Origin of the sequence: Gimesia benthica, from assembly GCF_009720525.1 — a bacterium.
In the GTDB taxonomy this organism is placed as follows: Bacteria; Planctomycetota; Planctomycetia; order Planctomycetales; family Planctomycetaceae; genus Gimesia; species Gimesia benthica.
Map to the genome: position 1 here is coordinate 5,530,001 of NZ_CP043930.1, position 230,686 is coordinate 5,760,686.

Here is a 230,686-nt window from a genome sequence, read left to right on the forward strand (position 1 = left end):
GAAGGGTCTCAGGCAGGCGTAGAGATAATGCACGTAGCGGGTAATGCGTTTGAGCAGGTAGCTGAGGCGGTAGCCGAGCCAGGGAATGTGCTCATATTTTTCGGGGTAACTGGCGAGAACCGTACAGGAGATGCCTGCCTGTTTGAGAAAGGGGAGATAATTCAGCACCCGAAATCGAGAGGAGGGAACATTCTTCCCGGAGATCAGGAACAGGACACGCATGAGGATTCTCGGCAAACAGTTGGCATCGGTTGATTCTGCAGATAACGCTTACGTCCTGACAATCATAACCAGTTCTCAACCAGAAATCAGCCTGCAGGCGCCGGTCAGGGAACCGCCTGTCCGGTGCGGGGATCGATGGTCAGATTCAGCCGCTCATTCGCATAGGTGTAGAAGAAGAACGCGTACAGCATTTCATGGTAGGTCTGCGGTCCCTCCCTTACGGTGGCACCTGAATCCGGATTGAAGGGATTGAACGCCGAATTGTCGTAATGGGCGATGGCTTCGATGCGGGTGCCTTTGGGGAAGAAGTGCCGCTGATCTTTCCAGAGGTAACCGATTTGCCAGTCGAAGCTGTAATTGGGAATCACCAGCAGTTTTTCCTGTTTCCCTTCCGGGTAATGGGCCAGGAAGGAGAGATCCTTGCCGCGGAGATGCATGTGGGCGAAAAGTCCGATGCCGTGGGCATCCTGTTTGAGCGTGCGGGCGTTGCTGACCTCGTAGTGCGGGGCTTCCGGGGGGATCTCGAATTTCGTATTTTTGATGATCAGGAAGCGATACCGTTTCTGAACTTTGCCCTGCACGTATTTAAAGCCGACCGAAATGCGACAGTTTTCCGGTTTGCCGGTCGAGGTGTAATGAATCTGTAACGCGAGGGCGCTCCCTTTGGGGATCATGACACCCAGTCCCTCGGGCAGCATCATCGGTCCCGAGCCCGGCACTTTTCCGGTGAGAAAATTCGATTCGTCCCATTTCTTCGTTAAGGTGACAGCCGCCATGTTGCAGTGATGGACGACGCCGGGATTGTCGGGTTTGATTTCGATTGCAGAGACCCAGGTGTCCTCGGGGAAAACGTAGGGGAGAATGGTATAGCGGTAGGGAATGTATCCCTCCGCGGGGAGCGCGTGTCTTTCCAGCATGCTGATTTTGAGGTCAGGTTCGCCGATGAGCCACTTATCGGCGTCGATTTCAGTGAGCGCGGGTTGGAAATCGGCGGGTTCCGTTCCGGCGGGCATGCCTGACTCGACCCAGTCCGTGACCTGTTTACGTTCCCGGCGGGACATGCCCCGGTGATTGGCGAACTCGGCGTGTGATGTCCCTCCATACCAGGGAGGCATACGCTGGTCGGAGACGACCTCGGCGATCATCGCACCGTTATTCTGGGCTTCAGCGAGCGTTGTTAAGGCGAAGGGGGCTTCAGTGCCGGGGCGATGACAGTCCGTGCAATGTTTTTGCAGCAGTGGCTGAATGTCTTTGTAATAGGTGAGTGACCGGTCGGGCTCTGTTTTGGCTGCATGGGTAATCAGGCAGCCATCCACGTTGGTTTCTGTCATGGAAATCGGTGTTCCGTGCAGGACTCCCTCAATCGCGGCGGTCAGATTCTCCTGGGAAGGTCGCGGCAGCGAACCCCCGATGCGGTACTGGTCATCAATGCGGCCGCGGTAGTGGAGACGGTAGCTGGCATCCAGAACGGCGACTTCCGGCGTGCGGGTCAGTCCCAGGGCGGCGACGGAGGTTCCCTTGCGATCCTGGACATTGGGGAAGGGGATTTCGTGTTCCACACCAAATTCGGCGATCTCGCGAATGGAGTCAGCGGGGCCGGTATGCAGGGCGATGAACTGAACTCCCTGCGGGCGATATTGCTGTTCGAGGCGTTTGAGTTTAGGGAGATAGCGTTTGACGAGGGGGCAGGTCGTGTTGCAGGCGACGATGACGAATGCCTTGCGGTTCGGAAAATCTGCGAGCGAACGGGTGAGGTAGCGGATGTCTTTGAACTGCAGAGGGCCTGCGCTGGACTTGATTTCGGGGCGCTGCTGTTCCCCGGCCGAGGCTGTTTGCAGGCAGCAGCAGATCAGGAGCAGCGTACAGAATCGAAGCAGAGAATCGGGCATGATCGGCAATTCGTTCGAATGAAAGTCGACTGATGAGGGAAGTCCGTTCAGGGGAAATACTTCATCGGAGTGGCCTGCGTTTCAGAAAAATCAATATTTCCGGATGACATCTGACTTCGAACTGGCGTACGATGGCAGATCTAAACTGTCGGGCATTCATTGTAGCGTTCTGAAGCGGAGAAGCAAAAATGAAGTTTTCACGAAGAGCGTTTCTACAGGCGGGCAGCAGTGCCCTGGCGATTCCGTTGCTGGATCAACGATCAATCAAGGCTGATTCAGGGCAGAAAGCCAAGGCGGCGTCCTCACTTGAGCGTGCGCTGGGGATCACGACTTCTTCTCTTTCGGGACATCTCTCGCCCCGGACTGCCAAGGGAAAAATCTCTCTGCTGGACCTGCCCCGGATGCTGCGGGATGAACTGGGGATGACGGTCATCGATCTGAATACGTCCACAGTGTCAGTGACCGATGGCAAGTACCTGGAGCAGTTGCGGAATGCAGCGGATCGGGCGGGATGCGTGTTGACCAACCTGAAAATGAACCAGGGAAAGCTGGATATGAACAGTCCCGATCAGGCCACCCGCGCACATGCGTTGAAAACCTATAAGGCGTCGATCGATGTGGCTTCCGAGCTGGGACTGAAGTGGGCGCGTCCGCTGCCTCGAACGCAGCGTCCCGATATGCAGATTCATATCGACAGTTATCGGGAGTTGTGTGATTACGGTGCGAAACGCAATGTCCAGCTGCTGGTCGAGAATTACGGCTGGATGCAGAACGATCCCGAGTCAGTCGTCAAACTGGTCAAGGCGATTGGTCATCAGGTGGCGGCCTGTCCCGATACGGGGAACTGGGACAGTGATGAGCTGCGTTACGCCGGGCTGGCGAAGACGTTTCCGATTGCGGTCACCTGTGACTTCAAGGCACGGGCCATTGGTCCCCGCGGTGAGCATCCGCTGTATGATCTCAAACGCTGTTTCGAGATTGGCTGGCAGGCCGGATTTCGGGGGCCCTGGTGCTTCGAACATGCAAACAAAGACCAGGGGCAATTGTTGAAGGAACTGGGCATGCTGCGTGATATGCTGCAGACCTGGATGAAGGAGGCAGCACAGGAACCCGCTGATTCCTGATGTTCCTGCGCTGCGACCGGTTTGATCAGTGAATGGGCGTTTCCTGGTAGGAGACTTCGAGCCATTCTCCCTTGCGTTTGATCCAGCATTCCAGAATCTGCACATGCTTGGCCAGTTGTTTGCCTTCGAAGGTTCCCTCGATCTGGGCTTCGTAGGTGATGATGGCCGCGCTCGGTGTGGTGTGAATGATCTTTTTCGGGCTGGCCTTGAAGAGCGTCAGCTTGAGTTCGGGCAGAGCCTCCAGTTGATCTTTCTGGCTGAAAAACTGGTAGCTGGGTGAGATGGAGATGTGCCGCTCGTCGGTCATCCTGCGAATCGTTTCCTTGTCCCGCTTGGAAAAGGCTTCGTCCAGCGTTTTGACTGCTTTGAGCAGTTCAGCATCCAGGATAGCAGTTTTATCGGGTTTATCTGCTGCTGAAAGCAGCGTGGTTGAGAGCAGGCAGATGAGAGTACAGGCAACTATTCGCAGGGACATGGTCTGTTCCTTTCCTGAATCAGACGGGCAGGCAATAGCGGGGAGGCTTCCCACACGGGATGGGTGTCTTCTGCTGTGGAGTATACTGCGATTTCGCCTCGGGCGGGAAGCGGAATCCTGGAGATTTCCTCTCTAAATCAATCAGTCTGAGGAGACGCCAGACTGCACTGCATATCGACTTTGCACGAAACCATTCTCAAAGGTGCGCGTCTCCTGATGCTGGAGCGGAATATCCTGTGCGAGTGCGCCGAACAGGGGGAGTCCCTCGCCAATCAAGGTGGGAATGCGCGTGATGATCAGCTCGTCGATCAGTCCGGCTGCAAGGAATCGCTGGATCGTAATGCCGCCGTCGATGTAAGCATTGTGCAGACCCTCTTCTGTCAGATCCTGGAACAGCTGTGTGGGCGAACTGTTTCTGACTTCGACCGAGGCGGGCAGGTGATCTGGTAGACTAATTGACTGGCTGCTGAGGACGATCACCCGTTTGTCGCCGTAGGGCCAGGTTTCGAAGGAGAGGACCGTTTCATAGGTATGACGGCCCATCACGAGAACGTCGATTCCGTCCATGAATTGCTGGTAGCCGAAATCTTCTGCTGGCTGATCGCCGACACCATCACTGCCGGGAAGCCAGTCGAGGGAGCCATCTTTACGGGCGATGAATCCGTCCAGACTGACTGCAATAAAGACGCGTCCGTGCATGGTTGATCTCTTCAACAGGAATTAATGATGGGCGTCGGGAATCAGCGGCGGTTTTTCTTCCGCGACCGAGTAATCACGTTCTTCGACCGGGGGATGTCCCAGCGGTCCGAAGGTGCCGAACTCGTCACACTGGTCGAGACCGGGGATAAAGGTGACATCGATCCCGGCTTCCGTGACATCGCAGCGGTGAAATCCAAAGCGGGTGTCTGCTTCGGGCCAGCGTTCTGCCAGCTGTCCGGTGTTGCCTGCCGCCTGGGTGCGATAGATGCGAATGCCGTCGATGTGTTGCACGGCGCGTCCCGTATGGACATGACCGCAGAACAGAATCTCCACTTTGGCTGCTTTCAGGATCTCCCATAACCTTTGTCTGTGTGGCGGATTGATGGAGAAATACCAGTTGTCGTATTCCTCGCCTTTGGTCGGATCCCAGTCTGGTTCATCGGGGGATTCCATGAAGGGCCAGTAATGCATGACGGCGACATGATGTTTCCCTGCAGGCAGATCGGGGAGTTGTTCCAGCATGCGCCAGAAGCGGTCTTCATGGGGAAGACCTGTGCCCGCGACGGCGGCATAGAAGCCGGTGAAGCGGATCTCCTTATGCATGAAGGTCCACTGCAGAGGGCCAAAGTAGTTGCTGAACAGGTCCAGGCGTTCGCCGGTCATATTCAGGTCCGGGTCATTCCAACCCAGGCCTTTGGGATCCCACCGCGGTTTGACCCCGTTGACGGCGGTGTGTTTGTTGCCGACGTCCATGTTTCCAGGGATGATGAATGTGGGGAAGGGGAGCGTATTCAGGTCTTCGCGGGCCTGCTGGTATTCGAACTCGTGCGTGTCGCCGTCTCGTGTCAGGTCGCCGCCGTGGAGCAGCAGGTCGGCATCGATTTCCGACATCTGCTGTTTGATGGCAGCCCAGCGTTTGTTGATCGCCGGCCGAAAGCGATAAGAGCGGGCCGTACCCATGTGGCTGTCATTGACATGCAGAAACGTCCAGGGGTCAGAGGAGTGTGTCATGAGTTACTTGTCCTGGTTCGGTTTTCAAAGAGTATCGCAGCGCAAACGACGGTGAATTATATGTTGGAGGAAGACCACTTGGGTCGTTTCTGTATCGTACTGTGCCTGTCGGTAGGGAAGCAACTCAAGCTGAGACGAGAATCAGGTGTTCCGATTTTCCTCTTGCAGGAATATGGCAGAAGATCAACAATGGACCGAGTCATAACAATTCGGTGCTCCCTGTTCTCAAAGGGAGCGATTATCTGATACAGAGGAGCCCCAGTCATGGTCTGTACGCATTTGAAAGAACTCTACAAGTATTGCGAAGAAAATCAGCTGCGCCTGGGTGGTGCCGACCTGATTCAGGTGATTTGCAAACAATGCGAAGAGGAAGAAACCTGTCCTTCTCTGCTGATGGAACAGTATGATGCAAAACACCCTGAAGAGAGCGAAGACGAACCACCCAAGGCTGAAACGCCGTCCGAGTAGACTTTCCTTTCCGTCTGTGCGGATTAACGAATCATGATGCAGGACGGGCTGGGGATGGAGATCGGTTCGCCGACGGCCGTCAGCTTGCCGGTCTGTTGGTCGATGGCGAAGACCACGACGTTATTCCCCGGCATATTCGCACAGAGCAGATACTTTCCGTCCGCGGTAATGGCCAGATTCTGCGGTCCATTGCCCAGGCTGGGGATGATTTCGATCAACGATAGTTTTCCCTGCGGGTCGACACTGTAAGCCGCCAGGCTGTCATGACCGCGATTCGTCCCGTAGAGGAACCGACCATTGGGAGTGAATTTCAGGTCGGCACAGTGGCTGACTCCGGTGAAGTCCGGGGGCAGGGTATCAATGGTCTGGCCTTCGGTCAGAAAGCCGGTTGCGGGATCATAATCGAATTCCGTGATGGAGTTCTTGAGTTCGTTGATGACATACATCTGCTTTCCATTCGGATGGAAGGTCAGATGACGCGGGCCGGCACCGGGGATGGTTCTCACAAATGGTTGCTGAGCTGGAGTCAGTTTCGCGGTCTGGGGATCCAATTTGTAGGCCATGATTTTGTCGAGCCCCAGGTCAGCGGCGAAGACATATTTCTGGTCCGGGCTGATGACGCTGCAGTGTGCGTGCGGTTCTTTCTGACGCTTGGGATTCACGCTGGAACCCTGGTGCTGCACGAACGTGGCTGCTTCTCCCAGCGAACCATCGGCTTTGACGGGCAGTGAAGCGACGCTGCCTGTGGTATAGTTTGCAACCACAACCGCTTTACCGGTGTCGTCGATATCGAGGTAACAGGAAGCGGTTCCCAGTGATGACTGCCGATTGAGCAGCTTCAGTTTGCCAGTGCGTCCTTCCAGTTCGAAGGCGGAGACAAATTCATTGTCTTTGCCGCTGAATTTACCAGGGGCATGGATCGAGTACAGGTAGCGGTTGTCGGGGGACACTGCGAGGAAGAAGGGATGCTCGACATCAGCGGTCCGTGCGACCTGCGTGAGCTCACCTGTCTCAGGGTTGAATTTGTAAGCATGGATGGCACCCTCTTCACCAGCTGCGAAAGCCGAAATGAAGACCAGGGGCTCATCGGCTGCGGTGGCCTGCGCTGTGTTACTGAGGACCATTCCGACGACCAGCGGAAACAGATAAAAGACATGTTCGTAAGACATCGCAAACTCCCACAGTGGATTCATCAGGTGTGGCATTAAAGACGGAGAGCACATTGTATCAACGCGGACTTGCCGCGGCTATGTTCGGGGTCAATACCGCGGTTTGGTATCATCGATTTCGCAGGACCAGGCATCGATGCCCCCCTGCATACTTTTGACATTCGTAAAACCATTTTGTGACAGCCAGCTGGCGACTTGCAGACTCCGCATGCCGTGATGGCAGTAGACAATAATTTCCTCGGAACGGAGGTCTTCCAGTTCTCCTGCCCGTTCCTGAATTTCACTCATCGGGAGCAGGCGGGCTGCGTCGATGTGGACGTGGTCATATTCATTCTGTTCCCGGCAGTCGAGCAGCACAAAATTGTGACCCGTATCCAGTTTCTGCTTAACGGTCCGGCAGTCGGTTTCCAGTGAAGACATGGAATTCTTTCGTATGTTGGCTGAGTCCGAAACTCTATTCGGAATCGTGATTATTTAGTGGATGTTGTTTTGAGGGTCGGGGGTACCGGATTTTCAATGTGCGCCGCTTTGCGCTGATTGGCACCGGGGCGATCGGTGTCTCCCAGGTCGGCACGTCCCTTTTCGGCGAGGGCCTGCAGTTCTTTGACGATCTCCGGATGCTGGTCAGCGACATTGTGCTCGCAGCTGATATCGGTGACTACGTTAAACAGGAGTGGCTGAGAGCCTTCTCCTTTTTTGAAGTGCGGGTGCCGACTGAATTCTTTGAGTGGCACAAACAGTTTCCAGGGCCCTTTGCGAACGGCCTGTAACTGATCCATCGCGTAATAGTAGAAGGCATCGTAGGGGCTTTTCGCGCCCTCTTTGCCAAAGATCAGCGGTTGGATATCGTGTCCGTCGATGATGCGATCGGCGGGTACTTTGGCGCCTGCCAGGTCGGCGAAAGTGGGGAGCAGGTCCATGGTGGTTGCCAGTTCGGTACAGACAGTGTCGGCGGGAACGCGGCCCGGCCACCACATGATGGTGGGGACGCGGAAGGCTCCTTCCGAAGTAGTGTAGCCGCGACCGTGCAGTGGTTTGTTGGTTCCCCGTTCGGTGCTGTTCATGTCCCGGGCCATGGGAGAGCCATTGTCTGATGTCCAGACGACGAGCGTGTTGTCATCAATGCCCAGCTCTACGAGTTTGTCGAGCAGTTGTCCGGTCGACCAGTCGAGTTCTTCGATGCTGTCTCCCCAGGGGCCATTTTTACTTTTGCCCCGGAAGGCATCACTGGCGAACGGTTTGCTGGTACTGCCGGGCATGGCCTGTGGGAAATAGAGGAAGAAGGGCTCGTCTTTGTTTTGTTCAATAAACTCGACCGCTTTTTCGGTGTAGTCTTTGGTGAGCAGATTACGATCGACGCCCGCTCTGATGACGGTATCGTTCAGCATGACGGGCAGGGGAGGCCAGTTTTTGCCATCCAGGCGATCGCCGAGTCGCTGTCCGACGGCCTGGGTCATGTCATCGCTGTAGGGAATGCCATAGAAATAATCGAAGCCCTGTTTGGTGGGGAGAAAAGGGGGCTGATCTCCGAGGTGCCATTTCCCGATCATGCCGGTCTTGTAGCCTTTCTGCTTCAGGACTTCGGCAACTGTGACTTCTTCAGGATTCAGACCATAGGGAGAGATCGGGCGCAGTACCTGTCCGTCGCGGGGATTCCAGTGCATGCCGACCCGCTGTGAGTAACAGCCGGTCATAATGGAGGCCCGTGAAGGAGTGCAGACACCTGCGGTCACACAGAAGTGTGTGAATTTGCGTCCTTCGCGTGCCATGCGGTTTAAGCAGGGAGTCCGATTGACGGTCGAGCCGAAAGGTTCGATATCGCCGTAGCCCAGGTTGTCGCAAAAGATGACGATGAAGTTGGGCTTCCGGTTGGACTCCGCAGCAGACAGAGGATTGGAGAAAAGTCCAGACAGCAGACAGATCAGGGCGAGCAGATTCAACAGAGCTTTCACGTGATGATCCTTTGGTCGAATGAATCTATGGCGAGGAATAACGAGCAGCTTGAAAGCAGGCGGCAGTCTGCAGCGCAGGAGCCGCCTGTAAAGCTATCTTAAACATTACTAAGAATCTTTACAAAATAAAACCGGACGAAGAAGAAGAGGATTGTGTCTTGTCTTGAGTTTCGCATAATGAAGGTTGCATATGTTTTCCCCACACCACTTTGAGAACCTTCTGAGGATACCCGTCCCGTGAGTGAAGCAGCAGCAGAATCAGCAACGAATAGCCGGCCCCACTGGTGGCAACGGATTGGCCCCGGACTGGTAACCGCCTGTGTTGTGATTGGTCCCGGAAGTATTTTGACCAGTTCCAATCTGGGGGCGAAAGACGGCTACAGCATGATCTGGGTCGTACTGGTCTCCGTTATCTTCATGCTGGTGTATACGTCGCTGGGGGCGAAGCTGGGAACGGTTACCAGTGAGTCAACCTGCACGTTGCTGGCAAAAATGGTCGGACGGCCACTGACGGTGCTGATCGGTTGTGGGGTCTTCTTTATCTCGGCGGCCTATCAGTTCGGTAATAACCTGGGTGTGCACTCCGCTCTTGAGAATTATACGGACTTCAAATATGGCGTGGTGATCTTTAATGCCATCTCGATTGCATTTCTGTTCGGCTTCAAGAATCTGTACAAGCTGGTCGAACGCTTGATGTCGATCTTCGTGGCTTTAATGCTGGCGTCCTTTGCCATCAATCTGTTTTTTGCCAAACCCAATCTGCTGGAAATGGCGCAGGGAATTATTCCCAGTGCAGGCAGTGATTCGGATTCGATCCTGAATATTTCTCTGCTGGGACTGGTGGGAACGACCTTTGTGATTACCGCTGCTTTTTATCAGTCCTACCTGGCCCGTTTTAAAGGCTGGAAGGTTAAGGACCTGAAAGATGGTCGGATCGATGCCTGTATCAGCGCCACGATCATGGCGTTGATCACGATTATGATCATGTCGACCGCTGCCGCAGTGTTGCGGGGGAAAGATCTGTCGGGCGTCGGTGATGTCGGAAATGCATTGCAGCCGCTGTTTGGTGATAAAGGGCAGATTCTGTTCTGTATCGGATTGTTCTCAGCAGCCTACTCGTCTTTTATTGTGAATTCGATGATCGGTGGGTTTATTCTGTCAGACAGCCTGGGCCTGGGAGGGACTCCCCAGGATAAATGGACGCGTATCCTGACGGCAGCAGTTTTATTGACCGGGATGTTTGTGGCCCTCTACGTGATCCAGTCAGGGACGCGACCGGTGGTGGCGATTGTCGCTGCCCAGGCGGTGACCGTTGTGGCGGCCCCTCTGGCTGCAGGTGCGTTATTGCTGCTGACGAGCAGTAAAAAAGTGATGGGCGAACATCGGAACGGAATCGGGGTGAATATTCTGGCCAGCATCGGCTTTCTGCTATTGCTGGGAATGGCTTGGTATATTGCGAGTGAGAAAGTGCTGCCCCAGATTCAGAAAATGCGGGGTGCATCCACGGCGATGATTCAGGTTGAACCTGTGGAAACGAAACTTGCGCTTCAAAACAGGAACTGAGAGTGTTATGAAACGTCTGAGTGTGAATGTCTGTCTGATCTGCTGCGTGGTTCTCTTCGCACTGCCCGTGCAGGCTGCGGAACAAAAGCAGGACCAGCGCCCGAACATCATCTTTATTCTGCTCGATAACGTAGGCAAGGACTGGTTCCGCTGTTACGGGAGTTCGGAAAATCAGACGCCGACCATCGATCATCTGGCTTATAACGGTCTGCGGTTTCGCAACTGTTATGTGACGCCGGTCTGCAGTACGACGCGGCATATGCTGCTTACGGGACGCTACCCGTTCCGTTCGGGCTGGCATACGCACCACGATCCCGCGATTTACGGGGGTGGCTATTTTGACTGGAACCGGGAAATCTGCTTCGCCCGGATTCTGCGTGATGCAGGGTATAACACGTGTATCTCCGGGAAGTGGCAGATCAATGATCTGTTCGATCCCGCACAGAAAGACGCTCTGATCGAGCATGGATTTCAGGAGTACTGTATTTTTCCGGAAGGGAAAAAAGGGCATCCGGCTCATAAGAAACGCTACTGGGATCCGTATGTGATTCAGAATGGGAAGCGGCTGGATACGCAGGGGAAATTCGGTCCGGATATTTTTACCGACTACCTGATTGAGTATATGAAGACGCATCGGGATAAGCCGTTCTGTGCTTATTACTCTACGATTCTGACTCACATCCCCGTGGTGCATACGCCGCATAATCTGGGAGAAGACCTGACGCCGCGTGAGCAGTTTGCGGGCATGCTGAATTATTCCGATTACCTGATCGGGCGGCTTGTCAAGGCGCTGGACGAACTGGGTATCCGCGACAATACGATTCTGTTTATCGTGCCCGATAACGGGACAGATAACGGGACCGACCAGAATGCGGAACAGAGCCTGGGAGGCCGGATCAACGGTCGTGTTTCGGGAGAGGGGATCTACTCGCTGAAAGAGCAGGGCATTAACATGCCACTGATTATCAATTGTCCGAAGCTGGTGGGCAGAGAACGGGTCAGCGATGACCTGATTGATGCGGCCGATTTTCTGCCGACACTGGCTGATCTGGCCGACGCCCCGCTGCCATCGGGAGTGACGATTGACGGCAGGTCGTTTGCACCGCAGATTCTGGATCAGCCCCGTGAGGAGCCCTGGCGTCCGTGGTGTCTGACCCAGTATTACAAGCAGCGGGTGGTTCGCGATCAGCGGTTCAAGCTGTATTCCACCGGCGAGTTTTATGATCTGTCGGAGGACCCGCTCGAGCAGCACGACTTGTCGGGAACCGAACGCGTGAAAACCGATCGGGCGACAGGAACGTCGCACGCGGAACTGCAGGCGGTGCTGGATTCGCTGCCGGAAAACGCGAAGCTGCCCTGGGAGTTTCGCAGTATCTCGGCGCGGAAAATTCGGGCTGAAGAAGCGCGTCAGAAAGAAGCGGAGAAGTCGGGCAACTAGTTTGCTCGCGTAAATTGACAGTTCCCGCCGTGTCCCGCTGACACTTGTGTGATCCGTTCGAGCGGGATGAATCTGCACTGCGCATGTTGTCAGCTTCATTGTATTCATCTCTGTGTGCACGCGACGGTCGGGTACAATGGATTCCAATGACCATTCCTGGCGGGGCTGATACCCTGCGGCTCATTCGTCTTGCTTGTGTTGACTGATGGTGAGATTGTGTGGAACGGCGCGCGGGGGTCAAGGGGAGCTTGTGCTTTGAATTCTCCATGAAAGATCTGAGTTTCGTGTGAGTTGCCTGTGAAATGCTCTAAATGTGATCCGAAATGATTTGAAATCGTACGAGACATTAAGAAGTAGTGCTGAGGGTTCCGGTGAAAAGGTTGAAAAATCGACGGCGATTCAGGTGCATCTGGATGACTGGTCACGCAGATTCCAGTGCTCATTTCGTCCGCCTCGCGCGCGAAGCACAATTGCGATAATTTATGATTGGGGGAGAGCGGATCAAGTTCAGTTTGAGCAGTGGTGGGGGCAGGAATGGTCAGGTGTCAAATGAGTGGGGAGGGCGAATCCCGTTTATCAGAAGTGGGGAGTCGTTTCCCTGTGTTGGGAATTTGTTAGCACCCACTATGGGTTGCTATGGTGATCGAATGTGATATGGCGGGGTGCGTTTGCAAGTCCATTTACTATATATGGTTATGTTAAATGGCTTTGATTGGTACAAGCCTGGGAACTGATTTGCATGCGACTTGGATTGACTGACTGGAACCCGCTGCGGTGAAATTTCTCAAATTGACGCAAATTGCAAAATCTGGTCTTTAAGTTCAATAAAGCTTGTATATGATGGGTGAGTTAAAGCTTGAAAATAAGCGGATTCAGCTTGTTTTTTCAGTTTCCTACCCCTTTGCTCTCTGCTGCATTGATTGCTGACTGTGAGCCGACAACAAGCGAGCCCATTTGGATGAGGGGCGGAGCCCGAGTAATTTCAATTTGCGCTACCTGTGCGGAAATTATTATGAATAAATAAGTCAGGTTCAGATATCAAATCTGATTTCCTGACACATTTAAGAGCCTCCCGTGCCACCCAGGCACATCTGTCAATGAATGAGACAGATCAGAGTTTTGTTGTTTTTAGCTAATTAGAAGAGAATTTGGAGATTTTAGAGGATGGTTTATCCTGTTGCTGAAGTTGTACGTCTACTGCCATCATCCCGACTGCCTGAATATACGTTTGTGCCTGGCAAGAGTTTGCCGCATCCCTATCGTGATCCCAAGGGCCACAGCTACGGTAATAAGCCGAAGCCCCCGAAGGCGCTCACGCAGGAAAACTGGATGGAGCACCGGAACTATCTGAACGCGATCGACTTCTTCAACCTGGGCTACTACTGGGAAGCCCATGATGAATGGGAGCGTCTGTTACGCGTCTGTGGTCCGGATTCGATTCCAGGCCGTTTCCTGAAGGGACTGGTCAAGCTGTCCGCTGCCGGTATCAAAGTTCGCGAAGGCAGTATTCATGGTGTGCGTCGTCATGCTGCTTCCGCTGGTGAAGTATTTGCAGACGTGGCCGCGGAGTCAAACGCCGATCATTACTGTGGACTGGAACTGACTCGCTTGCAGTTCGCTGCAGACCGGGCTGCTCAGTTGAAGTATCCCGATGATCTGACGATGGGCGAACCGATTCGCGTCTTCCCCTTCCTGCTGGAACCAGAACCGTTCCCGCTGGGCTAGGTTGCCAAGATTGATCTGCTTTGACAGTTCAAAATAGAAAGAGCACACTTTGGTGTGCTCTTTTTTTATGTCTGCTGTTGGTGACATTTGCCTGTTCAACGGAAAGTGCCGCGAACCGCCCGTCCCAGCAGACTGCCGCCACTGCTGTTGAACTTCCAGGCCAGATCCTGCAGCAGGGAACGCAGGTTGCGACGCTGGACTGGAATCCCTTCGAACACCAGTCGGACATCGGAGAGGACGGTGACGCTGTCTGCGTGGTAAGAGTGTCCCAGGGCGAACAGGTTTGTATCGATGTCGGATGCATCCACCACGTTGATCTTCTTGAATTTGGGGAAGACCGTCAGGTAGGAGCCCCCTTCTCCCAGCCTTTGATGCCAGAGCGAATTCACCACCCGGGAGGCTTTGAGGGCGAGGTCTTCCGAGGAAGAGTAGATGGTGAATCGGTCGGCGGTCTGCACGATGTGAGGGGCGATGGAATCTTTAAAGACCTGGGCGTCGATGTCGGGAGCGGTGAGGATGACCTCGTTAAACAGAGGTTTCTCCTGTCGCGCCAGTGTCAGCTTTTGAGAAATGTTTTTGAGTGCACGCGAGAGGACCCGGTTACCCATGCTGTGTGCGATGAGGTGAATCTTGCGTGCCCCGGATTCGCGGGCGATGGCTTCCACAAACAGGGTGACGTTTTCTTCGCACCATTGTGCGGTTCGTCCATCTTCCTTGTAGGCCCAGATCGAACCGCTGCTCTGCGAAGGCCAACTGTACATCAGCGGTGCCCCTTTGAATTTCAGATCGTAGGCGATCTGTGCGGTCCGCCGGGCTGCGTCTTCAAAAGAGTTGTTGAATCCATGGATGAAAATAAAGGCTTCTCCGCCGCGTTGCAGAACGCCTGAGGCGGTTTCTTTTGTTTCGACGGAATCCTCGATGGTCTTACGGAGTTCGGTCAGGAAATGCGAACCGGAGGCTGGCTCGACCGATTTCAGTACGACATGCTTATCCGGGTTTTCGCGGAACTCCAGTTTCCAGATGCTGGGGGATTCCAGTTCTCCGGGTTGATGGTTTTCAGGGATGCTGACATCACAGAAGCCGAGGGAGAGTGTGGACCGTTTCGTGCCGAAGAACTCTTTGGGTTTGGGGGAACCGGTGAGGTTGCGGTCGGTGCCATAGAAGACGCGGATGGTCTCGTGTTTTTCTTTCTCCTCACGCTCCGAGCCTGAGGTAGAGTCTGGCGCTGCTTCTTCAGGCATAGGAGATTCGTCCTGCGTCACGCGCGGGGCTTTATCTGCATCTGGTTCAGGCATGGAATCTTTGGCGCTGTCACAGCCTGTCAGCATCAAGCCGGCCAGGGCCAGCGACATCAGGAGATGGGGGGCTTTCATCGTGCATCCTTGCAGTTTGAAACAATCCAACCGGACGGTGGTAAAATGAATAGGGGAAAATACTTGATTCACGAGGATGGCTCAAGGTGAATCTCGGCCGGAACCAGCCTGGATCGTGTTCTGGAAAGACATGGGACCGGCTGCCTTAACGCTAAAATTTGCTTTGGGTTACGCTCTCTGGTATGCTGGAAAGTCAGCTTCAGTTGAGGAATCAAATCAGCGGAGGCTTAAATAGAAAATCAATACCCGGACAGACAGGACCGTACTGTGAACAGCGCTCTCAGGATCTTTTGTTGTCTCGTTGCTTTCTGTATTGGATCGATCGAATCCCTGCAGGCGAAAGAGGCGAAGCAGGCCAACCCCAACTTTGTCATTATTTTCGCCGACGATCTGGGCTATGGGGATCTGGAATGCTACGGGCATCCCAGGTTCAAAACGCCGCATATAAACCGGATGGCTGCGGAAGGGGCGCGGTTGACGCAGTTTAACGTTCCGGTCCCTTATTGTGCTCCTTCCCGTGCCACACTGTTGACGGGGCGTTACCCCTGGCGGCACGGCGTCTGGTTTAACCCGGCTCCGGATGGGAAGCAGTTCAATACGGGGGTGGGGATCGCGGACAGCGAAGTTCTTATCAGCGAGTTGCTGAAAGAGCAGGGGTACTCGACTTTGTGTGTCGGGAAATGGCACCTGGGCCACAATCCCCGGTTCTACCCTACGAGACACGGCTTCGATGATTACCTGGGGATTCTGTATTCCAACGACATGCGTCCCGTGAACCTGATCAAGGGGGAGCAGGTCATCGAGTATCCGGTCATACAAGCGAATTTAACGCAGCGCTATACCGAACGGGCCATTGAGTTCATCAAGGAAAATCAACAGAAGCCCTTCTTCCTGTATCTACCGCATGCGATGCCGCATAAGCCGCTGGCTGCCTCGGAAGCGTTCTACAAGAAAAGTGGAAACGGTCTGTATGGTGATGTGATAGCTGAGCTCGACTGGAGTGTGGGAGAGATTCTGAAAACTCTGAAGGACCTCAAGCTCGATGAAAATACGCTGGTGATCTTTGCCTCAGACAACGGGCCCTGGTTTGGTGGGAATACGGCTGGTCTCTCGGGAATGAAATCGACCAGTTGGGAAGGAGGGCTGCGTGTGCCGATGATCGCCCGCTGGCCTGGTAAGATTCCTCCGCGCCAGGTGATCGATACTGTCTGTGGTTCGATCGATGTGTTCCCGACGATCCTGAAGCAGGCGGGAATCAAGGTACCTGCTGACCGGGTGATTGACGGCAAGGATCTGTTTCCCGTGCTGACCGAGCAGGCGCCGACTCCGCATGAGGCGCTCTTCTCCATGAAGGGGAATTCCCTGTTTACGGTACGAAGTGGGCCCTGGAAGCTTCACCTAAAACCATCCCCCCGACAGTTGCTGGCGAACCAGGGGAAAGACTGGATTGACCCGCGCGGGCCCGATGGTGTGACGATCATTGCTCCTTATGAACAGGCCATGCCGGACCAGCCGCCCGGATTGCTCACGGGCGATCAGCCGGCACCGATGATGCTCTTCAATCTTGAAAAGGATCCCGCCGAGCAGCATAACGTGGCGAAGGACCATCCCGAAGTCGTGGCGCGTCTGCAGAAGCTGTATGAGGAGATGCAGACCCAGGTTCCCGATTCCATTCGGAATTTCGATCCGCGGGCCCGCAGTAAAAAATAATCTGCGAAGTAACGAAGGTCTGATTCTTTCATCCAGAAGCCTGGTTGACTTTCCCGTTGCCTGCGCCCGTTTCACAGCTTGAAGAACGTTGCGTCTTCAGTTTCTGTACGCCAGTAAATTCAAGGCTGTACAGTAATTCTTATCCGGCTGTTAGATTCTCTCCGCTCAAACGTCGTCTGAAAAATCAGATGATCGTTACCAAAATCCAACATTCACTACTTGGAGTCCGTAGTAAAGGGTAGATATTGCCTCAGAGCTGAACACCTGACAAAGCCGTTTGTTTTAGTTGTCGAACCTGTCGCGATGTCTTTTTACATCATTCCAGATTTCAATGTAGAAAAAGCACAACATTCAACGTTAAGAGTTAATGAATATCAAACAGGGCCATAATTCTTAACTCCCTTTTATCGTTGACTTTATCGAGGGGTTGCAACAGCGCTTACTGATTAGGCATACGAATGGTCCGCTCTTTGCGTCTATTCAATGTTCTTAACAGTACACTGTTCAACAGCCTTGATGATCAACCAGAAGAAAGAGAGAACCACAGCATGGCATCTAAACGCGATCGAATGAGCGTCTATGAGCGTGACGGGGTAACCGTTCTGGATTTCGGAACTATGGAAATCTGGGATGGAGCCGACTTGGCACTGTTGCGTGAAACGCTCACGCGTCTGGTTGATCACGAAAAGTGCAAGTCGATTGGCGTCGAGCTGTCGTCAGTCAAATACATTCCGAGTGGCTTCTTTGGAATGTTGTACGACCTGTATGAAAAAGGGATCGCGGTTACGCTCTACAGCCCCCAGCCCAACGTCGCCAGCATGCTCTGGTTTAAACAGTTCTGTCAGCACACTGAAGACGGGCGTTATCTGCTGAAAAGCGATCTGGCATCAGCGCATGACAAGGCGTCTGATGAGGAAGTGCGTTCCGAAAAAGAAAAGTGGGACAAAAGTCTGAAGCAGTCGAACGACTACTCTACCACTGTTTCCTGAAGGGGAGGCAGTGCGCCTCCCTGAGGAAGTACGCTCCTGTTATTCGGTTTCCAGGAGCACTGCATGTTTTTCGAGTCGATTTTTCAACGACAGGTAATTTCCGGTCGTTGTGGCTTCTTCTCTCAATTCCTGATCAATCTTGTCGGCCAGTTCAAACAGCTTGAATTCTGGCCAGGCATCATTCAAAGTCAGTAACTGATCGAGCCCCTGCGGATTCTGTCTGAGGGGATCCGGGATCAGCGAAGCAACCGCCACGGCGGCTGCAGCTGTTTTACCGAGTTTATCGTCTGTGAGCAGTTTGAGCCCCTTGTGATGCAGGTAGACAGCACAGATCAAGTCATCAGGAAATGACCAGTCCAGCATCACGTTAGCTGCAGCTGCAGAGTGGTCCCAGCTGAAATGCTGGCGTTCATATTCACTCAACAGACAGGGATCGCTGTCCTGGTTGATCGTGAATGTCAGGTACAGATCAAACAGTTCTTTAGAAAGGATGGGCAGCAGGAAGTCTTCCAGCATGGCTGCCGAGAAAGCCACGTCAGCGTCGACCTTCATCAGCATGGCAATCTCGCGTGCCATCAGTGCCCGTTCCAGGTTGGTACTCCAGAAGTTGGGCAGGTTGATCAGCTTGGAATCGCTGGTTGCCATCGCCTGCTTCAGACCGGTGGTGACCAGGAAGAGCTTCGTCGAACGAATTCCCAGCAGCGTAATCGTCTGTTGAATCGAGGAAACCTTCCGGCGTAATCCGAATGCGCTGGAGTTAACCATTCTCAACAGTTCACAGGAAATTCCGGCGTCGGTTTCGATGATCTTGCTCAGCTCTTTGGGAGTCGAAGCAGGATCTTCAGCCTTCTGTGAAAATTCCATGACTGCTTTAGGCAGCATTGGAAGCTTAATTTCCGGAGGCAGCGGGCTTTGTTTACCTTCACCGATCAGTTCTCTACGCAGCTTTGTCCAGTCCGTCATCTGTTCCTCTTTTACTCTCAGTCATGAAGTCGAAACAGCTCTCTACTGTTTCGCAAATTCAGGGTTACCAGACGGATCTTCACCCCTTATCGTTAAAGGGAGAGGATCGCTTAACACATTGAAATCTTAGCTTAAGGATTCTCTGTAAGAGGCGTTCTTTTCAGGATTTTTTCGTCGGAAATCCCTCCACTGGCAGTATGTTGATTTAACGCAACACTGCTCGTCTGTCCAAAGAAGAATCCGCATTGAAAAATACTCATAAGTAACTAAAATTCATCCACTTACATGCATTATTAGAAAACGCTCGAGAGGAACGGCCTCATCTGCTTTCGGGCCCACAGCAAATTCTTAACATTGTCAGGACAGAATCATGGAAGCGAAATCTCTGGAATTCCTCAAAAACCTACTTCATTCACCAGCTCCCTCGGGATACGAGCGGCCCATTCAGGAGGTCGTGCGGGCGTATGTGAAAGAGTTTGCTGACGAAGTGAAAACCGACCTGCACGGCAATGTGATCGCCGCCGTCAATCCCGGAGCGAAACGGCGGGTGATGTTCGCCGGCCACTGTGACCAGATTGGTCTGCTGGTACAGCATATCGATGATGACGGTTACCTGTGGGCTAACCTGATCGGTGGCTGGGATATCCAGATGCTGCTCGGCCAGAACATGCAGGTCCACACCGATTCGGGGCCGATCCACGGGGTGATTGCCCGTAAAGCCATTCACCTGCTGACCCCGGAAGAACGCAAAACCGTTCCCGAGATCAAGGACCTCTGGATCGACATCGGAGCCAGGAATGGAGCGGAAGCCCGTGAGAAAGTCGCGATCGGGGATCCCATTACATTCGAACTCGGTTTCAGACCAATGCTGAACCAGCTGGCTTCCGCACCAGGGATGGATAACCGCGTTGGGGTCTGGGTTGTGATGGAGGCCCTGCGACAGGCGAGTGAGAAGTCACCCGAGTTCGGCGTCTTCTCGGTTTCGACAGTTCAGGAAGAGATCGGCCTGCGTGGTGCACAGACCAGTGCTTACTCAATTCAGCCTGAGGTCGGGATTGCCGTCGATGTGACCCATGCCACCGACTGCCCCGCGGTCAGTAAAAAGGAAAATGGCGAGATCAATGTCGGCGATGGTCCGGTTGTCTATCGCGGACCGAATGTGAATCCGGTTGTTTTCTCAACGCTCACCGATCTGGCGGAGAAAAACGACATCTCCTGTCAGATTAACTCGATTTCGCGTCCCGCTGGTAACGATGCCAATGCGATGCAGTTGAACCAGGGAGGCATGGCGACCGGTATTGTCGCCATTCCCAACCGGTACATGCATAGCCCGGTCGAGGTCGTCTCGCTGGAAGACCTCGAACACGCGGCTAATCTTCTGGCTGCATTCTGCCTGGAGATCAATGAACAGACGGATTTCACTCCATAGTCAAATGTCGTTCAGATGAGATCGATCAGCCGATACTCTGCAGCACTTCTTCTGCTGCCTGAATCGTCTGGTCGATATCTTCATCTGTCATGCAGGTGGAAGCGAAGTTGGCTTCAAACTGGCTGCAGGGGAGATAGATACCCCGGTCAAGCATGCCCTGGAAATAGCGGGCAAATCGCTCTGTATCGTTCTGGGAAGAGACCGCAAAGCTGGTCACTTTTTCGGGATTGAAGAACAGCGTAAACATCGAGCCGCATTCTGCAAGCGTGTGAGGCAGACCTGCTTTGGAAGCGGCTGCGGAGAGCCCTTTTGTCAGTCGCTGCGTCTGCGCTTCCAGTTCCGGGTAGGGATTAGTTTCCCGCAGACACTGGAGCGTTGCGATACCGGAGGCCATCGCGATTGGATTTCCCGACAAGGTCCCAGCCTGGTAGACTGAGCCGACAGGAGAGATCGCATCCATGATTTCTGCTTTTCCGCCATAAGCGCCGACAGGCATACCGCCGCCAATGACTTTGCCCAGCATGCAGATGTCAGGAGTCACCCCGAATCGCTGTTGTGCGCCACCGAGGGCAACACGAAACCCGGTCATGACTTCATCCATGATGAAGACCGACTGGTGTTGGGTGCAGAGTTCTCTGACCGTTTCGAGGAATCCCGGTTCTGGCAGGACGACCCCCATGTTACCCACGACCGGTTCGAGGATCACACCTGCGATCTGGTCACCTGCCTGGGAGAATGTTTCCTTGAGTTGCTCTATGTCGTTGTACTCCAGGACCAGGGTATCGGCTGTGCATCCCTGGGGAACGCCGGGGCTGGAGGGGGCGCCGAGTGTCAACGCACCACTGCCTGCCTGGACGAGCAGGCTGTCGACGTGCCCGTGATAACAGCCGGCAAACTTGATGATTTTATCCCGTCCGGTGTAGCCGCGTGCCAGTCGAATCGCACTCATGGCGGCTTCAGTTCCTGAATTCACCATCCGAACTTTCTCGACGGAGGGAACCAGTTCCGCGACCAGTTCCGCCAGTTCGCTTTCCAGTACCGTAGGTGCTCCAAAACTCGTCCCTTTTTTGAGTGCCTCTTCGATTCCAGACATGACCTGGGGATGCAGGTGTCCCAGAATGTGGGGGCCCCAGGAACCGACGAAATCGATGTAGCGGTTGCCGTCGATGTCATACAGGTACTGTCCCTCGCCGCGATCGATGACGACCGGGTGTCCACCCACGGCGCCAAAGGCCCGCGCCGGACTGTTCACTCCTCCCGGAATGACCTTCAGGGCGCGTTCAAATTCTGCTTCACTTCGCGTACGGGAGCGGGCTGTCATGGATCAGGAGTTCCTCTAGTTCGTAGTCGTTTTTTCAGGAGTGACCGGGGCATCTGACCCCAGCTTGAGACATTTCAATGTTTTTGAATCTCTGACATAAAGCAGACCATTAGACAGGGCGGGCAGAGCCCGTGTCGTGGAGTGGAAGATCTGCTCGCTGGCCAGTTCTTTATAGGCATCCAGGGAGGCTTCGGCCAGTACCAGTGTGCCATCGGTTTTCATGATAATGAGTTTGTTGTCGGCTTCAAGTAACGTCGCGTATCCAAAATCGTTCTCGGCCCATTCGACTTTGCGTGTCTGGGGATCAAAGCAAATCAGGCGGGCTGTGCCGATATCCTGACGACCATCAATGCCGATCAGCTTGCCATCATATTCAATCGGCGTCGTGTACTGACTGGACATCGGCTTTTCGCTGCGCCAGATTTCCCGTGTGCCGATCTGTTCAATCTGGCCCCAGAAACCACCCACGCCGTAGCTGGCTGTGGCAAAGATGTTGTTGCCGATCACTACCGGGTCGGCACCATTCACCGTGGGGCCCCGCTTACCAAAGGGGAACTGAAACAGTACATTGCCGTTCTTCGGATCCAGGCCGGTCAGGTGCAGCCGGGTGATGAAGATGGCGTAGAAGCGACCATGTCGAAAGGCAGAGGTCGGCGAGGAGTAGCTGGCATCGTCCTGCAGTGCCTGCCACAAGGTAAAGCCCTTGTCCAGGGAAAACGCGACCACGCCGGCATTCTTACGTTTACCACCCACGTTGACCAGCAGTTTCTCTTCCACAATGATCGGGGTGCTGCCCACTCCGAAGTAACCATCACTGACCTGGAATTCTTTATGAGTGTCGCGCGACCAGACTACCTTGCCGGTCTTCAGTTCCAGGCATTGCAGGCGGCCCGTGATGCCGTAAGTGTAAACCCAATTGTTATGGATTAAGGGGACAGCGATCGGACCATCATTCGGGTTGAAGGTTCCCCGGTAGCTGACCGGGGCGGACTGTTTCCAGATCGGTTCTCCCGTAACAGCATTGAGTGCTTCGACGATTTCCTGATCGCCAACCCGATGAAAGAGTACCAGTGTATTCTGAAAGACAGCGACACCTGCGAACCCACTGCCGACGGGACGCTGCCATTTCAATTCCGGTCCGCCCGCAGGCCAGGACGCTGCGATGGTTTCGTCAGCAGCATGAGCATTTCGATAGGGACCCAGAATCTGGGGCCAGTCTCCCGCCTGACAAACGGGATTGGTGAAGAGGATGAGCAGCAGTAAGATGCCTTGCAGAATTCTCATGTGTCGGGCTCCGCCTTACAGATGAACGGGGATCAGATTTCAGGGAATCTCATTTTAGCAGGAACGGGGCTTGGCTGCATAGGAACGTCTGTTATAGTCTGATAAGATAAAAGCTGAAACCAACCATCGAACAGGCTGCGCTTTCGAGAAAGGGTTTTCGTGAGATCGTTTGCCCGCCAGGAGAAAACTTTGGACTCAAACCCATTTCGGTTAATCAGAAACTTACGCAGAAGTCGCGAGATTGTTACCGTTCTCGTGAATTATGGTTTTGATGATCTCGTTGATCAGTTGGGGCTGAGACGTTATCTCCGCTGGGGCCGCAGGCTGCTGTTCTGGAAACGCACCGAACCCGAAATCAAGCTCACTCGTGCGAAACGCATTCGCCTTGCTCTGGAAAGCCTGGGCGTCACGTTTATCAAATTCGGTCAGGTGGTCAGCACGCGCCCCGATCTGGTACCCCGCGATGTCGTCGCGGAACTGGAAAAACTGCAGGAGCGGGTTCCCTCCTTTCCCGGTGAAATCGCGATTGAAATCATCGAGCGCGAACTGGGAGAACCCATCGACAAACTGTATGCCGAGTTTGATCCTGCTCCTCTGGCCGCCGGTTCGCTGGGGCAGGTGCATAAAGCCCGTCACCACGACGGTACGCCGCTGGTAGTCAAGGTGAAGCGGCCCGATATCGACCGGGTGATCGAGCAGGACCTGAGCCTGATGCACGAACTGGCGACCATGATCGAACGCCATTTTCCGGATGCCGAAGTCTTCGATCCGGTAGGACTGGTCCATCAGTTTTCACGAACGATTCATCGCGAACTGCAGTTCAGCCGAGAGGCCCGCTCAACCGATGAGTTTTATCGCCTGTTCCAGGATGATGCCACGCTGTATGTTCCTAAAATCTACTCCGAGATGACCCAGGGTGACATCATCACTATGGAATTCATCGACGGCTATCGGATTGATGACGAACAGGAACTGCAAAACCTGCCCATCAGTCCGCATGAGGTCGCCGCGAACGGGGCACGGATCTTTATGAAAATGGTTTTCGAATTCGGCGTGTTTCATGCTGATCCGCATCCTGGGAATTTCCGGGTCCTGCATGATGGTTCGCTCTGCCTGATCGATTATGGCATGATTGGGGTTCTGGAAGAGGAACGCCGCGACTTGCTGGTCGACCTGTTACTGAATGTGGCCAAACAGGATACGAACAAACTCGTCGAAGTTGTGTTGAATATCGGTAAAGCCAAGCGGGCCGTCGATCATCAGTTGCTCCGGGCGGATCTTCGCGATTTCATCGGCAATTATTATGGAATCCCGCTGGATCAGATCAGTGTCGGCAAGATGCTGACCGATTTTATCAACATCCTGGCGATTCACCGCATTCGCTGTCCGGTCGATATCATGCTGCTGATTCGGGCCATGATCACCCTGGAAGGGGTGGCTTCCCGAATTGCCCCCGATCTGAATATCGCTCAGGAAATGGAACCGTACATTTATAAACTCTCCTCGGAGCGATATCATCCGCGAGCTATTGCCAGCCGCATCTGGTCCGAAGCCTGCAGCTTTTCCAAGGTGATGCATGATCTGCCTGAACAGGTGGGGCGAACCCTCGGGAAACTGGCCGATGACGAACTGCAGATCCACCTGGATCACAAAGGCATTGATCACCTCACGACCGAAATGGACCGCTCCGGGAACCGCCTGGCGATCGGAATGGTAATGTCGTCGCTGATCCTCGCATCGGCCATCACGATTTCATCGGACACGCGGCTGGTTTATATCAGCATTCCGATTTTCATGATGTCGAGTCTGTTGGGAATCTGGCTGATCTACGGCGTCTTCCGCAGCGGTCGATTGTAAGATCGGGTGCTCTTACAATCGCCGTGTCAGCTGCGATGAGAAAAGAGTTTCGACGTGCTTTATTTCCCGTAGAGTCGAGCCTTGGGATCGCCGCCTGACAGCAGATAAGCGACCAGGTCCCGTACTTCCTCGGGGCTGAGAGTATTCAGCATCGCCTGAGGCATCTGTGATACAGGAGACGCCTGGATTTCTTCGACGCTTTCTGCCGGGATCTCAATCGGTTCTGCCTTGATGTCGGCCGTGTAGACAATCACTTTGTCGCCGTCTTTCGAAACGAGACCAGTGAAAGTACGCCCCTCATCGGTGATCACGATCGAGGATTGATATTGATCGGAAATCACCTTACTCGGTTCGACAATCGATTCGAGGATATAACGGGCATCGAACTTGTTCTTCACGGTCGTCAGGTCGGGACCGACATCGCCCCCCAGTCCGTCAAAGCGGTGGCAGGCAGCACAACGCAGGGAATGGAACAGGTTCCGGCCATTCTCGAAACTGGCTTTCTGCAGGTGTCCGCCGGAAGTGTATCGGCTGGCATCCCCGATCGTCCAGGTTCGTCCCGGGCCTTTGGGGGGAGTGATTTTGAAATCAGGGACGGGATTGAAATTCTCACCACTGATGTCGGCCAGAGCGGCTCGATCGGCATTGGAGAGATATCCGAGTACTTCGTCACGCAGGTTACCCAGGAACTTGGCGTAACTGTTGCCTCCCGGGTATTTAGCTGAGGCGTTGATGAACTCGATGTAGGCACGACGCTGATCCATGGTCCAGCCGTCACGCAGGTTTCGCAGCATGAATGCATAATTGATTTCATGTGTGGGCGGATGCTTGGCCAGCATGTCGAGGACACGCCCGCCATAGTTTTTATTTCGTCCCGCCAGTTCGGTCCAGTCGGGGACTTCAGGTTCACCCCGGTTTTCAATCAGGTCCAGGGCTTTGGCAATCACGGTTGGTGATTCCAGGTAAACCAGCACACGAACCAGTTCGGTGTTGATGTTCTTGCTCTGGCTGGGCAGATACGGGTCGAGTTCGGCAATGACCTGTGCTCTTTGTTCTGCCGTGGGTTTGCCCAGGCGAATGAACGTCAGGGCGTAAGCACGTAACAGTCCCAGGAACTGTGGTTCGCTCAATTGAGATGGATCCAGTTCCAGCAGAGCAGCAATCTGGGCATCGCGGCGTGATTTGTTTCCCATGCGGGCCAGGGCGACTGCCCCGGAAATCCGTGCCTGGGGATTTTGTTCCTTAAATACTTTCGAAGCCCACTGCTCAACGGGCTGCGATTCGATGGCGACACGAGCCGCGTGTCGCAACCAGCGATCAGAACTGGAGAGGTGTGGCCAGGCAGCTGCGACGGCTGCTGGATCCTGTTTGCCATGATAAGCTTCCAGGCTGCGACGCAGTTTTCGGGCTTCAGCGCCCGCCAGTTCTTCTGTAACCGGTTTGGTTGATTCGTTTCCAGTGTAGGTGATTCTGAACAGGGCCGACTGAGTTCCCCGTCCACCGATGGTGAAGTAGAGTGCGCCGTCTTTACCGATGATCGCATCGGTCAGCGGCAGTGGTGAACCGTAGCAGAATGCTTCCTGCTCACCCTTATAGCCTGCGCCATCCGGAGTGAGATGAATGGCGTAGATCGTCCCGAACGTCCAGTCGAGTGCGAACATGGCATCCTGATAGCGTGCCGGGAACCTGGCTCCCTGGCCACTGATCACGCCGGTCGGACAACCGGGGCCGATATTCACCACGGCGGGTAGACTGTCTTCGTAGTATTCGGGCCATTTGCCGGAACCACTTCGCCAACCATAGTCGGAACCGCTGACGGCGACGTTGATGCGGGTCGGGCGGTACCAGGGAGTTCCGAGGTCCCATTCCATGTCTGCATCGTAGGTGAAGATGTCACCGGCCCGGTTGAGGGCGATGTCGTATTCGTTTCGATAGCCGGTGGAGATGATTTCGTGTTGTTTTGTTTCCGGAGAGAACCGGGAAATCCAGCCACCCGGTGCCATGCGACCGCGGGCATGTCCGTTGGCATCCCATTCACGGGGTAGCAGCAGGTCTTCGTCCCAGGTGGGAACGTGCGAACGGACGATGCTGTCCTGAGGGGGGAGAGCGGCGTGATTACCGCCGATGACATACAGGTGCTGATTATCTTCCGCGACGATCACCGCATGGTTGCCGTGTTCGCCACCGCTACGTTCGCTGGGAAGAACTTCGGCAGTATCGAGTTGGTCGTCCCCGTTTGTATCTGTGACCTTGAAGAGGTTGCCGCCATTCTTGTGAAAGTAAAGTGCGTCCTTGTGCCAGACCATGCCCTGCGCACCGGAAAGGTCGATCTGCATTTTTTCGACATCTACCTGGGGGGCATCCCCTTTCTCAGTGACTGTGATGCGATAGAGGCCTTTGTCTCCCTGATCGCTGGCCAGCAGTCGTCCTTTGCCGTCGGTGGTGAGTGAAACCCAACTCCCCTGTTCATTGGCGGGGACTTCATAGAGCAGTTCGACTTTGAAGTCCTTTGCGATGGTGATATTCTGGGCCAGTTCTTCCATGTCGACACCACTACGGGTTGTGATCCCGGGTTTACCCCAGGGACCACTGCCGAAGACGCCCATTGATTTCAGCTTCAGCTTCCAGGATGAGTCGTCGAAGCTGGACTGCTTCCACTCGGGAGACTCCTGGTCCGACAGTTTCCAGTCGGGAGTGGAGCTGATCTGCTGCTTTTTACCATCGGCAGTTTCAATTTCCAGCTTCAGAATGAAGGCTGCGACACCACCATTGTTGTTCGCTTTCACTGCGATCTGATTGAGGCCCGACTGCACCAGTTTGCGTGCATCGCTCAGCATGACGGGATTTTTCCAGTCGGTTGCGGTGCCTGCGTCTTTGCCGTTGATCCAGACGGTGGCCCGATTGTCACAGGTGAAATAGAGACGGGCCGCTTTGATCTGATTTGCGACTTCGAACTGCTTCCGCAGATAGATGGGGGCGTTGTCCGTCGGGTTGTCTGTCTTCCAGATCCAGCCTGGAACCGGTTTGGCGGAGACCCAGTCGAACTTATCCTTTTTATTTTTTGAGGACGATGTTTTGGTAGCGGGGGCTTTCTTTGTGTTCTCGACAGCTGCCTTGAGTACGGCCTGGGCTTCTTTGCCTGCTAACGGCCGGTATTGCACGTCTTTGAATTCGACACGCATCGGTGGTCCCGCGTGAAGCTGCAGACCGAGCACCCCTTTCGCAAACGCCTGGGGATGGTTGTCGGTGATATCGACGGTGTTGACTCCATTCACCTGGTGGACCAGCCGGTTGCCTACCGCGACGATCCGCAGTTCGTTCCATTCCCAGTCATTCAGTTTCTGATTTTTATCGCCGATCTCTGCGACGACTTTGGGTTTGCCATCCGCTCCAATTTCGACACGCTGGAAACGCTGGGCGATGATGCCCCGTCCGGTTTTTTCTCCGTAGAGCATTCCGAAATATTCGGGTTTTGGATGCAGGTCGGCCTGGTAGCCTTTGAGTGCGAAGTTCTGCGGATCGACCAGTTCGCTGCGATATTGCACACCTGAGTTGTTGCCTTTGAAGCGGACCTGGGCTTTGAATTCAAAGTCACCCACATCTCCCCCCTGCCAGACGAGGAAGGTGTTGGGTTTAGCAGGACGCTCTGGCGTGGTCTCGCCCACGATGGCTCCGTCTTCTACGGTCCAGAATCCTTCTCGACCTTCCCAGCCGGTCAGATCTTTACCGTTGAAGAGCTGCTGAAATTCCTGAGCGTGGATGGTGCTGGTTGAGAAAACGATGCAGGTAAAAAGAACGCGGACGAAAGTATGCATGGTGATATTCCGCTTACTGAAGAGAGTTGCAGGATACTTGAGGGATCGAAACAGTGAAAATCAGGGGAGATCAAAACAGGGACATCGATCGCGCAGCCTGATTTTATATGAGTTGGTTAACATATGATCCAGAACTGATAGCTTAACCTGCCTGCAGGGCTGTGTCGAGTACGCAGTGCAATTCAGACGAGTGAGGTGGGTTCAGTCTGAGTTGGAGGCGTCGCTGATACGTTGCCTGAGATAGTTCGCGCGGGCCGCATTTCGTTCGCTCGATTCCAGTTCGCCTCCCTGCAGCTTCTGCAGGTGAGCGGGTTGGGTGAAGATGAACATTTCGTTCACGGCTGAAATGGGCAGGCTTTCGATCAATCCTAAATTGACCCCCATACGCACGCTGGAGAGCAGGTGCATGGTCTCTTCGGAACTGATGGTCTGGGCGGTACTCAAAATCCCAAAGGCGCGGGAAACCTGATCGTGCAGACCCTGGCGATTTTCTTTGAGCAGCGAGTTTCTGACACGCCGTTCGTAAGAGATGATATTGGGGACGACTTCCTTGATGCTGTCGATCAGCTGATGCTCGGTCTGCCCCAGAGTGACCTGGTTGGAGATCTGGTAAAAATCACCCATGGCCTGACTGCCTTCGCCGTACAGTCCACGGACGGCCAGATTGATCTTCTGCAGTGCCTGGAAGACTTTCTGAATCTCTTTCGTGATGACCAGTGCCGGCAGGTGCAGCATGACGCTGACACGGATTCCGGTACCCACATTGGTGGGGCACGCTGTCAGGTAACCAAATTCTTCACTGAAGGCGTAGGTGACTTCGGATTCCAGCAGGTCATCAATCCGATTGATGGTGTCCCAGCATTCGTCGAGAGAAAATCCACTCCGTAAAACCTGGAGGCGGAGGTGATCTTCCTCATTGACCATGATGCCGATGTTTTCCTCGTTATCCAGTCCCACACCACGGGGACCAGAGCGTTCGGCATGCTCACGGCTGATCATCTGGCGTTCGACAATGAACTGACGATCCAGGTTCGAGAGCTTGTTTACATTCAGATAGGAGAGTTTTTCCTGCATGGGCAGGTTGGTAATGATCGGCCGCATCAGCTGCTCGATCTCACCCAACGTAGATTCCGTACAGCGATTGATAAAGGGGAACTGTGCGAGGTTTCTCGCCAGGCGAATTCTGCTGGACATCACAATATCGGAGTCCGGGCCGATTCCTCTCAGCCATTCACCACTCGTGCGAGTGAATGCATCCAAATTCACCCTGATTCTCCTTGATTGAACTAAATAAGTCAGACCCCGGGCCTGTAATCCGGTTACCGGCCCGCATGGTAACTCGCGTGACTTTCATCCCCAAACGGTGTAGACTCGGGGACTGAATACCATACTGGTTCAGCCCCGGAAAACAAAGTCATACAACCGAGTTCTGTCAGAAAGCCGTTGAAGAACGGTTACTCTGATTTATTCTATGCAATGCGTGTCCCGAATACCATTGCACTCCCGTGGATTCCAAAACTGAAACGGGAAACTCCGGGAGTACACCACCCCCAACCTGTAGACAGCGACCGAGATTTTGCGGATTTTTGAGAACAGGGACCTCCGACAGCTTGTCTCTGTAATCAGAAACACTCATAAGAGAGTCCGCAGCGCACATTTAGAAACGGGATGCCCGGTCATCCATAGAGACGGCAACTGAAGGCCCATGAAATACGTTCCAGATTTTGATACTTTTCAACAGCTTTCCACACAGGCGAACCTGGTTCCCGTGTATCGCCAGTTGACCGGAGATACCTTGACTCCGGTCAGTGCGTATCAGCTGCTGGAGAAGGGCCCGTATTCGTTTCTGTTTGAAAGCGTCGTGGGTGGTGAGCAGATCAGCCGCTACAGCTTCCTGGGAGCCAACCCCTTTCTGACCATCGATGCCTACCAGCAGCGGATGGTAATCCAGCAGCAGGGAGAGACCGAAGAGCGGACCGTCGCTGATCCACTGCAGGAGCTGGAATCCATTCTCGATCAGTACCAGGCTCCCGAATTGCCGGGGCTTCCCCGTTTTTGCGGAGGGGCCGTCGGTTATGCTGGCTATGATGTCGTGCGTTATTCTGAAAACCTGCCTGATGCACCTGAAGACGATCGTCAGCTCCCGGACCTGTCCTTTGCGCTGTACGACCATATGGTGGTCTTCGATCAGATCAATAAGACCGTGCTGGTGGTGGCACATGCCCATATTACTTCCGGAATGAGTGAGTCAGATCTGCAGGCCGCATATCAGGCTGCCTGTGAGAAGATCGATCAAACCTGCGAACGCTTCCAGACGGGGGATCCTGCCGTATTGAAGATGGCGGATATCAGTGTGAATCCCCATGCGGAACCGGATCTACAGTGGACGTCCAATTTTTCGCAACAGAATTTTGAAGCAGCGGTCGACGCCTGCAAGGAATACATCGTAGCCGGCGATATTTTTCAGGTCGTCTTGAGTCAGCGCCTGAAACTGGAGACTTCGGCGACGCCACTGGATATTTATCGCAGCCTGAGAGTCGTCAATCCGAGCCCGTTCATGTTTTTGCTCAAGACTCCCGAAGTCGATCTGGTCGGCAGCTCACCTGAAATCATGGTGCGTGTTGAAGACGGTCTGACGACGATCCGGCCCCTGGCGGGAACCCGCAAACGGGGGAAAACCGAGGCGGAAGATAAGCGTCTGGCCGAGGAACTGCTGGCCGACCCCAAAGAACGTGCTGAGCATGTGATGCTGATTGACCTGGCGCGGAATGATGTCGGCCGGGTAAGTGAGTTCGGTTCGGTGGAACTGTCGGATGTGATGGTAGTAGAACGTTACAGCCATGTCATGCACATCACATCCAATGTAACCGGTACGCTGACCGAAGGGCGAACGGCCCTGGATGCCTTGCGTGCCGGGCTGCCTGCAGGAACGGTCTCTGGTGCCCCCAAAGTGCGGGCCATGGAGATCATCGACGAATTTGAACCACATCGACGGGGCCCGTATGCTGGCGCCGTCGGATATCTCGATTTTACGGGAAATATGGATACGTGTATTGCATTGCGTACGCTGGTTATGCAGGGATCGACGGCCTACGTTCAGGCCGGCGCCGGGATCGTTGCCGACAGTGTACCCGAGACGGAATACTATGAAACATTGAACAAGGCAAAGGGGTTGCTGAAAGCGATTGAGGTCGCTGAACAACAACTGAAATAATTCAGATCAGAGTGGTGACCGTCTGAATTCTTTCGGCTCTGATTAGTTGTTTCGACATCATCCCCACTGTCGATAACAAAGGTGAAGCAGGAGTACGATGGAATCTCAACAGGAGAATAGCGCTCTCGATCCATCAGTGGGTTCCGAGAAAGAAGAAGCCATTAACGCCCCGACCAGTTTTGGCGGGATCGTCAGACGCCTGGGCCCCGGCCTGATTGTGGCCGGCAGTATTGTGGGTTCCGGCGAGTTGATCGCAACCACCAAAACCGGTGCCCAGGCCGGGATTGCTCTGTTATGGCTGATTATCGTCGGCTGTCTGATCAAGGTGTTCGTACAGATCGAACTGGGACGCTATTCCATCTCCCGGGGAGAGACCACGCTCCAGGCGCTGAACCATGTGCCGGGACCCCGCCTGGGAGTCATGCGGAATCCGAATCAGCAGGCTCCCAACTGGATTCTCTGGTTCTGGCTGATTATGAGCCTGTGTACGATCGGGCAACTGGGGGGGATTGTCGGCGGTGTAGGGCAGGCTCTCGCACTGACGCTGCCGATTAAAGGCGATTATCGCCAGGCGATCCAATACCCGTCCGAAAAAGAATTCGTGCACTACCTCGAGATCGAAGAGGAACTTAACAGCGAAGAGAGCTCCCTGGCTGCCATGTCTCCCAAGGAGCGGGAGCGATATCTGCGAGGGCACGCCAAGATGCAGCAGCGAATTGAAGCCCTGCAGGAAGAGGGGCAGATGATTCTGCAGAAGATTCGCAATCAGGAATCCCTGGTCGATGAGCAGGGCTCATCCCTGCTGGAACCGCAAACCTGGGACGATAAGATCTGGGCCGGTTTGATTTCGGTGATGACCGCCTTTCTGCTGTTCTACGGTCGCTACAATCTGATCGAGCATCTTTCGACGATTCTGGTTGTTTCGTTTACGTTTATCACGGTCGGCAATGTCTTTTCGCTTCAGACTTCAGAGATCTGGAGCATTTCTGGCGAGGAAATCATGAAGGGGCTGTCGTTCGGAATTCCAGAAGCGACAGGGGGCATGAATCCTCTGATTACTGCGCTGGCAGCGTTTGGAATTATTGGCGTCGGAGCGACCGAACTGATTGCCTATCCTTACTGGTGCCTGGAGAAGGGCTACGCCCGCTTTACCGGCCCCCATTCAGAGGATGCTAGCTGGGCCTTTCGCGCCAAAGGCTGGATGCGGGTGATGAAGATCGATGCTTTCGCTTCAATGTGCATCTACACTTTTGCCACCCTGGCGTTTTACCTGATGGGAGTGGCTGTTCTGCACAAGGAAGGTTTGGATCCAGACGGGATGAGGATGGTGAGCACGCTGGCGGAAGCCTATGTGCCTGTGTTCGGGACGTACGCCAAATGGCTCTTCCTCGCGGGAGCGATTGCCGTTCTCTATTCAACATTCCTGGTGGCGAATGCAGCGAATGCACGTATCTTTTCCGACGGACTGCGTTTCTTCGGAATCTACGACGAACGTAAGCCGGGCGCACTGCAGAAATGGATCAGGGGCATGTCGTTTATTCTGCCTCTGCTCTGCCTGGCGGTATTTCTGACCGGGGCTAATCCGGTCAGGCTGGTGTTGATCGCGGGGACCATGCAGGCCATCATGCTGCCAATGCTGGGGATCGCCGCCATCTATCTGCGATATACCCGGATCGATCAGCGATTAACGCCTGGACGGCTCTGGGATCTGATGCTGTTTCTCTCCTGTCTCGGTCTGTTGCTGGCGGGTGGGTTCGGGGTCTACAAACAGTTATTCGCCTGATGTGAAAATTGGCAGCGCGTTCTGAATTGCTAAGGTCAGAAAAGTGTCCCAGCCAGGGGGACTCGATGATGTAATGATTTTGAACGCAGCCCGGCTGATGATGTGCAGCAGATACCGTTTCTGTATAATCAGTGTCAGGCGCCTGAGAAGGTCTGTCAGCATGAATTGCTGGAACAGATCCGGTTTTGCTGGAATTCACCAGGAAATTGAAAATAGTGTCGAATACGAGACGAAGGATGCAGGTTAGATGAGTGGTGAGAAAACGATTTTCAAGAAAATTATCGACCGGGAGATTCCGGCTGACATTATCTACGAAGACGAACTGTGTCTGGCGTTCAAGGATGTCAATCCACAGGCTCCCGTGCATGTGCTGGTGATTCCCAAGAAGGAGATCGTATCGATTTCTCACCTGGAGCCCGAAGACATGGAGCTGGCCGGCCACCTGTTTCTGACAGTTGGAAAGCTGGCAGAAATGCTGGGGCTGGAAGAAGGGTATCGTACAATCGTCAATACTGGTAAAGCCGGAGGTCAGACGGTCGATCATCTCCATTTACATCTACTCGGAGGTCGCTCCTTACAGTGGCCACCCGGATAACCGGACTTCCCGGGAATTTGAGCCCTGGTGCCGGCGAGAAACGAATTGCGAACCCTGACTGCTGTCAGTCATAATGAGAGTATCAGACAAAACATCATATGAGCAGGGGATTGAGATCGTGTTGAAATCAAAAAACTTTCGAAAGGTACTGTTTCTGATCGGCTTTATGGGAATCGCGTTTCCAGCGCAAGATGTCCTGGCTCAGGGGAGTTCCAAGAAAGGGAATGTGAAACAGCTCAATATCCAGGCTGATAAGCTCCGCGATTCGTTTATTCGCCAGTCTGCTGAAATCGCCCGTAAATATTCTGATGCCGGCGATTATGAGAAATCCAAAGAGATGCTGGAGTCGATTCTCAGCATTAAAAAAGATGTCCCAGGCGTGAAAGCGATGATCGATCAGCTCGATGAGAAAATGATCTCGTCGAATTCCGCTGATTTTGAAATCGATGCGGCTCGTAACTGGAGTGGTCCTGCCGGTCTGGTCGCGAAGGGGAGATCAATTCGGATTCAGGCCACCGGGACCTATGATCTGATTACAGACATCAAGACAGGCGTCGAAGGGCTGCCTGAGAAAAACCCCATGAAAGAACTGGCTCCCGGCGTACCTGTAGGAGCGTTGATGGGGGTTGTTCTCTCACAGGAAAAAGGGAAACCCAAAATGGGGAAGCCCTTCAAGATCGGAGAGAAAGTCGAATTCACGCCTAAAGATGATGGCGTGCTGATGATCGGTCTGAATCTGCCTCCGGGACATCAATCCAAAGGGAAAGTGAAAGTCCGGATCAGCGGGTATTTCAGACGCAGTTCAAATTGAGCGAACTGATAAAAGCGGCGTTACTTTTTGTTCTTACGAGCGTTCATCTCAGCGCGGATCTCTCTCCGCAGCAGCTCGGTCATCTGGCTGCGTTCCTGCAACAGTGGTGCAGTTTGAGCAATCACCTTACGCATATCAGAAATAATTCCGCTCTCCAGCTCTTCGGTCGTAATGCCATCGCAGGCATTCACGCAGGCGACGACTCGACGGACCATTTCCTGATTTTCAGGAGTGTCTTCGCCGAGGATTTCTCCCTCGCTTGAGATTACAAAGTGCGGAGGTTGAATGGATTGACGCTCTCCAGTCATTCGCCGATTACTCCAGTTGCTTTAAGCCCGGTGTTCGTGTGTACCGCGCTCTATGTGCTGTTTTGGGAATTCATTTCAGACCAGAATAACAATGGTCAAATAAGTACTGTTATCTGATCTATCGGCGAATGAGGAAGCTCGGATTCACTATCTCTAATGGATCATTAAAAAATGAATCCTGATTTTAGTGTCTTTAACTCAAAATTCAAAACTATGGTCCATCTGGGTAAGATGGGGCGTTTTGAATTTTCAGTCAATTATTCCAGGACGATCAGCAGATCTCCCGACTCCACCTGAGTACCGGGCTCGATCAGAATCTCTTTGACGACCCCATCCTGTTCAGAAATGACGCTGGTTTGCATCTTCATGGCTTCCAGCATCAGCAGCTGATCGCCGGCTTTGACTTTGCTGCCGACCTTGATGGTCAAGGAGACCACAACACCAGGCATCACTGAACCGATTTGCTTCTGATCAGATGGATCTGCTTTGCGGCGGGTATCGTCTTGCGGTTTCAACGATTTATCTACGATCACCACTTCACGCGGCTGACCGTTGAGTTCGAAGAAGACCGTTCTGCAACCATCTGTCTGTGGCTTACCAACAGCCAGAAACTTGATGATGAGGGTTTTACCGGGAGCGATGTCGACGGCGATTTCCTCTTCCGGTTCCAGTCCGTTGAAGAAGGCGTAGGTCGGCAGGCCGCTGGTATCGTAGTACGCTTTCTGATGTGCTGCGAAATCTTCGAAGACTTTGGGATACAGCAGGTAAGACACGACTTCCTGATCGGTAGGCGTGCGGTTGATCATCTCCTGCACTGTCTTCGCAGCGTCTTCAAAGTCGGCAGGAGGTAAAATACTGCCCGGACGTTCGGTGAGAGGCTCTTCTCCTCGCAGAATTCGTTTTTGAACAGCGTCAGGGAAACCGCCCGGGGTCTGTCCCATGCGACCACTGACGAGATCCAGTACTGATTCGGGGAATGCCAGATCACGTTCGCCGTTAACGACATCGTCACAGGTCAGATCATTGGCAACGAGGAACAGTGCCATATCGCCGACTGCTTTGGAGGTAGGAGTTACCTTTACGATATCGCCCAGCAGCTGGTTGACTTCCGCGTAGACATGACAGACTTCAGACCAGCGGTCTCCTAGACCCAGCGATTGCGCCTGCTGCAGCAGGTTCGTGTACTGACCGCCGGGCATCTGGTGATCGTAAAGATTCGCACCGGCTGGTAGTACGGGGCTTTCGAAGGCCGTATAGAAGTCACGGACGGCACGCCAGTACTCGGAGATTTCGTCGAGGTGTTCGACGTTGACCTGCGGCTGGTGTTCTGCGAATCGCAGGGATTCAATCACCGTGGTCAGGTTCGGCTGCGATGTTCCACCAGACATAGACGGGACTGCCCCGTCGGCGATATCCAGTCCTGCCTCAGCGGCTTTCAGAATGGAAGCCGCCTGTCCGCCAATCGTGTCGTGGGTGTGGAAGTGAATGGGAATGCCGATTTCCTGCTTCAAGGTTTTAACCAGCAGTTCGGCTGCATAAGGTTTGCACAAACCGGCCATATCTTTGATCGCCAGGATGTGGGCACCCATGTTTTCCAGTTCCTTGGCCATCTTCACGTAATACTTCAGATCGTATTTCGATTTGGACGGATCCAGAATGTCGCCGGTGTAACAGATACTGGCTTCACAGATGGCGCCGCTCTTCTGCACTTCTTCCATCGCCACCTTCATGTTGGGCACCCAGTTCAACGCGTCAAACACGCGGAACACATCGATGCCTGCAGCGGCAGCTTCTTTCACAAATGCGCGGACCACGTTGTCCGGGTAGTTGGTATAACCAACGGCACTCGAAGCACGGATCAACATCTGGAACAGAATGTTCGGCACTCGTTCCCGCATATCAGCCAGACGCTGCCAGGGGGATTCTTTCAGGAACCGCATGGATGTATCGAAGGTCGCTCCACCCCACATTTCCAGCGAGAACAGTTGCGGGCAGTTATGGGCGTAAACTTCCGCGATCTGCAGCATGTCGTGTGTACGGAAACGGGTCGCATACAGCGACTGATGGGCATCGCGGAAGGATGTATCCGTCAACAGCAGCTGTTTCTGATCCAGAATCCATTTGCTGAATTTCTCTGCCCCCAGTTCGAGCAGCTTCTGTCGCATGCCCTCCGGTGGATCGATCTGTTTTTTGTTGTAAGACGGCACTGGAGCCGGCATCCGTCGCTTTGCTTTCGCACGGTCTTTGACCAGGGCGTTGCCGTTCACGATCGTCTCTGACAGGTAGGTCAGCAGTTTAGTAGCTCGGTCGTGACGTTTGGGGAACTTGAACAGTTCCGGCGTCTCATCGATGAACCGGGTAATACACTCACCCTTGATGAAGGTCGGGTGCGTGACCAGTTTCAGCAGGAACGGAATGTTCGTTTTCACGCCACGAATTCGGAATTCCTGCAGACAGCGTTCCGTACGGGCGGAAGCATCTTTGAAGGTCCGCGCCCAGGTGGTCACCTTAACCAGCAGTGAGTCGTAGTAAGGGAAGACCATTGCACCGGAGAATGCGGTACCCGCATCAAGGCGGACGCCCATACCGCTGGCCGAGCGATAGTGTGCAACGCGTCCATAGTCGGGCATGAACTTGTTCGTGGGATCTTCGGTCGTCACGCGGCACTGCAGTGCAAAACCGTGAGTCTTGATCTCTTCCTGAGAGTTGATGCCGATTCCGGTATCTGAAAGCTTAGCACCCTGGGCGAGCAGGATCTGTGATTTGACGATATCAACACCGGTAACCTGTTCTGTCACCGTATGTTCGACCTGGATACGAGGATTCACTTCGATGAAGTAGAACTGGTTCGTGTCGTCATCCAGCAGGAATTCGACGGTTCCTGCCGACTCGTAATTTACGCTCCGACCAATTTTCAAGGCGGCATTACAGAGGGCTTCGCGAACCGAGGGATCCAGGTTTGGAGCCGGGGCAATTTCCACGACCTTCTGGTGACGACGCTGTACCGAACAGTCACGTTCGTAAAGATGAACCAGACCACCGTGCTTGTCACCCAGCAGCTGGACTTCAATATGACGGGCACGGGAGATGAACTTTTCGACGAATACATCGGGACTGCCGAAGGCCGCCAGCGATTCACTGCGGGCCTGCTCGTAAGCAGCGTCGAATTCTTTCTCCGTCTGTACGACACGCATCCCACGACCACCACCGCCGTGGGCTGCTTTCAGAATGATCGGGAAGCCGATGGTTTGAGCAGTTTTGCGTCCTTCTGCGGGATCGGTAATTGCTTCACCACTACCGCCGAGAACGGGAACACCTGCCTGCTCGGCAATTTTACGGGCCGAGATCTTGTCTCCCAGCGATTTCAGAGTCTCGACCTGGGGACCGACGAAAATGATGCCGGCGTCTTTACAGGCCTGGGCGAATTCTGCGTTTTCGGAGAGGAAACCGTAGCCAGGATGGATGGCGTCGATTTTCTTCTGCTTCGCCAGTGTGATGATGGCGTCGATATCCAGGTAGGATTTCACTGGATGGCCCGGCTTACCAATCTGGTAGGCTTCGTCTGCCTTGGTCCGGTGCAGGGCGTAACGATCTTCATGGGTATAGATGCCGACCGTGCGAATCCCCAGTTCGTGTGTACTGCGGAAAATTCGAATCGCAATTTCGCTTCGGTTGGCAACGAGCAGCTTTTTAATCTTACCCTCAGACATGAGCTATCCTGGTTCTTTGTATACTTTATGTTTGATGGTCTGGTTCAATATGGCCCAAGGCGTGATTTGCCCGCTGGCCAGCGGTTCCCAGAGTACCTGTCTGAGCCCGGAAACTCAACACACTGCCCCGTCTGGCGGCAGCGAAAGTCCAATGCGCACTCACAATCGTAACGATGAGATGAATTTTACTAACTTCCCTGCGGAAACCGCCTTGGATTGATTCATCTTGACCTGTTTTGCTTCTCTGATTAGTGTTCACGCCAATCTGACCCGTTCTATTGCGGCTCCGCTGAAATTCAAGGGGCCCGGACAGTAGAATTCTTCGAATTACAGGCGAAAAACGGTGGTGAATCAAATGGGACAAAAGCAATGCGATCTCTGTGCAGGAACCGAGTTTGAACAAATTGGAACCCGGGACCGGCATCGCCAGCCCTTGGAAACAGTGATCTGCAAATCCTGTGGCCTGGTCGCCCATGGCCAGATTCCCAGCGACGAAGAGCTTGCCCGCTATTACGCCACCGAGTACCGCCAGAGTTACCACGGCGAAATGACTCCTTCCGATCGCCGCGTGATGCGAGCCTGGAATAACGGCGAACGAATTTTCAGCCAGCTGCAGCCCCACATCGAACCCGATATGGAAGTCTTCGAAGTCGGTGCAGGCATTGGCTGCACCGTCAAAGTCTTTGAACTTAATGGACACGCTTCGCGGGGAATTGAACCGGGCGAAGGTTTCCAGAATTATTCGCAGCAGCAACTCCTGACCAACGTCGTCCGCGGAGATCTCTTCGAGCAGCCCCGTGACAAAAGCCACGAGCTGATTCTGCTCGTCCACGTGATCGAGCACTTTAACTCGCCCCGCAAGGCCCTCGAATACATTCGCGGCATGCTCTCCGACGACGGACTGTTCTACGTCGAATGTCCAAACATCGCGGCTCCCTTTGCCCGTCGCAGCAAAATGTTCCATTACGCTCACATTCATAACTTCACTCCCTCCAGCCTCAAGATGCTGGCCGAGAGTTGTGGCTTCCAGCTGGTGCAGCAGTTCGGAACTCAGGAAGATCCCAACCTGCAGATGCTCTTCTCCTGCAGCGATTCAACCGAACTTACCATCGATCCGGATAATTACCGCGAAACGATGCAGGTCATCAACGCCGCCACTCCCCTGCAGTATCACCTGCGGCCTTATTACTTCACGTCGCGTGTGAAGAAGGTCTCCAGCTATCTCAAGGAGCACCTGTCAGCCAGACAGTTCGTGGCAGACGTCATTCAGGAATGCCAGAAGTTCGCCGCAGAACAGGAAGACGAAGCTCCCGAATCATTGCGTTCAGCTGCGTGATTTCGAATCCCCTTTTCGTGCCTTTCGTGAATTTCGTGGTAGCAAAAAAAACGTCAATCAATTCGCCGCCGGCTTTGGATTACTCCGCGGCGTAATCTTCGCTGAGGGGCCCAGCGGGCGTTCTTCCTGATGCGGAAAGGCCCGGATCGTCGTCACGATCTGTTTCTGCTGTTCGAATTGTTTGCCGCTCTCCAGTTTGACGGTCGTCTCCAGGAAGCGTTCGATCCTGGATTCCAGCGGCAGCCCTGTCTGGCGGTCGAGCAGACAGCTGCCAAACGATTTCCCGCCCCGGATAAACAGCTGCACCGATTTTCCATGCTGGTTGATCGGACTGCTGATCTTCGAAGCCGCGATGTCTCCCGCGATGTTGATCCGGGCGATGTTTTCGTTGAGCTCACGCAGCGTGTACTCAGTCTTCAGGACCATCGGGATTGGCTGCGTCAGACGCCGGGTTTTCGTCCAGCTCTCGCCCACACGCACCGCGCCCCCTTGATGTTCCTTGTTGATGTTATAAGGCAGCAGACCAATGCTGTCGTCGATGAAGTTGGCCACGCCGTCGTCCCCCGAGGTCTCGGAGATCTTTGCCAGCACGGTTTCCCGCTGACTGACCGGCGTGTTCTGCAGACATCGCTGCATAAACTGATCAAAGCCGACCAGCTCGATGATTTTGTTATCCGGTCCAATCCAGAAGGAGAACCCGTTCTGCACGAGTCCCTGATAAGCCTGGACCTCCGGTGGTGCAGGGCCCGAGCTACGATTGGAATCGAACGAGACTTTCTCACCCGCGATGTCATGTGAATACTTCACACCCGAATACTGCACGCGCAAACGCTTCCGACCGTCTTCCTGAAGCTCCTCCACCGTCAGCGCCAGAATCAGCTCCAGTTTCGATTTACTCTGCACGACCCCGGCAGCCGAGGCCTGCGACAACGTCTGCTCCACCGTCTTGATCATCGGAAAACGCTGATTGACGGCCAGGTTCAACTCCAGCACCTCTACCTTTTCCTCACGCAGCGAAACCGGCGCGACTTCCACAGGCGGTTGCTGAGTCTGTTCCGCGACCGCTCCGGGAGGTTTGACGTCTTCCACCTTTTCCGACGATTCGTTCTGCTGCTTGTTCAAAAAGGACCAGCCGGTCCCGGCAAGAATCACAATTCCGATCATCCAGCTGATATAACGCTTGCCCTGCATGGCGACATTGTCCAGAATAGATAAAAAAACTAATGAATGTGCTTTTTCTGAGTTATTTCCGGCACAAAAGTTATCAGTAATACGGATTTAGTGAAAGACGAATTCAAACCGGCGCCTCGACCCGGGGGCCTGAGAGGGGAAGCGAATGCGATCTGTGATTTTAGTTGGTTTAACAACACTGTTTACGCTCTCCTGCTCCCTTGTGTTCGCCGCTGATGCGCAGCCTGAAACGCCCCGGCGACCCAATGTGATCCTGCTGCTCTCGGACGACCAGCGTCCCGACACCATCGCCGCCCTCGGGAACCCGGTCATCAAGACCCCCAACCTGGATCAACTCGTCAAACAGGGCACCAGCTTCACCCGGGCCACCTGTGCCAATCCGATCTGTACCCCCAGTCGTGCGGAAATCCTCACTGGTGTCGGCGGATTCCATAACGGATCGATGGACTTCGGCAAGCCAATCAAATCCGATCTCCCCACCTGGTCCGAAACCATGCACAAAGCGGGCTACAACTCCTGGTTTGTCGGGAAGTGGCACAATGACGGCAAGCCGGTAATCCGGGGCTACGATGAGACGCTGGGCCTGTTTACCGGCGGCGGCGGTCGCTGGGCGGTTCCCTCCTACGATGGCAACGGTCTGCTCGTGACCGGCTACCGTGGCTGGATCTTTCAGGATGATGAGCGTCACTTCTTTCCCGAGAAGGGCGTCGGGCTGACCTCCAATATCAGCGAACACTTTGCTGACGCAGCCATCGAATTCATCGAACGCAAACACAGCAAACCCTACTTCCTCCATGTCTGCTTCACCGCCCCCCACGATCCACTGCTCATGCCTATCGGCTACGAACAATACTACAACCCCGACGAAATGCCCGTTCCCAAGAACTTCCTGCCCGAGCATCCCTTTGATCACGGGAACTTCGACGGTCGCGATGAAAAACTGCTGCCCTGGCCTCGCACCAGGAAGGTCGTGCAGAACGATCTCTCCCTGTATTACTCGGTGATTTCGCATCTGGACTCGCAAGTCGGACGGATTGTTGAAGCCCTGAAAAAATCGGGACAGTGGGATAATACCATTCTGATTTACTCCAGCGATCATGGCCTGGCAGTCGGCAGCCACGGGCTGCGAGGCAAGCAGAACATGTACGAACACACGATCAACGTTCCGATGATCATCGTCGGTCCCGGCGTCCCCGCCGATCAGCGCTCGGCCGCGCAGTGCTATCTCCGCGATCTCTATCCCACCAGTTGTGACCTCGCAGGCATCCCCATTCCCAAATCGGTCGAAGGCAAAAGTCTGAAACCGGTCCTCACAGGGAAGCAAGAGGAGATCTACGAGGAAATCTACGGCTACTTCCGCGACTTCCAGCGCATGATCCGCACCGACCGCTGGAAGCTGATCCTCTATCCGCACCTCGATCGAGTCCAGCTCTTCGATCTTCAGAACGACCCTCTGGAGATGCACGACCTCTCTCAGGACCCCGCTCATCAACAGACTCGCGACGCTCTGCTCCGCCGCCTGAACGACTGGCGGAAGTCGCAGAACGACAAGTCGCTGGCTTCGGCAAAATCTTCCTGATTCAACCGGTCTGTTGCTGCGAATTTGATTTTGGGGTGCTCTCATTCTGATGGCGCTCCGGTTCGCTTTGTGGAATTTACAAGAAAATCCTTGACTGCTTTCCCTGTTGTGAAAATGTTATAAGTTGCTTGCTGGATAAGGCTTGTGGCTTTGTTTGTCAGGCCACCACGTCAAATCGTCATAATTGGCATATTTTACGCTCTTCCCAAATGTCGTTCACATCACAACGCGGGCTTTTAAGATTTAGCCTTAAGGGGGAGAGTCAAGATGATCCAGAGAAAAAAACGTAGCTTACGACGGCCGTTTCGAATCCTGCTTTCGCTGGCATTGGCAGGCGGCATCTGTGGTGCCCCGGCCTTCGCAGCCGACAAGTCATCCCGACGCAGCGACAACAGCAGCAAATCCAGCCGCAGTGACAAAGGCAGTTCCAGTCGCTCAATTCGTTCACAGAGTTCCTCAAGTCGTTTTAAAAGTTCAAGTCAAAAACAGAGCAGTCAGCCCAAATCGTCTTCTCAAAGTCGCCCGAGTCGCGTTACTCGCGATTTCAAAAAGAGTGCTGGTAAAACATCACCCAAGGCCTTCAATCGAGGGTCACAAAAATCCCGACCCTCCTTTAAGGTCGCACCGAAATCCTCGCGACCTGATTTCAAAATGCCGCAGTTCGGCAAGAGCAGTGGTCTGAATCTCAACACCAAAGATCTGCAGCCACGCGTTCCCGATCGCAAACGACCGGATTTCAAAAATCCCAATTTTAAAGTTCCTGATCGCAAACGTCCTGAAATCAAAATTCCTGATCGCAAAGTTCCCGACCGGAAGATCCCAGACCGCAAGATCCCGGATCGCAAAGTACCTGACCTGAAGATTCCGGATCGCAAACCGGACCACGGCAGGTTTGTTCCCAAGCCCGGGAAGAATACGGTCCGTCCTCGACCAGACTTCAACGGCAAAAATAATGTCTTCAAACCAGGCAGAGATGTTTTCAAACCCGGTAAGGGAAATCGCATCCCGCCAGTCAAAGGCATCTCTCGCGACGATCTGCTCGGCAAGCCGGGTAAGAACTCGGGAAAAACCAGATATCCTGGTGTCATCGATCTGTCCAAACACAAAGATCTGATCAAGGGAAAAGACCACAAGTTCGGTCCCAAAGGTCCTTCGAAAAACTGGCTGGGTAAGAATGGCGTTCCCCTGGATAAAGATTTCTTCAAAGGCAAAAACATCAAGCCGATCAACGGTAACCTTGATAAGAAACTGAAAGCCGGTCAGCTGAACGCGTTGATTAACAGCAAGCAGAACAAGAACTGGCACCTCAAGAAACAGTTTGAGCTGCACAAAAAAGGTGACGTCGCCCGTCAGTTGAAACTGAATCAGAATCTGCTCAAGCATGGCGGATGGCGGAACCGCAGCCTGTTCGGCAAAATGAACAATTCCTTCGTCAACACTCACTTCGGCTTCTTCTACGCCGGTTCCGGGTTCTACCCCAGCTACTGCTGGAGCCCGCACTGGAGTGCCTGGGTTGACTGGTGCTGGTGGGACTGGTGTCACCCGATCTGCGATCCTCGTCCACTGCTCTGTCGTCCAATTATCTATGATCCCTGTGGTCCCTGGGTCTGGTATGACTGCCCCGTCTGGCAGCCGCTGCCCATCGTCACCTGTGGTACCTGGGTTGACGTGGAACCCATCGTGATTGACGCGGGTCTCGACCTGCAGATGCTGGCTGTCCGCTTTGTTGACTCCGGTCACCCGGAACAGGAACTCGGTCCCCGCTACCGCGTCTGGTTCCGCAATAACAGCGACGTCGATATCAACGCTCCCTTCAACGTCATGCTGCTGGCTTCCAACACTCGTGATGCGGTCGCAGGACTCCCTGAAGCAGGTACGCGGGTTGATAATATCGCCGCCGGTCAGATTCAGTCTGTCGACATCCGTCTGCCTTTTGAAGCCAGCATGATGTCGACCGATGCAGAAGGAAACCAGGTTCCCTTTGAACAACTGCACGTGCTGATCGATTCGCACCGCGAAATCCCCGAAGCCTTCGAGGAAAACAACGGTGCTGTGATGCCGCGAGTTGATGTTCTGCCCGTCGATCCCGCCCTGTTCTCGTCTGATTCCGACGTCGTCGTGAGCGGTGCCCTGATCAACCTGGCAGGTGAAGGTCTGGGACCGGAGCCCGGCAAAGTGCTGATCTCGATGAACGGAATGAACTTCGAAGCTGAGATCTACGGCTGGTATGATCTGGGTGTTCGGATTCAGGTTCCGGAACTGCCACTCGTCGATGCTGCAGAAGCCACAATGATCGTGGTGCGGGGCGACGAAGCGGTTTCTAATCCCATCGATCTGGTGATTGCACCACAGACGGCTGCACTCACCGCTGAGTAACGGAAGTGTGCGGGGGCTGGCTTGGAGCCAACCCCAGTTCCGATCGGGGAACAGGTCTTGTACCTGTTCCCCTTTTTTATTGCGCCCCGCCCGATCCGCTTTCAAAGGATCCCTCATCAGTTCTCTCCGCATCCACTCCCCGGTTTTCAGTTCACTTCTGTCTCTGAAAGGGAACAGATTGAACTGGAATCGCCTCTGCCGAAACGTATCCTGTTTCGCATCTGGCTCGCGCGCGAGACAGGTGGTCTGCACTAAAACATCCTGCACCAGTGCTGAAACAACAGCTGAATCCGCATCGCTTTTCACTGACTGTTTAGTGGAGCAGAGCACACCCGTTCGCAAAGTTCGCCCCTCCATGTTCAGGGCAAACCAGGACACAAACCGGTTAGACGAGGACAAAATCTGGGACAGACCAGGACAAAATCCGGCCACATCAGGACAAAATTTTGTCTTGACCCCCAACTGCCGATTCACAAAATAAATACAATCCATGACCAACTCCATAACAAAGAGCAGCACAGAGCCCCAGGTCGCCACCGATTTCACTACAACCCACAAGCTACAACATCCCATGGCAATCCCTCATTACTTCCCGTGAGCGGCAAGGCGCTAGCCGCCGGTAAAAAGGTCGAAGCCTGCCTCCAGTACAACGATCTGACCCCATCCGGCTCGTAAAAAAACAGGGTGAGCCCGAATAAAATTCGAACCGAGCGCAGCGAGCAGGAAACTGACAGTGTTGCGTTCACGAAAGAAAAACAAGGCGATCACAGGATCTCAGCTGTTAAAGCCGATCTTCATGAGTTCAACATTGCCCCTCACGGTTTCCCATTGCCCGCCGATGGAATTCAGACCAATCAGAAATTTTATAAAAACGAACCCCACCCCCGTACCTGAAAATCGTTAAGCTGTAGGGAACGAGTTTTCAGCACTGGCGATTTGCGAGTAAGGAATCAAAAATGTCTGAGAGGCAACAGTTTCAGGATTGGCTCGACTACCTGCCGGACTTTCTGCAGGAGTTCCAGTCTTTCATGGATGAGAGCGATCAGGAGTATGACTATTCTCCTGAAAGCCTCGATGCACTGGAGGAGTGGATTCTCAGTCATTATCAGGATACCGACGATTTATTGAAGAAGTCCGAAAGTCAGATCCTGAATCTTCTGGCCTGTTATATCGGAGAAACCATTATCAAAATCAAAGGAGGCCAGTGGGAACTCGATGAAGAACCTGATTCGGTCTATTACGGACTTCCTGTGATTGTCCTGCCACCATATGGAGACACTGTCTGTCCTATAACGCTTGCGACAGCTTCCGCGGATAGAAGAACGGGGGATTTTCTTAGCTCACTCGCTTGTAGTGAGGAATGAATACCTGAAAACGGGTTAGCCCAACCCCGCTGATCCCTCAGTTACTTCATCAGCCTTCCCAGCAGAAAATTTTCGTATCTTTCGTGCTTTTCGTGGTAGTAACCCCAATAATTCGCGATACCATCCCGCCAGCCAAAAACATCCCGAGGTAACACCACTGAAAACATTCCTGTATGAATTCTGGCTCTTCGGTATCAAACAGGCCTCGGCCTGTATCTTCGGCGGGTTCCTGCTGGCGATGATCATTATCACTCGCTTCTGGTACCCTTTCGAATCGCTCTACCGCTACGATTTTCTCTTCCTGGCCGCCGTCGGTTTCCAGATCTTTCTGCTCGCCTTTCGTCTGGAGTCACCCAAAGAGGCGGTCGTGATTCTGATCTTTCACATCGTCGCCACCATCATGGAACTCTTTAAAACCTCCGACGGCATTAAGTCCTGGCAGTATCCCGAACCATTCGTGATCGGTATCGGCAACGTCCCCCTGTTTGCCGGTTTCATGTATAGCGCGGTCGGAAGTTACATCGCCCGCGTCTGGCGGATCTTTGACTTTCGCTATTCCAGCTATCCGCCGCTCTGGACCACGGTCGTGCTGGTGACGCTGATTTACATCAACTTTTTTTCACACCATTACGTCACCGACATCCGCTGGCTGCTGATTATCGCCAGCCTGGTCATGTTCGGCCGCGTACAGATCTATTTTCGCATGGACCGCATCCACCGGCACATGCCCCTGGTCGTCGGCTGGCTGCTGGTCGCGCTGTTTATCTGGTTCGCCGAGAACATCTCAACGTTTGCCAATGTCTGGGTTTACCCCACGCAACAGCACCACTGGCAACTCGTCTCCATCACCAAGCTCGTCGCCTGGTATCTGCTGATGCTGCTCAGCTTCGTCCTCGTCTCCCTCGTCAACCGCCCGACAATCATGCCCCCCGCACTCCTGGAAGAAGAACAAACAGCGAACTAAATTCCAGCAAGCCAAAAAAAACTGAGCGGCAAGGCGCTAGCCGCCGGTAAAAAGGAAGACGGCTGCATTCAATAACACGATCTAACCCCATCGGACATCTCATAACAATCACCGGGTGCCACTGTTGGCTTGCCCAACAGTGCTAAGATCAGTGAAGAAGATCTAGAATGAGAAAAAAACAGGGTGGGCCCGAATAAATTCGGGCCGAGCGCAGCGAGCAGGAGGTCGCAGCTACCGCGTCCGATTAAGGATCACGATGCCCACAAAGTGCAGGGAACTGGTTACACCACTGTTACTCAGCCCCTCAAACCCTCAATCCGTCAGTTCCAGCTTCAGATCCGCATCCCCTTCAGAAACTGTCACTTTCAAAGGCGAACTGCTCGGGTTTGAATACTTGATCGGGATCGAACTTTTCATCGAAACGCCCTCGGGCGTCGACTGAAAAGCATTCACCGTCACCTGGTGTTCGCCGGGCAGGGCGCCATCGTCTTTATTGAATGTGGTCAGCGTGAACTTCCCTTCCGCGTCCGTTCGACCCGAAGCCGGCTTACGTCCCTCAACCGGGTAGAGCATGATCGTGGCTTCGGGAACCGGTGCTCCCTTGTAGGTCACCATCCCCGAGACCGCGACGGTTTCCGGCAGGTCTTCCTGTTTCCCACCACAGCCGACCGCGATCAGCAACATCAGCAACAAAGAGCCTGTCATGGTCAGGCGGCAAAACGGAATCATGGCGTACTCCTGGCTCGTTTCGAACAGCGAATAAATCAGAGATGAGAGTGTCGATCAGTAAGTGAATCCGCCGGTAGGCAAACCGTCTTGCGGATTCCCCAGCTGCTGATACGTCTGGAAGTCCATGTTCTCACTGAAGAAATGCACGCTTCCATCCACCATCATGAAGTGCGCACCGCCGACGTGGTAACTGGAAGAGGCAAAGCCATCGACCCAGCCGTGAGCCCCCGAACTGATGCGGGTCTGGGCACTCGGCCAGACGCGAAACGGATGATTGATCGGATAGGCGGTGGTCATCGGGGAATGCCAGGCCGCCCAGGACGACCAGGCGTGGAAGCCGGGAGAGTTCTCTCCCACAAACAGCACGTTCGAAGTGCCGTCCAGCACGTCACGCATTTTCATCGTCCGGTTGGGAGTCACAATCGAACCTCCGCCACCACTGGCCCGCAGCCCCATCCGGCGGTCGAACATCCCTTGCGGGATGGGGGAAGCAGTCGCCGTCTGGTCGTAGCCTCGTCCGTCGACCCCTTTATAAGTGGTGACGGCAATGTTATTCCGGGAGCTGGAAGGACAACTTGCGGGAAAACACCAGTTTGACCAGACCAGGTTGCCTCCGCTCACGCGATCCGGCGTCGGATCGCTGGGACAACGGTAGACGGCAAGGGGAGTCTGGGCCACGGTCAGGTTACCCGCATCGACAATGTTCCCGCTGAAATTAATCTGGTTGTAGAGTGGCGCCTGATCGATATAGGGCAGAATCATCGACCGCCAGCCGAATGAATTGCCGGTATCCCCGTGGCTGATGGGGAAGACGCCATGCGCATCGTGATAATTATGAGTTGCCAGCCCCATCTGTTTGAGATTGTTTTTGCATTGGCTGCGGCGGGCCGCTTCTCGTGCCTGCTGGACCGCCGGCAGTAGCAGGGCGATCAGGATCGCGATGATCGCGATAACCACAAGCAGTTCAATCAGTGTGAATCCACGACGTTTCAAGACGTTGCTTTGCATTTTTTAGCCCTCACAAACAGATGGAAAATGCGACGCCGGCCCGACAGAGCGGGGCGCTGATTCTGGACGTGTTTATGTCCGGCGACGATCTACCTTGGACAGGTCAAACTCACTTCGATAGGCGCTGAATTCCTTTCGGAATCTATGGAGTTTCAAACGTTCGTATTTACAGGTCCCAGGGTCGTCCCCTGGTAAACTTCTACAGGCATGACTTCCGTCAGTGTGGTTTCGATAGCCATGCCTCCGGTTCGCATCTGGTCTAAAAGCTCTGCCGCCCGATGTCCCAGACGGGTTTCATCCACGGTGACAGAAGCGATCTGCTGTTGCAGCACGCTGTGACGGACCTGGTCGCCCACGCCAATCAGCGAGATGTCTTCCGGCATCCGCAGTCCCATTTTGGTCAGGTGCAGATAAATCCGTTCGGCCATCGAATCGAACGATGTGAAGATGGCCGTCGGACGGTCGGGCCGTTCCAGCATCTGCTGCAGTGTGGACGCGATTTCCGCATCCAGTTCCTGCATGTCGATCACGCCGGGCGCACCGAAATAACTGTGCTCCTCTGCCAGTGTGCAGCCGACGTCGGCCAGGGCCTGCTGGAATCCCTCCAGATATAAATCGGTTGTCCGTGTACGGTGCGGGGCGAAGAACCCACAGCGGCGGTGTTCCTGTGCCACCAGTGCCTCTCCCGCCAGCCGGCCGATTTCGCGAAAGGGGAGTCCCAGCAGCGGCGCAGTAATACCTTCCACCGGGCGATGGCAGAGTACCACGGGAATTCCCGCTTTCTGCAGTTGACGGATTTGATAACCAGGAGTCGGGGGCGTACTGGCGGGCACGATCGCCACGCCCCCGACCTGGTTATCGATTAGTTGTAAGATGACGTTGCCCTGTTTATCGATGTTGTTCCGCGTGCAGCAGACCAGCATCTGATTCTGAGTCTGGCTTGCCGACTCTTCGAAGCTGTGCTGTAGCGAGGGGTAGAAGCCGGACAGGACTTCGGGAATCACCAGCGCCAGAATGTCCAGTCCGCAGGAGAGTCGTTGACGGGCCTGGTCACTGACAAAGGTTCCTTTGCCCTGGACCCGGCTTACCAGGCCCTCGCGTTCCAGCAGCCCCATCGCCTGCCGCACTGTGCTCCGCGCGCTGTCGAACAGGCTGGCTAACTGTTGTTCAGAAGGTAGGGCCGTCCCCGGCAGAATCTGGCCTTCTCGTATTTGTCGCTTGAGATGTTCCCCGATCCGCTCGTACTTGGTCCGCGTGGCATCTGCTTCTGAGAGCCCTGTGGTATTTGTCGTTTCCAAGACGTCATGCGCGGAGAACAAGATCGGATTTCCTCAAGTTCAGTATCAGTCATGAGATGAAAGGTACGTACAATGCCATACCTGTTGACTGGTTTCGATATTACCCTCGAAAAATCAGCTGTCAAACAAAATATTCAGAAAATGTAACGAATGTTTTGCCAGGTGCGGGAGTAGGCGGAATCTCTGTGAGCAGTAAAACGGTGGAAAAGGTCCGTAATTCAAGAAAAAGGTAGGTACAACCAGCATACAATAGGCTTAGGGAGACTGGCGGCACTCGAAATTCCGGGATTCAGCTGGTTCAGCACAGCCAGGAGTTCACACCTGTGATCTGCATCCTCGGCTGACGGCCCGTCGATACAAGCAGCCCCGCGGGAAAGTTTTACGGACCGACGGCGATAAAATTTTTGGTTCCCGTCATTCGCAAGGGAATCCTGCTTGCATCCCGCGTACAAACTGTTTCTACTATTTAGGTAGTGTATATTGCGAAAAATCCTGCCCGTATCCGATTTGGGATAATCCCCTGTTCCCCTGAGCTTTGTTCCAACGATGCTCATAGCACAATCCAACCATGCCTGACGATCTTGTCTTTATGATGGGGAATTTCGAGGCCCGAATTCCTCAGGACCGTGTTTATAGTAAGTCACACCTGTGGTTACTGCCGCAGGAGGACCATTACCGCGTCGGATTTACGGCTTACTCGGTTCGGCTATTGCAGGATGTCTATTTCCTGGACTGGTTTATCGATCCGTTTACTGTGGTGCGGGAAAAGCAGAAAATCGGGGAGATCGAAAGTTCCAAGGCACTGTCTGACCTGTTTTCCCCCTCGGAAGGCAAGATCCTGGAATTTAACGAAGCACTGTTGAACGATCCCTCGGCCATCAATCAGTCGGACAATTACGACAAAGGCTGGCTGTTTGAGATGGAGTCGGATGCCCAGTGGTTGACCCCACCCGAGTATCTGCAACTATTAGACAGTGTGTGGGAACAGACACAGCGGATCATCAAAGGACAACTCAACTGAGAAACGATTTGATGTGGATTGAGTATCGTTTCGCGTTGAAAAGGTTTTCAGTATGGCTGACAAAAAATTAACAGTGGTGATCTCTCAGGCTCAGGGGAAAAATCCCGCCAAACGTGAGCTCGAAGAGACTCTCGCCGCCACACTGTTGATGGAACCCGAGATCGAAGTCTCGCTGGTTCCCCATCTCTACGATCTTTCCGCCGACCATACCGGCACCCTCTTCCTGCAGGCACTGCGGGGGGATCTGGTGATCCTCTCCTGGCTTTATCCCCGTGCCTGTCACTGGATTCTGGATCGCCAGGGAGTCCGCGGCAAGGAAGGGCACGTCCTGCTCAGAGAAGAAGTGGATGAAGACGAAGAAGAGGAACAGAAGCAGAACGCACCTTTCGAAAATCCCGAACGCAAGAAAACAATCCCCGATCGACACATCTACTCGATCGACCTCCGAGTGAGTTCCAGGCCCGAAGACTACGTCCAGGAAATCAAACGTATCGCCGGCGAATCCCAGGTGCAGACCGTCCCCTTGATGGATATGCTGCAGTCCGCCCCTCAGCCGGCACAACTGGAAAAGTATCTCAAGCCGCTGGACATTATCAACGCCGACAAAAACAACGCCGCGGAAACAGCAGAAGACGTCAAACTGGAACCGACCAAACGCCGCTGGTATCCGGTCATCGATTACGGCCTCTGCACGAACTGTATGGAGTGCATCGACTTCTGCCTGTTTGGCGTTTACGGCGTCGACCAGGGGGGACAGATCCTGGTTGAAGAACAGGACAGCTGCAAAAAGGGTTGTCCGGCCTGCAGTCGTGTCTGTCCCGAGAATGCGATTATCTTCCCCGGTCATAAAACGCCGGGCATTGCCGGCGCGGATGGTGAAGTCGCCGGTCTGAAAATTGATCTTTCCAAACTGTTTGGGGCCCCTGATGCACTCGAGATGGCGGCCCGGGAACGTGATGCAGAACTGGTGGCGGACGGACGCGATGCCGTGGGCATGGGAGTCGGTCTCCGCAAGTCTTCCAAGGTCTCCAAGGCCACCGATGAAGAGCTGGAGGACCTGATGGACAACCTGGATGCACTCGATATTTAAACGTTCTCCTTTCCCATACGAAACTCCCAGCAGGAACAGACCTGAATGAGTGAGACCATCTCCTACCAACGCGTGCAGGCAGCTTCGCAGCGGGTTCGCGATTACCTGCTGAGTGCCCGGAATGCCGCCGGCCACTGGGAAGGAGAACTCTCGACCTCAGCTCTCTCGACAGCCACCGCCATCATGGCTCTTGAGATGATCCGTCGACAGCGTCCCGCCGAAGATGATTCGCTCAACGTTTACATCGAACAGGGCATCCGCTGGCTGGCCCGGCACCAGAACCCCGATGGCGGCTGGGGTGACACCATTAAGAGCTTCAGCAATATCTCCACCACGATGCTCTGTCACGCGGCCTTTCATGCGACGAAAAACACAGAGCACTATGTCTCCCACGTTGTCAACGCCCGTCAATATATCGACCGGGTAGGAGGCGTCACCGCTGTCGTAGAACGCTACGGCAAAGACAAAACGTTTTCCGTGCCGATCCTCACACACTGCGCCCTGGCCGGACTCGTCAAATGGAAAACCATTCCCGCGCTTCCGTTTGAACTCTCCTGTCTGCCGCATCGCTTTTATAAAACCGTCAAGCTCCCCGTGGTCAGCTACGCTCTGCCCGCACTGATCGCCATCGGTCAGGTCAGGCACCACTTCTGTAAGCCCCGCAATCCGATTCTGCGGCTGATTCGCAAGTTGTCTGTCAAACGCAGTCTGAAAAAGCTGATTGAAATTCAACCCGAGAACGGCGGCTTTCTCGAAGCCGCGCCGCTGACCAGTTTCGTCACCATGAGTCTGGCCGGCATGGGACTCGTCGATCATCCAGTCGTGCAGAAAGGACTCGCGTTCCTGCTCGACTCCGTACGACCCGATGGCAGCTGGCCCATCGACACCAACCTCGCCACCTGGACGACGACGTTGTCCGTCAACGCCCTGGAAGGCACACTGTCGGAATTCGAAAAAGCACCGATTCGCGACTGGCTGATTCAAGAGCAATACACCGAACTTCATCCCTACACCGCAGCCGAACCCGGAGGCTGGGCCTGGACCGATCTCCCCGGCGGCGTACCCGATGCCGACGATACCCCCGGCGCCATTCTGGCTCTGTTGAACCTGCAGACTGAGGAAGCCGAAGAGGCCTCACCCGAATTGCAGACCTCTCTGCGGAACGGCGTCAACTGGCTGCTCGATCTGCAGAATTCCAACGGCGGCTGGCCTACTTTCTGTCGCGGCTGGGGGACGCTCCCCTTCGACCAAAGTGCCGCAGACATCTCGGCACACGTCCTGCGGGCGCTGGAAGCCTGGCTCAAAACAGAAGCAACAGCCGAAGAGAGCACTCTACGCACTCGGGCAACCCAGGCCATCGAACGCGGCTATAAATACCTCGCCGCCCAGCAGAGGCCCGACGGTTCCTGGCTGCCACTCTGGTTCGGTAATCAGCATGTCGATGATGACGAGAACCCGGTCTACGGGACGGCACGCGTGCTGGCTGCCTATGCACACGAAGAACGTCGTACAACGCCCCAGGCGGAACAGGCCATCCAGTTTATGCAAAGCGTACAGAATCCCGATGGCGGCTGGGGCGGCGCGGAAGGCGCACCGTCCAGCGTGGAAGAGACAGCGCTCGCCGTCGATGCTCTGCTGTCCGTGGGGCTATCACTGGAGAATCCCTGCCTGCAACAGGGGCTGGGCTGGCTGCTCGATCGCGTCGAAGCAGGCACCTATACAGAAACCACACCCATCGGGTTTTACTTTGCCAAGCTCTGGTATTTCGAACAACTTTATCCAGTTATCTTCTCTGTTTCTGCTTTGCAAAGGGCGGAAACGGTTTTTAAAAAATGTCCGGATGAGAAATTTAGATTGTCGCTTGATGCAGCAGATTCCCCTATAATGTCCGTAAAGGAAAAATAGGTCCCACCTGCGTTCTCAAGCCTGATTTTCTACATTCATTGTGTTACCACTCGAATGAGATACTAACCATAGAGGAGTCTTCCGTGTCCATTGCGCCTTTAGACCAGGAAAGTTCCGAAGACAAACGCGTCCCCGCTCACGATCAAGCTGAGGGCCGTGCTTCCGAAGATCCCAAACCGGTCAAAAGAAAACGCCGCAGTACCAGCCATCTCAAGGCGGTGCCGGAAACCCTTGCGCTGCGCGAAGAGATGAAAGCAGAAGCCGAGAAGTTCGTGCAACGTCTCGACTGCTCCAATCCCTTCACCAAGGCGATGCTGGAAGACTGGTCGCGCGAACTGCTGGCGGAAATGGAACAGCCCGAAAAATTCCTCGGCTTCATGATGGTGCTGATCGGCAACTTCTTCTGGAAACGCCAGTTCCTCGCGATTCCCTTCGAACGCCGTCTGCTCCTCCTGCCGCACTGCCTGAAACATGCCGAAGGCTGTCCCGCGGAATACGATGAGTTCGGTTTGGACTGCGAAAAATGCGGCGCCTGCTCCATCGCTGACTACAAAGTCAAAGCCGAAAAGCTGGGCTACAAGGTGCTCGTCGCCGAAGGTTCGCCCGTGGTCCTCAAGATCATCGTCGGCGGTTACGTGGACGGCATCCTCGGGGTCGCCTGTCTCAACGTGCTGGAAAAGTCGATCGACAAAGTCCTCATCGCCGGCGTACCTTCCTACGCCGTCCCCCTGCATTCCGGTGACTGTAAAAACACCAAGATGGACGAGCCCTGGATCTGGGAAGTCCTCGAGAAATATGAACCACTCGAACAGCCGCTGACCCGCAGCTATCTGCCCACCATGCGGGCCGCCAACTCGCTGTTCGAAGAACACTTTGACGAAATTCTGCCTCCGCTTCGCACAAAAACCGAAGCCGCCGCCCGCACACCGCTGGGCAAGACCGAAGCCATCGCTTACGAATGGCTCAAGCATGGCGGCAAACGCTTCCGTCCCTTCATCACCCTGGCGGCCTACGATGCTCTGATCAAGGCACAACAGGACGAGGCAGCAGACAACAGTCAGACTTATCCGCTGGGCGTGCAGAAAGCTGCGATGGCGATTGAGGTCTTCCACAAAGCGTCACTGATTCACGACGACATCGAAGACGATGACCAGTACCGTTACGGTCAGGAAACCCTGCACCGTCAGCACGGCACCGGCATGGCCATCAACATCGGCGACTACCTGATCGGCATCGGTTACCGGCTGCTCAACGAAGCCCGGGCCGACATCGGTGCTGAAGCTGCCGCGGACCTGGTCGAAAAAATGGCCGCCGCACATCTCAAGCTCTGTGAAGGGCAGGGGGCGGAAATGGCCTGGCAGGAAAGCGAGACCTTCGAACTCTCCCCGCTGGATGCCTTGCAGATCTACGCACTCAAAACGTCCCCCGCATTCGAAGCCGCCCTCTATGCCGGCGTGCGGATGACAGGCTCCGTCAACGAGTATGAAGAACTGATCTCTTCCTTCTCGCGCCAGATCGGCGTCGGCTTCCAGATTCTGAACGACCTCAAAGACTGGCGCGGCGATGACAATAACAAGCTCATCTCCGGTCAGGATGCCCTGGCGATGCGGCCTACCCTGTTACTCGCCCTGGCCCTGCAGGCCGGCGACGAACAGCAGAAAGCCGAACTCAAGGAAATTCTCAACGGCGGCGGTCCTTCGGACTACGCACGCATCAACCGCTTGCGGAAAATCTATGAAGCCTGTGATGTCTTCACGAAAGCCGAAGTCCTGGTTGACAAGTCACGAGACCGGGCCGAAGAACTGGCCGAGAGCGTCCAGAACGAAGACCTGAAACAGCTGTTGAAATTCTTCTGCGAAACCGTACTGGCCGAAGAAACCCCCGAGGTCAAACCCGATCTCCCAGTTCTGATGCCACAACCAATCGCCTAGTTGCATCACCGTGTGTTGAGTTTGCAATTATGAATCACGGCTGAGCCCGAATAGAATTCTTCCGAGCGCAGAGAGCAGGAAATTACAGAGAAGAAGAGCAACGGGTTAGTAAACGCGCCTCACCCTGAGCGGCAAAACGCCAGCCGCCGGTAAGCCGGTAAAAAGAATAACGTTGAACTGATCAACCAACCCCAGGCTCTCAAGCAGGGCAGGGGTTACGCCATTAGCCGCAGGGCGTTAGCCCGGGTTGAAACGACTTTGGTATGGCCCCTTCAAATGTAGAACTACCGGGTGCCACAGTTGGACAAGCCAACTGTGCCTGAGTCATTCAGAGAAGCCTGTCATGGTACCTTGCCACTCCCATTCCGCTCACAGAAAACAGCGCTCATGAAACCCACACTCATTGCCACGATCCTCCTGGCCTGCCTCTCAATACAACCAGCACCCATCCATTCCAGCGAACCCACGCCCCAACTCAAACCTCACCCCGACGCAGTCGCCAACACCCACGCCCCCGGCGAAGTCGATAAACCTGAACTCGTCCCCTTCATCGTGCCCGATCCCACAAAACTGAAAGGCATCGTCGTCGATGAAACCCAGGCCAGGCTTGTCGGCACCTGGCAGTATTCCACGCACACGCCCCCCTACGTCGGGCTCGGCTATCTGCACGATCAGAAACAAGGGAAGGGGGAGAAAGCGGTCATCTTCACTCCCGATCTTCCTAAGTCCGGCCCTTACGAAGTCCGGATGTCGCACTGCTACAACATCCGCAGATCCACGAACACACCGGTCACAATCCACCACGCCGCCGGCGAAAAAACAATCCGCATCAACCAGCAGCAGATCCCCCCGCACAACAAACTGTTCCGCACCCTGGGCACCTATCACTTCGTCAAAGGCAAATCAGGCTGGGTGAAAATCTCCAACGCAGGCACCGACGGCAAATACGTCATCGCCGACGCCATCCAGTTCATTTATGTCGGCGAATAAATCATCGCATTGATTTGTGGCGTGATGATAGCTGCGTTGAGTGGGCTGAATAGGTTGGGATGGTTTTCTCTTGTACGTGTACTATTTCCTAAATACCGCTGTCTGTATTAGTATCTTGGAAATGCAGGGAGTTGGGATTGATAAGGAGTGGAAGCATTGGCAAAGTATTGTATTTTTTGTGGTGAGCAACCAGAAGAAAAAACGAAAGAGCATGTGCTTCCTCATTGGCTGATTGCTTTAACCGGTGATCCTAAAAGAAAAGCATTCTTCGGATTCAATATATCTAATGGAAACTCTTCTACGCGGAGAGAATTTGCATTCGACGCTTTCACATTTCCTGCATGCAGTAAATGCAATCATAATTATTCAGACTTGGAAAAAAATACGAAGCAGATATTTGAAAAGTTATTTAACCAACAGAAGATTTCAGTACATGATGTGAGTTTGCTGTTAGATTGGTTTGATAAAGTTCGTATTGGATTGTGGTTGGGATTCAATCAACTCAATCGAAATATCACTAACATAAGACCCAAGTTTCATATCTCAACTCGTTTAGGTCAAAAAGATCGAGCATTATTTATTTCGAAGGCCGATCCCGCTATTGAAAAATTATCAGTGCCAGGGGCCGATACACTTTTATTCGGATACTTACCAAGCGCATTTTCTCTAGTAGTTAATAACTACTATTTTACAAACCTTTCATTTGATTTTTTGTTTTCGAAAGAAATAGGTTTCCCATATTCAAAATATGCTTGGGTTGAGCCCTATGACGAATTCGATTTAATATTTAGACATGATATTACACAGGGCAAAAGCAAAATCAGTCGTCCATTTTTGCAATACCCAGTCGGACTGAATTGCCAAGAATTCTATCAACCAATGTTTAAAGATGGTTTGACAGATCAACTAATTAGTTTGTACGACTGTGATTATGTGAAACAGAATAGCTTGGATTATGAAAAAGGAGTCGGGGCGATTTTTAGAAGAGTTGGGACAAAGATTATAAGGTGTTCGGATAATGCAGAAGTAGAAATGGTTCCTCAAAATTCATATCAGGATTCAACCCTCTACTACAAGGCGGCTATTAATACCTTGAAGTGGCAAAGCTACTTGTACTCAATACGTGCAGATGAAACACTTCTTACAAAAGAACAACAGGAATTTCGGAATCATATATTTTCAGCAGTGAGTCAAAATAATCGAGTTTATATGAAAAAACTCGAGCAAGAATTCAATGAATTAAAGAACTCAAAAAAATAATGATTCGATCATCAAAGGAGAGTCTGTTTAAACAGTCCTTAATGCTGCTTTTTTCGTGTCTTTCGTGCTTTTCGTGGTAGCAAAAAAAACTTCAATGATTTCGCGGTCTAATCAACCTGCGGTGCCAGGCTGCCATAAGCCCAGGGGTTATTATTGAACGCCGGTGCCGCAGGACGCTCGGGCTGTTCGTCCGGCGTCAACTGTTTAGACAGTTCCACCGCCGCTTCAACCATCTGGGGACCCGCCGTGGTGACCAGGTTACTGTAACTGGTCAGCCGGGTTTCGTAGCCGCCTCCGTTCTTGTCGAACGCCTCTTTCGTGGGCACATAACCGACGCAACCGTTCGCCAGTGAGACCGGGAACGTGATCGGAAACGGACTGCCCGCTTTGATGTCCAGACCCAGCTGGCAGAAGAATTCCGCGGGATCGGTCAACAGGACCACCGGGCCGATCTGGATCGCCTGCACTTCCACTTTCGCTACCGGCTCCTGTTGTAGCCGGGCATCCAGCAGGACGGTCTCTTTCGCGAAGATCCAGTCGGTCGCGCTCGACTTCGCGGGCCCCGCTTTGACGACTTCCACCGCCTCGGCCACATGTTCGGGCGTCGGCTTGCGGCGGGGAATCTCCAGCATTTTGACTTTGCTGGCAATCGTTTTGAAGTTGCCACGTGGCATCGAGAGCAGTACTTTCACCGCCTCGGCCCCAATCCGTCCGCCTACAAACCGGGCCGACTCTTCACTGGGGCGTCGCTGATATTTCGAAAGGTTATCCACCTGCGTCACATCGCCCGACGCACCGGCCAGGAAGACCAGCGTCACATCTTTCCCGAAGAAGCCGCGAATCACCTGTTCCACATAATAGATGTAATTGGCCGAGATCCCGCCCGGGTTGGTTGTGGCGTGACACACGAAGTTCACGATACACCCTTTGAGCTGCCCTTGTTCATCCCAGACGCCGATCACGCCAACTTCCGGATCGACGGGACCGGCCGGTTTCACAATATCCGGATTCCCGGGCCGCGGATGCGTAAAGGTCAAACCGTTCCGCATGAAGAACCGGCGGTTGAAGGCCACCTGTTCTTCAATCCCCACACCCGCTCCACATTCAGACGCACTCCGTTTTTTGTACGCTTCGCAGATCGCTTCCACACTCTGATCGACGACCGTTTCCAGGTAGGCAGTGTCAGCCGTCGATGATTTTTCATAAGCCAGTTCCTGCACGAATTTCGAAGCATGATCGTATTCGCCGGGCAGAATCATGCCCATCGGACCGGAAGAGTGTGAGTGTGTCGCGTGCAGCAGAATCGAGTTCGCCGGAATCTTGCATTTGGCTTCGACCCGTTCGCGGATTTCGTCTACGGTGACTCTGCGGATAAACAGCGCATCCAGGCTGACGACTGCCACCACGTTGGTGCCGTTATCAAACACAGCCGCCCGCGTTTTGCAGGGATCGTGAAACGAACGATGAAACGATTTCCCGTAACCGCCCGGCTGTTCCATGCCGATCTCCGGCGTGATGTCACGCTCGGCGAAACCGACTTTCACCTGGGGCGTCTCAGCCGCGCTGGTGTCGGCAGCGGTAAGAATCAGGACAGAGAGGGTGACGGCAGTGCAAAACAGGAAGCGCATTTTCATGAGAAAACTCGATCTTGATCAGGTGGGAAAACAGGAGGAACGATTTCCTCATTGTAAGCAGAATCAAAATCGGGCCGCTACTGAAGAAAGTTAAGAAATTCGCGCAGCAGCGAAATTTCTCAAACGAAATGAATTGACAGAGCGAACACCGTTGGACAAGCCAACGGTGCCACCCAGTCGCTGTGCTGAGGCCATCGTGTTTTTCTACCGCGTATATAGCAACCTTACACCAGTTCGTAAGGTTTACGGTATTCCTTGGAGAGCCATTTAGCGGCATCAGCATCACCCACGATGGTTTCCTGTTTCGGATCCCATTGGATCTTCTTACCGGTCCGCACGGCGATGTTACCGAGGTGACAGACTGTGGCGGAACGATGTCCGATGCTGATGTCAGCGGCCGGCTTTTCGCGGGTCTTGATGCACTCAATGAAATTGTTGACGTGCGCGATGTTCGCATCACGGTTCACAATCTTGGGCACATCGACTTCTTTCAACAGCTCAGGTGGATTCGCAATGATGCCGCCGCGGTAGACGAACAGGCTTCCCTTTTCGCCCACGAACTCGGTTCCCTGTTTCTTGCTTGGGGTGCCGGGAACCTGGCGACAGTTCATGACGACGCCGTTGTCATACGTGTATTTGATGTTGGTGGTATCGGGAGTTTCGTACCAGCCATCGGGATTGAAAGTAGCCGAACCTTCTGCACTCACGGGACCGCTTTCATCCATCCCCAGTCCCCACTGTGCGATATCCAGATGGTGGGCACCAAAGTTGGTCTGCTGGCCGCCACTGTAATCCCAGAAGAAACGGAACAGGTAGTGCACCCGGTTTTTGTTGTAGGGACGCTCCGGTGCCGGCCCCAGCCAGCGGTCAAAGTCGAAACCTTGTGGCGGTGCACTGTCGGGAACCGGCTTGCCGGCCCGTGCGATCCAGTTGGGACCGGGCAGGGTGACGTTCACGGTGTGAATCTTACCCAGGAGACCCGACTGTACCAAGTCGACGGCCAGTTTGAATTCCTTGCCGCTGCGCTGCATGGTGCCCGTCTGGACAACACGGTTGTTTTTCCGTGCCGCGTCAATCATCACGGGACCTTCATCAACCACGAGTGTCAGCGGTTTTTCACAGTAGACATCCTTGCCGGCTCGACAGGCTTCGACCGTCATCTTGGCGTGCCACTGGTCAGGCACAGTCACGACAACAGCGTCAATGTCTTTGGAATCGAGCAGTCGGCGATAATCGTCTGTCTTCACGGCCGACTTGTTGGCGTTCTTTTTCAGATAGGCGTCTGCTTCGGCGAGGTAATTCTGATCCAGGTCACACAGTGCTTCGATGTTGTTGAGGAAGTACTTCATGTTGTTCCGCGGGCCACCCTGGTTACCAACGCCGATCATGCCGATCCGCACGCGTTCGCTGGGGGGGACTGCCGCGAAAGTAGAGCGATAGCTCTTGGCAGTCAGGCCCATGAAGAGACCGCTGTAAACCGATTTTTTCAGAAAGTGACGACGTGACATTTGCGACATGAACAGATTCCTCGAGCGACGGAAAAATAATATGAATGACCGGCGATTTCCTGCAGAAAATCGCCCTGATTGTTATCCAGCGGGACCGCTTATCATAGCAGCACCCGGACCTGAGTCAATTAGATTCAGATCGGAGTATTCCTCTCATTTTGATGCGATGAGGGGAGCGTGGCTAGTGAACCAGGGACTCTACTTATGCGATACCTTTTTATAAAGGTTGTTCACGATTTGATTGTCCTTACCGCCGATGATCTCGAGCGCCTGGGCGTTATCGCTGTCGGGCAGATCGGTAGAAATCAGGCAGTCTGACACGCGACTCTCGGAGACGTTCTTCAGCAGCAGTCCTGTGGTGGAATAATCGAGAATCGAACAACCCACGATATTCATCCGTCGCGAATCTCGCACTTCAAAAGCGACCCGCTCGTCGCCGGTCCCGTTGATATGGTTGCCGCTGATCGTGCAGCCGTCACAGTTCGTAAACAGCATGCCGACCTGGGCCGTACTTCCGTCGCCATAGTGATAGCGGGGATTCCGGTCGAGCACGTTATTCGAGATCAGAATGTTGTTGCAGTCGTCAACGCGGATATTGTGCGTGTAACCCTTCCACATCGTGTTGCCGGTCACTGTGACACCGCGGGCACTGGTGATTTCGATATTGGTCTGCACATCCGAAAGCACATTGTCGGCGATGGTGATATTTCCGTCCCGATGCTCTTTAGAGTGGGGGCGAATACGGGCATTTTCATTAATCCGGATGTTGGCAGAACCGGGAGCATTATGATCGTGTTGAATCGTGCAACCCACAATCGCGATCTCTCCGACCATCGCACCTTCGGAATCGATCAGTACGTTCGCCGTCGGTTTCGAGTTTTCATCACCCATGTTGCCTTCAATGTCACAGGTGCCGATCTGAATGTTGCGGATGTCACCTTTGTCGACAACCACGCCTCCGCCGGCGTTATAAGAAATATGACAGCCAATGATATTCGACTGATGGATGCTCACGTGATCGTAATACACGCCCGCTCCCCGGTTCTCATACAGGTGGCAGTTGGAAACGATCACGTTCCGGTTACGTTTGGTAAAGTGAATCGCATGCAGCGCGCGACGGATCGTCAATCGCGTGAGCGTGATCTGCATGGTGCCCGTCGCTTCGATGCCGCAGGCTTCCGCATGATCGCCCACAATCTCCAGTCCATCGACCATGGGGGACCGCTGATTTTGCCAGACGTTTTCTTTCACCGTATGCGGGCTGGCGGTTCCCTCATGCGTGCCAATGAAACGAAACGCGGGGCCGGGGCCAGCCTTGATGATCGTGGCGGTGCCGTCAGAACTGATCGACGTCGGCCCCAGTTTGTCGAGGTCAACAGTGATGGTCTTCGTCAGACGGTAGACCCCTTTGGGAAAGACGATCTGCCCCTGCTTTGAATCGACGGCTCGCTGGATGGCGTCGCTGTCATCGGCTGCGCCGTCCCCAAGTGCACCAAAGGCTTTGACGGTGGTGTCGAGTGCCGGGGGCTTCTCGCTGGACTGATTCTGAGACTGCGTCTTGGGAGACATAATCAACAGACAGCTGAGAACCAGCAGCGTTGAAACACAGATCACGATGCTGCGCATGGGAGTTCACCTTGATGATTCACGGGAGAGATTTCAAAAGTAAGAGTGACGGTAATATTGTAAGCGGATTCCCACTCGAATCTCAAACAGAGTCGGGAAGAATACTCCTTTCCGGCAAGATTCACTCGGAGCCCCCCTTCCTTTTCCGCGGAGACTGGATTATGTTGAGCAGCAGACGGTAACTCCTTCTTATTCAAAAGCGTGACTGTGATGATTGATCGACCCGACGAATCCGAATTTACTCCCGGCGACCGCGAACTGCTGCAGCTGCATACCCGCTGGATGCGTTTTGCGTACGACGAAGCCCGGGCAGCGTTCGAAGAAGATGAAGTTCCCGTCGGTGCGGTGATTGTCTATCAGGATCGTATAATCGCAGCGGCACACAATCAGCGGGAGACCTTGAGCGACCCGACAGCACATGCCGAGATGATCGCGATTACCCAGGCCGCAGAGTCACTGGGGACCTGGCGTCTGAGTGACTGTGTGTTATACGTCACGCTGGAACCCTGTCCGATGTGTGCGGGGGCGATTATCCAGTCACGGATTCCCCTGGTAATCTATGGGACGCGCGATGAAAAAGCAGGTGCGTGTCATTCACTGTTTCAGATCACCAATGATCCACGGTTGAATCATCAGAGCGTTGTCATCAGTGGTGTGATGCAGGATGAGTGTCGTACGATCCTGCAGGAGTTCTTTCGCAACAAACGTGCGCAGGGAAAAAAATAGTTTTCGATCCGATACTATTTTTAAAAACGCGCTCGTCACGTGCATGTAGAATTGATGAATTTTTTTTGAGTACGACCGCTTGTCACTGTGATGATGCTGCATCGTTGATATGTCGATGATGTGCTAATGAAATTAAGAGGAGATATTCTGAAATCAATTTTGTCAAGTGATATTCGAGCAAAAGAAACCTCCTTAAAAATCGTTTTATTTTTTGAATGCTTTCAGCTTGTCCTTCTGATTGCACTTCGTCAAAATGAGCGACACAATAACTTTTCACAATTCACAGATTCAATTCTGAAAAATTCTTTGAGGCCAGCGAATGCATATTATCTCTCGTGAAGCGAATGAGAGTATCCTCATTGGGGAACATACAGTAGTTAAAGTCTTAGAAGTGTTTGAGGATCGCGTCAAATTGTCGATTGAATCTCCGGGGGCTGAACCCGCTTACTGGGAAGAAACCGTTTACCTCGATCCCGTCCTCGAAGCTGAAGAACTCGAATCGGTCCAGATCAGCGGCTGATTCTTTTCGCTGAGATGATTTCAGGAGGGAATTAACCCTGGAACATCTGTACGAAACCGGAACTACGGTTCATTCTTTAAAGATGCTGTGCTTTCTCCCCGCGCAGCCTTGGCGTTTTTGCCGAAATTGCTCAAAATAAACAGACAGGGCAGATCTGATTCTGCCCACGCTTGTCAAGCCGTCTGCCCGAGCAGGCCAGAAGTCAAACTCAATCAATCATCAGACATTGTGAGGCAAATTGTGCCCGCCATATCGGAACAGGATGGGGAATCGCTGGGGCTGGAATCCCGCCAACTGCCCCGGCATATCGCGATCATCATGGATGGTAACGGTCGCTGGGCCTCGCGTCGTGGTTTTCCCCGCATCGAAGGTCATCGACAGGGCGTCAACAGCGTGCGCACTGTCGTGGAAGAATCGACGCGGCTGGGCATCGAACAGCTCACACTTTACTGTCTCAGCAGTGAGAACTGGAAACGTCCCGCACTCGAACTCAACCTGCTGATGCAGCTGTTGAAGAAATTCGTGATCGGCGAACGTGAAGAAATCATGCGGCAGAATATTCGCTTCTCCACCATCGGCCGTCGCTCAGACCTGCCCAAAGATGTGCTGGCGGAAGTCGACAAAACCATAGACGAGAGTCGAAATAATACCGGTATGCAACTCTGTCTCGCTCTCAATTACGGCAGCCGTTCTGAAATCGTGGACGCCGTGAAGTCGATCGTGAGTGAAGTCGAACAGGGCGGACTCAAAGCCGAAGACATTGACGAAGACGTGATCTCTTCGCATCTTTACACCGCAGGCATGCCCGATCCGGATCTGGTAATTCGGACTGCCGGCGAAATGCGTGTCAGTAATTTTCTGCTCTGGCAGATCAGTTATGCCGAACTCTGGGTGACTGAAACCTACTGGCCTGATTTTTCCGTCAACGATTTCTGGCAGGCACTCCGTGACTTCGCAGCTCGCGACCGTCGCTTCGGCGGTTTGAAAGGATAACGCAGCATGCTGGGCTGGCGGCTTCTGGTTTCCGCAACTCTGATTCCCCTGTTGTTCGGTCTGTTTTATCTCGATCAACGTGCGGGGAGCAGCGCCCCCTGGTTACTGGGACTCTGCTGGCTCCTGATTCTTCGGGGAACCTGGGAGATCACGCAACTGCTGACGGTCCGCAATCTGAAGCCGGGCTATCCGCTGGTCTGTCTGCTCTCGCTGCTGATTTGTAACGCGGCCTGGTTGCCCTGGCTGATTCCTTCACTGCAGACCGGCGCGAATGATCCGCAGACGCTTTCACTGGCTCTACTGTCGGTGACCTATGCGATTTCCGTTCTGCTACTGTTCCTGAAGAATGCGATTCGCTTTCAGGAGCCGGGCCAGACCATGGAAATTCTGGGAGCCGAACTGCTGGGAGTTTCGTACGTCGGTTTTCTGCTCGCGATGCTGGCTGAACTCCGCTGGGTCGTGGGTCCCCAGACTGGTTACCTCGCTCTGGGGGCATTGATCATCAGTGCCAAGCTGGGTGATGTTGGCGGTTATACGTTTGGTCGTCTCTGGGGAAAAAAGAAGCTCGTGCCCCGTCTGAGTCCGGGAAAAACCTGGATGGGCGGCTTCGGTGCGATCTTTGGGGCTTCACTCGGCGCCTGGCTCTGGCTGCAGTTCACTCCCTCCCTGTTTAACGACAGCTGGAGTGCCCCCGCCTGGTACTGGTCCATTCTGTTCGGGGCGATTATCGGCGTTGTCGGTCTCGTGGGGGACCTGTGTGAATCGCTGATCAAGCGGGATGTCGGCAAAAAAGATTCTGCGGAACTGCTGCCTGGTTTCGGCGGCCTGCTCGATCTGCTCGACAGTCCCCTTTATGCAGGACCGGTTGCGTTCCTGCTCTGGAAGCTGCTGCCTCTGGTGACTGTCGCCAGTTGAAGCGTCTCCCCCGAGGATCGCAGGTTACACCAGCGCAGGCAGAGCAGTTCATCCGCCAGCTGGGGAAAGTAAGCATCGACGAGCCCGCGGGCACAGAGCTCAGAGGTAGTCTCCACTTCAGGTGGATCGACCGACTTCAGTAAAACCAGTTCCTGAGCCGGCCAGTTGAGCGTAATCCATGCCGCAATCGAATCGCTGGTCACTTCCCACGCAGCCGGTAATTCCGCCTGTTCCAGTGACTGAGCCGCAGGCCGCGACAGGTAGGCGTAAGCCGAGAGAATCGGAATGCGGTTCGCCCGCCAGGCTGCTTCTGCAGCGGCGTGAGAGTCGACCGATTCCGATTCCGGCAGCAGTTGATTCAGCAGACGTTCGTTAAGCGTCAGCGATTGGATGGCCAGCCAGTGGGCACGCTCTTCACCCAGGTTGTGAATCCGATCCCAGTCCCTGACCAGGTCGGCGGTACGTCCCCCTCCGGAAACAATCAGGGGGCGGGAACCATCCAGCTGTCCCAGCACGTGGGACAGCCTGTTCCCCAGGTCCGGCAGATCGAACAGGCTCCCTCCGACTTTGATGACGGTGACAGGCATGCTGTGTTCCTGTTTGAGCCGGGACTGTTCTCCGGGTTGGAATCAGTCGATGATTTTGGAAATCTGGTATTCCACGATGCCGCAGGCACCGGCGGATTTCAGTTTCGGTACAATCGAGCGAACGACCGATTCTTCCATGATGGTGTTGATGGCCACCCAGTCGGGGTCGGACAATGAAGAGACGGTCGGTTTCTGCAGTGCGGGCAGCAGGTTGAGTACCTTCTCCAGATCGGTACGGACTACGTTCATCATCAGGCAGACTTTGCCTTCCGCAGCCAGACAGGACTCGAGCATCATCGCGATGTTTTCGAGCTTCTCGCGCTTCCAGGGATCTTCGTAAGCCTGTTTGTTGGCGATGAAGCGGGTCGTGCTCTGCATCAGCTCTTCCACGATCCGCAGGTTATTGGCCCGCAGGGAAGAACCGGTTTCGGTGACTTCCACAATCGCATCGGCCAGTTTGGGAGGCTTGACTTCAGTCGCACCCCAGGAGAACTCAACTTTCGCAGTCACGCCGTGCTGTTCGAGGTAGCGCTGGGTCATGCCGACGACTTCGGTGGCGATTCGCTTGCCTTCCAGGTCTTTGACGGACTGCACCGGGGAATCTTCGGGAACGCAGAGTACCCAGCGAACGGGGCGGCGGCTGACTTTGGAGAACTGCAGTTCGCAGATTTCCTGAACGTCTGCTCCTGTCTCGAGGATCCAGTCGTGACCGGTGATGCCGGCGTCCAGAATTCCCTGGTCGACGTAACGGGCCATTTCCTGCGCCCGGATCAGCAGACACTCGATTTCATCATCGTCGATCGTCGGGTAGTAGGACCGGGAAGAAAATTTGATGACGTATCCGGCGCGTTTGAATAATTCCGCCGTCGATTCCTGTAAACTTCCCGCGGGAATACCGAGTTTTAAGACCTTGTCGGACATGATTCCTGTGTTTCTGAGTTCGATGGTTGAAGCGTAAGATATAGGCAATTAACAATTTATAGGTATGGTCCGTCACTGGAATGCAGGCGGAACACGCGAGGTACTGATGTACCCTGCCACTGCGGAGCTCGCCGGCAATCATTCCCTGCGCGTACTCTAACAGCTCAAAAACAGCAGTTCCAGTAGTCCGGAACGAGAATGTTCGCAGAAATTCCCAATCTGTGGGCTTCCATCGGCAGGGGACATTCTCTAGGATCGTGCAATCATCAACTCACAATAGTCGATTTCTGCACTGTTTTCACCGCAGAGATCTGCAGATAAACCCTGTTTCCAAAGATATTTTTGAACGAGTAAGGAGAAATTCCTCGATGGCCGAGCAAAAAGCCACCAACGTGACTTGGCACGAACACCATGTATCTAAAGAAAAACGCTGTCAGCAGAACGGACACAAGGGTGCCGTTCTCTGGTTCACCGGTTTGAGCGGATCCGGCAAAAGCACGATCGCCAACACCGTCGATCACAAACTGTTCGAGCAAGGCAAACACACCTTCGTGCTGGATGGCGATAACGTCCGCATGGGTCTGAACAAGAACCTGGGCTTTTCTCCTGAAGACCGTACCGAAAACATCCGTCGTATCGGCGAAGTTTCCAAACTGTACACCGACGCCGGTATCCTCGTCATGACCGCCTTCATTTCTCCCTACCGTGAAGACCGTGATCAGGTCCGCGAAATTCTGGGTGATGGCGAGTTCATCGAGATCTTCGTCAAAGCTTCTCTGGAAACCTGCGAAGGCCGCGATCCTAAAGGCCTCTACAAGAAGGCACGGGCTGGCGAAATCAAAGGCTTCACCGGTATCGACGCTCCTTACGAAGAACCGGAAAAAGCAGAACTGATTCTCGATTCTGACGGAAAAGGCATCGATGAGCTGGCTGATGAAGTCGTCGCCTACCTCGAATCCAACGGATACCTGACCTATCCGTAACCGATCAGCACACAACTTGTGTTGTGATCGCTCATAACACAAACGTGTGAATGAAAAAAACTCAGGCTTGCAGCTCGCTGCCTGAGTTTTTTTATTGCGCTCTGCCAGATAACTCCGGCTGGTTTACTTGTCTGCTTTCTCTTGTTTCTCTTTGAGTTTATAAGGACCCAGTCCGGGAGCCGACTTGAACCAGTCTTTGGGGCGCTCCTTGAGGTTTTTGGAATAGACGCGAATCGCCCGTTCGTCCCAGAACTCAGGGATCGCTGGATCTTCAGGAGTGCGACCTTTGTCGTCGATTTCCTCCATCCAATGATCCAAAGCGGCAGACAGTCGCTGTTTTGTCTCTGCGTAAGCAGGGTTATCAGCCAGGTTGTTGATCTCCCAGGGATCGTTGCGGATGTCATACAGTTCCTCGCGGGGGCGAGTCTCCGCCATCAGCACAGCTGGCGGACCGCTTAACTCCCCTTTCGCGTCCAGATCACGCAGCAGACCGATGATCGGGTACTGGGTTTCCTTGTAACGATTGATCTGCAGGAACGGCCGTTCGGGATACTTGTTTCTCAGATAACGGAACTGCTTGTCGCGAACCGTGCGGATGTGGAACACGGTTTCATCGCCGCGGTCCCGTCCGCCGAACAGGTAGCTGCGCGGCTTCTCGGTCTGGCTACCCAGAAAAACCTGTCCCTGCATGCGGGATGGTTTCTCGATGCCCGCCAGGGCCAGCGTGGTCGCACTCAGGTCGATGGACGAGATCAGCTGATCGCTCTTCTCACCTCGATGATACTGGGCGGGGGCCGGCAGATCCGAATTTCCTTCGGGCCAGTAAATGATCAGCGGGATATGCAGGCCGCTGTCGTAAGGCCACTGTTTACCACGGGGCATGGCGCGACCATGATCGGCCATGAACACGACGATCGTATTCTTATCCAGTTGATCCCGCTTGAGCAGATCCAGAATAAACGCGACCTTCTTATCTACGGCCATCACGGTATTCAGATACTGCGCCCAGACCGCCCGGGTCACGGGGTGATCGGGATAGTACGGTGGGATTTGCACTTTCTCCGGATCGACCTGGTAGTCGAGATACTCATGAGCCGAGTTCCAGGCACCGCCCCGGTGTGTTTCCGAAAAGTTGATCTGGGCATAAAAGGGTTGATGCTGTTTGAGTTCATCCCAGTCTTTGAGATCAAAGGGCTGCTTTCCTTTGGGATAGGTGAAGTTCCAGTCGGTCTTACCGGTCCCTTTATAGAACTTGGCCAGCTTGCGATCTTTCGTCAGGTTGCGAATATTCGCAGTCGTGTAGCCAGCAAGACGCAACCAGTCGGTGATGACGCGAACACCCTCGGGCAGCGGGTTGGTGCCGTCGCGATGAGACCGATGATTGTGAGCGTCAATCGACATCGCATACATGCCCGTCATGAAAGACGAACGGCTCGTCGAGCAAACGGGCGTGACGGTAAACGCATTTTGAAACTGCATCCCCTGTTCGGCCAGTCGGTCCAGCGTAGGCGTTTTGACTTCAGGCGTACCGTAGCAGCCGAGTTCCGGACCCATGTCCTCGGCGATAATCCAGAGGATATTTGGTTGCTGTTCAGCGGCTGAGACTTGCTGAGAAAGTAACACACCAGCCGTGAGTATCAGACAAAGCGCAAGCAGAGAGCGGAGCATGATAGAGACTCTTCACCAAAAGAATTCGAATTGAGTAATTAACCTGAGCGGGCCAGTTCATCTTCAACAATGCATCGAGCAATGTCAATCAAGGACTGTTTCCCCGAAACCATCAGAGGCACGCTCCACTGTGAAATCGATCTTGCAGGTCGGATTTCTGCGGTTAAGCTTTAAATAGAGTCACAACCAACGTTGCCCCCTGCCTTTTATCTCAGTCTTACTTATTAAATAAGGAGAGATCAGATGGCGCTCTATAAGTACAAAGAGTATCTCGAACACGCGGATCAGCCCGAATTCGACACGCTGCACAACCCGGGTGAAATCTGCCCCCACTCCGGCATCTATCGCTGTGAAACCTGCGGCGACGAGATCGCTTCCAACAAAGACAATCCCTTTCCACCACAGAACCACCACCAGCACGCTGAAAACCTGGGACCGATTCAGTGGAAGCTGATCATCATTTCACAGCAGCGGTGAAGGGGACACTCTTGATTAGAAGCAGAGGCTCTGCTCTGTGTATGAAATGAATGCAGTTGAAAGCACAAGGGCGAGGCCTGCAGGTCCAGCTTGGGCCTCGTTGCCTCATATCAATAAAAAAAGCCCTAAACCATTGCTGGTTCAGGACTTTTCAAGTTGCCCGACTAGGATTCGAACCTAGACTAAATGAGTCAGAGTCATTCGTGCTACCGTTACACTATCAGGCAATAAATTGTGAGTGAGTTCGCTAAGCTGTGCAGGCGTCGTCACTTGTAGCACTAAGAGGCATTATACGAAAAATTCTCTGTACGCCAAGTCGATCCGGGCGAGAATTTTCTATTCTTTTCAGTCTGCTTAGCTCTTTTACCTGCGCTCAGAGTATGACACTATAGGAGATCAGCAGGTTCACTGAATAAAGTAACAGTCACCAGTTCGACACAGAAAGCATTCTCCATGCGATTTTGGATCCTTTGCAGCCTGATGCTCTGCCTCCCGGGACTCACCCCGCCGGTCCATGCAGATCCCCAACCAGCGTCCGCAGATAAAACAGCACAGAAGAAAGCGTTGCAGCAGGAACTCGAGCAGCAGATTGAGGAACTCTCGGAACGCATCAAAGCAGCGCCCCGGGAGACGGCCCTCTATTCCCGGCGGGGAGACGCTTACTTTTTTCTGGGGCAGTTCAAACAGGCCGTCGCGGATTACGACAAGATGGTCGAACTCGATCCCTCAATCAAAACCTCTCACTGGCGACGGGGGATTGCCTGTTATTACGCTAAACAGTACGCCGACGCTGCCCGGCAGTTCGAAATCTATCACTCGTTTGATAACGTCGATCGCGAGAACGGGATCTGGCGGTTTTTCTCCCAGTTCCAGGCAAAGGGCCCCGGGGCGGCTCAAAAAGGACTGTTGAAGTACGAAAAGGATGACCGCGAACCCTTTCCCGATCTGTATCGCCTGTTTGAAGGCAAAACAACTCCAGACGCGATCCTGAAAGCCATCAACACTGCTGAGATCAGCGATCAGGAACGGGAAAAACGCCTGTTTTATGCGAATCTCTATATCGGCCTGAATGAATCGTTGCACGGCCGTAAAGCGAAAGCACGTACCTACCTGCAGCAGGCGGTCGACAATCAGTGGGGCCCCCGGGCCGGCTTCGGACCCAATTACATGTGGCACACGGGGCGACTGGAGTTACAATTAATTTCGACTCCCGAGAATCAAAAATAGCTCTCTGCCTGTTCTGGCAGGCTCACTTTCAGCCGAAAGCGTCTTAGACTGAGGGAAAAAGCTCATCATGAATCTGCATTCGCCGCTCTCAATCGTTTGTCTGTGGACAGCCTTGCTCTCTGTCTGCTTGACGAATCAGTCGCGACTTCCGGCGCAAGACCAGGAGAATCAGCCCTCTGCCGAGACGGAGCAGGCACAGAAAGCCCAGGCACTCAAACACGCCCAGCAGGGGCAGACCTATCTGAAGCAGAAACACTGGAAAAAGGCGATCGCTGAATTTCAGGCGGCCATAAAATTGCAGCCTGAAAACAGCATGCTGCATTATCTGCTCAGTGTCAGCTACCTCGAAGATTCACAAGGCAGTCTCGCCTGGATTGAAGTGCGTAAAGCGGTGTTGCTGGATCTGAAAAACCAGAATGCCATGCAGCAATTCCTGAAGTTCTGGAGCTTTTTCGATAAGCAGGGCGTTCTCAATGTCGGAACACCTGAGGTCGAAGTACTGAAACTGCTGGGGCCTCCGGATAGAAAGCAGGAGCAGGGAGCAGATACACGACTGACTTACGGATTCATGTGGCTGACATTGAGGAATGCCAGTCTGTTCGCGGTCATCGATACGCGGGGGCTGGAAGCGGAATACACCAAAGCTCTGCAGACAATGGAGTTCGAACTGGGACCGGACTGGCGGGTCGGGTATCGGCTGATGAATGGTACCAGTGCCCTGACCGAGTACGTCACCACCGAGGAGACCGTCCAGAAATATCAGCAACTCTTTTCCACACAGCGACTGTTTAAACTGGGTAAAGAAACCTCGGCAGAAGACATGATGAAACGCATGAAGTCCCTGATTGAACAGTCTTATGAGGTCGAAACCTGGACTGTGATCTCCGATGGTCAGGATGATGTCATCTTCGAGTGGAAAGTAGCGGCCAGCGATAAGACTCCCGCACAACATGAGATCAATCGAATTGTCCGAGGCAAACGAGACATCCATCGGCTCGCTTACGTCACGCGGAAGCTCCCGCTCAGCGAGGCAGATCGGAAAAAATGGATCGAAGAGTTAAAATCAGCCCGCGTCGTTCTCGCGAATCCGGGGAAACAACCACTGACTCCCGAACAGAAAGCCGAACTGGTTAAGCAGTTAACCACCAAATCCCGGGAGATCATCGCCCTGCAACTCAAATACATTCAGGCGGGCGATGTGGAATCAATGCGCCCCTTCTTCACCGAACGACTCCGCGATCGGATTACCAAAGAGTCCCTGGCCGAAGCAAAAGAGCAGGCCGCGAGCGCAACTCCTGAGGAGCTTGTCCATTCTGTCACGATCGAAGAGGTCGGAGATGGAATTCAGGCCAAGATCAAAATGAAAAACGGTCGTACCCTCACCACGCTGGTCCCCGTCAACAGAAAATGGGAAGCGGACACCATCTGGTTCAAGTGATTTGACGCAAACCGCTGTGCTTACCCAATCTGGCACATCTGTCTCTCTTTCAGACGCGTTCTTCACCCGATGTGTGCGTGTGTTTACATTCTCACGCCGGATTTCCCTGTAAATGGCCAAAATTATTTCTATTAATTTTGGAATCGCCGTCTCCAGAAACACCTGTTGTTATTAACACACATCACGTGCAGTAAGTTTTATATATTTAAACACTTACGTCTTAAAATGCTCTCCCCTGCAGGGGCGTTGATCTCACCGCATTTCGGACCACCCCTACGATTAGCATATTTCGTCTCAACTTAACAACGTGATTATTCCGAAAGATCAGAATAACCGCTTGTACCCGGATAATCGGAACAGTTTGACATCCGACCGGGGCCAGGGGGGAGAACAGTATCAGGTTTTTACCTGATCGTTCGGATTGACCGGGTTCTGAAAGGGGGCATGAAGCTCCTGATTCCAGAATCGGGGAGATCTTAGAGGAACGAAGTTGATCGTCTGAAATTGTAAGAGACGAGTTACACATCGACGTTGGAGCATTCGATGAACAAATTACGTGTCAGCCTGGCCTGCTTCTTTTTAGCCTCTCAGTATTTACTGGCTTTGGTATCAGCAGCAGCACCTGATGAGAATGGTAGTGATCAAACTGAGGGACGGACCACGATTGGAGAGCCAGCAGGTTCCGCCATTGTGGGGAGTGTCTCTTCCGGAGGGTTCCGGCATGATTTCACTCCTGCAAACCAGGTTCAACGAAATGATGTCCCCGGCTTTTCATCCATGAAGGATGTCAGCTACAAGGATGTGCCACAAGGATACATTCCTTATCGCTATCCTGATCCCCGCACGATGGAAGTCAATGAATTCGTTGACACCGGCGCCGGTTACCAGCCGATGCCCGTCGATGAATTTCATCCGATCTTCCGCCTCGACAAAGGCATCGGCGGAGGGATTGGATACGACGACGGTTACTCCAACCTCGGCATGTTGATTCCCTTCACCATTCGCCCCGAACAGAGCATGCTGTTCCTGGATGTCCGGGCCATGGTTACCGACCAGGGAGCCGGTGGTGTGAACCTCGGTGCCGGATGGCGTGCCTATAGTGAAAATCTCGATAAGATCTTCACCCTCGCAGGTTGGTACGACTACGACGACGGCCACTACCAGGATTACCATCAGATTGGTGTCAGTGGTGAAGTCATCGGTCAATACCTGACCGGACGGATTAACGGATACTTCCCCATCAATAATAATGAAGTTGTCATTTCGAACAACCTGAACGGTGGCGGCTACTTCCAGTCGAACTATATCTTCCTGAACCGTACACGTCGGTCTGAATCATCTTACGGTGGTGTTGATGCTGAAATCGGTGGTCCACTACCGGTTCTCGGTAAGTACGGCATCGACGGTTTTGTCGGTGGTTACTACTACAACTCAGACCACGACAAGAGTGCCTCCGGTGCCAAGTTCCGGGCGGAAGCCAATATCAATGACTGGTGGCAGATGAGCGTCAGTTACGCCAAGGACTCTGTCTTCGGTTCGAATGCCTGGATGAATGTCATTCTGACCATTCCCGATGGTCGTTCGAACAAGTGGATGCGTCCCAAGACTCTCCAGCAGCGTATGTACCAGCCTATGAATCGTAACTACCGCGTTGTGGCTCACGTTAAAGAGACCATCAACAGCGAAATGGCGATCAATCCGGATGACAATATGCCTTATATCGTACAGCATATCGATCCAGACTACGGTGCCGCCGGAAATGGTACCTATGAAACCCCCTTCGGTTCTGTCGCTGCCTACAACGCTTCTCCACCAACGGCTGATACAGACATCATCTTCGTACAGGATGGTAACGAGCTCAACCTCGACGGGCAGATTACCCTGCTGGATAAAGGCGTGGGTGTAACCGGTCAGCGGTTGTTGAGTGAAGCAGTCCAGCACACCATTAACGTCTTCAACGATGGTAGCATCAGCACACTGAACCTGCCTGGTTACAACCCGGCTGCCAGTCGTCCGACTCTGACCAACACTGCCGGAGCCGGTGGTGCAGCTGGTGCTGTGGTCGTCGGACAAGGCGGAGCCTGGGAAGTGTCCGGCTTCAACATCAGCGGTACTCGTGCCGGTGGTGCACTGCCTTACAACGATGGCATTTACTCCGCAGGCACACGCGGGTTCAATATCAACAACAACTCGTTTGTCCTTTACAACCGTGGTGTGAATGTCACCAACACGGCTGATGGCATCGGTATTGTTTCTACCAACACCTTCTCGGGTGATGGGGCTAACTCCTTCCATGGAGCTCTCATCAACCAGAATGCAGGAACTCTGGAACTCTCCTTCAAGGATAACACGACAACCAACAACCTGGGTGTCGTACCTCCAGGCACGGGAACCGGTTTCGAAATCATTGCCAATGCCGGCAGTACGATCGATGGTGTAGGAACGGCAGCTGACGGTGTGACGACCCTGGGTATTACCGGGAATACATCCAACAGCAATGGTACCGGGATGATCATCACTGAGAACGGTGGTACTATCGATACCGATTTCTCGAACAATACTTTCAACAATAACATCAATCCCAATACTGGTCTGCATGTCAACTCGAACGGCGGTACAATCACCTTCCGCAGCTTCGATACCATCACGGCAACCAATAACACGGGGATCGGTATCGCGTTCGATGCTACTGCCGGCGGTGTAATTTCCGCTCTGTCAGAAGATTTGAACCAGAACGGAACACTCGATCCGGGTGAAGATGTGAACGGGGACGGGGTACTGAACCTGGGGATGACCAACATCAACGCCAGCAACAACACCACCGACGGTTTTGTGGCGACAGCTGACGGTCCGGGTTCCACCATTAACCTGAATATCGGTAACATCAATGTGTCACCGAACCTCTTTAACAGTAACGGTCAGAACGGTATCAGTCTGAATACCGCCAACGGTGGTGCCATTACCGGTAGTATTATCAACAATACCGCGACCGGCAACACCGCAGACGGTTTGGCAATCACACTCAACAGTGGTTCGATTGACCTCACCGGCTACGGATCACCGTCCATCGGTAATAACACCTTCACCGGTAACACCGGGAACGGGATGAGTATTACGAATAACGATGGTGGTACCTTCACCACGGCACTGATTTCTGAGAACGATTTCAGTGACAATACCGAAGCGGGTCTGTTCTTCGGGGGCAGTGACCTGGGGGCAGCAACAACTGCCACCAATACCCTGGGCAGCATCGATTCCAATAACTTCAACCGTACGACTTCTGGAACCTCAGGGATCCTGTTTGATACCAGTGATGTTCGCACCACAGCCACCATCACGCGTAACACCTTCATCGGTCGTGCCGGGGCTGGATTCGGTGTCGGCGGTACTGTCGCAGGCACAACCACTGTTCCTGCACCCGGTGGTGTAACGCTGACCTTTGGTAACCTGGCTTCAGTCGACAACTCGGAAATCAATACCTTCCAGGATAACGGCGATGCCCATATCGGCTTCGTCATGGAAGGTAACACGACAAACCAGGTCGACATTGACCAGCACGACTTTAACACGACAACCGATACGGCTCTGAGTACTGACTTCAGTGGTCAGGGGGTTGGCTTCGTCCTGCGGGATACTGCCACCTATACCGGTACCATCCAGCGTTCTACATTCCAGAACAATGCTGCCTCTGGTCTGTATTACAGTGTCACGGGTAACAATGGTGCTGACTTCGCCTCGCTCACTAACGTTGTCGTCGGCGGGGCAACAGGCTTCGGTAACACCTTCACGGGCAACGGTGGCAGTGGTCTCGAAGTAATTCGAACCGCCAACGGTGTCGTTGATAACTTCCAGATTCTGAGTAACACCATGACCGGAAATACTCTGGACGGGATCAGCCTGACCGCCGCCAATGCTAATATTACTGATGACTATACCATCAATAACAACACCATTACCGATAACACTGAGAATGGTATCGATATCAGCGTGCAGGCAGATGCCCTGTTAGAGGCAAACATCTCTCAGAACACAATTACCGGAAACGGTGCCAATGGTATCCGGACGACCGAACAGGTTAACGATCCGACCGACCAGCGGGCTGTCTCTGGTAACTGGACCCAGAACGTAATCACGGGCAATACTCTGAGTGGTATTAACCTCGATGCTAACTCTGAGAACCTGGTCATCGGTAGTGCCGTTGATTCCGCACAGGCCAACCTGATCGCGAGCAACGGGGATGACGGGTTGTCACTGACTGGCACCGCGGGGGGGGCTGGTCTGACGATCGGATATAACTCCATTCGACAGAACGTCGGAAGTGGTATCGATATGGATGTGCGACCGGTCAACACGACCAGCATCGTCAACAACGATATTACCCTCAACGGTGGAGATGGTATTGAATTCACTAACTCCGGTGCCTCAGGAACCTACAACCTGACCGTGACCGGGAACACGATCGACTTCAACAACGGACGTGGTTTCGATGTCCTGGCTCGTCCGGGTTCGCTTGGAGCCTCTGCGTATAACATTACCTTCAACAATAACGTTGTGAATGCCAACCTCGAAGAAGGGGTCTATGTGGTCTACACTGCCTCCAACAACCAGACACAGAATGTCGCTTCGACAACTGCTCTCCTGGCTGATGGAAATATCTTCCACGATGTCTTCTTGAGATTTGATATGGATAATAACCAGATCCTGGCTAACGGCTTCAATAGTGGCTTCAGCGCAACCGGTCTGGTGGTCCGTGTCGGTACGACCAACGCCAGTACCAGTACGACTAACGCCGGCGGCTTTGCCAGCGATGGTCTGGGTAACTTCACTAACTCTGGTGTGATCATGTCTGTCACCAACTCGACACTCACAGGAAACTTTGGATCGGACGCCTTCTTCGAGTCGTTCACTTCAACTGCCGATCCTGCTGCGACCGCAGGTACCTGGGGGGCGACGACCGACCCGACAGCCATCACCACCTTCCAGAGCGACCCACTGGCTCGTTTGGACTTGAACTGGGATAACAACACGATCATCGCCTCAGATGTGAATAACACTGGTGCCTTCTACAACAATGCTGATACCTTCAAGTCTCGCTTGAATACAAACAGTGTGCCATTCGATGGTCCCTTCACCTCGACCACACGTCGTCGTAACGCTCAACGTCAGGCTGCTCGTATTGCGAACCTGATCGATCCAGGTGCTGGAACCTTCCTCTACTCCGGTACCGGAGCCAGTACCTTCCGGGTTGACAGTACTGGTGACCTCGGGATCTTCATCCTGGATGGCAGCCCCTACACCACAACCGGCGATGCAAACGGTGTCAACTTTGGTGGTACGATTACCGGCGAACTGCCCTTCGGTTGGGGACAGTACTAAGATCAACAGCATGTGCTGACAACAGCACCTGTTAAAAACAAAAACACCATCCTGAAGCAATTCGGGATGGTGTTTTTTTATGTGTAAATTGAAAACGCTTAAGCCGGCGAGAGGAACTGCTCGATCCGGTTCAGACCTTCTTCAATGGTCTGCATGTCGGTCGCGAAAGACAGACGCACATAACCGGGAGCACCAAAGGCATCACCGGTGACCAGTGCCACATGGGCCTCTTCCAGCAGGGCGGTACAGAATTCGGTTGCGTCTTTCACAACCTTGCCACCCCCCAGAGGCTTATTGAAGTGGGCACTTACGTTGAAGAACGCATAGAATGCGCCACCAGGTTCAGCGAAGCTGATGTCCGGGAACTTGTGCAGCCGTTCCAGTACGTAAGCGCGACGTTCTTTGAACGCGGCCAGCATCTCCTCCACGCTGTCCTGGGTTCCTGTCAGAGCAGCGATCGTGGCTGCCTGACTGATGCTGCACGGGTTGGATGTTTCCTGGCTCTGCAGCTTGGTCATCGCAGCGGAGACTTCCACTGGAGCGATCGCCCAGCCAATACGCCAGCCGGTCATCGCGTAGGCTTTACTCACACCACTGACGATAATCGTCCGTGCAGCGACTTCGGGACCGAAGGACGCAAAGCTGCGGAATTCCGATCCTTCGTAGATCAGTTTTTCGTAGATCTCGTCAGACATCACCGCGACATCTTTTTCGACAGCCACTTTGGCCAGTGCTTCCAGTGTCTCGACAGTGTAGGCTGCACCGGTCGGGTTGCAGGGGTTGTTGAGCATCATCAGCTTGGTTTTGGGAGTGATCGCCGCAGCGAACTGTTCTGCACTCATGCAGAAGCCACTCTCTTCACTGGTTTCGACCATCACGGGAGTCGCGCCCGTCAGTTCGACCAGGGCGCTGTAACTGACCCAGTAAGGCGTGGGGATGATCACTTCATCGCCGGGACCACACAAGGCGGTCAGCACATTGTGGATTGAGTGCTTGGCACCGTTGGAGACCACAACCTGGCTCGGCTGAAAGCTCAAACCGTAATCCCGCTGGTAGGCATCGCAGATCGCCTGTTTGACTTCCGGAGTTCCCGCGGCCGGGGTGTAGTGAGTCTGGCCGGCGTCCATGGCTGCTTTGGCAGCATCACAAATGTGGGCCGGGGTGTTGAAGTCCGGCTCTCCCAGGGTGAACTCATAAACCTTGACCCCGGTGCTTTTCAGTTCCTTGGCCTTCGCTGCAGCGGCAATCGTGGCGGATGGTTTCAGTTTCTGAACAGTTGAGGAGAGCTCCATCGGCATAATAGCGGTCTTCTTATCTGAATACATCAAAGTTAGTGGATCTGAATACACTGTCAGATCTCAATTTTCCCCACACACGACACCGGGGAAACGAAAAAGTTCGTAAACACCTGATTCTTTTCACCCACGGGGAAAGCGTCAAGTCTCGGGTGCCCCTGTTTGTAAAACGAACGGGAATCTCAGGCCGCAGAGCCGCAGGGAAAGCGATTTCAAGCCCCGGATGCAACGAACTGCCGACAGGCGGGAACAAAGATACCGGTAGTGTCGTTTTTCCGATATACAGGTCTGGATAACCCTTAGCGCGAAGCGGGCAGCTCGGTTTCGGCGTTCTGTCCGACTTCGTGGGCCGACATCTCGACATGGATGCGGGACGTCATCTTGAATTCAGAGCGGGGCTGCGTGCCCCCCTTGGTGTCGCGGGTGACATCCACAGTCCACTTGGCGACGCCGAAGGGAATCTGTTTCGTCCGCCAGATCGTGCCTTCGTTTTTGGAACGCGTCGTCGTGCTTTCGCTGCTGAAGGTCCCTTTGTAAGCCTGGGCGGTGACAGCGCCGGTGGGAATATCAACCATCGCTGGTTCGCCGACCGAATCCCACTGGGTGTAATGCTCCAGCATGGTGATCATGGGGTAGAACCGCAGCACGTTGGTTTTCAACGGTTCGACGGCCCGGTCGCCGACTTTGCGGTATCCCTTGACGATCGGCAGGAACGTGACCGGAATCTTGCTCTGATCGACAATCTCGCCGTTGATCGCTTTTTCCGGAATCAGCACTTTGTAGATCCGGGGACCGGAAACTCCAGGAGCAATGCCGGACTCGGTTGCTTTGCCGGTGGTGGTTTTGAATTCCAGCCAGCGGCAGGCCGTCTGCTCGCCTGCGAACTCGGCCATCTCGGAACCCACAGAACTGATTACCAGGTGCCGCGTCCATTGCAGTTTGACATTCAGGTCATTCGATTGAGGACCTGGCATCTCTTTTTCATAAGTGCCTTCAAAGCGAACCCAGGAGCCATCGGGAGGCAGTTCCCAGATAAGTCCCTGTGCGGGCAGCGCACTGGAAAAAGCAAGAACACAGATGACAGAGAGCAGAAATGTTCGGACAGACATCATTGCGGGTAAACCAGAGTTGTTAAGGAATCGGAGCGGGTCTGGCAGAGAACCATGCCATTCACAGATCTTAGTGTGACAAAAGCGCCATCCGCTGACAACACTTTTTAGTTTTTCCTGCCCGAAAATTCACAACCAGACCGGATTCAGCTCATATAACGGGAGCATCAGTCAACTCTTTCTTGACCGTGGTACGTTGTTCGACTTAGACTGCTTATAGTCATTAATACGATTTTAATGTTTGTGAGGCGTATCCGGTCTCCCGGCTGCTCATGCCTGTTCAACAGACAATACATGCGTCCCTCTATTGGAGATTCCTGATGTCATCCACTTTTCCAAACAAACGCTGGTTTGCACTCCTGCTGATCTGGGGATGTTGTTTCTGTCTGTTCCAGAATGTGGCCACCGCCGCGGAAGAGGAATCGAAGCCCATCCGCGAAAACTGGGCGCACATCATCATCAAAGGAGACTATCCCGAAGGGCCCCAGATGCCGGGACTGTTTGGTGATGTCACCGAGTCACTCTCCAAATTGACCCAGCGGCTGGAAAAAGCCTCCGAAGACAAATCTCTGTCCGGGGTGATTCTGCACATCAAAGGGACTTCTGTCGGCTGGGCCAAACTGAATGAAATCCGTCAGGCCATTCAGAAAGTCCGCAAGAATGACAAGAAGGTCTACGCCTGGATTGAATCAGGAATGACCAAGGATTATCTGCTCGCCACCGCCTGCGATGAAATCGTGATGCCCGAATCGGCTTCGCTGATTCTGCTCGGTCTACGGGCGGAAGTCAGCTTCTACAAAAACCTGTTCGACTGGCTGAATGTCAAACCCGATGTGTTACGCGTCGGTGAATACAAGTCGGCCGCCGAACCCTATACCCGCACCGACATGAGCCCCGCCTTCCGTGAAGAGATGGAAGCGATCCTGGACAACTACTACGGACAGATTGTCGACACGATTTCCAAAGACCGCGGTCTGGCCGATAGTAAAGTCGAAGCCGCCATCGATGCCGGTCCCTATATGGCTGCGGACGCAAAGGAGCGAGGTTTAATTGACCACCTGGCATACGAAGATCAGCTTCCGAAGCTGATTACCGGGGGAGACAAAAATAAAGACGTCAAAATCATCAAAAAGTATGCCAAGAAACGCCTCGATACCGACTTCTCCGGGATTGCCGGGCTGATCAAACTCATGGACCTGCTGGCCGGCATCGACTCCTCACAGCGGATCGGTTCCGGACCGCGCGTCGCCGTGATCTATGCGACCGGAGCCATCATGTCCGGTTCCAGCTCACAGGGAGGCCTCTTCGGAGTCAACGTGCTCGGTTCGGACACATTCATCAAAGCCGTCGAAAAAGCAGCTAAAGATGATCAGGTCAAAGCAATCGTCGTTCGCGTCGACAGCCCGGGCGGTAGTGCCCTGGCCAGCGACCTGATGTGGCGCGCCCTGGAAGAATCCGGAAAACCACTGGTCGTCAGCATGGGCGATGTCGCCGCCAGTGGCGGATATTACATCTCCATGGGAGCGGAACGGATCTTCGCCGAACCGGGAACACTTACCGGTTCTATCGGCGTCGTTGGAGGCAAACTGGCCGTGGAAGGCCTGTATAACAAGATCGGCATCACCACCAGTGTGATCTCCCGTGGTAAGAACAGCGGTACTTTCAGCCCGATGACCAGCTTCACCGAATCGGAAAAGGCCGCGGTCACCAAACTGCTCCATGCGGTTTATAAGCAGTTCACAGAAAAAGCCGCCGAGGGCCGCAAAATGAAATATGACCAGCTCGAGAAACTCGCCCGCGGTCGCGTCTATACTGGCGAGATGGCGCTGAAAATCGGTCTGGTCGATGAACTGGGAACCCTGGAAGAAGCCATCGAATACGCGCGCAAGCTCGGCAAGATTCCCGAAGGCGAGAAATTCGAAAAACTGATTCTCCCGCGTCCGACCAGCCCCTTCGAACAACTGTTCGGAACCGCCGATACCCAGAGCCGTCAATCCAGTCAGCTCTCAAACATGCTGAATCTGCTCTCTCCGGAGCTGGCACAGCAGTTGAAAAAGTTTGATTTGATCAATCTGCTGTCACGCGAGAAGACATTGACTATCATGCCGTTCGATCTTCGCGTAAATTAAGCAACAGCAGACTTAGCCGTTGATCGAATTAGGATCGACTAACTTTCAGAATCAGAATTCAGCAGGCAGGGAGACAGGATGTTTAAGGGCTTCAAAATCGCAGGTGGAAAATCATTCCTGGTGGTATTCACGCTGGTTCTGCTGGGAGGCATGACCGCATACGTCTCTGCAGACGAGAAGCCCCGGCTTGCCGACTACTACGGTTTCAAGCCGCTGGAACTTTTCAAGCTCTCCGATCGTTCTTCCAATATGCTCGCCGCCGACATGAACGGGGACAAGCTGAATGATCTGGTGCTGATTGACAACAGCAACAGCCGCATCGATATCCTGCAGCAGCGTACCGGCAACGAAGATCCGATGAGTGAAGAGGTCAGCGATGGCGTGAACTTCATTCCCGATGATGCCCGTTTCAAACACGTCAAGGTACCCGTCGATGTCTCCATCTCGGCACTCACGGTCGGCGACTTCAATGGCGACGGTCGCAACGATCTGGCATACCTCGCACTTCCCGATCGACTGATTATCCGTTACCAGACTGAAAATGGCGGCTGGTCCGATCGCAAACGCATTCGCCTGGCGGACCTGCAACCCACGCAATGGACAATCGCTGCCGGAGATCTGAACTTCGATCAGCGGACCGACCTCATCGTACTCGGTACCAATCACACCTACGTCATTCTGCAGGACGAGAAGGGCGACTTCGCAACGCCTCGTTCCATCCTGAATACGTCACCCAAGCTGGGCCTGGCCTCCATCGCTGACCTGAACGGGGATGGCCGCAATGACTTCACCTACGCCACGCGCGATGGCAAAGATCAGGTCCTCTGTGCCCGTCTGCAGAAACAGGATGGCCACCTGGGACCGGAAATCCGCTTTGAACTCTCCAGCCCCCGCTCGGTCACACTTTCAGAAATTGACGGCAAACCGGGTTCGGAAATCCTCACCATCGATTCCCAGACCGGTCGCCTCAAAGTACAGCAGCTGGAGAAGGCACAGTCGAAAGATGGTGAAATCTCCAAACGGCTCACACTCTACGGGTTCGGTGAAGAAGGTTCCGGACGCAACCGGGGGTTTGACCTCGGTGATATCAATGGCGACGGATTGACGGACGTCGTCGTTTCCGATCCCGAAACGGCACAGATGCTCGTCTACCTGCAGACCAAAGACCGCGGCCTGGACTTGGGGCAGACCTATCCCGGTCTGCTCGGAGTCGAACAGCTCCGCGTCGAAGACGTTAACGGCGACGGCAAAGGCGAAGTCTTTGTGCTCAGCGAGCGCGAAAAAATCATCGGCGTCAGTGCGCTGGACAAACAGCGGCTCTCATTTCCCAAAGTGCTGCCCATTAAAGGCGAACCACTGGCATTCGAACTGGCGGATCTCGACGGGAATCAGTCACCCGAACTGATCTATGTCGCGAAAGTCGGTGATAAACGCGGCTACAGATACCAGCTGCAGGCCCTGCGTCTGAACAAGGATGGCAGCTGGAGCGAATATCAGTTCCCCAGCGACCCGCCAAATCTGGATTCACCCAAGTCGCTGGTCAAACTGGATGCCAACGGCGACGGCATCTACGAGCTGATGGCCTTCTACGGGCTCTCCCGCTCACCCAAGATGATTACGTTAACGCCGAAACAGACTCCCCAGTTGATCACACCGTCCGGCGGAATTAACCTCGATGAAATCAAACCCGAGTCCATTTTTATCGGTGGTCCCAAACGGGACTGGATCCTCACCGCTCAGAACAACTTCGCCCGCAGACTGATTCTGAATTCCGACAATCAATGGCAGGTCGTTGATCAGTTCAATGCCCCCGAAAGCAAGGCCCGCGTGGAAGGCGCCGTGAATATGGATCTCGACGGAGAGCCCGGCGACGAAATCGTGCTCATCGATCTCGGTGTCCAGAAACTGCGGATCCTCCGTAAAGAATCCAACGTTTATCGTCCCTGGAAGGAAGTCGAAATCGGCGAGTTTCCGCTGCTCTCAGCGCACGTGGCTGATCTGAATGGAGACCAGCGGCCCGATCTGGTTCTCTTCGGTCGCGGTCAGTTCGGAATTCTGTATTCCGGTCAGACTCCGCCCACTCTCAAAGAGGTCGCCTCGTATGAATCGAAACTGCCCCAGGCCTACTTTACCGATTCCGTTGCGGGAGACCTGAACGGTGACGGTGCTCCCGATGTGGTCATTCTCGATCTGCGGACGCACCAGGTTGAAATTCTGAATTTCAAAGACAAACCAGGCTTACGCCACGCACTGAATTTCAAGATCTTCGAAGAGAAAACCTTTTCCCGCTCCAACCGGACCGGCATCGATCCCCGCGAAGCAGTCATCGCCGATGTGACGGGCGACAATCGCAAAGATCTGATTCTGCTCTGTCACGACCGCGTACTGCTCTACCCGCAGGATGATGGGAAGTAAGTTTCCCGTCGGCTTACATTTCTGAGGAATCGTGCATCGCATATTTCTGCGACAGGCGGTCCAGCCCCCAGACAAGCAGGGCCGCCACGATGATGAGTGCGATCGATGACCAGAACATCCCGCCAAATGATTCAGGCCAGATGTTTTCGTAAATCCGGTGCTTGAACGGAACCATTTCCGGAGTCTGATCGCTGGTATAAGGCGTGACATCCACCTTGAACGGCCAGATCCGTCTCAGCGAGCCAACCATCAGCCCGCACAGCACGGCCATCGTCAGTGTGTGATAGTTGTGCAGCAGCCAGCGGAGCACCTTGCTGAACAGAATCAGTCCCAGCAGGCAGCCCAGCACGAACACCAGCACCGTCAGCAGGCCGTTCCAGTCGATGTTTCCCTTGAGCAGTTCCCTGGGAATCGTCTTCAACAGTCCGGTCACATCGTGATATTTGCCCAGCAGAATCAGGATCAGTGCGCCGCTGATCCCGGGGAGAATCATCGCACAGATCGCGATCATGCCACAGAAGAAAACATACAGATTCCCTTCAGGCGGTTTTATCGAATGTTCCCCCACCAGAATATATACGCCAATCGTGGAGACAATGAAGGCCAGCACGTTCAGCACGGTCCAGCGCTGCACCATCTGGGCGACCAGGAAACTCGAAGCCAGAATCAGGCCAAAAAACAGGGATAGCGTCAGCTGCAGATGATAGTCGAGCAGGTAATGCATCAGGCTCGCCAGGCTGACGACCCCGGTCAGAATGCCAAACCCCAGGGGAATGATGAACCGCAGATCCAGGTGTCGGGCCGCAGCCGACCATTCGCGACGGAGCAGCATTTGAAACAGCCGCGCGTCACAGTGGCTGATCGCGGTAATCAGTCGCTGGTAGATGCCCAGGATCAACGCCACCGTTCCACCGGAAACGCCAGGGATAATATCGGCGCCCCCCATCAGCAGGCCCCGTCCCACCTGAACCAGGTCTGCACGCGCGGGAAAACGGGAAGGGGAACCTGGTTCAGACTGCTCGGAATCAGACATCGATAAACCTTGATCTAATGAACAAAAGAACTTCCAATCCAATTATTTTGCCGCCAGCAATTGAACCGGAGATATGGCATCAGGTATGTTTCATGGTGTTGCAGAGTGTAATCTAGTCAGACACATCTGAAAAGTGTTGATTTTCAAACCTCCATCAGCAAAGAGACAGACAGTATGAAAGGCCCCGGATTAAAGCTGGACCTCGATGTCAGGCGACTCTGGAAATGCCCGAAAACCGGTCAGACGATCCGTTTGAGCGGCGACGTGGTTGCCAAATCGACGCAGGTCAACGGGGAAACCGTCTTCATGCAGCTGATCGAGGAACAGCGAAAACTGCACGAAGATCCCTATCACTTCGATTTTGCTGAAACGGCAGAGAGCGATCAATCTTCCTCAGAGCGTGCTGCAGCCTTGGCCCGCTCCCTGGAATTTGAGCCTGCCGCGGAGCCCGAATCGATCACGGCGCAGGAAGCAGCCCCTCCCCTGGAAAGTTCTGAGCAGACAGAGTCGTCCGCCTCCGCAGAACCGGATCAGCCCGCGGAAGAGTCAGACGAATCATTCGGAGATGGTCTGATCTGATTCCACCCTGCAATCCCGTGCTCGATTTGATCCCCTCATTGTCAGCTGTTTTCAAACCCGGCGTCAGCCGTTTGGTATAACGCGGTCCATGTCACAAAAAGATATCATCATTACCGGTGCCCGTGAGCACAACCTGCGGAACGTCAGTGTGCAGCTGCCCCGCAATCGCCTGATCGTCATGACGGGCGTCAGTGGTTCGGGTAAAAGCTCACTCGCCTTCGATACCCTCTACGCGGAAGGGCAGCGGCGGTACGTCGAATCGCTCTCCAGCTATGCCCGGCAGTTCCTCGGACAGATGCCCAAGCCCGAGGTCGACTCCATTTCGGGACTGGCACCCTCCATCTCGATTCAACAGAAGATGAGCGGTCGCAACCCGCGCAGTACTGTCGGCACCATCACCGAAATCTATGACTATCTTCGCGTGCTCTTCGCCCGGGTCGGGCAGGGCTACTGTGAAAAGTGTGGCAAGCCGATCACATCGCAGAGCAGCGAGCGGATTATCGATTCCATCGGCCTGATGCCGGATAAGACCCGCTATTCCATTCTGGCGCCGCTCATTCAGCAGCAGAAAGGGGAATACAAAGACCTCTTCGAAGATCTGCTCAAGCAGGGCTTTCTGCGGGCCCGCGTTGACGGACGCATGGTCCAGCTTTCCGATCAGCTGCAACTCGATCGCCAGATGCGGCACACCATCGAAGTGGTCATCGATCGCCTGGTCGCAGGCAAAGTCAGTCGTTCCCGACTGGCCGAATCGGTCGAGCTGGCACTCAAAATGTCGAACGGTACATTGATTGTTGTTGAGGAAGTCTCGTCAAAATCGCAGCCGGGACAGCAGGAGACAGACCAGCCCGCCCCCGAAAAACTCTACAGCTCGCGCTACGCCTGTGCCGATTGTGGCATCAGTTACGAACCACCCACACCGCAGCTCTTCAGTTTCAACAGTCCGCTCGGGATGTGTGGCGAATGTAACGGGCTCGGAATGCGGTACGACTTTCCGCTGGATGCGATTCTCTCCAGCGAGACAAAGTCGATTCTAAAGGGGGCCTTCGAACTGCTGGGGCCCTTGAGCAAAGTCGGCAAGTGGCGACGGCATATCTACCAGGGCGTCGCCCGCTCCATCGAACGCGACCTGAAAATGGAGGAAGACAGTTTCCTCAAAACCCCCTGGAACGAACTTCCCGAAGCGGCTCAGCAGCAGTTCCTGTTTGGAACGGGGGAGCGGAACATCACGTTCAGCTGGCGTCATTCCGGCGGGGTCTGGAAGCACGGCGGCACCTGGGACGGTTATGTCGAAGAGCTGCTGGAAAGTTATCGCAAAACCAGTAACCCGATGCGTCGGAAACAGCTCGAAAAATATATGGATTTCGTGCAGTGCTCCAGCTGTCAGGGGACCCGGCTCAACTCGCAGGCACGACACGTCCGGATTGCCTCGCTCAGTTATGCAGAAAAGGAAGATAAGGACCCGGTCACCAGAACGCTGCCGGAAGTCTGTGCCTTCAGCATCGAAGAAGCCGCCCATTTCTTCGAGACGCTGGACCTCGATCAGACCGGCCTGCTGATCGCAGAAGAAGTTCTCAAAGAAATCCGCGGGCGACTCGGCTTTCTGCTGCGTTGCGGACTGAATTACCTGACCCTCGATCGCACAGCACCGACTCTTTCCGGGGGAGAAAGCCAGCGGATCCGACTCGCCGGTCAGATCGGCTGTGGACTGGTCGGCGTGGTCTACATTCTCGATGAACCCTCTATCGGCCTGCATCCCCGCGACAATACCATGCTGCTGGAAAGTCTCTGTGATCTTCGCGATCAGGGCAATACCGTCATCGTGGTTGAGCATGATGAAGAGACGATGCGGGCCGCAGATCATATTGTGGACTTCGGCCCCGGCCCCGGTGTACGGGGAGGTTACATCGTCGCGGAAGGCACGTATCAGAATGTCCTCAAAGCCAAAGAGAGTGTGACAGCTGCCTTCCTGTCAGGCAAAGAGAAGATCGAAATTCCGGAAACCCGCCGCAAGCTGGTCAAAAAAGAATCGCTCCACATTAAAGGCGCCAAACATCATAATCTGAAAGACATCGATGTGCGGATTCCCACGAAAGGGGTGATCTGCGTGACCGGCGTCAGTGGATCGGGCAAGAGCTCTCTGATCAACGATATCCTCTGGCCAGTCTTAAATAAGAAGGTCAATAAAGGGAAGGGCAACCCCGGCGAACATCAGAAAGTCACCGGTCTGGAACTGATCGACAAAGCCATCGACATCGATCAGTCTCCCATCGGCCGAACTCCGCGTTCGAATCCTGCGACTTATGTCAAAGTCTTCGACCTGATTCGTGACCTGTATGCCAAACTGCCCGATTCCCGCATGCGGGGCTACAAAGCAGGACGCTTCAGTTTCAACGTGCCCGGCGGACGATGTGAAGCCTGCGAAGGCCACGGTGCCAACAAGCTGGAGATGGACTTCCTGGCGGATGTCTGGGTCCCCTGTCCGGTCTGTGAAGGCCGTCGTTTCCATCACGAAACCCTGGAGATCCGTTACAAAGGCGCGAGCATCGCGGAAGTCCTCGACATGGACATCCAGCAGGCAATCGAACATTTCCAGAACGTCCCCAAGATTCTGAAGCTGCTCGAATCCCTGCACGATGTCGGCCTCGATTATCTGAAGCTCGGACAACCCTCGCCTACACTCTCCGGCGGTGAAGCCCAACGGGTTAAGCTGGCCCGCGAACTGGGGAAACGCTCCACCGGAAACACCTTTTATCTGCTGGACGAGCCGACCACCGGTCTGCATTTTGCAGACGTCAAACTGCTGCTCAAGGTCCTGCACCACCTGGCCGATGCCGGGAATACGGTGCTCGTCGTCGAACATCACCTGGACGTGATTAAAACCGCAGACTGGGTCATCGACCTGGGACCCGAGGGGGGCGAGGGGGGAGGCCGGATTCTGATCGAGGGCACACCAGAAGAAGTCGCCGCCTGTCCCTGGTCTTATACGGGGCTCGCACTGAAAGAACAGACCGACCTGGTCCCTGCCAAGCCACCTGCAAAAGCCAAAGGCAGACAGACCCTCACGCTCAATAATCCGCACCATCGCTGGCAGTCCGCCGTTCCGAAATCCAACGGCGCCTCTCCTAAAGACAGCCGGGAGATCACGATTCGCGGCGCCGGCCAGCACAACCTGCAGAATCTGGATGTGCAGATCACCCGCGACCAGATGAACGTCTTCTGTGGTCCCAGCGGAAGTGGTAAAAGTTCACTGGCGATGGATACGCTCTACGCGGAAGGCCAGCGGCGGTATGTCGAATCGCTGTCAGCCTATGCCCGGCAGTTCCTGGGACAGATGCCCAAACCCAAATTCGAACACATTCACGGCCTCTCCCCGGCGATCGCCATCGAGCAGAAAACCACCGGCCATTCTCCCCGTTCCACGGTCGGCACGGTCACGGAAATTTATGATTATCTCCGCGTACTCTACGCCCGACTGGGAAAGATGTACTGCCCCGATTGTGACGTTCCCGTCGAGACACAAACCACCGACGAAGTCATCCAGCGAATTCTGGATATGGAAGAGGGGACGAAGCTGCTGATTCTGGCTCCCGTCGATATCAACGTCGGGCAGGCATACGACACGCTCTGGGAGAAACTCAACACGCAGGGCTTCCGTCGTGTTCGCATTGACGGCACCACTTATCGCCTGGAAGACGTTCCTGATATTGACCGTCGGCGTCGTCATGAAGTCGAAGTTGTGATCGACCGCATCACCGTGGCTGCCAAAAACCGCTCCCGCATCGCAGACTCTGTCGAATCAGCGCTGGCTCTCGGGGAAGGGCTGATGTATGCCTGCTACTGTGAAGACGATGTGCCGGAACCGGAATGGGATTTCGAAACGTTCAGCCTGTATTACTTCTGCGAACAGTGTGGCCAGAGCTTTGAAGAGCTGACGCCCCACAATTACTCGTTCAACAGTCCTCTCGGCTGGTGTGAATACTGCGAAGGCCTTGGAACCGAACTGGGTACGAACCTGTCGGAACTGATTCCCGATCCGAACCGGAGCCTGGGCGAAGCCGCGGTCGCCGCCTGGCCCGATCCACGCACTAACGCCGCGTTTGCTCAGACACTGGAAGCCATTGCACGGCAGTTCCGGATTCCACTGGACGTCCCCTTCAATCAATTGACGGTCAAACAGCAACGCGTGATTCTCTACGGCGACGAAGAACGCTGGATCCCCCTGGATGAGAGTGGCAAAATTCAATTCCAGTTTAAGGGGCTCTACCCGGCGATTGAGGAAGCGTCGCGATTGTCATTCGCGTTCCGCAGTCGTCTGCATGAGATGACTGGCGAAGTGCCCTGTTCGGTCTGTAATGGCAGCCGCCTCCGTACGGATGCTGCCGCCGTCCGCTTCCAGGGAAAGACGATTGGCCAGTTCTGCGATCTGCCGCTGCAGGCCGCCCTCGACTTCATCAAGCAGGCGAAACTCAACAAACGTGAAAAACAGATCGCCGGCGACCTGATCAAGGAAGCCACCAGTCGTCTGCAGTTCCTCGTCGATGTGGGGCTCGATTACCTCACCTTGAGCCGCCCGCTGCCGACACTTTCCGGGGGAGAGAGTCAGCGCATTCGTCTGGCCGGTCAGGTCGGACGTTCGCTGACCGGGGTGCTGTATGTGCTGGACGAACCGACCATTGGTCTGCATCCGCGCGATAACACTCGCCTGATTAACACGCTGAAAAAACTGCGGGACATCGGCAATACAATTGTGATGGTCGAGCATGACCGCGAAGTGCTTGAAGCGTCTGACTGTCTCTATGATTTCGGACCCGGTGCCGGCCGCTTTGGCGGGACGATTGTCGGAAAAGGTTCCCCAAAGCAGTTGAAGCGTAGCAAAAAGTCTATGACCGGTCAGTATCTGGCCGATCAGAGGACGATTGCCATCCCCAGTGAGCGGCGTGTGATCTATGAAAAACAGGGGAAAGCAGACGTTCCGCTCTCGCCCACCGGACACTGGCTGGAACTGACCGGCGCCCGCCACCACAATCTGCAGTCCGTCGATCTTCAGATTCCGCTCGGCTCATTCACCTGTATCACGGGCGTTTCCGGGTCGGGTAAGAGTTCGCTCATCGAAGAAACACTGGCCCGGGCCGTGACGAAAAAACTGCATCGCGCCAAGGAAGCCCCTGGTCCCTACCAGGATCTGCTGGGACTGGATCAGATTAATAAAGCGATCATCGTCGATCAGCGTCCCTTGGGGAACACCCCCGCTTCGAACCCTGCGACGTATACCGGCGTGTTCGATCAGATCCGCGAACTCTTCTCGCGACTGCCGGAAGCGAAAGTACGCGGCTATCAACCCGGTCGCTTCAGCTTTAACCGTTCCGGGGGCCGTTGTGAAGACTGTGAAGGCAACGGTCAGCGGTGCATCGAGATGCACTTCCTGCCCGATGTCTGGGTGACCTGTGAAACCTGTAACGGCAAGCGTTACAACCAGGAAACGCTCTCGGTCAAATACAAAGGCAAGTCCATCGCGGATGTGCTGGAGATGTCGATCGGCGAAGTCGCGGAACTGTTCAGCAATATTCCCGCTATCCGACGCACGATGGAAACCCTGTGCGCGATCGGCCTGGATTACCTCACCCTGGGACAGTCGGCGCCCACTCTCTCCGGCGGTGAATCGCAGCGGGTGAAACTGGCAGCAGAACTTGCACGTCCCAACACCGGAAAGACACTCTACCTGCTGGATGAACCGACGACCGGTCTCCACTTTGACGATATCGCCAAGCTGCTCAAAGTCTTGAACAGTTTGGTGGAACTCGGCAACACGGTAATCGTCATCGAACACAATCTCGATGTGATCAAGACCGCAGACTGGCTGGTAGACGTCGGTCCGGAAGCCGGTAGCGGCGGCGGTCAGATCATCGCCGCCGGCACACCCGAAAAACTGGTCGAACATGCGAAGGCTTATCAGAAACAAACGAAATCCCGGAGTACCCGCAAATCAAAACAGCCGGTCCTGCTCCGCTCGTATACCGGCGAGATTCTGCAGCCGATTCTTGCTTCCGGTCAACGGACAGAGCGTGAAGTCTTCGATGCACAGAGCCTCGGCGAAAAACAGGAAGGGGACCTCGATCTGAAACAGATCGGTCGTGACGCCCAGATGCCCTGGCAGCAGGATGGTCGTCGCTGGCATACCCAGGATCATGTTTCGCTTTCCGGTGCCGCCTGTCAGTGGGAAGGGGCCGCACTCGAATCGATCATTGATTTCATCGAGAACAAGGACGGCTTCGGCGAGATCAACTGGAACCATCGCAGCATTGTCGAAGTCAACGGCCCGGTGAAAAAGCAGGGCTGGTTCCTGCACGCGAACACCGGCGATGAATGGCTGTTAAGGCTCTGCTTCCGCGTCAAACGCAATACGTTCCAGCAGGAACCGCTGCGGGAGCAACTCGCGTTGAAGTCGCTGGACGATCTGGATGAACTTCCCATTTACGGGCGGTCCAATCGGGTGCGGGTCAAAAATCTGAAGGGACCCTGGCAGGAAGTCACCCTCACCATCCACTGGCTGGAAGAAATCGAAACACCGGCCTTCCAGGATTTTCTGGAAACGGCGGCAGAATCGTTCCTGGGGCTGATTCATCGCGAGGAAATTAAACCGGACGAAATCATGCCTTGGAAGGTGCTCAAAAAGAAATGGCATCTCTCCCGTAAAGGCTTCCCCAATAACAAGCGGGTTGCCTGGGATCCGGAACTGCTGGAAAGCCTCTTCGAGGTGTTGGAAAAGACGTATGCTGATTCGTCGATTCAATGGGACAGCAAATCACTGGTCAATTTTGTTCAGGCCGGCAAACGCAAACCGTTTCTGACAATCCATACGAAGCGGCGGGAAGGGGTAGATGTCACTTTTCGGGCCGCCGATGGAGAAATTACTCTGGGTAAAATTGCTGATCTGGGAAGTGAACGCGAAATCAAGACCGATTCTCGCGGTAAAGAGCAGGCCCGAATTCGCTTTACGAAGTCAACACAGGTCGAATCGAAGGCATTTCAGCAACTGTTGAAGTCAGTCAGCGACTGAGAGAAACCATAAACAGACACTGTTATACCAGTAGTAAATCCCCTCTCTGGGGAAAAGATGTTGACGAATTTTCAATAAACAGATACGATAATCAGCGTTGTAGTCATCTTTAAACTATAACGTCGTATCGCAATCGAATTGAAATCAGGTCAAGCCGCTCTTATCTCTCACAGTTCATGATGTGAGGACCTGTTTTATATAACGATAAATTCGTTCCGCAGGAATTTTGGAAATGTGACGGATGCTCTTTTCTTATCCCCATTCACGTTCCGTTACAGTTCATGCTCCTGCCAAATTAAATTTGTTCTTAAGCATCGATAATAAGCGCCCCGACGGTTTTCACGACATTACTTCGCTGATGCTGTCGGTGGGAATATACGACACTTTAGTTTTCACGGAGGATCCTTCAACAGAAGTTGCGTTGAGTGTTGCCGAAGCGAATTCACTTCAGCCCCGACGAAAAACAGACCAGCAGATCCCGACTGGTGAAGATAACCTGGTAGTGCGTGCTGTCCGGTTACTTCAGGCAAAAACGGGAACACAGCGGGGATTGCGGATCCAGTTGATCAAACGCATTCCTGCAGAGGCTGGACTCGGTGGGGGATCAAGCGATGCAGCGGCGGCCTTATTCGCTGCCAATCAACTCTGGCATTTGGGATTGTCGCCTGAAGAATTACGAGGTCTGGCGGCCGAGCTGGGGAGTGACATTCCGTTCTTTCTCACAGAGAGCAATGCAGCCATCTGTCGGGGAAGAGGTGAACTGATCGAACCCGTATCCATTCCCCAATGTCTCCACTTTGTGATTGCTCGACCCCAGTCGGGTTTATCCACGGCGGACGTTTATCGGCAGTGTCGAGTAGGAACTCACTCAAATAATCAGGTTGAGCGTCTGACGCGTGATCTGGCTTCTGGGCAGTTTCATTCAATTTCCCACCTCATGTTGAATGATCTGCAGGTGCCTGCGGAACAGCTGAATTCGGATATATTAATTTTAAAAGATTACTTCTCAAAACAATCTGTTTTGGGGCATATGATGAGTGGAAGCGGAACGGCCTATTTTGGTGTCTGCCAGAATCGGGCACAGGCTTCCCAGGTCGCTGCGCGATTACGATCCACAGTGAAAGGGCATGTATTTGTTGTCCAGAACCGACTATAGATGAGCAATTTAAAATTTGGCACAAATGGAGTGAGGCCATGGAGATCAGTGAAGTACGCATCAAATTGATGAATGACCCACACGAAAGATTGCTGGCATTCTGCTCAATTACTTTCGACGTCTCATTCGTCATCCGGGATCTGAAAATCATTCAGGGGGCCAAAGGTGCCTTCGTGGCGATGCCCAGCCGCAAGCTGATGGATCGTTGCCCCAAGTGTCATACCAAGAACCATCTGCGTGCCTCGTTCTGTAACCAGTGTGGCGTGCGTCTGGACGAAAACCGGGCGGACAAAGATGACGCCGGTCGTGCCCGTCTCTATGCCGATATCGCGCATCCCATCAATTCCGAATGCCGGGAATTGATCCAGGAAGAGGTCCTCAAGGCGTATGAGGAAGAGCGAGTCTCCGCGCAGCAGGAAGGTTACATCTGTCGCTATGATGATTTCGGCGAAGAAGATTACGCGCGGCTCGGACCCTACGAAGAGGACTACGACGAGACACCTCTGGTCCAGTCCTCCCGCACGGAATCGACCGTTCACCGCAAGAACGGTCAGGTATTTCGAATTGATGCTGCTGAGAATCGCTCGGATGGGAAACCACCCCATCATAATCCGGCCGATCAGCCAGCTACCGACAGGGTTACTTCGCAGAATCGTGAACCGGGTGCCCAGGGCGACTCCTTCGGTTCAGGAATCGTCTGATTCCACCTGTTGCTGATCCTGCTATGCGGCTGAGCGCTGCATACATAGCAGAATCAGTAGCTGTTACACGAATCCGGATTACCCTTCAGATTGCTGCGTCTCACATGATGAATAAACCGACCACCATAATGGTGATGCCGGTCGCTTTGGAGGTCAGCATGTTCTGCAAACGATCGATCATTTTCTCGTTTGGCTGAAACGATACGATTTCCTGCTTTTCTACCTCTTTTCTCAACTCTGCGTTAAGCCATTCCAGTACTGAAATACTCAGGTCCTGTTGTTTATCAGCCTGGCCGGCCGGTTGCGATTTGATCAGCGAGGCACAGGTGTGACTGGTCGTCCTCGCTCGATCCTCGGGGGAGAGATCATTACTTGTTGCATGATAGCCCATTTCTATCTCAGTAGGATACTGAAATTAATGCTGCCTGATCCTGCACAGCGTTCCGACTTCAGCCAATGATGCCTAAGTCGTCCTGTGAGGCGAATCAGTTAAGGGAGAGTACATAATCTCTATCGGCAATATCTGCGGGATCTCCTGCATCTCTTGATTACCGAATTCAGTAAATCTGCCAGGCCCGAGAAAAATGTATCGATTATATGTATCCTGACTGGAACAGGGGACGCCAGACTTCAGTGCATTAGGCAGATTGGGTACGATAAATCTTCACAGTGTTACGCTCTGGGCCGGGAGCAGAGAAAGTATGTCTGACCTTCATGAAAGAACCTGATCTATGAAAACTCAGCTTTCCTTTGTTCTATTGATGTTGTTGACCTGTCTGCTGTCTGCCTGTGGAAAACCCACGGAAGAACAGAAAAAAGAAGCGCTGAATGAAGTACCCGCCATCGATGAACCTGAAAAAACAATCGAATCGTTATTCGAAGTCGAAGACGGATTTACCATTTTGCATCTGAAGGATTTTGAGGAATTCGCCGGTAAATCGAAAGAACCGGTCTCAGGCAAAAACTGGACTGAGCAGGATGGAATCATTTCCTGCCAGGGACAGCCTCGCGGTTATATCTATACACGCGTTGCACTCGGAAACTGCACCGTTCGTTTGGAGTATCGCTTCCCCGAATCGGCTGAAAAAAATGCCGATCCGAACACGGGATTCCTGTTCTATATCACAGGCGAAAATCGCGTCTGGCCCAAGTGCCTCGAAGTACAGGGTAAGTATTCTGAGATGGCACACATCAAATCCAACAGCAAAGACATTACCCTGGAAGTTACCGATAATCCGGAAGCCCGGGAAAAAGTGCGCCGGCCGATAGGCGAGTGGAATGCAATCGAAGTCGTCTGTAAAGACGGTGCGTTAACCTCGGTTCTGAACGGAACGGAGATCGCCACTTCCAAACCAAGTGAGCTGAAAGACGGATTTTTCGGGCTGCAGTCCGAGGGGAACCCGGTTGAGTTCCGCAATATCCGGATTCAGGAACTGACCGATTAGTCTCACTGCTTTGCAATCGGGAATTGATCTCTTTTAAAATAGTGAGATCTGACTTCCGCGTATCTTTCATTCTCAACTGGGAGCGACCACCATGAGTTTTCGATTTCTGACAGTCTGCTGTCTGCTGATATTCCCCCTGCTGACCGTGACTGATGTTGCCGATGCAGCCGAGGCCAAGACCCGTATCCTGATGCTCACTCAGAGCAAAGGCTATACCCATGGTTCCGTCAAACGGGGGAAAGAACAGCTGTCTCCTTCCGAAATCGCGATGATCCAACTCGGGAAGCAGTCGGGCCTGTTCACCGTCGATTGTACCCAGGATGCCGCAGCCGACTTCACGAAAGAAAATCTGCAGAACTACGACATTGTCATGTTCTACACCACGGGCATACTGCCCATTAAAGAAGAAGACATGCAGTATTTTCTGAATGACTGGCTGAAGCAGAAGGGCCACGGCTTTATCGGCTTTCACTCAGCCACCGATACCTACAAGTCCTACGAACCCTATTGGGATATGATCGGCGGTTCCTTTAACGGCCATCCCTGGAATGCCGGCAATACGGTAACGATCACCGTGCACAACACCGATTTTCCGGCCATGAAGCCCTTCGGCAAAGAATTCCAGATCAAAGATGAAATCTATCAGTATAAAAACTGGCAGCCGGAAAAAGTGCATGTGCTGATGAGCCTGAATATGGAGAAGTGTAACCCCAAACGTCCCTACCAGGTCCCGGTCGCCTGGGCCAAGGACTGGGGGCAGGGCAAGGTCTTTGTAAACAACATGGGACACAACCCTTCGACCTGGACCAATCCCGCGTTTCAGGATTCCGTCATCGGCGCGATCAAATGGATTCGCGGCGATGCACCGGCTGCGGTTCCCGTCAATCCGGAACTGTCAAAACAGGAAGATGCCAAAGCCGCTGCCGCTGTGAAGGCTGCTGAAAAGAAATAAGTGCCATCGGCCAGGGACAGGAAACCGTCATGTCAAAAGTAATCGTCATCACCGGCGTCACCCAGGGACTGGGACGGGCAATGGTGTCGGAGTTCATCGCAGCTGGTCACACAGTGGCCGGCTGTGGCCGCTCCCCGGATCCACTCGCCGAGTTGTCCGATCAGTTCGGCAAGCCCCATCATTTTACCGCGCTGGATATCGCCGACGATCAGGCCGTGCAGGCCTGGGCCGATTCGGTCATCGCGGAACTGGGGCCACCCGATCTCTTGCTCAATAACGCGGCGGTCATTAATGAGAATGCAGCGCTCTGGGAAATCCCCGCGGCCGACATCGACAGCATTATCGATGTGAACATCAAAGGGACCATTAATACCATTCGTCACTTTGTCCCCGCGATGCTGCAGTCAGAATCCGGTGTGATCGTGAATTTCAGTTCGGGCTGGGGACGTTCGGCTTCTGGTGAAGTGGCCTCTTACTGTGCCACCAAGTGGGCCGTGGAAGGTTTGACCCAGTCGCTGGCTCAGGAACTGCCTCCGGGGATGGCTGCCGTCCCGCTGAATCCGGGAATCATCAATACGCGCCTGCTGCAAAGCTGTTTCGGCTCGCATGCCGACCACTATCCCACTGCGAAAGAATGGGCGGAAGTTGCCGTTCCCTATCTGCTGGGGCTCTCAGCCCGCGATAATGGTCAGTCTTTGACCGTGCCCGTTTAACTGCTGTCCGCAGCAACCCGGCTGAATGGTAATTCGCCCCCGCTTTGAGTACACTCGGGGAGCGTCTATTTTGAACAGCCGTTGATCACCCTCCTGATACGTACCAAGTCACCTGCTATGGCCAAATATTTTAAATATAAGACACCGGAAGATGTTGTTGCCGATTCGGAACGCCTGGGCTGCCCGATCGAAGCCTCAGATAATTTTAAGGTTCTCTATGAACCGATTCAGATCGGCCATCTGCCGGCGAAAAGCCGACTCGGAATTCAGCCGATGGAAGGCTGTGACGGCACCACCGATGGCTTTCCCGATGAACTGACTTACCGTCGCTATCGACGCTTCGGTGCCGGCGGGGCATCGCTCATCTGGGGTGAAGCGACCGCCATCGGTCCAGAAGCCCGCATGAATCCCCGCCAGTTGATGATCAACGATCAGACCGCACCCGCCCTGGAGAAAATGCTGGCCGGATGTCGTGAAGCACATGCAGAAGTCTTTGGTTCGGACGCAGGGCAGGTCATCGGTCTGCAACTGACACACTCCGGTCGCTTCAGCTTCGAAAAACCTCTGCTGGCCACCCACGATCAGGTACTGGATCCACGCACCGTCGATAAAGGGACCGGTAGGATCGTAGACGACAGTTATCCGTTGTTGTCGGACGACGATCTGAAACGCATCGAAGACCAGTACGTAGCCGCCGCGAAGCTGGCACAATCCATCGGCGTCGATTTCGTCGATATCAAACAGTGCCATCGCTACCTGCTCTCAGAACTGCTGGCTGCGAAGAACCGTCCCGGCGAGTATGGGGGATCGCTCGAAAACCGGACCCGCCTGGTTCGTAACGTCATACAACGGATTCGCGAAGAATGTCCCGGGCTCATAATCGCCACCCGCATGAACGGCTACGACGGCATTCCCTATCAGGGCGCGGGAGACGACTTCATCGGTGAACCCTGCCCGCACGAACTGCCGCTGCAGACTGCCTTCGGCACGAACCCCGACGATCACCTTCAGGAAGATCTGACTGAACCACTCGAAGTGGCCCGCCTGCTCAAAGAGTGGGGCATCAGCATGATTAATATTTCCAACGGGAATCCCTACGCCAATCCACATATTGTGCGGCCCGCGGAATTTCCTCCGACCGATGGCTATCACGCTCCCGAACATCCCCTGATCGGTGTGGCCCGGCACTTCCGGATTGCCTCACAGATTCAGGCAGCCGTTCCGGACATTCCGGTGGTGGGCAGTGGTTACAGCTGGTTGCAGGACTTCGCCATGCATGCTGCTGCGGCGAATGTGGAGCAGGGCAAGATTTCGATTGTCGGCATGGGACGAGCCACACTGTCACAACCGGAGTTTGCAAAGCTGCTGCAGGAAGAAGGCAAGCTCAAACGCAAAACCGTCTGCCGGACCTTCTCTTATTGCACCAACCTCATGCGTACGAAGGATCATCCACTGGGACAGTATCCCACAGGATGTCCTCCGTTCGACAAAGAGGTTTACGATCCGCTCTGGAAAGAAGCCAAAGCGAAACTGGAAGCGAAGCAGAAAGCCGCTGAAGAGTAATCAGGCGGCCTGCTGAATCGGAGCCTGTTCGGCCTGTTCGTCGGCGATGATCTCTTCGACCAGACCGGCGTAATCCTTGGCCCCGGACAGGAACTGGAGTAATCAAATACCGACTGTCCATAACTGGGCGCTTCGGCCAGCTTGATGTTGCGGCGAATCCGGCTCTGAAAAATTTTGGCGTTGGCCCAGGGCGCTTCGGGATCGCTTTCGCTGAGGAAGGCACACAGGTCGTCGGTCACGTCAGCCGCCAGTCTGGTTCCGGTTTCATACAGACACAGGACTACACCTGAAACCTTCAGGTTCCGGTTCAGGCGACGCCGTACCAGGGCCGTTGTCTCGAACAGCTTGGAAAGACCCTGCAACGCGAAGAAGTGCGGCTGCAGCGGAATGATCACTTCACTAGCGGCCGTCAAAGCGTTAATCGTCAGTACGCCCAGTGAAGGCGGACAGTCCATGATGAGGTAATCAAACGGTTCGGTCTCTGCCATTTTCTGAATGGCCTGACGCAAGACGATTTCCCGGTCTTCGGCATCGACCAGTTCCAGCTCTGTGGCGGCCAGATCGAGTGTCGCTGGCACGACCCACAAGTTTTTCGCGACCAGCTGTCGTGTTTCAGCCAGCGTTTTGAACCCGGAAAATACATCATAGGCGGTCGGCACATTTCCGAATGGCTCAATACCCAGGTGTAACGAGGCGTGACCCTGCGGATCGAGGTCAACCAGGCAGACCTTTTTTCCCTGCATTGCCAGGCCGGCAGCCATGTTCACACTGGATGTGGTTTTGCCGACGCCCCCTTTTTGATTCATGATGGCTATGATACGCATCGGGAGTCCCTTCCCTCTTTCTCTTTAAAAAACGAGTCGCTGAATTTGTCTCAAGTGGTGATATTACATCACGTTAGGGAGACATGGTTTATACCGGCTCCCTGTGGCCTGTTCTCTGCTCAGGCCAGAAGGTGGGGCAGTATATCGCGTTTTAGGATTCAGGGAAACAGGAATTCCTGCCCTGAATCAGAGCCTGAAACGGGAAGTCTGTTCCCCGTCTGGAGATCCGCTGACCGGGGAATGCCCTCAGAAGGTCAGGGGGGTAGCAGGTTTGGCCGGGGCGTGCTCTGCGGTCTGTTCCTGACGCTGGAGCACGTACAGAATCTGCTGGGCCCGCAAGTTGGCCAGCCAGGCTTTTTCCACCGCGCGATGCTTGATGATCGGAATTTCTTTGAGGATTTCGATTCCCAGGATTCGCATCAGATCCTGAAAGTCGTGCATCGACATCAGATGCAGGTTAGGGGTGTTGTACCATTCATAAGGCAGCACTTCCGTCACCGGAGCCCGCCCCTGTTTCAAGACCTGCAGACGGATACGCCAGTTTCCGAAATTGGGAACTACGACCAGAGCCTGGTGAGCAACGCGGACCATTTCTTCCAGCAGCTGTTTGGGGTGCAGAACCTGTTGCAGTGTCTGACTCAAAACGACGTAGTCAAACGCCAGGTCCGGAATGTCGTGCAGACCTTCATCGAGGTCAGCCTGGATGACCGGTACACCCCGAGCAATCGCACCATGATGCTGCGTGATATCGATTTCCATACCCAGGACCGAAGCATCGCGTTCATCGCGGAGTCGAGCCAGCAACCGCCCATCACCACATCCGAGGTCCAGCACACGACTGCCCGGCTGAATCTGCTCCATCAGCAGCTTATCAGTCACGTCCAGCGACGGGTCCTCCATACAGTATCGATGTTGTGCGCACATGGTATTGTTTTACTCTTATGTATTCTGATCTCTACGCTTGCAGAGATAGTTCACTTTAGCGATCAGCTCTGTTTCTCCGCCAGTCTCGATTCGTAGGCTTGTGCCAGGAAGGGAGTGATCAGTTTCTGCAGTTGTTCGATTTCAATCAAAAAGGAATCATGGCCGAAGGGGCTTTTGAGTTCAATAAATGAGACGTGCTTGCCACATTCGATTAACGCCCTGACGATTTCCTTACTCTGTGTTGTGGTAAACAGCCAGTCGGAATCATACGAGGCGATCAGGAACCGGGCATTGGTCCGTCCCAGAGCTTTGGTCAGCGATCCGTGTTGCGACACCAGGTCGAAATAATCCATGGCCCGTGTGAGGTAGAGATAGCTGTTCGCATCGAAGCGCTCGACGAACCGTTTTCCCTGGTAGTGCAGGTAGCTTTCCACCTGGAATTCCACCTCAGGCAGCATTTCGTAGGTGAATGTATCGTGGTCCTGCAGACGTCGGCCGAATTTCATTTCGATTGACTGGTCTGACAGGTAGGTGATATGAGCGATCATGCGGGCCAGGGCCAGACCGTAACGCGGGCCAGCCCCCCGTTCGTATTCGCCATCTTTGAATTCGGGGTCTGTCTTGATGGCCCGTCGACCGACGGCATTGAACGCAATTCCCTGGGCGGAGAGCTGTGCCGCGGATGCCAGGCAGATCGCACTCCGCAGCTGATCTGGAAAGCGGGCCGCCCATTCCAGTACCTGCATGCCTCCCAGGCTGCCCCCGATCACAGCCAGTAACTGGTCGATTCCCAGCTGTCGGGTCAGAGCCGCATGGACTTCGACAATATCCCCCACGGTGATGAAGGGGAAGTTCAGGCGATAAGGCTGATTGGTTTCCGGATTGATACTTCCGGGCCCTGTGGTTCCCATGCAGCCACCCAGGACGTTGGCACAGATTACAAAATACTTATCGGTGTCCAGGGTCCGACCGGGGCCGATCAGTTCGTCCCACCAGCCCGGTTTGGCTTTTTCATCATCGTCTTCGTAATAACCGGCGGCATGCGCATCGCCTGTGAGAGCGTGACAGATGAAAATGGCGTTGTCTTTTTCAGGACTCAGGGTGCCATACGTTTCATAGGCAACCTGTATCGGACCCAGTTCGCCACCCCCTGCCAGCTTGAGCCAGTCGGGGGGCATAAACAGCGTCGCAAGTCGGGTCTGAACCAGACCGACTCCTGAATGCTGGCGGGTTTCTGAAAGTTCCTGTTGCGTAGCCATGGAAAGTGATATTTCTCAGTAGTCCTGCAAAAAGACCAGGCACGAATCTTATCCAGAGAAACGGCCGTGGTTTAGAGGCAGACCCGGCTGCTCGTTCAGGAGCGAAAGCCGGCTATGATTTCTTGATATTTGCTCTGCAGAGTGCACCAGTATACCGCAGCAGGTGTGGAATTTCGACACGTTGCGGCAGTAATACAGGTGGATCTCTCTGCATTTTAAGGCTGGTTTTACTGAAAGTCTGTTTTTTCCGCGGATTCCGCAAAATTTGGATTTCCGCGCCATTCTCGGAGTCACTGATCTGATCTTCAGTCAGTCTGGTCGGCCAGCTCCAGAAAACGATCCACGCGGCGATCGATAATATCGATACTTTTGTTCCAGAATTCGGCCTGACTCAGGTCGTAACCAAATGTCCCGGCCACCGCGTCTTCAGTCAGTTGACAGCCGGTAGCAATCAGAAGTTCACGATATTTATCCGCGAACTCGCTCTGATCCTCGAACGTATCTGCCAGAGCATAGATCCCCAGTGAGAGCAGATAACCAAACGTGTACGGGAAGTTATAAAACGGTAATTCGCTGATGTAAAAATGCAGTTTGGAGATCCAGAAGCTGGGATTCCAGCCGGAGTCGTCCAGGGCATTCATGTACGCTTCCTGCTGCGCTGCGAGCATGAGTTCCGAAAAGCGTTCCGGAGTCAATTCCCCTGAGGCACGTTCCTGATGAAAACGGTCTTCAAACAGGAAGCGGGTATGGATATTCATCATGAAGGCGACAGAGTCTCCCAGCATGCCATCCAGAATCTGCAGCTCTTCGTCGCGGGTTTTGGCCGCTTTCAACCGTTGCTCACCCAAAACTGCTTCCGCGAAGGTAGACGCTGTCTCGGCCAGGTTCATCGGGTAATCACTTAATACGAACGGTGCGTCTTTCAGCACGTAGGAATGATAGGCGTGTCCCAGTTCGTGCGCCAGCGTCGACATGCTGTCAGCTGAGTTGGTGAAGGTCATGAAAATACGAGACTGCTTTTGCAGAGGCAGAGTTGTGCAGAAGCCTCCCTGACGTTTGCCGGCTCGATTTTCCGCTTCGATCCAGCGCTCGCGGAGAGACCGTTCCGCGAAGTCTCGCAGATCGGAACTGAACTCGGCGAACGAGTTGACCGTCAATTCGCAGGCGCGGTCGTAGGTCAGCTCGGCTGATTCCGCCCCGGCCAGGGGCAACGGTGCATTCAGGTCATACCAGCAGAGTCGAGGCAGTCCCAGCAGCTCCGCTTTCTTTTCCAGGAAGCGCACCAGCTTCTGTTTCCGCTCGGAGATCACAGACCACATGGTATCCAGTGTGCTCCGCTGCATGCGATTGTAAATCAACGGTGCATCCAGGTGGTCGGTGACTGGCAGTCGTTTGTAGAGCGTCAGTCGCGTGCCCGAAAGGTGATTCAACGCATCGGCGCAGGAATCAGCAATCGTGTCCCAGGCTTTGTTTGCAGCATAGAAGTTATTTTCACGGATTGAACGTTGCGGAGAATCGAACTGCACCTGTCCCGGAGACCGTTCTACCAGTTCCCCTTTTTCCATGAGCTGGATTTTCAGATCCCCGGAGAGGCGATCGTAAAGCCGTCCCCAGGCGTGTAAACCGTCGACGGCCAGTTCGGAAGCCAGAATTTCCTGCTCCTTGGGAAGTCGCAGGGTCGCACCCCGCTTAGACTCTTCCAGGAAGAAACGAATTTCCTGCAGACGGGGTTCCTGTTCGCAGAACTGTTGAATGGTTTCCGCGGAAAGTTCGCGGAGTGTCAGTTGCAGCTGTGTTTCGATGTTCTCGCGCAGCGGACGAATACTGGCCAGCCGCCCCATCAGCACCTGGTACTGTTTGTTATGAGCATCCTCGGCACAACAGCATTCGAGAAACGCGAACAGCCCCGAAAGCTCTGCAGTCGCAGCCTGATAGTCTGTCAGAAAATCGGCCCACAGTGCTGCGTCCTGCTCTGGATTCCCGGCATCAGCCAGCTGCGCCACACGTTCCACCAGGGTTTCCAGTGCACTTTTGCAATCTTGCAGAATCGCGGTGAACTCGGGTTGCGCAGGATTGGGATAGAGCGAGTCCAGTTCCCAGGTCAGCGGATAGGAGGCAGTATCAGTCATGATGAGGGATCCCGAAATAAAGGGTGTGTCGGTTATCAATTCGTTGAATGTATGAGATCGAGAGTAAATCCGTCAATTATGCAGCCGGAATTTGCTGGCCTTTGGTATGAGAGAAATCTTCCCACAGTAGACTCCCCTCTGTGGTATAATTACTGATAGGAGACGTCCACATTGATTTACTGACAGGAAGCCAGAAAGACGTTCAAGTGAAATACGACAGCCCGACGATCCTGATGTGTCCCCCTGATTATTACGGGATCGAATACGAGATCAATCCCTGGATGAGCCGCAGTCAGCAGAGCAATCTGGAAGTGGCCCGCCAGCAGTGGGAGTCATTGTACGCACTGCTCCAGAAACTAAACGCCCGGATTGAATTGATGACGCCCGTTAAGGGGCTGCCCGATCTCGTGTTTACTGCGAATGCCGGACTGATCTGGCACAATCGCGTGTTTCTCTCACTGTTTCGGCACCAGGCCCGCCAGGGGGAAACCCCCGTTGATCAACAGTGGTTCGAGCAGGCAGGCTTTGAAACGATCGAGATGCCCGAAGAATTTTTCTTCGAAGGAGCTGGGGACGCTCTGTTCTGTGGCGATACCCTGTTTGCGGGTTACCTGATTCGCAGCGATGTGAAAGCCCTGCAGTGGGTCGCTGCCGAGATGAAGTGTCGGGTGATTCCCCTGCAGCTGGTCGATGAGTTTTACTACCATCTCGATACCTGTTTCTGTCCCTTGAGCAAAACAGAGGCGATTTATTATCCGCCCGCATTCGACAGTTATGGACAGCAGGCCTTAGAGGAGCATATCCCTGATCTGATTCCCGTGGTGGATGAAGAAGCGCAGCGGTTCGCCTGTAACGCGGTCGTGATTGGCAAGTCGGTCGCTTTGAATACGGGCTGCCCGCAGCTCGAACAGACCCTCCGGGAACGCGGTTATGAACCGCACAGCACCCCCTGGATGAATTCATCAAAGCGGGGGGCTCAGCCAAGTGTCTCACATTAAGGCTGGACGGAGAGTGTGCGGCTGTTTGGCCTTGAGGGGGCATTGTAATTGATGCGGGTCGGACGATAGATCCCCTCGGACGTTGTCTCGGAAGGGAAGAAGCGTGTGCCTGTATTCGACAGCGAAACATCACGGACCGTTGAGACATGCTTTAAGGGAACCGATGGCAGCGAAGCGGTGAAAGTTCCTTTCCCGGGTGAGACGAGCGTGGCCTGCACCGCACCGAGGGCATAGACGTTCGGATTATGCTCTGGAATCCGGGGCGGCATTCTGACGATCCAGGTCTGGTCAGCAGGAAGTCCCGCTCCAAACTGATTGCCGGCACTGGGACTCTGTGTCTCAGGTGAAGTCGAACAGTTGCGGGTCCATTCGGCCAGTGAGATGGTTTGAATCGGTTTCGCCGCGAACTGCTGATCCCAGGCGTGGAGTAACAGTTGACGTTCTCCGTATAGATGAATCTGAACCTGACCTGTCAGCGGCGCGGGTCTACCTGCCTGATCGAAACCTTGCACACGGACAGCCAGGGCGTCCCAGTCTGCTTGACCACGTGTATTGACGGGAGTCGCTTCCACCGAGATCCGCGTCAGTTGACCTGACACAGGCCCTGGTCCGGGAAAGGGAGCAGGTGGCGGCGCGGGAAGTCCCTGAACCGGGGGAGGGCCTGCGGGCAGGGGGGCATATCCCAGAGCCTGCTGTGCGGTGGCGGCCCGCATCAGCCCCAGTACGTGTCCCCGTTCGAGCGTGGGGACGCCATTAGGGAAGTATTGTTCTACCAGGTGCTGGTAGGCGTTCAACGGATCTTCGTGGACTCCCAGAATCACACCCCGGCTGCAGCGATTACAGTCGACGTTCATCGGCGGTGCTGTCAGAACCGGCTGAGGGAGGGAGGGAACGTAGATCGGAGCAGGCAGCAGTCGTCGTTTTTTAACGAACTCGGTCGGCTCCGCAGGGGACCGCCGGGCTGCTGCCAGCTGGATGGTTTCCTGGACGTAGACGCTTTCATCGATGGAGAGTCGTCTGATCGAATCCAGCGAGATACGTTCGATCTGTGAACGCTGGTCCGTTCCGGAGTCGAGCAGCATGGTCTCATGGGGGCCCCATTGGATCCAGCTGCCGGTTCGTACTTCTCCGTTTGTCAGTTCGACTTCAACCCCGGCAGTGAGTGGGGTGGCGCAGCAGATGCTGACTAAGCACAGACAAAGTAGTGACTTGAATCCAGGAATCATGGTTTTCTCCAGGCGAGAGAGTCGGAGTTCTGCAGAGATAAAGCTGCGGAGAAAACCTGTTAACAGGGCAAACAGCGCGCCTGGAGCGGCAACGGTTGCGCGAGGATGAATCTGATTGCGCCGGTTTCACCGTCACGAAGCCAGATCGACAGGGTTATGACAGTTAATACTGCCTGCACACTGCGTGAGACAGAGAACAACGAACTGATCATTGCCAGGCTCAGACTCAACCGACGGTCAGGTGGTGGAAAAAACGTTTCATAAACGAAACAGGCAGCGTGTGTCTGTTTCAATTCCTGTACGAATCGGAAACGTCAGCAGGCAAAACCATTGATCGTCATGCGTGGTTTTCCGGGATGGGGAAGAGAATCGATGGGATTTTATCCAAAGTGACAGCGTGAGATTACACAAACTCTGCTGAATATGGCACTTAGACCCGGATATTCCGCTAAACAATCTTGTGAATATGCTTGACACCAAGGAAAGAAAGCGTGATGATCATGCATAACCGGGGATATGTGTCCTCAGCAAAATTGATGTTAGTCTAATGGGAATATCTGTTTAGATAATTCCTTTTTTGGATTCAACAGATATAATTTGTTACTTTATTCAACTCGTTATTTTGATCGATTCCGATCGGGCCAGGCAGTCGTCGGTTAACTCCTATCTACGATAATGTATTCAGAGGGAATACATGTGCCAACGTCGGATTTTGTCTCTTTAGAAGAGGGTGGGCTGGAATTATGGCAGCTGGTCACCGTCGTGTTGACATCGAAGAAGTTTCGGATGTCACCATTGCAAAGTTTATAGACAAGAAAATTCTGGATGAAGGCAATATCCAGATCATCGGAACCCAGTTGTTTGGGCTTGTTGATGAAGATGGTCGCAAGAAGATCATTCTTGATTTCTCCAACGTGGAATACCTCTCAAGTGCTGCACTTGGTAAGTTGATCACCTTGGATAAGAAAGTGAAAAAGGCAAAGGGCAAGTTGAAACTCTGTTCAATTCGTCCTGACATTTATGAAGTTTTTGCCATCACCAGATTGAATCAGTTGTTTGATATCGCCGAAACACAGGAGGCGGCGCTCGAAGGTTTCTAACACTGGCCTGGTAATTGCTGAACCGGAAGCGTCGGCTGTTACCATTCGCGTTAGAACAGGTTTTGAGCATTACATTGTGGGACGTTTAAGAGTGAATCACTTCTTGATTCCAAACCGGGGAATGGATGAACCGGAGCTTTTAAGCGGTCTCTGAATAGTCACTGGATAAACACCAGAAATCGTGTGCTGGCCAAACTCATGTCATCGGACGAATACATTGAAGTAACGATTCCCAGCGATACCTCAGAAGGGCAGGCTGTACAGGCCCGCATTGTTGAGGGTCTTGAGGTACGTGAATACCCCGATCGGGATGTATTTGCAGTGCGGCTGGCGTTGGAAGAAGCTCTGGTTAACGCCATCAAACACGGCAACCGGATGTCTCCCGATAAAAGTGTGGATATCAAATGCTGGATCAGCGATGAGCGAGTCCGTATTGAAATCCAGGATGAAGGGGAAGGCTTTGATCGCACTGAAGTCCCCGATCCGACTCTGCTGGAGAACCTCGAACGCCCTTGCGGACGGGGAATCATGCTGATGGGCGCTTTTATGAATCTGATCGAATATAACGATCAGGGGAACAAAGTCACGCTGGAGAAGATCAAAGGGGTGGCTCCCGAGCAGCCCGAATCCGAAACCGAGTGATCTGACTCAGTTAGGGTGAACCGTTCCTGCCAACTTTTCCCGAAATTTTGTCAGAACGTCGCTGGTTCCACTTTATCTTCGGTTGACTTCACGCTTTTCTCACAATATCTTATAGGCACAACGTGGTTGAGAGAAATCTCTTACTACAAAAACTGATCCTCGATAGCTCAATCGGTAGAGCGAGCGGCTGTTAACCGCTAGGTTCAAGGTTCGAGTCCTTGTCGAGGAGCTTTTATTCAGCAGGACAGTTTACCTTCCTGTAGTAATCAAATAGAGACCGTGTCAGAGCTCTGACACGGTCTCTTTTTTGTAATTGGTTGCGACAATTCGAGGTTCGCGGGGCTGAAATGTGTATCCCCTGTAGCACAGGCGAGAATTTCCGAAGCTGACCGTCAACTTGTGATAACAGCAGCCCCGGAATTCTTTGCGTGTGGAATACAGCTAGCCCTCAGACGCGCTGTAGCCACGACTCAACAACTTCTTCAAAAATGTCATCCAGGGTCTTGGTAATATCCCAATCCGGATAGTCGTTTTTCATTTTGTCCAGGTTGGAATAGTAACAGATATGGTCGCCGGAGCGGTTCTGATCTATGACACCCATGCTCAAGCCTGACTCTCTACCCGCTGATATTACCGGGAACGTTTGAGGGCGATCGTTAATGAGAAATCACCGGCTCTTTTACGCAAACGTCGCAAAATGATGAATGTTCTGGCAAAGATCCCCCGGGTAACTTCAGATAGTTTTTCGGAAATCAGGCTACCTTGACGGATCATAGGCAACTCAACCCACTCATACGACACGATCGCCAGAAAATAAGAAATCAGAATTGAGACCAAGGCTATCACGCTGCTCAGCACGACCGGATAAGCAGCTGAAATCCTGGGTTGAATAATTAACAGCAGGCCGTAAGCGATCCAGTACATCACGATGAAGTGATAAAGGTAGAAAGAGTAAGAGTATCTGCCCAGTTTTCGCATCAGATTAAGTTTCAGGAACCGATTGTAAAATGTGTCCCCCTCAGTGCTCAACAGTACCCAGATGAGGCAGCCAGAGGCTAACCCCTCTATCAGAACTGGTAGAAAGGTACTGATCTTGATCAGAAATACTCTTGCTGTCAGTAGACAGGTCAGGCTGAAAAGGAACTGGGCATTTCCAAGAAACGGGCTGGTGATCCTGGATGGTTGCTTCTCCAGGAATAAAGGCAGCATCAGCCCAATATAAAACATAAAAGCGTACTGGACCGTAGGGATGGAAGGTCCGAAATAGCCCAGGCAAATCAGGCTCAGGAGAATTGACAGATTCATCATCAGCCCAAACCAGCGGTTTAGCAGGTAGATCAACGGGAAAATGAGTGAGATCAGCAATTCAACTTTAAGAGTCCAGGCAACATTATTGATCTCCGTGTCCAGTAGGAAATAGTTTTCTAAAGCGTATTTTAAGCTGATCCCCTCGGTGTACCACCAGTTAAACCAGACAGAGGTATTCGGGAACTGGACATATTTGTGAAACAGAGCTATGGATAGAACAATCAATGTCAGAGATACAAAATAAGTAGGGTAAATTCGGAACACACGTTTAACGTAGAACGCAAAGTAGGTGATTACATTTCTGGGCTTACGATCCAGGGATAGTCCCAGAACATATCCACTAAGCACAAAAAAGACGGATACCGCTGCACCACCATTGAAGACGACGAGGGCCATCCGGGCCAGGAATGAATTGATTCCTGTAACGTCAGTCAGAGTGCCAGTACTGAAAGAAAAAGTGCTGTCCCAGATTGTCGGATTCTGATCAACCGCGAAAATGAGGAAGCAGTGATAGACGGCTACCACCAAAGCTGCGATTCCTCTCAGCGATTCCAGTTTTTCATTGAACATGCTTTACACTCCGGTCAATTGACAGGAAAGGATTCTGTCTTGCTTTGACCAGACAGCTAAAACACAAAAAGGTCAACAGAATTGTATTGACGGGAATTTGCGTTTTGATTCCAGACTGATCAATCAGAATCTATGTGAATAGTTGAGTGACGAAAAAATATTTTTACACTCGTCTGGAATCACTGCCATGTGAACGGGGAATGATCGTCATAGTAGTAAGGAATCGATACAGCATCCAGAAAAACGGTTGGCGTAATATATAGCTTAGGTGGAAATTCGCAAAGAGTAATCTTTAGCAGCACCATTCCCTCAATCGAATCATGTGTTCTCAAATAAGATGTGCGAAAAATAAATTTCCATAGCATGAAGCCGTTTTTTCTAGTTACCGCCAGATTATTGTAATATGAGCGGCTTTTGCTTGATTTCAGTGTAGATCTCAACTTCCTGCTTGCCTGAAGAACTGCGTAGTATTAGATTGGAACTGTATTTATGTACCGACTCGAGGTTGATCTGTTTCGCTAGTCTTACACTTTCTGAAGGAAACAGGATCCGTGCTCTCTCCAGTGCAAAAGAATGTCATCCGTTCGACTCTGTTGATTCTGGTATTGGTGGCTCTGCTGGCCCTGCTTTTTTCCAGGCAGGATGAACGTGCTGCCCAGCAGCAGGCGAACCGGGACGTCAAGGTGGCGGCGGAGATCCGTCAGCTCGGATATGATGATCCCGCCCGTCGCGCTGCCAGACCACTGGAATATCCCGACTATGGCGACGGTCCCGTTTTTCTGTTGACCGGGAATTATCGGGAGCTCAGCCAAGACCTCTACGAGGAAGCCAGCCAGGCAAGTAGAAAGGTCAAAGACTTCAAAATCAAACGCGCGGGGAAAACGCTGAATCAACCAGTAGATCTCGTGCTCGTCAAACAATTCGTTGCTCCCCGCGACTTCTTGCAGAAGTATCACAAATTCCGCCTGCGGGAACTGGAAGCGTATCAGCAACTGACCAAGGACAAACCCGAAGTCCAAGCCGCGGGCGAGGAATTTCTCAAGGCGTATCTGTTCAGAGTGACGGGACAACCCGATTCTCTGTCGGATGCTGAAATCATCTCGCTGGCGAAGAAAGTGATCGAGCTCCAATCCAATGATCCCTTACTGCTGACCTACGTGACCTATGTCTTGTATGAAGAGACAGGCGATTCCGACGCCGCGTTGTCCATGTGGACCCAGTGTCTCGAGCAGCTGAGAACGAGCCAGTACCCGCAGATCATTCAGGTTTATCTCCGCCTGTTTGTAGTCGATTTCAGTTCATCGGTCAGCAAAGGACATAAAGATGCCTTACTGGTAAGCATCGTACGCTGGCTGGAAGAAGCCTCCACAGAGCAGCAGTGGCTGGACTGTGTCCATTTCAAGCTAGCCGGGATCTGGGAGGTGAATGACATCACCTTTCGCGACGGTTTAGTCGTCGGCTGTTTGAAGTCAGAAAAGATCGAGCCATTTATCAAACACTGGTTGACGGGGCAGCGTCTGCTCGACCAGGCCTGGGGGGAACGCCGAGGCAGATATGCCAGCAACATGAGCCGTGGAGATCAACTGACTTTCCAGAAGGGCATCCAGATGGGCAAGGCTCACCTGGAGTATGCCTGTCTGCTGCGTCCGGATTCTCCGCACCCTCCCATCAGATTAATTTCGGTTGCCATGACGGGGCATGACAGAGTCTACGAGCCGGTTGACTGGTTTCGCCGTTCTGTCGAAAACCATTACGATCGGTCACTTCCCTATTATGCATTGTGGAATTCGATGTTGCCGCGTTGGGGAGGCGATCTGGGTCAGTTTCGCAGCTTTGCCGGTCACTGTATCAACAGCGATCGATTTGATACCCAACTACCCTACTATGCGTTTGAGGTCATGTTATATCTGCAGGACAACGAATTCATCGATGACTGGTCACAACAGGAAAAATTTGGTGCCAGGACAATCATCGATCATTTCCTGACTCAGCGGGAGAAATACCGGGCAGCGCACCCGGATGAAACATTATATGGAGATACTCCTTATTATCGAACAAGAATTGGTCTGTTCCTCCAGCGGGCAGGGTATCCAGAGTTGGCTCTCGCCGAGTTTAAGGCCGCTGAAGGAGACCTCGACTATTCTCAGCTTCAGAAAGCACATCGTCCTGGGAAGTTTTTGTTGTGCAGACTGTTTGCTGCTCAGGGAAAAGTCGAGGATCGTGTTCTGGAGTTCGATCAAAAAATACGCAAAGGCTGGACTGCGGATGCAAAGCTCTCGGAAATCGATGCCCTGGAAAAAGAGTGGCAGGCATTGAAACCAACGGCCGAGGGGGAACTGGCAGAACGTTACTATGCACATACAGGGAAAATGCTGCAACAACTGAGGGCATACCTCAAGGGAGACTGGGTTGAATTTGATTTCGAAGATCAGGGGCTCGGCTGGGAGATCAGCGCCGATCAGATTGACTGGGACAACGCAGATCAAAGTCTGCTCGTCTGCCGAAAAACAAATGAAGCACAGCACTCATGGGCTCGACCCCTGATCACGGTGGAGGCGCCTCTCCGGATCCAGGCCCGGATCGAGCAAATCGCGGCTCATCCCGGTGATACGCATATTGGTATTCGCTGGGAAGAATTGTATGGGAAGACCGATGAAGAAGGTGAAAAAATTCCATCACTCAATGTGGGAATTCGAGGCTACTGGTCCTATCCCAAAGCAGAATTAAAGGGCCCCAATCCATTCCATAAGCTGGAAGACCTGCACGCCGGTTTCCGAATTTATACCGTCGACCGCGTGCCGTACCGTCATCAGGAGCAGTCCATTCGCGTGATGGATCCCGGCATGCATCTGATCGACTGGAAGCTGAATGCGGATTCCAGCGAAGTTACCCTGGGGAACTACCCGGATCAGGTCCGCTTTGACGAAACAGCGCCCCTCAGGAATCACCTGCTCTTCAAGATCGAGTCGAAAAGTAAAGCAGTCCGCCTGCCGAACCCACCCGGGATCGTCTGGAAATTGAAGAATGTCAGGCTGAAACGTCTTCCCGCTTCAGATCTGCCTGCAGCAGAAGCACCACTGGCAGAACGAGTGACCTACTGGGAGAAACGGGTTAAGCAGGAGCCAGATGATGTTGTACCCAGACTGAAACTGTGTGAAGTTTATTGGGAACAGGGGCAAGCCGATCGGTTACTGGAGATGTCCACGGAAACTCTGGCGAAGTGGCCCGGAATGGAAAAGATCCAGCAATACCAGGGACTGGCGTTATACAGGCTGCGCAGATATCCCGAGGCGCTCGCTGCATTGGAACTGGCGATGAAAGAGTATCGCGAGAACGTTGATGTCATCATGGCGGCTGCGGAGATTCAGTCAGCCATCAATGATCCCGCACTCAGAAATCCTGAGGAATCACTTAAGCTCGCTGTCTTTGGGAAGCGGATCAGTACAAATTATCGAGTGGAATACCAAGCCATTCATTGGGCAAACCTTGCAGTCGCTTACGCAGCAAACGGAAATTTCGAAGAAGCTTTGAAGGCCAATCAGGAAGCAATCGCCCTGGCCTCGGATGACTTGAAAACCGAGTTTGAAAGCCGCCAGAAATTATACGAAGCGTCCCAGCCCTATCGTTATCCGGAAGAGAACTGAATTTTCTGCTGACTGTGATGCCCGGTAACCAGACCGCCTTTCTCTGGAAGTACCTGCCGCTTTCCGGATTTCTAAAATGAGTCACTGGAAATCACTTAACCGTGCTGCAGTCATGGGTTATAAGAGATGAACAGATCGTTTTGATTGACTTTATCTCTGTCCTGCTTTGGCGGGACCCACCTTGAATTGACAACGGGAGCTGAAATCATGGCGCGCGTGATTGTTCTGTCTCTGTTTACTCTCCTCTGGGCTACCGGAACCCTCTCCGCTGCCAATCAGCCGAATATCGTGCTGATCTTTATCGATGACATGGGCTGGAAAGATGTCGGATGTTACGACAATGACTTCGTCGACACCCCCCGCATCGATCAGCTGGCGAAAGAGGGGATGAAGTTTACCGATTTCTACGCTGCGGGAGCTGTCTGTTCGCCCACGCGATGTGCTCTGCAGTCGGGACAGAATCAGGCGCGAATCGGGATTACCGATTTCATCTCGGGGCACTGGCGGCCCTTCGAACGTGTGATCACTCCCCGTCCGACGATGGCGCTTCCCCTGGATACGGTTACCGTAGCAGAAGCTCTGAAGCCGGCTGGTTACACTACCGGCTACATCGGGAAATGGCACCTGGGGAATGGACCTGAATTTCAACCCGATCGACAGGGATATGATTTTTCTGCAGTCATCGGCGGTCCCCATCTGCCGGGAAAATACCGGGTGCAGGGCCGAAGCGACATGAAACCAAAGACAGGACAATATCGCACAGACTTCGAAGCCGATTTGAGTATCGACTTCATTCGGAATAACAAACAGAAACCGTTCTTTCTGATGCTCTCCCCGTTCGCCGTGCATATCCCGCTGGGAGCGATGTCGGACAAGGTGGAGAAGTACCGTAAGAAAGCAGCCGACCTCAAACAGGATCTGCCTCATCCGGTTTACGCCGCGATGATTGAGCACTGTGACGAAATGGTGGGACGCATTGTCGATGCCATCGAGGCTGAAGGTTTGACGAACGAAACCCTGGTCGTCTTCACTTCTGATAACGGGGGCCTCTATCGTCGGTATGACTACCGGGAGCACGCAGACGACAATGTCTCAACCCAGGCACCGCTCAAAGGGGAGAAAGGTTCTCTGCATGAAGGGGGCGTCCGGGTACCTTTAATTATCAAGTATCCGCCTCTGGTGAAGCCAGGCACCGTCTGTAAGGAACCGACCATCAGCTATGACTTCTATCCGACGTTTGTCGAACTTGCAGGAGCATCGCTGCCGAAAAATCAGACGATCGACGGAATCAGTCTGGTACCGTTATTGAAAAATCCGGATGCCCAGCTTAAACGAAGTGCCCTCTACTGGCACTACCCGCATTACCACCATGACCGCCCTGCCAGCAGTATTCGTGAACGGGACTGGAAACTGATTGAATATCTGGATGGAACCGGGGACATCGAACTCTATCACATCAGTAATGACATCGGTGAAACGAACAATCTGGCAGGTGAAAAGAAAGGTCGCGTGGCTGATCTCAAGCAGAAACTCAATTCCTGGCGGCACAGTGTCAGTGCCCGGATGCCTTTGCCGAACCCCAGTTATGATCCCGACAAGGCGCATGAATGGTGGAATACACGCAGTGGTAAGCCGGTAGACAGTGACAGCCGTAAACGCTTCCCTCCTACCGAAAAAGATCTCTGAGCGCATTCATGACCATCAGTTTGTGACTTGATTTCCTTCTGCACCATTCTTTCCAGGTCGCTGAGATATGAACTCTTATTTTCTGAAGACGCTGCTCTGTCTGGTTCTGTTTGTCTGTTTTGAGTGGCAGCTTTCTGCTGCTGAGGCCCCCACCGACAAACCCCTGCTGCAGGAAACGTTTCAGGAGCCGCTCTCGAAAGACTGGTTCTGGGGTTTGGGAACCTGGAAAGCTGAAAAGGGGATCCTCCGCGGCTACGAATCGGGACCTCGTCGACATGGTCCCGTCAAGATGCGGCGATTCGAACTGGGGGATGGCGTTGTTGATTTCGAATTTCGTCTGGAAGGCAAAGCACGGTTCGCGGGGATCATCTTTAACGGTTCGCAGCAGCGGGGGCATATTGTGCACCTCGTGATCAGCCAGGACCAGATCCGTGTGTTGGGACATGCGAAGAAAGGGGAGACCGAGAACCTGCTGCAACAGTCCCACAAAATTGAGACGGGCAAATGGTATCCGGCGCAGGTTCGCTTTGATGGGCCCAGCATGACCGCAACCGTTGATGGTCGGAAATTTACGGTCAAGGCCGACTACATCGCCGAACCCAAACTGACATTCGGCCTGGGCGGAGATTCCGGCGGACCCGCGGGGGAGAAAGCAGGAGCACTCGAGTTTCGGAACCTGAAAATCAGTTCTGCTCCGACTGTGCAGACATCTCTGTCCGAGGCAGGGCGGGCAGAGATCCGATCCGAAATCCAGGCAGTGATTGACGAAGGTTATTATCCGGGCATCTCGATTCTGCTGATTCACCGCGGCCAGGTCGTGATGCGGGAGGCACACGGGGTTGTTGATGTAGAGACGAAAAAACCGTTCACCGTCGATCAGCTCTGCTGGCTCGCATCAACGGGGAAACTCTTTACCGCGACACTGATGGCATCACTGGCAGACGAAGGCTTGCTGACCTTCGACGACCCGATCGCGAAGACCTGGCCTGCCTTTGCAGATATCCGGCTCTCCGATGGATCAAAGCCCCGGGACCCGGTTCGCCTGCGACACGCTCTGAGTCATACCTCCGGAATTCCAAATGATAACTGGCTCAAGGCAGAACGCGAGTTGGAGAAGAACAGTTCCCAACTCGCAGGCTACGTGGCTCCCCAGACTGCAGAGGACTTTATCAATGCCTGTCTGAAACTGGGACTGGTTGTCGAACCGGGAACAAAGATGATGTATGGACGCCCGATTGATCTGACAGCCTGTGTGGCTGAAAAAGTGACGGGGAACACGTTCATTACATTGATGCAGGAGCGGGTTTTTCAGCCGCTGGGCTTACAGCATACGACCATTCAGCCGACACCAGAGGAACTAAAACAGCTGGCCCCCCTGTATTCTTCAACGAAACCGGGAGTATTCGAGCCGGATCAATTTGGACTGGAAGTAGCAGCCCGTCAGAATAAAGGGCTTTCGACGGCGGGAGGCGGCGTCTATTCAACACTCGACGATCTGGGGACGCTGATGCAACTGCACCTCAATAGAGGAAAGCATGCCGGGAAACAGTTGATCCGCGCTGAAACACTCGAGCTGTTGTATCAGCCACAGCCGGGAACGAACGGACGATATGGACTGGCCTTTCAGATTAAAGACAGTCAGGTCAACGGACATTCGCGAATTCTGTCTCACCCCGGCTACTCAGGGCCGGTTGCCTGGATCGATTTTGAACGCGATCTGGCAGGCGTTCTGCTGATGCAGAGCAACACGGTCCAGCGTACGAAGCATCACAATCGCATCATCGATACCATCTATCGCTATCTTCCAGCGCAAGCCAAATCGGACTGATTCGGGAATCTCAAAAGAGAATACATCGATCACTCGAAGAGAATCATTTTGTAAGTGGAGTTTGTTGATCCATGTTTGCTGTTCCAATCCTGGTCTGGCCAGTGATTTGTGTATTGGCTCTGTTGTTGTTTGTGGCCATCTTGATTGAATTTCTCACGCAGCGCATTCCTAACTGGCTGAATCTGGCGGGTGTCTTCACCGGATTAGCGCTGATCGTCTTTGATCATCAGTGGACCATGCATCTCACTGGATTCCTGGTGGGATTTGGTATCGGAATTATGCTGATGAGCAAAGGGTATGTTTCCGCAGGCTTTTCAAAACTGCTGATCGCCATCGGCACCGTCGCGGGGCCTGTCGTCCCCTTGATTACCCTGGTCGTCTGCATTCTGCTGATTCTGGGAGCTTCAGTCTACGACAAGGTTCGGGGGCGTTACGAGAATACATTTGAGGTGCCCGAAGAGCTGGAAGTCCAGGATGATGATACGCGTCGGCCAGGAGCATGGTTGGTCAAGGGATCATTATTTCTTTCGCTGACGACCGTTCTGGGACTTTTGTTGCTTTTTCAACCCTGGAAGTAACAGAAATACCTTTTGAAGGATGTGTTCTCGTGTACACTTTTTGTGTTTGCAGTGCAGACAGACCGCGGCACTTCTTCATATTTCTTGTTTGACTTCGCAAAATGTGGGTGAAGTTCTGCAATGTCTGCAAAGTTCCGAGATTTCCCATGTATTCCTGATTAAGATCCGGAAATCGTGTTGCTTTATTTCATGAATTTCAATACTAAACGCTCACCAGTAGTAAAGCTTGAATTAGGCGCCTGCGGTGAGTTCCCGTGAATCAGAAACTGCTTGAGATGAATCGAGGGACTGGGGGATGTTCCCGCACTGGTACAGGTTGGTTCTAATTCGTTCAACCTCAACCGTCTGAAACAGGACAGGAAAAGCAGATGTCGAGAAAAGGAATCGTACTGGCAGGAGGATCCGGGACCCGCCTTCATCCGGTGACCAAAGTTGTTTCCAAGCAACTGTTGCCAATTTATGATAAGCCGATGATCTACTATCCTCTTTCCTCTTTGATGTTGGCCGGGATCAGAGAAATATTGATTATTTCAACACCACATGACCTCCCTATGTTCCAGGATCTACTCGGAACGGGAGAGCAGTGGGGCGTGCGGTTTGAATATGCCGAACAGCCATCTCCGGACGGTCTGGCGCAGGCTTTTCTGATTGGTGAGGACTTTGTCGGATCCGATCCAGCCTGTCTGATCCTGGGGGACAATATTTTCTACGGACACGGCTTCACAGAAAGCCTGAAAGCGGCTGCGGCCCGCGAACACGGGGCGACTGTATTTGGATATCAGGTACATGATCCGGAACGGTTCGGCGTTGTTGAATTTGACAGTGAATTCAAGGCGCTTTCGATTGAAGAAAAACCAGTGAAGCCCAAATCGAATTACGCGGTAACGGGCCTGTATTTTTACGATAACGACGTGATTGAAATCGCGAAAAACGTGAAGCCTTCAGCGCGGGGCGAACTCGAAATCACCACTGTCAATAATGCCTATCTGGAACGTGGTGACTTACACGTGGAACTGCTGGGACGTGGTCATGCCTGGTTTGACACCGGGACACATGAAAGTCTGCAGGATGCCAGCCATTTCTTTCAGACCATTGAACATCGTCAGGGTCTGAAAATTGCCTGTCTGGAAGAAATCGCCTTCCAGAAAGGCTGGATTTCCAAAGATCAGTTGGCAAATCAGATCGAGGCTCTCGGAAAAACTAATTATGGCCAGTACTTGATGAGGCTACTGGACTAGCTGGTCTTCCCAGGAAATTGTGTTTTTTATATAAGACACTCATTTCATAAAACTAAATCGGGAATTGTCCAGATTCACAGCGTCCACATCTGTTTGATGGAATCCAGAGCCTCCTTGTCAGCCACACTTTCTAACTGCTAACTGCTTTGTTCGTAATGGTTACGACGAATTTCAGCGGAAGGTTGTATCAAATGAGACTGAGGCAATCTGGCGGATCAATTTCAATTTCTGAAAATACTGAGCAACGTCATAACAGAATTAAGCTGAAAAGACGTTTCATTGATGATGGATCTTTTGCAGGGAAGCAACGGGAGCTAAAACGACCAGGATATCACAGGCATCATGAGCAGGATTCTTGCAGTGAATCCGATGTCTAAGCTGATTCAGGATTCGTTCGAGTACCTTTCGAAGCATATTAACAGGGAAAGTTAGATGACAGTCGAAAAAGCATCAGAGTCTAGTAGAGCTATTCAGGGACGAACTGCAGATACCTGTTCCTTATCTCAAAGTGAAATCACTCGCCTGTTTTCTCCCTATCAAAATGCTCCCGTTCGTATCCTGAAGATGGGGGTCAGTTCGGAAAGCCCCTTGGATCAGTGGTCACAATATTTTGCGAAACTGGAAAAGATTGTTGGCTGTGACCTCGCTCAGTCTGCTGCAGAATTAACATTCAAGAACCCCTGTATTGAGCTTGTTGAGGGGGATGTAAATCAACCTGTGACCTGGGAGCAGATCCTGAATCACAGCGACTCCTACACAATCATGATTGACGAGGGCGCCCGACAGTCCAGCCAGGTCATTCAGACATTTCTACAGTACTTTCCGCTGATCGAAAATAACGGCGTGTATGCGATTCAAGGTTTGCAGTGCAGCTATTGGGAGGAATTCGGCGGAGGCCTGTATCATCCCTTTTCCCCAATAGCATTTTTCAAACGCCTGGTTGACATTCTCAACCACGATCATTGGGGGGTGACGAAAAGCCGTGCTGAGTTCCTCAAAGTATTTGCATCTGAATACAACATCGAACTCGATGAGGCAACTTTGGATTCGATCAGTCGGATTGAGTTTACGAACTCAATGTGTGTCATTAAAAAGTCAGCAGCAGAGACCAGTCTCAGGGGGCTGCGTTTGTTTTCCGGAGAAGTTGGAGATTTGGCTGAAAATGCTGAGACACCAGATCAGAGCGAGAATCTCTGGTCAGATGATGCTTCTGCTCTGGAAGATCAGCTTCGCCTGAGCAATCAACTGGTGACAGACTTGCAACAGGCATTGGCCCGACAGAGTGAAACGGCCCAGAACCTGCAACAGGAAGTCACCCGGTATCATTCCTCACTGAGTTGGAAAGTCACCCGGCCGTTACGGGTGAGCAGAAGAGTGCTCGGTAAAACCTACCATCGTGCCAGAAGGGTTGCCCTCAAACCCAGAGAAACTCTGCGGTCCTACATTGATTCACGCAAAAACAGACTTGACTACGAAAGCTGGACCAAAGCGCATGAACTCTCGAAAGGCAGTCTCAAAAAACAAAGAAAGATCTGCTCAACTTTTGAATATCAGCCTTTAATCAGCATCATTCTGCCGGTTTACAAAATTGATAAAAAGATTTTTGAGGAAACCATCAATTCTGTTTTGGCACAATCTTACACCAATTGGGAAATCTGCATTGCCTTTGCCTACGCAGAGGATCAGGAGATGCTCGAGTATCTTCAGGAACTCGCCGCGAAAGATAAGCGATTCAAAGTGGAAGTCTGCGAAAATAAAGGGATATCTGCGAACTCAAATGTGAGTCTTGCTCTGGCCGAGGGAGATTTTATTGCCCTGCTGGATCACGATGACATCCTCGCTCCGTTTGCACTGTATGAGGTGGTCAGGAAATTAAATGAAAGTTCGGATGTCGATTTTCTTTATTCGGACAAGGATTGTGTCAACGAGTCAGGAGAGCAGCGACTGAATGCGTTATTCAAACCGGACTGGAGCCCGGAAATTATGTATTCCGTTAATTACCTGACGCACTTCAATATCATTCGTCGGAGCGTTGTGGAAGACATAGGTGGATTCCGCAGTGAGACAGATGGTGCTCAGGACTGGGACCTGTTTCTACGCGTTTCGCAGGTTACAGAGAAAATTGAACGAATTACCGGCGTCTTCTATCATTGGCGAATTCATATTGGTTCCACTGCATCAGGCATTGAAGCCAAGCCTTATGCGATTGCCAGCCAATTGAAGACGATTGAAGATCATGTTGCATTCAAAGGCTTTGATGCACATGTCGAACTGAATGCTGATTCTGGGTTCCGGATCTTATGGAATGGTACCAGTCAGACAACGGTCGATATGCTCATCGATGTTGAGCATGCTTCTTCCGAACGCCTGAATGCATTGATTGAAAATGTCTATGCTAACTCTGGTGATTATGAAGTCAGTCTCTTCTGCCTGGTCAAATCGAATTTCGACTGGAGACCATCTTCACAGGTTCGAAAGAAACTGTCACAAATCAAAACCAGAACTTATGACACTCCGGAGCAGAAGACCGCTATCATGCATCAACTGGTGCAACAGGGGGATGGCGACTGTTTGGTTTTCACAACCGATTCCGTTCAGGAATTGAACGAACAATGTCTGACAGAACTGGTTGGCTGGACGACTCAAAACCCTGAGATCGCATTTACGAGTTCGCTGGTTCTCGACCCCAATGAAACTGTGGTGGAAGCCGGTCTGATTGTAGACAAACATGGAAACGGCACCCCCCTGTTCAGAGACAGTATTTTAAGACAATGGGGCTGGTTCGGTGGACCACTCTGGTATCGAAACTGTTCGGCCAGTAACCCCTGGATGGTATCCGTTGCCCGGTCGGAATATCAGGGGATTGGAGGCCTTGATGACGAGTTGGAATACAGAAAAGCATTCATAAATCTGTGTGGAAAGATCAGATCGACCGGTAAGCGTGGGTTCGTGAATCCGCATGCCAGGGTTAAGCTGGTTCAAAAACCTGAAAATGATATTCCAGCTTTCGACGAATCATTGACGGAAGATCCTTACTTTCATCCCTATTTTTCATCTGCGTATCCATTGGAGCTTAAACATTGATAAAAAGAAAACTGAAAAATGGGATTAAAAGTGCCCTGCGTAAGGTGCGTGCGTTCTTGCCTACAGAAACGGGGGCCTTCGACCAGGCCGTCGCATTGGCACAAATCTGTGATTGTACCCTCGAAGATTTGAAAGTACCGCAGCAGAACTTTGATCGGGTGAATCCTGATGCTGATGCGCGAGTCTGTAACTGGTATTTACCCTACTTTGATAACGCCTTTTACGGCGGGATCATGACCATCCTGAGATTTGCGAACTACCTCTCATCAGAAGAAAATGTAAAACAGCGATTTCTGATCTGTTCTGACGGTGATCGAGAATTTATTGCAAAGCAGATTGCCAAAGCATTTCCCGGGCTGGCTGACTCAGAAGTCATTATGCTGGATTCCCTTGAGGCACTGAATAATATCCCGCCATCCGATTATTCGATTGCGACTCTGTGGACTACTGCCTATATCCTGCTCAAGGTGAATAATACGGGGCTCAAATTTTACTTCATTCAGGATTATGAGCCGCTGTTTTATGCCGCCGGCTCAACTTACGCTCAGGCAGAATTGCCCTACTGGTTCGGTTTTTATGGAATCGCCAATACTGTCAGCCTGAAAAATATCTATGAGCAGAAATACGGGGGCAAGGCCCAGTACCTGACACCCTGTGTCGATCGAACCGTGTTTCACCCCGGGTCTGTTCCCCGGGATCAGAAAAAGAAAAAAATCTTTCTCTATGCGAGACCAAATGCACCGAGAAACGGTTTTGAAATTACCATGACCACGGTGAAACTGCTGAAGAATATGTATCAGGACAAAATCGAAATTGTCTGTGCCGGGGGGAAATGGAACCCCAGTGACTATGGGCTGGGAGGCGTTGTTGAGAATCTTGGGCTGCTCAGCTATCAGGAAACAGGCGATTTATATCGATCCTGTCACATCGGTTTTGTCATGATGATGACGCGTCATCCCTCGTATTTGCCTTTTGAATTCATGGCCAGCGGCACTCTGGTTGTGACCAACTATAACCCAGCCAATCTCTGGTTTCTCAAAGATGGCGAAAACTGCCTGCTCTCACCGGCCTCGGCTAGTTCGCTATGCGAAACACTGTCATTTGCCATCGATAATTATGATGACTTACAGGGCATTCGAGACCATGCATTGCGCTCGATCGATGAGAATCACAGCAGCTGGGAGACGGAGTTAAAGAAAATAGCTGAGTTTTTAAAAGCACCAGGCGAACCGAATGAAAATCTGAACTTTTACTCGATGAAGCATAGTGCTTAACCTGTTTTTACAAGGAATGTTCTCGGTATGACTGATACGATGACCATGGACAAAGTTTCGACAAAACTGAGCGGTGCATTAGCCAAATCAACAGGCGAGGCGATGAAGGATAAAGTCTTCTACCTGAATAAAGGCCGGAGGCACTGGATCCAGAGCGCGGAATGGATCAAAGATCACGGTTTCTCATGGCCGGAAGATGTCCTGGAAATTCCCGAAGAAGTACTGATTCAGTTCCTGCCGGGCAGATCGTTTCCATCAAAACAATGGGGACAGAAAGAGTGGAATAATCCGCCGCGGAACAGCAGTGTGGTTATGAGAGAAATTTCCGCATCGAAACTTTCTGGTACCGGAGTTGAATTCGGCGCAGGTGCAAATCCTTACCCGGTCCCCATGGATTGCAGAGTCAAGTATGCAGATTTATTGACTGCCGAACAGCTGGAATCAGAATTGTATCCCGGGCAGGTGTGCCATGACCTGATCATGCCCGATCTGCAATCCGATTTCGATACGTTTAATGGCATCGAAGATGAATCAATGGATTTCATCATTGGTTGTCACGTGATCGAACATACCAAGAGTCCGATCAGTGTGATCAAAAATGCGTATCAGAAACTGCGCCCCGGCGGTCAACTGGTCCTGGTGATTCCCGACAAAGAGAAAACTTTCGATCGGGCCAGAGAACTGACAACCCTGGATCACCTGGTTCTGGATCATGAGTCACCGGATAGAGCACGTGACTATGATCATTATATTGATTTTTATACGAATGCGACGGCCTACAATACGCCTGCAGATCAGCTGCAGGCTACGATTCAGGAAAATTTCGATAAGGAATTTGCGATTCATTACCATGTCTGGAATTACAAATCATTCAGTTCCATGGTCGACTACATTCAGAATAATGTAATTCGATGGTCAGATGTCTGGTCTCAACCAACCTTGAACCATCCGGAATTCGATATTGAATTTTATTTTGTTCTGACAAAGTAAAAGTAATTCCGAAGACTGAAAAGACACGATACACAGGAGTTGAGACTAGTACACTTATCAAATCGCTCTGTATGAGAAATCCCTCTTGAGATAGTTTGAATTGCCAGGGGCAGCCTGACATGTACGAATCGGTGCAGGTATGGAAACCGTAGTAAGCATTATTGTCACTTATCATCCCGACTATGAAACTCTTGGTAGATTGTTCGATGCAATCATGCCACAGGTTGCTCATGTCGTTGTGGTGGATAACAGTGACGATGAGTCGTATCACAGTGAAATATCAAACATGCTCCCAGTAAATGGGCATATGATTCTCCAGGGATACAACTCCGGAATTGCTACGGCTTTTAATACCGGTGTCGCCGAGGCAAAAGCATTAGATGCCAGTCATGTGATTCTGTTTGACCAGGACAGCCTGCCTGCTCCGGATATGGTGGCATGTCTGCTCAATCACATGAATCAGGCGACAGAAAACGGGCAACGTGTCGCGGCCGTAGGCCCGAATTACGTCGACGTCAAAGGCCAGAAGTCATCTCCTTTCGTGAAGATGAAGGGGTTCCGGCTCTGTCGCGTCGAATGTGCCGAAAACGAAATCGTGACCGTCGATCATCTTATCTCTTCCGGAAGTCTGATTTCCATGAAAGCATTGGATGATATCGGGCTGATGGAAGACGAGCTGTTTATTGATTATGTCGACACCGAATGGTGCCTGCGTGCAATCCACAAAGGGTATCAGATTTATGGAGTCGGTTCTGCCCGTATGAAACACGATCTGGGGGATGAATATGCACATCTCTTCGGCAGGGCTATCCCGGTACACCATCCGCTTCGACATTACTACACTGTCCGAAACGGGATCTGGCTGATCCAGCAGTCATGGGTTTCCTTTTCCTGGAAAGTGATGGATTTTCGCAGATTATTCCTCATTTATCTGGTCTTTTCTTTCTTTGTCGGAAAACGCTTGCTCAACATGAAGATGCTTTCTCTGGGAATCTGGCATGCCTTGATCGGAAAGATGGGGAAGTATGGAGAATAGCTGTTTGATATCCGTCATCATTGTCAATTTCAACTCGGCTGACAAATTATTGCTATGTGTACAGTCACTGGTTGATTGTCAGCAGGACTTGGAAATTATCATCGTCGATAATGCTTCTCACGACGAGAGTCTGAAAGATGTGCAGCATACATTTCGTGCGCACCAGAATATCCAGTTCATTGAGAATCAGGAAAACATGGGATTCGCGGTGGCCTGTAATCAGGGCGGAGGGGTTGCCAGCGGCGACTATCTGCTGTATCTCAATCCTGACTGTAAAATCAATTCGCATGCGATCTCAGAACTCAGGGAATGCCTTGTGCAGAATCCTGAAGCGGGCATGACCGGCGGCCAGTTGCTAAATAGCGATGGCACAGAGCAGGTCGGGGGACGTCGTTTAATCCCCACTCCCTGGCGAACCTTTGTGCGTGTTTTTAAATTGCGCTGGCTGTCCCCCTTGTTTCCGCGGCTCTTTTCTGACTTCAATCTGCATCTCGAATCATTGCCGGACCATCCGATAGAAGTCGAGGCAATTTCCGGGGCCTGTATGCTGGTCCCTCGTAAGGCATATGACGATGTGGGCGGATTAGATGAGGGCTACTTTCTGCACTGTGAAGACCTGGACTGGTGTATGAGTTTCCGGGAAAAGGGCTGGAAGATCATGTTTGTACCCGATGCGAAAATCTCACATTTCCAGGGAAGCTGTAGCCGTTCTCGCCGTATTTTTGTTGAATGGAACAAGCACAAGGGAATGGTGCGGTTCTATAGCAAATTCTTCCGCCACAAGTATCCAGTCGTGTTGATGTGGATTATCACCTGCGGAGTCTGGTTACGGTTCAGCCTGTTGGCCTGCTACTTTTCGGTCCGGCAGTTCTTCAGATGGTTCAAGGTCGCCGGTACCTGATCTTTGGTAAAGATGATGCGGAAGGGTAGAGGAATCACTGCAGACGCGGCTCACTCAGTTCTGGAAGATCATCACCGTCGCGTTTAGAGCTCGAAGTCAAACAAGGCGGCTTCGACGCATTCGCAAAGAGTGTGCTCCAGAACCAGATGTACTTCCTGGATCTGGCTGGTCAGTTCTCCAGGGGCGATGACACAAACATCGCTCAATTCTCGCACTTTACCGCCATCGTGACCGGTAAACACGATACTCTGAATGTTACGTTCACGACAGACTTCCAGGGCTTTGACGATGTTTGGGGAATTTCCCGAGGTCGTGATTCCCAGAAAGACATCTGTTGAGGTCAACTTGCCCGCAATCTGGCGGGAGAAGATCTCATCGTAGCCATAATCATTGCCGATTGCAGTGATTATGGATGAATCCGTAGTCAGAGCCTCGGCAGGCAGTGGGGCGCGGTCTCTCGCCAGACGACTGACAAATTCCGCTGCCAGATGCTGTGCGTCAGCTGCAGAACCACCATTTCCGGCGACATACAGACGGCCCCCCTGCTGATAGCAGTTCAATACGATATCAACGGACCGGGCAAATTCGGCCTGAGTTTCTGCGTTCTGCAACAACTCGTTTTTGGCGGCAATAGAACGCTCCAGGTTTCTGCAAATAATTCTGGCTGCCAGGCTCATGGCGCTATGCTCCCGTATGATTGTGGAGTTATGTCTGGTATTCCTCTGACTCATAAATCTCCAGCACTTCATCGATCTCGCCCCGGGCGAATGGAGTTCCATTTTTCAGTAGAAGTGCGGAGTTACAAAATTCTCTGATGACATCGTCTGAGTGAGATGCAATGACCATGATCTTGGCCTTGTTCATGAATTCATTCAGCCGGGCTTCCGCTTTGTGGATAAAACGGGCATCCCCGGTGCCGATGACTTCGTCCATCAGCAGAATATCTGATTCGAGTGATGTCATTACGGCAAATGCCAGCCGCATCAGCATCCCTGACGAGTAGACCCGCACCGGCAGATCGAGATATTTGCCCAACTCGGTGAAGTCGGAGATCTCTTCGAGTTTTTCTTCAATTTCTCTGGTGGTCAGTCCCAGCAGACGTCCCCTGAGATAGATATTCTCGAACCCGGTGGCCTCCATTTCAAATCCCAGAGTAATATTCAGGGTAGAGACAATCCGGCCCTCAATTTCCACTTTACCATTGGTGGGAGTATAGATTCCCGCCAGAACTTTGAGCAATGTGGATTTCCCGGCGCCATTGTGCCCGATCAGTCCCAGTCGGTCACCGTCGTTTAATTCCAGGTCAATCTGGTCCAGACCTGTAACGACCACCGTACCGCTGTCCCGGGTGATTTTGCCTCCCGTAGCAAAGTTCAACAACCTGTTTTTGACGGACCGGTCACCTGCCCCGATGATCGGGTAGTGCAGAGTCACATTTTCTACTTTTATCCTGGCCATATCAAATCCAATATACGATCCGGTCACGTTTAGCGGCATAAAGCAAGATGCTGACAGCGAAGCCTGCAATACAGATCCCTGCTGTGATCATCCAGGAATTCAAGTCTGGTGTCTGGTTCAATATGGGGGATCGCGTCAGATCGAGGAAGTAGGCGATGGGATTATAGTTGACGACCCAGCTGTTTGCTCCCACGAGCTTGGGTAACCACGTAATCGGTGAGACAAAGAACAGAACCTGAACCATACTTTGAATAATGGGGGCGAGATCCCGATAGCGGGCCCCAACAATCCCCAGAAACAGCGTGATCCAGAATAGATTCAGCAGGACCAGTATCAGGCCCGGCAATACTAGCAGTGTCTGCCAGGTAGGCCAAATCCCGAAGTAGAAGGTCACAAACATGATAAACAGCGCATTATGCAGAAAGATGATCGTATTTCTTGCTAATGACCGGAAAACAAAGATCAGTAAATTGATCTTCATGTCTTTCAGATACGCTGCATTCTCTATAAAGATCGTGGGAGATTCGCTAAGTACCACTGCAATCAATGTCCAGAATAGATAACCTGCCGCCAGATTGGGCAGATACTCTTCCGGGGGAACGTTGAACAGTTTGGAATAAACGACTCCCAAGGCAATAATGAAGATTGCCATACTGATCGTGATCCAGAACGGGCCGATCTTCGACCTCCGATAACGGATCCGAATATCAAACCATGCCAGAAACATACATAACTGGCTGGATTTGATCATATCGACCATATCTTCCAGAGCGAGTTTGACTCGATTATTCATTAAACATCTATATTATTGAATGGTAAGTGCTGACAATCCTGCGACAACGAGAGTCGGCTCCATCAGGTTGGCGGGCTTAGGGAAAGAACCGGTAATCAGCCTGGCCCGATTTCTAAAGCTTTATCAGTCTCGGAACAGACTCAGGATTGCAGGATGTGGTAAAGACAGGTTGAACGATATTCAAAAGTCGTGGGTGTCAAAGCCTTTGGCTCAGGTTAGTTGGGCTGTGAATATAAAATCGCTGGTGGGGGAGTATAGTGGAATCAGTTCAAATTGAGCAACATTAATTCCGGGGTCTGGTTTTCGGCTCTGAAATGACGTAAACGATTGTCTGTTAATCGGATAAGTAAAGAGTTTCTCAACACGAAACCTGTCAGCGATCCCCCCTTTCCGGTTCCATGCAGAGAGCAGGGGGATTAAATTTCGTGAATTTACAAGGATGATCAGAATGATGTATTGAACTGGGCTAGATAGTGTCTATGATACACTAACAAATCGGAGGAACTTACAATGGCCCTGAATAAAATCTACGATACTTCATTGACGCTCTTAACAGACCTGTATCAGCTGACGATGGCTCACGGATACTGGAAAACAGGGAGAGCAGAACAGGAAGCCGTCTTTCACCTCTTCTTTCGCAAAAATCCGTTCCAGGGTGGTTACACCATCGCAGCCGGGCTGGAATACGCTCTGGAATATATCAGGCACTTCCAGTTCAGCGAAGATGATCTCAGTTATCTGAAGACACTGGAAGGCAATGATGGCCGCCAGTTGTTCTCCAGTGGCTTTCTGGAATACCTGGCGGATCTGCGGATCACCTGTGATCTGGCAGCGGTTCCGGAAGGGACCGTGGTCTTTCCCCACGAACCTCTGGTGCGGGTTACGGGACCGATTCTGCAGTGTCAGTTGCTGGAAACCGCTCTACTGAATCTGATCAACTTTCAGACGCTGATCGCCACCAAGTCGGCCCGCATCTGTACCGCCACGGGCGGAGATCCGGTTCTGGAGTTCGGTTTAAGAAGGGCTCAGGGAATCGATGGCGGCCTGGCAGCCAGTCGAGCCGCCTACATTGGTGGGTGTGCAGCCACATCCAATGTGCTGGCCGGTAAGCTATTCGGAATTCCCGTCAAAGGGACACACGCTCACAGCTGGGTCATGTCCTACGATGACGAGCTTTCCGCCTTCGAAGATTACGCCCGGGCTATGCCTAATAACTGCGTCTTCCTCGTCGATACCTACGATACACTCGATGGAGTCCGCAATGCGGTTCGGGTCGGGATTCAGTTAAAGGAGTCAGGTCATCAAATGGTGGGGATCCGGCTCGATTCGGGAGATCTCGCGTATCTCAGTATCGAAGCCAGACGCCTGCTGGATGAAGCGGGTTTGACGGAAGCCGCGATCGTCGCCAGCAATGACCTGGATGAAACCACCATCAGCAGCCTCAAAATGCAGGGAGCCAAGATCGCCGTCTGGGGTGTGGGCACTCGTCTGGTGACCGCCTTCGAACAACCCGCCCTGGGAGGGGTTTACAAACTGGGAGCGATCAGGAATGAAGACCAGGAATGGGAACCCCGTTTGAAACTGTCCGAACAGGCCATCAAGACCTCTACCCCTGGAATTTTACAGACCAGACGCTATCTGAATGAAAACGGGGCCGTGGCCGACATGATCTTTAATGAACTTGCTCCGCCATCCTCGGAACGAAGCGTGCTGATCGATCCTCTGGATCTGACGCGGCGACGGGTGCTGGACGATAAATTTGACTCACAGGACCTGTTGATCCCCGTAGTCCAGCAGGGGGAGATCGTTCATCAACACGAATCATTGTCAGTCATTCGCGAACGGGCACAGCAGCAGTTGGATCTGTTCCACGTGGGCATTCAGCGTCATCTGGATCCACACGAATATCCCGTTGGTCTGGAACAGGGGCTGTATGATTACAAAACCGAACAGATTCTGCAGGCAAGAAAATTAAATCATCAGTGACACACGGAACCATGAATCAAGCTCATGCTGAATAATGAAATGAACCAGCCATGAAACTCATCCAGATAGCCGCCGTTGCTCTGAATCAGACTCCCTTGGACTGGTCCGGAAATGCAGTCCGGATCAGACAGGCGATCGACGCGGCCCGCAATGAGGGGGCCTCGCTGATCTGTTTACCCGAGCTCTGCCTCACCGGCTATAACTGTGAAGACACTTTCTTTTCGATCGACGTTCAACAGCGGGCGCTGTCAGCCCTGCTGGAGCTGCTTCCCTTCACGAAAGGGGCCGTTGTCTCAGTAGGGCTTCCGCTGATGTATGGCGGTGCCCTCTATAACTGTGCCTGCCTGATTGCCGACGGTCAGATTCTGGGATTCGTCGCCAAAAATCATCTGGCCGGCGATGGTATTCATTATGAACCACGCTGGTTCAAAGCCTGGGATTCCACGTGCGTGGGTGAAATCACGATTCAAGGTCAGGCATACCCGATCGGCAATTTGATCTTTGAAGTAGACGGTGTTCGGCTCGGTTTCGAAATCTGTGAAGATGCCTGGGCCGCACGTCGACCCGGACGTGAACTCTCGCAGGCAGCCGTTGATCTGATTCTCAATCCGAGTGCCAGCCACTTCGCCTTTGGCAAACAGGAGATCCGCAGGCGACTGGTTCAGGAAAGCTCGCGGGCGTACGGCGTGACTTACGTTTATTCCAATCTACTGGGGAACGAAGCGGGCCGCATCATCTATGACGGTGCCACACTGATTGCCAGTAACGGTTCGCTGCTGGCAGAGGGACAGCGGCTTTCGTTTCAGGACGTCTCCGTAACGTCCGCGATCGTCGACATTGATCTAACCAGAATGAATCGCGCCCGTCTGGCCAGTTTTCAACCCCGGCCGGGAGCCTTCCGCGAGAATACGATCACAGCCGATTACCAGTTTCCCGAGATTCCGTTTCGAACCCTGCACTACCAGGCTGCTGACTGGGAACGTTCAGACTCGATCAAAGAGGAAGAATTCACGCGGGCCGTGGCACTCGCGTTATTCGACTATCTGCGCAAGAGCCGGTCTCAAGGCTTCGTGATTTCACTGAGTGGCGGTGCAGATTCTGCTGCGGCTGCGGTCCTGGTCTGGGCCATGCTCAAACTGGGACTCTCGGAACTGGGGACCGATGGATTATCCAAAAAGCTTGCCTTTCTGACCCGAACCAAACCGGAATCCGGTTTCGCCGAACTGATCAATGGACTGCTGACCTGCGTCTATCAGTCTACCCGCAACAGTTCCGAAACGACGGCGAACGCCGCAGCCGGGCTGGCGGAGGGGATTGGCGCCGACTTTCTGAATCTGGATGTCGACGCCATCGCACAGGCATATGTCGATCTCGTATCGAAAGCTGTCGGGCAGGAGCTGAGCTGGGAAACCGATGATATTCCACTCCAGAATATTCAGGCCCGGAGCAGGGCACCGGGAGTCTGGATGATTACCAATCTGCGAAATGCCCTGTTGCTGTCAACCAGTAACCGATCAGAAGCTGCTGTGGGCTATACCACGATGGACGGCGATACGTGCGGCGGTCTGTCGCCGATCTCCGGGATCGATAAAGCGTTTCTGAGAAGCTGGCTGCGATGGATGGAAACGATCGGCCCACTGCAGGTGGGGACGGTTCCCGAACTGAACCTGATCAATCAGCAGGAGCCGACCGCAGAACTGCGTCCGCAGGAAGCAGAGCAGAAGGACGAACAGGATCTGATGCCTTACGAATTATTGGACTGGGTCGAGCGAGCTGCCATTCGCGATAAGCGTAGTCCCGTGGAGCTCTATCGACTGGCGCTCGTCGAGTTTCCCGCAGAAGAGCCTGCACAACTGGTGGCATGGATCGAACGCTTTTTCAGGCTCTGGTCGCGGAACCAGTGGAAACGCGAACGGTACGCCCCCTCGTTTCACCTCGACGATGAGAATCTGGATCCGAAAACCTGGTGCCGTTTTCCCATTCTCTCGGGAGGCTTTACAGAAGAACTGGCGGAACTCCGCCGTGTGGCAGACGCCCAATGATCGTTGACATGAATTAATAAACCAGCCTTGGATGCTGACTGGCTGAATTAGATAGAGACATAAAAAGATCTGTGAGACAATGAAGGGTTTGAGATGAAATACAGCTATGAATATCCGCGGGCCGCTTTAACAGTAGACTGCGTCGTGTTTGGCCTGTATGAAGATGATCTACAGATTCTGCTCATTCAGCGGGACCTGCCCCCGTTTGAAGGGGACTGGGCACTCCCGGGTGGGTTTGTTCGGCTGGAAGAAACACTGGACGAGGCTGCCCTGCGGGAGTTGAGTGAAGAGACCGGTTTGAAAAATGTCTATCTCGAACAGCTGTATTCCTTCGGAACCGTGAACCGGGATCCTCGGGAGCGTGTCGTGACAGTAGCTTACTATGCCCTGGTGAATCTGTCAGATCACCGGGTGCAGGCGGCCACCGATGCCCGAAATGCCGCCTGGTTCGCGGTGGATGATATCCCCTCGCTGGCCTTTGACCACGACCAGATTCTGGAGATGGCTCACGAACGCCTGCGGGGCAAAGTCCGTTATCAGCCCATCGGCTTTGAACTGCTGCCTCCCAAATTTACCTTAAGGCAGATCCAGCATCTGTATGAAGTCATTCTGGATCGTCCGCTGGATAAGCGTAATTTTCGTAAAAAGATTCTCAGTATGGGAATCCTCATTGAACTGGACGAAGTCGAGACGGATGTCGCGCATCGAGCCGCGCGCCTGTACCAGTTCGACCGTCGCAAATACAAACGCCTGACTAAACAGGGTTTTCACTTCGAGATCTGAACCATGGACAATTACTCTCGTATTCTAGGGTGTTTACTGGGAACCGCGGTCGGAGACGCCGTCGGACTGAAACGGGAAGGTTTATCCCGCAAACGTTCCCGACGCCTGTATGGGGGACCTCCACTTTCTCCCGATCTGTTTTTGAACAGGGGGTATTGCAGCGACGATACCGAACACACCCTGATGGTCGGACGAGCCCTGGTGCTCTCCCGGGGTGTTCCCGAAGATTTCGAACGACGACTGGGGCGGGACCTCAAGCATTGGCTGTTAACCATGCCGGCCGGGATCGGCCGGGCTACGCTTCGCTCCTGTCTGAAACTGTTAATAGGCGTTGCTCCTCAAAACAGCGGTGTCTTCAGTGCGGGGAATGGGCCGGCCATGCGTTCTGCACTGTTGGGGCTCTGTGCGACTTCCGGGGCACACCTGCAGGAACTGGTGCTGCGAAGCTCAAGAATCACTCACAAAGATCCCCGCGCCGAAGAGGGCGCACTTCTGGTTGCCCGTACGGCGCGATTGTCACTTACAGAACCGGGACAAAGCCCGCGGGATTTTCTTGGTAACAGCGTCTCACAGATTCAGGATGCAGAACTCAAGTCGGCGATTGAGAACGCAGTCGAACATCTCGCACGTCAGAGTACTCCCGAAGAGTACGCACACGACCAGGGCTGGAGCAACGGAATCTCCGGTTACATTAACCAGACTGTTCCCGCGGCGCTCTACTGCTGGGCTTATACTGCGGATGATTTTCGGCAGTCAGTTGAAAATGCCGTCATGCTGGGGGGCGATGCCGACAGTGTGGCTGCGATCGTCGGAGCCATCAGTGGAGCGAATCTGGGAGTCGAAGTGATTCCCGGCGAATGGAAAAAACAACTGGCAGAATGGCCGCGTACCATCGCATGGATGGAATCGCTGGCGGAGTGTCTGTCGCAAATGGATGAGACTGCGGATCCGCAGGCACCTCCTCCGATGCACTGGCTGGCTACGATTCCGCGGAATCTACTGTTTGCTGCCGTGGTGATCAGCCTGGGAGGCAGACGCCTGCTTCCGCCATATTGAACCGAGGAGACGCATGATGCATGCTTTAATCTTAGTCGATCTGCAATATGACTTTATGCCGGGCGGTACCCTGGCGGTCCCCGGCGGCGATGACGTCGTGGAAGTAGCCAACCAGTGGATACCGAAATTCGAACTGGTCGTTGCGACCCAGGACTGGCATCCGCCAGGTCATCTGAGTTTCGCGAGCCAGCATCCCCATCGGGAAATTGGTGAGCAGATCGATCTCAATGGGCTGGAGCAGATTCTCTGGCCCGAACACTGTATTCAGGGTTCCCCGGGAGCCGAACTGCACGCCGATTTGGATCAGGAGCAGATTGATGCGGTAATCCCGAAAGGCACCGATACCAGCATCGACAGCTACAGCGGGTTCTTCGATAACGGACATCGACAGGCGACCGGCCTGGGCGACTATTTAAACGAACGCAATGTGAGTGAAGTCACCATCATGGGGCTTGCCACCGATTACTGCGTGAAATTCACGGTCCTGGATGCAGTCAGACACGGATTGAAAACCAATCTGGTGCAGGCTGGCTGTCGGGGCGTCGATCTGAACGAGGGTGATATTCAGCGGGCCCTGCAGGAAATGCAGGCGGCAGGTGTCGCCCTGATCTGAAATAGAACAAACAAAAAACAATCAACTATGAAAAGAAAAAGTAAGAAAAGGAAAATGAAATGAACGAAAAGGATATCAAAAGGAAAAGTAAATTTCTGAGCCTGATTCTCAGGCATCAGCCGGAGACCGTCGGGATCCAACTGGATGAATCGGGTTGGGTCGATGTAGAGACGTTACTCTCTGCGATCGACGAACATGGTAAAAGGATGTCGCGGGAAACACTGGAGCATGTCGTACATTCGAATGACAAACAGCGGTTCTCCTTCAGCGATGACGGCACCCGCATCCGGGCTAACCAGGGGCACTCCGTCAAAATTGAACTGGGCTACGAGGCTGCGACTCCCCCTGAGTTCCTGATTCACGGCACGCCGCAACAGTTTGTCGCAGTGATCGCCCGCGAGGGACTCAAGAAGATGAAACGCCATCACGTGCATCTGCATGGAGATGAAAATACCGCTCTGGCGGTCGGGCAGCGGCGGGGTAAACCCGTGTTACTGAAGATCCGCTCGGGAGAGATGTCTCAGGCCGGGTTTGAATTCTTTGTGACCCCGAATCAGGTCTGGTTAACCGATCGGGTTCCACCCGAGTACATCGACTTCCCCTGAGCCCCGCTACGCTTTCCCTTCGGTTTCTCCCGCCTCCCGCAGCGTCCGGCGAATCTCCATCAGAATCTGCCCCAGTCGATTCTTACCGCTGCCATCCCCGGCATCTCCCCAGTAAGCATCGTTCGTTGTATGCTCGACCAGACGACTCTCTCCCGTAGAGAGCAGCAGTTCCCGCAGTTCTGCATGTTGCGTAAACTTCGCCAGCACGGCCTGCCGCATGATGCCATCTTTGACCGATTCCCAGTCTTTCCGCAGCGGTCTCTTCCGCTCCCGTCCCATCCGGGCAGCCCGCATCGGCGACGGTTCTTTGCGGATCTCTACCTGGTGTGAAGTCTCTTTGAATTTCTGCGCCTGAAAATAATGCTCCGACGTCGGCCAGCGTTTACCGTCCAGCTCAATCGGAAACCCGGCAAAGTTGGAGAACTCACCGTAAGCCTCACTGACGCTGTAGAAGTTGATGGTTTGATTGGACATGGTGAAATTCTTTTTTTTTGGAATTCAAGAACTCGAAATGAATCGTCAGATTCAAGACAGAATTTTAATCGGAGAAGTTCGAGTTCACTGAGAGAAATCTGCTAAAATAGAGGCAATCAAAAGTGAACAGGAGTCACAAGAATGAGCAGCCTCGCCATCTACTATCATCGTCAGCACGGTCCTCTGTGTCTGTTGGTCTACGCCACCGCAGCCCTGCTCGCCGGAGTTGCCTGGTACTGTCGCCATGAACCACCTCAGCCATTCCTGACCTGGATCCTGAGCGGTTCGGCGATGCTCGTGTTTCTGTTCGCGGCCTCCTTTCACCACCTGACCGTAGCGGACGAAATCGACCGCCTGCGAATTCGCTTCGGCCCCATTCCCCTGTTTCAGCGGGCTGTACTCTACGAAGACATCGTCGGTGTCGAAGTCGGTCGCACCAGCATACTGGATGGCTGGGGCATTCATCTAAGCCTCCGCGGGGGTTGGGTAATGAATCTCTGGGGCCGTGACTGCGTGGTTCTCAAACTCAAAAAGGGAACGCTCCGCGTGGGTACAGACGATGCCGAAAACCTTACCTCATTTATCAAAAGCAGACTGCCGGAAGATTCGGATTTGTCGAGTGATTGAGAGTCGGGACAAAGGAGTTTACAGTTACAAGAGTTCGTTTCCAAATAATTCAATACACGCTAGATAGATCGTAAAGGTGGACGTGATGGCCATCATTAAGCCGGAAGACCAGGGATTCCAACCACCCGGGGGAGTGAATTTTTCAACGGAAGAGTTTGTACCTCTGAATAAACTGTCCAACGCACTTTGTAAGATCGCAGCTTTTTTGCAGAACGATCTTCACGTTACTCAACTGGTAAGGTATGACGACTGGTGGCAACATGATGGTCTGCATTTCCGGAAAGCCGACTGTGATATCCATGGACTGTTTGCCATGGTCCAGACCCCTCGTTCACTTTTATTATCGATGCCAGGGGATGAACTGGTTTATGTAGGGATCGCTCCTCCTGACTCATCCTGGTACGTGCGGTTTTATGTGTGTTGGGACGATCTTGACAGTGAACTGATTGGTGTTTTTGATCTGACACTCTCCGTGAGCATCGCAGACCGGTTTCGTTCCTCTCTGGTTCCCGAAATTGGATGTAAAATTCGAGAGCAGGATGCAGCTGAATATTTTAAGAAGATCATACTCTAGATGATGCTTCTGATTGTGACTTAACCTGACACTGAACTTCAAACCCACCTCACAGAGCCCAGACAGCTATTCGTCGAACAGCCATTTCTTCCCAACGCCCATGAAGATCGAAGCCATGATCAGCCCTCCTACCGGTCTGCTGCGTTTGCCTTCCGGGGAATCTCCCTCGAAAAACATATAGATGGAAGCACCCAGCATTATGATGCCCAGTGCCATCGACATCACGCCGAACGCTTTCTTGACCAGCTTTCCCATCGAAAGGCTCGGGCCTTTCTTGCGGGACTTTTTCTTCTTCGATTTGACTGCGGTCTTCGTTTTTCGCTGAGGTGCGATCGGCTCTCCATAATGCTCGAAGAGATCTTCGGTTTCTTCGTCAGATGCAGGGACCTGCATCCGGCTGCCACACGATTTGCATTTCAGCGTCTGGCCAGCGCGTTCCTCTTTGACTTTATAACTCTGAAAACACTCGTCACATTGAACGTGAATGGGCATCCCGGTCTCCGCTGGTCGTCTCTCTGTTGGCTTCTGTGCAAATGGATATGAGCGTACATTGTTTCTACTTCATGTACACAGGATAGACCAGACCGATTATGAAAAAATCCCGCAGCCGCTATCGCGTACTCCGGGACAAATGCCACCTTCCAGTAGAACCGTTACACAACGTGTGACCGGTAATTTCAGTTCTGCTGTTGGTCTTCGTATTCTTTAATGGTCTGTTTCAGCTCTACCAGCAGCTTGCGTCCATCTTCACCGGTCATTCTGATGAACCGCTCCCGGACCGGCTGACTCGCCTGACGAAACGCTTCGCGTTCTTCGGGTGTCAGCTCGGTGATGATTTCCAGGTCAGGCTTATTCTTGCGAATCAGGCTCAGCCGCTCCTGGTTGAATTCTCTCTGTACCTTCAGGATGTAGTCGTTGAGATCGGCTACCACCCCGGTCACCAGTTCCTGACGTTCGGCAGGCAGAGAATCGAAGAATTCACGGTTAGTGACAGCAGTCGTGATGAACGGTGCATGTCGCGCGAAAATCATCCAGTCGGTCACTTCATAGAAATTCATCTCCTGAATCGCGAACACCGGGTTTTCCTGTCCGTCGATCATATTCAGTTGCAACGCCGAATAGACTTCGGAGTAGGGGAGCGGTGTCGGGCTGGCTCCATACGCATTGTAGGCAGCGATCAGCAGTGGGGACGTCATGACCCGCATCTTGACTCCCTCGAAATCTTCAGGCCGATGAATGGGATCTTTCGTTGTCCAGACCTGCCAGCCCTCCGAGAAAATGGAAAGCAGCTTCAGCCGCTTGCGGGCGTAGAGTTCAGCAAAGGTTTTCTGTAACCGCGGATCTTTATTCAATACCTGGTTGTTGATTTCATCATCGTCGGAGAACAGAAAGTGCAACAGGAAGACCTGGACTTCCGGAATCAGTTTTCCCAGATGTCCGGGGGAGGCCATCGCAAACTGCACGACTTCCATGTCGACCAGTTCGGTAATCTGGTCCGAGGTTCCCAGGGTTCCGTAGGGATAGATGGTGACTTCGATTTCCCCATTGGAACGTTCCTCGACGAGTTCCTTGAACTTCATCGCGTACTGGTGCTGAACGCTGCCGATAGTCTCTTCAATCGCAAACCGCCACTGTGTCGGTTGATCGGTCGACGCGGTGGCCTCAGCACCACACGAAGTGCAAAGCAGGGAACCGCCCACGATCAGGAGCAGGCTCCAGACGGACGCAGAACTGAATGTTTTCTGAATCAGGTTCATGATGCTTATCCAAATGCGAGGTTGCGGAGAAACAGGGAAATACTGGGGAACGCAATCAGCAGGATCCCCGCAAACAACAGAATGGCGATGAAGGGGGGCGTGCCCCGGATCACCTCCAGGTAGGGCCGGCGGAAGACCGCAATCGCAGTGAAAATATCACAGCCGAACGGCGGCGTCGCAGATCCGATGGCCACCTGTAAGGTCACTACAATCCCAACCAGTACCGGATCAATGCCTGCGGCAATTGCCACCGGATGGAAGATCGGGGTCAGAATCAGAATCACCACGATCGGATCCACGAACATACAGCCGATGAAGTAGGCGATGGCAATCGTCAGCATGATCGTCCAGTAGCCCGAATCCGGTGTCAGCCCCAGCCAGTTATTAATCAACGCGTCCGGCAGTTGTGCGAACGAGATCACCCAACTGAAGGCAGCACCCGCACCAACGAGGATAAAGACGACCGCGGTAATCAACCCGGTCGAGAGTGCAATGTCCGGAATGTCTTTCACAGAGAGATCCCGGAAGAAGACGATCTCCAGAATCGCAGCATAGAGAACCGAGATCGCCGCTGCTTCGGTGGGGCTGAAAATCCCCGAGTAAATCCCGCCGATAATAATCAGGGGGAAACCCAGCGGGAGCAGTGCCCGGCGTGCTGCTGTGCGACGGGTCGCAGAGTCTGTTTTTTCCTGGCGGGGAATCTGCATGCGAATCGAAGCGATCCAGCAGTAAATACAAAACAGCATCAATACCAGGAGGCCCGGTCCAATACCCGCGATGAACAGTTCCCCGATCGAGGTACCCGACACAACACCGTAAACGATCATGCCGATACTGGGCGGGATCAAAAGCGCAATGTCGCTGGCATTGATGATCAGCGCCGTGGTGAACGAGTCGGGGTATCCTGCTTTGAGTAACTGGGGCCTGAGCGGGCCACCAATGGCAACGACCGTCGCCTGGGTCGAACCGGACATGGCGCCGAACAACGTGCAACTGATGGCACTGGCGATCGGCAGACCACCTCGCAGGTGGCCGACAAACGCCGTCACCAGGTCGAGTAACCGGTTCGCGGAATTCCCCCGCGTCATGATATCGGCCGCGAAAATAAACATCGGGACCGCGATCAACGCCGCGGGCTTGATACCACCGATCATCTGCTGGACCAGCACAGCCGGCGTCACATCCGGATGAAAAACCAGCAGAACCGCCAGGGCAGCGACGATCAGTGGGACCTTCATCGGAAAACCCAGCAGCAGTAAAAAGATCATGATGCCGATGATGAGTAAGGCTTCCATTCGTGATTCTCCCTGAGGGCCTGGGTTAGACTTCGCCGACGACCGTGGTTTCGTATTCGTCTTTCTGTGAATACGAAATGTAGACGTCGGGAGCAGTCAGGTTACGGAAGACCGTCAGGCCATATTGAATAGCCGACAGAATGAACCCCAGCGGGACGAACAGATAGATCAGGTACAAGGGCACCTGCAACACGGGAGAAATCGTGCCCAGAAAGCGGACAGTGTTGATATATTCGAAAGCATACCCGGCCAGTAACAGCATCAGCAGAGAGGTCAGACTGTTGATGATGACCATCATGATTTTACGCCAGCGCGGATTGAGCTGATCGTACAACGCCGTCATGCGGATATGGCGACCCTGGCTGGCAGCATAGCTCAGGCCGATGAAGGTCACCACGATAATCAGGAATTGGGAGACTTCGCCGACAAAGGCCAGGCTGAAGCCGAACAGGGCGCGGCACACCACATTGCCAATCGAAAGAGTGGCAATGATAATAATCGACCAGGCCAGCAGAAACGCTTCGATCCGCTGGACGATCGTAAATAATTTGTTCATCTGCGCTGATCCTCGGATAAAGGATGAAATTGAGAGCGCAGGAGAGGCAAGCAGGTCGTAACTGGATCTGCACACGATCGCCACGCTGTGATTAACTCAACACAACAATCTGACATCAGATCCTCTTTTCTTGTTCTGGCTGCCCACCATCAGGGACAACCGTCGTCTTTTACTGGAAACTGTAATTGACCGCCTGTTGTGAAACGGGCTCACAATACTTGCGTGAGGCGATAAATTCCGGTCTGTATTTTTTCTGTCCAAAGGGTTCGTCGAGCTGGTTCCAGACGCTGTTATACACAAAGAACAGGTTCGAACGCGGGAAGGGGGTGATGTTTCCGTTCGAGCCATGCATGGTGTTGCAGTCAAACAGCACCAGTGTGCCCGCGGGCCCCTCTCCCTGAACGATTCCATGTTCGTCGACCAGTTCCCGCAGGGAATCTTTGTCGGGAATACCCAGTTCCTGCTTCTGCAGGGAAGTCAGATAATGATCCTCGGGAGTTTCTCCCACACAGGATACGTATTTCCGGTGAGAGCCTGGCATCAGCATTAAGGGCGCGTTGAATTCGTAGTTGTCGGTGAGCAACAGCGAACAACTCACCGCACGCATCCGAGGCATCCCGTCTTCCACATGCCAGGTTTCGAAATCGGAATGCCAGTAAAACTCTTTCCCGGCAAAGCCCGGTTTCAGATTCACGCGCGACTGATGCAGATAAACTTCGCTGTCCAGAATCTGCATCACCATCCCCGCGATACGTTCATCCTGGGCAACTTCAGAGAAAAATGGGCTGATCTCCGCATGATGAATTGCAAACAGCGAGCGCAGTTCATCGCAGTCCGGCTCCACAATTGCTTCAGAGCGTCTGCGGGTCGCAGCACTTTCCTTGAGACGAACCAGTTCGGCGTTGCAGGCGTCGATCTCCTCTTGGGAAAAAAAAGCCGGCAGAATCAGAAAACCGTACCGTTCAAACTGGTTTAGCTGACCTGCCGTTAATGGGCCATCCTCGGTAGATCCATACACAACCGGATCAGCCCGCTCCAGGAATTCGGGCTGAGATTTGACGCGAGACGGATACAGATCTTTCGAATTCGCTACTTCAGTGTTCATTGCCTTCACGGTCACTGGCGATTGCCGGATCGAGGCATCTCCAGCCTGATAAAAAAGTCCTTTATGTAAAACAACAGTGACGTAAACGCTGAGCTGCGAGTCGACTCAGGAGTCGGTGGTCGCAGCCGGATATACACCATTTTCGTCGTGGACTTCCTGACCGGTGACGGGAGGATTAAACACACAGACCATTCGTAACTGAGATTTCGCTCTCAGGAGATGACGGTCGTTCTTATCCAGAGCATACATCATGCCCGGGGAGATGGGGTAAGTCGGCCCATCCGGAATCAGTTCGATTTCGCCTTCTCCTTCAATGCAATACACGGCTTCAAGGTGATTCTGGTACCAGATTTCCGTTTCCGTCCCCGGGTGAATCAGCGTGTCGTGCAGGGAAAATCCCATCTTGTCTCCTGCCAGCAGAAGACGGCGGCTGTTCCAAGTTTCGGCTTTAATGTCACGGTCGGTATCAATAATCTCACTTAATTGACGTACAAGCATTGTGAGCGTCTCTCTTCAGTTTCTTTGGATGAAATAGGTTGTCTATCAGGTTGAATCTCGGTTTCGCTGGAAGCCGAGTGACTGATCACTCGCTGGTGATCAGCCCCAGTTCTTTCATAATGGCTTCGTCTTCCAGAACCGCTTTGTAACTTTCGGCGACGATATCAAGTCCCTGCTTCAACAGGTCTTCTTCGATGGTCAACGGCGGCAGGAATTTCAGCACATGGCTGTCGGTACCGCTGGTCTCGATGATCAGACCCCGCTTGAAAGCGGCTTCGGTGATCTTACCCGACAGATCCGGACATTCCTGACAAGCCAGGCCCCAGATCATACCGCGTCCGCGAACTTCGAGATCAACGTCGATGATACTGTCGGCAATCGCCTGCAGACGTTCCCGGATCAGCTCACCTTTGCGTTTGATTTCGCGGGACAACTGATAATCGCCCCAGTAGTATTCGATTGCTTCAGCGGCGGAAACGAATGCCAGGTTATTTCCACGGAAGGTACCGTTATGTTCGCCAGGTTCCCACTGGTCCAGTTCGGACTTCATCAGTACCAGCGACATCGGCAGCCCGTAGGCACTCAGTGATTTTGACAGTGTCACGATATCCGGCACGATTCCAGCCTGTTCGAAACTGAAGAAGTCGCCGGTACGTCCACAGCCAACCTGAATATCGTCGACGATCAGCAGCATGCCATGTTCCTGACACAGAGTTTCCAACTGCTGCAGCCATTCGATGCTGGAGACATTCACCCCGCCTTCACCCTGCACGGTTTCCACAATCACTGCTGCGGGGAGATCCAGGCCACTGCTGTTGTCTTTGAGTAGAGCCTCAAAATATTCCAGGGTGTCGATGTTGTCACCCAGGTAGCCGTGGTAGGGCATGAAGGTCACGTTATTCAGAGGCGTGCCGGCTGCATCGCGGAAGTGACTGTTGCCGGTCGCGGCGACAGATCCCAGGCTCACACCATGGAAACCGTTCGTGAACGAGACAATATTCGTCCGGCCGGTTACCTTACGTGCCAGCTTCAGGGCTGCTTCCACAGCGTTAGTACCGGTGGGGCCAGTGAATTGTACCTTATAGTCCAGCTCCAGTGGAGACAGGATCCGTTTCTCGAAGACTTCCAGGAAGCGTTCTTTGGCATCGGTGTGCATGTCGAGACCATGCAGCATACCATCTCGTTCGAGGAACTCCAGCAGCTTGGTTTTCAGCTGTGGATTGTTGTGACCATAGTTGAGTGAACCGGCTCCTGCCAGGAAATCAATATATTCATTTCCCTTGTCGTCGCGCAAAGTCGCGTTTTGAGCTTTGGTGAACGTAGTTGGGAACGAGCGGCAGTAACCTCGAACGTTTGATTCGAGTCGTTTAAATATACTCATGATATTGTTGATTTCTCTCCATGAACGGGTTTAAGGGTGAATGGACCAAGCTGGTAGAGATCTTCTGCTTCGTGTTCTTCGACTTCACCAAACAGGGCAGCAGGAAATCCTTCTACCGATCGACATTCCGTATTGAGGCGTTTCGCCAGTGAGCGAAACAGTTTCTGAGACGACTTATTCGAAGGTGTGATCGTCGTCTCCAAGTGATTAACGTCGGCGAGCGACTCCCGCGACAGCAGGTCGTCCAGCATTCGGGAGGCAACTCCCTGGGAACGCAGGCGACTGTCAACGGCGGCTTGCCAGATAAAGATCGTTTTCTCTCGCTGTGGAGGTCGATAAGCGGATAGAAATGCCAGGACTTCCGAGTCCTGCTCCACAACAACGCAAGTATCGTGAAAGTCACGACATAGCAGCATGGTGGCGTAAGTGGAATTTACGTCCAGGGGAGGGCAGCGTTTAATGAGGCGGGAAATTGCGAGCGCATCTTCCACACGGGGCTCGCGAAAAATGAGTTTGTGGGCCGTATCCATTTGGCTTTTTTATGGGATTCCGAGCAAGTCGCTCTAGGAAAATGATTAGACTACAAAGTAAATTCAAAATACATTATCTTGAAACTGCGAGTCATATGCTAATGTCAAGTTTCACGTTAGTGTCTTAAAATTAACTTAATGTAGACTTTCTCGAGTCCTGAAGCTCATGGCTCAGGGGGTGAAACGACATCGCTTGGCAGAATTAGTTAGTGTGCAATACTTTGTACTCAATGTATCTGGAATTGTCAACCCCCCAGTTTCTGAAATGCGGCTGAATGGAGAGCTTACTGTTCATTTGCCCCATTTCTGGTCTAGTCAGGGCTCAAATCGTTCTCAGAGGCAATGTCGGTTTGCCCCTGTGTGAGCAGGTTCAACTCCGGATAGCTGGAGTGATTGCCGTCCTTAGAACCGGTTTTAGTCGAAAATTCCGACTATTTGATAATAAACCTGTAAACGGGCGACCTCAGGAGTGGGAATCCAGGTTCTGTTGCTTGAGAAACGTGTCGGTATCTGGTTCTGTCGGTCCTGTATGAGACGAGACGTCACCTGCAGACAGCACGGGGGAAGCATCGATATCTTCCGCGTCCATCATCGTGGCGATCCGCTGCAGTGTGGCCAGCATCTGGGTCTGTTCCCATTGCTGCAGCGTCAACAGTTCACGACGAAAGCGATCCTGCAGCAGCGACGGCGCGTTCTTGAGCATCGCCTGGCCTTCATCTGTCAACTCCACCACCACGGTCCGCTTATCCTCTCCACGACGGGAGCGGGAGACCAGATGGCGTGATTCCAGTCGACTCAGAATTCCCGTCAGTGTCGCCTGGCTCAGATGAATCGATTTCGCCAGCGCCCCGACCGTAATCGGCTGTCGTCGCGCAATCGTCTGTAGTGCTGCCAGTTGCGGGGCAGTCAGTCCGATTTCCTGCATCAGGTTTCGCGAATGCAAATCGATCGCACGCGTGATGCGACGCAGGGCCACGATAACCTGATCCTCAAGTCCTAACGGCGACATGGGATTCTCGACTTTAATTAGAAAGAGCTCAGAGACGCTGTGATATCAATTCATTATGCATACTCCGCACACGATTTCAACCAGATCTCCTGCAGAGCCCCTGTTCGACTACCCGTAGAGGTCTGAATCAAATTGTCAAAGATCGAGAGAATCAGCTGAGCTCCAACTGACTCCGTTTCACTGTTGCTGTTTCAGCGCGAGCCTCAACTGCAGCGGATAATCCGTCAGAATCGCATCCACGCCCGCCGCAGTAACCCGTCGCCAGTTAGCAGGCAGATCGCCGCTGACCGTTGGCCCGGCGATAAACGTGCGTTTGCCGGCCTCGTGTACCTGCTGAATTTCACTGGCCGGTGCGAGGTACCGCAGGTAAACCCAGTCTGCATTACTCGCACCGAGCGCGTCTTTGAATTCGCCCGCATTATTAGCCACCGCAGCGGTCTCTGCTTTCGGGGAAGCCGCTTTGAGATTGTCGCGGACCTCAGATTCCTGAATCGTTCTCCCGATAAAGATCAGCTTCGACAGTACTCCATGTTTTTCTGCCAGTCGTACCACATCCTGTTCTACGTTCGCATCTTTGAAATCGACAGCGACCAGAATCTCATGCTGACGATAACGGGAGGCCAGTTCCAGAACTTCATCAATCGTTGGCACACGTTCGCCCTTGAACTGACTGTCAAACCAGTTACCTGCGTCCAGCTTCTTAATCTCCGCCAGCGTCAGGTCCGCTACCTTTCCGGTGCCGTCGGTGGTGCGGTTCACGGTCGTGTCGTGCAGGCAGATCAAGTGGCCGTCTCGGGTTCGCTGCACATCGAATTCAAAACCGAGTCGCAGTTCCAGGCAGGCCCGGAAGTTCGCCAGCGTGTTTTCCGGTGCGACTTTGAGCAACCCCCGGTGAGCGACAATCAGTGGTTCGGCTCCCGTTACGGAGTGAAACAGAGTCAGACACAACAGCACAATCATCATCAGCAGTTGGCAGGGACGCAACATTGTCTTCTCTTTCTAAACAGGCACAGGGAATTGATCTTTTCGATTTTGAATGAACTCCCTCTTCAGGTCAATCACCGGCTGCGCTTCGTTCGAAAATTTCACATTCAGAATCAACGCGTTTTTCTTTTGAATTCATTACTGCGTTTTATGCACTGGTACGGTTCAGTTATTTTCACTGAAGAAACTGAACTTGATCGGCTTCTGACGAACCCTATCTTGTGTAATTCTGCTTCGCGCGCGAGGCGAGTGATGCGTGCACTGGAACACGGACCACAACTGACTCAGAAACACCTGAATCGTCGTCGATTTCGTCCACTTTTCACCGGAACAATCCGAACCAGTGCGTTCTGTCTCGTACAATTTCAAATCATTTCGCAGCACACTCAACGCATTTGAAATACATCTCACTGATAATTCAGAGCCATTCACCACCGACCGGGAGCACAATCTCCGCTTGACCCCCACGCGCCCTTCCGCAAAATACATAACCATGCTGATAGCCTCCATAAAGACTGAAAAACCCAATGCCCTGAAACTGACCTGATTCTCTAAGACACTGATTGCAGAAAAGAAAATGAGCCGCAGGGCATTAGCCCCGGTTGAAACAATTTAGGTAAGTACCTTTCAAATGAAGAAAACCGTCTGCTGCTCTACGGCAAACAACGCAGTTCTCGTCCAACAGTGCCCCCGTTCCAGGTAAACCATCCTACGGATCGGCGTCAGCCCGGAAAGAGAAGTCTCGACCACTGCGTCTCCTTCATCACTGAAAATACGAGCCCCACGGCGATTCTCCAGAAATCCTGACCGCTGTCAGGCAGGCATTCCGATAAATCTTCTATGCCGATTTCGCGAAGCAGTCTGAAACCGATCAGGGCACAAATCTTGCGCAGCTTACCCTGCCTGATATTGTTGTGTCTCGATTTCTGCTGCGCACAGGCAGGTGATGCCGCAGCAGAGCCGTTGCTCATCGAGCAGAGCGAATTGGGCAAAGCTCTTACCGAGACAGAACCAGCAGCCTCACCGGTCGCGCCGGTTACGGGTCTCTACTTCGCCCCCTGTTGTGGCACCCTGTTTCAGTGGAACGCGGGCCCGGAATGTTCGGGCGGTCCTCAACTGGACAAGCCGTTGCAGACCGATCGACCTAACTTCACTTCCACGTCGGTGACCGTGGGAAAGGGCGTAACCCAGATTGAATCGGGTTACACGTACCTGAAAAGTAACGAGGGGGGACAGGACGTCCGCTATCAGTCTTTTGGCGAGTTCCTCTGGCGACAGGGCATTCTGGCAGACTGGCTGGAGTTTCGCGTCGGCTTTTCACCCCTGCAACAGACGGCACAGATCGGTACCTGGCATAACAGCACCTTCGGCACCCAGGATCTGGACCTGGCACTGCAGTTTGCTCTGACGCCGCAAGCAGGCATTCTGCCTGAAATGGCGCTGATCACATCGATGAGTGTGCCGACCGGGAGTCCGGCCTTTACGGCTCAACATGTCGAACCGGGCGTCGATCTGATCTATGCCTGGCAGCTGAACCAGATTGTCTCCGTCGCTGCTTCCACGCAGGGCTATGCAGATATCGACACCAGCGGGAAGTACTTTCTGGAGATGGCACAGTCCTGCTCAGTCAATTTTACGTTGAACAGCCAACTCAGCGCGTTTACCGAATGGTTCGTGCTGATTCCCAGCGGCGCCCGTACCGCCCGCACGGAACACTATTTTGATGCCGGGTTCACCTTCCTGATCAATAACAATGTGCAGCTCGACTGGAGCGCGGGCATCGGCCTGAGCGAAGGCGCGTCCGACTTCTTCGCCGGTGCCGGTCTATCCATCCGCTTTCCCTGATCCCGCAATCGCGACGATCAGCGTTTGACGCCTTCCACAATCGAGAGATCGGACGAAGTCGGCACAATCCGCGTCAGTTCAAAGCCGGCCCGCTCATACAGCAGACGGAATTCCTCGGCCGTCCGTTCTCTGCCCCCCGTCACCAGCAGCATGATCAGGTCCACGAACTTCCCCCAGAAGGGGGCATTGCCCGGCTGGATGACACTCTCCAGAATCAATAGCTTGCCCCCATCCGGCAGGGCCGCATGACAGTTCTTGAGAATGCGGAGTGATTGCTCGTCGTTCCAGTCGTGAATGATGTGCCGCAGGAGAATCGCATCCGGTCCCTGGGGCAGTGACTGGAAAAAGTCACCACCGACCAGCTGGCAGCGATCAGACAAACCGGCCTGGTCGATCTGTGACTGAGCCCGTTTGACGACATGCGGTACATCAAACAGCAGGCCATGCAAATGAGGGTTCGCCTGCAGAATGCCTGCGAGATGCAGACCATTGCCTCCGCCGACATCCGCCAGGACCCGGGTATTTGTAAGATCATAAGCATCCAGGATCGAATCGTTCCCGCGACCGTGGATGCCGGTCATCGCCCGGTCGAAGATCTGCGCCTGCTCCGGATGCTCGGCCAGAAACTCAAATACCGATTTTCCCCAAATCTTGTTGTAAGCCGGTTTCCCGGTCTGCAGGCTGTAAATGATTTCGCACCAGGGCCGGAACTGGTCTTCGCCATTCATGATCGCGCAGGCCTGTTTGGATTCCGGGTGATCACTCCGCAGCGGTTCCGCCAGCGGCGTGAGGGAGAAGGCCCCCTGTTCGTTTTCCGCAAAGATCCCCACACTGGCCAGGGCGCGGAGCAGGCGGTACAGCGAGTCCGCATCGGTCTGCGTCGCTTCCGCCAGTTGTGCCGCGGTCCGGGGACCCGCGGTCAACTGATCGGCGATTTCCAGTTTGGCAGCGGCATAGATGCTCTGGGAGATACAGTAGCCGGTAATCATCCGCTCCAGTTGTTGCGGAGGGGGTTCGTCGGTCATCTCAGCGTCTCCTTAGTTCAGCTCACATCAATTCGGGACGAAGCGCATTTACCGACAGGCAATCGGCATTTCAGATCTACTGCTTAACGCATTCGATAATGCTCAGCTCGGATTCCGTCGGGATGATGCGCGTCAGCTCAAAGCCCGCCTCGGCGAACAGGCTGCGATACTCTTCGGCCGTCCGTTCCTTGCCGCCGGGGATCATCAGCATCACCAGGTCCAGGAACTTGCCGGCGAACGGTTCGTTACCGGCCGGGATCACACTTTCCACAACCAGCAGTTTAGCGTCTGCAGGCATCGCAGTGTGACAGTTTTTGAGAATCGTGAGCGACTTTTCATCGTCCCAGTCATGAATGATGTGCCGCATGAACCAGGCATCCGCGTTCCCGGGCACCGCTTCAAAGAAGTTGCCTCCCACAATTTCGCAGCGCTCACTCAGTCCGGCTGCCTCAATGTGCGGCTGAGCCCGTTCGACAACGTGAGGCAGGTCGAACAGAATCCCCTGCATCTCGGGGTACTGCTGCAGAATGTGGGTAATGTTCGAACCGTTTCCGCCGCCCACGTCAACCAGGGTCTGAATGCCTGAGAAATCGTAGGCCTGCATGATCTCTCCGGTTTCCCGGCCATGAATGCCCATCATCGCCTGATCGAAAATCTGGCCTTTGTCTTCATGCTGAGACAGGTATTCAAAGATCGGCTGACCGAAGACCTTATCGAACGAGGTCTTCCCGGTCTTTACGCTGTACATGATCTCGCTCCAGCACTGGAACTGCTCATCGCCCGACATCATCGCCAGTGCCCGCTTGGAACCGGGGACATCGCTCCGCAGAAATTCCGCCATCGGCGTCAAGGTGAATTCCTGCTGCTCGTTTTCCTCAAAGATCCCGATGCTGGCCAAGGCACGCAACACTCGATACAGGGCGCCCGCATTCGTATCGGTAGCGGCCGCGAGTTGGGCCGCAGTCTGGGGGTTGTCGACCAGCAGGTCAGCGATTCCCAGTTTCGCCGCCGCATAAATCGCCTGGGACGTCCAGTAGCCGGTAATCATCTGGTCCAGTTGCTGATGCAGTGCATGCTCCGTCATTGTGCTTTCATCCTGAGAAAGTGGAAGTTATTTTTTTCCGACCGGCGGTGGTTGCGGGCGGGAAAAGGTCAGTTTGCTGTCAGTCGATTCATCGGGCTGATACTCGTAGCCATCCAGGTTGAATCCGGTCAGATCCTCCGGGGCATCGATGCGATTCTGTATCATCCAGGCCGCCATCCGTCCGCGGGCCTGCTTTGCGAACAGGGCGATCGTCCGCGATTTGCCATCCTTGATTTCCTTGAAGACCGGCGTAATCACCGGACATCCCAGCTGTTTCGGTTTCACCGACTTGAAGTATTCATTCGAAGCGAGATTCACCAGGGCCCGCTGTTTCTGTTGGTCGAGATCCGCCTTGAGCGACTCGGTGATTTTATCGCCCCAGAAATCGTACAGCGAATTTCCCTGCCGCGTCTTCAGGCTGGTTCCCATTTCCAGACGATAGGCCTGCATCAGATCGAGCGGACGCAGCACGCCATACAGACCGGACAGGATTCGCAGGTGATCCTGGGCATACGCCAGGTCACGGGCCTTGAACTGACTGGCATTCAGTCCCTGATAAACATCCCCGTTAAACGTCAGCACGGCCTGCTTGGCATTCTTTGTCGTAAACGGACGCGACCATTCATTGAACCGACCATGGTTCAATTCAGACAGATCGTCGCTGATGCTCATCAGTTCGCCCAGCGCTTTTCGCGACATCCGTTTGAGTTTATTGACGAGCGTTTCGGCTTCCTCGAGGAATTCGGGAGTCGAGTATTTGGTGGTCTGTTTCTGGGGATCCAGGTTCAGTGATTTGGCCGGGGAAAGTACTGTCAGCATGGTCGCAATCCGTCTATCTGCAGGTGATTTCAGTTCGCGTTGGTTATAGACCGCGCCTGCCGGAATGTCAATAAACAGATTCCCGCCCGGCTCACGGCCGAATGGCGCGATAGTATTCGATCATCGCTTCGACCTTGTCGGTCTGGGGATGCAGGGAACCCCAGCGGAAGACCATCACCCCGGTCGCCGGACGACGCGTGCCATGGTCTAGGACCGGCTGCACCTGTTTGACGGGCACGGTTTCGCCCCAGTCCGAGAGCTGCACGATAGGCCAGATCTTATGTCGTTCTCCAGGCTGCCCCTTGATACCGAGGTACTTTCCCAGCCAGGCCGTCTGGCGGGAAATCCAGGCCGGGTCTTCGGGATGATTGAAGCGGGCATGATAAGGCATGATGCTGAAGACATCGATGTACTGTGCCTGGGCCTTGAGATCGATGGCCAGCTTGTTTTTCAGCGCCCCGTCGAAATCGGTGTCGGTCCACGGGCAATGGAACGTGCCCAGCAGCGCTTTCGGTCGTGTCTCCTCGATGATCGAATGGAACTCGCGGACCCAGTCGGTGAAAACGTCACACCGCCACTGGGTCCACTTCGCCTTCTGTTCTCCCAGCAGCAGTTTCGAAAGTTCGGCCGTCGGTGCCTCGGGCAGGCTGGTTTTCGTATCCTGCTGATACTGTTTCAGGCAACGTTCACAGAAACAGGTGTCCGGCATGTCCGGCTCGGCCCGTTCCCAGCTGGCGTGACTGTGATGATAATCGAGCCAGATGCCGTCGATGTCGTATTCTTTGAGCACACGACGAAATTCCTCCATCCGAGATGCGCGATAACCGGGATGCGTCGGACAGATACCCTGCCAGCCATGCGGGGGAGGCGAAACCTTCCCGTCCACGCCGATCGGAGCCGCGTCCGAATGCTCCTTGAGATAGCCGGCGACATGCAGCGTGTTGAACTCGGCAAAGACCTGCGCCCCCTGTCGCTTCAGTTGAGCGATCCTTTCAGCTGTCAGACTGCCCGAGCCCATGAAGATCGCATTCACGCCCAGTTCGGGCAGACTGCGGTTCTGCTCCAGTAACTGTGTCGGTGCACCGCCATAGATCCCACGGATCTTAATATGCGGACGGGGTTGGGGCTCCGGTTCCGCTGCGCGGAGAGTGACATTCTGCAGGAGCAGACAAGAGAAAGAGCAGAGCATCCAGGGAGCAATGCGGTGCATGGGAGTGCCTCGTTTCAGGGTTGGATTCATTCGGTTTCTGTTTGTTGTACGATTTTCTGGAGCCATTGACGTGCCTGGCTCCGCTGGGGAATGTCTTTTAACACCCATTCATCGGAATGGTTAGGGTAGGGAAGTGCCATAAACGTGAACTGCCCCGAGATGCCACTGTCTTTGAGATACGCTTCTGTCTGCTGCGTACTCATTTCATGGCTGATGAACTGGGGACGCGTTCCCAGCCGCACCAGTCGCTGGCGAGCAGACGCGGCATCACTGTCGGGGTAATTCCACTTGCGAACGCCGTCGTAATGACTGTGGGGCAGCATCGCTTTCCAGAGTTTCGCGATCTCCGCGTCTCGCAGCCCAATATAATTACAGGCGATGGCACCCCGCGAAAAACCGGTGAGGATGACATTCTTCGCGTCGCCGCCATATTCCGTGCAGATGCGGGCCACGGTCTGCTTACAATAGTCGGCTGTCGCGTCCGGATCGCCCCACCATTTGACGGCATGCTGACCCGTTTTCGGATCAACAAAGGGCAGACTGACCCAGATCATGCCGACACCGCCGGACAAACCATAGCCCAGTTTGCAGTCCTGCACACGGCCCCGACTGACGTCATTCAGGGCATTGCGATAACCGCCGTTGCCCGGGTACTCCATAATGACGGGATACCTCTTCCCGGGCTGCCAGTCAGGGGGCAGATACAGTGCATGGGCGATTTCGGTCTTTTCGAACCCCTGATTCGTCTGCCAGACCCGCTGGCCGGGAGCAGGTGTGCCCCGTGTGACCTCAGGCACCGTCAGGTCAGAGGGCAGGCTGTTGAGATTGACCGGCTCCGCAGCTGCGACGCTGAGTGTGCTGCAGATCAGGATCAGCAATGTCTTGAGCACAGGCATGCGATGGTCCTTTCTGAATCCGCTCAATTCGACTGTTGAAACGCGGCTGCTCCGGGATCGCCGCCCGCCTTGAGGTAAGCCAGCAGATCCAGAATGTCTTCCTGCGAGAGCACGTTAATCAAACTGGCGGGCATCGGCGATGTCTTCGAAAGCACGGCTTCCTCGATTTCCTCGCGGAGCACCGGCACCGTGGTTTGACGAATCGGATCGGTTTCGACGGTGATGGTGGTCTTGCTGACCCCCACCGGTCTGCCGGTCACGATCTTGCCGCTGCTGAGGACGTAGACGGTATAAAGGTATTTCGGATCCATCACTTTGGACGGTTCAATGATCGATTCCAGAATCGCCCGACTGTCAAAGCGTTTGCCAACATTCGAGAGATCCGGGCCGATCTGTGCCCCGGTGGAACCGATCCGATGACACTTGAGACAGTTCGCCGCCAGCAACGCCTGTCGCGCATTTTTGAAGGAACGGTTCTGTGTCACTGAAGCCAGGTGTGGTTCGAGGTCGGTCAATTGCCAGTCTTTTACCACCGGCCGCGCGGGAACAACTTCTTCCACTTCCAGCGGTTTATCGAGGGCGGCGATCTCCTGGCTTAATTGCTGCTGTTGAGTGTCGCTGAGTAACTTCAGGAAGTCGACACGAATATCGCGGAGCCGTTCGGTCAGTTGCTTGCCTCCCGTAAAGTGGCGGGCTGATCCCAGCCAGGCGAGGAACTGACGCTGCGTTTTCGGAGTCCAGCCTGGGGACGCCTGAGTCAAGGCACGGGCGGTGCGGATCTGATCTTCCTGGGGCGACGTATCTGCGAGCAGCGTTATCGCCCGGGGAACGACAGAATCATCGTTCAGATAGACCAGCAGTTCGCACAACATGTGATTCGCGCTGCTGGTCGCATGCGGAAACAGGGGGCTCAGTCGCTCTCTGATTGTCGCAGCCTGGGCTGACATCGGTTTGCCGAGTCGAATACAACAGAGTTCATACGCGCGGAGCAACGCCAGTAACTGTTCCTGCGATAGCGCGCTGATATCGATCCGGTTCAGCGCTGTCAGGACCGCGTCTCGATCTTCAGAAGTGCCTTGATGACACAGGGCAATCAACGCCTCAATTGCTGCGATCGGCGTCGTTTCTGAAAGTGCCCGTTCACGCCAGCGTGAGACATCCTGATGTTCCAGTGCCTTGCGGGCGGTGAAACGCAGCCAGCGGTCATCGCTGCTCAAATGCGTCCAGAGTACGTCGATCTCAGGTACCGGGGAAGTGAGATATGGTTCGAGGTTTCGTCTCAGCTGACGTGCGGTTTTCCCCTGCTCGAGGTCCTGCGCGCTGATCTCAGGCGCCTGGGAAGTCGGACTCTGGTCGGCTCGCGACGTCACGCGATACAGGCCCGATTGTGAACCGCGACCTCCGGTGATGAAATACAGCGCACCGTCGGGCCCGAACTGCATGTCACACACATTCAGCGGCCCTCCTTCCAGAAAGACTTCATACTGACACTGATAGCTGGCTCCCGCAGGAATCAGATCCACGAGCAGGATGCGTCCATTCTGCCAGTCAGCGATATACATGGCGTTCTTGAAGCGGGGCGGAAAGCGACTCTCGGTGCCGAAGACCATCCCGGTCGGAGAACCCAGCCCCGTATTGAGCGTGCTGGGCAGACTGTCTGCATAATACTCGGGCCATTTGCCGGTTCCCCACCGCCAGCCATACTCGCCGCCGGGAATAATATGATTGATGCGGGTCGGGCGATACCAGGGTTGGCCGATATCCCATTCCATGTCGGCGTCGTAAGTAAACATCTCCCCTTCGGTGTTGAAGGCGATGTCGACCTGGTTCCGAAATCCCCCCGCGAGAATCTCCCAGGTTTTCCCTGCCGGGTCGGTCTTGAGAATGTAGCCGACACGATCATCCTGACCGGCGTCGTGCGGGTTGGGCAGCAACTGATCGTTCTGTGGATCGCGATAGGGAGACTGGGGAGAGACTCCCTCAGGAAACGAGACATCGTTGCCGACGACCAGATAGATGTTTTTGTCGGGGCCGAGGACGAGCTGATTGCTGCCATGACCGAACCGGCTGCGGTAATCCAGTGGTTTCAATAACTGCCGCTGATCGAACTGACCATCGCCATTCGTATCCCGGAAGCGATGCAGTCCCTCGCCGTTCGTCTCACTGATATACAGGCTGTCGTGGGCATACAACACGCCACGACAGTGTTTTAACTTGTCGTCGATTTTTTCGAACGCGACTTTGTCGGTATTATCATTGAAAGTGAGCCGCCCCAGGCCGACATCGTCCAGTCCCAGGATCACGCGCCCCCGATCATCAAAGGTCATGCTGATCCAGGAGCTTTCTCCCGCCTGCGCCGAACGCAGCAGTTCTACCTGAAAGCCGGGCTGTACGCGGATCGAACTCACCGGCGTCGCCTGTTGTTCTGCACCGCGCACACTCTGAGTGACACTCGTGAGCAGCAGTGCGATAAGGCACAGCCAGAAAAGATGGTTTCGCATCGGGTTACTCCTGTGTGAGTTTCAGGATGGCAAACACCGGACGGTGATCCGAGGCCAGCGGTTCATTGATGACTTTGGTTTCGATGACTTCAAACCGGCCAGCCGGTCGATAAAAGATGTAATCAATCCGGGAGCGTGGCTTCGTCGAAGGCGCGGTTGGGGTCGCGTCTTTGTCGATGGCGTTGATCCAGCGTTTGAGCAGAACCTGAATCGGTTCTTCTTCCGGGCGGGCATTCATGTCTCCCGCCAGGATCGTGGGGACCTCTGATTCGGACGCGAAATACTGATTGATGGCTTTGGCTTCCGCGACCCGATCTTCATGCACATTATGTTGAAAGTGCGTACTGATGAATCGCAGCGGCTTTCCATCGGGACCCTTCACGGTCACGACGATTGCGCCCCGTGGATAAGTCACCCGTTCGGGAGTACTTTCGGTATAGGGGAGTGGCTGAATCATCACATCCAGAATCGGCAGGCGAGTCAACACTGCATTCCCAAACAGGCCCCCTTCGTAATGCTGTGTCGGTCCGAAGCGAACTTCGAGTCCCGTCAGTTCCGACAGGCGCTGCGCTTCGTGAACGCGGCTGGAACGTTTCACGCCCACATCGACTTCCTGCAGGGCAACCAGGTCCGGCTTGGTCTGTGCAATTACTTTTGCCAGACGGGCTACATCGTATTTGCCATCGGTTCCCTGTCCGTAATGAATGTTGTAACAGAGCACACGCAGGGAATCAGCGGCCTGCACACGCGGTGTATCAAGGCTGTTACTTAAGACGAGAGCGATGACTGTCAGCCAGAGTGAACATTTTAAAAAAGAGGGGAATGAGAAACGGCAAGACTGCAGCATGGTGTCGGTTCCTGAGTGTTTCTGGTGTCGAGGTGCTCTTGCAAAGGAGGTCAGAGCGGAAAGTGTTTCTATTTACTATGAGACAACCATTGTGCCGCGTCAATCCCGGGCCCGGTTTTGGACCGCACAGACTGAGACCGTCGCTAACACGACGATTTCGCCGCGCGTTACAGACTTTCTTTGGCAATCAGACAATTTTTTCAAAAAAGAATGGTATGCATGGGAACACACCGGCCGCTTAGAAACGACATTTCATTTTTTCGACATTCAATCTTAATAAACGCCTTGTAGGATTCCCGCAACTTCGGAGTAGCGGAGCATCCTTCCTGCCTATCCTTCCGACAAAACGGTCAGTCAAGACCATCCTCGGCATCAAAGTGCCTTGAAACGCCAAGTCAATCTGTTTTTCTCTTCGTTTTTGGGAGTTGCTTTGATGCTTCTTCGCTTTTCGCGCCCTGCCGGCGCGCGTACTGCCGTTGCAGTACATCGTCGTGGTTTTACTTTGATCGAGTTGCTGGTGGTAATCGCGATTATCGCCATTCTGATTGCGTTACTGTTACCCGCTGTGCAGCAGGCCCGTGAAGCCGCACGTCGCAGCCAGTGCAAAAACAATCTCAAGCAGTTGGGGATTGCACTGCAGAACTATCATGATACGCACGGCGTCTTCCCTCCCGGCGGCGTGATTGGAACCTGTGCCGGAAATCCTCCGACCAATATTTCCGGCAGCCAGGAATGTAGTGGCCAGAGCCTGGGTGGCAACTGGCTGATCTACATTCTGCCCCAGATGGAACAGAGTTCCCTGTGGGAAAATGCAGCTCCGATTCTGAATACGAATAATCCGCTGGACAGCATGAATAACGTGTTTGGACATTATGCTCCCGCAGCATTCCGCTGCCCCAGTCATCCCTGGGATCGTCGCAGTAACGTCGCGTTTCGTGCCCTGGAGCACATGTCACGCGGTAACTACGCTGCCAACTACGGTTCCGGCAACCTGACAGAGTCTTACACGAATACTCATGCAGGTGTCTTTACCATTAACTCTGCGATCGGGATTCGGGACATCAAAGATGGTACCAGCAATACGCTGCTGACCGGCGAGATCATGTACAACAACGATAATACCTCCGATGCCCGCGGTGCCTGGGTTTATTCCGGCATGGGTGGTTCCGCTTTCAGTACAGGACGGAACCCCAATTCAACAACCGCCGACATCCTGGCCAGCTGTAGCACTACTACCGAGTTGCCTTGTACCGCCGGAAACGATGGAACCCAGATTGCGGCTTCCCGCAGTCATCATACCGGGGGCGTCCAGGTCGGACTGGCCGATGGTTCCTGCCGGTTCATCTCTGAAAATATCAGCCAGGCCATTTACCAGGCTCTGGGAACCCGTGCCAATCGGGAAGTGATTGATAACTTCTAAGCGGTTGTCAGATTTAATTCTGTTATACGAGCCAGCCGGAGAATGGCACGTTTGAACCCATTCTTCGGCTGAGCTGTTGTTTCCTGAATGAGAGGAGCTGATTCTCATGAAAAAATACTACCTGCTGTTGTGCTGTGTATTCTGTCTGACTCTGTCCATTGCCGGTTGCTCAGGAGAACCCGAAGAAGGCGTTCCCGGCGATTCCACACCGACACCGGAATACACCGATCCCTAATCGTCCCTGCAGGCAAGACGATTCATCACGATTTACTCCGCCTGTCTGTCTTATATTTTTCATTTACGTCTCAAGGAGAAGAAGATGTTACGTCTGATTTCGTCCGAGTCCGTTACCGGAAAAAAACGTCGTGGTTTTACCCTGATCGAACTGCTCGTGGTCATCGCGATCATTGCGATTCTGATCGCGCTGCTGTTGCCCGCAGTGCAGCAGGCCCGCGAAGCTGCCCGCCGCAGTCAATGTAAAAACAATCTCAAACAGCTGGGCCTGGCCCTGCAAAACTACCACGACACTCATGGTGTCTTCCCCCCCGGTGGTGTCATCGGTCTGTGTGGCGGTACTCCCCCCACGAACCTGACCGGTCTCCAGGAATGTACCGATCAGCACAGCCTGGGAGGCAACTGGTTGCTCTACATCCTGCCACAAATGGAACAGAGCTCGCTCTGGGATAAAGCTGCTCCCGTGTTGAATGGTCGTGACCCGCTGGATTACATGAACAATATCTTCGGGCACTGGAGCCCCGCTGCTTACCGTTGCCCCAGTCATCCCTGGGATCGCCGCAGTAACGTCGCGTTTCGCTCAATCGAGCACATGTCCCGCGGTAACTATGCTGCCAACTACGGAAACGGCAATCTGACCGATTCCTACACGAATGCCTCTGGTGGCATCTTCACGATCAACTCTTCGATCGGGATTCGGGACATCAAAGATGGGACCAGTAACACCCTGCTGACCGGGGAAGTAAACTACATCAACGATAATACGTCCGATGCCCGTGGTGCCTGGGTTTACTCAGGGATGGGCGGATCTGCCTTCAGTACCGGCCGCAATCCGAACAGCACGACCGCGGATATTCTGGCAAAATGTTCCAACACCGCTGAAATGCCCTGTACGGAAGCCAATGACGGAACCCAGATCGCTGCTCTGCGGAGTCAGCATACCGGGGGCGTTCAGGTTGGACTGGCCGACGGTTCCTGCCGCTTCATTTCTGAAAATATCAGTCAGACCATCTACCAGGCTCTGGGCACCCGCGCCAACCGGGAAGTAATTGATAACTTCTAAGACGGGCTTTTAATGAACTGACTCTGTTTTACTGAATGTTCACAACCGGAGGATCTGCTGGAATCGCATCCTCCGGTTGTTTTATTTGATTACGTGCTGTCTGTATGGCCAGATAGAACTCTGCCGAAAAAATGAGGCTGTGGGTTTTGTCTCGTCCCTCGGTGGCGTAACATATTACTAAAGATTGTTTAGACCACGGGATTCTTTACAAGGATATTTCAATGCGTCGCTTCACACTGACTACCATGCTGCTGGCAGGAATGTTCCTGCTGACCCAGCAGGGGCTGAGCCGGGCGGAATCGTCAGGTAAAACTGCCACAGGATACGTATTTCATGATGCCAACCAGAATCGGAAGTTCGATGCCGGCGAGAAAACGCTGCCGGGCGTTGCCGTCTCGAATGGTCTCAAGGTCGTTCGCACCGATGAAAACGGAAAGTATGAACTCCCCGTTACCGATGACACCATTCTGTTCGTCATCAAACCCCGCAACTGGCGGACTCCGCTGAGCAAGAATCTCACACCCGAGTTCTATTACATTCACAAACCCAAGGGCTCACCCAAGTCACACTTCGCCGGCGTCGCCCCTACCGGACCGCTGCCGAAATCGGTCGACTTTCCTCTCTATCCGCAAAAAGAGCCCAATCAGTTCCGCGCCCTCTTTTTCGGCGATCCACAGCCCCGCGATCAGAAAGAGATCGACTACATCGCCCATGATGTAATCGAAGACCTCGTCGGCACCGATGCTTCGTTCGGCGTCACGCTGGGCGACATTCTGTTTGACGATCTGTCGCTGTTCGAATCGCAGGCACGGGGTATCGCCCTCTTGGGAATTCCCTGGTACAACGTAATCGGCAACCACGACATCAACTACGATGCCCCCAACGATAAGTTGAGCGATGAAACATTCGAGCGGGCCTTCGGTCCCTCTTATTACTCCTTCGATTACGGCACCGTACATTTCATCGTGCTGGACGACATCGAATGGATCGTCACCGACGAATCAAAGAAGAACAAAAAGAAAAAAGGGAAATACCAGGGTGGTCTCGGCAAAGAGCAGATCGAATTCGTCAAGAACGATCTGCAGCAGATTCCCGAAGATCAGCTGGTTGTCCTGATGATGCACATCCCGCTGGTCGGCGTGGAAGATCGCCAGGACCTGTACCGCCTGATTGAAAAGCGTCCCTTCTGTATGTCCATTTCCGGTCATACCCACCACCACGAACACCGCTTCATTACGAAGGAAGATGGCTGGCGGGGCGCCAAGCCACACCATCACATCATCAATGTGACCGTCAGCGGCAGCTGGTGGTCCGGTGCGCCGGATGAACGGGGCATTCCGCATACGATGATGGCCGACGGTGCTCCCAACGGTTATTCCATCATTACCTTTGACGGCAAAGAATATAACCTGGACTTTCGTGCCGCCGGTCGTGCTGCGAAATACCAGATGAATATCATCGCCCCTGAAGCGGTCACCGTCGATCAGGTCGCGGAAACCAACGTGATGGTCAACGTATTTAACGGTTCGGAAAAATCGAAGGTGGAAATGCAGATTGGCGAGTCCGGCAGCTGGGCTCCCATGGAGCGGATTGTCGCCATCGATCCCAGCTTCAAGAAGCTGTCCGAAACGGAGAACGGCGTCGAAGAGAAATCTTATCGCAATCTCCCCAAGGCCAAGAACTCAACCCATCTCTGGCAGGCCAAGCTGCCCGACGGACTGAAGCCGGGTACGCATCTGCTGCGGATCCGCACGGTCGAGATGGACGGCGATGAACATGTCGCGGGACGCGTCATCCGCATCACCCCCGCGAAACCATCCGAGAAGACAGCGTCTACTGAAAAGTAAGCACTGTGAGGATCACTTGCATTGATCTGACGGGACCTGTGAATTCGCTTCACAGGTCCCGTTGTTTTTTCGTTGTGAAATCTTAACGCTGCGAAATCAGCACTTTGTTGACCTTCTTATGGCAGTTGATGCAGGTCATTGTCAGGTGCAGATAACTGAGCGAGGCGCCGTCGATGTTTTTCTCTTTGGCGAATTTAATCACCTGCTTGGCGGCGGAACGAAACTCTTCACTCTGACGGGCAAAGATGGGCCCCTCGACGACCTGCCATTCAGTGGCGTTACTCATCTCGATCATGCGTTTGGCCCCCTTCTGCATCTTCTCGTAATCCTCGATCATCAGTCCTTCGAGTACGAGTTGCGAGCTGGTCAGTTTTTCGTGCATGAACTTGCTGAGCCGCTTCTCACCTTCCAGATCCTTATCATCGCCCGGCTTGCTTTCGCATTGGTCCGCATCGTCAGCACGCGCTGTCTGGATTTCTTCCGCATCGGTTCCGAGTCCCATGATGAACAGACCACAAATCAAGCCGTATACCAGTTTACGCATGGAATCATCCTTCAATTGAATAGCAGGTAAAAGTCAGTGCGCCATTATATTAATGGACTTGCATGTCCTGTATTGTAGTCCGGCGATCGCCTGCAGTTCAATACTGCTTTCGCGAGAAGACCCGGTTAAACCGTGATGGATGAAACACAATGAGTCGAAAAGCGAATAATTATTCCGGCAGTTGTGTCTCGCCGGGCAGCATCGAGAGCCCTTTTTCTTTCGGGATGAAGTAGGGAATCAGTTCCCCCATCAACCGGTTCTGCAGTCCCTCAAACATCTGCTCGCGGGCCTCCTGTTCGGTGGCATTGCGGAGAATCAGAAAGCGGGGATTAACCAGCACCTGTTTGGTCCAGAGTGTCCGCTTGGGAGACTTCTGCACCCACGACAGCTTAAACGCGGCTGCCGTCGATTGCAGTGTTTCCCCGGTGGGAGTGCGTCCCAGCGGATTCCCGGGCGAAGGCCGGCCCCGTTTCGACATCTGCAGCTTGTTCCCCTCCTGTTCCTGGTATTCCATCTGGAAAATCAGCGGCTGGTCTTCCGCCACTTCAAAACCATCTGCTTCCAGGCGATCCTTGAGCACTTCCTGCAGAACTTCTTTGACTTCGTCCTCCTTGCCGAATTTGATATTCACCACGTTGACATTGATACTGACTTTCGAGCCGGTCCTCAGAATCGCATCCGATTCGCTCTGGTAAGCTGCCAGGCCATCCGTGATCTGTTTCTCCGGCAAAGGTACCGTCACCAGTTGAGGCTTACGGTTAAGTCGCAGACGTCCCTTGTCATCGGTCAGTGCACTGTCGGTGTTCGCAAACAGGTAATGGGGAGTCAGGTAGAGGGGGCGGCGGATAATCACGTTTGGTGGCGGTTCGAGGACCCACACACTCCGCCGGCTCTCGCGATCGACGAGCAGGGCACCGTAGAGCAGAAAACTTCTGCCGGACGGGGTCAGTTCCAGCTTGTTCCCTTCGTAGGAAGGCTGACTGAACTGATCGCTCAGGTTGCCGGCTACTTCGAAGGCCCGTTCCGGCTTGCCATCTTCCAGGTTCACCAACCAGATCTCGGTTTTGCCTGATTCGGTGACCAGCATCCCCAGTTGTTTGCCATCCCGCGAAAAATCCAGAGCCTGCAGCGAATAGTATTTTGCACGGGGATCCAGGTGACCGTCCAGCTCCATGAGATAGAGCAGTTTCAGCGTGCGCAGGTCGTAGAAGAAAACTTTGTTACTTGTGTTGGTAGACAGGTAGTTGCCTCCCGGACTGACCAGGTAACTGTGGCTCGCGAACTCGCTGGATTTGATCTCGGTTTCCTGTTCGAGCTTTCCGGTCTGCAGGTCCCAGCGTTTGAGAATCGTTTTGTATTTGCCCCCGTCTTTGCGGATCAACTGCACGAACGCGCCATTGTTCCCGCAGATTTCATATAAAGAGACCACGCTGCCGGGCGCATCAACCTGCCATTCGGAAACGATTTTCCCGGTCGTGGTATCCCAGCAGACCAGCTTGGGGATTTTCGACGTGCGTTCGGTAATATTCAGCAGCAGATATTTCCCGTCTGCACTGAGTTTGAATTTGGGCGTCAGGATCATCCATTCCTGGGGAGGCGTGATCGAGATCTCACCGATTTTCTTCTCCGTCGCCAGGTTCCAGATGTCAAAGTGATAAAGATTACGGTTCTTATACTGCACGGCGACCACCGGACCGGACCCGCTGGGCACCACCAGTTTCTCTTCCGCATTCTTCAGGTCAATTTTCAAGCGTGACGATTCCGGCCAGTCCGCGGTCACCAGCGGCGGATCGACGAGGGACGTCCACTTCTGCTCCGGTTCGGGCTGCGGTTTCGGTTTCGTGGGGACCGGAGTCGGTTTTTTCTCCGCCGGTTGACCGCTCACCGGTTTGGATTGTGCGACCTCCATCGGTTTCGCCGGTGTCTCTGACTCGGCTTTTTCCTCGACAGGCGCGGGGGCCGGTGCCGGTGTCACTCCAGCGGGAGCCAGTTCCTGATGTGGCTGTGCGATCTCTTCCGGTTCTCCACCCCCCATCAGGGAACGGACCAGCGTATAAGAGACAAAGAACATCACCACGAAGGCCACGCTACCAGCAATCATGGTCACCGGAGAATTAGCGCTGTTCCCGGACTGCTTTTTCTGTTTGCCCCCTTTGGATGACGCCTTTTTACGCGCCGGCCGGGCCTGGCGTTCGTAGACTTCCTCGTCGTCCTCGTAGAAATCGTCCAGCAGGTCATCCTCGCCTGCAGGAACCTGCATCCGCTCTCCACAGGATTTGCACTTCAGGGTCTGCCCCGCACGGTCATCGCGGACTTTGTATTCCTGAAAACAGTGTTCACACTGGAATTGAATCATGATTTGGTCCCGCCAGCTAAGAGATCCAGAAAGATAAGAAATGAATTTGGATCGACTGATCTGAAGTACAATAGTCCTGAATTGTTTACAGGAACGCAAGCAGAAATTTCAGATTCCAAAGGATGCCGGTCAGACTGTCATAGCAGTCTCTGGGAGTGCAACCGTGCTTTTCCTCCCGCGTCTGTTATAATCGATTCGCGACCCGCCTGATCTTCCCGTTTCTACCTGTTATCAAAGAGGAATCGAATCGTGCTCAATTCCGGGATGCGTAGCTTAAGTCTGTGCCTGTTGACGCTCTGTCTCTCTCTGTCTGGTCTACGAAGCACTACAGCCGCGGCTCCGCGGACGCCGGGAGATCGACCTAATCTGATCGTGATTATGGTGGACGATATGGGCTATGCCGGAGTCAGTTGTTTCGGCAATCCCTACTTTAAAACTCCCGAGATCGATCGGCTGGCAGCCGAAGGTCTGAAGCTGACCGACTTCCATTCTTCGGGCACCGTCTGTTCGCCCACGCGGGCCGGTCTGCTCACCGGTCGCTATCAGCAGCGGGCCGGCATTGAAGCGGTCATCCATCCGGTCAGCGATCATCCCGAGCATCTGAAAGGTTTGAAACGCAGCGAAAACACCTTCGCCGAACTGTTGAAACAGGCAGGTTACCAGACCGGCCTGATCGGGAAATGGCACCAGGGCTACCCACACAATTCCGCTGAGTATCATCCCGACAATCACGGGTTCGATACCTTCGTGGGTTATCACAGCGGCAATATCGATTTCATCAGTCACGTGGGAGACCACGTCAAACACGACTGGTGGCACGGACGCAAGGAGACCGAGGAACCCGGCTACTCGACGCACCTGATTAATCAGTACGCCCTGCAGTTCATTAAGGACAACCAGGACCGTCCCTTCTGTCTCTACCTGGCGCATGAAGCGATTCACAACCCGGTTCAGGTCCCCGGCGATCCGGTTCGTCGCACCGAAGCCGAAGGCTGGAAACGCTGGAAGCCGGCCCATGAAGGGGAACGCATCGAGAAGTTCAAAGGGATGACGCTCCCCGTCGATGAAGGCGTAGGGCAGATTCGTGAGTTCCTCGTGAAATCGGGACTCGATAAAAATACGTTCGTGCTGTTCTTCTCGGACAATGGTCCCTCGCGTGATTTCCCGAGTGGTAGTCCCACGCTACGGGGCGCCAAAGGTTCGGTTTACGAAGGCGGCCATCGCGTGCCTGCTATCGCCTGGTGGCCCGGCAAGATCGAGGCGGGCACCGTCTCGGATGTCCCCGCGATCAGCATCGATGTCATGCCGACTCTGCTGGGAATCGCCCAGGTGACTCCGCCCCGGGAGCGTCCCCTGGATGGCGTCGATCTCTCTCCGGTTCTGTTTGAACAGAAATCGCTCTCGCCGCGTCCGCTGTTCTGGGCCTCACTTTCGAATCGGGGCGGACGCGCAGAAGCGATGCGAGACGGTCCCTGGAAACTGGTCGTGCAGCATCCCCGCGCAAAACCAGGCACCTTCGAAAATGAAAAGGTTGAACTCTATCGCCTCGATCGTGATCCGGGCGAGAAAGAGGACCTGCAGAAAACCGAACCCGCCCAGGCTGCGAAAATGCTCAAGCAGCTCAAAGCCTGGTACCGCGATACGCAGTCCACCGCGACACCCCAGCCGGGAGGCTGGCTGTCGCAGGGGAGTTAGAGCGGCCAATCGAAACGATCCCGAAATCTCAAAAACCGGGGTTGTGCTGTTTATCGTAAAACGATAAAAATTCGCCGTTCAACAACAAACCCTTTGGAAAGGATTCCTGAGATGGCTCGAAAAGATCGTACCAGTGTCATTTGCCGTATTCTGTATTATCTGTGTGCACTGTCCCTCTGGGTGATGCCCGCATTTCTAATCTGGGTCTGGTTTTGTGCCGACCTGATCGCGAAACAGAATGGCAGGATTCCTGTCCAAGCCATTCCTTTTCCGTTGCCGGTATCAACTAAAGTGGGCATGGTTTTACTCTCAGCCCTGCTGATCGCACCCACGTACTGGGGGCTGATTTCGCTACGTCGTTTTCTCAAAGCCTGTTGTGCCGAAGATTATCTGGGCACACAAAACAGTCGGCTGCTGAAACGTTTTGCCCTGGGGCTGATGGGCTCTGCTTTATTATCTCCCATCTGCGGAGCGGCGCTCAGTGTGGTATTGACGATGCATAATCCGCCCGGACAGAAAATGCTGGCGATCAGCATCGGTTCGAATCAGTTCATCCTGGCGGGAGTTGGCGCACTGATCTTTCTGCTGGCGAATCTGTTAAAGCGAGCCAGCCTGATCGCGGAAGAACACGCCCAGATCATTTAGACGTCTGGTGACCCGCCCGGAATTCAGCTATAGTAGAATCAGAGCTTAACACGAGTTTTAGCGAGCGAAGCAGGAATCGATGCGAATTTGTATAACACTGGATGTCATGCTGGCCCGACGCAAAGTCACCTCACGCGATCTGGCAAAACACGTGGGAATCACCGAGCAGAATCTTTCGCTGCTCAAGTCGGGGAAAGTCAAAGGGATTCGCTTCGCGACGCTGGAAAAGATCTGTGAATACCTGGAGTGTCAGCCCGGTGATATCCTGCGTTATGAAGCGGAAGCACAGAGTCAGGCAGCCTGAGAGGAGAGACCAGAGTGAAAGTGCATGGCGTACTGGAGACGTCGATTTACGTGGATGACCTGCAGACCGCGGTCGACTTTTATCGGCAGTTGTTTGAATTCGAAATCATGGCGGAGGACCAGCGGTTCTGCGCCATGAACGCCGGCGACCGCAGCGTGTTTCTGATCTTCAAACGTGGCGCCACCCATACCGCAGCCCATCTCGAAGGGGGTGTGATTCCACCCCACGACGGAGACGGTCCGGTCCACTTCGCTTTCGCCATCGAACGGGACGACCTCGCAAAATGGGAAGAACGCCTCGTCTCTGCAGGCGTGGAAATTATCAGCCGCATGAGCTGGCCGCGAGGTGGCGAAAGTCTCTACTTCCGCGATCCCGACGACCATGTGCTCGAACTCGCCACTCCCGGCATCTGGCCCATTTACTGAGCAGCACTGGACAAAAGACCTCGACACATGGGCTTCGTTCTGATAAGAACCGCGGCTGAAGGAACGCGTTCACTTATCGAACCGGAAATGGGGCCTGCCATGCGAATTAATAATACGAACTACACGGGCCACGCCAGCAGGGCGTAGAAGGTCATCTCTTCGGAATACGTGCCGCGGGAATCAAAGTCGAGTAGCGTCTGCCTCAGGTCGGCTTCGAAGGCACTCTGCTTTTCTCCCAGAACCGCTGGGGAGGCGAAGGACGTCGAATAGAGATTGCCGATCAGTGTCTCCAGCGTCCACTGTTGTGTGATCCGGGTCTTGAGTTCCTCGATCTGGTAGCCCGCTTCCAGCAGGATCTCCTCATGAGGCTGGGAGAGTTCGGGATAATTGCCCGAACCCGCACGCCGTTTTTCTCCCAGGCAGCGCTGCAGAACTTCCCGCACCAGTGGGAGCCAGTCCGCAGTCCCACTCCAGATGCTCGTGTACCCCATGATCACCAGCGGCTGTCCGGGACGCAGCCAGCCTCGAATCCGTCGCGCCAGCAGTCCGCGATCCATCCAGTGGAAGGCTGCGCCGATCGTTACCAGTTCCAATGTTTTCTCGTCCGCAGAGAAGGCTTCCGCGGTTTCGGAACGCCAGCTGACATTATCAATCTGCTGTTCCCGCATCTTCGTCAGTCCCGCAGATCGCATCGCAGGATCGGGTTCGACGGCCGTCACTTCGCGAAAGTCAGGCGCCAGCCGTAAGGCGATCTCACCGGTGCCGCTGCCCAGGTCCAGTAGAAGTCCGTCTCCCGACGTCGCAGCCCGGTCCCGGATTCGAGAGAGCAGCTCTTCGGGGTAGGGCACGCGATACCGCACGTAATAAGGCACCGTTCCCTGAAAAAGATCTCTGGCCACCGCCGGGCTCCCTGGTCTTGCGCACTGACAAACATTATTGATTAGGCTGACAGGGAGTCAGTGTAGTGCAGGGCAGCTGTAAACTTCAATCGAATAACGCCCCCTGGCGTTTCTGATTCCCGTAGCGTTCCAGGTAGCCATCGACGCTGAATTTGCGGGCCGTGTTCTGACTGGTCATGTAGCGGATCTTTCCAAAGATCTCCCGCTCGGGACCCCAGGCACGATCGTAACGACCCAGGCACCAGAAGATACCGGAATACGAATTCGGGTTCCGACCGTCGACCGCATACTTGTTGTTGAGTTCGATCATGATCTCCAGCGCGTCCTGCGGAGAGTCCGACCAGTGCAGGATTTTCTTGCCCCACAGCATCCGCATGTAATTATGCAGGCGGCCTTCGGTCACCAGTTGCGTCTGGGCTGCGTTCCAGAGGGGATCATGTGTTTTCGCCTGTTCGAACTCTTCCAGTGAGTAAGTATATTCGCGCGGATCGGACGCGTGCTCGTCGAGCGTGGTCTGCGCCCAGTCGGGCAGGGAAGAGTACTGGTCGTAGTCATCCCGCTGCCAGCACATGTTGTACCCCAGCTCCCGCCAGGTGATCAGTTCATCCAGAAAACTTTCCGCCGTCTCACTCATCTGCCACCACCCGGCGCGTTTGCCCGTCGCCTTCTGATCCATCACTTTTTCGACCGACCAGTCTTCCCGGCGGGCGATGGAATCAAACACATCGTGCACCGAGATGTGACCGAAGTGCAGGTAAGGGGAGAGCCCGCTGGTGACTTCTTCTTCAGGCAGGTTCCGTTCGTCCGCGTAGCGTTCGAATCGGGTATCGAAGAAACGCCGCAGCGCTTTCAGGGCTTCTTCTTCACCGCCGTCAAAGGATGCTGGACCAACACTGTGATCAACGGGCAGGTCCGCCAGCACTTCAGGTGTGGCGGTCAGCAGTTCGTCGGTCGCCATCGGCCAGCGGTCGAGAATTTTATCAGGCAGCGATTTCAGTTCGGGCAGTTTAATACGCGCCAGCGGATTTGTCTTAGGCATCTCCAGCAGGTGGGGCGGCAGTTCCTTGTGCAGGAAGCGACGAAACGCATACGCCGTGGGATAAACCTGAGAGGCGGCTCGCAGGGGCAGCAGTCCATTGGAATCGATGGCTTCCAGGCTGACGGGCAGACGCGGGGCCACGTGTTCCAGCATCCGCGGTAGAAAGAAGCAGGGAAAATCATCAGTAACGATCGCGCACGCTTTTTCGGCCAGTGCCTCCAGCAGTCCGGATCCATGACCTGCCTCGGGTTCCACATAACAGTAGTAAGTCGCCACAGTCTCTTCAAAGTTTGATCGATTATCCGCCATGCCCTGCAGGACAAAACGATGCATCCGATCGCTGGCCCAGCGGTAACCGCAGCGCAAGGCTTCAAAGACGACCAGCGGTTTATCCAGTCCTTTTGCCACTTCAACCGCCCGCTCAAGGCTGAAATTGAAACGGGTGCGGCGGTTGGCGATCATCCAGTACAGAACGTAGTCTCCATCACCCTTGAGCGGAGCCTTATTCAACTGGCGGATACGCATTTCAGGAACGCTCATGCTAACCTCTTCGTTCTTCAGATTGTCCTACTCTGCCTGGTAAACAGAAAGCTGCTTCAGGTCGCGGATAAACAGATCCTTCCCGCTGACAGCCAGGTAAGCCCAGGAGTCGTCGGCGACTTTTCGCTGATCGATCAGATCAAATTTCTTCGGACTGGCTTTGATCAACAGCAGTTCCCCCTTCTGATCCAACGCCAGAATCTTCTGACCATCGGTGACCATGCTCCAGTATTTACCGTAAGGGGCCGTTGTCCAGACCGCTTTCCCGGTTTTCAGATCGAGACAGGTAAAACGTTGATTTTTCAAATGCAGGTAAATGTACCCGTCCAGGATGATCGGCGATGACATATAACCCTGAATCGCATTCGACCAGAGTTCCTTAACCTGCCACTTTCCATCGTTGCGGGTAATGTTAAATAGAAACGAACGTCCGCCATAGCTGCTGGTAAACACGGTGTTGTTCACAACAGCCGGCGTCAGAATATTCATACCACGAAAGGCGGGGATTTTCTGTTCCCAGAACACCTGACCCGATTCCGGATCGACACCCGCCAGGGTAGTCCGGGTCTGAACCAGGATCTGCTGCACGCCATCCAGTTCCGCCAGGCAGGGAGAAGAGAATGCGCTGCCGAACATGCCGCCCCCATCTTCCAGCACGCGCCAGATGACTTCCCCTGTCAACTTGTTGACCTTACAGAAACCGCCACCCGCCTGCACATAAACTGCCTTATCAGTCACCAGGGGAGATGAAGCGAAGCCGAATGAGGGTAGCGAAGATTTGAGCTGCTCCACAAAGTCGAGCCGCCAGAGAATGCTGCCGCTGGCTGCATCCAGGCAGACCAGTACGTCCCGGATGCCGGCGACATACAGTCGCTCTCCATCGAACGCGGGTGTGGCGCGGATCCAGTCCCCGTTCGCTTTCGCGAAAAAGGGAACACTGATCGCACCAGGCCAGGACTGTTTCCAGAGTTCCTTGCCGGTCTGACGATCCAGAGCCCGGACAACTTCGGTCTCCTCGTTGACGGTCTCCGTCACGAACACCCGGTCCGCAGTCACAATCGGTCCCGAATACCCCGGACTCAGAGGGAGCTCCCACCGTATTTTCAGATTCTGTTCGCTCAGTGAATCAGGCAGAGTCGTTCCGGAAAGTGTGCCATCCCGCTGGGGGCCGCGCCACTGGGACCAGCTCTGATTGGGAAGTGTCTGATCCGCACTGGTGGCACTCGCCGTGAATCCGAACATAAAAACAAGCGACAGTGATATCAGTCTGAATTGATGCATGGGTGACACTTTCCTGCAGGGGACCGAAATGAAAACTGAGAGAGAACAGGTGCAACATTCGGAAATTTGTGGTAAACTTATATCAAGGAATGACTTAGCTTGCGAAAATAGAGCTCGGATAAAAAAACGTTGATCTCTCAGGATGCTGCCTCCGAAATCTGTCTAGTTATAGACAAAGAGCTCAGATTTAAAGTGGCAAAAAAGTTCTGCAGTTCAAATTCAGAGAAAAAGCTAAATTCCGATTGTAAAACGAGTTTGGATCATATAATAAACCCCATGACTGCCGCTCTTCCGAGCCCGGTCTGATGCTTTCAGGACCCGTTCTGAAGCATCGCTGTGGAAAGTTGTCTGTCACCTGGCTCTCAGATGCCGGGAAGACGGGTCCGCTTCCACAAATTACCCGCCAACCGAGTTTTTGAGTTTGAGTTGACTACCATGAATGATGCGCGCGCCACTGGGTATCCGCTTTCGTATTTACCCCGTGACCTGACGTCAGGTCTCGTTGTGTTTCTGGTGGCTCTGCCGCTCTGCCTGGGAATCGCCCTGGCATCTGGAGCCCCCTCTTCTCAGGACTGCTGGCCGGAATTGTCGGCGGTCTGGTCGTCGGATCCATTAGTGGATCAAGTACCAGCGTCAGTGGACCTGCTGCTGGTTTGACAGCCATCGTTGTTGCTCAGATCGCCACCCTGGGATCGTTCGAAGCATTCCTGCTGGCCGTCATGGTCGGCGGCGTGATTCAGATCATTCTGGGAGTGGTCCGTGCCGGTTCACTCTCGGCGTTTTTCCCTTCCAGTGTAATTAAAGGCCTGCTGGCTGCCATTGGTGTGATTCTGATCCTGAAACAGATTCCCCACGTTGTCGGCCATGATACCGACCCGGAAGGGGAAATGTCCTTCACTCAGCCGGACAAGCAGAACACCTTTTCCGAACTGTTGACCGTCTTCGAAGGGGACTTCCATTATGGAGCCGCAGCCGTTGGATTGACTTCGATTCTGCTGCTCGTCGTCTGGGGACGGGTCAAAATGTTGAAGAACTCGGTGATCCCCGGTCCGCTGATTGTGGTTCTGCTCGGCGTGTCCATGCATCTGCTGTTTCAGCGTCTCGGCGGCCCCTGGGCGATTGAAGCCAGTCACATGGTACAGATCCCAGTCGCTGAGTCGGCCAAAGATCTGTTGACCTTCCTGACCTTACCCGACTTCTCGCAGTTCCTGAATCCCGCCATCTATCTGGCAGGCGCGACGATTGCCATCGTGGCGTCGCTGGAAACGCTGCTCAACCTGGAAGCGGTCGACAAACTGGATCCTGAAAACCGCAACTCACCGCCGAGCCGCGAACTAGTGGCCCAGGGAGTCGGCAACATGGTATCCGGTTTGATTGGTGGTCTGCCGGTGACCTCGGTGATTGTCCGTGGTTCGGTTAACGTCAACTCGGGAGCCAAAACCAAAATCTCCTGTATTTTCCATGGGGTTCTGCTGCTGATCGCGGTCGCGTTGCTCCCCATGTATATGAATCTGATTCCGCTGGCAGCACTGGCGGCGATTCTGCTGGTGACCGGTTTTAAGCTCGCCAGTCCCACCCTCTTCAAACAGATGTGGTCTGAGGGACGCTATCAGTTTCTCCCCTTCATCATCACGCTGCTCTCCATCGTCTTCACCGACCTGCTGATCGGGATTCTGATTGGCCTGGGAGTCAGTCTGCTCTTTATTCTGAACAGCAGCCTGCGTCAGCCCATTCGCCGTATCCTCGAAACACATGCCGGCGGCGATGTCCTGCATATTGAACTGGCTAACCAGGTCAGCTTCCTGAACCGGGCGGCACTGGACCAGATCTTCAACGAAGCAGAGCCCGGCAGCAAGATGCTGATTGATGCCAGCAACACCGATTACATCGACCCGGATATTCTGAGTCTGATTCAGGAATTCAAGACCAAAATCGGTCCTGCACGCGGCATCTCGGTCAGCCTCCGCGGTTTCAAACGCAAGTATCAACTGCAAAACGAAATTCAGTTTGCCGACTATTCCACCCGTGATCTCAAAGATCAGATTACTCCCGCGCAGGCGCTCAAGATTCTGCAGGATGGCAACGAACGCTTCCATACCGGAAACCGGCTCTCTCGCGATCTCGGTCACCAGGTCAACGCGACGGCAGGAGAACAGCACCCACTGGCGGTCGTCTTGAGCTGTATCGATTCGCGCGTACCCGCGGAACTGGTTCTCGATCTGGGCATTGGCGATATTCTGAGCGTCCGCGTTGCCGGTAATGTGATCGGCAACAAATCCCTGGGCAGTATCGAATATGGCGTCTCGGTTGAGGGAGTCAAACTCGTACTGGTGCTGGGGCATACCCGCTGCGGTGCCGTCGCTTCCACCGTACAACTGATGTGCGATCACAGCGATCCCACCCAGGTCACGGGCTGTGCGCACCTCGATTCCATCGTTCACGAAGTTATACCGTGCGTTGATGAAGAAGCGTGTGAGCGTCTGGATGAAATGAGCCCTGAAGAGCGGGAGCAGTTCGTCGACGAAGTCGCCCGCCGCAACGTCTACCGCAGCGTGCATGAGATCTCCGCCCGCAGCCAGGTCATCAGGGATCTGGTTCAGACCGGGAAGGTGATGGTCGTCGGTGCTCTCTACGACGTCAAAAGCGGCAAGATGGAATTCCTGACAGAGGAACACTCCAACGTCGAAGCAGGCAGTGTCACCGATTAACTCTGCCAGGTAGCGTTTATTTAATAGTTTTCGGTGTGATCATGAGGTCGACAGCGTTAGCTATGTAAGTATCCACCGTGGCCGAGGGTCTGCTGTTACTCTTGCTTTCAGGACTTCAACTGCAGTAAAGCCAAATTAGCTGCAGGGCGTTAGCCCCGGTTGAAACGTCTTTGGTATTTACCATCCGAATTAAGAAACGCGACCTGGCACAGACTGCTGCTGGCCATGACTTAAAATCGCAGTGCGATTTCAATCTGTCCCGCTTCGGAGATCGTTCCCCCGCGATGGACCTGCACCTTCCCATTGGCCGGCTTGACCGTAAACGGCTCCCCCTGTTTACGGCGGACCGTCAATTCTGAAGTGGTACAGGTAAAGTCACCAGCCTTAATCTCCAACTGCGGACCGGCACTGGTCTGAACCGCCCGCAGACGGACCAGTTCATTCCCGCCTTTCGGTTTCTGGTTTCCTTCCGAAGCGGGGAGTGCGCACATCAGGAGCAGGCAACTTACCAGGGCTAAGATCGATTTGGCTTTGAACATCATTGGTTCCTTTGTATGACTTAGAAACGGAGTAACACTTTGATGATGGGGCCTTGATTGACTTTATCACCACGCCGCATCTCAACCTGGCCCCCCACCGGTTTCACGGTCCACGGCTCTTCTTTTTTGCGTTGCGCTTTCAGTTCCTTTGTTGTACAGACCAGATCACCCGCCTGTATTTTCAGCTGGGGACCATCGGGAGTCTGCACCACACTGATCGTAGCCACCTCTTTGGGAAGCTGGGGAGCCTGAAACTTTGCTGAAGTTGAAAAAGTATTGATCAGTGACAGGCAAAGGACCAGGAAAAAAATTGCGAGAGGCTTATACATGCTCAGGCTCCTTATGTTTTGTTAGCTGGTTGACTGGTAATGCCGTCAAACGTCTTATCTGCGGTTTTGATTATGCGCGCGGCGTTTCTCAAGCATTGCATCGATTTGTTCAATAATATCTGAGTCAGTATCACGCTGATTATAGCCGACGTTGATCAGAGACGGATGACTCTCGATCATTGCCAGGATCTCTCTCCCATTAATCGCCGTCCCGCGGACTGACAGGGTCTCCAGTTCGGCAGGCCAGGATCTGGCCTCCATGAACGCTTTGGCAGAGACGTCACAACGCCGCAACGAAAGATCTTTCAGTGGGGCACGCCCTTCCAGCAGAGTCTGCACACCCTGATCGGTCACCAGGGTGTCGTCGAGTTTTAATGATCTCAACTCAGGAAGTTCCGCAAGTGCCCGACAGACCTCGTCACCCACTTCCGTCTCACTCAAATAGAGTGTGCCGAGAGACTGCATCTGACCGAGATAAGCCGCAGCCTGATCATCAATGAAGGTCCTGTTTAATTCCAGCATGTGTAGTCGAGGAAAGCCCGTTAGATATTGCAGGTCAGAAGATTCAATCCTGGTTCCCTGCAAATCGAGACGCACCATCTCTCGATGATGGGCAATGCGTTGCATGGTTGCAGTTCCTGCCTGGGAATCAGACAGATAGAGCCAGCTTAATTGATCGTTCTGCTCTAACCAGCGGAGTGATTCGTCGGTCGCTTGAGGCGCATAGAGTTCCAGCCAGGTCAGGTGCTTCAGCTGGGAGAGCTGCGAGACTCCCCGCGTCGACAGGTCCGGGCCATAAATTTGCAGATGTTTCAACTGATGCATCTTTCCGAGGATCAGGGCATCCTGGTCGGAGACTTTGGTTAAGCCACACTGGAGTGTTTCTATATAGGGGGCAAGCCTGTCAAGTTCTTCCGTGATTTCCAGGGATTCCCGGGGAGTATACCATTCGATGCAGGTCACTCTGAGTGATTCCCTGTTGAGAATCTTTTTAAGTTTCCCGAGCGAGTCGTCGATGGGATTGGAGTAATGAATTGCCTTGACTTTATAGCCTTTTGCTCTCAGTTGTGTTTTGGCGGCCGTCAGCGGATCATCAGTGAAGTACCGGAAAAAGACCGCTCCTCCCAGCAGGACCAAGAGCAATAAAAACCATTTGAGCTGACTGTGATGTTTCACTTCCCCGCCTGCCCCTTACGAAACGACCGGACCATCTTCCGGATACTGCAGCACTTTTTCCTGTCCGTTAAAAGAGATCAAAATCTGTCTCTGCTCAAACAGGACGCTCAGCTGACAGCTTCCCGCTATTCCGTGCCGGGAACGGAGGGCGGCGGACCGCCTCTCTTTCAAAAGTTCCACCACATACTCTTCCAGGACCAGCCTAAAAGCGAACCATTCCTGCTCCGAGAATTCCTGTTTTACAATCTTCGGTACACTCAGGAGTTCCCGTTGCACTTCCCCCGCGAGTTGTCTCTCGGAATCGGTTTCAATTTCGAAGCGATGCAGTGGAAACTTCATCAGCGTCAGGCTCTGTCTCTCAAGGAACTGTGAGTAAGCACAGATATGGTCTCCCCACAACAGATTTGATAATCCGTCTCCGATCAGTATAGCAGATATCGCTCTGAGAAGGGAAAGTATCCTCACTCGAGACAATCTCTGCGACGAAAACAAGCCGCTTTATTTGGTTGTGTCAAACGGACAGAGCAGGCGGCGTAAATTCGCCTCGGTCAGTGCTTCAGGAGCGAACCAGGTGACACTGCCGTCATCATATAAAACGTGCGCGCCATCCGGTTCAAACTGCTGATTCTTACTGAGTGTCAGCACCACGTCCAGGGTGACGTCATTGGGCTGGCTCCATGCACCGTACAGATTGGGGATTTCCAGCAGCAGAATGTGACGTTCATCCTGATTCGCCTCCAGTGGCAGACGACGGCATTCACCAGAGGGGCTCCAGTAAGTCTGCGCGCCGATCACGGCTGCTAATTTTGATTTCTGAACAACCTCTCTGTCATCAGTGGAGACCAGCATGGTATAGAGATTGGCGTTATCCAATGCCGCCTGTCGGTTGGCAGGGCTGAACCAGGGTTCGTTGAAAGTATACACATAAGCCGGTGGCTGCGTCCTGCCTTGCGATTCCAGCCAGGGCAGTAGCATCGCCCGCCAGCTGTGGATCGGTCGACCTCTCTCATCCGAAATGACCACAGGGGGCAGGCAACCATACTCCGACTGGTATTCATGGCAAGCCAGGCCTACCAGTCTCAGTTGATTGCGAAAACGTTCTCTATTGCTGCTGTTATCGACGACCTGATCTTCCGGCAGTAAAAGAATAACGAGGACCAGAATGATTACTGCAACAATGAAAATCTCACCGACGCTGTTCATCAATCGCTTCTGCTTCGTCATGGTCGCCTGCCGGTTTGAGGTGACAGTCAGATTAGCGCGCAGGAACCTGACCGCTGGAATTGTCCCTCCTGTAGTTTAAACAGAACTGCAAGGATCATTGTAACGTTTTTTTCTGGGAAGCCCGCAGTATTTAAGTCATTTCTTTTCACAGACAAAAAAACGGGCCTCCGTTCGCGCAGGAACAAAGGCCCGTAGATCCACTGATACTGATATCAGCTCTGTTTATCTGCGACCACCGCGGGAACGCCCCGAAGAACCTCGGCTACTGCCCCGGGAAGAACTGCCTCTCGAAAAAGAGGAGCTACTGCGGCTCGAGTAGTTCGAACCGTATCCCGAACTCCGTGAATAGCTGGACGTCGGTCGCTGTTGTGAGTAAGTCCGCGTATTGCGCTGTGCGGCTGCCGCCTGGGAAGAACGGTTCAGCTGCTGACTGAGCTGCCCCCAGTTCTTCTGCATGCTCTTCAGGCCCGAGGCAATCTGCTGACTTGAGGATTGACTGTACCGCGAATTCGCAGCACTCGCCTGACGGCTGGCCCGGTAAGAGCCCTGTTGACTGCTCGTCGCCTTTCGACTGCTGGCTGAGGACGACCCCTGTCCCACCTGGCTATCTCCCAGGGTACCGGTCTTGGAACCGTTCTGCGTGGTCACGGTCGAACTGACCTGACCATCGCCCGCAGTGGTGTTGACCGCAGCCGACCCTTTACTCGAGTCAACAGTGGTAGAACCATTGTAGGTGCCCGTACCATTTCCGGTGGCAGTGCCGGAGCTGTTGTGTTGCACGTTGGCGTAGCCGTTATTTCCCTGAATCGCAGTCGAGGAAGAACGGACGCCGCTCACAGAGCCATCGGCATTCTGATTCACACTGCCACTCGTGTTGCGACTGCCATACGCGTCGACGCCGGTATTCGTAGTGATCGCCCCGCTGGACTGTGTGTTGTACTGCGCACCGGTCTGGGTCTGTGTGACTGATCCGCTGACCTGGCCTGCACCACTGGCAGAAAGTCCGTTTGAAGTATTGACGGTCCCTCCTCCCGCAGCGCCAAAGTAAGTCGTATCACCCACGGTCGTCTTGCCTGCGAAACCTGCTCCGGTTACGGTGGCGGAATTTCCCTGGGGACCAGTAATCGTAGTGGTCGCCGCACCTGCACCAGCGGTTGTCGGGCCATTCTGATAAACGACGCTGCCCCCCTGCGTGTTTCCGGTGACGGTGTTCCCGTTCGGTCCCGTGTAAGTGGTGGAACTGCTGCCGCTCGAAGCGGTCGCGTGACCGTAAGGACCCGTGGTTGTGGTCTGCGTGGCCGAACCGGAAGCGTAAGGCCCTTCATACACGGTGGTCGTAGTGGTTTGCTGTGGATGGGCATAAGCCACGTAGAGTTCTGACATGGTCGCGGGTACAAAGTATCGACCGGCGACATACCCGGCTGCGGCCACATACGCGGCCTGACCGGTCAACGGTGCACCGTTGGCATCGACGAACTGCTGCGGTTCTGCTTCGAGCGCTGCATCGACTTCGGCCCGCAGTTTGTCTATCGCCCGCCAGACATCGTCGGGCTGTGTCTGATACACGCGTCCCAGTAAAGTCGTGGTCGCGAGATTGTCATTCAGTTGTGCGAGGATCTCGGGATACTGTTTGAGCTGCGCGACACTCGGGTCTGTACTCTGATTGAATTGTTGCACCCGTTGCGCAAATCGACCGCCGAACCGGCCGGTTGTTTTTTCGGAAGCCTGACGGATTGCCAGGGGATGTTGGGCTGCCTGCAGGATGGTCTCGACCAGCTCATCCGGATAGAAGGCGATGCCGGTCACCAGGCTTTCGATCGCACGCGGTGACAGCGTTCTATTATTTTGTGCTGCCAGGGGACCGGGCTGTTGTGCGCTGGCCAGATCGGCTTGCAGCAGAACACAGAGGCCGGCGGTGATGGTGATGAATCCTTTCAGGTAACTCGTTGAAGTTGAAGTCATTGATCTCCCCATCTTTTTTACTGATACTGTGAATGATTGTTTCTGATTCACACTCTGTCTGCAGGACTGCTGATGACCTTCACGTGCGCCTGGTCAGTATTCATATAGCTTAGTTTCCGGAGTCGGTTCGTTTCTGATTTCAGAAAAAAACGAAAATCCGGTAACTCTTGATTTCTGACCAGCCAGACAGGCTTCAAACGATGCTGCAAAACAACATGATGCCAAAAAGAAACAGTCATGATTCAAGAAGAATCATGAGGTGAACCCCGCGTCAGGAATACTTCCGCGCGCCTGAGCTGGTTTCAGAATCGAAAGAAAAAAGTCAGGATATTTTGAATCCCCCTCGGCTTTGTTCAAAAAAATGACGAAACAGAACCCGCAGTCCGGTGTTCGATTAGCAGCATCCCAGAAGCCGAATTTCACGCTTGTCTCTCAGACAGGCGTGCCAGGACTGCGGACATTCATTTTTCGACAAAAGTAAATTCCGTTCTGAATTCAGTCGAGGCCTCCCTCACTCCCTGATATAGTAGGAGCAGTCATCTGCACCTCATCCCCAGGGAGCTGTCTGCATGCGTCAGTATCAACATGAGAGACCAGTTTCACACGGCCCTGCCTGCTCCGGTCTGATGAACCGTCGCGAGTTGCTGCAGAACGCCGGCGGTGGAATGGGTATGCTGGCTCTGAACGCATTGCTGCAACAGGAACGGCCGGCGCACGCTGCAGCGAACTCAGCGCTCTCTTCCAGCAAACCAGACTTTCCTCCGCGCGCCAAACGAATCATCTGGCTCTTCATGCACGGCGGTCCCAGTCATGTCGATCTGTGGGATCCCAAACCGGATCTGATCAAATACGCGGGCAAACCACTGCCTGAAAGTTTCGGCAAAGTCATGACGCGCCGCAAGGTGGCACAGAATCCTCTGCTGGCACCGATCAAACCCTTTCGCAAACGCGGTGAGTCGGGACTGGAAGTCAGTGACTTTCTACCACACACCGGCGCACTCGTGGACGACCTGTGCGTGATTCGCTCACTGCATGGTGACAGCGTGAATCATCCGCAGTCGGTCTACCAGATGAATACGGGCAGTATCCTGATGGGGCATCCGAGTGTGGGCAGCTGGGTGGCCTATGGTCTCGGTTCCGAGAATGCAGACATGCCCGCCTTTGTGGTCCTGCCGGATCCGGGGGGCGGCGTGAAGGGAGGACCACCGGCCTGGGGCAGCGGTTACCTGCCGGCCACGTTCCAGGGAACGACCATGCGATCGGGGCAGACGCCGATTCTGAATCTCAAACCTCCCGCCGGGATCTCTGCCCGCCAGCAAAGAGCGACCCTGGATCTGGTTCAATCCATGAATCGACGCCACCTGGAAGCCCGCGATCGGGACGACGAACTCTCAGCCCGGATCGCCGCCTATGAGCTGGCTTTCCGCATGCAGACCGCGGCTCCGGAAATTGTCGACCTGACACAGGAGACACCCGCGACGCACAAAATGTACGGACTCGACGATCCAGATACGCGCGATTTCGGCGAACGCTGTCTGCTGGCGCGTCGTATGGTGGAGCGTGGCGTGCGTTTCATTCAGCTTTACTCCGGCGATACCGTGGGCTGGGATGCACACAGCGATGTAACGAAGAATCATACCGCCTATTGCCGCAAGACCGATCAGCCGATCGCAGCGCTGCTCAAGGATCTGAAGCAGCGGGGGCTTCTGGAGGACACGCTGGTGGTCTGGTGCGGCGAATTTGGTCGCATGCCGATGAGTGAGCAAGGCAAAGGCCGCGATCACAATCCGTGGGGCTATTGTGGCTGGCTGGCCGGTGCAGGTATCACGGGGGGCCGCGCTTACGGGGCCACCGATCCCATCGGCTTACGCGCCGCGGAACAGACCGTGCACGTGAATCAGTTTCACGCGACCCTCCTGCATCTGCTGGGGTTGGATCATGAAACGCTGACCTATTTTCATAACGGCCTGGATGAGCGTCTGACTGGCCCCGCGGAAGTCGAGATTGTGAAAGGACTGCTCACATGAAAGGATTCCGTAAGTATGCCAGCTGCTGGTGTTGTCTGCTCTGTCTGTCACTGCCTGTCAGCGTATCAGCCGAAGAATCGAAGGCACTGACAGAGTCTCCCCTGACCGAGTCAGACCGCGATCACTGGGCATTTCAACCAATTCAAAAACCGGCGCTGCCGGAAGTCAAACGCAGCAACTGGCCGCGGACGCCCATCGATCGATTCATCCTCGCGAAGCTGCAAGCCGAGGGATTGCAACCGGCTCCGGATGCAGAACGGGTAACGCTGATCCGTCGCGTTTACTTTGATGTCATCGGCTTACCTCCCACGCCGGCGGAAGTCGATCAGTTTTTAGCAGACCAGACTGATGATGCGTATGAGCGACTCGTGGATCGCCTGCTGGCTTCGCCCCGCTATGGCGAGCGCTGGGCCCAGCACTGGCTCGATCTGGCCCGGTTTGCAGAAACGGACGGCTACGAACACGACAAGATTCGCCCCGATGCCTGGAAGTACCGGGACTGGGTGATCAAGGCGCTGAATGCCGATATGCCCTACGATCAGTTTGTCCGCTGGCAACTGGCCGGGGATGTGATTGCCCCTGACAATTCCGATGCCCGGACAGCGACGGCGTTCTGTCTCTCCGGACCCGATATGCCTGACATCAATTCACAGGAAGAACGACGCCACACGCTGCTCAATGAAATGACTTCCACGGTTGGTTCCGTGTTCATGGCCCTGCAGCTGGGATGTGCCCAGTGTCACGATCATAAATATGATCCGATCAGCACGTTCGACTTTTATCGTCTGAGGGCCTTCTTTGAACCGGCGGTGCAACCGGTGAAGAATCGTTCGGTAACGACTCTCGCTGCAACAGATAAAAAAAAGAAGCCCAGTCATGTGATGCTCCGCGGCGACTGGCGTCGTCCCGGCCCTGAAGTTGAACCTGCCTTCTTACGGATTGCGAATTCCCATGAGCAGCAGCTCGAATCGCAGAAAGCACCTCAGCAACGGCTCGCTCTGGCGCACTGGTTAACGCAGAAATCGCATCCCCTCACGTCGCGGGTAATTGTAAATCGGGTCTGGCAGCATCACTTCGGGCGGGGCCTGTGTGCCTCCCCCAGTGACTTTGGTCTGATGGGAGAATCTCCCTCGCACCCGGAACTGCTGGACTGGCTGGCTGCCGAATTCATGGAGACCGGCTGGAAGCTGAAGTCGCTGCATCGTCTGATTTTGACCTCGCGAGTGTATCAGCAGGCCAGCAGCTTACAGACCCACAATATGGAACAACGCACTGCCTGGAAACAAAGCCTGGAACACGATCCCGCTGCCGCACTGCTTTCGCGGTATCCCCGTCAGCGTCTGGATGCGGAAGTGATCCGCGATGCGCTGTTATCGATCAGCGGAAAACTCTCCGAGCGAACCGGTGGTCGAGGCGTCATGCCGCCCCTGCCTCAGGAACTGAGGGCTACCCTGCTCAAGGATCAGTGGAAAACCAGTCCCCGCCAAGAGGATCACTACCGCCGCAGTATCTATGTCTTTGCGCGACGCAACCTTCGTTATCCTCTGTTCGAAGCCTTTGATCGGCCCGATGCGAATAACAGCTGTCCCCGGCGGGGTAACTCAACCACGGCTCCACAGGCGCTGTTGATGATGAACTCGGAAAGTTCGCTCAAGTCAGCACGAGAGCTGGCGGGACTGATTCAGGACGAGGCCGGTTTCAGCCCCCGACAGCAGGTCACCCTCCTGATCCGACGTGCGCTGGGACGTCAGCCAGGGAAAGCAGAACTGGTCGAACTCGTTCAGTTTCTGAAATCTCAGGGCGAAGAACTACAGCGGGAGCAACGCACTGCCGATCAGCTGCTGCTCCCTCTTGGTAAGCAGGCCACAAAGGATCCTTACGCGGGCGCAGCGCTGACGGACCTCTGCCTGGCGGTTTTGAATTCGAATGAATTTATTTATGTCGATTGATCTTTAGAAAAAATTTTGTTCTGCTATTTTGTTAATAATATTAAATAACGAGACGCACCTTGGATATTCAGACTAATCAAGAAGGGAAGTGACTGATGATGCGAGTGAAGTGGTATTGGTCGTTACTGTTAATCAGTGTGTTGAGCTGTGATGTTCCACTCGATGTGCATGCGGAAGATGCGTTGATAGGAAACTGGCGACTCGAGGGAGATGCCCGGGATCAGAGTTCGTTCCAGAATCACGGTGTCAATCATGGCGTGAAATTGAAAGCGGGACAACCGGCCGTCTTTGATGGTGGCACCGCGTATCTGGAAGTTCCCGATTCAAAATCGCTCTCCCTGGGAACGGGCGACTTTTCACTGGCACTGACCGTGAATACAAGTGCCGACCTGGGAGACGTCATCGGTACCCTGTGCAGCAAATACGATCGTAAAACCCGCCGGGGTTTCCAGCTGAGTATCAAAAATAACGCCGGGGTAACCAGCAGCCAGTCGAACTGGCATCATCTGCAGTTCGGCATCGATAACGGCAAAGTGGATTCTCAATGGACCGATCACGGGCAACTGGGCAATGCCATTCTGATTTACAGCATGGCCGTGCACGATGGCAAACTCTATGCAGGAACCTGTGTGCCCGGTGCGGAAGCAGCCGGACACGTTTATCAGTACGAGTACGGGAAAAAATGGATCGACTGTGGAACACCGGACAAGTGTAATGCCGTCTCCTCGCTGGCGGTCTATCAGGGGCACCTGTATGCGGGAACGGGAAAGTACCGGCTGAAAGGTTCCTCACTGGCAGAGTCCGAAAACCCGAATATGGGGGGCAACGTCTATCGTTACCTAGGTGACGGAACGTGGAAACACTGTGGAAATCTGCCCGGCGTTGAAGCGATTAATGGGATGGTGGTTTACAAGGGCAAACTGTATGCCTCCTCCATGTATGCCCCTGCTGCCTTTTATCGCTACGATGGGGGAACCACCTGGACCGCCTGCGATGTGCCCGACGGAAAGCGGGTGGAATCGATGGCGATCTATAACGGCGACCTGTTTGCCACCGGCTACGATGAAGGCGCCGTCTACCGTTATGACGGAAAGAAATGGACGCATGCCGGACAGGTGGGAGAAGCCACGCAGACTTACGGCTTTGCTGTGTACGAGGGAAACCTGTATGTCAGCGAATGGCCGCATGCGGAAGTCTATCGTTATGCAGGCGACAAACGCTGGGAACTGGCGGGACGACTGGGCGAGGAAAAGGAAAGCATGCCGCTGGTTGTTTACAACGGGGCCATGTACTCCGGATCGCTTCCCCTGGCCGAGGTCTATCGCTATGACGGCGGTGTCAACTGGAAGAACCTCGGGCAAATTGATCTAACGCCGGATGTCCGCTATCGCCGTGTCTGGTCGATGGCCGTCTATGAGGGACGCCTCTTTGCCGGTACGCTACCAGCGGGGCGGGTGAAGTCCATCGAAGCAGGCAAGAGTGCCACCTACGACACCGCTTTGAAGCCAGGCTGGCGACAGATCGTGGCCGTCAAACAGAATTCACAACTCAAGCTGTATGTAGACGGTGCTCTGGTCGCGTCGTCGACCAGCTTCGATCCCGCGGAATATGATTTGTCCAACACAGAGCCTTTGAAGATCGGCTTCGGTGCCCATGATTATTTCCATGGAAAAATGAAAGACGTGCAGCTCTTTAAGCGTGCTTTAAGTGCGGAAGAAGTCCAGACTCGCTTTCAGCAGCAGGCAGACTAGCGTTCCCTCCGCTGACAATACAGGAGTGAAAACGGGATAAAAAAAGAGCCATCCGTGAACGCGGATGGCTCTTTCTGTTTTCAGTTGAGTACCAGATGGCTTACTGGATACCAAGGTCGCGTCGCAGGTCTTCCTGCAGACCGGGGACACGTCCCTGTTCTTTGATCCAGAGTGGCTTCAGCGGGAAGCTCTCTGGGGCAGGGATCCCTTTCAGGTCATGAATGTCACGCCAGAGCAGGACTGCTTTCAGACCTTCTTCGATCGCCAGGTCTTCGGCCATCAGACTCGGGTACTTGTTCAGGACGGAAGCATAGAGCGACATCCCTTTTTCGAGTTCCGCCTGTGCCTTGTCGAACTTACCTTCGGTGAAGGACACTTCGCCGTCGTAGATCGCTTTGTGAGCATCAATGGTCTGCTGCTCAGATTCGGACAGGGCACGTGTTCGCCAGAAGCGATAGTTGGCAGTACTCTGGTAACGGTCGGTCCAGTGCTTTTTATCTGATACGCTGACGTTGTCCCGTTTGGCCAGGTTTTCGATATCGTCGTCGGTCCATTCGAGTACTACAGCTCCCTTGGGTGTGATGAACTCTTCACGACCGAAGATCGTAGTCCACTCTTTGAAGCCCTGTGCCCAGGCGTCGGTCCGTTCTTTACCGAACTTACCTTCACGCTGCATGGCGTTGGCATAGTCGAACTGGGCGTGCCAGGGAGCAGCCCGGAAGAGCATCCGCATCTGCAGGTGCTGTTTGTGCTTGAGTTCTTTCTCGTTGGCAATCAGGTATTTCTGCTTCGCAACCTGGTAGTTGTCCAGACGCTCGGGATTGATTTCCGGATCGGGGCCGCCGTCATACCGTTCGGTATTGGGGTCGACTTTGTAGAAGCGACGGAACTGTTTCCATTCATCGGAACGACCCACTTTCTGGCCGTGCAGGTTACCGATTTTCCAGTCGAGTTCGGGGAAGCGTTCGTTGCGGGCAACCCCTTCGTTGAGGAACTTGATCCCTTCCTTAACCCAGAAGTAACGATCCTCGACGGCGTCCCACTCTGCAGAAACGTTGTAGGCCAGGTTCCAACCCTGGAAGTCCCAGACCTTCATGTAGTGAGGCTGGAGCAGAATGATGGAATCGACGGTCGAACGCAGCTTGGCCCATTCTTTCCGTTCCTGGTAGTCTTTGGCATCCATCCAGAGCAGGTTGGTGGCGATGCCCCGCAGACCGAGCAGAACGAAGTTCATGGACGCGCTGGAAGGATCGACGTCACCCAGGGTACTTTCCCCGAGTTCATACTGCACCCGCAACTGGGCCAGTTCGCCCCCGGATCCTTCTTCACCGGTGGAAGGCATACCCAGCCAGATCACCGGTATCAGCAGAATGATAATCGCGATGACATAAGCCAGTTTTCGATGTTTGGAAGAGAGTTTGTTCATTTCGCCTCCAGTTCGCGGAGCTTCAAACTATAGAATGAAATCAATAAGCAGGGAAGAATATAGGCCGCTGTCGTCAACAGTCCCGGCAGCAGAGCTGCACTCCAGGAAACGTCAAACCCTTTGATGACATATTCCCGCATATTCGAGAAGATACCAAAGTTCGGGATGATCTGCTGGCAGAGCCAGAGGAAGTTCCGGATGCCACCATCAACGACGACGATTATACCTTTTACGGGACCATTAGGCAGTTCCGTTTGAGAATTCATGTGAGTTAACAGACGATACCAGGCTTCAATCGCACCTGAGGCCTGCATTTTGCCGCTCAGAATTTCATTCATGTACTCTTTGGACATGAATCCGACCATCACGACGGTGAAGGTCGTCAGGATGGCAACCGGGCCTTTGACGAAACAGCTGACGGTCACGCCGAGCATGATCACCAGCACCATCGGCAACCAGATACCCAGAATTGCTTTCGAGTAACCGACCATGAACGAACGGTCGGGAGTACGAATGAAGAGGTCGGGACGGGCCATCCCCAGCAACTGCCCTGCTTCCAGACAGGCGACCTCGACGGTCAGGTTGCCATCTTTGTCGACCAGATCGTCGAAAATATCGTATGTCACGACTTCCTGGTCGGCTTCGCCCTCATTCTTTTTCTGTGAGAGTTTACGGTCGATCTGCAACCGGTTCTCGGTGTATTCCTTGTTGATCATCGGGGATGTATCGACGCGGAGCCCTTTGTCTTCATTGACGAAGGTCAGCTCGTACAGAATCCCGCCTTTTTCCATATCCCCTTTGTGGGTTCGGAAGGCTTCGAACGAAGCCTGCAGATTCAGTTTGTCATCGATGGCGTCGCTTTCGTCGACTCCTTCGAATTTGTAGATCGCCCGGGCCTTGGTGGCACCTTCGATATAGCTGCGGTACATCCAGATGTCACCCACATTGATCCCGGAGGCCGCAGGAGCCCCTTCACGGTTGGTGAAGGAGATATCGCCGTAAATCGGAACTTTGGAAACCAGGCTCTCCTTCGCGGTGTCGGGCACCTGGCGATTGATCCAGATATATCCTACGCCACCCATCACGAGCAGAATTGCGGTGCCGAGCACAGTGAAGCCCAGCATGCGGCCCATGACGATTTCAATCCGGTAGACCGGCTTGGTAACAACAGTATGAATGGTGCGCAATCGGATGTCTTCCGGTAACGACCAGCAGGCCAGCAGCAGCATGATTGGAATCACGAGCCAGCTGATGGCTTTGAGTACGAAGTCAATATAAGACTGCACCTGGAGATCGGGCCGGTCTGCAGCGCCTGCCAGGAACCAGCCGGCAAACATGAACAGCACCGCAAAGATGATGAAGACGAACAGAATTTTCTGTCGCAGTGATTCGCGGATCGTCAGGACCGATAAAGACCAGATGCGGCGGGGTGAGATATGGATGATCTGCACAAAGAAGTCCAGCACGCCGCGGAAGACATCGACGAACCCCTTCGTCCCGCGGGTGATGACACCCACCACCAGACAGACGACCAGCGCGATGACCATGGAGCTTCCAAACACGAATGCAAAGTGTTTTAAAGCTTCCAGCCAATTGAATGGAATTGGATCAAAAGACATAATGATTTACTTCTGTGAATAACATCTCATTGGATATGAGGCTCTGCTGAATCCTTCCAGCCGAGACAGAGTCAATGATCGTGAGTAATAACAACCAGACATAGCCCGCCGCTTATTCAGCAGCCTTCTTCGTTTCCGTCTCGGGAACAAAGCGCTGACCCGGTCGTTCTTTACTTTCCTGAACCGTTTTCAGGAACAGGGATTCCAGAGTTGCTGTCGGGTGATCGATGGCATCGACCTTACCATTGTGTTTGGCGACGACCTGTTCGATCTCTTTGATGGCTTCATCGCTCAGGCGAGACGTCAGGATCTGGGTCTCTTCCTGTTCTTTCAGCAGGTCATCCACGCGACCCATAACTTTGAGTTCGCCGCCGTAGAGAATCGCGATCCGGTCACACACGTCCTGCACGTCAGCCAGCAGGTGGCTGCACATCAGCACGGTCTTGCCCTGTTCTTTCAGCTCGACGATCATGCGTTTCATGTCGTCAGTACCCAGCGGGTCCAGACCACTGGTCGGTTCGTCGAGCATGACCAGGTCGGGGTTGTTGATCAGGGCCTGAGCCAGACCGATACGGCGGGTCATCCCTTTGGAGTATTCTTTCAGCTGACGGCGTTTGGCGTGTCCCAGTCCGACTTTTTCGATCAGCTCGGCAGCACGTTCGCGGCGTTCCTTGGGAGAAATCTTGAACAGACGCCCGTAGAAGTCGAGGGTTTCTTCCGCATTCAGGAAGCGATACAGATAGGATTCTTCCGGCAGGTAACCGATCCGCTCGTTCTTCTCGACGTTCGAGGCAGGCTGGCCCAGAACCTTGATTTCCCCTTCCGAGGGAAACAGCAGACCCAGCAGCAGTTTCAGAGTGGTCGTCTTTCCGGAACCGTTTGGACCCAGCAGACCAAAGATTTCGCCTTTTTTTACTTCGAGGCTTAAAGAGTTGAGAGCGCGAACTTTCTTGCGGCCCCAGAAATCACGATAGATCTTTGTCAGATTGCTGATCTGAATGACTGACTCGTTGTCCATTGGCGGTTCTCAGCTCCCCACTGTGAATAAAATGATAATCAGTTATGAGAACAGTATTTCGAGCCAAAGGGGCCCGACTAAGCTAACGCTAGAATTTCTGCGAGCTTACTACGATTCGTGATGGTGCGCTGTTTGTAAAAAATTCAATTTCTTAAGAAGAAATCGGAAAAACAGCGGCAGTAGCAGATCACCGAGCGGCCAGCATCCATTACAGGGGCCTGAAACTCAGGATTCCATTCAAACACAATGATCCAAAGTGAGTAACACTCTAAATTTGGCAGCGAGCACTTGCAAGCTATTAGACTCGCATACTCAGTTAAGATTTCAAGAACGGACTGGTACTAATCAGTATTTAACTTTGAATCCGTATAACTTAACCTCTGTTTGCGTTCAGTCGCACGGCGGAAAAGCCGGTTTGTGTTCATAAGGATAGTTAAAAACGGGCTTTTCGCTGGGAAAGATACTCAATCAGCGCTTTGTCAAACGGCATGCTGGTATCCAGGGGAACGTAATCGACGCCCATCGCGAACAGTTTCTCGCGATAGGTCTCCCGCATTTCCTGAACCGCCTCCAGATAGTCGGCTTTCATGCCCTCCGCATCCAGAACCATGGACTCGCCCTGTTCCGGTTCCTGGAGATCGACCATCCCTTCGAAAGGGAAGTAGACCTCTGCTTCGTCGAGAATGTGGAACAGGATGACATCGTGCCCGGCGTAACGGAGACGCTGCAGACTGTCGAGCACACCCTTTTGATCGGTCAGCAGATCCGAGAAAATCATCAGCAGACTGCGGTGTTTGATCATCGAAGCGATCTGCTGCAGGTTTTGTGAAACCTCCGTCGTCCCAACAGGTTGGGAGTTGGCGAGCATCGCCAGAATATTCCCCAGCTGTCCCCGTCTGCTGCGGGGAGGCAGGAAATTCCGGATCTTGTCACCAAAGGTGATCAGGCCGACCGGATCCTGCTGGTGGATCATCATGTACGCCAGCGATGCGGCCAGACAGATCCCGTAATCAAATTTGGAGAGCTGCTGGCGATAGGTATAAGCCATACTTTCAGAAAGATCGATCACCAGGTAGCCGGTCAGATTGGTTTCTGCCTGGTACTTTTTGATGTAGTAGCGATCGGTTTTGGCGTAGACCTGCCAGTCAATGTCGCGCGGGTCATCCCCCTGGGTGTAGCGTCGGTGTTCGCTGAATTCGACACTGAAACCGTGATAGGGGCTGGCATGCAGGCCGCTCAGAAAACCTTCCACGATGAACTTGGCCCGCAGATCGAGCCGGGCCACGGTCTGGATGACTTCCGGTTTGAGGTATTGTTCTGCATTCGGCATGAAATTGCTGCTCCGACGGGCCTGTAATGCAGACAGTATAACAGGTTGCTGCCTGGAAGTCCCTTCAGATTCTCCCGGTTTCCGGATTTCAGACGCGCATTCCGCCCCGGAAAATCGCGTACTGTTCTGTATACTCTTGAATACTTCTTGCACTAGTCATTATAATATCGATTACCCAACGCAGATCGTTCTATTTATCCGGAGCAGTCATTTGCTTTACAGACAGTTTGAACTAGGTTTATGACAGAGCCTGTCTGCAAAATGGACACATTTCCGACAAAAAGCTCAGACTGATTCCAGTAAAGCGCTAAAATTGATAAAAGGACAATTCATTACTGCATTTGCTCGAGTGCTATGTTAATCTGGCGTTGCTCCACAGTCTGTGTGGATTTCCAACAAAATTTCATATATTCACCGTTTCAGGTCATAATTAAACGAACTTCTGAATTCCTTCATTTGTATTCTTTTCGGGTTTTATACTCAGCTCAGAAGTGATGAAGTAATTATGATTTGTTTATCTCCCAGTCATCATCTACGTTTTTATCCAGGTACAGGGATTTAGTATGTCCAACGACATAACTCCGGATGAACAGAATACCAACTCTAATGAAACACCGTGTCCGTTGTGTAATGAAATGGTCCGCGTCGGTCTGGTCCGTTGCTGGAACTGTGGCTCTTTCATGCGGGAAGATATAGCGGAAGCCTATCGCAAGATGCAGGAAAATCCGCCGCCAATGATTTTCAGTCCGCTTCCTGAAGAATCGGACGAGTCTGCTGAGGAAGAATCACGCGCTTCTACCGCCACCATGACCGCTTATTCCGATCGTGACGATGACGACTTCGAACTCGATCAGAGTGTCTCCGTCACCGAATACGAAGCCAGCGACGACGACTTTCAACTGGCAGGTGGCGTTGAGGTCAGCGAACAGGAATCATCAACGATCCCTCTGGCACGGGAAGAGTCTGCTGAAGAAGCACAGCAGCATGCCGCCGAAGAGGAAGCAGCCGAAAAAGCGGAAGCTGAAGACGAGTCCAAGCCAAAAGCAGCGCCCTCAGAGCCCGATGAAGATCACTCCGTAGCGACCGGCGGCGATGTACTGCTGGATGTGGCTCTGCAGGAAGAAAAAGAAGAAAAGCGTCGCCGTAAAGGGGGACGCCGTCGTCGACGTGGTGGCAAAATTGAAGGTGGTATTGTCGTTTACTGCCCGAATGGACATCGCATCCGTGTCCGCGAGGAATATCGCGGCTCTGCTGGAAAATGTCCTGCCTGTAATGTCATGTACCTGGTACCAATGGGATCTCCCAAGGCGACAGATGAGGAATCAGCTGACTCTGGTGCAGAGAAAGAAGCCGCAGCAGGAGCCGAGTCGTTCGATCCCGGTGCTTACAAGCACTGGTTCCAGAATCTGAAGCTGCATGCCGTCGATCCGACCAAGCTCAAGCTGAAACCCAACAGTCTGGAAAAGACTTTTACCACCGTCGATGTGGCCATTTCCCCGGAGCGCATGCTGTTACTCGGTCTGGTGAAAGCCGGTCTCCTCGGAGGGGGCTCCAAGGATAAACAGGATAAAGCCCGTATTGATATCGCCCAGCATCTTCGCGAAGAGAAGGACGATGCGGAAATCCCAGCCGCCAGCGTACAGACGCTCTCTGCAGATCAGATCTCGAAGCTGAAAGTCGTCTTTCCGACGATGTACGATCACGAATCAATTTTTGCCGGCGTTCCCGTCTTCGGAAAAGGTCGCATTGCGATCGCCCTGCCGAAACAGGAAGACAGCAAGGAAAATCAGTATCTGACGTTCAGTCTGACCGAATATCGTAAGTTTGCTGAAGCACTCCAGGAACTGCACAGCGTCGGTGACCTCGGTCCTGACTCTGGAATTCCGCTGACCGACGAAACGCGACAGGTCACTTGTCACTACAGCGAAGAGCAGTTCGAAGCACTTGAGAACGAGAATCTCGAATTCTATGAAGCCGATCCCGAGATCGAGCTGACCCTGGTAGGCCGACAATGTCAGGGCTGCCAGTTAATCGTCAGCGAAGATTCACGTAAGAAGGAAAGGATCGGCGGTAAAACCGGCAAAGCGATCGCCAAGGCCAAATGCCCCAAGTGCAGCGAGAAGTTCGGCAATATCTCTCTCTGGCAGATTAAACAGGCAGATGCCCCGACAGAGGAACCTCAGGAAGAAGCAGCTGCCAGTTAGCAGTCTGCTGTCCTGACGTTTGTCGCGAATTGCATCATTCTGCGCAGGGGGAGTCCCTCAACAGGTCAGGTTTCTTTCTCAGAAAGATTGCAGACACTCACCCGGGGAGTATAATAAGGATAATTCATACAAACCAACTGTCTAATGCTGCGGGGGCTGTGGTGTGAAAGCATCACAACCTTTCGGGTTAAGCAGACAGGGGGAGTAGAGGTCAGTTTAAGGCATCCGTTGGAGTTGCGCGATGAGGTATTTTTGTAACATTATACAAATTTTGACCTTAAGCGACGGTGAGTCTGAACAATCCAGATTCGCATTTTCTTGACCCTCTCTTTATATGGTGTAGAATTCAAGGACACGGAGTTGAGCAGGGAAGCACTCTAGGTTTATGTGTAAATGTTCACTTTCCAGCTGTTGATGGAAACTGACATTCGGGCTGCTTCTTAACTGTTCAGGAGAAACTGGTGTCGCCAGGATTTGATCAACATTTCAAAGAACTGGTCCGCCAGAGGACAGACCTGGTAGAACTGGTCGCAGAGTCGGTTCAGCTGACTCCTAATGGACGCGATTTCAAAGGATTGTGTCCTTTTCATAACGACCACAATCCGTCCATGGTCATCTCTCCCGAGCGTGGAACCTGGCGCTGCTGGGTCTGTAACCTCGGTGGAGACTGCTTTTCCTGGGTGATGGAATACGACCGGGTCGACTTTGTCGAGGCACTCAAGATTCTGGCCGAGAAGGCCCATCTGGAAATTCCCAAGTTCACCCCCCGTCATTCGCAGGGCGGACAACAGCCATTAGAGAAGTCGAGTTTGTATGACGTCATGAAATGGGCGGAAGCCCAGTTCCATGAATGTCTGATGGAGACTTCGGTGGGAGAATATGCCCGCCGTTACCTGATGGAAGACCGGGGCTTTACCGAAGAGACCATGCGGCAGTTTAATCTCGGTTTTCATCCGGATGACTGGCAATGGCTGGTCAATCGATCACGCAATCGTTTTCCCGAACAGCTGCTGCTGGAAGCAAAACTGATTTTCAGAAAAGAGGGACAGTCACGTTGTTCTGATTATTTCGTTAATCGGGTGATGTTTCCGGTTCACGACGAGCGAAAGCGGGTTGTTGCATTCGGGGGACGTATCCTGCCCGGAGCCGATTCAGCAAAACTGGCGAAATATTTTAACAGTCCGGAAAGTGTGATTTTCACTAAGAGCAAACTGCTGTTTGGCTTGGATGAAGCGCGGCAGGGAATTCGCGAAACGGAGACAGTTGTCGTAGTAGAAGGGTACACTGATTGCATTACAGCTCATCAGTTTGGTGTGACCAATGTCGTAGCCACACTGGGGACCGCTCTGACAGAATCTCATGTGACTTATCTCAAACGGCTGGCACGTAAAGTCGTGCTGGTATTTGATGGCGATACCGCAGGACAGCAGGCCGCGGAGCGGGCTTTAACGAAATTCATCGCTCAGGAAGTAGATTTACGTATTTTAACGCTGCCGGCAGGCCAGGATCCGGCAGATTTTCTGGAACAGCAGGGGGCAAAGAGTTTGCAGCAGTTGATCGCAGAAGCCCCGGAAGCCTGGAATTTTAAATTGAATCTCTGTGTTCAGAAATTTGGACTGGAGTCAATTGATGGACAACACCGAATTTTAGAAGAAATGCTGGAGCTTCTGGCCGCAAGTCCAAACTTAACCGGCAAAATACGTGAAGATATCATATTAAGAAAGTTAGCAGATCGACTGAGCTTAAACGAAACCGTTGTCCGAAAACGATTAAGTGAAGTCAAACAGAAGCAAAACCCCAGTCTGAATCCGAGTGTCCTTTCAAACGACCCCCATTCAACTCCGAGTGCAGACCACACCTCCGGAATCGGTGGAACTTCAGAAAATTCAGCGAAAGATAATCAACTTGAGAGCGAACTTCTTGAAATCATCTTTGTATACCCCGAGTGTGTTCCCCAGATTCATCAACATATATCACCAGCCAACCTGAAAGATCCCCGTCTACGCTTTCTTTACCAGTTAAGCATTGACTTAACGGAAGAGGGGATCGTCCCGGAAATGAATCGTATTCTGGATCGTGTTGACGATCCGGACATGAAGCAGCTGGTCGTCAAAATCGACTTTCAGGCCCACGAAAAAGCGATTCACACCAAACTCCACTCTTCGCCTGTTCCCCATGAAGGGATTCCCCATTTTCTGAAACATTCGATTCAGAATCTCAAATGGCGGGAAGAACGGGAACATCATGAACGGACCAAAGGAGTTCTGGTCCAGAACGTTCAGAACAATACTTTGAGTTCCGATGCCAAGGAGCTGTTGAAGAAGGCATCCGAGTTCCACCAGAAACGACATAAAAAGAATTCACTTGAGACCCATTAACTTAAAAGAGATTGGGAGAAGCAACGTGCACCGACTCGACGCCCGATTGAACGAACTGATTGAAAATGGAATAAAGCAGGGTTATCTGACTTATGATCAGGTCAGCGCTTATCTGCCCGATGAAGCGCTGAATCCTGAGAAGCTGGATAACCTCCTGCTGACCATTGAGGAAATCGACTTAGACATTATTCCCGATCAGGTCATCACGGTGCTCCAGCCGGAGAAGCCGAAGGGACGGACCCGTTCCGATGACCTCTCCCGGAAAATCGATGATCCGGTTCGGATGTATCTCACACAGATGGGGGAAATTCCGCTGCTGACCCGGGACGAAGAAATTCGCCTGGCGAAGAAAATCGAAATCACCCGTCGTCGCTTCCGCCGCGAGCTGCTCAGCAGCGACTACGCCATGCGGCAGGCGATCGACATTCTGGACAAGGTTCACAAAACTGAGCTGCCTTTCGACCGGACGATCAAAGTCTCCGTTACCGAAGGCCTGGAAAAGAATCAGATTCTGGGGCGGATGCCTCACAACCTGAAAACCCTGGAATACCTCAGCAGTAAGAACAATGTTGACTTCCAGCGGTTCATCGATCCGGAAATGACCAAGACTCAGCGGCGTGAAGCGTATGCGACGCTGATGAAACGTCGCCGCAAAATGGCAACTCTGATCGAAGAGCTCAGCCTGCGGACGCAACGTCTGCAGATCGGCATGAAGCGTCTCGAACAGATTTCACAGCGAATGACCGAACTGGAAGATCAGATCCGGGATCTCGATGATCTCCGCGTCAAGAACTCCAAAGACGATCGTGCAAACCTCGAACGGGAACTGCAGGATCTGGTCATGATGACAATGGAAACACCGGAAACCCTGCGGGAACGCATCAAAGCGGTCAAGCAGCGGTACCTCGATTATGAAACCGCAATGCGTGAACTGTCCGGCGGTAACCTGCGTCTGGTGGTTTCGATCGCCAAGAAATACCGCAACCGCGGCCTGAGCTTCCTGGACCTGATTCAGGAAGGCAATACCGGCCTCATGCGTGCGGTCGACAAATACGAGTATCGTCGCGGTTATAAATTCTCGACATACGCTACCTGGTGGATTCGTCAGGCCATTACCCGGGCGATTGCAGACCAGGCACGAACCATTCGTATTCCTGTGCACATGATCGAGACCATGTCCAAACTGCGTAAAGTCAGCAAACAGCTGCTGCAGGAAAATGGACGTGAGCCCACCCTGGAAGAAACGGCAGAAGTCGCCGGCATCAGCCTGGAAGAGACCCGCCGCGTACTCAAGATTTCGCGACATCCGATCAGTCTGGACCGTCCCGTCGGCGAGAGCGAAGACAGCTACTTCGGTGACTTCATTGAAGACTCCGATTCGGACAGCCCGGTCAACACCGCCAGCCAGGAAATGCTCAAGGACAAGATTGATCATGTCCTGAAAACCCTCACTTATCGTGAGCGGGAGATCATCAAACTGCGGTTTGGTCTGGGAGACGGATACACCTACACGCTGGAAGAAGTCGGTCGGATCTTCAAAGTGACCCGCGAACGTGTTCGCCAGATCGAAGCCAAGGCGGTACGCAAGCTGCAACATCCGGTTCGCAGCAAACAGCTGCAGGGCTTTATTGAAGGTCTGGTCCCCGACTGGGGCCAGGCGGAGTCCGAAGAGGAATCCGCGGATACAACGGCCTCAGCCAGTATCTGAATTCACAACGCCGATCAGTTTTGATCGGCGTTTTTTTTTTGCTGCAGGGCACGATTTGCTCGAAAGCAATGCTCTTTGCAGCAGGGAAAGCGAAGATCTGACAGTTTTCTGCCGTATGTCTGGCTATTTGCTGTCGAAAACTTTATAACAAACTAAACGCATCGAGCCTGAAGGTTTCCAGAACCTGAGGCGACTTTTCAAAGCGATTCCGGAGTTCTTTAACATGTCAACAACTGCTGCCAGTTTGAAAGCCTTACATCATCTCTATCTGAGAATGCATGATGTGAACCTGAAATTGGAACAAGGCCCCAAACGGATCAAGCTGAAAGAACAGTTTGCACAAAAGCAGGAAGAGCACCTCAAGACCGTCCAGGAGCAGATTACCCAGTTAAAGAAACAGGTCCAGCAGAAGAATCTCGACTTACAGTCGAATGAAGCCAAAATTCTGGATCTGAAGGGGAAACTGAATACGGCTGCTTCCAACAAAGAGTTTGACATTATTAAAGGGCAGATCGCCGCTGACCAGATGGCAAACAGCGTACTGGAAGATGAAATCCTCGAACTGATGGATAAAATCGACACGAAAGATCAGGAAGCGAAAGACTGGGAAGCGAAAATCAAAACCGCTTACGCAGATGCCAAAAAAGTCGAACAGGACTTTGAATCTGCCAAAGCATCGCTCGATGAAGAAATCAAGGAATGCCAGGCAGCGATCACCGATGCCGAGCAGATTATCCCCGCTGATCTCAAAGTTCAGTTTTCCCGTCTGACTCGCTCTCACGGTGCAGGTGCACTGGCAAATGTGGCAGGCAGGTTCTGCTCTGCCTGTAATGTCATGATCGAGCCCCAGCTGCGGGTCGAGCTGAATTCCGGTCGGCTGGTGTTCTGCAAGTCCTGCGGACGTCTGCTCTATATGGACGACACCCTGGAGTAAAGCCTGGAATTAACGTGGGAATCCGCATGAATCAGGTGCGTGTTCTCAGTTCTGGCTTACTGAGCCGCCTGTCCGAGTAACGCGAGCACTCCCAGGCCATAAAACGTATATTCCACATCGGCCTGCTCGTCCCAGCTGGCACCGCGGAACCCACCGGTCGGAAACTCAAGCCATTCCTGCATGAATTTCCGGACCTGTTCCAGATCCATGATCTCGTTTAATCTCAGGTCCTGCGCGGTCAGTAATCCGGTAAAGGTTGACAGGCCATCCGCAAACGGAATGCGGGTATTGGCCTGAAATCCTCCCTCAGAACTTTTTACCTGGTTCAGAAAGTCCCTGACATCTGACTTCAACTCGTCATCCATCGCTTCCAGGATGATCAGAGTCGCGACGGCAGCCGCGGTCGGATTAGTACCGCTGCGTTTCATGGGAGCAATTTCGACGAAGCCGCCATCATCCCGCTGCATGTCATACAGGAACTGAATCAGCCGGTTCGGCGACGGAACATCCACACCGATCAACTGATAGATCAACACGATCAGGAAGCTGTGATAGGTACTTCCCAGTGCGCCCTGGTCCGATTTCGCATAGCCGCCATCTTCCGTCCGGAGTGTTTCGAGTCGTTCTGCAATCCGGGTGTTCCAGTTTTCAGGCACCTCAGCCAGCAGATCGGGGCCCCCGGAAGCCTGGACGATTAACGCACAGTACAACCAGCTCAAAAGATCAATTGTGGTAAGAGTTTCCAGCGAAAAGCTCTTCAGATAACCGCAGAGGGATTCCGTTTCTACCGGCTCCAGACCTCCCAGAATTCCAAGACTGCGAACGGCAAATCCCGTGTAGTAAAGGTCTGAGCCTCCCTCTCTCCCGGAAAAACCACCATCGGGCTGCTGCTGGGAACAGATGAAGCTGCGATGCTTCTTCAGATCGGAGGCAGGGTATTGTTCCAGGCCTGCTGCCAGTCGCAAGGCAAGATGCACTAAATAGGGTTGCTGGTTCATGAAACCGATCGTGATTTTTCAATACAGAAGGCGGGGGCGGGGTATTCTTTGAGCGAGACTATTTTGAAAATTGTCAAAAAATTCTGAGGGGAAAGGTCAAATTCGCCTTTCGTCGATTTTGAATTTGGAATATGTTCCCGCCCAACATCTCTTATACTCAAAGAATCATTCTCTCTCTGGACTGTATACGGTCTAGCCAGTTCTGGCTGATCAGCAGTTCAAAACAGAGCAAACTTGTCCTCAAGGCTGACTCTGGGTTCTTGCGAGTACCATTTCACATTAAAAACAACCTGAATACTTATCAAATACCAGTAACATGTTTCCGGTAAAAACCTGATTTTTCCGGGGCCCGTTACAACAAATCCTATATTAGTCGGACCAGTTTCTCTTCGGAGAATCCGTAATGATCACAACTCTCTCTCGATGATTACTGACTGGTCGGGCTGAACCCTCCCTGATTCACAATAAAATTTAATCACGTTCAATAACAGGTGTCACCATTCGGCAGCAGTCTGCTTGCCGGGGGACTTCGTCTGTCATTGAGTGCAGATACGTAGCGTAGATACGACTTGACCAATTGAGTCTGAGGAGCCTGCTCCCCTGGCTCATTCCCGAATTCAGAAGATTTCTTGTTGAGATAAATCTCATGGGTTTTCCTGAAAAAATTGTCATAGAACCAGAAAATTTCATGACAGATCAAAATACAACACAGCGGGACAAAAACGCCAAATTGCACTCTGCGTGCTTTGCCGAGGTAAAACAGATGCCTGTGTCGACATCAAGCTATTCTGGACGATTTATGAAAATTGCATTCCGCCTGATTGCGGGCGCTATCGTGCTGGCAATCTCCGCCATGTCGGGAACAGTACTGGCAGATGAAGAAGGTGATTTCACAACAATCATTGCAGACGGAAGTGAAGTCGATGATACGTTTGATGGAATCCCCTCGGTCGTTCCCGGGAACGGGATGGGGGCTCTGTTCCGCGTCGGTCACCAGGCAGGCAAGACCATTGGTCTGAACGAATCAATCACGCACCTGGAAGCAATGCCCTACCTGTTTACCCACACCAAGAACCCTGATGACGCCGGAATGCTGTTCGGTAACTTCAGACTGTTCCGGACCAACCGGGGCAACCTCGGGGGAACCGGTGGTATCGCTTATCGATTCTACAACTACGACACTGACCGGATCTTTGGTTTCGGTTTCTACTACGATCGTGATGACTCAACAGATAAAGTTTTCCAGCAGGCAGCCCTGAACGTCGAAACAATGGGCCGCTACTGGGATGCCAATGCCAACTTCTACATTCCATTCGGAAACCGTCAGCAACAGCTTGATCTGCAGTTTAATAACGGCAGTCAGCGGTACTCCGGATTCAACATCCTCTATGACCAGACTCGTACAATCGGAACCGCCATGCGGGGCTTCGATACGGAAATCGGTGTCCCGGTCTGGGGAGAACTGGCCCAGAAATTTGAAACCCGGATTTACGCCGGTACTTATAATTTCCAGGCAAGTGGCAGCCCGCAAGTCTGGGGCTGGCGTGGTCGTTTACAGGCCGAACCATTGCCTAACGTTCTGGCAGAATTGTCGGTCACTAATGACGACACATTCAAAACCAATGTGTTCTTCAATGTCACCTGGACCTTTGCCGGCAAGCCCGAGTGGAACAAGATGGAAAAATCCACTCAGATGTACCGCATGGCCGAGCGGGTTCGCAGAAACTACAACGTGGTCATCGAACAGCGTGATGTGGTCGACTCCGGTCTGACCGCCATCAACCCGGCAACGGGGACACCCTGGACGGTATCACACGTCGATTCACTTGCCGGACCGGGCGGTACCGGTGCGGTACTGGATCCTTACCAGACCATTGCCGATGCCCAGGCTGGTCCTGATCGCGACATCATCTTCACCCATGCAGGTAGTGAATTCAACAATGGACCACCAATCTCACTCGTCTCAGGAGACCGGATCCTGGGTGAAGGACAAGGCGTAAACCACTTCTTCAACATTCAGGGCTTCGGTTCGAAGCTACTGCCAAACTCGCCCTCCTATGGCGACCCGCTGCGACCGAACAGCCTCGTACGGCCTACCTTTAACGACACCGTCGGCGATGGTGCCATCCTTGCTTCCGACAGTGAGTTCTCCGGGTTTATTCTCAATAATCCCACCGGACGCGGTATCGTGGGAATTGGTGTCTCCGAAACAATTGCTAATTTCAACGACGTGAATAATGCCGCCGGTGAGGGGATCTTCCTGAGCAGTACCACCGGCAGCCTGGCCTTCACTTCAACCAATGTGACTAACTCTGCTGGAAACGCTTTCGTAGTGGACGGCGGAGATCCGCTGCTTCGCTACAGCACAGGTACCATTACCAATACCGGAGATGGTCGTGCGGTTCTGGTCCAGAATACCACCGGCGGTTCAGTTAACATGACGGATTCTTCAATCGAAGACACCGATGGCCAGGGTATCTTGATCAACAACATTGGTGGTGGTGCCGTTTTGGATAACGTGACCATTACCAAAAGCGGAGCCTACGTTCCCACTACAGTCAACGATGGTATCTATGTGACCGGCGGAACTGCTAATGCAGTCGTCACTTTCAGAAATACAGCTCAGGCGGCAACCATTATTGATGGTGCAACCGGCCCCAGTATCTTTGTCGAAGATTACCAGGGTGTGTTCCAGATGCAGGACATCAGTATTCTGAACCGGGCTGGAGCCGGTATTCTGGTTGAAAACCTGTCTGGAAACATGTCCGTGGTCGGAAATACTACCATGACCAACGGGGCCTCTGCGGTAACCGATCATGGTATTGACGTAAACAATACATCCGGAAACATCTCCTTCGGTGGAAGCCTGGGAATCACCGGAAGTAACGGCGAAGGTATCTCGTTCAATAACGGTGGCAACACAGGGGTCTTCAGTGTGACAGGCACAACAACTGTCACCGGGACCGCCAATGAAGCGATCATCATCCTGGACGACAGTCCTGTCTTCCGCCTGGGCAACGCTGTTCTGTCTAATAACAGTACGACGAACTCAGTTGTGTTGATCAATAACGCCGGACAGGGCGGCACCGCAGGGCAGGTTTCATTCAATAATGCAACCATTACAGGAACAACAGGTGCCACAGTTCCTGTTGTCCATATTCTAAACAACACTCCCATTGTCAGCTTCGGTTCTCTGAACGTAACCGCAAACAGTGCCGCTTACACGGCACCACCGCCAATCGTACCTGCGGTTGGTGTCTATGTTCAGGACAACCCGGGTAATGTGAACTTTGGTGACCTGAATATCACCGCCACAGACAACCTGGCATTCATCGCCAATAATAACGCCGGAACAATCAGTTCATCGGGTGGTATCATCACTGTGACTGATGCGGCTGCAATCGACATCGAAGATACCAGTCTCTCCATGAACCTGACCTCGGTTACCGCTGGTCCGACTTCAGGTCCTGACCTGAACGGGATCTCCACTGCTGGCGATAACGCCTTCTATCTGAACAGTGCCGGTATTCGCCTGGTGCGTACTCCCGGTCTGTTCTCTATCGCCGGTGATGGAGCCACCATCGATGCCGGTGGTACGATTACTGCCGCCAGACACGGTGTCTGGATGGAAGATATTGACCGGGTGAACATCGACGGTCTGGAAATCCAGATTCCGACAACATCCGGTATCGAATGGCACGAAACTACGGTTGCCGACGGTCCCCGTCTGAACCTGACACGCGTCCGTGTTGAAGATTCGGCCGGAGACGGTATCCGGATTATCAATGGTCGTACTTTCCAGATGATCGATTCGGAACTGCTGGATAACGGTACCGCCGCTGATGAGCATTCACTCCAATACCTCGCGAATATCGAACTGGATGACACCGACGACGACAGCTTCACGCTGATCCTGCAGAACAACACCATTACGGACGACAGTGCCGATGCGATCCGCATCGAGTCTGGCGGACTGCTGGATGACTCAGTGTTGAATGTCTCATTGGAAGGAAACGATATCACAACCAGTGTCTCCAATACGGCTGGTCTGGCTGTGATCTGGGAAGGCCCCATGAACGTGCTTGTGGCTAACGCCAACAACTTTGTGGGAACTGGTGCTACCAACAACCAGGGTATCGACATTGATGCCACCAGTAGCGATCTGGCTGACCTGATGACCCTGCAGGTCGTCGGGCAGAACAACTTCACCATTGCGGGTACAAACAGTGAAGGTATTCAGGTTCAGACTGAAGGTCCTTCGAATATCCTGATTCAGAACAACAACGATCAGGGAATCGTGATGGCAGGAGCTGATTCGTTCGGTCTGCGGTTCCTCGACCTGGCAGCCAACTCCAATGTGCAGGTCAACAACAATATTATCAATATGTCCGGGATTGGAAGCGATGCGATCTACTTTGACCTGATCGATGCGACCAGCTCTTCGGTTGTGATTGATGGGAATACCCTGAGCATCTTCGATGGAGATATCTTCGAAGTCGAATCGGCAGTCAGCTTCAACGCCATGACGAATGGTCCACTGCAGCTGGGTACAGGAGTCAACAACGTCGTGAATGTCACCTCGGTAGGCAACAACGGGACCTTCATCCTGTTCAATCCTGGTGGGGGTACATTTAACGGTCAAATCAGCCTGAATAACTTCCTGTTACCCTGATCCTGACTGAAGTCTCGTTTTAACTGACACTCTGTTGTGTTTTGATCCAATATTTCAAGGTTTTAATCGATGAGTCGCACATCCTGGAAAGTAATGATGATTACTCCATTCAGACTGAGTGCACTACTGGTGCTGCTGTGCTCGACCGGACTGCCTCTGGCAACTCGTTCCGTGGTCGCCGGCGATAAAGACTCCGTAGAATATGTCATGCACGGTGATGCGGACATGTCCGGTGAGGAATACATGAATGATCCCGGTCTGTTCTCCGGCATGCATACTTATTCCCGCTCGCTCGTCCGACAGTTGCCTGTAGATCGCGGATGGGCTTATGACTCGCCGATCGATAAACAGATCGGAAATATGTTTAAGTCTTCCAAGCTCAAACTGGAATATCTGCACTGGTCGTTAAAAGGGCCGGATGACGTACTGCTGGGAACTCCCATCCTGGGAGTAACCGATTCGACTCAGCCCAATTCGGTGTTTGACCGGTCGACCGGGATTGCCCGTGGCGATGGGGTTGAACTGGATTACAACGATCAGTCCATGGATACTAACGGTATGCGGGCCGCACTGGAATTCGCTCTGCCGGAAGGTAGCCTGGAGTGGAATGTCTGGGGCATCTTCAAAAATAAATCGATTCGTCCCACCGACAGCGTTTTTGCCACCCAGTTGAACTCCGTTCCCGATGATGATCTGGTCGTCGTGACGAACTTCAAAATCAACGGAGCGCCTGCTTCGAACACCAACGTGTATGACACCAGCTATACCATCAATCTGGACACCCAGATGGCTGGTACCGGAATCAACTATTTCATGGATCCGCACCTGCCCGGCGATGGATTCCGCCTGCAGCCGATGTTCGGTTTCCGCTTCATCGATTTACAGGAAACCATGAATCAGGTGGGAGTCGATTCCGGCGGCGGAATTGGTCTGCCCCGGACAACGACGATCTACTCCAAAACCGAGAACCGGGTCTTTGGTCCCAGCATCGGTGCCCGTACCGAATTCAAGCATAGCCGCTTCTCCATCGGAGCTGAGCCTAAATTTACCTTTGGTTTCAACCGGAATACAAACCAGGTCGCGACCGAACAGCTGTTCCAGCCTTCGGATCCCCGGATTGTCACCGTCGATAAAAACAACGAGTTCTCACCGACATTCCAGATCTCTTTGTACGCCAAAGTGAATGTGAATGAGCACTTCCGTTGCTTCGTCGGCTACGACTACCTGTTCGTCGGTCAGATCTCACGTGCCTTCAATATCATCGACTACAATGAAGATCGTACCGCAGCTAACCCCGCCGTCGGTACCCGGGTTCGCGATGACAACAGCAAGTTCTCTGCTGATGGTATCACCGCCGGTATCGAACTGGTCTGGTAATCAGGATTTGCGAACGACCGTCGCTGTTGTGTGACGTTTCTCGGGCTTCCGAATCTGGTAGCCCGTGCTGGCAGCAAAAGCCTGGTAGATTCGGTCCGCCTGATCAGCGTGCAGCTGATTCGCATGGGCGTGCAGCAGAAAACGAAAGGTCAACGGAGACTGGCGCGTCGTTTCCAGTGGCCCGTGCATGCAGGGCGCAGCTCCCATCCAGCCATCCTCGCGGACATGCCAGCAGACCGGCTTCTCCGTCCCCGCCACCGGATTATCAGGATGGAAGAAATAAGTGATTCCCTCCGTGACTTCGGGAGTCACCGGGCCGGAATAGTCCATCCAGTTCGCCGGTTTACCAAAGATATTTTTTTCCCCGACCTGTCCGGTACTGCTGGTGATCGTCCCGGCTCCGAAGTAGCTCGAAATCGAACGCGCCACCCGTACCGCGAGAAATCCAAAATTGGTTTTCTGGAATTCAAGAGTTGCTGCCGTGGGATGAAACGTGGTCTGCAGTTCCAGGAACAGCTCGTCTGCTTCATTCGTCCTGACGGCGGCGATCAGTTCCTGTCTCAGCAGGGGGGCCGGATTGTGGCCATCAATCCAGTCCAGTTCGACCGCCAGGATCGCTTCTGCGTCGGTCTCATCAATACTGATCCAGCGCTTCTGCCGGATGGTCGCTCCCGTATTCTCCGCCCAGAAGTTAATCCCCAGCACCTGATGATGGGCGAACCAGACCGAACGGTGGTGATCATGGTTCGGCGCCCCTGGATGTCCGATCCTCGTTAAAGGAACTCCCGCTGGCCCCGTAAGCGGATAAAAGAAGGGACGTGAATATTCAGGAGAGTGATGCCACCTGAGCCGCTCCTTCCCTTTGATCTGAAACGCGAACTGAAAATCAGGGAGCGGAACAATCTGGCAGTCGGGAAACAGCTGGCTCATACCGGAGATCCTGTCAAAAGCATTCTCGGTTCTGTCTGATCAAAACTGCCTTCAGCATACGAGTTACTTCAGGCAGTGTAAAGCAGCACGAATTCCTGACGAAAATCAGCTCATCGGCCAGACAATTGACAGCAGAACCGTGGTTGCCAGACTGGTGCATCCCAGTACGAGCAATAAAGGTGTCCATGATTTGAGGGCCTCTTCTTCTGTGAGACCACTCATCTTACAGAAAATCCAGAAGCCACTGTCGTTCATCCAGGAACCGATCAGCGAACCTGCACCGATGGCGGTCGCCAGGTAAACCGGATCGAAGCCCAGCATTTCGGAATTGACATTCATCGTCGCCAGCATGGCGGATGTTGTAATCATCGCCACGGTACTCGAACCCTGGGCGACTTTGAGCAGTGCTGCAATGCCGAAACCGAGAATCAGAAAGCTCATGCCGGCTACTTGCGTTTCTTCGGTGCTGAACATGCCCTGAATCGCCGGACCAATCTGAGCGACGGTCAGCATCTTTCCGAAGGCACCGCCTCCGGCTGTGATCAGAATAATCACGCCCCCACTCATCAGGGCTTCCTCAACCGTGGCTCCCAGTTTGAGCAGTGTCAGATCGCGTTGTCTGAAGAGAATGATCAGCGAAATCGCTGTCGCGACCAGCAGGGCGAAGTTGGCGTCACCGATAATCGAAGTAAAAGGACTGACACTGGTCAGGAATGCCTGGGGACCGACGCCGCCGGCCAGCAGGGAGTTGACCAGGGTGTTGGCCGTGATCATCAGAACGGGCAGGACAATCGGTAACAGTGAAACAACCAGGGAAGGGAGTTCTTCCTCTTTGAGGGGATCAGGTTCAGAATGTTCGGCGACTTCCCGCATGGGGATGTCCATTTTTTTATTGGCGAACATGCTGAAGAAGATCCCCACAAAAGCAGCCGGTAATGCGACCAGGGCGCCTACGAAGATCATCTTACCCAGGTCGACGCCCAGGTTGTCGGCCATCGCCAGTGGTCCGGGGGTCGGGGGAACCAGCGTATGTGTGATCGCCCCCCCGGCGGCAATCGCCATCACATACATCAGGTAATTTCGTTTAGTGCTGCGATACAGCGAACGGGCCAGCGGAATCAGCAGGTAGAACACCGTATCAAAGAAGACAGGCACCGCCAGCACGAAGCCACTTCCCATCAGCGCAAAGGAGGCGTTCTTTTCCCCCATCACCTTGAGAAAGGTACGGACAATCCGGTCCGCGGCGCCGCTGTCCATCATACATTTACCAATAATCGCAGCCAGCGCAATCACGATCCCGATCCCCGAGACCGAGTCGCCAAAGGCGATCGCCACTCGTTTCATGCGGTTGATCCCATCTGCAGACGCGGGGCCCAGCAGGCTGACGACCATGGCTGCCGTGATCAACGCCAGAAAGGCGTTGATTTTCAGAAAGATGATCATGCCAATCACAGTGGCGATGCCGATCGCCAATATGACAAAGGGGTAGTTTTCCAACATAAGCGCTTCTCCGGGAAAATCTTAGGCGTATATCGTGAGTGCTAACGAGCATTACAAAGATTGATGCACGACGCAACCCAGTCTACGCGAGAAAACAGAGAGGCTGATTTAGTGAAAAAGGTTAAGAAAAGGTTGCTTTCACAGACCTGCTGCTTGGTGTAGGATGAATCTGCTTCGTGTTCCTCCCTGATACTGCAGAAAAGGAAGATCTCCCATGACCGTGCTCACCTGGTGTCGTCTGTTGAAATGTCTGCTGTTGATCTGCATCTTCGTCTGGGGGATGGGAGCACAGAATGCACTGCAGGCGGAGATCTCGGTGGATGAAGCACAACAGGCAATGCGTCGCGCGACAGACTACTTCACCACTCAGGTCTCGACCGAGGGCGGCTATCTCTGGCACTACAGTCGGGATCTGAAATACCGGGAAGGCGAAGGCCGTGCCCGCGATACCATGGTCTGGGTGCAACCTCCGGGAACGCCCACGGTGGGAGCAGCTTACCTCGAAGCATATCAGAAAACCGGTCAAGCCTATCTCCTGAAAGCAGCCCGGGCTGCCGGCGAAGCCCTGATTAAAGGGCAACTCAAATCCGGGGGCTGGAACTATTACATCGATTTCGAACGCCGGGCTCAGATGCAGTATCGCATTGACGGAGGTGGTCCCAAGGTTCGAAACACAACGACCTTCGACGACAACACCTCGCAAGCAGCACTCCACTTTTTAATTCTGCTGGATCAGGAGCTGAAGTTCAAAGACGAAGCCGTGCATGGCGCCGTGATGTATGCCCTGGATGCCTTTTTAAAAGCGCAGTATCCCAACGGAGGCTGGCCACAGCGCTACGATGAATTTCCCGATCCCCAAGACTATCCCGTGCTCAAAGCCAGCTATCCGGAAAGCTGGTCGCGTACGTTCCCCAAAAAGAAATACCTCAACTATTACACGTTCAACGACAATACCATTGAAGATCTGGTCAATGTGATGTTCCTGGCGCATCACGTCTACCAGGACGACCGCTATCGTGAAGCGGCTCTGAAAGCGGGAGACTTTATCCTCCTGGCGCAGATGCCCGAACCACAGCCGGCCTGGGCACAGCAGTACAATCAACAGATGCAGCCGGCCTGGGCGCGCAAATTCGAACCACCGGCGGTCACCGGAGGCGAGTCGCAGGGCATCATCAAAACCCTGATGCAGATTTACATTTATACTGGCGACAAAAAGTATCTGGCACCGATTCCCAAAGCACTGGCTTATCTGAAGAAGTCAGAACTGCCCGGGGGGAAGCTGGCCCGCTTTTATGAGTTGAAAACCAACCGGCCGCTCTACTTCACTAAGAAATATGAACTGACCTACAAAGACAACGATCTGCCGACCCACTATGGTTTCATCATCGATTCCAAAGTCGATTCACTCGAAAGCCGTTATGAAAAACTGCTGAAGGCATCGCCTGAAAAACTCAAGTCGCAGCAGTTCCCGCAACGTCGTCTGCGCTTAACACCTTCGCTGGCTGCGCGGGCACAGTCTGTGGTCAACGCGTTGAACAAAGACGGCGCCTGGCTCATCCAGGGAGACATCCGCAGCGCCGATCTCGACAATGTGCCCATCATCGACACGCGGGTCTTTGTCCGCAATCTCTCGACGCTGTCCGAATTCATCGCCGCCAGTCAACAGGATTGAATCAGGCGTGCTCGGCTACGATCTGCATCCGTTCCAGACCTACCTGAGCCACCTGCAGCGGATCCTGTTGCCAGAGATCTTCGCGGAACAGTTCCAGTGAGAGCCAGCCCTCGTAACCAATCTGCTTCAGCAGACGGCAGTAATGCACCAGGTCCAGGTGCCCGTCGCCGGGGAGGACGCGGTCTGGATCCATCTGGGTTTCGCGAGGCAGGGTATCGACGGCATCATTGAAATGGGAAATCGCGATCTGCTCGGGCTTGAGTTGTGCGATGGTCTCCATGGAACCACCTCCCCGGAATACATGAAACGGATCGAGCACGAGGGTTGCTGCGGGATGTCCTGATTTCTCGACCACCCGTAATGCGTCTTCAATCGTGGTGACATCAGCGACGAAGCCCAGAAACTCAACCGCTGGCTTCGCACCGGCTTCGATACCCGCTTCCAGCAACTCACGATACCGTTTCGCACCCAGGTCGTAGTCCGGATTCTTATCGCGATGCGGGCAGGCAATCACATATTCGGCCCCCAGTTGAGAGGCCAGCTTGATGCGATCCAGGCAGGTCTGAAATACACGCGGATACTCTTCCTCTGTCGCTGACCACCAGTCGCGTAACATGATCATCGTGGGGACCGCCAGTCCGCCATCTTTGAGAGCCTGCGAGATTGTTTCCAGTTTTCCTCCCTCAGCCAGGTACTGTTCGACTTCATCAAACCAGAGTTCGATTCCCCCGTATCCCGCTTCGGCAGTGACGCGGATTTTATCGAGCAGTGGTGTGGTACGGATCGTACTGGCGTTCAGGCTGAAGCGGAAGGGGCTCATGAAGAAGTTCCTCGCAGAGAAAAACGGGGAGATTGGGTTATCGATCTGCTGGAATCTGGCGTAAGAACTCCAGCCTGTTGAATTTCGTAACAGACGTCTACAACGCATTTTGCAATAATCACGCGCGAGGATCAACTCAGGACAGCGAAACGAATGCTTCCTCGACGGCGGGGGCAAAATCGGTCACAATAGACGGACTAATACAGACTCGTCACGATTCTCTCGAGGAAATGTTCCGAAACCGGTTGAAAGTTCTCTTAGATGCATGTGTCGCGATTGGAATGGAAGCCGAATTCTCTACTCTGGCTCTGCCTGCTGCTCCCGGGCTGTGATACAGACGCGGCGCCCCCGCGCGCCGCTGAAGAATCTGAGATCGTCGTTACCAGTGAACCTGCTGTCTCGACGGCTTCCACGGAATCACAGCAGCAACCACAGGCTCCTCAGATAAAAACGGAGAAAACAAAAACGGAGACTGACCCGGACAAGGCATCTGGCGAACCTCAACCCGTATCACCTATGCAAAACGCTGAGCAGAAAGTGTATCGCCCCAGCGATCAACGTCCCCTGCACAACAATCAGCGTCTGGCGCTGTTGGGCATCGAGTGTTATGAATCGTCGCATCTGAAACTTTATACGGACATCGATCCGGAACAGGCGAAAAAACTACCGGCCGTACTTGAACAGGCTTATCCGGCACTGCAAAAGTATTTTGGTCCGTTACCCCCCAATCGGGAAGGCACTGAGTTTCAGGTCACCGGCTATATCATGCAGGACCGGGAACGATTTGAGAAAGCAGACTTGATTCCGGGGTTGCTGGCTCAGATTATCAACGGGCGTCATCAGGGGGCCCAGTTCTGGATGAACGCGCAGACCGAGGAATACTATCTCAAGCATCTCATGCTGCACGAATACACGCACTGTTACAGCATGATCATGGAAGACATCAGCGCGCCCGTCTGGTACCTGGAAGGCATCGCGGAATCGATGGCGACACACCATGTCGGCGCGGATGGGAAAATTCAGTTTAATGTGATGCCTCATAATAAGAACGATTTTGGCGGTCTGGGACGGATCTCATTAATCCAGGATGCCGTAAAAAGTGCGCCCCCCAGAACGATGCTGGAAGTGATGCAGCTGGGTCCCGACGATTTTGTCGATGCGAATGCATCCTATGCCTGGTCGTGGGCCCTGAGTCAGTTCTTTGACAAGCATCCCCAGTATCAGGCTGAGTTCCGTAAACTGGCGCGGCAGATGCAGGGCTCCGGGTTCACAGAAAAAATAAAAGCGATGATCGGTCCCGATTTGCTTGCCGCCAATGATGCCTGGCTGCTGTTTGTTCGCAATCTGCAGCCCGGCTATGATTCCGAACGGGCCATGATCACGTTTCAACCAGGTAAGGACCTCGTGATAGACGCTTCGGTCACACAGGAAATCACCAGCGACCGAGGCTGGCAGTCGAGTGGCGTACATGTGACCCGCGGGGAGACGTATTCAGTGTCTGCGACCGGAATGTTTACACTCGCGCAGAAACCCAAACCCTGGCAGAGTACAGCGGACGGGATTACGTTTCAATATTTTAATGGACAACCACTGGGTCGACTGTTGATGATGGTCCGCCCCGATCCAGGCAATGATCCCACACGTATGCAGACTCTGCTACGGGTCTATCCCCAGGGATCTCAAGCAACCTGGATGGCCCCGGCGACCGGTACGCTTTATTTCCGCTTAAACGATGCGTGGGACTCACTCGACAATAATGAGGGAGCGGTTCAAGTCACCGTTACCAGGCAGCCTCAGCCGCAGAGTAACACTGCCAGACAGTAGCGCAATCTTGCGGCTCCTCGTTGAGCGGGGTATGCTCGATATAATTCGTGGTTGATGTATCATCCAACTTGAGCGAGAACAGGAGCAGGCATGTCGCAATCAGAATCCGGGAACGTGGTTCCCTCGAATGAAACAACACGCAGAACCTTTTTGCAGCAGACCTCTGCCACCCTGCTGGCCGGTTCCGTCTTGCAGCCGCTGGCTGGATTCGCTGGCGAAGAAAAGAACTCCGGCAAACAGGCCCGCATCAAAAAAGCGGTCAAATATCAGATGATTACCGAGAAAATTCCGGTAATGGATAAATTCAAAATGCTCAAGGATCTGGGTTTCGACGGAACCGAGATTCATTACCGTACCAAGGTCGATCCTAAAGAAGTCCGTAAAGCCATCGACGCCACGGGAGTGCAGGTCCACGGCTTTCTGAACAGCAGCCGGGACGAACTCAAAGACTCAATCGATCAGGCCAAGTACTATGGTGGCACCAGTGTGCTGGTGGTGGCAGGACGAGTCGACCAGGATAATCCCTACGATGTCGTCTACAAGCAGCAGCAGGCCAAGCTGAGGAAACATCTGCCTTATGCAGAGAAGCAGGGCATTAAACTGCTGGTTGAAAATGTGTGGAATAATTTCCTGCTCAGTCCACTGGAAATGGCCCGCTTCATTGATGAACTGGAGAGCCCGGCGGCGGGCGTGTATTTCGATGTCGGGAATGTAGTCCGCTTCGGCTGGCCCGATCAGTGGATTCGCATCCTGGGGCCCCGCATCGTCAAACTCGATATCAAAGAATACAGTCGCGCAAAACAGAAGGATGAGGGGCTCTGGAAAGGGTTTCAGGTTGAAATCACCGAGGGAGACTGCAACTGGCCCGAAGTCCGTCAGGCGCTTAAGGATATCGGCTATACACAGGGCTGGGCCACCGCGGAAGTCAAAGGCGGAGATCGCCAGAGATTACAGGATATTTCCGAACGCATGGATCGCGCTCTTGATCTTGCCTGAGGCTGCGTTGATAATAATTAAAGATCGTTAAGTAGCTCCGGTTGCCGACGATTGTCCTCATACTTCCTGCCTGATTACGGATTCATTGCACCTCGGTCTACTGAGTCCCACGTACTCTATCATTGCTGAAATCGAACGAAAGGTCTTTCTGATGCCCGAAAACGCCTCACCACAGCAGCCTTCTCAAGGACGCCGCACATTCATGAAACAATCACTGGCCACGCTGGCGACAACCGGGCTGGTTGTGAACCCCGCATTGACCTCGGGCGCATTTGCGGCCAGTACCGAACTGATCAAAGTCGGTCTCGTCGGCTGTGGTGGTCGTGGAACAGGGGCAGCGGCTCAGACTCTGCGTGCTGATCCCAATGTGGAACTGGTGGCACTCGCAGATGCATTCGGCGATCAACTGGAACAGAGCTATCAGAACCTGAAGAAGACCGAAGTTCAGGATCGGGTCAAAGTCGATGCAGAACACAAATTCGTTGGCTTCGACGCCTACCAGAAACTGATTGATTCCGGCGTGGACCTGGTGCTGCTGGCAACACCTCCCCACTTCCGTCCACAACACTTGAAAGCCTGTATCGATGCCGGCAAGCACGTCTTCTGTGAGAAACCAGTCGCCGTCGATGCTCCCGGGATTCGTTCCGTGCTCGAGACCACCAAGGAAGCCAAGCGGAAAAACCTGACCATCGTTTCCGGTCTGTGCTGGCGTTACGAAACCGGAATGCAGCAAATGGTCGATAAAATTCATAATGGCGGTATCGGAGACATTGTCTCCATGCAGAGCATCCGCTACCTGGGCGGCGTTGCCAAAATGGCCAAACGCAAACCCGAATGGTCCGACATGGAATACCAGATGCGGAACTGGTACTACTACACCTGGCTGTCCGGCGATTTCAACACCGAACAGTTCGTTCACGAACTGGATAAACAATCCTGGGTCATGGGCGAATATCCTGTGAAGTGCTACAGTACAGGCGGTCGCCAGACACGGACTGCACCTGAGTACGGTCACATCTACGACCACTTCAGCACGGTTTACGAATACGCCAACGGAACCAAGTTCCTGGCTTCTACCCGGCATCAGCAGGGCTGCAGTTCGATGTTTGTAGATACCGTTTCCGGAACGGAAGGCACCGCGACACTGATGAAATACCAGATCGAAGGCAAGAACCCCTGGAAAGGGGCCCGCCGACGTACCAACATGCATCAGCTGGAACACAACGAAATGTACAAAGCCCTGCGGAATGGTGAAGTCATCAACAACGGTGAGTACATGGCTAACAGCTCCATGATGGGGATCATCGCCCGCATGTCAGCCTATACCGGCAAGACCCTCACCTGGGAACAGGCGATGAACTCCAAAGAAGATCTCTCGCCGGAGAAATACGATATGGCTATGTCACTCCCCGAGCCCCCCGTGGCCATGCCGGGTGTGACTCCATTCGTCTAAGTCTCCTGTTAACTGATTAACGACAAACTGAAACAACCGGCGTGTGTGTCACATCCCGGTTGTTTTTCATTTAATGACCGGAGTTTTCACAACTGACAATCAATACGGTTTCTAATCGGAGGAAGTGATGAAGTCGCTCGCTCATTCGCTTTTGCTGCTGGGATTATGTGCCCTGATGGTGCTTGCACCATCCGCCGCGCGGAGGTCTGCCGCACAACAGACGGTCGCAGACAAACAGGCGCCCCGCCTGACGCTCTCCCGTGAAAAGAACATGTTGTACATTCACGGGGACCACATTCCGGGAGGCACGATTCCGATTAATTATCTGGAAGCCTATTGTCGCGCCGGTTCGACGGATGCGGACTGGGGAAAACATACGGTCGTCAAGCATGAAACTCAAACGATCGATCTGAACGATGACCGGAGCGTGCTCAAACTGAAATGCACGGTCGCTGATGGCATTACCGTGGAGCACACGATCACGGCGAAATCAGACGAAGTCGATTTTCAACTCGTGGCTCACAATCCGACGCAGGTACGTTCCGAAGTGCACTGGGCCCAACCCTGTATCCGTGTCGGAGAATTCGCCGGACTCGGAGCTGAGCAGACAGACGACAAATATGCATACATCAGAAAGTCGTTTATCTTTCTCGATGGAAAGCCGGCCTTCATGCCGACCCGCAACTGGGCGACGACAGCACGTTACATACCGGGCCAGGTCTGGTGTCCGGCGAATGTACCCCGCACGGATGTGAATCCGCGGCCTCTCAGCAGTGAAGTTCCGAGCAACGGTCTGATCGGCTGCTACAGCGCCGATGATCGCTGGATCTTCGCGACCGCCTTTGAGCCTTACCAGGAACTGTTCCAGGGGGTGATTCGCTGTCTCCACGCTGATTTTCGTCTGGGTGGACTTCAACCGGGAGAAACTAAAAAGATTCGCGGCAAAATCTATATCGTGCCTGCTGACATGAACGCGCTGCTGAAACGCTACCAGAATGATTTCCCAGAGCACGCACAAAAACGTTGAACGTCGGTCAGCGGTTGACGGTTGTGATTTCGCTGACGCGCGTTTCCAGCTGTTCGGAATCGGCACTGGTAATTGTCACTTCGAATTCGCCATCGCCGTTACCGATGGCTTTGACCTGAATCGTATACCGCAGAAACGCATCCGCGGGCAGTTCCTGCACGGGGGAGACGCTTAACGTATTCTGATTCACTTCCGGTCGCAGATTCAGCTTCTGGTTCCCCTGGTGTGCTTCGACTGAGACCACGCGGAACATGCGGGGGATTTTCGCCTGCAGCTGAATTCCCCGCGCCGGCTGCAATCCACGATTTTCGATGCTGACTTCATAAGTCGTCTCTTCACCACGGGCAATCGGATCTTTGGTGTCGCGAACATGCACGTCCAGGACTCCCTGCGTGGGAGTCACTTTCAGACACGCTGATGCCTGCTCGTCGGGAAGTTCCGGACTGCTGACATTCACACGCATGCAGGCAAACTCAGCGGCGACTTCACAATCAAACTCGACCTGCAACTGAACTCCCTCTCCCACACGAATCGTATCCAGCAGCCATTTCAACTGGCCACTTTCGCGCTCGGAACCGATAGACGCCTCTCGCGGGATCAATGACGCATCGTAGGAGACCGTCACCAGAACATTCTTAAGGTCGACGTTATTGACGTTAGAGAGCTTGATGATGTACTCAGCGCGACTGCCTATGGTGCGCGTTGAAGGACCAATCACAGACAGTTCCAGCTGCTTCTTGACGTACTCGACGCAGACCGATTTCCAGACCAGTTCTTCGCCTTCAGCGATCGCGCGGAAGCGACAGCAGTGGTTGCCCAGAGCGTCGCTGTAAAGTGTCAGATTGATTTCTTTGGACTCACCCGGCTGCAGCGTTCCCAGTCGTTGCCCGATTTTCTTTTCTCTACGACCTGGAAAGAGTAGGGCGGAATCGAACTCGCATTCCAGAATCACATTTCGCACAGACTGATTGCTGGTGTTTTTCACGATCAGGTAGAACGTGGCACCGCTGCCCAGTTGTCGTTTGGGAATGACATCAACCGTCATTTCCAATGGCCCCACCTGTGCCGGCGGAGTCATCATCGGTCCGGAGGGACGCTGCGGCGTCGTTTCGGGTTTGGAACGCATCTGGGGCTGAGGCATCTCTATCCGCGGACGGGACGGTATATCTTCAGGCAGATCACGAGGTTGTGGCGGCTGATTGCGGTCAATCGATTCGGGGACTGCAAACATATCGTTATCTGGTGGTGCAGGCGGTTCCTGTTTCTGGGGAATCGTCTGCTGCGGACCGATACGTTGTGTTTCTCGTGACTGGGTATTAGGCGTTGTGGGCTGGGGACTGTTGAGTGGCTGATTTTGAGGATCCAGCGGTGGTGGATCGGTCAACTTCCAGGACGCACGCTGACTGGGCGCAAAGGCGGTGCAGGCTGTCAGTGACAGAGTCAGCACCAGCAGCATTCCTGAAGTCATTCTCAAAATTGGCCGATTCACAATGCCCGGCATGAATAATCCTCTTACATTCAAAAGAAACGGATTCCATTCAAAGTTTATCACGCAAACTTAAGTGCAACAGGCAGACAATTGGCAGTTTTTTTAAATAGTAAGAGCGAGAATTCAGACCTGAAAACAGCGGTCAAACAGCAGAATCCACTTTCAGAGACTTTGTCGCTTTTAAGGATGAATCCAGCCACACAATCAACAGTTCCAGCACTGTTTGACTGATAGAGTGAGGCAAGCCAAAACAGAAGGAATTCAGCGAGATCAACAGTAGTTTCAATTAACAAAACCTGTCAGAGTTTTTAGACTGAGGAATTAGTGCGCTTCCTCTCGGCAATACCCCTGATAACGGATATCTGGTCCGGCGTGCTTCGTCTCTGCGTCTGAAATCAGACTGAATTGAATCGAATCTGGCATGTTATCGACCGTTTTTGTCTCCGAATATCTCTGTAGTGGCGGCTGCCCACTGGCGGAATCTGAGCCCACCCTGCTGGCAGAGGGGACTGCGATGCTGGAAGCGGTTCTCTCTGATCTGTTGCAGATTCCCGGTATTCAGGTCCGGACGTGCGTACAACCGGGACTGCTGACCGCTCCGGAATTTCAGCAGGCGGAACAGGAGCAGCGACTTTACATCCAGCGCGTGAATCAACCTGAGGCTGAACCGGAGTATTTCCGTCAGGCCTCTCAGCAGGCCGATCTGGTCTGGGTGATTGCCCCCGAATTTGATGATCTACTACTGACGAGAACCCGCTGGGCCGTGGAAACCGGAGCCTGTGTGCTGGGGCCCGACCCAACTACGATTCAGTTGACTTCCGATAAGTGGCAGCTCTATCAGGTATTGCAAAGAGCGGGCATCCCCACAATTGAGACCGCATTGCTGAGTGAAGCAGCCGAGCTTCCCACCCGCTTTCCCTGTCTGGTCAAACATCGCTGGGGAGCAGGCGGTATGGGGTTACTGCGATTCAACCAACCGGAGGAGTGGCACAACTGGTTTGCTGGGAAACAGGCAGGTACAGCTGACTTGATCTGGCAGCCCTGGCTGGAAGGAAAATCACTTTCTGCAGCGGCTCTGATTCAGGACGCACGCTGTCAACTGTTACCGATCGGTGAACAGACTCTCTGTTGGGAACCCCGGTTTCTCTACCAGGGAGGGCGGATTCCCGCGCGACTGGAACCTGACGCTATATCCGCGATTCAGGAGTTAATCTCTCAGACCTGTGATCTGCTCCCCGGACTTGCGGGATACGTGGGCTTTGATATTCTGTTGCCTGACCGGGCACCGCAGGCACCTGTGCTCGTGGAAATCAATCCGCGGCTGACGACCGCTTATACCGGTTATCGACGGTTAACTCCCGATAATCTGGCTGCATGGGTAACAGGTTTCTCTGCGGGACCGTCCAATCTGAAGTGGAATTTAGAGCAAGCTGTGTCCTTCCAACCTGATGGAAGTTTCCAACGGCTTTCATAAATCAGAGAAAGACATGTGATGTATGTAATCGGTCTGGATGTGGGCGGTGCGAATCTGAAGGCGGCGGACTGCGACGGGAAAGCGCACTCCGTCCCGTTCCCGCTCTGGAAGACACCGGAATTGTTAGCAGACGCTTTGCGAGAGCTGCTGACCAATTTTTCACGCCCCGACCTGGTCGCGGTAACAATGACCGGCGAACTGGCAGACTGTTTTGCAACGAAAGCCGCAGGCGTGGATCAGATCCTGTCTGCCATCGAAGCCGCGGTAACGCCGGCTCCGGTCATCGTCTGGTCGACGGGAGCCGAGTTTATCACGACTGACATCGCCCGCGAATATCCTTTACTGGCAGCAGCAGCGAACTGGCATGCTCTGGCGAGCTGGGTCGGGCGGATGGTTCAGGAACGGGGGGGCTGCTGATCGATATCGGCTCGACAACGACCGACATCATTCCGCTGGAACAGGGCTTTCCCGTGCCGGCAGGGCTGACGGATGTAGAACGGCTGCTCTCAGGGGAGCTGGTTTACACTGGGGGCCGACGAACGCCGCTCGCCATGCTTTCGAATTTCGTACCGTTACGAGATCAGCAGTGTCCCCTGGCTGCGGAGAGCTTCGCGACGACCCTCGACTTATACCTGTTACTGAACATGCGACCCGAGGATGCGGCCGACCTGGATACCGCCAACGGCCAGCCGGCAACCCGGGAAGTAGCCGAGATTCGCCTGGCGCGTTCCGTCTGCTGCGATTTAACAGAAATTTCAACAGAAGAAGTACAGCAGATGGCGGAATGGCTGGCGGAGCGTCACCAGCACCAGATCCACAGGGCCATCGACCAGGTACTGGCTCGCACCACGGAGCCGATCGCAGCGGTACTCATCAGTGGAAGTGCCGTTTTTTTAGCCGAAAAGATCGTCAAATCTCATCCGGTGCTCAGCCAGACCCGCTTGACGAACGTAGCGGGAATCTTTGATGCTTCCGTCGCTGATGCCGCCTGTGCATTCGCAGTGGCCCGCCTGGCGGCTGAGCGTGTTCAGATGAAGGAATGAAAGTACACCTGCTGAGGAATTCCCTCCATGGTATGCAGTAACTGATTCGGTAAAGCACTGTCATCACAAAGTTTGCGGCTAGACAGCTGGGGCAGAATCGCACTGCTGAACTTCGAGAGATCCGCGAAACGTGGTTGACTCATTTTCAAGACTTGTGATATCTTTCGGCTCCCCTAAGTACCTGTCAGGTCTCATTCCTGCCGGTGGTTTCGCCATCGGTCCGGCTTGAGCCCATCCTTTTAATAAAATCAACGAATCCTGCAGACTGAAATCTCACGGACGGAGAGCAGTCTGACTGCTGGTGTCGCCAGACAGGTTTCTCAAATCAAAACGGTTTTCCCTCATCCAGCGACGGAGCGCGAGATTATGTGTGGAATTGTCGGCTATATTGGACATCGGCCAGCGGGCCCGCTGCTGATCAAAGGGCTTCAGAAACTGGAATACCGTGGCTATGACAGTGCCGGTGTCGCAGTCCACACGGGCAGCGAAATTGAGGTTCGTAAGAAAAAAGGGCGCGTCATGGAGATGGCGGCCCTGTATAAGTCGAGCCCGATCGAGGGCAGCGTGGGTATCGGACACACCCGCTGGGCCACACACGGCGAAACCAACGACCAGAATTCACATCCGCATGTCGGCGGAAACGGTGAAGTCATCATCGTGCATAACGGGGTGATCGAAAACTACGCATCCCTGCGGTCCAAGCTCCAGGCACTGGGCTATGTCTTCCGCACGACCACCGATTCAGAGACGATCGCGCACCTGCTCTCTCACCATCTGGAAGAACAGATCAAGCTGGGGGAGAGCCTGGATGATACGAATACGTACCTCAAGGCGGTAGAGAATACCCTATCCAAGCTGAAGGGAACCTACGGTCTGGTGATCCTGTTTCGGGAACTGCCCGATGTCATGATCGCCGCTCGTCTGGGCAGCCCCCTGGTGATCGGGGTCGGCAAGGGCGAACATTTTATTGCCAGTGATGCAAGTCCATTGATAGGTTATACCGAAGAGGTGATTTATCTTTCGGACCATGAAGTCGCTGTACTCACGCGGGATGAAGTCGAAGTCTTCCATCGGGATGAAGGTCAGCAGACACCCTCGATTCAGACACTCGATCAGGTCAGTGAAGATGCCGAGCTGGGTGACTTTGAACATTACATGCTGAAAGAGATCTTCGAACAGCCGCAGACGCTGGAAAATGCGATGCGGGGACGCATCGATGAAGATGAGGCGACCGCGAAATTCGGTGGTTTGAATCTCGATCCACAACAGCTGCGCAAGATCGATCGCGTGGTACTGACCGCCTGTGGCACCAGCTGGCACTCCGGTCTGGTCGGTGAATACCTGCTGGAAGAATTCGCACGGATTCCGACGGAGGTCGAATACGCGAGCGAACTGCGGTATCGCAATCCTCCCATGTCGGAAAACACGATGATCTTCGCCATCACCCAGAGTGGTGAAACGGCAGACACGCTGGCAGCGATGCGGGAATGTAAGCGCAAGGGACACCCCACGCTGGCCATCTGTAATGTCGTCGGTTCGACGATTGCCCGTGAAGCCGATGGCGGAATCTATCTTCACGCCGGTCCCGAAGTGGGAGTCGCGTCTACCAAGGCATTCACTTCCCAGGTAATGGTATTGATACAGCTGGCACTGTTTCTGGGACGCATGCGGCATTTGTCGTATCCTGCCGGTCGCCGGATTATTGACGCCATTCACCAGGTGCCCGATCAGGTACGCAAGTGCCTGGAATGTAATGATCTGGTCAAAGAGATCGCACAGAAGTACTGTAACTTCAACAATTTCCTCTATCTCGGCAGACTGTATAACTTCCCCGGTGCTTTGGAAGGTGCCTTGAAGCTGAAGGAAATCAGTTATATTCATGCAGAAGGATATCCGGCTGCTGAGATGAAGCACGGCCCGATTGCACTGGTGGATGAAGAGACCCCCAGTGTCTTCGTGGTGCCGCGGGGTCAGATTTATCCCAAGGTGATGAGCAACCTCGAAGAAGTAAAAGCACGGAAAGGTCCCGTCATTGCCATCGCCTGTGAAGGGGACCGCAAAATCGCCGACATCGCCGACGATGTGATTTATGTGCCGGATGTCGATGATTTCCTGCAACCGCTGGTGACTGCGATTCCACTGCAACTGCTGTCCTATCACATCGCAGTCCAGCGAGGCTGCAATGTCGACCGACCGCGGAATCTGGCCAAAAGCGTGACCGTGGAATAGGATTTCGCTGTAAAACAGGGGCATTCCTGTACAGAAAGTCCGATTTTTCAACTGTAGGGATTTGGTTTACTCTGCCGTTCGTCATAGAATACAGGTGCAGGGCTGCTGGAAAGCGACCTGCACCGTGTGGCGGAGTTATTCCGGTGATATGCTGACTCTCTGATGATTGTGAATTCGGGAGCAGGCTGCTGGACTCCGCTGCAGGAACAGATCTGTTCATCTCTGCTTTAGTGGTACCAAATTCAATGAAAGTCATTCTGGCAAATCCCCGCGGTTTCTGTGCGGGTGTAAATATGGCGATCGAATGTCTCGAAGAAGTCATTCGTATTTTCGGTAGCGAGATCTACGTCTATCACGAAATCGTCCACAATAAATACGTCGTCAATAAGTTTACCAGTCTGGGAGTTACCTTCGTCGATGCGGTGAGTGAAGTCCCGGAGAATTCGATTCTCGTCTTCAGTGCACACGGGGTGTCGCCCCAGATTCGCCAGGAAGCCCGCGATCGGAACATTCGCACGATTGATGCGACCTGCCCGCTGGTAACCAAAGTGCATACCGAAGCGATTAAATACGCTCAGTCTGGTTACAACATCATTCTTATCGGCCATGAAGGACACGATGAAGTCATCGGCACGATGGGCGAAGCGCCAGAGAGCATCACGCTGATCGAAACCCCGGAAGAGGTTGCCGATCTGTCATTCCCGGAAGATGCGAAACTGGCATATCTGACGCAAACCACTTTGAGCGTGGAAGAAGCTGGTCGGGTGATTCAGAGCCTGAAGCAGAAATACCCGCAGATCGAAAGCCCTCCCAAGGAAGACATCTGTTATGCCACGACCAATCGTCAGGAGGCGGTGACCGAACTGGTTCCCCGAGCCGACCTGGTACTGGTCCTCGGGAGCCAGAACAGTTCCAACAGCAAACGACTGATGGAGATCGGCAAGACGGTCGGCAAACCATCATATCTCATCGATGGGGTTCAGGAACTGAACCCGGAATGGCTGGAGGGTTGTGAGTCGATCCTGATTACTGCAGGTGCGAGTGCACCTGAAGTCGTCGTTGATGAACTGGTCACTCATTTAGCAGAAAAGTACCAGGCGGAAGTGGAGACAGCGACGATTCGTAACGAGTCCGTTCGCTTTCCTCTGCCTCGGGAACTGCGCGTCCTGGAAACATAAGACTCAGCAGTCGCGAACGGAATTCAATCCGGACACTGACAGACAACTTGAGAATTCTGAAAGAACGAAATCGAAACCATGAGTGATGAATCAACACCCGCAGGGAACAACGATGAATCGTCTGGAGAGTTCAATCCGGAACGTCATACTCAGGAAATCCGTCATTCCCAGGTGAGTGCCCGGGTGCCGGAAGGGGTTTCCCGAGGCGTCTTCAGTACGGGGGCTGTCGTTCTTCAGGGGGGGCACGAATTTATTCTGGACTTCCTGTTGCGCATCTCAACTCCCCAGCAGGTCGTCGCCCGCGTCGTGTTGCCCATCGGAGTCGTACCGCAGATGATCCGGGCTCTGCGCGACAATCTCACCAATTACGAGAACCGGTTTGGATTCCCCGCGATGCCGGCACCATTGCCGCCACAGGTTACCAGCTCGTCCGATGCCATTAACGTAGGAGCCGGTCTGGAATCACCCGAGCCTGATGCACCGACTCCCCCGGTTTCAGATGTTCCTTCAGGCACCTCTGCTGGTGGCTCAGGAACTGTCGGCGAGACCGTCACACCGGATGCGAATCCACCACAGGCTGTACCGCAGCCGCACGTAGCCGATAAGACAACAGAAGCGGCACAGAAACCACCTTCCGCGGAAGAACTCTACGATGAATTGAAGCTGCCGGATGAAATGCTGAGCGGCGTCTATGCGAACGCAGTCCGGATCGGCCATTCTGCGACCGAGTTTTCATTTGATTTCATCACGACATTCTTTCCCCGCTCCTGCGTTTCCGCACGCGTGCATCTGGCTGCTCCCAACATTCCCCGACTGCTCGATTCCCTGACGCATTCGTTCGAGCAGTTTCAACGAAAAATGGCCCAGCAGCAGAAACGGCAACCACCTGCGCCCGGCGATCAGCCTGGTGAACTTTAAGAGTGGTTTTCGACGGGCTCGTTGACGGGGGCTACGCTTGCGGTTTTCTGCTTTCCGAACACGAGAAGACGGCAGAGCAGAAAATTAAAGCCCATGCCGACCAGGATTCCGATGAGAGCTGCCACCAGTGGTTGAGCAGCAAAGAAAGCAAACGTACCACACAGCACCATCGTGGTTAGCCAGTTAAAGAAGTTCCCCGTCAGGCAACTTCCGCAGTAGGCCAGGTACTGTTTCAGCAGCGGGGCATGTCGCGCGTACGAAAATGTGATGTGTCGGTTCAGCAGAAAATTGCTGGTCATGGCAATCCAGATCGCAGTTGCCACCGCGAGGGGGCGGATCATCAAATCCAGCAGCAGCGAAAGCGCCAACAGGTTTACGATGACTCCGGAGGAGCCGACAATCGCGAACTGCAGGAAGTAAGCGTAGTTCTTAAATTTGAACTCGTACAGCGTTTTCAGCTGAGCCCCCAGGCGAAACCATTCTCCCACGGTCGATGCTGGTTTCCGAGCAGAGTGATCATTAAGCGGGACTGTGACGACCTCCTCGAATTCCCCTTTGACGATTAATTCCAGGGCAGGGTGCGGACTTGAAGGGGTGAGGTGCTCCTCACATTGTTCAAGCTTGTCCCGGGAGAGGGCAAAACAGTCCGCCCATGGATCTTTTTCCTTCGTCAGTGGTCGAACCAGCCAGTTGGCGAGTGGCGAACCGGATTTAATCTCTGGGGACCCCATCACGAAGTCAGCCTGTTGCTCCAGTAGCGGAGTGCTCAGTGCCTGAATCAGTTTCCGGGAAAGACAGGATTCGTCAGTGAGTACCAGCAGGAATTCGCCCGAGGCCGCCTGCAGGCCGTCCATGAACGCGGTTGTAGGTGATTGAGAGTGTTCCGGGTAAATCAGCTGGACGGACAGACTCGAGTTTAGAACGTCACATGCCAGCTTGAGCTCCCGGGTGGTATCGTCAGTCACCAGTATCAGCTCGGCAGTCAGTCCGCTGTCTGCGATCTCATCTGCAAACCGGGGCAGTTTGCTGACCAAATTGTCTGTCTCACCCAAAGTGGGGACGATCATCGATAGTTGCAGCAATGTTCTGGCTTTTATGGAAAGTAACGGTTGCAGGCTCTGATTTTGTCACAACTGTGATCGGCGGGCTGAATCACAGAGCAGGGGCGCATGATGATTTTTTGCCCGGAGGGTGCGTAAATGCCACCTTACTCTCCTGAAAAGAGGGGCAATTCAACAAAACAGAACTCGCCACGAATTGTGACAGGCTCAACTGTCACAATGAAACTGACCTGACACATCCCTGGAATCCCTCCAACCGTCAGAACCTGTATTGGTTCTCTGATAGTGCAGTGCTGTTTTTTTGCATCATTTTATGCTTCTGGCGACATCTGCCTTTTTTATGAACTAGATTTTACTGGAAAAACCTCATGAGAATTCCCGCACGCAAATCGAGTTGCCTGCCGGGACGTTCTGAGAGTCACATCTGGTTTTGAAATTAAAGACACAAATTGAAGGAGTTTTGAGCAAATGGCAGGTCATGGCCTTTCCCACGCTGATCCCAATATGGCATTTGATGATCTGAAGCGGTTGATCCACAGCAAGCTTGTTGAAAAACTGGACTTGTCGCGCGTGGGAGATCTCGAAGGAGACTCTCTGCGACGGGAAATCCGTCTGGTGATCGAGCATCTCTGCGACACCGAAAATCCCTTGCTCAACCGTTCCGAACGCGAACGGCTGATTGAAGAAATCCTCGATGAAACATTTGGTTTTGGTCCCCTGGAACTGCTGCTGAAGGATCAGGATATTGCCGACATCATGATCAATGGTCCCAAACATGTGTTTGTGGAAAAAAAAGGGCGGATTGAACGTTCTAACGTCGTGTTCCGCGATAATCAGCACCTGTTACAGATTCTGGACCGAATCGTATCCAAGGTCGGTCGACGCGTCGATGAAACATCGCCGCTGGTTGACGCCCGCCTGCCCGATGGTTCACGTTTGAACGCGGTAATTCCACCTCTGGCATTGGATGGACCTTCACTCACGATTCGAAAATTCGGTTCGAATCCCCTGGGGTTGGAAGACCTGTTGCGCTTCGGTGCATTCACACCCGAAATTGCGATGTTGCTCGAAGGATCGATCAAGGCCCGCATCAACACGATCATCAGTGGTGGTACCGGTTCCGGTAAAACGACCTTGTTGAATACACTCTCCAGCTTCATTCAGAGCGATCACCGTGTGATTACGATTGAAGACGCTGCGGAACTTCAGTTGCAGCAGGAACACGTGCTGCGTCTGGAAACCCGTCCGCCGAATATTGAAGGTCGTGGTGCGATTACTGCAACCGATCTCGTAAAGAACGCCCTGCGTATGCGTCCCGACCGGATCATCATCGGGGAATGTCGTGGCGGCGAATCGCTGGACATGCTCCAGGCAATGAATACCGGTCACGAAGGTTCGTTGACCACGATTCACGCTAACACCCCTCGTGACGCGGTTTCCCGTCTGGAAACGATGATCACAATGGGGGGCGTGGAACTTCCGCTGAAAGCTCTCCGGCAGCAGTTCGCTGCGGCCGTCAACCTGATTATCCAGGTGAACCGCTTGCAGGGGGGGCCACGAAAAGTGACTCATGTGACCGAGGTGCTAAACCTCGAACAGGATACCGTGATCATGCAGGATATTTTCCTGTTCGTTCAGGATGGGATTGATGCGGACGGCCGCGCTTATGGCCACTTTGAAGCGACCGGTGTTCGTCCTGCATTTATGGATCAACTGGAAGCCGCTGGTGTGCGTCTGCCTTCGAATCTGTTTGCCAATCGCGTCCTGCAGTAAATAACAGTAGATAATCAGATCTCGAGCGATCGAGATGTATAATGGTAAAGGTAAAGCGAGATGGATCAGACACTCATCATCTCTATTGCTGCTTTTCTGGGAATGGTGGCGTTTGTCGGGGCGATCATGTTCGTCTTCAAGGATTTTTCGTCCAGCAAGGCGGAAGATCGACTGGCCGTAATCACCGGACAGAAAAGACACACCGAAGAAACAGCTTCCTTACTCAAAGAAGAAATGGTGAGAGGCGGGATGACCAGCCTTTCGGACCGTATCTCGGAATGGTTCGAAAAGTTTGGAAATCTCAAGCTGCTTATCGAACAGGCGGAAGCCCCGTTCAAGGCAGATACATTTCTGCTGATGACCGCGGTCGCTGCCTCGCTGGGTTTTGCAGCCGCCTGGTTTACGAACGCACCGGTCCCGCTCTGCCCGGTTGCGGCGATGGGAGCAGGAGCCATGCCTTTCATGTGGCTGCTCTTTCGTCGGAATCGACGATTCAAGAAATTTGCGCAACAGCTGCCTGACGCACTGGAACTGGTGGGACGTGCTTTACGTTCCGGTCACAGTCTTGCTTCAGGACTGAGCGTCGTGGTTCAGGAAATGCCATCTCCGATTGCCACCGAATTCGCGATGGCCTACGAGGAACAGAACCTCGGTGTGCCGATTGATGTTGCCCTGAAAAGCATGTTGAAACGGATGCCGAACCTGGACTTGAAGTTTTTCGTAACAGCGGTGGTCATTCAAAGACAGGCCGGGGGCGACCTGGCAGAGATCCTCGACAAAATTGGTTACATCATTCGTCAGCGTTTTAAGATCATGGGACAGGTTCAGGCATTGACCGGGGAAGGCCGTATCAGTGGTGTCGTACTGATGGCGTTGCCGATCGCGTTGTTCTTTGCGGTCTACTATCTCAATCCGGACTATGTGATGCTGCTGTTTACCGATGAACTCGGACGCAAAATGATTGCGGGGGCATCGTACTGCAGGTCCTGGGAGCGGTCTGGATCAAGAAGATTATTAACATCAAGATCTGAACGAACAGTCTGCCGGAGGCATCTCGGGCAGTAACGAATCAGACAGCGGAATACATTTCCAGAATACGATTGAGTTTGGGGAAGAAATTATGGATTATGTTCAATTGCTACCATGGGCGATCTTCGGGATGGTGATCGTGGGCGTGATCGCCGTGGTCAATAAGCTCAGTTCCGATAAATCGCGGGCTAATGAACGACTGGATGAATTACGCAATCCTCATCTGCGCAATGGCGGAGAAGAGGGTGCCTCGGCCAGCTCGCTGTTGGAGAAAGCAGCGCCGACTTTGTCGAAAGCACTGACTCCCAAGTCTGAGCTGGAAGAGAATCAACTGAAGGTGCGGATGGCGAACGCCGGGTATAACTCCGAGAACGCGCCATCCATCTTTCTTTCACTCAAAGTTGCCCTTGGATTATTCGGGGTCCTGATTGGATCCGGCTACGGTTTTTATAATTTCGGTCTGACTCAAAACGGCTGGACTTCGCTGGTGATTGCCGGGGGTATTGGATTCTATCTACCCGAAATCGTACTGCGTTTCATGTGTAAGGCGCGGATCGAACGCATCTTTCTCTCTTTGCCTGATGCGCTGGACCTGCTCGTTGTCTGCGTAGAAGCGGGCCTTGGTCTGGATGCTGCGATGCGGCGCGTCTCCGAAGAACTTGAGGAAACTGCGCCTGATGTCTGTAACGAGTTTGCTTTATGCAACTTACAGTTACAGATGGGACGTCCCCGACGTGAAGTGTTACACGACCTGGGAATTCGCAGTGGCGTCGATGATATGCGAGCACTCTCGGCGATTCTGATTCAGGCAGACAAGTTTGGTTCTTCAATCGCCCAGGCGTTACGCGTCCAGTCCGACAGTATGCGTGTCAAACGCAGCCAGCTGGCGGAAGAACAGGCGGCAATGACGGCTGTGAAAATGATCTTCCCGCTGGTGCTGTTCATCTTCCCCGGGATTTTCGTGGTGCTGGTCGGACCGGCGGCTATCATGATGATCAACGGGCTACTCTCGAGCTGATGCGCACAGACGCGACTCTCAATTTATTAACCAAATGTAAACACCTTTGAACAGTTTGTTAATCAAAGGTGTTTCTTTTTGTTGACACATCTCTCGGTCGTTCCCGCTTCGACTCCGGTCTGTGATCAGATTATCTCACATCCACAATGAATTGCCTATACATGCAAAGTATTGCATGCAGGTGTATAACTTGATTCGGGTTGCCAAAGATCGGGAAAATTTTATCTAACAGATGTTTGGCATTTCTTTTGCGGGTTCTGCGCCTGAATAAATTGAACCAGGGATCAGTGATCGGCTTCAGGATCCCTGAAGGTTCCGGAGAATAATGCCGGAATCGCTGTCTTGCAAAAC

General features: G+C 53.4%; 175 protein-coding genes, 2 tRNA genes and 2 pseudogenes (1 of these 179 only partly in view). 99 read left to right on the plus strand and 80 right to left on the minus strand.

Annotated elements, in window-relative coordinates:
* Positions 1 to 222, minus strand: the 5' end (the start) of a protein-coding gene (locus F1728_RS21555) for a glycosyltransferase family 4 protein (RefSeq protein WP_155365801.1). The gene continues 831 nt to the left of window position 1, outside the view; only the first 222 of its 1,053 coding nucleotides appear in the window; its start codon is at positions 220 to 222; the stop codon falls past the left edge of the window.
* A gap of 104 nt (positions 223 to 326) precedes the next feature.
* Positions 327 to 2,111, minus strand: coding sequence for a redoxin family protein (locus F1728_RS21560; RefSeq protein WP_155365802.1), 1,785 nt, complete (start codon positions 2,109 to 2,111; stop codon positions 327 to 329).
* Between the two features lie 188 nt (positions 2,112 to 2,299).
* On the opposite strand from F1728_RS21560, the gene F1728_RS21565 reads away from it, so the two are divergent.
* A complete protein-coding gene (locus F1728_RS21565) occupies positions 2,300 to 3,235 on the plus strand; it encodes a sugar phosphate isomerase/epimerase family protein (protein ID WP_155365803.1) in 936 nt (311 codons plus the stop codon).
* Between the two features lie 25 nt (positions 3,236 to 3,260).
* On the opposite strand, the gene F1728_RS21570 is transcribed toward F1728_RS21565, so the two are convergent.
* The 3 genes from F1728_RS21570 to F1728_RS21580 all read right to left on the minus strand — a co-directional run bounded on the left by F1728_RS21570 (position 3,261) and on the right by F1728_RS21580 (position 5,420).
* Positions 3,261 to 3,710 (minus strand): nuclear transport factor 2 family protein, encoded by a 450-nt coding sequence (locus tag F1728_RS21570; protein ID WP_155365804.1) that lies wholly within the window; start codon positions 3,708 to 3,710, stop codon positions 3,261 to 3,263.
* Positions 3,711 to 3,851: 141 nt separating this feature from the next.
* Positions 3,852 to 4,409, minus strand: coding sequence for a dihydrofolate reductase family protein (locus F1728_RS21575; protein ID WP_155365805.1), 558 nt, complete (start codon positions 4,407 to 4,409; stop codon positions 3,852 to 3,854).
* Between the two features lie 21 nt (positions 4,410 to 4,430).
* Positions 4,431 to 5,420, minus strand: coding sequence for a metallophosphoesterase family protein (locus F1728_RS21580; RefSeq protein ID WP_155365806.1), 990 nt, complete (start codon positions 5,418 to 5,420; stop codon positions 4,431 to 4,433).
* A 264-nt stretch (positions 5,421 to 5,684) separates the two neighbouring features.
* On the opposite strand from F1728_RS21580, the gene F1728_RS21585 reads away from it, so the two are divergent.
* Entirely contained in the window at positions 5,685 to 5,888 is a 204-nt protein-coding gene (locus F1728_RS21585; RefSeq protein ID WP_145043006.1) for a hypothetical protein, read from the plus strand.
* A gap of 23 nt (positions 5,889 to 5,911) precedes the next feature.
* On the opposite strand, the gene F1728_RS21590 is transcribed toward F1728_RS21585, so the two are convergent.
* From F1728_RS21590 to F1728_RS21600, 3 genes are all read right to left on the minus strand, one after another.
* Entirely contained in the window at positions 5,912 to 7,057 is a 1,146-nt protein-coding gene (locus F1728_RS21590) for a lactonase family protein (RefSeq protein ID WP_155365807.1), read from the minus strand.
* Positions 7,058 to 7,147: 90 nt separating this feature from the next.
* A complete protein-coding gene (locus F1728_RS21595; RefSeq protein ID WP_155365808.1) occupies positions 7,148 to 7,477 on the minus strand; it encodes a rhodanese-like domain-containing protein in 330 nt (109 codons plus the stop codon).
* Between the two features lie 50 nt (positions 7,478 to 7,527).
* Entirely contained in the window at positions 7,528 to 9,000 is a 1,473-nt protein-coding gene (locus F1728_RS21600) for a sulfatase family protein (RefSeq protein ID WP_155367453.1), read from the minus strand.
* 246 nt (positions 9,001 to 9,246) lie between these two features.
* On the opposite strand from F1728_RS21600, the gene F1728_RS21605 reads away from it, so the two are divergent.
* From F1728_RS21605 to F1728_RS21615, 3 genes are all read left to right on the plus strand, one after another.
* A complete protein-coding gene (locus tag F1728_RS21605) occupies positions 9,247 to 10,572 on the plus strand; it encodes an Nramp family divalent metal transporter (protein WP_155365809.1) in 1,326 nt (441 codons plus the stop codon).
* 7 nt (positions 10,573 to 10,579) lie between these two features.
* Positions 10,580 to 12,010, plus strand: coding sequence for a sulfatase-like hydrolase/transferase (locus F1728_RS21610; RefSeq protein ID WP_155365810.1), 1,431 nt, complete (start codon positions 10,580 to 10,582; stop codon positions 12,008 to 12,010).
* 1,164 nt (positions 12,011 to 13,174) lie between these two features.
* Entirely contained in the window at positions 13,175 to 13,735 is a 561-nt protein-coding gene (locus tag F1728_RS21615; protein WP_145042995.1) for a DUF309 domain-containing protein, read from the plus strand.
* 95 nt (positions 13,736 to 13,830) lie between these two features.
* Here the strand turns inward: F1728_RS21615 and F1728_RS21620 are convergent, their stop codons facing one another.
* Entirely contained in the window at positions 13,831 to 15,108 is a 1,278-nt protein-coding gene (locus F1728_RS21620) for an alpha/beta hydrolase (RefSeq protein ID WP_155365811.1), read from the minus strand.
* A gap of 267 nt (positions 15,109 to 15,375) precedes the next feature.
* On the opposite strand from F1728_RS21620, the gene F1728_RS21625 reads away from it, so the two are divergent.
* Complete coding sequence (locus F1728_RS21625; protein WP_228030280.1) at positions 15,376 to 16,818, plus strand: sulfatase-like hydrolase/transferase; 1,443 nt, start codon at positions 15,376 to 15,378, stop codon at positions 16,816 to 16,818.
* Between the two features lie 548 nt (positions 16,819 to 17,366).
* Positions 17,367 to 17,807: a hypothetical protein gene (locus tag F1728_RS21630; protein WP_155365812.1), complete on the plus strand. Its 441-nt coding sequence runs from the start codon at positions 17,367 to 17,369 to the stop codon at positions 17,805 to 17,807.
* Between the two features lie 39 nt (positions 17,808 to 17,846).
* Here F1728_RS21630 and F1728_RS21635 read toward each other — a convergent pair whose 3' ends face one another.
* Positions 17,847 to 18,770 carry an HDOD domain-containing protein gene (locus F1728_RS21635; RefSeq protein ID WP_155365813.1) on the minus strand — a complete coding sequence of 308 codons (924 nt, stop codon included), beginning with the start codon at positions 18,768 to 18,770 and terminating at the stop codon, positions 17,847 to 17,849.
* 370 nt (positions 18,771 to 19,140) lie between these two features.
* On the opposite strand from F1728_RS21635, the gene F1728_RS21640 reads away from it, so the two are divergent.
* Positions 19,141 to 20,199: a M42 family metallopeptidase gene (locus F1728_RS21640; protein ID WP_155365814.1), complete on the plus strand. Its 1,059-nt coding sequence runs from the start codon at positions 19,141 to 19,143 to the stop codon at positions 20,197 to 20,199.
* A 25-nt stretch (positions 20,200 to 20,224) separates the two neighbouring features.
* Here the strand turns inward: F1728_RS21640 and hemL are convergent, their stop codons facing one another.
* Positions 20,225 to 21,520, minus strand: coding sequence for a glutamate-1-semialdehyde 2,1-aminomutase (hemL, locus tag F1728_RS21645; protein ID WP_155365815.1), 1,296 nt, complete (start codon positions 21,518 to 21,520; stop codon positions 20,225 to 20,227).
* A 15-nt stretch (positions 21,521 to 21,535) separates the two neighbouring features.
* Positions 21,536 to 22,804: a PQQ-binding-like beta-propeller repeat protein gene (locus F1728_RS21650; RefSeq protein ID WP_155365816.1), complete on the minus strand. Its 1,269-nt coding sequence runs from the start codon at positions 22,802 to 22,804 to the stop codon at positions 21,536 to 21,538.
* A 189-nt stretch (positions 22,805 to 22,993) separates the two neighbouring features.
* On the opposite strand from F1728_RS21650, the gene F1728_RS21655 reads away from it, so the two are divergent.
* Positions 22,994 to 24,661 carry an ABC1 kinase family protein gene (locus tag F1728_RS21655; RefSeq protein WP_228030281.1) on the plus strand — a complete coding sequence of 556 codons (1,668 nt, stop codon included), beginning with the start codon at positions 22,994 to 22,996 and terminating at the stop codon, positions 24,659 to 24,661.
* Between the two features lie 59 nt (positions 24,662 to 24,720).
* On the opposite strand, the gene F1728_RS21660 is transcribed toward F1728_RS21655, so the two are convergent.
* Complete coding sequence (locus F1728_RS21660; protein WP_155365817.1) at positions 24,721 to 28,476, minus strand: family 16 glycoside hydrolase; 3,756 nt, start codon at positions 28,474 to 28,476, stop codon at positions 24,721 to 24,723.
* A 201-nt stretch (positions 28,477 to 28,677) separates the two neighbouring features.
* Positions 28,678 to 29,742, minus strand: a complete 1,065-nt coding sequence (locus F1728_RS21665; RefSeq protein ID WP_145042979.1) for a protein arginine kinase — start codon at positions 29,740 to 29,742, stop codon at positions 28,678 to 28,680.
* A gap of 439 nt (positions 29,743 to 30,181) precedes the next feature.
* On the opposite strand from F1728_RS21665, the gene trpE reads away from it, so the two are divergent.
* The 4 genes from trpE (at position 30,182) to F1728_RS21685 (ending at position 34,879) form a co-directional block, all read left to right on the plus strand.
* Complete coding sequence (trpE, locus tag F1728_RS21670) at positions 30,182 to 31,690, plus strand: anthranilate synthase component I (RefSeq protein WP_155365818.1); 1,509 nt, start codon at positions 30,182 to 30,184, stop codon at positions 31,688 to 31,690.
* Between the two features lie 97 nt (positions 31,691 to 31,787).
* On the plus strand, positions 31,788 to 33,473 hold the full coding sequence (locus F1728_RS21675) for an Nramp family divalent metal transporter (protein WP_155365819.1): 1,686 nt from the start codon (positions 31,788 to 31,790) through the stop codon (positions 33,471 to 33,473).
* Positions 33,474 to 33,720: 247 nt separating this feature from the next.
* Positions 33,721 to 34,068: a histidine triad nucleotide-binding protein gene (locus tag F1728_RS21680; RefSeq protein ID WP_155365820.1), complete on the plus strand. Its 348-nt coding sequence runs from the start codon at positions 33,721 to 33,723 to the stop codon at positions 34,066 to 34,068.
* A gap of 118 nt (positions 34,069 to 34,186) precedes the next feature.
* On the plus strand, positions 34,187 to 34,879 hold the full coding sequence (locus F1728_RS21685) for a hypothetical protein (RefSeq protein WP_155365821.1): 693 nt from the start codon (positions 34,187 to 34,189) through the stop codon (positions 34,877 to 34,879).
* A 20-nt stretch (positions 34,880 to 34,899) separates the two neighbouring features.
* On the opposite strand, the gene F1728_RS21690 is transcribed toward F1728_RS21685, so the two are convergent.
* Together F1728_RS21690 and F1728_RS21695 are read right to left on the minus strand one after the other, a co-directional pair.
* A complete protein-coding gene (locus tag F1728_RS21690; protein ID WP_145189880.1) occupies positions 34,900 to 35,187 on the minus strand; it encodes a hypothetical protein in 288 nt (95 codons plus the stop codon).
* A 257-nt stretch (positions 35,188 to 35,444) separates the two neighbouring features.
* On the minus strand, positions 35,445 to 38,897 hold the full coding sequence (locus F1728_RS21695) for a pyruvate carboxylase (protein WP_155365822.1): 3,453 nt from the start codon (positions 38,895 to 38,897) through the stop codon (positions 35,445 to 35,447).
* Between the two features lie 355 nt (positions 38,898 to 39,252).
* On the opposite strand from F1728_RS21695, the gene F1728_RS21700 reads away from it, so the two are divergent.
* Entirely contained in the window at positions 39,253 to 40,233 is a 981-nt protein-coding gene (locus F1728_RS21700; RefSeq protein WP_155365823.1) for a class I SAM-dependent methyltransferase, read from the plus strand.
* Positions 40,234 to 40,290: 57 nt separating this feature from the next.
* Here the strand turns inward: F1728_RS21700 and F1728_RS21705 are convergent, their stop codons facing one another.
* On the minus strand, positions 40,291 to 41,424 hold the full coding sequence (locus F1728_RS21705; protein ID WP_155365824.1) for a DUF6263 family protein: 1,134 nt from the start codon (positions 41,422 to 41,424) through the stop codon (positions 40,291 to 40,293).
* Positions 41,425 to 41,569: 145 nt separating this feature from the next.
* On the opposite strand from F1728_RS21705, the gene F1728_RS21710 reads away from it, so the two are divergent.
* From F1728_RS21710 to F1728_RS21730, 5 genes are all read left to right on the plus strand, one after another.
* A complete protein-coding gene (locus tag F1728_RS21710; protein ID WP_155365825.1) occupies positions 41,570 to 43,003 on the plus strand; it encodes a sulfatase-like hydrolase/transferase in 1,434 nt (477 codons plus the stop codon).
* A 267-nt stretch (positions 43,004 to 43,270) separates the two neighbouring features.
* A complete protein-coding gene (locus F1728_RS21715; protein WP_155365826.1) occupies positions 43,271 to 45,379 on the plus strand; it encodes a hypothetical protein in 2,109 nt (702 codons plus the stop codon).
* Between the two features lie 684 nt (positions 45,380 to 46,063).
* Positions 46,064 to 46,273 carry a hypothetical protein gene (locus F1728_RS21720; protein ID WP_155365827.1) on the plus strand — a complete coding sequence of 70 codons (210 nt, stop codon included), beginning with the start codon at positions 46,064 to 46,066 and terminating at the stop codon, positions 46,271 to 46,273.
* A 62-nt stretch (positions 46,274 to 46,335) separates the two neighbouring features.
* Positions 46,336 to 46,743, plus strand: a complete 408-nt coding sequence (locus F1728_RS21725) for a hypothetical protein (RefSeq protein WP_155365828.1) — start codon at positions 46,336 to 46,338, stop codon at positions 46,741 to 46,743.
* Positions 46,744 to 46,900: 157 nt separating this feature from the next.
* Complete coding sequence (locus F1728_RS21730) at positions 46,901 to 47,707, plus strand: DUF817 domain-containing protein (protein ID WP_145042955.1); 807 nt, start codon at positions 46,901 to 46,903, stop codon at positions 47,705 to 47,707.
* A gap of 312 nt (positions 47,708 to 48,019) precedes the next feature.
* On the opposite strand, the gene F1728_RS21735 is transcribed toward F1728_RS21730, so the two are convergent.
* The 3 genes from F1728_RS21735 to F1728_RS21745 all read right to left on the minus strand — a co-directional run bounded on the left by F1728_RS21735 (position 48,020) and on the right by F1728_RS21745 (position 50,763).
* Positions 48,020 to 48,436, minus strand: coding sequence for a carboxypeptidase-like regulatory domain-containing protein (locus F1728_RS21735; protein ID WP_155365829.1), 417 nt, complete (start codon positions 48,434 to 48,436; stop codon positions 48,020 to 48,022).
* 54 nt (positions 48,437 to 48,490) lie between these two features.
* A complete protein-coding gene (locus tag F1728_RS21740) occupies positions 48,491 to 49,444 on the minus strand; it encodes a DUF1559 domain-containing protein (protein ID WP_155365830.1) in 954 nt (317 codons plus the stop codon).
* Positions 49,445 to 49,596: 152 nt separating this feature from the next.
* A complete protein-coding gene (locus tag F1728_RS21745) occupies positions 49,597 to 50,763 on the minus strand; it encodes a GntR family transcriptional regulator (RefSeq protein WP_155365831.1) in 1,167 nt (388 codons plus the stop codon).
* 547 nt (positions 50,764 to 51,310) lie between these two features.
* On the opposite strand from F1728_RS21745, the gene F1728_RS21750 reads away from it, so the two are divergent.
* From F1728_RS21750 to F1728_RS21775, 6 genes are all read left to right on the plus strand, one after another.
* Positions 51,311 to 51,763, plus strand: coding sequence for a glycine cleavage system protein H (locus tag F1728_RS21750; protein ID WP_145042946.1), 453 nt, complete (start codon positions 51,311 to 51,313; stop codon positions 51,761 to 51,763).
* 52 nt (positions 51,764 to 51,815) lie between these two features.
* A complete protein-coding gene (locus F1728_RS21755) occupies positions 51,816 to 52,853 on the plus strand; it encodes an ATP-binding protein (protein WP_155365832.1) in 1,038 nt (345 codons plus the stop codon).
* Between the two features lie 45 nt (positions 52,854 to 52,898).
* Positions 52,899 to 54,758 (plus strand): prenyltransferase/squalene oxidase repeat-containing protein, encoded by a 1,860-nt coding sequence (locus F1728_RS21760; RefSeq protein ID WP_155365833.1) that lies wholly within the window; start codon positions 52,899 to 52,901, stop codon positions 54,756 to 54,758.
* Between the two features lie 83 nt (positions 54,759 to 54,841).
* Positions 54,842 to 56,689, plus strand: a complete 1,848-nt coding sequence (locus tag F1728_RS21765) for a polyprenyl synthetase family protein (protein ID WP_155365834.1) — start codon at positions 54,842 to 54,844, stop codon at positions 56,687 to 56,689.
* 387 nt (positions 56,690 to 57,076) lie between these two features.
* A complete protein-coding gene (locus F1728_RS21770; RefSeq protein ID WP_228030282.1) occupies positions 57,077 to 57,679 on the plus strand; it encodes a golvesin C-terminal-like domain-containing protein in 603 nt (200 codons plus the stop codon).
* Positions 57,680 to 57,826: 147 nt separating this feature from the next.
* Positions 57,827 to 58,939, plus strand: coding sequence for a hypothetical protein (locus F1728_RS21775; protein WP_155365835.1), 1,113 nt, complete (start codon positions 57,827 to 57,829; stop codon positions 58,937 to 58,939).
* A gap of 107 nt (positions 58,940 to 59,046) precedes the next feature.
* Here the strand turns inward: F1728_RS21775 and F1728_RS21780 are convergent, their stop codons facing one another.
* From F1728_RS21780 to F1728_RS21790, 3 genes are all read right to left on the minus strand, one after another.
* On the minus strand, positions 59,047 to 60,573 hold the full coding sequence (locus tag F1728_RS21780; RefSeq protein WP_194242467.1) for a hypothetical protein: 1,527 nt from the start codon (positions 60,571 to 60,573) through the stop codon (positions 59,047 to 59,049).
* Between the two features lie 224 nt (positions 60,574 to 60,797).
* Positions 60,798 to 62,090, minus strand: coding sequence for a Gfo/Idh/MocA family protein (locus tag F1728_RS21785; protein WP_155365836.1), 1,293 nt, complete (start codon positions 62,088 to 62,090; stop codon positions 60,798 to 60,800).
* A 189-nt stretch (positions 62,091 to 62,279) separates the two neighbouring features.
* The gene (locus F1728_RS21790) at positions 62,280 to 63,707 is read right to left on the minus strand and encodes a right-handed parallel beta-helix repeat-containing protein (protein ID WP_155365837.1); all 1,428 of its coding nucleotides are present in this window, start codon (positions 63,705 to 63,707) and stop codon (positions 62,280 to 62,282) included.
* A gap of 210 nt (positions 63,708 to 63,917) precedes the next feature.
* On the opposite strand from F1728_RS21790, the gene tadA reads away from it, so the two are divergent.
* The 4 genes from tadA (at position 63,918) to F1728_RS21810 (ending at position 66,861) form a co-directional block, all read left to right on the plus strand.
* On the plus strand, positions 63,918 to 64,433 hold the full coding sequence (tadA, locus tag F1728_RS21795; protein WP_155365838.1) for a tRNA adenosine(34) deaminase TadA: 516 nt from the start codon (positions 63,918 to 63,920) through the stop codon (positions 64,431 to 64,433).
* A gap of 319 nt (positions 64,434 to 64,752) precedes the next feature.
* On the plus strand, positions 64,753 to 64,953 hold the full coding sequence (locus tag F1728_RS21800) for a carbon storage regulator (RefSeq protein ID WP_145042924.1): 201 nt from the start codon (positions 64,753 to 64,755) through the stop codon (positions 64,951 to 64,953).
* 240 nt (positions 64,954 to 65,193) lie between these two features.
* Positions 65,194 to 65,946 (plus strand): isoprenyl transferase, encoded by a 753-nt coding sequence (locus F1728_RS21805; protein WP_145042922.1) that lies wholly within the window; start codon positions 65,194 to 65,196, stop codon positions 65,944 to 65,946.
* A gap of 6 nt (positions 65,947 to 65,952) precedes the next feature.
* Positions 65,953 to 66,861 carry a phosphatidate cytidylyltransferase gene (locus tag F1728_RS21810; protein WP_155365839.1) on the plus strand — a complete coding sequence of 303 codons (909 nt, stop codon included), beginning with the start codon at positions 65,953 to 65,955 and terminating at the stop codon, positions 66,859 to 66,861.
* Here F1728_RS21810 and F1728_RS21815 read toward each other — a convergent pair.
* Both F1728_RS21815 and hisG read right to left on the minus strand, forming a co-directional pair.
* On the minus strand, positions 66,798 to 67,448 hold the full coding sequence (locus F1728_RS21815) for an amino acid kinase family protein (protein ID WP_155365840.1): 651 nt from the start codon (positions 67,446 to 67,448) through the stop codon (positions 66,798 to 66,800). The genes F1728_RS21810 and F1728_RS21815 overlap by 64 nt on opposite strands.
* 42 nt (positions 67,449 to 67,490) lie before the next feature.
* Positions 67,491 to 68,369: an ATP phosphoribosyltransferase gene (gene hisG / locus F1728_RS21820; protein WP_149339647.1), complete on the minus strand. Its 879-nt coding sequence runs from the start codon at positions 68,367 to 68,369 to the stop codon at positions 67,491 to 67,493.
* A gap of 368 nt (positions 68,370 to 68,737) precedes the next feature.
* Here hisG and cysC point away from each other — a divergent pair, with 368 nt between their 5' ends.
* Positions 68,738 to 69,352 (plus strand): adenylyl-sulfate kinase, encoded by a 615-nt coding sequence (gene cysC, locus F1728_RS21825; protein WP_145189810.1) that lies wholly within the window; start codon positions 68,738 to 68,740, stop codon positions 69,350 to 69,352.
* A gap of 123 nt (positions 69,353 to 69,475) precedes the next feature.
* Here the strand turns inward: cysC and F1728_RS21830 are convergent, their stop codons facing one another.
* Positions 69,476 to 71,020, minus strand: coding sequence for a sulfatase family protein (locus F1728_RS21830; RefSeq protein WP_155365841.1), 1,545 nt, complete (start codon positions 71,018 to 71,020; stop codon positions 69,476 to 69,478).
* A gap of 243 nt (positions 71,021 to 71,263) precedes the next feature.
* Here F1728_RS21830 and F1728_RS21835 point away from each other — a divergent pair, with 243 nt between their 5' ends.
* Positions 71,264 to 71,497, plus strand: a complete 234-nt coding sequence (locus tag F1728_RS21835; RefSeq protein WP_145189804.1) for a hypothetical protein — start codon at positions 71,264 to 71,266, stop codon at positions 71,495 to 71,497.
* Positions 71,498 to 71,653: 156 nt separating this feature from the next.
* On the opposite strand, the gene F1728_RS21840 is transcribed toward F1728_RS21835, so the two are convergent.
* A tRNA-Gln gene (locus tag F1728_RS21840) sits at positions 71,654 to 71,724 on the minus strand.
* A gap of 226 nt (positions 71,725 to 71,950) precedes the next feature.
* On the opposite strand from F1728_RS21840, the gene F1728_RS21845 reads away from it, so the two are divergent.
* From F1728_RS21845 to F1728_RS21855, 3 genes are all read left to right on the plus strand, one after another.
* Complete coding sequence (locus tag F1728_RS21845; protein ID WP_228030283.1) at positions 71,951 to 72,724, plus strand: tetratricopeptide repeat protein; 774 nt, start codon at positions 71,951 to 71,953, stop codon at positions 72,722 to 72,724.
* Positions 72,725 to 72,791: 67 nt separating this feature from the next.
* Positions 72,792 to 74,162, plus strand: a complete 1,371-nt coding sequence (locus F1728_RS21850; RefSeq protein WP_155365842.1) for a tetratricopeptide repeat protein — start codon at positions 72,792 to 72,794, stop codon at positions 74,160 to 74,162.
* 543 nt (positions 74,163 to 74,705) lie between these two features.
* Entirely contained in the window at positions 74,706 to 79,538 is a 4,833-nt protein-coding gene (locus F1728_RS21855) for a beta strand repeat-containing protein (protein WP_155365843.1), read from the plus strand.
* 98 nt (positions 79,539 to 79,636) lie between these two features.
* On the opposite strand, the gene F1728_RS21860 is transcribed toward F1728_RS21855, so the two are convergent.
* Both F1728_RS21860 and F1728_RS21865 read right to left on the minus strand, forming a co-directional pair.
* Positions 79,637 to 80,836 carry a pyridoxal phosphate-dependent aminotransferase gene (locus tag F1728_RS21860; RefSeq protein ID WP_155365844.1) on the minus strand — a complete coding sequence of 400 codons (1,200 nt, stop codon included), beginning with the start codon at positions 80,834 to 80,836 and terminating at the stop codon, positions 79,637 to 79,639.
* Positions 80,837 to 81,132: 296 nt separating this feature from the next.
* Entirely contained in the window at positions 81,133 to 81,945 is an 813-nt protein-coding gene (locus tag F1728_RS21865; RefSeq protein ID WP_155365845.1) for a hypothetical protein, read from the minus strand.
* Positions 81,946 to 82,262: 317 nt separating this feature from the next.
* Between F1728_RS21865 and sppA the strand changes: the two genes are divergently transcribed.
* Both sppA and F1728_RS21875 read left to right on the plus strand, forming a co-directional pair.
* A complete protein-coding gene (gene sppA / locus F1728_RS21870) occupies positions 82,263 to 84,071 on the plus strand; it encodes a signal peptide peptidase SppA (protein ID WP_155365846.1) in 1,809 nt (602 codons plus the stop codon).
* A 78-nt stretch (positions 84,072 to 84,149) separates the two neighbouring features.
* Positions 84,150 to 86,486, plus strand: coding sequence for an FG-GAP repeat domain-containing protein (locus F1728_RS21875; RefSeq protein WP_155365847.1), 2,337 nt, complete (start codon positions 84,150 to 84,152; stop codon positions 86,484 to 86,486).
* A 13-nt stretch (positions 86,487 to 86,499) separates the two neighbouring features.
* On the opposite strand, the gene F1728_RS21880 is transcribed toward F1728_RS21875, so the two are convergent.
* The gene (locus F1728_RS21880) at positions 86,500 to 87,519 is read right to left on the minus strand and encodes a DUF368 domain-containing protein (RefSeq protein WP_155365848.1); all 1,020 of its coding nucleotides are present in this window, start codon (positions 87,517 to 87,519) and stop codon (positions 86,500 to 86,502) included.
* A gap of 174 nt (positions 87,520 to 87,693) precedes the next feature.
* Here F1728_RS21880 and F1728_RS21885 point away from each other — a divergent pair, with 174 nt between their 5' ends.
* The 4 genes from F1728_RS21885 to F1728_RS21900 all read left to right on the plus strand — a co-directional run bounded on the left by F1728_RS21885 (position 87,694) and on the right by F1728_RS21900 (position 97,015).
* Positions 87,694 to 88,098 (plus strand): hypothetical protein, encoded by a 405-nt coding sequence (locus F1728_RS21885; RefSeq protein ID WP_155365849.1) that lies wholly within the window; start codon positions 87,694 to 87,696, stop codon positions 88,096 to 88,098.
* Positions 88,099 to 88,186: 88 nt separating this feature from the next.
* On the plus strand, positions 88,187 to 95,158 hold the full coding sequence (gene uvrA, locus F1728_RS21890) for an excinuclease ABC subunit UvrA (protein ID WP_155365850.1): 6,972 nt from the start codon (positions 88,187 to 88,189) through the stop codon (positions 95,156 to 95,158).
* Positions 95,159 to 95,399: 241 nt separating this feature from the next.
* On the plus strand, positions 95,400 to 96,314 hold the full coding sequence (gene ispE / locus F1728_RS21895) for a 4-(cytidine 5'-diphospho)-2-C-methyl-D-erythritol kinase (RefSeq protein WP_155365851.1): 915 nt from the start codon (positions 95,400 to 95,402) through the stop codon (positions 96,312 to 96,314).
* A 38-nt stretch (positions 96,315 to 96,352) separates the two neighbouring features.
* Positions 96,353 to 97,015 carry a SpoVG family protein gene (locus tag F1728_RS21900; protein WP_155365852.1) on the plus strand — a complete coding sequence of 221 codons (663 nt, stop codon included), beginning with the start codon at positions 96,353 to 96,355 and terminating at the stop codon, positions 97,013 to 97,015.
* 100 nt (positions 97,016 to 97,115) lie between these two features.
* Here F1728_RS21900 and F1728_RS21905 read toward each other — a convergent pair whose 3' ends face one another.
* Positions 97,116 to 97,406, minus strand: coding sequence for a hypothetical protein (locus tag F1728_RS21905; protein WP_155365853.1), 291 nt, complete (start codon positions 97,404 to 97,406; stop codon positions 97,116 to 97,118).
* Between the two features lie 340 nt (positions 97,407 to 97,746).
* Here F1728_RS21905 and F1728_RS21910 point away from each other — a divergent pair, with 340 nt between their 5' ends.
* The 4 genes from F1728_RS21910 to F1728_RS21925 all read left to right on the plus strand — a co-directional run bounded on the left by F1728_RS21910 (position 97,747) and on the right by F1728_RS21925 (position 101,688).
* Complete coding sequence (locus tag F1728_RS21910; RefSeq protein WP_155365854.1) at positions 97,747 to 98,460, plus strand: 3-keto-disaccharide hydrolase; 714 nt, start codon at positions 97,747 to 97,749, stop codon at positions 98,458 to 98,460.
* Positions 98,461 to 98,551: 91 nt separating this feature from the next.
* Positions 98,552 to 99,412: a ThuA domain-containing protein gene (locus F1728_RS21915; protein WP_155365855.1), complete on the plus strand. Its 861-nt coding sequence runs from the start codon at positions 98,552 to 98,554 to the stop codon at positions 99,410 to 99,412.
* 29 nt (positions 99,413 to 99,441) lie between these two features.
* Positions 99,442 to 100,125, plus strand: coding sequence for an SDR family oxidoreductase (locus tag F1728_RS21920; RefSeq protein ID WP_155365856.1), 684 nt, complete (start codon positions 99,442 to 99,444; stop codon positions 100,123 to 100,125).
* 117 nt (positions 100,126 to 100,242) lie between these two features.
* Positions 100,243 to 101,688 carry an oxidoreductase gene (locus F1728_RS21925; protein ID WP_155365857.1) on the plus strand — a complete coding sequence of 482 codons (1,446 nt, stop codon included), beginning with the start codon at positions 100,243 to 100,245 and terminating at the stop codon, positions 101,686 to 101,688.
* Here F1728_RS21925 and F1728_RS21930 read toward each other — a convergent pair.
* From F1728_RS21930 to F1728_RS21945, 4 genes and pseudogenes are all read right to left on the minus strand, one after another.
* Positions 101,689 to 102,512 (minus strand): annotated as a pseudogene (locus F1728_RS21930) (ParA family protein).
* A gap of 246 nt (positions 102,513 to 102,758) precedes the next feature.
* Positions 102,759 to 103,391: a methionine biosynthesis protein MetW gene (gene metW, locus F1728_RS21935; protein ID WP_228030285.1), complete on the minus strand. Its 633-nt coding sequence runs from the start codon at positions 103,389 to 103,391 to the stop codon at positions 102,759 to 102,761.
* A gap of 107 nt (positions 103,392 to 103,498) precedes the next feature.
* Positions 103,499 to 104,695: a homoserine O-acetyltransferase MetX gene (gene metX, locus F1728_RS21940; protein ID WP_145042875.1), complete on the minus strand. Its 1,197-nt coding sequence runs from the start codon at positions 104,693 to 104,695 to the stop codon at positions 103,499 to 103,501.
* A gap of 305 nt (positions 104,696 to 105,000) precedes the next feature.
* Positions 105,001 to 106,824, minus strand: coding sequence for a M3 family oligoendopeptidase (locus F1728_RS21945; RefSeq protein ID WP_155365859.1), 1,824 nt, complete (start codon positions 106,822 to 106,824; stop codon positions 105,001 to 105,003).
* 206 nt (positions 106,825 to 107,030) lie between these two features.
* On the opposite strand from F1728_RS21945, the gene F1728_RS21950 reads away from it, so the two are divergent.
* A complete protein-coding gene (locus F1728_RS21950; protein WP_228030286.1) occupies positions 107,031 to 107,822 on the plus strand; it encodes a dimethylarginine dimethylaminohydrolase family protein in 792 nt (263 codons plus the stop codon).
* Here the strand turns inward: F1728_RS21950 and F1728_RS21955 are convergent.
* Positions 107,819 to 109,048 (minus strand): hypothetical protein, encoded by a 1,230-nt coding sequence (locus tag F1728_RS21955; protein WP_155365860.1) that lies wholly within the window; start codon positions 109,046 to 109,048, stop codon positions 107,819 to 107,821. The genes F1728_RS21950 and F1728_RS21955 overlap by 4 nt on opposite strands.
* A 743-nt stretch (positions 109,049 to 109,791) precedes the next feature.
* Between F1728_RS21955 and F1728_RS21960 the strand changes: the two genes are divergently transcribed.
* The 3 genes from F1728_RS21960 (at position 109,792) to F1728_RS21970 (ending at position 111,019) form a co-directional block, all read left to right on the plus strand.
* Positions 109,792 to 110,148 (plus strand): STAS domain-containing protein, encoded by a 357-nt coding sequence (locus F1728_RS21960; RefSeq protein ID WP_002647021.1) that lies wholly within the window; start codon positions 109,792 to 109,794, stop codon positions 110,146 to 110,148.
* A gap of 198 nt (positions 110,149 to 110,346) precedes the next feature.
* On the plus strand, positions 110,347 to 110,790 hold the full coding sequence (locus F1728_RS21965; protein ID WP_228030287.1) for an ATP-binding protein: 444 nt from the start codon (positions 110,347 to 110,349) through the stop codon (positions 110,788 to 110,790).
* Positions 110,791 to 110,946: 156 nt separating this feature from the next.
* Positions 110,947 to 111,019 (plus strand) — tRNA-Asn (locus F1728_RS21970).
* Positions 111,020 to 111,238: 219 nt separating this feature from the next.
* Here the strand turns inward: F1728_RS21970 and F1728_RS21975 are convergent.
* Positions 111,239 to 111,391 carry a hypothetical protein gene (locus F1728_RS21975; protein WP_155365861.1) on the minus strand — a complete coding sequence of 51 codons (153 nt, stop codon included), beginning with the start codon at positions 111,389 to 111,391 and terminating at the stop codon, positions 111,239 to 111,241.
* 29 nt (positions 111,392 to 111,420) lie between these two features.
* Positions 111,421 to 112,668 (minus strand): acyltransferase family protein, encoded by a 1,248-nt coding sequence (locus tag F1728_RS21980; protein ID WP_155365862.1) that lies wholly within the window; start codon positions 112,666 to 112,668, stop codon positions 111,421 to 111,423.
* A gap of 551 nt (positions 112,669 to 113,219) precedes the next feature.
* On the opposite strand from F1728_RS21980, the gene F1728_RS21985 reads away from it, so the two are divergent.
* The 10 genes from F1728_RS21985 to F1728_RS22030 all read left to right on the plus strand — a co-directional run bounded on the left by F1728_RS21985 (position 113,220) and on the right by F1728_RS22030 (position 128,927).
* Positions 113,220 to 116,312, plus strand: coding sequence for a tetratricopeptide repeat protein (locus F1728_RS21985; RefSeq protein ID WP_155365863.1), 3,093 nt, complete (start codon positions 113,220 to 113,222; stop codon positions 116,310 to 116,312).
* 207 nt (positions 116,313 to 116,519) lie between these two features.
* The gene (locus F1728_RS21990; protein WP_155365864.1) at positions 116,520 to 117,998 is read left to right on the plus strand and encodes a sulfatase; all 1,479 of its coding nucleotides are present in this window, start codon (positions 116,520 to 116,522) and stop codon (positions 117,996 to 117,998) included.
* 67 nt (positions 117,999 to 118,065) lie between these two features.
* Positions 118,066 to 119,826 carry a serine hydrolase domain-containing protein gene (locus tag F1728_RS21995; RefSeq protein WP_155365865.1) on the plus strand — a complete coding sequence of 587 codons (1,761 nt, stop codon included), beginning with the start codon at positions 118,066 to 118,068 and terminating at the stop codon, positions 119,824 to 119,826.
* Between the two features lie 71 nt (positions 119,827 to 119,897).
* Positions 119,898 to 120,404, plus strand: coding sequence for a prepilin peptidase (locus F1728_RS22000; protein WP_155365866.1), 507 nt, complete (start codon positions 119,898 to 119,900; stop codon positions 120,402 to 120,404).
* A 368-nt stretch (positions 120,405 to 120,772) separates the two neighbouring features.
* On the plus strand, positions 120,773 to 121,642 hold the full coding sequence (gene rfbA, locus F1728_RS22005) for a glucose-1-phosphate thymidylyltransferase RfbA (RefSeq protein WP_155365867.1): 870 nt from the start codon (positions 120,773 to 120,775) through the stop codon (positions 121,640 to 121,642).
* Between the two features lie 432 nt (positions 121,643 to 122,074).
* Positions 122,075 to 124,726, plus strand: coding sequence for a glycosyltransferase family 2 protein (locus F1728_RS22010; protein WP_155365868.1), 2,652 nt, complete (start codon positions 122,075 to 122,077; stop codon positions 124,724 to 124,726).
* A gap of 56 nt (positions 124,727 to 124,782) precedes the next feature.
* Positions 124,783 to 126,000, plus strand: a complete 1,218-nt coding sequence (locus F1728_RS22015) for a rhamnosyltransferase WsaF family glycosyltransferase (RefSeq protein ID WP_155365869.1) — start codon at positions 124,783 to 124,785, stop codon at positions 125,998 to 126,000.
* A gap of 27 nt (positions 126,001 to 126,027) precedes the next feature.
* On the plus strand, positions 126,028 to 126,990 hold the full coding sequence (locus F1728_RS22020; RefSeq protein ID WP_155365870.1) for a methyltransferase domain-containing protein: 963 nt from the start codon (positions 126,028 to 126,030) through the stop codon (positions 126,988 to 126,990).
* A gap of 139 nt (positions 126,991 to 127,129) precedes the next feature.
* Positions 127,130 to 128,026 (plus strand): glycosyltransferase family 2 protein, encoded by an 897-nt coding sequence (locus F1728_RS22025; protein ID WP_155365871.1) that lies wholly within the window; start codon positions 127,130 to 127,132, stop codon positions 128,024 to 128,026.
* Positions 128,016 to 128,927: a glycosyltransferase family 2 protein gene (locus tag F1728_RS22030; protein WP_155365872.1), complete on the plus strand. Its 912-nt coding sequence runs from the start codon at positions 128,016 to 128,018 to the stop codon at positions 128,925 to 128,927. The genes F1728_RS22025 and F1728_RS22030 overlap by 11 nt, the downstream gene beginning before the upstream one ends.
* Positions 128,928 to 129,010: 83 nt before the next feature.
* Here the strand turns inward: F1728_RS22030 and F1728_RS22035 are convergent, their stop codons facing one another.
* The 3 genes from F1728_RS22035 to F1728_RS22045 are packed head-to-tail and all read right to left on the minus strand — an operon-like array spanning position 129,011 to position 131,178.
* Positions 129,011 to 129,604 carry a D-sedoheptulose-7-phosphate isomerase gene (locus tag F1728_RS22035; RefSeq protein ID WP_155365873.1) on the minus strand — a complete coding sequence of 198 codons (594 nt, stop codon included), beginning with the start codon at positions 129,602 to 129,604 and terminating at the stop codon, positions 129,011 to 129,013.
* Between the two features lie 28 nt (positions 129,605 to 129,632).
* Positions 129,633 to 130,385: an ABC transporter ATP-binding protein gene (locus tag F1728_RS22040; protein ID WP_155365874.1), complete on the minus strand. Its 753-nt coding sequence runs from the start codon at positions 130,383 to 130,385 to the stop codon at positions 129,633 to 129,635.
* Position 130,386: 1 nt separating this feature from the next.
* Positions 130,387 to 131,178 carry an ABC transporter permease gene (locus F1728_RS22045; RefSeq protein ID WP_155365875.1) on the minus strand — a complete coding sequence of 264 codons (792 nt, stop codon included), beginning with the start codon at positions 131,176 to 131,178 and terminating at the stop codon, positions 130,387 to 130,389.
* A 510-nt stretch (positions 131,179 to 131,688) separates the two neighbouring features.
* Between F1728_RS22045 and F1728_RS22050 the strand changes: the two genes are divergently transcribed.
* The 6 genes from F1728_RS22050 to F1728_RS22075 all read left to right on the plus strand — a co-directional run bounded on the left by F1728_RS22050 (position 131,689) and on the right by F1728_RS22075 (position 138,263).
* Complete coding sequence (locus tag F1728_RS22050; RefSeq protein WP_155365876.1) at positions 131,689 to 133,164, plus strand: nicotinate phosphoribosyltransferase; 1,476 nt, start codon at positions 131,689 to 131,691, stop codon at positions 133,162 to 133,164.
* Positions 133,165 to 133,214: 50 nt separating this feature from the next.
* Positions 133,215 to 135,206, plus strand: coding sequence for an NAD(+) synthase (gene nadE, locus F1728_RS22055; RefSeq protein WP_155365877.1), 1,992 nt, complete (start codon positions 133,215 to 133,217; stop codon positions 135,204 to 135,206).
* Positions 135,207 to 135,299: 93 nt separating this feature from the next.
* The gene (locus F1728_RS22060) at positions 135,300 to 135,989 is read left to right on the plus strand and encodes an NUDIX hydrolase (RefSeq protein ID WP_155365878.1); all 690 of its coding nucleotides are present in this window, start codon (positions 135,300 to 135,302) and stop codon (positions 135,987 to 135,989) included.
* Between the two features lie 3 nt (positions 135,990 to 135,992).
* Positions 135,993 to 137,045, plus strand: coding sequence for an ADP-ribosylglycohydrolase family protein (locus F1728_RS22065; protein ID WP_155365879.1), 1,053 nt, complete (start codon positions 135,993 to 135,995; stop codon positions 137,043 to 137,045).
* A 13-nt stretch (positions 137,046 to 137,058) separates the two neighbouring features.
* Positions 137,059 to 137,658 (plus strand): bifunctional nicotinamidase/pyrazinamidase, encoded by a 600-nt coding sequence (pncA, locus tag F1728_RS22070; protein WP_228030288.1) that lies wholly within the window; start codon positions 137,059 to 137,061, stop codon positions 137,656 to 137,658.
* A 59-nt stretch (positions 137,659 to 137,717) separates the two neighbouring features.
* Positions 137,718 to 138,263 (plus strand): RNA 2'-phosphotransferase, encoded by a 546-nt coding sequence (locus tag F1728_RS22075; protein WP_155365880.1) that lies wholly within the window; start codon positions 137,718 to 137,720, stop codon positions 138,261 to 138,263.
* Positions 138,264 to 138,269: 6 nt separating this feature from the next.
* Here the strand turns inward: F1728_RS22075 and F1728_RS22080 are convergent, their stop codons facing one another.
* A complete protein-coding gene (locus tag F1728_RS22080; protein WP_155365881.1) occupies positions 138,270 to 138,737 on the minus strand; it encodes an NADAR family protein in 468 nt (155 codons plus the stop codon).
* A gap of 141 nt (positions 138,738 to 138,878) precedes the next feature.
* Between F1728_RS22080 and F1728_RS22085 the strand changes: the two genes are divergently transcribed.
* A complete protein-coding gene (locus tag F1728_RS22085) occupies positions 138,879 to 139,364 on the plus strand; it encodes a hypothetical protein (RefSeq protein WP_155365882.1) in 486 nt (161 codons plus the stop codon).
* Positions 139,365 to 139,449: 85 nt separating this feature from the next.
* Positions 139,450 to 139,938 (plus strand): hypothetical protein, encoded by a 489-nt coding sequence (locus tag F1728_RS22090; RefSeq protein ID WP_155365883.1) that lies wholly within the window; start codon positions 139,450 to 139,452, stop codon positions 139,936 to 139,938.
* 66 nt (positions 139,939 to 140,004) lie between these two features.
* Here the strand turns inward: F1728_RS22090 and F1728_RS22095 are convergent, their stop codons facing one another.
* The 10 genes from F1728_RS22095 to F1728_RS22140 all read right to left on the minus strand — a co-directional run bounded on the left by F1728_RS22095 (position 140,005) and on the right by F1728_RS22140 (position 149,056).
* Positions 140,005 to 140,430, minus strand: coding sequence for a hypothetical protein (locus tag F1728_RS22095; protein ID WP_155365884.1), 426 nt, complete (start codon positions 140,428 to 140,430; stop codon positions 140,005 to 140,007).
* Between the two features lie 185 nt (positions 140,431 to 140,615).
* Positions 140,616 to 141,695 carry a TRAP transporter substrate-binding protein gene (locus tag F1728_RS22100; RefSeq protein WP_155365885.1) on the minus strand — a complete coding sequence of 360 codons (1,080 nt, stop codon included), beginning with the start codon at positions 141,693 to 141,695 and terminating at the stop codon, positions 140,616 to 140,618.
* Positions 141,696 to 141,700: 5 nt separating this feature from the next.
* On the minus strand, positions 141,701 to 142,990 hold the full coding sequence (locus tag F1728_RS22105) for a TRAP transporter large permease (RefSeq protein ID WP_155365886.1): 1,290 nt from the start codon (positions 142,988 to 142,990) through the stop codon (positions 141,701 to 141,703).
* Positions 142,991 to 143,015: 25 nt separating this feature from the next.
* Positions 143,016 to 143,546, minus strand: coding sequence for a TRAP transporter small permease (locus F1728_RS22110; protein WP_155365887.1), 531 nt, complete (start codon positions 143,544 to 143,546; stop codon positions 143,016 to 143,018).
* A 169-nt stretch (positions 143,547 to 143,715) separates the two neighbouring features.
* A complete protein-coding gene (thpD, locus tag F1728_RS22115) occupies positions 143,716 to 144,651 on the minus strand; it encodes an ectoine hydroxylase (RefSeq protein ID WP_155365888.1) in 936 nt (311 codons plus the stop codon).
* A 105-nt stretch (positions 144,652 to 144,756) separates the two neighbouring features.
* Positions 144,757 to 145,149, minus strand: coding sequence for an ectoine synthase (locus F1728_RS22120; protein ID WP_145189669.1), 393 nt, complete (start codon positions 145,147 to 145,149; stop codon positions 144,757 to 144,759).
* Positions 145,150 to 145,234: 85 nt separating this feature from the next.
* Positions 145,235 to 146,530 (minus strand): diaminobutyrate--2-oxoglutarate transaminase, encoded by a 1,296-nt coding sequence (gene ectB, locus F1728_RS22125; protein WP_155365889.1) that lies wholly within the window; start codon positions 146,528 to 146,530, stop codon positions 145,235 to 145,237.
* Positions 146,527 to 147,060: a diaminobutyrate acetyltransferase gene (ectA, locus tag F1728_RS22130; RefSeq protein WP_155365890.1), complete on the minus strand. Its 534-nt coding sequence runs from the start codon at positions 147,058 to 147,060 to the stop codon at positions 146,527 to 146,529. Before ectA ends, ectB begins: the two co-directional genes overlap by 4 nt.
* Positions 147,061 to 147,523: 463 nt before the next feature.
* Positions 147,524 to 148,069, minus strand: coding sequence for a MarR family winged helix-turn-helix transcriptional regulator (locus tag F1728_RS22135; protein WP_155365891.1), 546 nt, complete (start codon positions 148,067 to 148,069; stop codon positions 147,524 to 147,526).
* A gap of 177 nt (positions 148,070 to 148,246) precedes the next feature.
* On the minus strand, positions 148,247 to 149,056 hold the full coding sequence (locus F1728_RS22140) for a glycerophosphodiester phosphodiesterase (RefSeq protein ID WP_155365892.1): 810 nt from the start codon (positions 149,054 to 149,056) through the stop codon (positions 148,247 to 148,249).
* 882 nt (positions 149,057 to 149,938) lie between these two features.
* Here F1728_RS22140 and F1728_RS22145 point away from each other — a divergent pair.
* Positions 149,939 to 150,898 carry a transporter gene (locus F1728_RS22145; protein WP_194242468.1) on the plus strand — a complete coding sequence of 320 codons (960 nt, stop codon included), beginning with the start codon at positions 149,939 to 149,941 and terminating at the stop codon, positions 150,896 to 150,898.
* Between the two features lie 17 nt (positions 150,899 to 150,915).
* Here the strand turns inward: F1728_RS22145 and F1728_RS22150 are convergent, their stop codons facing one another.
* From F1728_RS22150 to F1728_RS22180, 7 genes are all read right to left on the minus strand, one after another.
* Positions 150,916 to 151,923 (minus strand): methyltransferase, encoded by a 1,008-nt coding sequence (locus F1728_RS22150; protein WP_155365894.1) that lies wholly within the window; start codon positions 151,921 to 151,923, stop codon positions 150,916 to 150,918.
* A 76-nt stretch (positions 151,924 to 151,999) separates the two neighbouring features.
* A complete protein-coding gene (locus F1728_RS22155) occupies positions 152,000 to 153,007 on the minus strand; it encodes a methyltransferase (protein WP_155365895.1) in 1,008 nt (335 codons plus the stop codon).
* A gap of 27 nt (positions 153,008 to 153,034) precedes the next feature.
* A complete protein-coding gene (gene yaaA / locus F1728_RS22160) occupies positions 153,035 to 153,826 on the minus strand; it encodes a peroxide stress protein YaaA (RefSeq protein ID WP_155365896.1) in 792 nt (263 codons plus the stop codon).
* 91 nt (positions 153,827 to 153,917) lie between these two features.
* The gene (locus F1728_RS22165) at positions 153,918 to 155,066 is read right to left on the minus strand and encodes an alpha-amylase family protein (RefSeq protein WP_228030289.1); all 1,149 of its coding nucleotides are present in this window, start codon (positions 155,064 to 155,066) and stop codon (positions 153,918 to 153,920) included.
* Positions 155,063 to 155,932: an alpha/beta hydrolase gene (locus F1728_RS22170; protein WP_155365897.1), complete on the minus strand. Its 870-nt coding sequence runs from the start codon at positions 155,930 to 155,932 to the stop codon at positions 155,063 to 155,065. Before F1728_RS22170 ends, F1728_RS22165 begins: the two co-directional genes overlap by 4 nt.
* Before the next feature lie 23 nt (positions 155,933 to 155,955).
* The gene (locus tag F1728_RS22175; protein ID WP_155365898.1) at positions 155,956 to 158,433 is read right to left on the minus strand and encodes a c-type cytochrome; all 2,478 of its coding nucleotides are present in this window, start codon (positions 158,431 to 158,433) and stop codon (positions 155,956 to 155,958) included.
* A 4-nt stretch (positions 158,434 to 158,437) separates the two neighbouring features.
* Complete coding sequence (locus F1728_RS22180; protein WP_155365899.1) at positions 158,438 to 159,280, minus strand: endonuclease/exonuclease/phosphatase family protein; 843 nt, start codon at positions 159,278 to 159,280, stop codon at positions 158,438 to 158,440.
* 433 nt (positions 159,281 to 159,713) lie between these two features.
* Between F1728_RS22180 and F1728_RS22185 the strand changes: the two genes are divergently transcribed.
* The 4 genes from F1728_RS22185 (at position 159,714) to F1728_RS22195 (ending at position 163,844) form a co-directional block, all read left to right on the plus strand.
* Positions 159,714 to 160,700: a DUF1559 domain-containing protein gene (locus tag F1728_RS22185; protein ID WP_155365900.1), complete on the plus strand. Its 987-nt coding sequence runs from the start codon at positions 159,714 to 159,716 to the stop codon at positions 160,698 to 160,700.
* Between the two features lie 106 nt (positions 160,701 to 160,806).
* Positions 160,807 to 160,935 carry a hypothetical protein gene (locus F1728_RS32290; protein WP_261344472.1) on the plus strand — a complete coding sequence of 43 codons (129 nt, stop codon included), beginning with the start codon at positions 160,807 to 160,809 and terminating at the stop codon, positions 160,933 to 160,935.
* An 84-nt stretch (positions 160,936 to 161,019) separates the two neighbouring features.
* Complete coding sequence (locus F1728_RS22190; protein ID WP_155365901.1) at positions 161,020 to 161,997, plus strand: DUF1559 domain-containing protein; 978 nt, start codon at positions 161,020 to 161,022, stop codon at positions 161,995 to 161,997.
* A gap of 221 nt (positions 161,998 to 162,218) precedes the next feature.
* Positions 162,219 to 163,844: a calcineurin-like phosphoesterase C-terminal domain-containing protein gene (locus F1728_RS22195; protein WP_155365902.1), complete on the plus strand. Its 1,626-nt coding sequence runs from the start codon at positions 162,219 to 162,221 to the stop codon at positions 163,842 to 163,844.
* An 82-nt stretch (positions 163,845 to 163,926) separates the two neighbouring features.
* On the opposite strand, the gene F1728_RS22200 is transcribed toward F1728_RS22195, so the two are convergent.
* Both F1728_RS22200 and F1728_RS22205 read right to left on the minus strand, forming a co-directional pair.
* Entirely contained in the window at positions 163,927 to 164,388 is a 462-nt protein-coding gene (locus tag F1728_RS22200) for a hypothetical protein (protein WP_155365903.1), read from the minus strand.
* Positions 164,389 to 164,557: 169 nt separating this feature from the next.
* Positions 164,558 to 166,744, minus strand: a complete 2,187-nt coding sequence (locus tag F1728_RS22205; protein ID WP_155365904.1) for a WD40 repeat domain-containing protein — start codon at positions 166,742 to 166,744, stop codon at positions 164,558 to 164,560.
* 249 nt (positions 166,745 to 166,993) lie between these two features.
* On the opposite strand from F1728_RS22205, the gene F1728_RS22210 reads away from it, so the two are divergent.
* The 4 genes from F1728_RS22210 to F1728_RS22225 all read left to right on the plus strand — a co-directional run bounded on the left by F1728_RS22210 (position 166,994) and on the right by F1728_RS22225 (position 169,813).
* Positions 166,994 to 168,439 carry a sulfatase-like hydrolase/transferase gene (locus tag F1728_RS22210; RefSeq protein WP_228030290.1) on the plus strand — a complete coding sequence of 482 codons (1,446 nt, stop codon included), beginning with the start codon at positions 166,994 to 166,996 and terminating at the stop codon, positions 168,437 to 168,439.
* A 111-nt stretch (positions 168,440 to 168,550) separates the two neighbouring features.
* Positions 168,551 to 169,084, plus strand: a complete 534-nt coding sequence (locus tag F1728_RS22215; RefSeq protein ID WP_145042766.1) for a DUF2975 domain-containing protein — start codon at positions 168,551 to 168,553, stop codon at positions 169,082 to 169,084.
* A 79-nt stretch (positions 169,085 to 169,163) separates the two neighbouring features.
* Positions 169,164 to 169,388 (plus strand): helix-turn-helix domain-containing protein, encoded by a 225-nt coding sequence (locus tag F1728_RS22220; RefSeq protein ID WP_145042764.1) that lies wholly within the window; start codon positions 169,164 to 169,166, stop codon positions 169,386 to 169,388.
* Between the two features lie 14 nt (positions 169,389 to 169,402).
* Entirely contained in the window at positions 169,403 to 169,813 is a 411-nt protein-coding gene (locus tag F1728_RS22225; RefSeq protein WP_145042762.1) for a VOC family protein, read from the plus strand.
* A gap of 119 nt (positions 169,814 to 169,932) precedes the next feature.
* Here F1728_RS22225 and F1728_RS22230 read toward each other — a convergent pair whose 3' ends face one another.
* From F1728_RS22230 to F1728_RS22240, 3 genes are all read right to left on the minus strand, one after another.
* Positions 169,933 to 170,712, minus strand: coding sequence for a class I SAM-dependent methyltransferase (locus tag F1728_RS22230; protein ID WP_194242469.1), 780 nt, complete (start codon positions 170,710 to 170,712; stop codon positions 169,933 to 169,935).
* 85 nt (positions 170,713 to 170,797) lie between these two features.
* Positions 170,798 to 172,291: a cryptochrome/DNA photolyase family protein gene (locus F1728_RS22235; protein WP_155365906.1), complete on the minus strand. Its 1,494-nt coding sequence runs from the start codon at positions 172,289 to 172,291 to the stop codon at positions 170,798 to 170,800.
* 27 nt (positions 172,292 to 172,318) lie between these two features.
* Positions 172,319 to 173,572 (minus strand): PQQ-binding-like beta-propeller repeat protein, encoded by a 1,254-nt coding sequence (locus F1728_RS22240; protein WP_228030291.1) that lies wholly within the window; start codon positions 173,570 to 173,572, stop codon positions 172,319 to 172,321.
* Positions 173,573 to 174,007: 435 nt separating this feature from the next.
* Here F1728_RS22240 and F1728_RS22250 point away from each other — a divergent pair.
* Positions 174,008 to 176,280: pseudogene (locus tag F1728_RS22250) on the plus strand (SulP family inorganic anion transporter).
* A gap of 230 nt (positions 176,281 to 176,510) precedes the next feature.
* Here the strand turns inward: F1728_RS22250 and F1728_RS22255 are convergent.
* From F1728_RS22255 to F1728_RS22280, 6 genes are all read right to left on the minus strand, one after another.
* The gene (locus F1728_RS22255) at positions 176,511 to 176,822 is read right to left on the minus strand and encodes a hypothetical protein (RefSeq protein ID WP_155365909.1); all 312 of its coding nucleotides are present in this window, start codon (positions 176,820 to 176,822) and stop codon (positions 176,511 to 176,513) included.
* A gap of 17 nt (positions 176,823 to 176,839) precedes the next feature.
* Complete coding sequence (locus F1728_RS22260; protein WP_155365910.1) at positions 176,840 to 177,148, minus strand: hypothetical protein; 309 nt, start codon at positions 177,146 to 177,148, stop codon at positions 176,840 to 176,842.
* 54 nt (positions 177,149 to 177,202) lie between these two features.
* Positions 177,203 to 178,324 carry a leucine-rich repeat domain-containing protein gene (locus F1728_RS22265; protein ID WP_155365911.1) on the minus strand — a complete coding sequence of 374 codons (1,122 nt, stop codon included), beginning with the start codon at positions 178,322 to 178,324 and terminating at the stop codon, positions 177,203 to 177,205.
* Between the two features lie 15 nt (positions 178,325 to 178,339).
* Positions 178,340 to 178,663 carry a hypothetical protein gene (locus F1728_RS22270; RefSeq protein WP_155365912.1) on the minus strand — a complete coding sequence of 108 codons (324 nt, stop codon included), beginning with the start codon at positions 178,661 to 178,663 and terminating at the stop codon, positions 178,340 to 178,342.
* Between the two features lie 159 nt (positions 178,664 to 178,822).
* Positions 178,823 to 179,548 carry a DUF1559 family PulG-like putative transporter gene (locus F1728_RS22275; RefSeq protein ID WP_155365913.1) on the minus strand — a complete coding sequence of 242 codons (726 nt, stop codon included), beginning with the start codon at positions 179,546 to 179,548 and terminating at the stop codon, positions 178,823 to 178,825.
* Between the two features lie 222 nt (positions 179,549 to 179,770).
* On the minus strand, positions 179,771 to 181,510 hold the full coding sequence (locus tag F1728_RS22280) for a DUF3300 domain-containing protein (RefSeq protein WP_194242470.1): 1,740 nt from the start codon (positions 181,508 to 181,510) through the stop codon (positions 179,771 to 179,773).
* Positions 181,511 to 182,136: 626 nt separating this feature from the next.
* Here F1728_RS22280 and F1728_RS22285 point away from each other — a divergent pair.
* The 3 genes from F1728_RS22285 (at position 182,137) to F1728_RS22295 (ending at position 187,237) form a co-directional block, all read left to right on the plus strand.
* Positions 182,137 to 183,537: a DUF1501 domain-containing protein gene (locus F1728_RS22285; protein ID WP_155367462.1), complete on the plus strand. Its 1,401-nt coding sequence runs from the start codon at positions 182,137 to 182,139 to the stop codon at positions 183,535 to 183,537.
* The gene (locus tag F1728_RS22290; RefSeq protein ID WP_155365915.1) at positions 183,534 to 185,486 is read left to right on the plus strand and encodes a DUF1549 and DUF1553 domain-containing protein; all 1,953 of its coding nucleotides are present in this window, start codon (positions 183,534 to 183,536) and stop codon (positions 185,484 to 185,486) included. The genes F1728_RS22285 and F1728_RS22290 overlap by 4 nt, the downstream gene beginning before the upstream one ends.
* Before the next feature lie 95 nt (positions 185,487 to 185,581).
* A complete protein-coding gene (locus tag F1728_RS22295) occupies positions 185,582 to 187,237 on the plus strand; it encodes a LamG domain-containing protein (protein ID WP_155365916.1) in 1,656 nt (551 codons plus the stop codon).
* A 100-nt stretch (positions 187,238 to 187,337) separates the two neighbouring features.
* Here F1728_RS22295 and F1728_RS22300 read toward each other — a convergent pair whose 3' ends face one another.
* The 4 genes from F1728_RS22300 to F1728_RS22315 all read right to left on the minus strand — a co-directional run bounded on the left by F1728_RS22300 (position 187,338) and on the right by F1728_RS22315 (position 192,630).
* Positions 187,338 to 188,663 (minus strand): hypothetical protein, encoded by a 1,326-nt coding sequence (locus F1728_RS22300; protein ID WP_155365917.1) that lies wholly within the window; start codon positions 188,661 to 188,663, stop codon positions 187,338 to 187,340.
* Positions 188,660 to 190,282 (minus strand): ABC transporter permease, encoded by a 1,623-nt coding sequence (locus F1728_RS22305; RefSeq protein ID WP_155365918.1) that lies wholly within the window; start codon positions 190,280 to 190,282, stop codon positions 188,660 to 188,662. Before F1728_RS22305 ends, F1728_RS22300 begins: the two co-directional genes overlap by 4 nt.
* A gap of 112 nt (positions 190,283 to 190,394) precedes the next feature.
* Positions 190,395 to 191,300 (minus strand): ABC transporter ATP-binding protein, encoded by a 906-nt coding sequence (locus tag F1728_RS22310; RefSeq protein ID WP_145042727.1) that lies wholly within the window; start codon positions 191,298 to 191,300, stop codon positions 190,395 to 190,397.
* 433 nt (positions 191,301 to 191,733) lie between these two features.
* Entirely contained in the window at positions 191,734 to 192,630 is an 897-nt protein-coding gene (locus F1728_RS22315) for a DUF58 domain-containing protein (RefSeq protein ID WP_155365919.1), read from the minus strand.
* A gap of 563 nt (positions 192,631 to 193,193) precedes the next feature.
* Here F1728_RS22315 and F1728_RS22320 point away from each other — a divergent pair.
* From F1728_RS22320 to F1728_RS22335, 4 genes are all read left to right on the plus strand, one after another.
* Positions 193,194 to 194,834, plus strand: a complete 1,641-nt coding sequence (locus tag F1728_RS22320) for a hypothetical protein (protein ID WP_155365920.1) — start codon at positions 193,194 to 193,196, stop codon at positions 194,832 to 194,834.
* A gap of 461 nt (positions 194,835 to 195,295) precedes the next feature.
* Positions 195,296 to 197,212, plus strand: a complete 1,917-nt coding sequence (gene dnaG / locus F1728_RS22325) for a DNA primase (protein ID WP_194242472.1) — start codon at positions 195,296 to 195,298, stop codon at positions 197,210 to 197,212.
* 25 nt (positions 197,213 to 197,237) lie between these two features.
* Positions 197,238 to 198,920 (plus strand): RNA polymerase sigma factor RpoD, encoded by a 1,683-nt coding sequence (rpoD, locus tag F1728_RS32295; RefSeq protein ID WP_155365922.1) that lies wholly within the window; start codon positions 197,238 to 197,240, stop codon positions 198,918 to 198,920.
* 223 nt (positions 198,921 to 199,143) lie between these two features.
* On the plus strand, positions 199,144 to 199,854 hold the full coding sequence (locus F1728_RS22335) for a zinc ribbon domain-containing protein (RefSeq protein WP_155365923.1): 711 nt from the start codon (positions 199,144 to 199,146) through the stop codon (positions 199,852 to 199,854).
* A 56-nt stretch (positions 199,855 to 199,910) separates the two neighbouring features.
* Here the strand turns inward: F1728_RS22335 and F1728_RS22340 are convergent, their stop codons facing one another.
* Entirely contained in the window at positions 199,911 to 200,852 is a 942-nt protein-coding gene (locus tag F1728_RS22340; protein WP_155365924.1) for a prenyltransferase/squalene oxidase repeat-containing protein, read from the minus strand.
* A 799-nt stretch (positions 200,853 to 201,651) separates the two neighbouring features.
* On the opposite strand from F1728_RS22340, the gene F1728_RS22345 reads away from it, so the two are divergent.
* Positions 201,652 to 205,524, plus strand: a complete 3,873-nt coding sequence (locus F1728_RS22345) for a beta strand repeat-containing protein (protein WP_155365925.1) — start codon at positions 201,652 to 201,654, stop codon at positions 205,522 to 205,524.
* Between the two features lie 69 nt (positions 205,525 to 205,593).
* Positions 205,594 to 206,901: a BBP7 family outer membrane beta-barrel protein gene (locus F1728_RS22350; RefSeq protein ID WP_155365926.1), complete on the plus strand. Its 1,308-nt coding sequence runs from the start codon at positions 205,594 to 205,596 to the stop codon at positions 206,899 to 206,901.
* Here the strand turns inward: F1728_RS22350 and F1728_RS22355 are convergent, their stop codons facing one another.
* Positions 206,902 to 207,831: a DUF6807 domain-containing protein gene (locus F1728_RS22355; RefSeq protein WP_155365927.1), complete on the minus strand. Its 930-nt coding sequence runs from the start codon at positions 207,829 to 207,831 to the stop codon at positions 206,902 to 206,904.
* Between the two features lie 105 nt (positions 207,832 to 207,936).
* Positions 207,937 to 209,331: a GntP family permease gene (locus F1728_RS22360; RefSeq protein WP_155365928.1), complete on the minus strand. Its 1,395-nt coding sequence runs from the start codon at positions 209,329 to 209,331 to the stop codon at positions 207,937 to 207,939.
* 214 nt (positions 209,332 to 209,545) lie between these two features.
* On the opposite strand from F1728_RS22360, the gene F1728_RS22365 reads away from it, so the two are divergent.
* The gene (locus tag F1728_RS22365; RefSeq protein ID WP_155365929.1) at positions 209,546 to 211,003 is read left to right on the plus strand and encodes a pectate lyase; all 1,458 of its coding nucleotides are present in this window, start codon (positions 209,546 to 209,548) and stop codon (positions 211,001 to 211,003) included.
* Position 211,004: 1 nt separating this feature from the next.
* Here the strand turns inward: F1728_RS22365 and F1728_RS22370 are convergent, their stop codons facing one another.
* Positions 211,005 to 211,823, minus strand: a complete 819-nt coding sequence (locus F1728_RS22370; protein ID WP_155365930.1) for a sugar phosphate isomerase/epimerase family protein — start codon at positions 211,821 to 211,823, stop codon at positions 211,005 to 211,007.
* A gap of 261 nt (positions 211,824 to 212,084) precedes the next feature.
* Here F1728_RS22370 and F1728_RS22375 point away from each other — a divergent pair, with 261 nt between their 5' ends.
* The 4 genes from F1728_RS22375 to F1728_RS22390 all read left to right on the plus strand — a co-directional run bounded on the left by F1728_RS22375 (position 212,085) and on the right by F1728_RS22390 (position 217,123).
* Positions 212,085 to 213,647, plus strand: coding sequence for a hypothetical protein (locus F1728_RS22375; RefSeq protein ID WP_155365931.1), 1,563 nt, complete (start codon positions 212,085 to 212,087; stop codon positions 213,645 to 213,647).
* 90 nt (positions 213,648 to 213,737) lie between these two features.
* Positions 213,738 to 214,643, plus strand: a complete 906-nt coding sequence (locus tag F1728_RS22380; protein ID WP_155365932.1) for a sugar phosphate isomerase/epimerase family protein — start codon at positions 213,738 to 213,740, stop codon at positions 214,641 to 214,643.
* A gap of 202 nt (positions 214,644 to 214,845) precedes the next feature.
* Positions 214,846 to 216,096 (plus strand): Gfo/Idh/MocA family protein, encoded by a 1,251-nt coding sequence (locus F1728_RS22385; protein ID WP_228030292.1) that lies wholly within the window; start codon positions 214,846 to 214,848, stop codon positions 216,094 to 216,096.
* 127 nt (positions 216,097 to 216,223) lie between these two features.
* On the plus strand, positions 216,224 to 217,123 hold the full coding sequence (locus F1728_RS22390) for a hypothetical protein (protein WP_155365934.1): 900 nt from the start codon (positions 216,224 to 216,226) through the stop codon (positions 217,121 to 217,123).
* A gap of 7 nt (positions 217,124 to 217,130) precedes the next feature.
* Here F1728_RS22390 and F1728_RS22395 read toward each other — a convergent pair whose 3' ends face one another.
* Positions 217,131 to 218,570 carry a COG1361 family protein gene (locus F1728_RS22395; protein WP_155365935.1) on the minus strand — a complete coding sequence of 480 codons (1,440 nt, stop codon included), beginning with the start codon at positions 218,568 to 218,570 and terminating at the stop codon, positions 217,131 to 217,133.
* Between the two features lie 463 nt (positions 218,571 to 219,033).
* On the opposite strand from F1728_RS22395, the gene F1728_RS22400 reads away from it, so the two are divergent.
* From F1728_RS22400 to F1728_RS22425, 6 genes are all read left to right on the plus strand, one after another.
* Positions 219,034 to 220,086 carry an ATP-grasp domain-containing protein gene (locus tag F1728_RS22400; RefSeq protein WP_155365936.1) on the plus strand — a complete coding sequence of 351 codons (1,053 nt, stop codon included), beginning with the start codon at positions 219,034 to 219,036 and terminating at the stop codon, positions 220,084 to 220,086.
* Between the two features lie 18 nt (positions 220,087 to 220,104).
* The gene (locus F1728_RS22405) at positions 220,105 to 220,503 is read left to right on the plus strand and encodes a hypothetical protein (RefSeq protein WP_155365937.1); all 399 of its coding nucleotides are present in this window, start codon (positions 220,105 to 220,107) and stop codon (positions 220,501 to 220,503) included.
* 35 nt (positions 220,504 to 220,538) lie between these two features.
* Positions 220,539 to 221,129, plus strand: coding sequence for a hypothetical protein (locus F1728_RS22410; protein WP_390644255.1), 591 nt, complete (start codon positions 220,539 to 220,541; stop codon positions 221,127 to 221,129).
* Positions 221,130 to 221,495: 366 nt separating this feature from the next.
* Positions 221,496 to 223,358: a glutamine--fructose-6-phosphate transaminase (isomerizing) gene (gene glmS / locus F1728_RS22415; RefSeq protein WP_155365939.1), complete on the plus strand. Its 1,863-nt coding sequence runs from the start codon at positions 221,496 to 221,498 to the stop codon at positions 223,356 to 223,358.
* 245 nt (positions 223,359 to 223,603) lie between these two features.
* The gene (ispH, locus tag F1728_RS22420; RefSeq protein ID WP_145442270.1) at positions 223,604 to 224,536 is read left to right on the plus strand and encodes a 4-hydroxy-3-methylbut-2-enyl diphosphate reductase; all 933 of its coding nucleotides are present in this window, start codon (positions 223,604 to 223,606) and stop codon (positions 224,534 to 224,536) included.
* 78 nt (positions 224,537 to 224,614) lie between these two features.
* Positions 224,615 to 225,454 (plus strand): DUF3467 domain-containing protein, encoded by an 840-nt coding sequence (locus F1728_RS22425; protein WP_155365940.1) that lies wholly within the window; start codon positions 224,615 to 224,617, stop codon positions 225,452 to 225,454.
* Here F1728_RS22425 and F1728_RS22430 read toward each other — a convergent pair.
* Positions 225,451 to 226,521, minus strand: coding sequence for a GtrA family protein (locus F1728_RS22430; protein WP_155365941.1), 1,071 nt, complete (start codon positions 226,519 to 226,521; stop codon positions 225,451 to 225,453). The two genes, F1728_RS22425 and F1728_RS22430, sit on opposite strands and share 4 nt — an antisense overlap.
* A gap of 462 nt (positions 226,522 to 226,983) precedes the next feature.
* Here F1728_RS22430 and F1728_RS22435 point away from each other — a divergent pair, with 462 nt between their 5' ends.
* The 3 genes from F1728_RS22435 to F1728_RS22445 are packed head-to-tail and all read left to right on the plus strand — an operon-like array spanning position 226,984 to position 230,335.
* Positions 226,984 to 228,288, plus strand: a complete 1,305-nt coding sequence (locus F1728_RS22435) for a CpaF family protein (protein WP_155365942.1) — start codon at positions 226,984 to 226,986, stop codon at positions 228,286 to 228,288.
* A 60-nt stretch (positions 228,289 to 228,348) separates the two neighbouring features.
* Positions 228,349 to 229,353, plus strand: coding sequence for a type II secretion system F family protein (locus F1728_RS22440; protein ID WP_228030293.1), 1,005 nt, complete (start codon positions 228,349 to 228,351; stop codon positions 229,351 to 229,353).
* A gap of 55 nt (positions 229,354 to 229,408) precedes the next feature.
* Positions 229,409 to 230,335 carry a type II secretion system F family protein gene (locus F1728_RS22445; protein ID WP_155365943.1) on the plus strand — a complete coding sequence of 309 codons (927 nt, stop codon included), beginning with the start codon at positions 229,409 to 229,411 and terminating at the stop codon, positions 230,333 to 230,335.
* Positions 230,336 to 230,686 lie beyond the last annotated feature (351 nt).

Excerpts from the sequence above, each read along its gene's own strand:
- F1728_RS21560 (WP_155365802.1), bottom strand. The coding sequence starts at position 2,111 with ATGCCCGATTCTCTGCTTCGATTCTGTACGCTGCTCCTGATCTGCTGC.
- F1728_RS21565 (WP_155365803.1), top strand. The coding sequence starts at position 2,300 with ATGAAGTTTTCACGAAGAGCGTTTCTACAGGCGGGCAGCAGTGCCCTG.
- F1728_RS21570 (WP_155365804.1), bottom strand. The coding sequence starts at position 3,710 with ATGTCCCTGCGAATAGTTGCCTGTACTCTCATCTGCCTGCTCTCAACC.
- F1728_RS21575 (WP_155365805.1), bottom strand. The coding sequence starts at position 4,409 with ATGCACGGACGCGTCTTTATTGCAGTCAGTCTGGACGGATTCATCGCC.
- F1728_RS21580 (WP_155365806.1), bottom strand. The coding sequence starts at position 5,420 with ATGACACACTCCTCTGACCCCTGGACGTTTCTGCATGTCAATGACAGC.
- F1728_RS21585 (WP_145043006.1), top strand. The coding sequence starts at position 5,685 with ATGGTCTGTACGCATTTGAAAGAACTCTACAAGTATTGCGAAGAAAAT.
- F1728_RS21590 (WP_155365807.1), bottom strand. The coding sequence starts at position 7,057 with ATGTCTTACGAACATGTCTTTTATCTGTTTCCGCTGGTCGTCGGAATG.
- F1728_RS21595 (WP_155365808.1), bottom strand. The coding sequence starts at position 7,477 with ATGTCTTCACTGGAAACCGACTGCCGGACCGTTAAGCAGAAACTGGAT.
- F1728_RS21610 (WP_155365810.1), top strand. The coding sequence starts at position 10,580 with ATGAAACGTCTGAGTGTGAATGTCTGTCTGATCTGCTGCGTGGTTCTC.
- F1728_RS21615 (WP_145042995.1), top strand. The coding sequence starts at position 13,175 with ATGGTTTATCCTGTTGCTGAAGTTGTACGTCTACTGCCATCATCCCGA.
- F1728_RS21620 (WP_155365811.1), bottom strand. The coding sequence starts at position 15,108 with ATGAAAGCCCCCCATCTCCTGATGTCGCTGGCCCTGGCCGGCTTGATG.
- F1728_RS21630 (WP_155365812.1), top strand. The coding sequence starts at position 17,367 with ATGGCATCTAAACGCGATCGAATGAGCGTCTATGAGCGTGACGGGGTA.
- F1728_RS21635 (WP_155365813.1), bottom strand. The coding sequence starts at position 18,770 with ATGACGGACTGGACAAAGCTGCGTAGAGAACTGATCGGTGAAGGTAAA.
- F1728_RS21640 (WP_155365814.1), top strand. The coding sequence starts at position 19,141 with ATGGAAGCGAAATCTCTGGAATTCCTCAAAAACCTACTTCATTCACCA.
- hemL (WP_155365815.1), bottom strand. The coding sequence starts at position 21,520 with ATGACAGCCCGCTCCCGTACGCGAAGTGAAGCAGAATTTGAACGCGCC.
- F1728_RS21650 (WP_155365816.1), bottom strand. The coding sequence starts at position 22,804 with ATGAGAATTCTGCAAGGCATCTTACTGCTGCTCATCCTCTTCACCAAT.
- F1728_RS21660 (WP_155365817.1), bottom strand. The coding sequence starts at position 28,476 with ATGCATACTTTCGTCCGCGTTCTTTTTACCTGCATCGTTTTCTCAACC.
- trpE (WP_155365818.1), top strand. The coding sequence starts at position 30,182 with ATGAAATACGTTCCAGATTTTGATACTTTTCAACAGCTTTCCACACAG.
- F1728_RS21675 (WP_155365819.1), top strand. The coding sequence starts at position 31,788 with ATGGAATCTCAACAGGAGAATAGCGCTCTCGATCCATCAGTGGGTTCC.
- F1728_RS21680 (WP_155365820.1), top strand. The coding sequence starts at position 33,721 with ATGAGTGGTGAGAAAACGATTTTCAAGAAAATTATCGACCGGGAGATT.
- F1728_RS21690 (WP_145189880.1), bottom strand. The coding sequence starts at position 35,187 with ATGACTGGAGAGCGTCAATCCATTCAACCTCCGCACTTTGTAATCTCA.
- F1728_RS21695 (WP_155365822.1), bottom strand. The coding sequence starts at position 38,897 with ATGTCTGAGGGTAAGATTAAAAAGCTGCTCGTTGCCAACCGAAGCGAA.
- F1728_RS21700 (WP_155365823.1), top strand. The coding sequence starts at position 39,253 with ATGGGACAAAAGCAATGCGATCTCTGTGCAGGAACCGAGTTTGAACAA.
- F1728_RS21705 (WP_155365824.1), bottom strand. The coding sequence starts at position 41,424 with ATGCAGGGCAAGCGTTATATCAGCTGGATGATCGGAATTGTGATTCTT.
- F1728_RS21710 (WP_155365825.1), top strand. The coding sequence starts at position 41,570 with ATGCGATCTGTGATTTTAGTTGGTTTAACAACACTGTTTACGCTCTCC.
- F1728_RS21715 (WP_155365826.1), top strand. The coding sequence starts at position 43,271 with ATGATCCAGAGAAAAAAACGTAGCTTACGACGGCCGTTTCGAATCCTG.
- F1728_RS21725 (WP_155365828.1), top strand. The coding sequence starts at position 46,336 with ATGTCTGAGAGGCAACAGTTTCAGGATTGGCTCGACTACCTGCCGGAC.
- F1728_RS21735 (WP_155365829.1), bottom strand. The coding sequence starts at position 48,436 with ATGATTCCGTTTTGCCGCCTGACCATGACAGGCTCTTTGTTGCTGATG.
- F1728_RS21740 (WP_155365830.1), bottom strand. The coding sequence starts at position 49,444 with ATGCAAAGCAACGTCTTGAAACGTCGTGGATTCACACTGATTGAACTG.
- F1728_RS21750 (WP_145042946.1), top strand. The coding sequence starts at position 51,311 with ATGCCTGACGATCTTGTCTTTATGATGGGGAATTTCGAGGCCCGAATT.
- F1728_RS21755 (WP_155365832.1), top strand. The coding sequence starts at position 51,816 with ATGGCTGACAAAAAATTAACAGTGGTGATCTCTCAGGCTCAGGGGAAA.
- F1728_RS21760 (WP_155365833.1), top strand. The coding sequence starts at position 52,899 with ATGAGTGAGACCATCTCCTACCAACGCGTGCAGGCAGCTTCGCAGCGG.
- F1728_RS21770 (WP_228030282.1), top strand. The coding sequence starts at position 57,077 with ATGAAACCCACACTCATTGCCACGATCCTCCTGGCCTGCCTCTCAATA.
- F1728_RS21780 (WP_194242467.1), bottom strand. The coding sequence starts at position 60,573 with ATGAAAATGCGCTTCCTGTTTTGCACTGCCGTCACCCTCTCTGTCCTG.
- F1728_RS21785 (WP_155365836.1), bottom strand. The coding sequence starts at position 62,090 with ATGTCGCAAATGTCACGTCGTCACTTTCTGAAAAAATCGGTTTACAGC.
- F1728_RS21790 (WP_155365837.1), bottom strand. The coding sequence starts at position 63,707 with ATGCGCAGCATCGTGATCTGTGTTTCAACGCTGCTGGTTCTCAGCTGT.
- tadA (WP_155365838.1), top strand. The coding sequence starts at position 63,918 with ATGATTGATCGACCCGACGAATCCGAATTTACTCCCGGCGACCGCGAA.
- F1728_RS21800 (WP_145042924.1), top strand. The coding sequence starts at position 64,753 with ATGCATATTATCTCTCGTGAAGCGAATGAGAGTATCCTCATTGGGGAA.
- F1728_RS21810 (WP_155365839.1), top strand. The coding sequence starts at position 65,953 with ATGCTGGGCTGGCGGCTTCTGGTTTCCGCAACTCTGATTCCCCTGTTG.
- F1728_RS21815 (WP_155365840.1), bottom strand. The coding sequence starts at position 67,448 with ATGCCTGTCACCGTCATCAAAGTCGGAGGGAGCCTGTTCGATCTGCCG.
- hisG (WP_149339647.1), bottom strand. The coding sequence starts at position 68,369 with ATGTCCGACAAGGTCTTAAAACTCGGTATTCCCGCGGGAAGTTTACAG.
- cysC (WP_145189810.1), top strand. The coding sequence starts at position 68,738 with ATGGCCGAGCAAAAAGCCACCAACGTGACTTGGCACGAACACCATGTA.
- F1728_RS21830 (WP_155365841.1), bottom strand. The coding sequence starts at position 71,020 with ATGCTCCGCTCTCTGCTTGCGCTTTGTCTGATACTCACGGCTGGTGTG.
- F1728_RS21835 (WP_145189804.1), top strand. The coding sequence starts at position 71,264 with ATGGCGCTCTATAAGTACAAAGAGTATCTCGAACACGCGGATCAGCCC.
- F1728_RS21845 (WP_228030283.1), top strand. The coding sequence starts at position 71,951 with ATGCGATTTTGGATCCTTTGCAGCCTGATGCTCTGCCTCCCGGGACTC.
- F1728_RS21850 (WP_155365842.1), top strand. The coding sequence starts at position 72,792 with ATGAATCTGCATTCGCCGCTCTCAATCGTTTGTCTGTGGACAGCCTTG.
- F1728_RS21855 (WP_155365843.1), top strand. The coding sequence starts at position 74,706 with ATGAACAAATTACGTGTCAGCCTGGCCTGCTTCTTTTTAGCCTCTCAG.
- F1728_RS21860 (WP_155365844.1), bottom strand. The coding sequence starts at position 80,836 with ATGCCGATGGAGCTCTCCTCAACTGTTCAGAAACTGAAACCATCCGCC.
- F1728_RS21865 (WP_155365845.1), bottom strand. The coding sequence starts at position 81,945 with ATGATGTCTGTCCGAACATTTCTGCTCTCTGTCATCTGTGTTCTTGCT.
- sppA (WP_155365846.1), top strand. The coding sequence starts at position 82,263 with ATGTCATCCACTTTTCCAAACAAACGCTGGTTTGCACTCCTGCTGATC.
- F1728_RS21875 (WP_155365847.1), top strand. The coding sequence starts at position 84,150 with ATGTTTAAGGGCTTCAAAATCGCAGGTGGAAAATCATTCCTGGTGGTA.
- F1728_RS21880 (WP_155365848.1), bottom strand. The coding sequence starts at position 87,519 with ATGTCTGATTCCGAGCAGTCTGAACCAGGTTCCCCTTCCCGTTTTCCC.
- F1728_RS21885 (WP_155365849.1), top strand. The coding sequence starts at position 87,694 with ATGAAAGGCCCCGGATTAAAGCTGGACCTCGATGTCAGGCGACTCTGG.
- uvrA (WP_155365850.1), top strand. The coding sequence starts at position 88,187 with ATGTCACAAAAAGATATCATCATTACCGGTGCCCGTGAGCACAACCTG.
- ispE (WP_155365851.1), top strand. The coding sequence starts at position 95,400 with ATGCTCTTTTCTTATCCCCATTCACGTTCCGTTACAGTTCATGCTCCT.
- F1728_RS21900 (WP_155365852.1), top strand. The coding sequence starts at position 96,353 with ATGGAGATCAGTGAAGTACGCATCAAATTGATGAATGACCCACACGAA.
- F1728_RS21905 (WP_155365853.1), bottom strand. The coding sequence starts at position 97,406 with ATGGGCTATCATGCAACAAGTAATGATCTCTCCCCCGAGGATCGAGCG.
- F1728_RS21910 (WP_155365854.1), top strand. The coding sequence starts at position 97,747 with ATGAAAACTCAGCTTTCCTTTGTTCTATTGATGTTGTTGACCTGTCTG.
- F1728_RS21915 (WP_155365855.1), top strand. The coding sequence starts at position 98,552 with ATGAGTTTTCGATTTCTGACAGTCTGCTGTCTGCTGATATTCCCCCTG.
- F1728_RS21920 (WP_155365856.1), top strand. The coding sequence starts at position 99,442 with ATGTCAAAAGTAATCGTCATCACCGGCGTCACCCAGGGACTGGGACGG.
- F1728_RS21925 (WP_155365857.1), top strand. The coding sequence starts at position 100,243 with ATGGCCAAATATTTTAAATATAAGACACCGGAAGATGTTGTTGCCGAT.
- metX (WP_145042875.1), bottom strand. The coding sequence starts at position 104,695 with ATGGCTACGCAACAGGAACTTTCAGAAACCCGCCAGCATTCAGGAGTC.
- F1728_RS21945 (WP_155365859.1), bottom strand. The coding sequence starts at position 106,824 with ATGACTGATACTGCCTCCTATCCGCTGACCTGGGAACTGGACTCGCTC.
- F1728_RS21955 (WP_155365860.1), bottom strand. The coding sequence starts at position 109,048 with ATGATTCCTGGATTCAAGTCACTACTTTGTCTGTGCTTAGTCAGCATC.
- F1728_RS21960 (WP_002647021.1), top strand. The coding sequence starts at position 109,792 with ATGGCAGCTGGTCACCGTCGTGTTGACATCGAAGAAGTTTCGGATGTC.
- F1728_RS21965 (WP_228030287.1), top strand. The coding sequence starts at position 110,347 with ATGTCATCGGACGAATACATTGAAGTAACGATTCCCAGCGATACCTCA.
- F1728_RS21975 (WP_155365861.1), bottom strand. The coding sequence starts at position 111,391 with ATGGGTGTCATAGATCAGAACCGCTCCGGCGACCATATCTGTTACTAT.
- F1728_RS21980 (WP_155365862.1), bottom strand. The coding sequence starts at position 112,668 with ATGTTCAATGAAAAACTGGAATCGCTGAGAGGAATCGCAGCTTTGGTG.
- F1728_RS21990 (WP_155365864.1), top strand. The coding sequence starts at position 116,520 with ATGGCGCGCGTGATTGTTCTGTCTCTGTTTACTCTCCTCTGGGCTACC.
- F1728_RS21995 (WP_155365865.1), top strand. The coding sequence starts at position 118,066 with ATGAACTCTTATTTTCTGAAGACGCTGCTCTGTCTGGTTCTGTTTGTC.
- F1728_RS22000 (WP_155365866.1), top strand. The coding sequence starts at position 119,898 with ATGTTTGCTGTTCCAATCCTGGTCTGGCCAGTGATTTGTGTATTGGCT.
- rfbA (WP_155365867.1), top strand. The coding sequence starts at position 120,773 with ATGTCGAGAAAAGGAATCGTACTGGCAGGAGGATCCGGGACCCGCCTT.
- F1728_RS22010 (WP_155365868.1), top strand. The coding sequence starts at position 122,075 with ATGACAGTCGAAAAAGCATCAGAGTCTAGTAGAGCTATTCAGGGACGA.
- F1728_RS22020 (WP_155365870.1), top strand. The coding sequence starts at position 126,028 with ATGACTGATACGATGACCATGGACAAAGTTTCGACAAAACTGAGCGGT.
- F1728_RS22025 (WP_155365871.1), top strand. The coding sequence starts at position 127,130 with ATGGAAACCGTAGTAAGCATTATTGTCACTTATCATCCCGACTATGAA.
- F1728_RS22030 (WP_155365872.1), top strand. The coding sequence starts at position 128,016 with ATGGAGAATAGCTGTTTGATATCCGTCATCATTGTCAATTTCAACTCG.
- F1728_RS22035 (WP_155365873.1), bottom strand. The coding sequence starts at position 129,604 with ATGAGCCTGGCAGCCAGAATTATTTGCAGAAACCTGGAGCGTTCTATT.
- F1728_RS22040 (WP_155365874.1), bottom strand. The coding sequence starts at position 130,385 with ATGGCCAGGATAAAAGTAGAAAATGTGACTCTGCACTACCCGATCATC.
- F1728_RS22045 (WP_155365875.1), bottom strand. The coding sequence starts at position 131,178 with ATGAATAATCGAGTCAAACTCGCTCTGGAAGATATGGTCGATATGATC.
- F1728_RS22050 (WP_155365876.1), top strand. The coding sequence starts at position 131,689 with ATGGCCCTGAATAAAATCTACGATACTTCATTGACGCTCTTAACAGAC.
- nadE (WP_155365877.1), top strand. The coding sequence starts at position 133,215 with ATGAAACTCATCCAGATAGCCGCCGTTGCTCTGAATCAGACTCCCTTG.
- F1728_RS22060 (WP_155365878.1), top strand. The coding sequence starts at position 135,300 with ATGAAATACAGCTATGAATATCCGCGGGCCGCTTTAACAGTAGACTGC.
- F1728_RS22065 (WP_155365879.1), top strand. The coding sequence starts at position 135,993 with ATGGACAATTACTCTCGTATTCTAGGGTGTTTACTGGGAACCGCGGTC.
- pncA (WP_228030288.1), top strand. The coding sequence starts at position 137,059 with ATGATGCATGCTTTAATCTTAGTCGATCTGCAATATGACTTTATGCCG.
- F1728_RS22075 (WP_155365880.1), top strand. The coding sequence starts at position 137,718 with ATGAACGAAAAGGATATCAAAAGGAAAAGTAAATTTCTGAGCCTGATT.
- F1728_RS22080 (WP_155365881.1), bottom strand. The coding sequence starts at position 138,737 with ATGTCCAATCAAACCATCAACTTCTACAGCGTCAGTGAGGCTTACGGT.
- F1728_RS22085 (WP_155365882.1), top strand. The coding sequence starts at position 138,879 with ATGAGCAGCCTCGCCATCTACTATCATCGTCAGCACGGTCCTCTGTGT.
- F1728_RS22090 (WP_155365883.1), top strand. The coding sequence starts at position 139,450 with ATGGCCATCATTAAGCCGGAAGACCAGGGATTCCAACCACCCGGGGGA.
- F1728_RS22095 (WP_155365884.1), bottom strand. The coding sequence starts at position 140,430 with ATGCCCATTCACGTTCAATGTGACGAGTGTTTTCAGAGTTATAAAGTC.
- F1728_RS22100 (WP_155365885.1), bottom strand. The coding sequence starts at position 141,695 with ATGAACCTGATTCAGAAAACATTCAGTTCTGCGTCCGTCTGGAGCCTG.
- F1728_RS22105 (WP_155365886.1), bottom strand. The coding sequence starts at position 142,990 with ATGGAAGCCTTACTCATCATCGGCATCATGATCTTTTTACTGCTGCTG.
- F1728_RS22110 (WP_155365887.1), bottom strand. The coding sequence starts at position 143,546 with ATGAACAAATTATTTACGATCGTCCAGCGGATCGAAGCGTTTCTGCTG.
- thpD (WP_155365888.1), bottom strand. The coding sequence starts at position 144,651 with ATGAACACTGAAGTAGCGAATTCGAAAGATCTGTATCCGTCTCGCGTC.
- F1728_RS22120 (WP_145189669.1), bottom strand. The coding sequence starts at position 145,149 with ATGCTTGTACGTCAATTAAGTGAGATTATTGATACCGACCGTGACATT.
- ectB (WP_155365889.1), bottom strand. The coding sequence starts at position 146,530 with ATGAGTATATTTAAACGACTCGAATCAAACGTTCGAGGTTACTGCCGC.
- ectA (WP_155365890.1), bottom strand. The coding sequence starts at position 147,060 with ATGGATACGGCCCACAAACTCATTTTTCGCGAGCCCCGTGTGGAAGAT.
- F1728_RS22135 (WP_155365891.1), bottom strand. The coding sequence starts at position 148,069 with ATGTCGCCGTTAGGACTTGAGGATCAGGTTATCGTGGCCCTGCGTCGC.
- F1728_RS22140 (WP_155365892.1), bottom strand. The coding sequence starts at position 149,056 with ATGTTGCGTCCCTGCCAACTGCTGATGATGATTGTGCTGTTGTGTCTG.
- F1728_RS22150 (WP_155365894.1), bottom strand. The coding sequence starts at position 151,923 with ATGACCGACGAACCCCCTCCGCAACAACTGGAGCGGATGATTACCGGC.
- F1728_RS22155 (WP_155365895.1), bottom strand. The coding sequence starts at position 153,007 with ATGACGGAGCATGCACTGCATCAGCAACTGGACCAGATGATTACCGGC.
- yaaA (WP_155365896.1), bottom strand. The coding sequence starts at position 153,826 with ATGCTGACAGTACTTTCCCCGGCCAAATCACTGAACCTGGATCCCCAG.
- F1728_RS22165 (WP_228030289.1), bottom strand. The coding sequence starts at position 155,066 with ATGAATCCAACCCTGAAACGAGGCACTCCCATGCACCGCATTGCTCCC.
- F1728_RS22170 (WP_155365897.1), bottom strand. The coding sequence starts at position 155,932 with ATGCCTGTGCTCAAGACATTGCTGATCCTGATCTGCAGCACACTCAGC.
- F1728_RS22175 (WP_155365898.1), bottom strand. The coding sequence starts at position 158,433 with ATGCGAAACCATCTTTTCTGGCTGTGCCTTATCGCACTGCTGCTCACG.
- F1728_RS22180 (WP_155365899.1), bottom strand. The coding sequence starts at position 159,280 with ATGCTGCAGTCTTGCCGTTTCTCATTCCCCTCTTTTTTAAAATGTTCA.
- F1728_RS22185 (WP_155365900.1), top strand. The coding sequence starts at position 159,714 with ATGCTTCTTCGCTTTTCGCGCCCTGCCGGCGCGCGTACTGCCGTTGCA.
- F1728_RS32290 (WP_261344472.1), top strand. The coding sequence starts at position 160,807 with ATGAAAAAATACTACCTGCTGTTGTGCTGTGTATTCTGTCTGACTCTG.
- F1728_RS22190 (WP_155365901.1), top strand. The coding sequence starts at position 161,020 with ATGTTACGTCTGATTTCGTCCGAGTCCGTTACCGGAAAAAAACGTCGT.
- F1728_RS22195 (WP_155365902.1), top strand. The coding sequence starts at position 162,219 with ATGCGTCGCTTCACACTGACTACCATGCTGCTGGCAGGAATGTTCCTG.
- F1728_RS22200 (WP_155365903.1), bottom strand. The coding sequence starts at position 164,388 with ATGCGTAAACTGGTATACGGCTTGATTTGTGGTCTGTTCATCATGGGA.
- F1728_RS22205 (WP_155365904.1), bottom strand. The coding sequence starts at position 166,744 with ATGATTCAATTCCAGTGTGAACACTGTTTTCAGGAATACAAAGTCCGC.
- F1728_RS22215 (WP_145042766.1), top strand. The coding sequence starts at position 168,551 with ATGGCTCGAAAAGATCGTACCAGTGTCATTTGCCGTATTCTGTATTAT.
- F1728_RS22220 (WP_145042764.1), top strand. The coding sequence starts at position 169,164 with ATGCGAATTTGTATAACACTGGATGTCATGCTGGCCCGACGCAAAGTC.
- F1728_RS22235 (WP_155365906.1), bottom strand. The coding sequence starts at position 172,291 with ATGAGCGTTCCTGAAATGCGTATCCGCCAGTTGAATAAGGCTCCGCTC.
- F1728_RS22240 (WP_228030291.1), bottom strand. The coding sequence starts at position 173,572 with ATGCATCAATTCAGACTGATATCACTGTCGCTTGTTTTTATGTTCGGA.
- F1728_RS22255 (WP_155365909.1), bottom strand. The coding sequence starts at position 176,822 with ATGATGTTCAAAGCCAAATCGATCTTAGCCCTGGTAAGTTGCCTGCTC.
- F1728_RS22260 (WP_155365910.1), bottom strand. The coding sequence starts at position 177,148 with ATGTATAAGCCTCTCGCAATTTTTTTCCTGGTCCTTTGCCTGTCACTG.
- F1728_RS22270 (WP_155365912.1), bottom strand. The coding sequence starts at position 178,663 with ATGAAGTTTCCACTGCATCGCTTCGAAATTGAAACCGATTCCGAGAGA.
- F1728_RS22275 (WP_155365913.1), bottom strand. The coding sequence starts at position 179,548 with ATGACGAAGCAGAAGCGATTGATGAACAGCGTCGGTGAGATTTTCATT.
- F1728_RS22280 (WP_194242470.1), bottom strand. The coding sequence starts at position 181,510 with ATGACTTCAACTTCAACGAGTTACCTGAAAGGATTCATCACCATCACC.
- F1728_RS22285 (WP_155367462.1), top strand. The coding sequence starts at position 182,137 with ATGAACCGTCGCGAGTTGCTGCAGAACGCCGGCGGTGGAATGGGTATG.
- F1728_RS22290 (WP_155365915.1), top strand. The coding sequence starts at position 183,534 with ATGAAAGGATTCCGTAAGTATGCCAGCTGCTGGTGTTGTCTGCTCTGT.
- F1728_RS22295 (WP_155365916.1), top strand. The coding sequence starts at position 185,582 with ATGATGCGAGTGAAGTGGTATTGGTCGTTACTGTTAATCAGTGTGTTG.
- F1728_RS22300 (WP_155365917.1), bottom strand. The coding sequence starts at position 188,663 with ATGAACAAACTCTCTTCCAAACATCGAAAACTGGCTTATGTCATCGCG.
- F1728_RS22305 (WP_155365918.1), bottom strand. The coding sequence starts at position 190,282 with ATGTCTTTTGATCCAATTCCATTCAATTGGCTGGAAGCTTTAAAACAC.
- F1728_RS22310 (WP_145042727.1), bottom strand. The coding sequence starts at position 191,300 with ATGGACAACGAGTCAGTCATTCAGATCAGCAATCTGACAAAGATCTAT.
- F1728_RS22315 (WP_155365919.1), bottom strand. The coding sequence starts at position 192,630 with ATGCCGAATGCAGAACAATACCTCAAACCGGAAGTCATCCAGACCGTG.
- F1728_RS22320 (WP_155365920.1), top strand. The coding sequence starts at position 193,194 with ATGTCCAACGACATAACTCCGGATGAACAGAATACCAACTCTAATGAA.
- F1728_RS22335 (WP_155365923.1), top strand. The coding sequence starts at position 199,144 with ATGTCAACAACTGCTGCCAGTTTGAAAGCCTTACATCATCTCTATCTG.
- F1728_RS22340 (WP_155365924.1), bottom strand. The coding sequence starts at position 200,852 with ATGAACCAGCAACCCTATTTAGTGCATCTTGCCTTGCGACTGGCAGCA.
- F1728_RS22345 (WP_155365925.1), top strand. The coding sequence starts at position 201,652 with ATGAAAATTGCATTCCGCCTGATTGCGGGCGCTATCGTGCTGGCAATC.
- F1728_RS22350 (WP_155365926.1), top strand. The coding sequence starts at position 205,594 with ATGAGTCGCACATCCTGGAAAGTAATGATGATTACTCCATTCAGACTG.
- F1728_RS22355 (WP_155365927.1), bottom strand. The coding sequence starts at position 207,831 with ATGAGCCAGCTGTTTCCCGACTGCCAGATTGTTCCGCTCCCTGATTTT.
- F1728_RS22360 (WP_155365928.1), bottom strand. The coding sequence starts at position 209,331 with ATGTTGGAAAACTACCCCTTTGTCATATTGGCGATCGGCATCGCCACT.
- F1728_RS22365 (WP_155365929.1), top strand. The coding sequence starts at position 209,546 with ATGACCGTGCTCACCTGGTGTCGTCTGTTGAAATGTCTGCTGTTGATC.
- F1728_RS22370 (WP_155365930.1), bottom strand. The coding sequence starts at position 211,823 with ATGAGCCCCTTCCGCTTCAGCCTGAACGCCAGTACGATCCGTACCACA.
- F1728_RS22375 (WP_155365931.1), top strand. The coding sequence starts at position 212,085 with ATGCATGTGTCGCGATTGGAATGGAAGCCGAATTCTCTACTCTGGCTC.
- F1728_RS22380 (WP_155365932.1), top strand. The coding sequence starts at position 213,738 with ATGTCGCAATCAGAATCCGGGAACGTGGTTCCCTCGAATGAAACAACA.
- F1728_RS22385 (WP_228030292.1), top strand. The coding sequence starts at position 214,846 with ATGAAACAATCACTGGCCACGCTGGCGACAACCGGGCTGGTTGTGAAC.
- F1728_RS22390 (WP_155365934.1), top strand. The coding sequence starts at position 216,224 with ATGAAGTCGCTCGCTCATTCGCTTTTGCTGCTGGGATTATGTGCCCTG.
- F1728_RS22400 (WP_155365936.1), top strand. The coding sequence starts at position 219,034 with ATGTTATCGACCGTTTTTGTCTCCGAATATCTCTGTAGTGGCGGCTGC.
- F1728_RS22405 (WP_155365937.1), top strand. The coding sequence starts at position 220,105 with ATGTATGTAATCGGTCTGGATGTGGGCGGTGCGAATCTGAAGGCGGCG.
- glmS (WP_155365939.1), top strand. The coding sequence starts at position 221,496 with ATGTGTGGAATTGTCGGCTATATTGGACATCGGCCAGCGGGCCCGCTG.
- ispH (WP_145442270.1), top strand. The coding sequence starts at position 223,604 with ATGAAAGTCATTCTGGCAAATCCCCGCGGTTTCTGTGCGGGTGTAAAT.
- F1728_RS22425 (WP_155365940.1), top strand. The coding sequence starts at position 224,615 with ATGAGTGATGAATCAACACCCGCAGGGAACAACGATGAATCGTCTGGA.
- F1728_RS22430 (WP_155365941.1), bottom strand. The coding sequence starts at position 226,521 with ATGATCGTCCCCACTTTGGGTGAGACAGACAATTTGGTCAGCAAACTG.
- F1728_RS22435 (WP_155365942.1), top strand. The coding sequence starts at position 226,984 with ATGGCAGGTCATGGCCTTTCCCACGCTGATCCCAATATGGCATTTGAT.
- F1728_RS22440 (WP_228030293.1), top strand. The coding sequence starts at position 228,349 with ATGGATCAGACACTCATCATCTCTATTGCTGCTTTTCTGGGAATGGTG.
- F1728_RS22445 (WP_155365943.1), top strand. The coding sequence starts at position 229,409 with ATGGATTATGTTCAATTGCTACCATGGGCGATCTTCGGGATGGTGATC.